Origin of the sequence: Dyella sp. 2RAB6, from assembly GCF_052115385.1 — a bacterium.
Taxonomy (GTDB): Bacteria; Pseudomonadota; Gammaproteobacteria; order Xanthomonadales; family Rhodanobacteraceae; genus Dyella_D.
The window spans coordinates 1-230,686 of sequence record NZ_JBFRGP010000002.1; the positions used below are offsets into that span (position 1 = coordinate 1).

At 67.0% G+C, this 230,686-nt stretch carries 180 protein-coding genes, 4 tRNA genes, 1 pseudogene and 1 riboswitch (1 of these 186 cut by a window edge); of the genes and pseudogenes, 135 read left to right on the top strand and 50 right to left on the bottom strand.

Going from position 1 to position 230,686, the window contains the following annotated elements:
- The first annotated feature begins 763 nt into the window (after window positions 1-763).
- The 6 genes from AB4083_RS04050 to AB4083_RS04075 all read left to right on the top strand — a co-directional run bounded on the left by AB4083_RS04050 (window position 764) and on the right by AB4083_RS04075 (window position 9,057).
- Window positions 764-2,059, top strand: a complete 1,296-nt coding sequence (locus tag AB4083_RS04050) for a hypothetical protein (RefSeq protein WP_441606479.1) — start codon at window positions 764-766, stop codon at window positions 2,057-2,059.
- Window positions 2,060-2,532: 473 nt separating this feature from the next.
- A complete protein-coding gene (locus AB4083_RS04055; RefSeq protein ID WP_441606480.1) occupies window positions 2,533-4,368 on the top strand; it encodes an ATP-dependent nuclease in 1,836 nt (611 codons plus the stop codon).
- Window positions 4,365-5,510 carry a UvrD-helicase domain-containing protein gene (locus AB4083_RS04060; RefSeq protein ID WP_441606481.1) on the top strand — a complete coding sequence of 382 codons (1,146 nt, stop codon included), beginning with the start codon at window positions 4,365-4,367 and terminating at the stop codon, window positions 5,508-5,510. The genes AB4083_RS04055 and AB4083_RS04060 overlap by 4 nt, the downstream gene beginning before the upstream one ends.
- A 337-nt stretch (window positions 5,511-5,847) precedes the next feature.
- A complete protein-coding gene (locus tag AB4083_RS04065) occupies window positions 5,848-6,519 on the top strand; it encodes a putative glycolipid-binding domain-containing protein (protein ID WP_441606482.1) in 672 nt (223 codons plus the stop codon).
- 533 nt (window positions 6,520-7,052) lie between these two features.
- Complete coding sequence (locus AB4083_RS04070; RefSeq protein ID WP_441606483.1) at window positions 7,053-7,295, top strand: hypothetical protein; 243 nt, start codon at window positions 7,053-7,055, stop codon at window positions 7,293-7,295.
- Between the two features lie 85 nt (window positions 7,296-7,380).
- The gene (locus tag AB4083_RS04075) at window positions 7,381-9,057 is read left to right on the top strand and encodes an amidohydrolase (protein WP_441606484.1); all 1,677 of its coding nucleotides are present in this window, start codon (window positions 7,381-7,383) and stop codon (window positions 9,055-9,057) included.
- Between the two features lie 61 nt (window positions 9,058-9,118).
- Here AB4083_RS04075 and AB4083_RS04080 read toward each other — a convergent pair whose 3' ends face one another.
- Complete coding sequence (locus AB4083_RS04080; protein WP_441606485.1) at window positions 9,119-9,703, bottom strand: FMN-dependent NADH-azoreductase; 585 nt, start codon at window positions 9,701-9,703, stop codon at window positions 9,119-9,121.
- A 122-nt stretch (window positions 9,704-9,825) separates the two neighbouring features.
- On the opposite strand from AB4083_RS04080, the gene AB4083_RS04085 reads away from it, so the two are divergent.
- The 3 genes from AB4083_RS04085 to AB4083_RS04095 all read left to right on the top strand — a co-directional run bounded on the left by AB4083_RS04085 (window position 9,826) and on the right by AB4083_RS04095 (window position 12,801).
- Window positions 9,826-10,791, top strand: a complete 966-nt coding sequence (locus AB4083_RS04085) for a LysR substrate-binding domain-containing protein (RefSeq protein ID WP_441606486.1) — start codon at window positions 9,826-9,828, stop codon at window positions 10,789-10,791.
- A 76-nt stretch (window positions 10,792-10,867) separates the two neighbouring features.
- The gene (locus AB4083_RS04090) at window positions 10,868-12,013 is read left to right on the top strand and encodes a pyridoxal phosphate-dependent aminotransferase (protein WP_441606487.1); all 1,146 of its coding nucleotides are present in this window, start codon (window positions 10,868-10,870) and stop codon (window positions 12,011-12,013) included.
- Complete coding sequence (locus tag AB4083_RS04095) at window positions 12,001-12,801, top strand: amidohydrolase (RefSeq protein WP_441606488.1); 801 nt, start codon at window positions 12,001-12,003, stop codon at window positions 12,799-12,801. Before AB4083_RS04090 ends, AB4083_RS04095 begins: the two co-directional genes overlap by 13 nt.
- Before the next feature lie 147 nt (window positions 12,802-12,948).
- On the opposite strand, the gene arsC is transcribed toward AB4083_RS04095, so the two are convergent.
- From arsC to AB4083_RS04115, 4 genes are read right to left on the bottom strand one after another with little or no spacing between them, the layout of a single operon-like run.
- On the bottom strand, window positions 12,949-13,299 hold the full coding sequence (gene arsC / locus AB4083_RS04100) for an arsenate reductase (glutaredoxin) (RefSeq protein WP_441606489.1): 351 nt from the start codon (window positions 13,297-13,299) through the stop codon (window positions 12,949-12,951).
- 8 nt (window positions 13,300-13,307) lie between these two features.
- The gene (locus tag AB4083_RS04105; RefSeq protein WP_441606490.1) at window positions 13,308-14,849 is read right to left on the bottom strand and encodes a pseudouridine synthase; all 1,542 of its coding nucleotides are present in this window, start codon (window positions 14,847-14,849) and stop codon (window positions 13,308-13,310) included.
- Complete coding sequence (gene scpB / locus AB4083_RS04110) at window positions 14,846-15,781, bottom strand: SMC-Scp complex subunit ScpB (RefSeq protein ID WP_441606491.1); 936 nt, start codon at window positions 15,779-15,781, stop codon at window positions 14,846-14,848. The genes AB4083_RS04105 and scpB overlap by 4 nt, the downstream gene beginning before the upstream one ends.
- 51 nt (window positions 15,782-15,832) lie before the next feature.
- Window positions 15,833-16,735, bottom strand: coding sequence for a segregation and condensation protein A (locus tag AB4083_RS04115; protein ID WP_441606492.1), 903 nt, complete (start codon window positions 16,733-16,735; stop codon window positions 15,833-15,835).
- 858 nt (window positions 16,736-17,593) lie between these two features.
- On the opposite strand from AB4083_RS04115, the gene AB4083_RS04120 reads away from it, so the two are divergent.
- Window positions 17,594-17,962: a PilZ domain-containing protein gene (locus AB4083_RS04120; protein ID WP_441606493.1), complete on the top strand. Its 369-nt coding sequence runs from the start codon at window positions 17,594-17,596 to the stop codon at window positions 17,960-17,962.
- Between the two features lie 102 nt (window positions 17,963-18,064).
- On the opposite strand, the gene AB4083_RS04125 is transcribed toward AB4083_RS04120, so the two are convergent.
- A complete protein-coding gene (locus AB4083_RS04125; protein ID WP_441606494.1) occupies window positions 18,065-19,753 on the bottom strand; it encodes an AMP-binding protein in 1,689 nt (562 codons plus the stop codon).
- A gap of 134 nt (window positions 19,754-19,887) precedes the next feature.
- Between AB4083_RS04125 and AB4083_RS04130 the strand changes: the two genes are divergently transcribed.
- Window positions 19,888-20,322: a hypothetical protein gene (locus AB4083_RS04130; protein WP_441606495.1), complete on the top strand. Its 435-nt coding sequence runs from the start codon at window positions 19,888-19,890 to the stop codon at window positions 20,320-20,322.
- Between the two features lie 150 nt (window positions 20,323-20,472).
- Here the strand turns inward: AB4083_RS04130 and acnA are convergent, their stop codons facing one another.
- Window positions 20,473-23,223 (bottom strand): aconitate hydratase AcnA, encoded by a 2,751-nt coding sequence (gene acnA, locus AB4083_RS04135; RefSeq protein ID WP_441606496.1) that lies wholly within the window; start codon window positions 23,221-23,223, stop codon window positions 20,473-20,475.
- Between the two features lie 347 nt (window positions 23,224-23,570).
- On the opposite strand from acnA, the gene acnB reads away from it, so the two are divergent.
- Window positions 23,571-26,162, top strand: coding sequence for a bifunctional aconitate hydratase 2/2-methylisocitrate dehydratase (gene acnB, locus AB4083_RS04140; protein ID WP_441606497.1), 2,592 nt, complete (start codon window positions 23,571-23,573; stop codon window positions 26,160-26,162).
- Between the two features lie 205 nt (window positions 26,163-26,367).
- Window positions 26,368-27,276 (top strand): LysR family transcriptional regulator, encoded by a 909-nt coding sequence (locus tag AB4083_RS04145; RefSeq protein WP_441606498.1) that lies wholly within the window; start codon window positions 26,368-26,370, stop codon window positions 27,274-27,276.
- A 7-nt stretch (window positions 27,277-27,283) separates the two neighbouring features.
- Here AB4083_RS04145 and hflD read toward each other — a convergent pair whose 3' ends face one another.
- From hflD to AB4083_RS04160, 3 genes are read right to left on the bottom strand one after another with little or no spacing between them, the layout of a single operon-like run.
- Window positions 27,284-27,907 (bottom strand): high frequency lysogenization protein HflD, encoded by a 624-nt coding sequence (gene hflD / locus AB4083_RS04150; RefSeq protein WP_441606825.1) that lies wholly within the window; start codon window positions 27,905-27,907, stop codon window positions 27,284-27,286.
- Window positions 27,908-27,917: 10 nt separating this feature from the next.
- Window positions 27,918-29,039, bottom strand: a complete 1,122-nt coding sequence (gene mnmA / locus AB4083_RS04155) for a tRNA 2-thiouridine(34) synthase MnmA (RefSeq protein ID WP_441606826.1) — start codon at window positions 29,037-29,039, stop codon at window positions 27,918-27,920.
- A 5-nt stretch (window positions 29,040-29,044) separates the two neighbouring features.
- Complete coding sequence (locus AB4083_RS04160) at window positions 29,045-29,536, bottom strand: NUDIX hydrolase (protein ID WP_441606499.1); 492 nt, start codon at window positions 29,534-29,536, stop codon at window positions 29,045-29,047.
- Between the two features lie 137 nt (window positions 29,537-29,673).
- On the opposite strand from AB4083_RS04160, the gene clpS reads away from it, so the two are divergent.
- Both clpS and clpA read left to right on the top strand, forming a co-directional pair.
- On the top strand, window positions 29,674-30,000 hold the full coding sequence (gene clpS, locus AB4083_RS04165; protein WP_311838703.1) for an ATP-dependent Clp protease adapter ClpS: 327 nt from the start codon (window positions 29,674-29,676) through the stop codon (window positions 29,998-30,000).
- 63 nt (window positions 30,001-30,063) lie between these two features.
- Window positions 30,064-32,334 carry an ATP-dependent Clp protease ATP-binding subunit ClpA gene (gene clpA / locus AB4083_RS04170; protein ID WP_441606500.1) on the top strand — a complete coding sequence of 757 codons (2,271 nt, stop codon included), beginning with the start codon at window positions 30,064-30,066 and terminating at the stop codon, window positions 32,332-32,334.
- Between the two features lie 118 nt (window positions 32,335-32,452).
- On the opposite strand, the gene infA is transcribed toward clpA, so the two are convergent.
- On the bottom strand, window positions 32,453-32,671 hold the full coding sequence (gene infA, locus AB4083_RS04175; protein WP_026636496.1) for a translation initiation factor IF-1: 219 nt from the start codon (window positions 32,669-32,671) through the stop codon (window positions 32,453-32,455).
- A gap of 83 nt (window positions 32,672-32,754) precedes the next feature.
- A complete protein-coding gene (locus tag AB4083_RS04180; RefSeq protein ID WP_441606501.1) occupies window positions 32,755-33,030 on the bottom strand; it encodes a polyhydroxyalkanoic acid system family protein in 276 nt (91 codons plus the stop codon).
- 142 nt (window positions 33,031-33,172) lie between these two features.
- Between AB4083_RS04180 and AB4083_RS04185 the strand changes: the two genes are divergently transcribed.
- The 13 genes from AB4083_RS04185 (at window position 33,173) to AB4083_RS04245 (ending at window position 43,630) form a co-directional block, all read left to right on the top strand.
- Window positions 33,173-33,943, top strand: a complete 771-nt coding sequence (locus tag AB4083_RS04185; protein WP_441606502.1) for an FHA domain-containing protein — start codon at window positions 33,173-33,175, stop codon at window positions 33,941-33,943.
- Window positions 33,944-34,022: 79 nt separating this feature from the next.
- Window positions 34,023-35,108 carry a 3-phosphoserine/phosphohydroxythreonine transaminase gene (gene serC, locus AB4083_RS04190; RefSeq protein WP_441606503.1) on the top strand — a complete coding sequence of 362 codons (1,086 nt, stop codon included), beginning with the start codon at window positions 34,023-34,025 and terminating at the stop codon, window positions 35,106-35,108.
- A 126-nt stretch (window positions 35,109-35,234) separates the two neighbouring features.
- Window positions 35,235-36,323 (top strand): prephenate dehydratase, encoded by a 1,089-nt coding sequence (gene pheA / locus AB4083_RS04195; protein ID WP_441606504.1) that lies wholly within the window; start codon window positions 35,235-35,237, stop codon window positions 36,321-36,323.
- Between the two features lie 43 nt (window positions 36,324-36,366).
- Window positions 36,367-37,674, top strand: a complete 1,308-nt coding sequence (gene aroA, locus AB4083_RS04200) for a 3-phosphoshikimate 1-carboxyvinyltransferase (protein ID WP_441606505.1) — start codon at window positions 36,367-36,369, stop codon at window positions 37,672-37,674.
- 151 nt (window positions 37,675-37,825) lie between these two features.
- Complete coding sequence (gene kdsB, locus AB4083_RS04205; protein WP_441606506.1) at window positions 37,826-38,605, top strand: 3-deoxy-manno-octulosonate cytidylyltransferase; 780 nt, start codon at window positions 37,826-37,828, stop codon at window positions 38,603-38,605.
- A complete protein-coding gene (locus AB4083_RS04210; RefSeq protein WP_441606507.1) occupies window positions 38,602-39,069 on the top strand; it encodes a low molecular weight protein-tyrosine-phosphatase in 468 nt (155 codons plus the stop codon). The genes kdsB and AB4083_RS04210 overlap by 4 nt, the downstream gene beginning before the upstream one ends.
- A 67-nt stretch (window positions 39,070-39,136) precedes the next feature.
- Complete coding sequence (gene uvrC / locus AB4083_RS04215; RefSeq protein WP_441606508.1) at window positions 39,137-40,963, top strand: excinuclease ABC subunit UvrC; 1,827 nt, start codon at window positions 39,137-39,139, stop codon at window positions 40,961-40,963.
- Between the two features lie 62 nt (window positions 40,964-41,025).
- Window positions 41,026-41,643 carry a CDP-diacylglycerol--glycerol-3-phosphate 3-phosphatidyltransferase gene (gene pgsA, locus AB4083_RS04220; RefSeq protein ID WP_441606509.1) on the top strand — a complete coding sequence of 206 codons (618 nt, stop codon included), beginning with the start codon at window positions 41,026-41,028 and terminating at the stop codon, window positions 41,641-41,643.
- A gap of 48 nt (window positions 41,644-41,691) precedes the next feature.
- A tRNA-Gly gene (locus AB4083_RS04225) sits at window positions 41,692-41,767 on the top strand.
- 157 nt (window positions 41,768-41,924) lie between these two features.
- Window positions 41,925-42,000 (top strand) — tRNA-Gly (locus AB4083_RS04230).
- 81 nt (window positions 42,001-42,081) lie between these two features.
- A tRNA-Cys gene (locus tag AB4083_RS04235) sits at window positions 42,082-42,155 on the top strand.
- 180 nt (window positions 42,156-42,335) lie between these two features.
- Window positions 42,336-42,422 (top strand) — tRNA-Leu (locus AB4083_RS04240).
- Window positions 42,423-42,976: 554 nt separating this feature from the next.
- Window positions 42,977-43,630, top strand: coding sequence for a response regulator (locus AB4083_RS04245; protein ID WP_441606510.1), 654 nt, complete (start codon window positions 42,977-42,979; stop codon window positions 43,628-43,630).
- 110 nt (window positions 43,631-43,740) lie between these two features.
- Here the strand turns inward: AB4083_RS04245 and rne are convergent, their stop codons facing one another.
- Complete coding sequence (gene rne, locus AB4083_RS04250; protein ID WP_441606511.1) at window positions 43,741-47,064, bottom strand: ribonuclease E; 3,324 nt, start codon at window positions 47,062-47,064, stop codon at window positions 43,741-43,743.
- Window positions 47,065-47,411: 347 nt separating this feature from the next.
- On the opposite strand from rne, the gene AB4083_RS04255 reads away from it, so the two are divergent.
- Window positions 47,412-48,413 carry an RluA family pseudouridine synthase gene (locus tag AB4083_RS04255; RefSeq protein ID WP_441606827.1) on the top strand — a complete coding sequence of 334 codons (1,002 nt, stop codon included), beginning with the start codon at window positions 47,412-47,414 and terminating at the stop codon, window positions 48,411-48,413.
- On the opposite strand, the gene AB4083_RS04260 is transcribed toward AB4083_RS04255, so the two are convergent.
- Window positions 48,391-49,875 (bottom strand): CPBP family glutamic-type intramembrane protease, encoded by a 1,485-nt coding sequence (locus AB4083_RS04260; RefSeq protein ID WP_441606512.1) that lies wholly within the window; start codon window positions 49,873-49,875, stop codon window positions 48,391-48,393. The two genes, AB4083_RS04255 and AB4083_RS04260, sit on opposite strands and share 23 nt — an antisense overlap.
- Before the next feature lie 23 nt (window positions 49,876-49,898).
- Window positions 49,899-50,240, bottom strand: coding sequence for a 4a-hydroxytetrahydrobiopterin dehydratase (locus AB4083_RS04265; RefSeq protein ID WP_441606513.1), 342 nt, complete (start codon window positions 50,238-50,240; stop codon window positions 49,899-49,901).
- A 150-nt stretch (window positions 50,241-50,390) separates the two neighbouring features.
- On the opposite strand from AB4083_RS04265, the gene AB4083_RS04270 reads away from it, so the two are divergent.
- Window positions 50,391-50,999, top strand: coding sequence for an NfuA family Fe-S biogenesis protein (locus AB4083_RS04270; protein ID WP_441606514.1), 609 nt, complete (start codon window positions 50,391-50,393; stop codon window positions 50,997-50,999).
- A gap of 75 nt (window positions 51,000-51,074) precedes the next feature.
- On the opposite strand, the gene AB4083_RS04275 is transcribed toward AB4083_RS04270, so the two are convergent.
- Both AB4083_RS04275 and AB4083_RS04280 read right to left on the bottom strand, forming a co-directional pair.
- On the bottom strand, window positions 51,075-51,428 hold the full coding sequence (locus AB4083_RS04275; RefSeq protein WP_441606515.1) for a c-type cytochrome: 354 nt from the start codon (window positions 51,426-51,428) through the stop codon (window positions 51,075-51,077).
- Between the two features lie 25 nt (window positions 51,429-51,453).
- Entirely contained in the window at window positions 51,454-51,777 is a 324-nt protein-coding gene (locus tag AB4083_RS04280) for a c-type cytochrome (RefSeq protein ID WP_441606516.1), read from the bottom strand.
- A gap of 135 nt (window positions 51,778-51,912) precedes the next feature.
- On the opposite strand from AB4083_RS04280, the gene AB4083_RS04285 reads away from it, so the two are divergent.
- Entirely contained in the window at window positions 51,913-53,088 is a 1,176-nt protein-coding gene (locus tag AB4083_RS04285; RefSeq protein WP_441606517.1) for a glycoside hydrolase family 18 protein, read from the top strand.
- A 14-nt stretch (window positions 53,089-53,102) separates the two neighbouring features.
- On the opposite strand, the gene AB4083_RS04290 is transcribed toward AB4083_RS04285, so the two are convergent.
- From AB4083_RS04290 to AB4083_RS04305, 4 genes are all read right to left on the bottom strand, one after another.
- Entirely contained in the window at window positions 53,103-54,341 is a 1,239-nt protein-coding gene (locus AB4083_RS04290) for a TraB/GumN family protein (protein WP_441606518.1), read from the bottom strand.
- A gap of 72 nt (window positions 54,342-54,413) precedes the next feature.
- Entirely contained in the window at window positions 54,414-55,304 is an 891-nt protein-coding gene (locus AB4083_RS04295; RefSeq protein ID WP_441606519.1) for a carbon-nitrogen hydrolase, read from the bottom strand.
- A gap of 162 nt (window positions 55,305-55,466) precedes the next feature.
- On the bottom strand, window positions 55,467-56,504 hold the full coding sequence (locus tag AB4083_RS04300; protein ID WP_441606520.1) for an agmatine deiminase family protein: 1,038 nt from the start codon (window positions 56,502-56,504) through the stop codon (window positions 55,467-55,469).
- 141 nt (window positions 56,505-56,645) lie between these two features.
- Window positions 56,646-56,984 carry a hypothetical protein gene (locus AB4083_RS04305; RefSeq protein WP_441606521.1) on the bottom strand — a complete coding sequence of 113 codons (339 nt, stop codon included), beginning with the start codon at window positions 56,982-56,984 and terminating at the stop codon, window positions 56,646-56,648.
- Between the two features lie 257 nt (window positions 56,985-57,241).
- Between AB4083_RS04305 and AB4083_RS04310 the strand changes: the two genes are divergently transcribed.
- From AB4083_RS04310 to AB4083_RS04425, 24 genes and pseudogenes are all read left to right on the top strand, one after another.
- Complete coding sequence (locus AB4083_RS04310; protein ID WP_441606522.1) at window positions 57,242-59,137, top strand: ABC-F family ATP-binding cassette domain-containing protein; 1,896 nt, start codon at window positions 57,242-57,244, stop codon at window positions 59,135-59,137.
- 4 nt (window positions 59,138-59,141) lie between these two features.
- Window positions 59,142-60,056, top strand: coding sequence for a phosphoglycerate mutase (locus AB4083_RS04315; RefSeq protein WP_441606523.1), 915 nt, complete (start codon window positions 59,142-59,144; stop codon window positions 60,054-60,056).
- Window positions 60,053-61,771 carry a single-stranded-DNA-specific exonuclease RecJ gene (gene recJ, locus AB4083_RS04320; protein ID WP_441606524.1) on the top strand — a complete coding sequence of 573 codons (1,719 nt, stop codon included), beginning with the start codon at window positions 60,053-60,055 and terminating at the stop codon, window positions 61,769-61,771. The genes AB4083_RS04315 and recJ overlap by 4 nt, the downstream gene beginning before the upstream one ends.
- 106 nt (window positions 61,772-61,877) lie before the next feature.
- Entirely contained in the window at window positions 61,878-62,240 is a 363-nt protein-coding gene (locus AB4083_RS04325) for an STAS/SEC14 domain-containing protein (protein WP_441606525.1), read from the top strand.
- A gap of 147 nt (window positions 62,241-62,387) precedes the next feature.
- Complete coding sequence (locus AB4083_RS04330) at window positions 62,388-62,516, top strand: hypothetical protein (protein ID WP_441606526.1); 129 nt, start codon at window positions 62,388-62,390, stop codon at window positions 62,514-62,516.
- A gap of 109 nt (window positions 62,517-62,625) precedes the next feature.
- On the top strand, window positions 62,626-64,305 hold the full coding sequence (gene asnB / locus AB4083_RS04335; RefSeq protein WP_441606527.1) for an asparagine synthase B: 1,680 nt from the start codon (window positions 62,626-62,628) through the stop codon (window positions 64,303-64,305).
- 135 nt (window positions 64,306-64,440) lie between these two features.
- A protein-coding gene (gene prfB, locus AB4083_RS04340) for a peptide chain release factor 2 (RefSeq protein ID WP_441606528.1) occupies window positions 64,441-65,566 on the top strand; the annotation gives its coding sequence in 2 pieces (ribosomal slippage) (window positions 64,441-64,515 and window positions 64,517-65,566; 1,125 coding nt in all).
- Window positions 65,567-65,610: 44 nt separating this feature from the next.
- A complete protein-coding gene (locus tag AB4083_RS04345) occupies window positions 65,611-66,033 on the top strand; it encodes a hypothetical protein (protein WP_441606529.1) in 423 nt (140 codons plus the stop codon).
- 58 nt (window positions 66,034-66,091) lie between these two features.
- Window positions 66,092-67,210, top strand: coding sequence for a hypothetical protein (locus tag AB4083_RS04350; RefSeq protein WP_441606530.1), 1,119 nt, complete (start codon window positions 66,092-66,094; stop codon window positions 67,208-67,210).
- 49 nt (window positions 67,211-67,259) lie between these two features.
- Entirely contained in the window at window positions 67,260-68,780 is a 1,521-nt protein-coding gene (gene lysS / locus AB4083_RS04355; protein ID WP_441606531.1) for a lysine--tRNA ligase, read from the top strand.
- A 3-nt stretch (window positions 68,781-68,783) separates the two neighbouring features.
- On the top strand, window positions 68,784-69,083 hold the full coding sequence (locus AB4083_RS04360; protein WP_441606532.1) for a YciI family protein: 300 nt from the start codon (window positions 68,784-68,786) through the stop codon (window positions 69,081-69,083).
- A gap of 2 nt (window positions 69,084-69,085) precedes the next feature.
- A complete protein-coding gene (locus AB4083_RS04365) occupies window positions 69,086-69,349 on the top strand; it encodes a BolA family protein (RefSeq protein ID WP_441606533.1) in 264 nt (87 codons plus the stop codon).
- Window positions 69,350-69,572: 223 nt separating this feature from the next.
- Window positions 69,573-73,082 (top strand): chromosome segregation protein SMC, encoded by a 3,510-nt coding sequence (gene smc / locus AB4083_RS04370; RefSeq protein ID WP_441606534.1) that lies wholly within the window; start codon window positions 69,573-69,575, stop codon window positions 73,080-73,082.
- Window positions 73,083-73,092: 10 nt separating this feature from the next.
- The gene (gene zipA, locus AB4083_RS04375) at window positions 73,093-74,142 is read left to right on the top strand and encodes a cell division protein ZipA (RefSeq protein WP_441606535.1); all 1,050 of its coding nucleotides are present in this window, start codon (window positions 73,093-73,095) and stop codon (window positions 74,140-74,142) included.
- 365 nt (window positions 74,143-74,507) lie between these two features.
- A complete protein-coding gene (locus AB4083_RS04380; RefSeq protein WP_441606536.1) occupies window positions 74,508-74,885 on the top strand; it encodes an HU family DNA-binding protein in 378 nt (125 codons plus the stop codon).
- A gap of 232 nt (window positions 74,886-75,117) precedes the next feature.
- Window positions 75,118-75,900, top strand: coding sequence for a response regulator transcription factor (locus AB4083_RS04385; RefSeq protein ID WP_441606828.1), 783 nt, complete (start codon window positions 75,118-75,120; stop codon window positions 75,898-75,900).
- A 187-nt stretch (window positions 75,901-76,087) separates the two neighbouring features.
- Window positions 76,088-76,771 (top strand): annotated as a pseudogene (locus AB4083_RS04390) (hypothetical protein); the annotation flags it as partial.
- 27 nt (window positions 76,772-76,798) lie between these two features.
- Window positions 76,799-78,403 carry a YadA-like family protein gene (locus AB4083_RS04395; RefSeq protein ID WP_441606829.1) on the top strand — a complete coding sequence of 535 codons (1,605 nt, stop codon included), beginning with the start codon at window positions 76,799-76,801 and terminating at the stop codon, window positions 78,401-78,403.
- 150 nt (window positions 78,404-78,553) lie between these two features.
- The gene (locus tag AB4083_RS04400) at window positions 78,554-80,434 is read left to right on the top strand and encodes a S8 family serine peptidase (protein WP_441606537.1); all 1,881 of its coding nucleotides are present in this window, start codon (window positions 78,554-78,556) and stop codon (window positions 80,432-80,434) included.
- A 275-nt stretch (window positions 80,435-80,709) separates the two neighbouring features.
- Window positions 80,710-81,717 carry a sulfate ABC transporter substrate-binding protein gene (locus AB4083_RS04405; RefSeq protein WP_441606538.1) on the top strand — a complete coding sequence of 336 codons (1,008 nt, stop codon included), beginning with the start codon at window positions 80,710-80,712 and terminating at the stop codon, window positions 81,715-81,717.
- 4 nt (window positions 81,718-81,721) lie between these two features.
- A complete protein-coding gene (cysT, locus tag AB4083_RS04410; RefSeq protein WP_441606539.1) occupies window positions 81,722-82,546 on the top strand; it encodes a sulfate ABC transporter permease subunit CysT in 825 nt (274 codons plus the stop codon).
- A complete protein-coding gene (cysW, locus tag AB4083_RS04415; RefSeq protein ID WP_441606540.1) occupies window positions 82,546-83,442 on the top strand; it encodes a sulfate ABC transporter permease subunit CysW in 897 nt (298 codons plus the stop codon). The genes cysT and cysW overlap by 1 nt, the downstream gene beginning before the upstream one ends.
- Complete coding sequence (locus AB4083_RS04420) at window positions 83,439-84,593, top strand: sulfate/molybdate ABC transporter ATP-binding protein (protein WP_441606541.1); 1,155 nt, start codon at window positions 83,439-83,441, stop codon at window positions 84,591-84,593. The genes cysW and AB4083_RS04420 overlap by 4 nt, the downstream gene beginning before the upstream one ends.
- Before the next feature lie 639 nt (window positions 84,594-85,232).
- A complete protein-coding gene (locus AB4083_RS04425; protein WP_441606542.1) occupies window positions 85,233-86,891 on the top strand; it encodes an MASE1 domain-containing protein in 1,659 nt (552 codons plus the stop codon).
- A gap of 545 nt (window positions 86,892-87,436) precedes the next feature.
- Here AB4083_RS04425 and AB4083_RS04430 read toward each other — a convergent pair.
- Window positions 87,437-87,814, bottom strand: coding sequence for a hypothetical protein (locus AB4083_RS04430; protein ID WP_441606543.1), 378 nt, complete (start codon window positions 87,812-87,814; stop codon window positions 87,437-87,439).
- A gap of 299 nt (window positions 87,815-88,113) precedes the next feature.
- Between AB4083_RS04430 and AB4083_RS04435 the strand changes: the two genes are divergently transcribed.
- The 3 genes from AB4083_RS04435 to ligD all read left to right on the top strand — a co-directional run bounded on the left by AB4083_RS04435 (window position 88,114) and on the right by ligD (window position 90,587).
- Window positions 88,114-88,344 (top strand): hypothetical protein, encoded by a 231-nt coding sequence (locus AB4083_RS04435; RefSeq protein ID WP_441606544.1) that lies wholly within the window; start codon window positions 88,114-88,116, stop codon window positions 88,342-88,344.
- 355 nt (window positions 88,345-88,699) lie between these two features.
- Window positions 88,700-89,542, top strand: coding sequence for an outer membrane beta-barrel protein (locus tag AB4083_RS04440; protein ID WP_441606545.1), 843 nt, complete (start codon window positions 88,700-88,702; stop codon window positions 89,540-89,542).
- A gap of 169 nt (window positions 89,543-89,711) precedes the next feature.
- Window positions 89,712-90,587 carry a non-homologous end-joining DNA ligase gene (ligD, locus tag AB4083_RS04445; protein ID WP_441606546.1) on the top strand — a complete coding sequence of 292 codons (876 nt, stop codon included), beginning with the start codon at window positions 89,712-89,714 and terminating at the stop codon, window positions 90,585-90,587.
- 98 nt (window positions 90,588-90,685) lie between these two features.
- On the opposite strand, the gene AB4083_RS04450 is transcribed toward ligD, so the two are convergent.
- On the bottom strand, window positions 90,686-91,138 hold the full coding sequence (locus tag AB4083_RS04450) for a ferritin-like domain-containing protein (RefSeq protein WP_441606547.1): 453 nt from the start codon (window positions 91,136-91,138) through the stop codon (window positions 90,686-90,688).
- Between the two features lie 103 nt (window positions 91,139-91,241).
- On the opposite strand from AB4083_RS04450, the gene AB4083_RS04455 reads away from it, so the two are divergent.
- A complete protein-coding gene (locus AB4083_RS04455; RefSeq protein ID WP_441606548.1) occupies window positions 91,242-91,400 on the top strand; it encodes a DUF3309 family protein in 159 nt (52 codons plus the stop codon).
- Window positions 91,401-91,698: 298 nt separating this feature from the next.
- On the opposite strand, the gene AB4083_RS04460 is transcribed toward AB4083_RS04455, so the two are convergent.
- A complete protein-coding gene (locus tag AB4083_RS04460; protein WP_441606549.1) occupies window positions 91,699-93,051 on the bottom strand; it encodes a sigma-54-dependent transcriptional regulator in 1,353 nt (450 codons plus the stop codon).
- 232 nt (window positions 93,052-93,283) lie between these two features.
- Here AB4083_RS04460 and AB4083_RS04465 point away from each other — a divergent pair, with 232 nt between their 5' ends.
- On the top strand, window positions 93,284-93,655 hold the full coding sequence (locus AB4083_RS04465) for a hypothetical protein (protein WP_441606550.1): 372 nt from the start codon (window positions 93,284-93,286) through the stop codon (window positions 93,653-93,655).
- A 37-nt stretch (window positions 93,656-93,692) separates the two neighbouring features.
- On the opposite strand, the gene AB4083_RS04470 is transcribed toward AB4083_RS04465, so the two are convergent.
- Window positions 93,693-93,953 carry a BON domain-containing protein gene (locus tag AB4083_RS04470; RefSeq protein WP_441606551.1) on the bottom strand — a complete coding sequence of 87 codons (261 nt, stop codon included), beginning with the start codon at window positions 93,951-93,953 and terminating at the stop codon, window positions 93,693-93,695.
- 171 nt (window positions 93,954-94,124) lie between these two features.
- Between AB4083_RS04470 and AB4083_RS04475 the strand changes: the two genes are divergently transcribed.
- A complete protein-coding gene (locus tag AB4083_RS04475; RefSeq protein WP_441606552.1) occupies window positions 94,125-94,319 on the top strand; it encodes a hypothetical protein in 195 nt (64 codons plus the stop codon).
- 69 nt (window positions 94,320-94,388) lie between these two features.
- Here AB4083_RS04475 and AB4083_RS04480 read toward each other — a convergent pair whose 3' ends face one another.
- Entirely contained in the window at window positions 94,389-94,784 is a 396-nt protein-coding gene (locus AB4083_RS04480) for a response regulator (RefSeq protein ID WP_441606553.1), read from the bottom strand.
- 351 nt (window positions 94,785-95,135) lie between these two features.
- Here AB4083_RS04480 and AB4083_RS04485 point away from each other — a divergent pair, with 351 nt between their 5' ends.
- On the top strand, window positions 95,136-96,266 hold the full coding sequence (locus tag AB4083_RS04485) for a DUF3182 family protein (RefSeq protein WP_441606554.1): 1,131 nt from the start codon (window positions 95,136-95,138) through the stop codon (window positions 96,264-96,266).
- Entirely contained in the window at window positions 96,253-97,026 is a 774-nt protein-coding gene (locus tag AB4083_RS04490; protein ID WP_441606555.1) for an alpha/beta hydrolase family protein, read from the top strand. The genes AB4083_RS04485 and AB4083_RS04490 overlap by 14 nt, the downstream gene beginning before the upstream one ends.
- A 792-nt stretch (window positions 97,027-97,818) precedes the next feature.
- Here the strand turns inward: AB4083_RS04490 and AB4083_RS04495 are convergent.
- Window positions 97,819-98,310: a hypothetical protein gene (locus tag AB4083_RS04495; protein WP_441606556.1), complete on the bottom strand. Its 492-nt coding sequence runs from the start codon at window positions 98,308-98,310 to the stop codon at window positions 97,819-97,821.
- On the opposite strand from AB4083_RS04495, the gene AB4083_RS04500 reads away from it, so the two are divergent.
- The 3 genes from AB4083_RS04500 (at window position 98,294) to AB4083_RS04510 (ending at window position 102,412) form a co-directional block, all read left to right on the top strand.
- Window positions 98,294-101,311 carry an autotransporter outer membrane beta-barrel domain-containing protein gene (locus tag AB4083_RS04500; protein ID WP_441606557.1) on the top strand — a complete coding sequence of 1,006 codons (3,018 nt, stop codon included), beginning with the start codon at window positions 98,294-98,296 and terminating at the stop codon, window positions 101,309-101,311. The two genes, AB4083_RS04495 and AB4083_RS04500, sit on opposite strands and share 17 nt — an antisense overlap.
- Before the next feature lie 520 nt (window positions 101,312-101,831).
- A complete protein-coding gene (locus AB4083_RS04505) occupies window positions 101,832-102,080 on the top strand; it encodes a hypothetical protein (protein WP_441606558.1) in 249 nt (82 codons plus the stop codon).
- Window positions 102,081-102,109: 29 nt separating this feature from the next.
- Complete coding sequence (locus tag AB4083_RS04510) at window positions 102,110-102,412, top strand: hypothetical protein (RefSeq protein ID WP_441606559.1); 303 nt, start codon at window positions 102,110-102,112, stop codon at window positions 102,410-102,412.
- Between the two features lie 26 nt (window positions 102,413-102,438).
- On the opposite strand, the gene AB4083_RS04515 is transcribed toward AB4083_RS04510, so the two are convergent.
- From AB4083_RS04515 to AB4083_RS04525, 3 genes are all read right to left on the bottom strand, one after another.
- Window positions 102,439-104,856 (bottom strand): ATP-binding cassette domain-containing protein, encoded by a 2,418-nt coding sequence (locus AB4083_RS04515; protein ID WP_441606560.1) that lies wholly within the window; start codon window positions 104,854-104,856, stop codon window positions 102,439-102,441.
- Window positions 104,857-104,982: 126 nt separating this feature from the next.
- Window positions 104,983-105,393: a VOC family protein gene (locus AB4083_RS04520; protein WP_441606561.1), complete on the bottom strand. Its 411-nt coding sequence runs from the start codon at window positions 105,391-105,393 to the stop codon at window positions 104,983-104,985.
- Between the two features lie 44 nt (window positions 105,394-105,437).
- Window positions 105,438-105,887 (bottom strand): helix-turn-helix transcriptional regulator, encoded by a 450-nt coding sequence (locus tag AB4083_RS04525; RefSeq protein ID WP_441606562.1) that lies wholly within the window; start codon window positions 105,885-105,887, stop codon window positions 105,438-105,440.
- An 893-nt stretch (window positions 105,888-106,780) separates the two neighbouring features.
- On the opposite strand from AB4083_RS04525, the gene AB4083_RS04530 reads away from it, so the two are divergent.
- The gene (locus AB4083_RS04530; RefSeq protein WP_441606563.1) at window positions 106,781-107,611 is read left to right on the top strand and encodes an alpha/beta hydrolase; all 831 of its coding nucleotides are present in this window, start codon (window positions 106,781-106,783) and stop codon (window positions 107,609-107,611) included.
- Between the two features lie 62 nt (window positions 107,612-107,673).
- Here the strand turns inward: AB4083_RS04530 and AB4083_RS04535 are convergent, their stop codons facing one another.
- On the bottom strand, window positions 107,674-108,732 hold the full coding sequence (locus tag AB4083_RS04535) for a helix-turn-helix domain-containing protein (protein WP_441606564.1): 1,059 nt from the start codon (window positions 108,730-108,732) through the stop codon (window positions 107,674-107,676).
- Window positions 108,733-109,112: 380 nt separating this feature from the next.
- Between AB4083_RS04535 and AB4083_RS04540 the strand changes: the two genes are divergently transcribed.
- From AB4083_RS04540 to AB4083_RS04565, 6 genes are all read left to right on the top strand, one after another.
- Window positions 109,113-111,455 carry a winged helix-turn-helix domain-containing protein gene (locus AB4083_RS04540; RefSeq protein ID WP_441606565.1) on the top strand — a complete coding sequence of 781 codons (2,343 nt, stop codon included), beginning with the start codon at window positions 109,113-109,115 and terminating at the stop codon, window positions 111,453-111,455.
- Between the two features lie 598 nt (window positions 111,456-112,053).
- Window positions 112,054-112,770 (top strand): response regulator transcription factor, encoded by a 717-nt coding sequence (locus AB4083_RS04545; protein ID WP_441606566.1) that lies wholly within the window; start codon window positions 112,054-112,056, stop codon window positions 112,768-112,770.
- Between the two features lie 756 nt (window positions 112,771-113,526).
- Window positions 113,527-116,250, top strand: coding sequence for a YadA family autotransporter adhesin (locus tag AB4083_RS04550; protein ID WP_441606567.1), 2,724 nt, complete (start codon window positions 113,527-113,529; stop codon window positions 116,248-116,250).
- A 144-nt stretch (window positions 116,251-116,394) separates the two neighbouring features.
- Window positions 116,395-117,102 carry a response regulator transcription factor gene (locus tag AB4083_RS04555; protein WP_441606568.1) on the top strand — a complete coding sequence of 236 codons (708 nt, stop codon included), beginning with the start codon at window positions 116,395-116,397 and terminating at the stop codon, window positions 117,100-117,102.
- Between the two features lie 78 nt (window positions 117,103-117,180).
- Window positions 117,181-118,038: an OmpA family protein gene (locus tag AB4083_RS04560; RefSeq protein WP_441606569.1), complete on the top strand. Its 858-nt coding sequence runs from the start codon at window positions 117,181-117,183 to the stop codon at window positions 118,036-118,038.
- A 253-nt stretch (window positions 118,039-118,291) separates the two neighbouring features.
- Window positions 118,292-118,996, top strand: a complete 705-nt coding sequence (locus tag AB4083_RS04565; protein WP_441606570.1) for a response regulator transcription factor — start codon at window positions 118,292-118,294, stop codon at window positions 118,994-118,996.
- Between the two features lie 25 nt (window positions 118,997-119,021).
- Here the strand turns inward: AB4083_RS04565 and AB4083_RS04570 are convergent, their stop codons facing one another.
- Window positions 119,022-119,441, bottom strand: a complete 420-nt coding sequence (locus AB4083_RS04570) for a response regulator (protein WP_441606571.1) — start codon at window positions 119,439-119,441, stop codon at window positions 119,022-119,024.
- A gap of 395 nt (window positions 119,442-119,836) precedes the next feature.
- Here AB4083_RS04570 and AB4083_RS04575 point away from each other — a divergent pair, with 395 nt between their 5' ends.
- From AB4083_RS04575 to AB4083_RS04605, 7 genes are all read left to right on the top strand, one after another.
- A complete protein-coding gene (locus AB4083_RS04575; protein ID WP_441606572.1) occupies window positions 119,837-120,517 on the top strand; it encodes an ATP-binding cassette domain-containing protein in 681 nt (226 codons plus the stop codon).
- Between the two features lie 18 nt (window positions 120,518-120,535).
- Entirely contained in the window at window positions 120,536-120,946 is a 411-nt protein-coding gene (locus tag AB4083_RS04580; protein WP_441606573.1) for a hypothetical protein, read from the top strand.
- Between the two features lie 21 nt (window positions 120,947-120,967).
- Entirely contained in the window at window positions 120,968-121,648 is a 681-nt protein-coding gene (locus AB4083_RS04585) for a hypothetical protein (RefSeq protein WP_441606574.1), read from the top strand.
- Between the two features lie 8 nt (window positions 121,649-121,656).
- Window positions 121,657-122,229 carry a GTP-binding protein gene (locus AB4083_RS04590; protein WP_441606575.1) on the top strand — a complete coding sequence of 191 codons (573 nt, stop codon included), beginning with the start codon at window positions 121,657-121,659 and terminating at the stop codon, window positions 122,227-122,229.
- On the top strand, window positions 122,226-122,621 hold the full coding sequence (locus AB4083_RS04595; RefSeq protein ID WP_441606576.1) for a hypothetical protein: 396 nt from the start codon (window positions 122,226-122,228) through the stop codon (window positions 122,619-122,621). The genes AB4083_RS04590 and AB4083_RS04595 overlap by 4 nt, the downstream gene beginning before the upstream one ends.
- A gap of 444 nt (window positions 122,622-123,065) precedes the next feature.
- Window positions 123,066-125,729, top strand: coding sequence for an autotransporter family protein (locus AB4083_RS04600; protein WP_441606577.1), 2,664 nt, complete (start codon window positions 123,066-123,068; stop codon window positions 125,727-125,729).
- Between the two features lie 4 nt (window positions 125,730-125,733).
- Window positions 125,734-125,958: a hypothetical protein gene (locus tag AB4083_RS04605; protein ID WP_441606578.1), complete on the top strand. Its 225-nt coding sequence runs from the start codon at window positions 125,734-125,736 to the stop codon at window positions 125,956-125,958.
- Here AB4083_RS04605 and AB4083_RS04610 read toward each other — a convergent pair.
- Complete coding sequence (locus tag AB4083_RS04610) at window positions 125,933-126,793, bottom strand: DMT family transporter (protein ID WP_441606579.1); 861 nt, start codon at window positions 126,791-126,793, stop codon at window positions 125,933-125,935. The two genes, AB4083_RS04605 and AB4083_RS04610, sit on opposite strands and share 26 nt — an antisense overlap.
- 366 nt (window positions 126,794-127,159) lie before the next feature.
- Here AB4083_RS04610 and AB4083_RS04615 point away from each other — a divergent pair, with 366 nt between their 5' ends.
- Entirely contained in the window at window positions 127,160-127,873 is a 714-nt protein-coding gene (locus tag AB4083_RS04615) for a hypothetical protein (RefSeq protein WP_441606580.1), read from the top strand.
- A gap of 51 nt (window positions 127,874-127,924) precedes the next feature.
- Here AB4083_RS04615 and metE read toward each other — a convergent pair whose 3' ends face one another.
- Window positions 127,925-130,216: a 5-methyltetrahydropteroyltriglutamate--homocysteine S-methyltransferase gene (metE, locus tag AB4083_RS04620; RefSeq protein WP_441606581.1), complete on the bottom strand. Its 2,292-nt coding sequence runs from the start codon at window positions 130,214-130,216 to the stop codon at window positions 127,925-127,927.
- A 198-nt stretch (window positions 130,217-130,414) separates the two neighbouring features.
- Window positions 130,415-130,649, bottom strand: a riboswitch (cobalamin riboswitch).
- Window positions 130,650-130,735: 86 nt separating this feature from the next.
- A complete protein-coding gene (locus AB4083_RS04625; RefSeq protein WP_441606582.1) occupies window positions 130,736-130,909 on the bottom strand; it encodes a hypothetical protein in 174 nt (57 codons plus the stop codon).
- Window positions 130,910-131,147: 238 nt separating this feature from the next.
- Between AB4083_RS04625 and AB4083_RS04630 the strand changes: the two genes are divergently transcribed.
- The 19 genes from AB4083_RS04630 to AB4083_RS04720 all read left to right on the top strand — a co-directional run bounded on the left by AB4083_RS04630 (window position 131,148) and on the right by AB4083_RS04720 (window position 160,417).
- Window positions 131,148-131,636 carry a carboxymuconolactone decarboxylase family protein gene (locus AB4083_RS04630; protein WP_441606583.1) on the top strand — a complete coding sequence of 163 codons (489 nt, stop codon included), beginning with the start codon at window positions 131,148-131,150 and terminating at the stop codon, window positions 131,634-131,636.
- 11 nt (window positions 131,637-131,647) lie between these two features.
- Window positions 131,648-132,493, top strand: coding sequence for a sigma-70 family RNA polymerase sigma factor (locus AB4083_RS04635; protein ID WP_441606584.1), 846 nt, complete (start codon window positions 131,648-131,650; stop codon window positions 132,491-132,493).
- An 812-nt stretch (window positions 132,494-133,305) separates the two neighbouring features.
- Entirely contained in the window at window positions 133,306-133,962 is a 657-nt protein-coding gene (locus AB4083_RS04640) for a DUF4255 domain-containing protein (RefSeq protein ID WP_441606585.1), read from the top strand.
- A 1-nt stretch (window position 133,963) separates the two neighbouring features.
- Window positions 133,964-134,983, top strand: coding sequence for a hypothetical protein (locus AB4083_RS04645; protein ID WP_441606586.1), 1,020 nt, complete (start codon window positions 133,964-133,966; stop codon window positions 134,981-134,983).
- A gap of 42 nt (window positions 134,984-135,025) precedes the next feature.
- Window positions 135,026-136,414, top strand: coding sequence for a phage tail sheath family protein (locus AB4083_RS04650; RefSeq protein WP_441606587.1), 1,389 nt, complete (start codon window positions 135,026-135,028; stop codon window positions 136,412-136,414).
- 200 nt (window positions 136,415-136,614) lie between these two features.
- Window positions 136,615-137,055: a phage tail protein gene (locus AB4083_RS04655; RefSeq protein ID WP_026636669.1), complete on the top strand. Its 441-nt coding sequence runs from the start codon at window positions 136,615-136,617 to the stop codon at window positions 137,053-137,055.
- A gap of 5 nt (window positions 137,056-137,060) precedes the next feature.
- Window positions 137,061-137,516: a phage tail protein gene (locus AB4083_RS04660; RefSeq protein ID WP_441606588.1), complete on the top strand. Its 456-nt coding sequence runs from the start codon at window positions 137,061-137,063 to the stop codon at window positions 137,514-137,516.
- Window positions 137,517-137,556: 40 nt separating this feature from the next.
- Window positions 137,557-137,745: a DUF5908 family protein gene (locus AB4083_RS04665; protein ID WP_441606589.1), complete on the top strand. Its 189-nt coding sequence runs from the start codon at window positions 137,557-137,559 to the stop codon at window positions 137,743-137,745.
- Entirely contained in the window at window positions 137,745-138,464 is a 720-nt protein-coding gene (locus tag AB4083_RS04670; RefSeq protein ID WP_441606590.1) for a CIS tube protein, read from the top strand. Before AB4083_RS04665 ends, AB4083_RS04670 begins: the two co-directional genes overlap by 1 nt.
- Window positions 138,461-140,227 (top strand): type VI secretion system tip protein VgrG, encoded by a 1,767-nt coding sequence (gene vgrG, locus AB4083_RS04675; protein ID WP_441606591.1) that lies wholly within the window; start codon window positions 138,461-138,463, stop codon window positions 140,225-140,227. The genes AB4083_RS04670 and vgrG overlap by 4 nt, the downstream gene beginning before the upstream one ends.
- Window positions 140,228-140,413: 186 nt before the next feature.
- Complete coding sequence (locus tag AB4083_RS04680) at window positions 140,414-140,683, top strand: PAAR domain-containing protein (RefSeq protein WP_441606592.1); 270 nt, start codon at window positions 140,414-140,416, stop codon at window positions 140,681-140,683.
- Window positions 140,684-140,687: 4 nt separating this feature from the next.
- Window positions 140,688-141,128: a GPW/gp25 family protein gene (locus AB4083_RS04685; RefSeq protein ID WP_441606593.1), complete on the top strand. Its 441-nt coding sequence runs from the start codon at window positions 140,688-140,690 to the stop codon at window positions 141,126-141,128.
- 4 nt (window positions 141,129-141,132) lie between these two features.
- Window positions 141,133-144,801, top strand: a complete 3,669-nt coding sequence (locus AB4083_RS04690) for a baseplate J/gp47 family protein (RefSeq protein WP_441606594.1) — start codon at window positions 141,133-141,135, stop codon at window positions 144,799-144,801.
- Entirely contained in the window at window positions 144,798-148,535 is a 3,738-nt protein-coding gene (locus tag AB4083_RS04695) for a hypothetical protein (protein WP_441606595.1), read from the top strand. Before AB4083_RS04690 ends, AB4083_RS04695 begins: the two co-directional genes overlap by 4 nt.
- A 21-nt stretch (window positions 148,536-148,556) precedes the next feature.
- Window positions 148,557-152,825, top strand: coding sequence for a hypothetical protein (locus AB4083_RS04700; RefSeq protein WP_441606596.1), 4,269 nt, complete (start codon window positions 148,557-148,559; stop codon window positions 152,823-152,825).
- Complete coding sequence (locus AB4083_RS04705; RefSeq protein ID WP_441606597.1) at window positions 152,822-154,450, top strand: contractile injection system tape measure protein; 1,629 nt, start codon at window positions 152,822-152,824, stop codon at window positions 154,448-154,450. Before AB4083_RS04700 ends, AB4083_RS04705 begins: the two co-directional genes overlap by 4 nt.
- A 203-nt stretch (window positions 154,451-154,653) precedes the next feature.
- Window positions 154,654-158,586: an eCIS core domain-containing protein gene (locus tag AB4083_RS04710; RefSeq protein ID WP_441606598.1), complete on the top strand. Its 3,933-nt coding sequence runs from the start codon at window positions 154,654-154,656 to the stop codon at window positions 158,584-158,586.
- On the top strand, window positions 158,583-159,080 hold the full coding sequence (locus AB4083_RS04715; protein WP_441606599.1) for a hypothetical protein: 498 nt from the start codon (window positions 158,583-158,585) through the stop codon (window positions 159,078-159,080). The genes AB4083_RS04710 and AB4083_RS04715 overlap by 4 nt, the downstream gene beginning before the upstream one ends.
- A gap of 11 nt (window positions 159,081-159,091) precedes the next feature.
- Complete coding sequence (locus AB4083_RS04720) at window positions 159,092-160,417, top strand: ATP-binding protein (protein ID WP_441606600.1); 1,326 nt, start codon at window positions 159,092-159,094, stop codon at window positions 160,415-160,417.
- Here AB4083_RS04720 and AB4083_RS04725 read toward each other — a convergent pair.
- From AB4083_RS04725 to AB4083_RS04735, 3 genes are all read right to left on the bottom strand, one after another.
- Window positions 160,395-161,255: a CPBP family intramembrane glutamic endopeptidase gene (locus AB4083_RS04725; protein ID WP_441606601.1), complete on the bottom strand. Its 861-nt coding sequence runs from the start codon at window positions 161,253-161,255 to the stop codon at window positions 160,395-160,397. The genes AB4083_RS04720 and AB4083_RS04725 overlap by 23 nt on opposite strands.
- A gap of 153 nt (window positions 161,256-161,408) precedes the next feature.
- The gene (locus tag AB4083_RS04730; RefSeq protein WP_441606602.1) at window positions 161,409-162,119 is read right to left on the bottom strand and encodes a hypothetical protein; all 711 of its coding nucleotides are present in this window, start codon (window positions 162,117-162,119) and stop codon (window positions 161,409-161,411) included.
- Between the two features lie 112 nt (window positions 162,120-162,231).
- On the bottom strand, window positions 162,232-163,206 hold the full coding sequence (locus AB4083_RS04735) for a GlxA family transcriptional regulator (RefSeq protein ID WP_441606603.1): 975 nt from the start codon (window positions 163,204-163,206) through the stop codon (window positions 162,232-162,234).
- A gap of 116 nt (window positions 163,207-163,322) precedes the next feature.
- Between AB4083_RS04735 and AB4083_RS04740 the strand changes: the two genes are divergently transcribed.
- From AB4083_RS04740 to AB4083_RS04750, 3 genes are read left to right on the top strand one after another with little or no spacing between them, the layout of a single operon-like run.
- Window positions 163,323-164,384 carry an HlyD family secretion protein gene (locus AB4083_RS04740; RefSeq protein WP_441606604.1) on the top strand — a complete coding sequence of 354 codons (1,062 nt, stop codon included), beginning with the start codon at window positions 163,323-163,325 and terminating at the stop codon, window positions 164,382-164,384.
- The gene (locus AB4083_RS04745) at window positions 164,381-165,919 is read left to right on the top strand and encodes a DHA2 family efflux MFS transporter permease subunit (RefSeq protein WP_441606605.1); all 1,539 of its coding nucleotides are present in this window, start codon (window positions 164,381-164,383) and stop codon (window positions 165,917-165,919) included. The genes AB4083_RS04740 and AB4083_RS04745 overlap by 4 nt, the downstream gene beginning before the upstream one ends.
- Window positions 165,909-167,384 (top strand): efflux transporter outer membrane subunit, encoded by a 1,476-nt coding sequence (locus AB4083_RS04750; protein ID WP_441606606.1) that lies wholly within the window; start codon window positions 165,909-165,911, stop codon window positions 167,382-167,384. The genes AB4083_RS04745 and AB4083_RS04750 overlap by 11 nt, the downstream gene beginning before the upstream one ends.
- Here the strand turns inward: AB4083_RS04750 and AB4083_RS04755 are convergent.
- On the bottom strand, window positions 167,344-167,970 hold the full coding sequence (locus AB4083_RS04755; RefSeq protein ID WP_441606607.1) for a LysE family translocator: 627 nt from the start codon (window positions 167,968-167,970) through the stop codon (window positions 167,344-167,346). The two genes, AB4083_RS04750 and AB4083_RS04755, sit on opposite strands and share 41 nt — an antisense overlap.
- Before the next feature lie 251 nt (window positions 167,971-168,221).
- Between AB4083_RS04755 and AB4083_RS04760 the strand changes: the two genes are divergently transcribed.
- Window positions 168,222-169,238, top strand: coding sequence for a patatin-like phospholipase family protein (locus AB4083_RS04760; RefSeq protein WP_441606608.1), 1,017 nt, complete (start codon window positions 168,222-168,224; stop codon window positions 169,236-169,238).
- A gap of 106 nt (window positions 169,239-169,344) precedes the next feature.
- Here AB4083_RS04760 and AB4083_RS04765 read toward each other — a convergent pair whose 3' ends face one another.
- Window positions 169,345-169,797 carry a nuclear transport factor 2 family protein gene (locus tag AB4083_RS04765; protein WP_441606609.1) on the bottom strand — a complete coding sequence of 151 codons (453 nt, stop codon included), beginning with the start codon at window positions 169,795-169,797 and terminating at the stop codon, window positions 169,345-169,347.
- Window positions 169,798-169,880: 83 nt separating this feature from the next.
- Here AB4083_RS04765 and AB4083_RS04770 point away from each other — a divergent pair, with 83 nt between their 5' ends.
- The 4 genes from AB4083_RS04770 to AB4083_RS04785 all read left to right on the top strand — a co-directional run bounded on the left by AB4083_RS04770 (window position 169,881) and on the right by AB4083_RS04785 (window position 177,182).
- Window positions 169,881-170,489 (top strand): hypothetical protein, encoded by a 609-nt coding sequence (locus tag AB4083_RS04770; protein ID WP_441606610.1) that lies wholly within the window; start codon window positions 169,881-169,883, stop codon window positions 170,487-170,489.
- Between the two features lie 365 nt (window positions 170,490-170,854).
- Window positions 170,855-173,371, top strand: a complete 2,517-nt coding sequence (locus AB4083_RS04775; protein ID WP_441606611.1) for a hypothetical protein — start codon at window positions 170,855-170,857, stop codon at window positions 173,369-173,371.
- A gap of 427 nt (window positions 173,372-173,798) precedes the next feature.
- A complete protein-coding gene (locus AB4083_RS04780; protein ID WP_441606612.1) occupies window positions 173,799-176,153 on the top strand; it encodes a hypothetical protein in 2,355 nt (784 codons plus the stop codon).
- A gap of 357 nt (window positions 176,154-176,510) precedes the next feature.
- The gene (locus AB4083_RS04785) at window positions 176,511-177,182 is read left to right on the top strand and encodes a hypothetical protein (RefSeq protein WP_441606613.1); all 672 of its coding nucleotides are present in this window, start codon (window positions 176,511-176,513) and stop codon (window positions 177,180-177,182) included.
- Window positions 177,183-177,241: 59 nt separating this feature from the next.
- Here AB4083_RS04785 and AB4083_RS04790 read toward each other — a convergent pair whose 3' ends face one another.
- Entirely contained in the window at window positions 177,242-177,898 is a 657-nt protein-coding gene (locus tag AB4083_RS04790) for a GTP cyclohydrolase II (RefSeq protein WP_441606614.1), read from the bottom strand.
- A 211-nt stretch (window positions 177,899-178,109) separates the two neighbouring features.
- Between AB4083_RS04790 and AB4083_RS04795 the strand changes: the two genes are divergently transcribed.
- The 4 genes from AB4083_RS04795 (at window position 178,110) to AB4083_RS04810 (ending at window position 182,522) form a co-directional block, all read left to right on the top strand.
- On the top strand, window positions 178,110-178,433 hold the full coding sequence (locus AB4083_RS04795) for a hypothetical protein (RefSeq protein ID WP_441606830.1): 324 nt from the start codon (window positions 178,110-178,112) through the stop codon (window positions 178,431-178,433).
- Window positions 178,433-179,689: an alginate export family protein gene (locus AB4083_RS04800; protein WP_441606615.1), complete on the top strand. Its 1,257-nt coding sequence runs from the start codon at window positions 178,433-178,435 to the stop codon at window positions 179,687-179,689. The genes AB4083_RS04795 and AB4083_RS04800 overlap by 1 nt, the downstream gene beginning before the upstream one ends.
- Before the next feature lie 131 nt (window positions 179,690-179,820).
- Window positions 179,821-180,912, top strand: a complete 1,092-nt coding sequence (locus AB4083_RS04805) for a serine hydrolase domain-containing protein (RefSeq protein WP_441606616.1) — start codon at window positions 179,821-179,823, stop codon at window positions 180,910-180,912.
- A gap of 149 nt (window positions 180,913-181,061) precedes the next feature.
- Window positions 181,062-182,522, top strand: coding sequence for an FAD-dependent monooxygenase (locus AB4083_RS04810; RefSeq protein ID WP_441606617.1), 1,461 nt, complete (start codon window positions 181,062-181,064; stop codon window positions 182,520-182,522).
- Between the two features lie 32 nt (window positions 182,523-182,554).
- Here AB4083_RS04810 and AB4083_RS04815 read toward each other — a convergent pair whose 3' ends face one another.
- The 7 genes from AB4083_RS04815 to AB4083_RS04845 all read right to left on the bottom strand — a co-directional run bounded on the left by AB4083_RS04815 (window position 182,555) and on the right by AB4083_RS04845 (window position 192,989).
- Window positions 182,555-183,784, bottom strand: a complete 1,230-nt coding sequence (locus tag AB4083_RS04815; RefSeq protein ID WP_441606618.1) for a type III PLP-dependent enzyme — start codon at window positions 183,782-183,784, stop codon at window positions 182,555-182,557.
- Between the two features lie 26 nt (window positions 183,785-183,810).
- Window positions 183,811-185,565 carry an IucA/IucC family protein gene (locus AB4083_RS04820; protein WP_441606619.1) on the bottom strand — a complete coding sequence of 585 codons (1,755 nt, stop codon included), beginning with the start codon at window positions 185,563-185,565 and terminating at the stop codon, window positions 183,811-183,813.
- The gene (locus AB4083_RS04825) at window positions 185,543-186,712 is read right to left on the bottom strand and encodes an MFS transporter (RefSeq protein ID WP_441606831.1); all 1,170 of its coding nucleotides are present in this window, start codon (window positions 186,710-186,712) and stop codon (window positions 185,543-185,545) included. The genes AB4083_RS04820 and AB4083_RS04825 overlap by 23 nt, the downstream gene beginning before the upstream one ends.
- Window positions 186,709-188,520 carry an IucA/IucC family protein gene (locus AB4083_RS04830; protein ID WP_441606620.1) on the bottom strand — a complete coding sequence of 604 codons (1,812 nt, stop codon included), beginning with the start codon at window positions 188,518-188,520 and terminating at the stop codon, window positions 186,709-186,711. Before AB4083_RS04830 ends, AB4083_RS04825 begins: the two co-directional genes overlap by 4 nt.
- Window positions 188,517-189,737: a siderophore biosynthesis protein PvsA gene (locus AB4083_RS04835; protein ID WP_441606621.1), complete on the bottom strand. Its 1,221-nt coding sequence runs from the start codon at window positions 189,735-189,737 to the stop codon at window positions 188,517-188,519. Before AB4083_RS04835 ends, AB4083_RS04830 begins: the two co-directional genes overlap by 4 nt.
- Before the next feature lie 386 nt (window positions 189,738-190,123).
- Window positions 190,124-192,232 carry a TonB-dependent receptor family protein gene (locus AB4083_RS04840; RefSeq protein ID WP_441606622.1) on the bottom strand — a complete coding sequence of 703 codons (2,109 nt, stop codon included), beginning with the start codon at window positions 192,230-192,232 and terminating at the stop codon, window positions 190,124-190,126.
- A gap of 28 nt (window positions 192,233-192,260) precedes the next feature.
- Window positions 192,261-192,989 carry an HpcH/HpaI aldolase family protein gene (locus tag AB4083_RS04845; protein WP_441606623.1) on the bottom strand — a complete coding sequence of 243 codons (729 nt, stop codon included), beginning with the start codon at window positions 192,987-192,989 and terminating at the stop codon, window positions 192,261-192,263.
- Between the two features lie 186 nt (window positions 192,990-193,175).
- Here AB4083_RS04845 and AB4083_RS04850 point away from each other — a divergent pair, with 186 nt between their 5' ends.
- The 18 genes from AB4083_RS04850 (at window position 193,176) to AB4083_RS04935 (ending at window position 211,860) form a co-directional block, all read left to right on the top strand.
- Window positions 193,176-194,273, top strand: coding sequence for an XdhC family protein (locus AB4083_RS04850; protein ID WP_441606624.1), 1,098 nt, complete (start codon window positions 193,176-193,178; stop codon window positions 194,271-194,273).
- Window positions 194,270-194,869, top strand: coding sequence for a nucleotidyltransferase family protein (locus tag AB4083_RS04855; protein ID WP_441606625.1), 600 nt, complete (start codon window positions 194,270-194,272; stop codon window positions 194,867-194,869). Before AB4083_RS04850 ends, AB4083_RS04855 begins: the two co-directional genes overlap by 4 nt.
- Before the next feature lie 51 nt (window positions 194,870-194,920).
- On the top strand, window positions 194,921-195,475 hold the full coding sequence (locus tag AB4083_RS04860; RefSeq protein ID WP_441606626.1) for a (2Fe-2S)-binding protein: 555 nt from the start codon (window positions 194,921-194,923) through the stop codon (window positions 195,473-195,475).
- Window positions 195,472-197,739, top strand: coding sequence for a molybdopterin cofactor-binding domain-containing protein (locus AB4083_RS04865; protein WP_441606627.1), 2,268 nt, complete (start codon window positions 195,472-195,474; stop codon window positions 197,737-197,739). The genes AB4083_RS04860 and AB4083_RS04865 overlap by 4 nt, the downstream gene beginning before the upstream one ends.
- The gene (locus tag AB4083_RS04870; RefSeq protein ID WP_441606628.1) at window positions 197,736-199,061 is read left to right on the top strand and encodes a c-type cytochrome; all 1,326 of its coding nucleotides are present in this window, start codon (window positions 197,736-197,738) and stop codon (window positions 199,059-199,061) included. Before AB4083_RS04865 ends, AB4083_RS04870 begins: the two co-directional genes overlap by 4 nt.
- Window positions 199,062-199,352: 291 nt before the next feature.
- A complete protein-coding gene (gene moaA, locus AB4083_RS04875) occupies window positions 199,353-200,336 on the top strand; it encodes a GTP 3',8-cyclase MoaA (RefSeq protein ID WP_441606629.1) in 984 nt (327 codons plus the stop codon).
- Window positions 200,337-200,339: 3 nt separating this feature from the next.
- The gene (moaCB, locus tag AB4083_RS04880; protein ID WP_441606630.1) at window positions 200,340-201,359 is read left to right on the top strand and encodes a bifunctional molybdenum cofactor biosynthesis protein MoaC/MoaB; all 1,020 of its coding nucleotides are present in this window, start codon (window positions 200,340-200,342) and stop codon (window positions 201,357-201,359) included.
- Entirely contained in the window at window positions 201,356-202,603 is a 1,248-nt protein-coding gene (locus AB4083_RS04885; RefSeq protein WP_441606631.1) for a molybdopterin molybdotransferase MoeA, read from the top strand. The genes moaCB and AB4083_RS04885 overlap by 4 nt, the downstream gene beginning before the upstream one ends.
- Window positions 202,600-202,860: a MoaD/ThiS family protein gene (locus tag AB4083_RS04890; protein ID WP_441606632.1), complete on the top strand. Its 261-nt coding sequence runs from the start codon at window positions 202,600-202,602 to the stop codon at window positions 202,858-202,860. The genes AB4083_RS04885 and AB4083_RS04890 overlap by 4 nt, the downstream gene beginning before the upstream one ends.
- A 14-nt stretch (window positions 202,861-202,874) precedes the next feature.
- Complete coding sequence (locus tag AB4083_RS04895) at window positions 202,875-203,372, top strand: molybdenum cofactor biosynthesis protein MoaE (protein ID WP_441606633.1); 498 nt, start codon at window positions 202,875-202,877, stop codon at window positions 203,370-203,372.
- Window positions 203,356-203,928: a molybdenum cofactor guanylyltransferase gene (gene mobA / locus AB4083_RS04900; protein WP_441606832.1), complete on the top strand. Its 573-nt coding sequence runs from the start codon at window positions 203,356-203,358 to the stop codon at window positions 203,926-203,928. The genes AB4083_RS04895 and mobA overlap by 17 nt, the downstream gene beginning before the upstream one ends.
- On the top strand, window positions 203,925-204,275 hold the full coding sequence (locus AB4083_RS04905) for a hypothetical protein (protein ID WP_441606634.1): 351 nt from the start codon (window positions 203,925-203,927) through the stop codon (window positions 204,273-204,275). The genes mobA and AB4083_RS04905 overlap by 4 nt, the downstream gene beginning before the upstream one ends.
- Window positions 204,272-205,186 (top strand): extracellular solute-binding protein, encoded by a 915-nt coding sequence (locus AB4083_RS04910; protein ID WP_441606635.1) that lies wholly within the window; start codon window positions 204,272-204,274, stop codon window positions 205,184-205,186. The genes AB4083_RS04905 and AB4083_RS04910 overlap by 4 nt, the downstream gene beginning before the upstream one ends.
- Window positions 205,183-205,965 carry an ABC transporter permease subunit gene (locus AB4083_RS04915; RefSeq protein ID WP_441606636.1) on the top strand — a complete coding sequence of 261 codons (783 nt, stop codon included), beginning with the start codon at window positions 205,183-205,185 and terminating at the stop codon, window positions 205,963-205,965. The genes AB4083_RS04910 and AB4083_RS04915 overlap by 4 nt, the downstream gene beginning before the upstream one ends.
- Complete coding sequence (locus tag AB4083_RS04920) at window positions 205,965-206,957, top strand: ABC transporter ATP-binding protein (protein WP_441606833.1); 993 nt, start codon at window positions 205,965-205,967, stop codon at window positions 206,955-206,957. The genes AB4083_RS04915 and AB4083_RS04920 overlap by 1 nt, the downstream gene beginning before the upstream one ends.
- Window positions 206,958-207,229: 272 nt before the next feature.
- Entirely contained in the window at window positions 207,230-209,554 is a 2,325-nt protein-coding gene (locus AB4083_RS04925) for an FdhF/YdeP family oxidoreductase (RefSeq protein WP_441606637.1), read from the top strand.
- A gap of 5 nt (window positions 209,555-209,559) precedes the next feature.
- On the top strand, window positions 209,560-210,378 hold the full coding sequence (gene fdhD, locus AB4083_RS04930) for a formate dehydrogenase accessory sulfurtransferase FdhD (protein ID WP_441606638.1): 819 nt from the start codon (window positions 209,560-209,562) through the stop codon (window positions 210,376-210,378).
- 111 nt (window positions 210,379-210,489) lie between these two features.
- Complete coding sequence (locus AB4083_RS04935; protein WP_441606639.1) at window positions 210,490-211,860, top strand: FAD-containing oxidoreductase; 1,371 nt, start codon at window positions 210,490-210,492, stop codon at window positions 211,858-211,860.
- A 77-nt stretch (window positions 211,861-211,937) separates the two neighbouring features.
- On the opposite strand, the gene AB4083_RS04940 is transcribed toward AB4083_RS04935, so the two are convergent.
- Entirely contained in the window at window positions 211,938-212,579 is a 642-nt protein-coding gene (locus tag AB4083_RS04940; RefSeq protein ID WP_441606640.1) for a TMEM175 family protein, read from the bottom strand.
- 585 nt (window positions 212,580-213,164) lie between these two features.
- Here AB4083_RS04940 and AB4083_RS04945 point away from each other — a divergent pair.
- The gene (locus tag AB4083_RS04945) at window positions 213,165-216,206 is read left to right on the top strand and encodes a TonB-dependent receptor domain-containing protein (RefSeq protein ID WP_441606641.1); all 3,042 of its coding nucleotides are present in this window, start codon (window positions 213,165-213,167) and stop codon (window positions 216,204-216,206) included.
- 178 nt (window positions 216,207-216,384) lie between these two features.
- A complete protein-coding gene (locus tag AB4083_RS04950; RefSeq protein WP_441606642.1) occupies window positions 216,385-219,942 on the top strand; it encodes a two-component regulator propeller domain-containing protein in 3,558 nt (1,185 codons plus the stop codon).
- Here AB4083_RS04950 and AB4083_RS04955 read toward each other — a convergent pair.
- Window positions 219,939-220,859, bottom strand: coding sequence for a LysR family transcriptional regulator (locus AB4083_RS04955; RefSeq protein ID WP_441606643.1), 921 nt, complete (start codon window positions 220,857-220,859; stop codon window positions 219,939-219,941). The two genes, AB4083_RS04950 and AB4083_RS04955, sit on opposite strands and share 4 nt — an antisense overlap.
- Before the next feature lie 199 nt (window positions 220,860-221,058).
- Between AB4083_RS04955 and AB4083_RS04960 the strand changes: the two genes are divergently transcribed.
- From AB4083_RS04960 to AB4083_RS04970, 3 genes are all read left to right on the top strand, one after another.
- The gene (locus AB4083_RS04960; protein WP_167256172.1) at window positions 221,059-221,835 is read left to right on the top strand and encodes a response regulator; all 777 of its coding nucleotides are present in this window, start codon (window positions 221,059-221,061) and stop codon (window positions 221,833-221,835) included.
- 696 nt (window positions 221,836-222,531) lie between these two features.
- Window positions 222,532-228,156 (top strand): beta strand repeat-containing protein, encoded by a 5,625-nt coding sequence (locus AB4083_RS04965; protein WP_441606644.1) that lies wholly within the window; start codon window positions 222,532-222,534, stop codon window positions 228,154-228,156.
- Between the two features lie 41 nt (window positions 228,157-228,197).
- Window positions 228,198-230,686 carry the 5' portion of a hypothetical protein gene (locus tag AB4083_RS04970; RefSeq protein ID WP_441606645.1) on the top strand. It continues 1,063 nt past the right edge of the window, so the window shows 2,489 of its 3,552 coding nt (coding positions 1-2,489); the start codon lies at window positions 228,198-228,200; its stop codon lies off the right edge, out of view.

The window sequence follows — 230,686 nt, forward strand, 5'->3', positions numbered from 1 at the left end:
TACTTAGGGCTGCGCAACATCAGTAAAAAATGGACGCTTCCAATCCATGATTGGAAGGCGGCGCTCAACCGCTTTACCATCCAGTTCGAAGGCCGCATCCCTCAGCTTTAAAGCGATCCCGTTTACACAAAAGTCTGTACAAGCCCACGTTGTGCGCGGTTGGCAGAAGAGCGAGCGAGATGGGTATAGAGATATAGCGACCGTTGGCGCCGCTATTCAGCACAAGATCGAGTCCACTTGGATTGATGACCGCTCCAATAAGGGGTTTGATAGCAGTAGTCAATTGATCTCGATGCTTGGGCCATGGGGCGAAAAACTTCGATCGTATGGGCTCGTCCGCGAAATCGTGCATGAGCGAAGGGAGCACTACAGAGAAGACTCGGAGCGGCACATTGATCAAGATTTGTCGGGAAGAATAGTTAGTCGAACGATTGTCTTCGTTGAAGGGTATTCCGAATTGATTGATCTCATTGAGAGGGCTGAGCGTGCAGTTGATGACGCCGGAGAAGTAGGAGTGAGTGCGCCGCGAGTGATTTAGGCCTTACGTGTACCTTGCCAATGCGAAGGGCCTGGGCCTCGGTTTCAAGGTCTTGTCTGTGCTCAAGGCCGACCACGCCAGGGCGTTTGGCGAAGCCCCCGGTGACCGCCGTCATTGAGGAAATCGAGTACCGCTGGGTGACGCTCCGCTTGGAGAAATAGTTTCCGGCGCAGTGATATTCCATCGGGCATCCCCATTCGAGATACTAAGGTTCAGGAACAGGGGATGTTGATGAATCAGGAGTACAACCCGTTCGCGGCGAAATGCCACGAACTTGAAGTGGCATTGAATCTGGCGAAGGCGGGACTGCAGGACATTCGAGCCAAGTTGGCGTGGCACTCACAGTTCGGTGTGCGCGCCACGAAGCAAATGCAGACCACATTGTTGGCGACAGCCAGCAAGGCGATGCAAATGTTGCAGGCCGACTTGCCCGAGGTCGAGCGTTTGCAGCGTCGACGAGTGCGCATGGAAAGTCAGCCCGACTTTCCTCGTGTCCAGCCGAGTGGCCCCGGGATCGTCGAGGGGGTCGCCAAGATGCTCGGCATGGCCTGGGTGGCGGTCGAGGAACGACGCCGCGAGCAAGCCAGGCAGATTCTTGCCGAACATCGCGCCCTCATGGAGCAGGAAGCTATCGCGCAAGGGCAATGTGACGCGCTGAAAAGGAAGGTCGACGACGCGCACGCGCAAGCGAAACGGCTTCAGGAAGAGCTGGTTGCATACAAGGCCTTTGATCTGGCAGCCGCGCAACAGGAGGAGGTCGAACTGAGTCAGTGCGTCGCTACCTTGGAGGCCTCTTACGAGCGAGCCAACACGGAGCGCGCCCAGTTCGATCGCGACTACGCGGAACCCATGCGCGAACTGACGCACAAGCAGGGAGAGCGCCAGAAGATCCTCATTACGCTTTCGAATGCGAAAGCATTGGACGCTCGGTTTGGCCTGGCCAGCACACCGCGCGATCGGGCAATGCTGCATGAGGAATGCCGGAGTCGATTTGGCGTCGATAGCCCGCGCAAGGTAATTCACGACAGTGAGTTGAAACTCAGGGGCATCGATCGCGCCATTCAGAAGCTGGAGCAGCGTCTGAGTGCGACGGCCAAGCGGGAGAGCCGGGGCATCAAGCGCCTGGTCATCGATGGCAACAACCTTTGTTACGAAGAACAAACGTTTCTGGGCCTTGCACCGCTGAAGGCCCTGGTGCCTCGATTGGCCGATGCCCACGAAGTCATCCTGGTGTTCGACTCGGATATTCGCTCGTTGGTCCGCATGAACGACGCGGAGATCAAAAGTCAGTTCCCGAAGACAGTGCGCGTGCATGTGATGACGCACGGCAAGAAGGCTGACGAGCAGGTGCTCGACCAGGCGTCAAATGACGGCCATTGGGTGCTTAGCAACGACGGCTTCCAAGAGTTTCCGGAGAAGCCCGTGGTAAAGGCTGGGCGCTTCCTTCGCCACTCCATTTTCAACGGACGGGTGGCCGTGGAGGACCTGGGCGTCTCGCTGGCCTTCGATCCAGCCGGTTAGACCAGTGGTACTCAACCCGAGAGGCGCAGAGTGGGGGGGGGGCTGGTAGCGCGTACCCACGAGTAATGCGCAACGAGCTTCCTATGGACTGGGCTGGCTCGGAGCAAAGCATGCAAATGCTCTGTGTCATGCATCATGCGCGATGCGACCCAAACCGGAGTGTATGGCTAAGATCGAAAGTGTCCGCTGCGGGCCGAAAGTGGGCATCAGATAGATGTCGGACCAATTGGGCGAAGGCTCGAGGCAGCTCCATGGTGGCTACGGCGTGACGGTAAGCTACATTGTCGATGCGCAACCATGCTCGTCGAGCTTGGCTTCGGCAGCTACCGCCCTCAGTCGTGCTAACGGTGTCACGAACATGGGCACGATCAACCCCTCACCGCGTGCTTCCATCTCAGAGCGGACGAGTAGGGCCGAGGGTATGCCGACGGTGATAACCGTGCCAGATAAAAACGGTCGGTCGGGAGAGAGAAATGCATCTTGCCAAGCTGGTCATCAAAAACTTTCGTAAGCTCGCGCACGCGGAGCTGACCTTCCAACCCGGACTTAATGTCCTTGTAGGAGGGAACAATGTAGGCAAGACGGCAATCGTCGATGCGCTTCGTGCCTTACTGGCGGGCCACGACGAGCCCTACCCACGCCTTGTTGAAGACGATGTGCATAGGCCTCATGGCGGCATCCCTTCCGGAGACATTGTTTTCGAATACGTCTTCCGCGGCCTCAGTCTCGATGATGAGGCAGATTTTCTTGCTGCTCTGGTTCCGGGCGATTCGGGTGCACTAGAGGCGCAGGTCACCATTCGTTATTCGGAACCCGATAAGGCTGGTCGCCTTCGGGCCAAACGCTGGTGCGGCGAACACGAGGATGTTGGCCTCACGGCGGACATGATAGAGAACCTGCGAGGGGTCTACTTGCCCCCGCTGCGCGATGCGTCGCAAGGATTGAAGCCGGGGCGAACCAGTCAGCTGGCGCGACTTCTGCAGCTGCTCGCAGACGAGGTAGGCATTGAAGGCATCAACAAGGTGCTCAAGGAGCTGGATGGCGAGCTCAAGAAGCATCTTCCCATCGTCCATACCCACGATGCGATCACCACACGCCACGAGACCATGCTGGGTCCGCAATTAGCGCAGCTCTTGGAAATCGGGCTGAGCGCCAGCGACTTCAGGAGCTTGAAGGCCCGATTGTCATTGCAGGTCGATGCGTTTGACATCGAGCAGAACGGCCTCGGCTTCAATAACCTGATCTACATGGCCGTGGTGCTCAGCGAGCTCGCCAAGAACCCCGAGTCATGCTATCGCGGCCTGATCGTCGAGGAGCCGGAGGCCCACCTTCATCCTCAGCTCCAAGCGGTGTTGCTGCAGTATTTGGAATCCATCAAGGCGGTGGAAGGAGAAAAGCCGGTGCAGTTGTTCGTGACGAGTCACTCGCCGAACTTCGCCAGCATTGCCAACCTAGACAGCCTGGTGTGCTTAATCGATACAGGCACATCGGTCGAAACCTTCTTCCCTCGCAACGTGGCCTTCAAAAAGGGCAAGCGTGAGAAGCTGGAGCGGTATCTTGACGTCACCCGCGCCGAATTGTTCTTTGCGCGACGCGTTATCTTTGTTGAGGGCGCCGCCGAGCTGATGATGGTCAGTGCGCTCGCCAAGCGCATCGGATACGACCTCCGCCAGCATGGTGTGAGCTTGATCAGCGTGGAGGGATTGAACTTCGATTCCTTCTTGCCGTTGTTTGGCGACAAGGCATTGAAGATTCCGGTCGCGGTCCTGACCGATGCGGATCCGGTGGCACCCAAGCCTGTGTCCAAGGCTGACGACGTTGCTGGCTCTGACATGCCCTCGGTCGACGTCGCAGGCGACGCAGAGGGGGATGCGGACGATGATGATGAGGATGATGCCGAGCCGATTTATCCCGAGCCGGGCGACACGATTATGGTATCGGCCAATACGTCCAAGATGAAATCCTGCGAAGACACGCACGTCAAAGTGTTTCACGGGCTCAAGACCTTCGAGTACGACCTTGCACTTGAAGCCGTCAACAGGGTGGCGATGCTCACGGCACTGAAGGAACTCCACCCGAAGATCGCTAAGAGCTTGACGGCCACCGTAGATGCGCAGACGGATGATGCAGCCAAGGCTCGCGCGCTTTTCCGAGGTATGTTTGAACGACCGAAGAACAATGTGCAAAAGGGAAGCTTCGCCCAGTCCCTTGCGCAGGTCATTTCGGATACCGAGGTGGAGTTCAAAGTGCCGCACTACATCGAGTGCGCGATTCAGCATGTATGTCAGTCAACGGGTAAGAAAGCGTGACCACGTTGACGGCTGAGCAGCAAGCAGTCGTCGATGCGCCCATGGCGGCGCTGTGCGTCATCGCCTGCGCGGGAAGTGGCAAAACCAAGACGGCGGTGCAGCGCTTGGTTCAGATGCGACGAAACTTGGGCGACGCGCGAGGGCGTGTCGCGCTACTGTCATTCTCCAATGTCGCCGTCGACACGTTCCGGAGGGCTTACGACGTACTCGCGGCTGACCTTCCCCTGGGTGCGGGGCGTGAACGTGTCGATATCGATACGCTAGACGGATTTATCACCACCCACATCCTACGTCCTCACGCTCATCGGACCATGAAGGCCGCGCGCGCCGCCTACCTGGTGACGGGCGATGAGTCGTTCCTCGAAGGCTTCAAGTTCAAAACGCCGACTTTTCCAATGTCGATCACGGAGCTGTGCATCGCGTTCTTTGAAGGCCAAGAGTGTTTCTATTACCAACACAACAATGACTTTGAAGTGTTGGAAAGCGCCACTGCGCGCGCCCTTATTGGATGCCTTGGGCGTACGGGGGCATACACCCACGACTTAGGACGCTACTGGGCATACCGGACATTGAAAGAGCGCCCCGAGCTGCTCGCCGTGCTCGCGCGTCGGTACCCGTACATTTTGATCGATGAGGCGCAAGACATCGGTTCTGTTCATCAGGCCATTCTGGAACTCCTCATTGGCGCTGGTACATGCGTGACGCTCATTGGCGACCCCAATCAGGGCATCTATGAGTTCGCGGGCGCGGACGGCAGCTTTCTAACGGAGTATCACCAGCGCGTCGGTGTCTTGCCTTATTCGCTCAAGCGCAATTTTCGGTCCGTTCCGACCATTGTTGGGGTGGCCAATGGGCTGTGCGGGCGAGACGACGTCGCTGAGCGCACTGCGCCAAGCACGCTCCATGGCGCGTTCTTCATCGGGTACAAGCGTAACGAGCAGGCCAAATTGCTTACGGCCTTCCAGAGCTCGCTCGCTTCAGCCGGTGCGGACATCAAGCGGTCCGCCGTCCTCTGTCGAGGACGCAGTTTGGCGCAACAGCTTCGTGGTGACGAGACGCCTGCCGGCCAGGGGGTAGTGAAGCTCTTCGCGTCGGCGGCCGTGCTTCGAGATCACAAGAAGGACTTCCGTACCCTCGTCTAAGGCGGGTGTGCCACTACCGTCTCTGGCTTGTCCTAGGTGCTTGTAGGAATTCCCCTACACAACGACGCGCCTTTTACCTCTACACCGACATCCGATAAATCCGGAAACTATCTGTGTCCGGCAAGTCAGGCTCCTTTGCCGATGCCCCGGACCTAAGGACGAAGCGGCTACGGACGGCTGCAAGCCCCAAGGATGGGGCTTTCTTTTTTCGGGGCACAGGAGTGCGGCCGGAGCACGGCACCCGCACTTCATGCCTGGAAGCGCAGCCCGCCTTATGGCGGGTTTTTTATTGCCTGAGCCCCAGGTCCAGCCAAGCAGATCGGGCTTCGAGCCGTGCTTGCCGCGAGACAGGATTGCGCCGGGCCCGCTCGTCGCCAACCATGTGGTGGACTGGACCCAGGAGATCGGCCATGGCGATCTGCGCAAAAGAGCGCTCGCTGCCCGCGACGGCCGGGGCAAGCGCATGAACGCGTCCGCGTGGTGGCGGCGCCTGGATGTGCCGGGCCATGACGCGGCCTCCATCAGTGCCGATGGCGAGGGCTGGTTGCTGCGCGGCATGGCGGTGTTCGGGTTGGGGAGCGAGGCTGCAGGTGTGGCCTACGAGGTCGCGGTCGATCGCGATGGGTCGACCCGGCGCGGTGAGCTGCGCGGCGATCGGGACGGGCAGGCCTTCCATCACCTGATGGAGCACCGGCCCGACGGCTGGTATCTCGATGGCCGCAGGCAGCAAGGAATGGACGGCGCGCTCGACCTGGATTTCGGCTTCACGCCCTCGACCAACCTGTTGCAGATGAGGCGGGTGGTATTCGAATGCAGCGGGGCGGTGGAGCTTCCGGTGGCGTGGTTCGACCTGGGTATGGACCAGCTCGAGATCCTGCCGCAGCGCTACGAGCGGCGCGGCGTGTCGAGTTTCTGGTACGAGGCGCCGACCGTCGGCTATCAGGGCATGCTGGAACTGGCGGACAACGGATTTATCGCCAGCTATCCCGGACTCTGGAGCTTGTGCTGACACTCGATTCCCGGCGTCCCCTGCTGGCGTTGCCGACGACACTCATCGGAATTCCCCTACAAACATTTGCGCCATTCGCCGCTACGTGCCTTTTGCGAAAAGGCGCAATCTGAAACTGCTCCGCGAGTCAGGCGGTGAGTTCTAGGCTCATGCCAGCCGATGACCGGGGCGTTCCTCTGGATGGCTCATGCCCCTGAGCCCTAGGCTTTGGCGCCCCGTACTCCGGGGCGCCTTTTTGTTTGTGCACGCGGTGTTCGCGGCGCGAACCTGGCTGGCGGCGGTGGCATGCAGAAGGGATGGCGGGCAGGGCAGAACTCATGCCACGACAGCAAAATTCGGGGCCGTCAACGCGCCGTCCAGGGCGAAAATGAGACTTGGACCACAAATGCGTAGTCCATCGCCTACACAACGACGTGCTGCGCGCCGATAGGACGGTTCCTCAAGCCGATGCATGCTTGTCACGCTGGCGTATCGGGCGTTGCACGGAAGCGCGACCGACGGCTGGCGTACTTCATCCAAGAGGGGCAAGCACGATGATCATCTACGCGCTCAAGCCATCGACCGAAGGCCAGTGGAATATCTGCCGCTCGGGCTTTTGCCTGTTCAGCGACCTGCGCCTGGGGCCGGCGATCACGCTGGCGCGGGAAGTCGCCCGCGACGAACACGCACGCTCGGGCCGTTCGGTCTGCGTGGAAATGCCGGGGCTGGGTTCGGCCATCCGGCTGGCGCAGTACGAGGAACGGGCGATCGAGGCGTTCGCCGCCGCCAGCTGCTGATCTTCCGGCGCGGCGCCATCCGCTTCTTGTCATTCCCGCCCGGGCACGGGCAAAGTGGCGCGATTCCCTCCCCAGGACGCCGCCCATGCTTCTGTCCCGCCGCCTTGCCGCCGCCGTGCTGCTGGCGCTCGCCATCGCACCGCTGCAAGCCGCCACGCTGCTGGTCAACGCCCGCGTGCATACGCTCGATCCCGCCAAGCCGGAGGCCACCGCCCTGGCCTGGGACGGCGAAGGCCGCCTGCTTGCCGTAGGCACTACCGCCGAGCTGCAGGAGAAGTTCGCCGGTGCGGAGGCGGTGGACGCCCACGGCGCGACGGTGATCCCCGGCCTGATCGATGCCCATGGGCACGTGCTCGGCCTAGGCATGGTTCGCGGCCAGGCTGACCTGGTCGGTGCGCATACCAAGGCCGAAGTCGTACAACGCCTTAAGGATTTCGCCGCGAAGCTGCCGAAGGACGCCTGGCTGCTGGGCCGCGGCTGGGACCAGAACCTGTGGCCGGATAAGCAGTTTCCCAGCGCGGCCGATCTGGATGAGGCATTTCCGGATCGCCCGGTCTGGCTCGAACGCATCGACGGCCACGCGTCCTGGGCCAATACCGCGGCGATGAAGAAGGCGAGCAAGTCGCTCGACGGCGATTGGCAGCCGGATGGCGGCCGCATCGTGCGGGTCGGCACGCGCGCCACCGGCGTGCTGGTCGACGGCGCGCAGCCGCTGGTGGGTAGCGCGGTGCCGGCGCTGACCCCGGCACAGACGCGCGACGCCTATCGCGTCGCTTTCAAGGAACTGGTGGCGCAGGGCCTGACCGGCGTGCACGACGCCGGCGTCAGCCTCAACGATTTCCGCGTGCTGCAGGGGATGGCGAAGGAAGGGGATATCCCGCTGCGCCTGTACGAAATGGCCGACGGCAACCACGCCGCGCTGGAATGGCTGTGCATGCAGGGCGGGCAATGGATCGACGACAGCGGCCGCCTGCGCATGCATACGGTGAAGCTGTACATGGACGGCGCGCTGGGCAGCCGCGGCGCGGCCCTGCTGCAGGACTACAGCGACGACCACGGCAATCGCGGCATCTTCGTCACCTCGCCGGAGGATTACCGCGTCGCCGTGGACAAGGCGCACAAGTGCGGCGTCCAGGTGGCCACGCATGCCATCGGCGACCGCGGCAATCGCATGGTGCTGGATACCTATCAGGCCGTGCTTGGCAAGGACGCGCAAGGCGACCATCGCTGGCGCGTGGAGCACGCGCAGATCCTGGCGCTGGACGACATCCCGCGCTTCGCCCAGCTGCACCTGATTGCCTCGATGCAGCCGACCCATGCCACCTCCGACATGCCGTGGGCGGTGCAGCGCCTTGGCGTCGAGCGGCTGAAGGGTGCCTATGCCTGGCAGCGCTTCCTGCACGAGCAGGTGCCGCTGGCCTTCGGTTCGGATTTTCCGGTGGAAAGCCCCAATCCGATGCTGGGCATCTATGCGGCGGTGACCCGCCAGGATCTGAAGGGCCAGCCGCCGGGCGGCTGGCTGCCCGAGCAGAAGGTCAGCCGCATCCAGGCACTGGCGGGCTTTACCCGCACGGCGGCCTATGCGGCTTTCATGGAGCGCGAGGTGGGCATGCTGCGGGAAGGCATGCGCGCCGACTTCGTGGTGCTCAATGCCGATCCGCTGACCATTCCGCCGCGGCAGATCGCCGACCTCAAGCCGCTCAGCACCTGGGTCGACGGCAAGGCCGTGTACCAGGCCGGAAAAGCCGACGCCGCGCGATGAATTGCGCGGCGTCAGCCTGGGGGGAGCGTGGGATGCTCGATCGAGGGGGAAGCGGCAGCGCTTAAGCAGCCTTGCGGGCGACCACGCCGATGCTGGCCTGCGCGGTCTTCAGCGCCTCGGTCTTGTGGTCGGCGCTGACGTTGACGCCTTCGGCGCGGACGAATTCCACGTCGGTGACGCCAAGGAAACCAAGCACCGCGCGCAGGTACGGCTCCTGGAAGTCGAACGGCTGGGCGGCGGTGCCCTGGCCGTAGAAGCCGCCGCGGCTGGAGGCGATCACCACGCGCTTGCCCTTGGCCAGGCCTTCGGGGCCGTTCGCGGTGTAGTGGAAGGTCTTGCCGGCAACCGCCACGCGGTCGATCCAGGCCTTCAGTGCGCTCGGCACCGAGAAGTTGTACATCGGGGCGCCGATCACGATCACGTCGGCGGCCAGGAATTCTTCCAGCACGGCGCTGCCAAGCATGGCGCTGGGGTCGGCGGCGTCGGCCACCGGGGTCCAATGGGGCAGGGGCTGGGCGGCGAGGTCGCGGTAGGTCACTTCCACGCCCGGCTGTTCGCGGACCAGCTCGGCTACGATGGAAGCGGTCAGGCCGCGCGACACCGAGTGGCTGCCCAGGGCGCTGGAATCGATATGCAGGAGTTTCATGGCGCTATTCCTCAGGTGCGGGGGCCGATCGGTATGCCGGCGACGGGAATAACGATATTCTTGGAACAATCGCCCGATAAGATGGGCAATCAAGAACGAATTGTTTCATATTGGAAACGACGATGAGCGTACTCGACGGCGCCCTGCAGGACCTCAACGATCTGTATTTCTTCGCCTCGGTGGTGGAGCACGGCGGTTTTTCGGCCGCCGGGCGCGCGCTGGGCATCCCCAAGTCGCGCCTGAGCAAGCGCATCGCGCAGTTGGAGGAACGCCTGGGCGTACGCCTGCTGCAGCGGACCACCCGGCGCTTCGTGGTCACCGAGGTGGGCGAGCGCTTCTATTCGCACTGCCGCGCGGTGCTGGAAGAGGCGCGCGCCGCCCAGGACGCGGTGGACGAGCTGCGCACCGAGCCGCGCGGCGTGGTGCGCGTGAGCTGTCCCAATTCGCTGGCGCAGACCATCGTCGCGCACGTGCTGCCGGACTTCCTGGCGCAGCACCCCAAGGTGCAGGTGCGCCTGCAGGCGACCAATCGCCGCGTGGACCTGATCGGCGAAGGCGTGGATGTGGCGATCCGCGTGCGTTCCAAGCTGGATACCGACGCCACCCTGGTGATGCGCACCTTCGGCCAGTCGCGCGTGCTGATCGTGGCCAGCCCGAAACTGCTCGAGCAGACCGGGCGCCCGAAGCTGCCGGCGGATCTGGCGGCGATCCCGGCGCTGGCGATGAACGAGCACGAGGGCGCGCATAGCTGGGAGCTGCTGGGCGCGGACAACGAACGCGTGGTGGTGGATATCCAGCCGCGACTGATCTGCGGCGATTTCTCCGTGCTGCTCGAATCCGCACGGCGCGGGATCGGCGTCACCCTGCTGCCGGAATTCGTCTGCGCGCCGGCGATCACCAATGGCGACCTGGAAGTGCTGCTGCCGGATTGGAGCGTGCCCGAGGGCACCATGCATTTCGTCTATCCGACCCGCCGCGGCCTGCTGCCCGGCGTGCGCGCCTTCGTCGACTTCCTGGCCGAGCGCCTGCCGCAGGCGACGCTGCAGAAGCACGAGCAATGCCGCAAGCGGCCGATGCCGGATATCTGAAATGGTCGGGCCCCGGAGGCCCGAAACCTTCCGCGTGCTAGCATCCCGTTTGGCCTTCCAAACCCCTAGAGCCTCGATGCATATCGACACCAAGCTTCCGAAGGTGGGCACCACCATCTTCAGCGTGATGAGCCAGCTCGCCGTCGAGCACCAGGCCGTGAACCTGGGGCAGGGCTTTCCCGATTTCGAACCGCCGGCAGCGTTGCGCGAGGCGATCGCCCGCGCGATGGCCGAAGGGCGCAACCAGTACGCGCCGGGCATCGGCCTGCCGACGCTGCGCGAGCAGATCGCGCTGAAGACCGAGCGCATGTACGGGCGCCGCATCGACGCCGCCACCGAAGTCACCGTCACCTCCGGTGCTACCGAGGCACTGTTCGCGGCGATCGCCGCGGTGGTGCGCGCGGGCGACGAGGTGATCGTGTTCGATCCGGCCTACGACAGCTACGAGCCGGCGATCGACCTGCAGGGCGCGAAGGCGGTGCACATCCCGCTTACCGTGCCGAGCTTCGGCATCGACTGGCAGCGCGTGCGCGACGCCGTCACGCCGCGCACGCGGATGATCCTGATCAACAGCCCGCACAATCCTTCCGGCGCGGTGCTGTCGGCGGCCGACCTGGACGAACTCGCGGCGATCGTGCGCGACACCGAAATCGTGGTGCTGTCCGACGAGGTGTACGAGCACATCGTGTTCGACCGCGCGCTGCACCAGAGCGTGCTGCGCCACGCGGAGCTGGCCGGGCGCAGCATCGTGGTGTCCTCGTTCGGCAAGACCTATCACTGCACCGGCTGGAAGCTCGGCTACGCGGTGGCGCCGGCGGCGCTGTCGGCGGAGTTCCGCAAGGTGCACCAGTACCTCACCTTCTGCACCTTCCATCCGGCCCAGGTGGCGTTCGCCGAGTTCATGGCGAGCACGCCGGAGCATTACCTGGAACTGCCGGCGTTCTACCAGGCCAAGCGCGATCGTTTCCGCGCGCTGATCCAGCCGTCGCGCTTCAAGCTGCTCGACGTGCCGGGCGGCTATTTCCAGCTGGTCGATTACTCGGCCATCCGCGACGAGCCGGACGTGGCGTTCTGCGAGTGGCTGGTGAAGCAGGGCGGCGTGGCGGCGATTCCGCTGGCGCCGTTCTACGAGACCGCGCCGGACACGCGCCTGGTCCGCCTGTGCTTCGCCAAGAGCGATGCCACCATGGAAGCCGCGGCGGAGCGTCTATGCAAGCTCTGAGCGTGAGCCTGGTGCAGGGCGCCACGCGCTGGCACGACGCAGCGGCCAATCGCGAGTATTACGGCGCGCTGGTGCGCGGCGTGGCGGGCAAGAGCGATCTGATCGTGTTGCCGGAAACCTTCCTCTCCGGCTTCAGCAACGACACCCGCGCCAGCGCGGAAACCATGGATGGCGAGGGCGTGGCCTGGCTGCGTGCGCTGGCGCAGGAAGTCGGCGCCACCTTGTGCGGCAGCCTGGCGATCCGCGAAGGCGATACGGTCTACAACCGCTTGCTGTGGGTGCGCCCGGACGGCAGCTTCGCGCAGTACGACAAGCGCCATCTGTTCCGCATGGCCGGCGAGCACACCCGCTATGGCGGCGGCCGCGAGCGGCTGATCGTGGAACTGAAGGGTTGGCGCATCCTGCCGCAGGTCTGCTACGACCTGCGCTTCCCGGTCTGGCTGCGCAATCGCCGCGCGGAAACAGCGGCGGGCGGCATGGACTACGACCTGGCCATCTTCGTCGCCAACTGGCCGGCACCGCGCCGCCAGCCGTGGCGCACGCTGCTGCGCGCGCGCGCGATCGAGAACCTCAGCTATGTGGTCGGGCTCAATCGTGTCGGCGTCGATGGCAACGATCTGCCGTATGCTGGCGACAGCGCGGTACTCGATGCAGTGGGCGAGCCGCTGATCGAACTGGGTGCGCAGGAGCAGGTGGCGACGGTGACGCTGGATCCGGCGCCGTTGCTCGCGCATCGCGAGCGCTTTCCGGCGTGGATGGATGCGGACGAGTTTTCGCTGCAGCCGTAAGTGCATTCGCAGCGCATGAAAAAGGCCGCCATAGGGCGGCCTTTTTCGTAGGTTGGGGTGAGCGTAGCGAACCCCAACGTTGCACAACGCATACGTTGCGCGATGTTGGGGTTCGCCTTCGGCTCACCCCAACCTACGCCGTGCGCATCAAAGAATGCCGAGCACCGACTCGGGCGGACGCCCGAGCTTTGCCTTGCCATTGGCAACCACGATCGGCCGCTCGATCAGCCGCGGATGCCGCGACATCGCCGCGAGCAGGTCGTGCTCGCTGAGCGAAGGATCGTCCAGGCCCAGCTCGGCGTATTCCGTCTCACCCTTGCGGATCAGTTCGCGCGCGCTCATGCCGAGCTGGTCGAGCAGCTGGGTCAGCTCCTCGACGCTGGGCGGAGTGTCGAGGTAGTTGATCACCTCGCACTGGCAACCGCGCTCCTGCAGCAGCGCCAGCGTCGCGCGCGACTTGGAGCATTGCTGGTTGTGATAGATGCGGACCGCGTGCATCGGGTCGCTCAGCGATTGCCGCCGCGCGGACCGCCGCGGCCGCCACCCTGCGGACGCCCGCCACCGCCGCCGCCACCGCCGTGACGGTTGCCGCCACCCTGGCCGGAGCGATTGCCGCCGCCCTGGCCCGGACGCCCGCCACCGCCACCCTGGCCGCCCGGACGAGCACCGCCGCTGCGCGCCTGCGGACGCCCACCCTTGCCACCCTGACCACCCTGGCCGCCGGCGTAACCGCCGCCGTGGCTGCGATTACCGCCGCCAGCACCACCGCCGAAGCCGCCGTAAGGATTGCCGCTGCCCTGCGCCTGCCCACCGGGGCCGCGCTTGCCGGCCCCGCCGCCGCCGCTGCGGCGATTGCCGCCAGCGTAACCCTGGCCCTGGCCCTGGCCACCACTGGCGCCGCCACCGCCGCGGCTCTCACCGGCGAACCAGGTGCGCACCGACGGCAGTTCCTGGCCCGGCGCGACGCCGCGCTTGCCACCCGTGTTGCGGCGGCCGGCATTCGCGTTCGGTCCGCGCTCGGGGCGGGCGACGTTGCCGTTCACTTCCTTGCCCGGACGACGGCGCTGCTGCTTGCCGCGCGCGGGTTCCTCGCGGATGCGGTCATAGGCGCGCAGTTCGCGCGCTTCGTCCTGGTAGCCGCCGCTCCACGCGCTACCGGTGCCGCGCTCGGGGCGGTATTCGGTGACGTTGCGGGTGGCACGGCGCTGATGCAGCACGGGGCTCAAGGTGAGCACCGGCTGCGGCGCGCCGAGGCCGCTGACCTGGCGCAGTTCCTTCACCGCCTCTTCGCCCAGCGCTTCGCAATCGCCGCGGCGCAGCGTGCGCGACAGCTCGACGCTGCCGTAGCGGATGCGCTTGAGGCGGCTGACCAGGAAGCCCTGGGAATCCCACAGGCGGCGCACCTCGCGGTTGCGGCCTTCGCGGATCACCACGCGGAACCAGCTATGGCTGCCGCCGCGGCTGATCACGCCGATCTCGTCGAAGCGCGCGGGGCCGTCTTCCAGCTCCACGCCCGCCTTCAGCTTCTCGATCATCTCGTCCGGCACTTCGCCATGCACGCGGCACAGGTATTCGCGCACCAGGCCGCTGCGCGGGTGCATCAGCGCGTTGGCCAGCTCGCCGTCGGTGGTGAGCAGGAGCAGGCCGGTGGTGTTGATGTCCAGGCGGCCCACGGCGACCCAGCGCGCACCCTTCAGGCGCGGCAGCTGTTCGAACACGGTGGGACGGCCTTCGGGGTCTTCGCGGGTGGTCACCACGCCTTCGGGCTTGTGGTAGGCCAGCACTTCGGTCTCGTCGCGGTTGTCGGTGGCGACCACGAACTGCTTGCCGTCCAGCACCACGCGGTCGCCGGCATGCACGCTGGCGCCGATGCCGGCGGGGCTGCCGTTGACTTCGACTTCGCCGGCCTGGATGCGCTGTTCGAGCATGCGGCGCGAGCCCAGGCCCGCATTGGCCAGCACCTTGTGCAGGCGTTCTTCCAGGGCGGGCGCGTCGGTGGTGCGCGTGTCGCGCTTGAGGGTCAAAACGGATTTCTGCGGCGCATTCATGCGCGGTACTCCTCGTTGTCTTTCGTGGCGGCGCCGTTGCCGGCATCCGCTTCGTTCGCTGCCTCGGCGGCAGTGGGGGTGGATGGTGCGGCGGGGAGGTCCTCGCCGGTGTCGGGAGTCGCCGCCTCGATGGCTGCGGCCTCCTGGTGTTCTTCGATCGGCGCGGTGGGTGCCGCCGGTTCGGTGATGTCGCTGACCGCGGTTTGCGGCTGGCCCGAGACGTGGAATTCCTGTTCGCCTTCGGTGCGGCCGTTCTCGCCGTCTTCGTCTTCAGTCGCCGCTTCGGCCTCGGCCGCAGCCTCGGCTTCTGCCTGGGCCCGTTCTTCCGCCTCGCCCTCGGGATCGATCGGCAGGTCGCGCACGACGCGCGCCGGCAGGTCCTCGATAAAGCGCAGCTGCGGGTCTTCCATGTCGCGGATTTCCGACAGAGGCGGCAGCTCGTCCAGCGACTTCAGGTTGAAGTAGTCCAGGAACGCGCGGGTGGTGCCGAACAGCGCCGGCTTGCCCGGCACGTCGCGGTAACCGACCACGCGGATCCATTCGCGCTCCTCCATCGTCTTGATGATGTTGGAGGACACCACCACGCCGCGGATCTGTTCGATCTCCGGGCGGGTGATCGGCTGGCGGTAGGCGATCAGGGCCAGCGTTTCCAGCAGGGCGCGCGAGTAGCGGCTGGGTTTTTCCGTCCACATGCGCGAAATCCACGGATGAACCTCCCGGCGCACCTGGTAGCGAAAGCCGGAACCGACCTCGCGCAGCTCGACGCCGCGGCCGGCGCAATCCTCGGCCAGGGCTTCCAGCGCCCGCGACAGCTGCTCGCGGTCGACCTCGTCTTCCTCGCCGAAGAGGTCGCCCAGCTGCTGCACGGTGAGCGGCTGGGTGGCGGCGAGCAGGGCCGCTTCGATGATGTTCTTCAGTTGCTCGATCTGCATGGCCTGATCGGTTGAGGATGCTCGGTTGAGAGTGTCTGGATGGGTTCGGGGTCAATCGGCGGCCGAGGCCTGGACGGGCGCGTCGGCGTCGATCGATTCCTCGGCCTGGGTGACCTTTGCCTTCACATAGATCGGAGCCAGTGGCTCCTCCTGCACGATTTCCACCAGCATTTCCTTGGCCAGTTCCAGCATGGCCAGGAAGGTGACCACCACGCCGAGCCGGCCTTCGTTCGGGTCGAACAGCGTGTCGAAGCGATGAAAGCTGCCGTCGCCGAGCTTGCCGAGCAGCTCGCCCATGCGCTGGCGCACGCTGAGCGCCTCGCGCCGGATGGCGTGATGTCCGAACAGTTCGGCGCGGTGCAGCACGTCCTTCAGCGCCAGCAGCAGTTCCTTCAGGTCCAGCGGCGGCGGCAGCTTGATCACGGTGCGCTCGCCGCTGTCGGCGTGCACGACTACCGTGTCGCGTTCCACGCGGGGCAGGGCGTCGATGTCCTCCGCCGCACGCTTGAAGCGCTCGTATTCCTGCAGCCTGCGCACCAGCTCGGCGCGCGGATCTTCCTCGACCCCTTCCTCCACCGGCGGCCGCGGCAGCAGCAGCCGCGACTTGATCTCGGCCAGGATCGCGGCCATCAGCAGGTATTCGGCGGCCAGCTCCAGCCGCATGTCCTGCATCATGTCGATGTATTCCAGATACTGCCGGGTGATCTCGGCGATCGGGATGTCCAGGATGTCCAGGTTCTGCCGGCGGATCAGGTACAGCAGCAGGTCCAGCGGGCCTTCGAACGCCTCCAGGATGACTTCCAGCGCGTCCGGCGGGATGTACAGGTCCTGCGGCATCTGCAGCACGGGTTCGCCGCGCACGATGGCCAGCGGCATTTCCTGCTGTTGCGGTACCGACGCAAAAGCGTCCTGCGGTGCTGTCACCGGCTGAGGCTCGACTGGCTCAGTGCTCATCAATGCATGTCGTTGGGCCGCCCATGACGGCTTGCAGTGCGTTCTTTGGTTCGGAAGCGTTCGATTCCACCGGCATTCGCTGGGGCTGTCCCCCGCTCTCGGGCGGCGGCCATCCGGCGCTCACCCGTGAAACTCCTTCAGGCTCGATCACCACGGGCGCGGCTGGCGTCCGTCGCGGCGGTGCATGACGAAACCGCGCCTGCGGCGGTATCGGTCAAGCTGGCCGTGAGCCATTCCTGCATGCCGAACCGGGAGGCGATCCACGGCCAAGCCCAAGCCAGATCGCGCGATGCATTGCGCCACGGCGTGAACAGGAGGTCGGCTGAGTGTCGGGCGGGTGTTCCGGCGGCGTCTGGCTCGATCGGCAGGCGCACCCTGTAACCCACGTGCGATCAAGGTTAACGGCTGCATGCCGCCAAGTCCAGTATGCGTACGGCCTACCGGCCACAAGCGTGCATCGGCAGCATGCGCCGGATGCACGCTTGTGGACGCTCGATGATGGATGTCGGCGAGGCCGCGCACGATCGGCGCAGGGGCAGCATGTGACCCGGCGCGTCTGACCCGGGCACTGGCTTCAGTGGATGATGAGCAGCTGATCGCCGCGCAGTGCCGCTTCAAATCAGGCCTTGAACGGCTGGAAATGGCCGAATCCGGCCCGCTGCACCAATCCTGGCGCGCCAACGGCAGATAATTACGACGTGGCACGACGCTTGCTTTACGCCTCGGTGAGAGCAGTTTGATACGCGCGGGGATGGGCCGCATGCGCGGCGGGGATGCAGCTCCATTTCACGGGCACGAGTGCCCGCCGCGAATAAGTTGGATGACGCTGCACAGCAGCGGGGATCGGGAGGGAAAGGCATGACCAGAGCCGACGGCAAGCACCAAAACGATGGTCCGGAGCAACTGCGCCCCGCGCGGATGCGCATCGAGACGACCGTGCTGATGAGCCGAGGCAGCCAGTCACAGCCGACCGAACTGGTGGACATCTCGGCGACGGGCGCGCTGCTGCGCCGCCCGCTGGGGTGGCAAGGGGAAGTGGGACAGAGCTGGATGCTGGACATGATTTTCGGTCACGACCTGCATATCCACCTGGAGGCCCAGGTGAAGCGCATCTCGGACCGGCATATCGGTTTCGCGTACACGCGCATACCGGAGGACAAGCAGGTGCCCTTGTGGAACCTGCTGGGCGGCTACGCCGACATCCTGGAGACGTGGCACGACGATTGATTCGTCGCGGCGTCCGCTTGCAAGACCCCGCGGTGCGCACCGCGGGTGGCGTAACCCGGAGCCTGTCCGACCATCCCTGGGCCGGGCAGGCTCTCGTTGCGTTCAGGCCGCGGAGGCGGTGCTCTTCTTCTCGTCGCGCAGTTCGCGGCGGAGGATCTTGCCCACGTTGCTCTTGGGCAGCGAATCGCGGAACTCGATCAGCTTGGGCCGCTTGTAGCCGGTGAGGTTGGCGCGGCAGAACTCCTTGAGCGCTTCCGCCGTGAGGTTCGGGTCCTTGCGCACCACGAACAGCTTCACCACCTCGCCGGAATGCTCGTCCGGCACACCCACGGCGGCGACTTCGGCCACGCCCGGGTGGGTCATCACGATGTCCTCGACCTCGTTCGGATACACGTTGAAGCCGGACACCAGGATCATGTCCTTCTTGCGGTCGACGATATAGACGTAGCCGTTCTCGTCCATGCGCGCGATGTCGCCGGTATGCAGCCAGCCGTCCGCGCCGAGCACCTTGGCGGTCTCGTCGGGGCGCTGCCAGTAGCCCTGCATCACCTGCGGACCCTTCACCATCAGCTCGCCGACTTCGCCGAACGACAGCGGCTGGCCTTCCTCGGACCAGATCGCCACGTCGGTGGACGGGATCGGCAGGCCGATCGAGGCGTTGTAGTCCTTCAGGTCCAGCGGGTTGATGCAGGCGGCGGGCGAGGTCTCGGTCAGGCCGTAGGCTTCGGCCAGGGTCACGCCGGTCACTTTCTTCCAGCGCTCGGCCACGGCGCGCTGCACGGCCATGCCGCCGCCGAGGCTCAGGTGCAGATGCGAGAAGTCCACCTGATCGAAGCCCGGCGTGTTGAGCAGGCCGTTGAACAGCGTGTTGACGCCGGTCAGCGCGGTGAAGCGCGACTTCTTCAGTTCCTTGACGAAGCCGGGCATGTCGCGCGGATTGGTGATCAGCCAGTTCAGCCCGCCCAGGCGCGTGAACACCAGGCCGTTCGCGGTCAGCGAAAAGATGTGATACAGCGGCAGCGCGGTGATGATCACCTCTTCGCCCGCCTTGGCATTGGTGCCGATCCAGGCGCCGGCCTGCAACATGTTCGCCACCATGTTGCCGTGCGAGAGCATGGCGCCCTTGGCCACACCGGTGGTGCCGCCGGTGTATTGCAGGAAGGCCAGGTCGTCGTGGCCCAGTTCCACCTTCGGCACCGGATGCGCGGCGCCCTGCTCGAGCGCGTCGCGGAAGCGCACGGCCTGCGGCAGGTGATAGTCGGGCACCATCTTCTTGACGTACTTCACCACCAGGTTCATCACCTTGCCCTTCAGGCCGAGCAGGTCGCCGAGGCCGGTGGTGATGATGTGCTTGACGTGGGTTTCCGCCACCACCTGCTGCACGGTGGCGCCGAAGTTGTCCATCACCACGATCGCCTTCGCGCCGGCGTCTTCGAGCTGATGCTTCAGTTCCCGCGCGGTGTACAGCGGATTGGTGTTGACCACCACCAGGCCGGCGCGCAGCGCGCCGAACAGCGCGATGGGGTACTGCAGCACGTTGGGCATCATGATCGCGATGCGATCGCCCTTGCCCAGTTTCAGCACGCCGGTGAGATAGCCGGCGAACTGGCGGCTCAGTTCATCGATCTGTCCGTAGCTCAGCTCCTTGCCGAAGTTGTGGAAGGCAGGGCGGTCGCGGAACTTCGAGAAGGCTTCCTCCAGCACCGCGGCGACGGAGGCGTAGGCGTTGAGGTCGATCTGCGCGGGTACGCCTTCCGGATAGTTAGCCAGCCACGGACGCTCGTTGCTCATGTTTATCCCTGCTCCTGGTATCGAATGCCACCGCGGCGCGCGCGTAAGGCATCATGGTCACCAGGCATTGGAGCATACGCCCGCGTACAGCGGCAAGCCGCGTTGCAGCGGGTTTTTCGAGGGGTGGCCGGTCGATGTGGAAGCTTGTTTTCCTGCTGTTTTTCGCGCTGCTGGCGACGGCGCTGGCCGGCTGCCGGCGCGCGCCCGACGAGGTGCGCATCCGCCAGTCGATCGAGGCCGCGCGCACGGCCGCGACCGAAGTGGATGCCGGCGCGTTGACCGGCGTGTTGACCGACGACTTCGACGGTAATGGCGGCGCGATGAGCAGCAAGGACCTGGCCAATCTGCTGCGCCTGGCGAAGTTCCGCGGCGAGACCGTGCACGCCGTGCTCGGCCCGGTCGAGGTGGAACCGCGCGGCGACCGCTACGTCGCCCGCTTCACCGTCACCCTGGGCAGCGGCGGCAAGCTGTTCCCGGCGGAGCTGGGCATGTTCAAGGTGGAGACGGGCTGGCGCAGGGAAGGGCGCGAATGGCGTTGTTTTACTGCGAGCTGGGAGCAGCAGCTGTAGTGCTGCAACGTTGAGCCCCTCTCCCGTCGGGAGAGGGGTTGGGGTGAGGGTACGGGCGGAGCGAGGCGTTGCGCTTCGCCCGTACCCTCATCCGGCTGCCGCCACCTTCTCCCGGAGGGAGAAGGATTCGAACGTGAGGACTGAGAACGCTCAGGCCGCTTTCTTACTGGCCAACTGCCGCAGCACGTACTGCAGAATCCCGCCGTGGCGGAAGAACTCCCGCTCCTTCGGCGTCAGCAGCAGCACCTTCACCGTGAACTCCTTCTTGCTGCCGTCGGCCGCGGTGGCGGTGACCTTGGCCTGCTTCGACTCGCCGCCGGCGAGGCCGGTGATGTCGAAGGTTTCCTTGCCGGTCAGCCCCAGCGACTGCGCGCTCTGGCCGTCTTCGAACTGGCAGGGCAGCACGCCCATGCCGACCAGGTTGGAGCGGTGGATACGCTCGAAGCTCTCGGCGATCACCGCCTTTACCCCCAGCAGCAAGGTGCCCTTGGCTGCCCAGTCGCGCGAGGAACCGGTGCCGTATTCCTTGCCGGCCAGCACCACCAGCGGCGTGTGCTCGGCCTTGTACTTCATCGCCGCGTCGTAGATCGCCAGCTGCTCGCCGCTGGGCACGTGCAGGGTGTAGCCGCCTTCGACGCCGTCCAGCATCAGGTTCTTGATGCGGATATTGGCGAAGGTGCCGCGCACCATCACGTCGTCGTTGCCGCGGCGCGAGCCGTAGGAGTTGAAGTCCTTCGGCTCCACACCCTTGCCGATCAGGAAGCGGCCCGCCGGGCTGTCCTTCTTGATCGAACCGGCCGGCGAGATGTGGTCGGTGGTGATGGAGTCGCCGAACAGGCCCAGCACGCGGGCGCCGTGGATGTCTTCCACCGTGCCGGGTTCGCGCGTCATGCCGTCGAAGTAGGGCGGGTTCTTGATGTAGGTGGAATCGCCCCACTGGTAGACCGAGCCGTCCGGCGAGGCGATGTGATTCCAGCGCTCGTCGCCCTTGAACACGTCGGCGTAGTTCTTGGCGAACATGGCCGGATTGATCGCGCCGGCGATGGTGTCGGAGATCTCCTGGTTGCTCGGCCAGATGTCCTTCAAGTACACCGGCTTGCCGTCGCTGCCGGTGCCGAGCGGGTCCTTGCTCAGGTCCACGTCGAGCGAACCGGCCAGTGCATAGGCCACCACCAGCGGCGGCGAGGCGAGGTAGTTCATCTTCACTTCGGGATGCACTCGGCCTTCGAAGTTGCGGTTGCCCGACAGCACCGAAGCCACCGCCAGATCGCCCTCGGCGATGCCCTTGCTGATTTCCGCCGGCAGCGGACCGGAGTTGCCGATGCAGGTGGTGCAGCCGTAGCCGACCACGTAGAAGCCGACCTTCTCCAGTTCCTTCAACAGGCCGGTCTGCTCGAGGTAATCGGTGACCACCTTGGAGCCCGGCCCGAGCGAGGTCTTCACCCACGGCTGCGCCTTCAAGCCCTTGGCCGCGGCTTTCTTCGCCAGCAGGCCGGCGCCGAGCATCACGGCGGGGTTGGAGGTATTGGTGCAGGAGGTGATCGCGGCGATCACCACGGCGCCGTCGGACAGGCGGAAATTCTCGCCGTCCTTCTCCACCAGTACGCCGCTCTCGGACACCGCATTGGCCGGATTGCCGATCGCGGCGGAGCCGCCTTCATTGATGAAGTTCGAGGTATCGCCATTGCGCGGACGGCGGTTGGCGGTGAGCGGGCCGAGCGCGTCGCGGAAGCTGCGCTCCACATCCTCCAGCAGCACGCGGTCCTGCGGGCGCTTGGGGCCGGCCAGCGAGGGACGCACGTCGCCCAGGTCCAGTTCCAGCGTGGTGGTGAACTGCGCGTGCGGCGTGTTTTCGTCGTGCCACAGGCCCTGTGCCTGCGCGTAGGCCTTGACCAGTCCGATGTGCTCTTCGCTGCGGCCGGACAGGTGCAGGTAGTTCAGCGCTTCCTGGTCGATCGGGAAGATGCCGCAGGTGGCGCCGTACTCCGGCGCCATATTGCCGATGGTGGCGCGGTCGGCCAGCGCCAGATGCTTCAGGCCCGGGCCGAAGAACTCGACGAACTTGCCCACCACGCCGAGCTTGCGCAGCATCTGGGTGACGGTGAGCACCAGGTCGGTGGCGGTGACGCCCTCGGGCAGCCTGCCGCTGAGCTTGAAGCCCACTACTTGCGGAATCAGCATCGACGAAGGCTGGCCCAGCATGGCCGCCTCGGCTTCGATGCCGCCGACGCCCCAGCCCAGCACGCCGACGCCGTTGATCATGGTGGTGTGCGAGTCGGTGCCGAACACGGTGTCCGGATACGCCCACGGCTGGCCGTCCTTCTCGCCGGTGAACACCACGCGGCCGAGATATTCCAGGTTCACCTGGTGCACGATGCCGGTGCGCGGCGGCACCACCTTGAAGTTGTCGAAGGCCTTCTGGCCCCAGCGCAGGAACGCGTAGCGCTCCTGGTTGCGCTGGAATTCGATCGCCACGTTCTGCTCCAGCGCGGATTCCGAACCGTACACGTCCACCTGCACCGAATGGTCGATGACCAGTTCGGCCGGCGCCAGCGGGTTGATCTGCTTGGCGTCGCCGCCGAGCTTGACCACCGCGTCGCGCATCGCTGCCAGGTCGACCACGCAGGGCACGCCGGTGAAGTCCTGCAGCACCACGCGCGCGGGCATGAAGGCGATTTCGGTGTCCGGTTCCGCCTTGGGGTTCCAGCGGGCGACCGCCTCGATTTCCCTGGCGGTGACGTTGACGCCGTCCTCGTGGCGCAACAGGTTCTCCAGCAGGATCTTCATCGAGTAGGGCAGGTACTTGATGTCGAAGCGCTGGCCGAGCCTGGCGAGGCTGGCGAACTGGTACGAGCTGCCGTTGACCTTGAGGGTGTCGCGGGTGGCGAATGAATCCAGCATGGGTTGAACTCCTGTTGCTTGGGTCTGCGGCGCAAGGGGCGTCGCGGGGGGATCCTGGAGCAGCCGGCGTGAGCGGGAGGCGCAAATCGGCCGTCCACTTCGCCGATCCCGGGGAGTTTGAGGCAAACCGCGCTACGCGCAAGTTAGCGGGCGGGCGATTTGCCGTTGCCGTCATTGCAAGATATCGAACGCAGGCGGAAACAACGTCTTGCGTTGCGGCGCATGCCGTGCGGCTGGCAAAATAAGCGGCTGAAACGACCTTCGGAAGCGGCTTCGGGACGGGCTTCGCGGCCTCCTCGCCAGCTCCGGCATCGTTGCTTCCCGCCACGCCAACGGACGAGAACCACATGCTCAACGCCTATCGCCAACACGTCGCCGAGCGCGCCGCCCTCGGGATCCCCGCGCTGCCGCTGACCGCCCAGCAGACCGCCGACCTGATCGAATTGCTGAAGAATCCGCCCGCCGGCGAGGAAGCCTTCCTGGTCGAGCTGATCAGCAACCGCGTGCCGGCCGGCGTGGACGATGCGGCCAAGGTCAAGGCCTCGTACCTGGCCGCCGTGGCGCTCGGCAAGGAAACCTGCGCGCTGCTCAGCCGCGAGAAGGCCACCGAGCTGCTCGGCACCATGCTGGGTGGCTACAACATCCATCCGCTGATCGAGCTGCTCGACGACGCGCAGATGGGCGGCATCGCCGCCGATGCGCTGAAGAAAACCCTGCTGATGTTCGACTCCTTCCACGACGTGAAGGAGAAGGCCGACAAGGGCAACGCGCATGCCAAGGCCGTGCTGCAGAGCTGGGCCGACGCCGAATGGTTCACCAGCCGTCCGGAAGTGCCGGCCAGCCTGACCATCACCGTGTTCAAGGTGCCGGGCGAGACCAACACCGACGACCTGTCGCCGGCCCCCGACGCCACCACCCGTCCGGACATCCCGCTGCACGCGCTGGCGATGCTGAAGAACAAGCGCGAAGGCGCGCCGTTCCAGCCGGAAGAAGACGGCAAGCGCGGCCCGATCCAGCAGATCCAGGACCTGGCGAAGCAGGGCCATCTGGTCGCCTACGTGGGCGACGTGGTCGGCACCGGCTCCAGCCGCAAGTCCGCCACCAACTCGGTGCTGTGGTGGACCGGCGAGGACATCCCCTTCATCCCGAACAAGCGCTTCGGCGGCGTGTGCCTGGGCAGCAAGATCGCGCCGATCTTCTACAACACCATGGAAGACGCCGGCGCGCTGCCGATCGAGCTCGATGTCTCCGGCATGGACATGGGCGACGTGGTCGAGCTGCGTCCGTATGAGGGCAAGGCGCTGAAGAACGGCGCGGTGATCGCCGAGTTCCAGGTGAAGTCCGACGTGCTGTTCGACGAAGTGCGCGCCGGCGGCCGCATTCCGCTGATCATCGGCCGCGGCCTCACCGCCAAGGCGCGCGAGGCGCTGGGCCTGGCTCCGTCCAGCTTGTTCCGCCTGCCGCAGAACCCGGTCGATACCGGCAAGGGCTACACCCTGGCGCAGAAGATGGTCGGCCGCGCCTGCGGCCTGGCCGAGGGCGAGGGCGTGCGTCCGGGCACCTATTGCGAGCCGAAGATGACCTCGGTCGGTTCGCAGGACACCACCGGCCCGATGACCCGCGACGAGCTGAAGGACCTGGCCTGCCTGGGCTTCTCGGCCGACCTGGTGATGCAGTCGTTCTGCCACACCGCGGCCTACCCGAAGCCGGTGGACGTGAAGACCCACCACGAGCTGCCGGCCTTCATCTCCACCCGCGGCGGCATCGCGCTGCGCCCGGGCGACGGCGTGATCCACTCCTGGCTCAACCGCATGCTGCTGCCCGACACCGTCGGCACCGGCGGCGACAGCCACACGCGCTTCCCGATCGGCATTTCCTTCCCGGCCGGCTCCGGCTTGGTGGCCTTTGCCGCCGCCACCGGCGTGATGCCGCTGGACATGCCCGAATCGGTGCTGGTGCGCTTCAAGGGCGAGCTGCAGCCGGGCGTGACGCTGCGCGACCTGGTCAATGCGATCCCGCTGTACGCGATCAAGCAGGGCCTGCTCACGGTCGCCAAGCAGGGCAAGCAGAACATCTTCTCCGGCCGCATCCTGGAGATCGAAGGCCTGCCCAACCTCAAGGTGGAGCAGGCGTTCGAGCTGTCCGACGCCTCGGCCGAGCGCTCCGCCGCCGGCTGCACGGTGCGCCTGGACCAGGCGCCGATCGTCGAATACCTCAACAGCAACATCACCCTGCTGAAGTACATGATCGCGCAGGGCTACCAGGACGCCCGCTCGCTGGCCCGCCGCATCAAGAAGATGGAAGAGTGGCTGGCCGACCCGCAGCTACTGGAGCCGGACGCGGACGCCGAATACGCCGCGGTGATCGAGATCGACCTGGCCGACGTGCACGAGCCGATCGTGGCCTGCCCGAACGACCCGGACGACGTGAAATCGCTGTCCGACGTGGCCGGCGCGAAGATCGACGAGGTGTTCATCGGTTCCTGCATGACCAATATCGGTCACTTCCGTGCGGCGTCGAAGCTGCTGGAAGGCAAGCGCGATATCCCGACCCGCCTGTGGGTGGCCCCGCCGACCAAGATGGACCAGCAGCAGCTGACCGAGGAAGGCCACTACGGCGTGCTCGGCACCGCTGGCGCGCGCATGGAAATGCCGGGCTGCTCGCTGTGCATGGGCAACCAGGCGCAGGTGCGCGAGGGCGCCACGGTGATGTCCACCAGCACGCGCAACTTCCCCAACCGCCTGGGCAAGAACACCAATGTGTACCTCGGTTCGGCGGAACTGGCGGCGATCTGCTCGCGCCTGGGCCGGATTCCGACCAAGGAGGAGTACATGGCGGATATCGGGGTGATCAATGCGAATGGCGAGAAGATCTATCGCTATATGAACTTCGATCAGATTGCCGATTTTAAGGATGTTGCCGATACCGTCACCGTCTAAGAAACACCGGCGTAGGTTGGGGTGAGCGCAGCGAACCCCAACGTGGCGCTAGCGGTGCGAGGTCCGTTGGGGTTCGCCTTCGGCTCACCCCAACCTACGGCCCGGCCATACGCTCTCGAACGAAGCCCGGCCCCGTGCCGGGCTTCGTCGTTTATGCTTTGCGCCGCCTCGATGCGGGGCACGGCGACGGGGTGCAGGCAGCAGGATGATTTCCACTCACTTATCGGCCGTGTCCCTGCGCGACCTGATCCTGGTGCAGGCGGTGCGCCGGCATGGCAGCTTCAACAGCGCGGCGCGCGCCATGCACATCAGCCCCTCGGGCCTGTCGCACCAGGTGCAGAAAGTGGAACAGGCGCTGGGCACGCCGCTGTTCGAGCGCGGCGGCCGCCGCGTGGTGCCGACCGCCGGCGGGCAGCGCCTGCTGGAGCAGATCGACGCGGTGCTGCTGGCCGCCGACCATCTGCAGCAGGCCGCGCGCGCGGGCGACACCGCCTTCGGTGGCGAGCTGCGGCTGGGCGTGCTGGCCAGCTTGGGGCCGTATCTGCTGCCGCATCTGATCGCGCCGTTTCCGCAGCATTTCCCCGGCGCACGCCTGAGCCTGTCCGAAGGCAAGCCGCGCGGCCTGCTGCGCCGCCTGCAGGAAGGCGAGCTGGACGCGGTGCTGGCGCAGCCGGCTCCGCCGCTCAGCGGCATCGCCATGCGCCCGCTGTTCTTCGAGCCGTGGGAAGTGATGCTGCGCGCCGACCATCCGCTGGCCGGCCGCCGCACGCTGACCTTGGAACAGCTCGACGCCGCCGATGCCACCCTGATGGCGGAAAGCCATGCCGACGACGTGCTCGGCGGCGGCCATGTGCAGGACGTGAGCCTGGAAAGCCTGGCCGCCCTGGTCGGCCTGCGCGGCGGCTACGCCCTGGTGCCGGCGCTGGCGCACGAGCGGCTGGCCTCGATGCCGGAAGTGGCCCTGGCCAAGTTCAAGGGGCAGGTGCCGGGGCGGGAGATCGCGCTGTATTGGCGCGAGGCTTCGCCGTGGGAGGCGGATTTGCAGGCTTTTGCCGGGCTGCTGCGCAAGCTGGCGAAGCAGCGGCCGGGGTTGAAGGTGATCGACGCCGCCTGAGCGGCGATCAGCCATTGTCCAGCGTCACCCCGGTGAGCAGGCCGCGTGCCAGCATGCTGCACTGGCGCCGGTACAGCAGCAGCTGCCACTGGCGCCCGCCGGTCTGCCGCCACAGCACCGCCGAACGCACCGCCGCCAGCAGGCTGGCGCGCACTTTCTCGACCACTTTGGGCTGCTGCAGCTGCTGCGGATTGCCGGTGACCATCACCCGCGGCTTCAGCGTGGACAGGGTCGACGCATACAGATCGGCCAGGCGCTTGACCACCTGCGGGGAGTCCTGGCCGAAATGCTCGACCTGGCGCTGCGCGGCGACGATGCCCTTCTGCAGATCGTCCAGCAGCTGGCGGTGGCGCGACAGGCTGCGCTCCAGCCGCATCACGGTGACGGCCATGCGGGTGACGCCGGTATCGCGGCCGGTGTCGTCCAGCTGCGCGATCAGCTGGCGCAGGCCCAGGCGCACGCCGCCGACGTTGCCGTAGACGCCGACCACCGAGGGGGCGTCGATGCGGAACACGCTGCTTACGCTGCTTTCGAACGCGCTCTCGTCGCAGCGTCCGTCGTTGGCCAGCTGCTGGGTGAGCGCGGCGGCCTGGAACAGGCCGGCGAGAGCGAGCACGCGCTCCTCGGTCATGGCATAGGTTTCAAACACGTTGTGCGGACTCTTCGGGGACAGGGGCGGCGTTCCAGCCGCCATAGGGAGCGTCGGTGCGGGCGATCACCGCGCCGCCGAGGCAGGCTTCGCCATCGTAGAAAACTACGGACTGGCCGGGTGTGACGGCGCGCTGGGCTTCGTCGAACAGCACCTCGACGCCATCGGCGTCGACGCGCACGGTGCAGGCCTGGTCGTGCTGGCGGTAGCGCGTCTTGGCGGTGCAGCGGAATTCGCCGGCAGGGGCGGCGCCGGCCACCCAGGTCGGCGTTTCGGCATACAGGCGGCGCGAGTGCAGCCAGTGGTTCTCGCCGCCCTGGGCCACGTACAGCAGGTTGGCGCGCACGTCCTTGCCGACCACGTACCAGGCGTCGCCGCTGGCGCCCTGGCGGCCGCCGATACCCAGGCCGTTGCGCTGGCCCAGCGTGTAATACATCGCGCCCTGGTGCTCGCCGATGCGCTCGCCGTCGGGTGTGCGCATGTCGCCGGGCCGGGCGGGGATGTATTGGCTGAGGAACTCGCGGAAATCGCGCTCGCCGATAAAGCAGATGCCGGTGGAATCCTTCTTGGCATGCGTGGGCAGGGCGGCGTCCAGCGCCATCCGGCGCACCGCGGATTTTTCGATCTCGCCGACCGGGAACAGCGTGGCGGCCAGTTGCCGCTGGCCTAGCGCGTGCAGGAAATAGGTCTGGTCCTTGCTCGCATCGACGGCGCGCAGCAGGCGGTACTGCCCGTCGCGCTGATCGACGCGGGCGTAGTGGCCGGTGGCGATTTTCTGTGCACCGAGGGCGTGCGCTTCGTCGAGGAAGGTCTTGAACTTGATCTCGCGGTTGCACAGCACGTCCGGGTTCGGCGTGCGACCGGCGCGGTATTCGGCGAGGAAATGCTCGAACACGCCGTCCCAGTATTCGGCGGCGAAATTTCGTGCGTGAAAGGGCAGGCCCAGGCGGCCGCAGACGGCCACGGCGTCCTTGCGGTCGGCATCGGTTGTGCAGGGGCCGCTGCGCTCGTCTTCTTCCCAGTTCTGCATGAACAGGCCTTCCACCTCGTGGCCGGCCCGTTGCAGCAGCAGGGCGGCGACCGAGGAATCCACGCCGCCGGAGATGCCCAGCATCACTTTCACGGATAGCGGTCCTCGGGCAGCAGGCTGCTCAGCGCCGACAGCGGCACGCGCTGGCCGGCCAGCCAGGCGTCGATGCTGCGCAGGACCAGCGGGCTGCGCAGGCGCTCGCCCAGGCCAGCCACTTCGGCGCGGGTCAGCCACAGGGCGCGGCGGATGCCCTGGTCCAGCGGGCGGGCCGGATCGTGCCCGACCGGGCTGGCGGCGAAGCTGAAGCGCAGCACGCTGTGGCCATGCTCGCTGCTGCGCCACTGGTGCACGCCGACCAGCGCGTCGAGCTCGACCGTCCAGCCGGTTTCCTCCAGCGTTTCACGCACGGCGGCGCTGGCCAGGCTTTCGCCATCGTCCAGATGGCCAGCCGGCTGGTTATAGACGAGGCGGCCGTTGACCTCTTCTTCCACCATCAGATAGCGGCCGCCGTCGGCCACCACGCAGGCGACGGTGACGCGGGGACACCACACGGGAGAAGGGCTGGCAGCGGGATCGTTCATGGGCAGGGATATAGCGCGTAAAGCCGGCACTGGAAAAGACGACATTGTGCCATCACCTGAAAGTGCTATCCCGGACCGCGGAAACCATCGCGTGGGCCGGGCGGTATACTGGCCACAAGATCGAGACAGCGGAACTCATGGCGCACGAACCCGAACACGAGCAAGGCACAGGGCATGGCCTGGCGTTGGAAACCTCCCGTCCGGAGGTGGCGCGCCCGCCGCTGTTCCAGGTGGTCCTGCTCAACGACGATTTCACCCCCATGGATTTCGTGGTGGAGGTGCTGCGCAGCTTCTTCGGCCTGGACCAGGAGCGCGCGGTGCAGGTGATGCTTCACGTGCATACTCGGGGCAAGGGTGTGTGCGGGGTCTTCACGAGGGAGGTGGCCGAAACCAAGGTGACCCAGGTGAACGAATATTCACGTGCCCATCAGCATCCTTTGCTATGCACTATGGAAAAGCTGTGAGCGCCCCCATTTCGTGGTCATCGCGGCGCTAGCCGCCCTGCCATCCAAGCGGAGAAGGTCCGGATGTTCAGCAAGGATCTCGAAGTCACCATCGGCCAGTGCTACAAGCAGGCCCGCGAGCAGCGCCACGAATTCATGACGGTGGAGCACCTGCTGCTCGCGCTCACCGAAAACCAGTCGGCCCTGGGCGCGTTGCGCGCCTGCGGGGTCGACCTGCCGCGGCTCACCCACGAGCTGGAAAAAATCATCGCCGAGACCGTGCCGGTACTGCCGCACGGCGACGAGCGCGACACCCAGCCGACCCTGGGCTTCCAGCGCGTGCTGCAGCGGGCCGTGTACCACGTGCAGTCTTCCGGCCGTAAGGAAGTCACCGGCGCCAACGTGCTGGTGGCGATCTTCGGCGAGAAGGATTCGCACGCGGTGTACTTCCTGCACCAGCAGGAGATCACCCGCCTCGACGTGGTCAATTACATCTCGCACGGCATCGCCAAGATCGGCGACGAGCCGTCCAGCGGCATGCCGGGCACCGACCGCGAGAGCGAGGAGGGCGGCGATTCCAAGGGCAATCCCTTGAGCGAGTACGCCGCCAACCTCAACGAGCTGGCGCTGGAAGGCAAGATCGATCCGCTGATCGGCCGCCAGGACGAGATCGAGCGCACCATCCAGGTGCTGTGCCGCCGCCGCAAGAACAACCCGCTGTACGTGGGCGAGGCCGGCGTCGGCAAGACCGCCCTGGCCGAAGGCCTGGCCAAGCGCATCGTCGACGGCGACGTGCCGGAAGTGCTGGAGAACGCCACCATCTGGTCGCTGGACCTGGGCGCCCTGGTGGCCGGCACCAAGTACCGCGGCGATTTCGAGAAGCGCCTGAAGGCGGTGATCACCCAGCTCAAGAAGCAGCCGGGCTCGATCCTGTTCATCGACGAGATCCACACCATCATCGGCGCCGGTTCCGCCTCGGGCGGCACCATGGACGCGTCGAACCTGATCAAGCCGATGCTGGCCTCCGGCGAGCTGCGTTGCATCGGTTCGACCACCTTCCAGGAATTCCGCGGCATCTTCGAGAAGGACCGCGCGCTGGCCCGCCGCTTCCAGAAGATCGACGTGGTCGAGCCCACCGTGGCCGACAGCATCGAGATCCTCAAGGGCCTGCGCTCGCGCTTCGAAGAACACCACAACGTGGTTTACACCAACGAGTCGCTGAAGGCGGCGGTGGACCTGTCGGTGAAGCACATTCCCGACCGCCTGCTGCCGGACAAGGCGATCGACGTGATCGACGAAGCCGGCGCCCGCCAGCGCCTGCTGCCGGTCGACCAGCGCACCGGCAAGATCGACGTGCCGGAAGTCGAATACATCGTGGCCAAGATGGCGCGCATCCCGGCCAAGCAGGTTTCCGCCTCGGATCGCGATGTGCTGCGCAACCTCGAGCGCAACCTCAAGATGGTGGTGTTCGGCCAGGATGCGGCGATCGAGGCCTTGGCCTCGTCGATCAAGATGGCGCGTTCCGGCCTGGCCGACCCGTCCAAGCCGATCGGCTCCTTCCTGCTCGCCGGCCCGACCGGCGTGGGCAAGACCGAGGTCACCCGCCAGCTGGCGATGCAGCTGGGCATCGAGATGATCCGCTTCGACATGTCCGAGTACATGGAAGCGCATTCCGTCTCGCGCCTGGTCGGCGCACCTCCGGGCTATGTCGGCTTCGACCAGGGCGGCCTGCTGACCGAGGCGGTGACCAAGCATCCGCATGCGGTGCTGCTGCTGGACGAGATCGAGAAGGCGCATCCGGATGTGTACAACATCCTGCTGCAGGTGATGGACCGCGGCGTGCTGACCGACACCAATGGCCGCGAGGCGAACTTCAAGAACGTGATCGTGGTGATGACCACCAATGCCGGCGCGCAGCAGGCTGCCCGCCGCGGCATCGGCTTCGTCAAGCAGAGCCACACCACCGATTCGATGGAAGTGATCCGCCGCACCTTCACACCGGAGTTCCGCAACCGCCTGGATGCGGTGATCCAGTTCAATGCGCTGGACTTCGAGCACATCCTGCGGGTGGTCGACAAGTTCCTGATCGAGCTGGAAAGCCAGCTGTCGGAGAAGCACGTGGCGCTGGACGTGGACGCCGACGCCCGCCGCTGGCTGGCCGAGCACGGCTTCGATCCGCAGATGGGCGCGCGCCCGATGGCCCGCGTGATCCAGGAGAAGGTGAAGCGTCCGCTGGCCGACGAGCTGCTGTTCGGCAAGCTGTCCGAAGGCGGCAAGGTGCGCCTCAGCGTGGCCGAAGGCGAGCTGAAGGTGGATACCGAGGAAGCGGAGAAGCTGCCGGCGGTGGTTACCTGAGCCGCAATGCGGGAACGCAGAAAGAAAAGGCCGCGCTGAGCGCGGCCTTTTCGTTTTCGGAACCCGGCCTGGTGAGGCTGGTCCGATGGCCTGCCTATCCAGGCAGGCCATCGGAAGATCACTTCATGCGATAGGTGATACGACCCTTGGTCAGATCGTACGGGGTCATCTCCACCTTCACCTTGTCGCCGGTGAGGATGCGGATGTAATGCTTGCGCATGCGACCGGAAATGTGGGCGGTGATCACGTGCCCATTCTCCAGCTGCACGCGGAACATGGTGTTCGGCAGGGTCTCCATGACCGTGCCTTCCATTTCGATGACGTCGTCTTTGGCCATGCGTTCCGGTCGGTAAGGGAGCAGCCGTCGCGGCCGCGTAAGCGGGCGATTATGCCATGGAATGACGGATGGTTAAAGAATCATCAGCCGAAGTGCTCGTCCAGCTTGCGGCGGATCTCCTGTTCCACCATCCCCTTGAGCGGGGCCAGCATCATGCCCAGCTCGGCCCGGACCTGGATGGCGTCCGCAGCCACCTCGATCGAGCCGTTGACGCCGGGCCGCTGGAAGCTGAGGGTGTCGCCCTGCCACTGGCCTTCCATGCCGAACTTCTCGCGCATGCGTGCCGCCACCTGCTCGACCACGGCGCGGGCCTCGGGCATGGAAAGCTGGTGCGGGCGGCGGATGTCGATCTTGGGCATGGCGGGTTCCTGCAGGGAAACCACGCATATTAGCGGCGATGGCCGCGCATTGAGCAGTGATCGTCCGCGCATTCAGCGCCGGCCGCATGGAGCGGACGCATGTATCTGCTAGAGTCCCGCCGGTCTCTAGACTGGTTCACAGATGCGCATCGAGTTTCCTCATTCGGCCCGCGAAGATTTTCGTTGGGAGCAACCGCTGCTGAGGATCGGCAGCGCGCCCGACAACGATCTGGTGCTGGCCGAGCGGCAGGCCGGCAGCCACCATCTGCGCATCCAGCTGGATCGCCGCGGCTGGGTGCTGCAGGTGTTGCCGCAGGGGAATCGCATCTACGTCAACGCCCGGCCGGTGCGCGAACGGGCCCTGCTGCGTGCCGGCGACATCCTCAGCGTGGGCGATTGCCGCATGCTGCTGTGCTCCGACGAGTCACCCGAGCTACGGGCTGCGCTGGAGGTCGAGTCGGATTCGGCCCGCTGCGGCGTGGCCTTGCGCGCGATGGGCGGTCCGCTGTCGGGCCGGGTGATCCCGGTCGAGGGCGTGCTGGAATTCGGCCCGCTCGGCCGCTATGCGCTGGAACTGCCGCAGGGCGAAGCCGCATCTTTTCGGCTGGCCTGGAAGGACGGGCAGGTGTGGCTTGAATCGCTGCAGGGTTCGGAGCGTTATCCGCTGCGCGTCAACGGTGCGCCGGTCGAGCGGGTGGCGTTGCATCCAGGCGACCAGATCGGCCTGGCCATGCACCGCTTCGTGGTCGACGCCCCCGGCCTGGAGCGCGAACCCGAGCTGCCGCCGCCCCCGCCCGAACCGGAGCATCTGCCGGAAGAAGATGCCGGCCCGCGCGGCGAGGTGTGGTGGCTGATCGTCACCGCCGCGGTGCTGGCCCTGGGCATCGCCTTGATCCTGCTGGTTCGTTTCTAAAGCAACTGTTTTTTACGGTTGACGCTGGGTTGTTGCGGCGCGGCATAATGCGGCGCTTATCCTCTTCAAAAGGCGTCGCATGAGCAGGGTCTGGAATTTCAGCGCGGGGCCGGCCGCGATTCCCAGTGCAGTGCTGGAGCGCGCGCAGCGCGAACTGCTCGACTGGAACGGCAGCGGCGCCTCGGTGATGGAACTGTCCCATCGCGGCAAGCGCTTTATCGGCCTGGCCGAGCAAGCCGAAGCCGACCTGCGCGAGCTGCTGAAGATTCCCGCCGACTACGCCGTGCTATTCCTGCAGGGCGGCGCCACCCAGCATTTCGCGCAGATTCCGCTGAACCTGGCCGGCGAGGGCGACAGCGCCGACTATATCGTCAACGGCCACTGGGGCGAGAAGGCCGCCAGCGAAGCGGCGCCGTATGTGCGGGTGAATATCGCGGCGAGCAGCAAGAACCAGCATTACCTCAGCCTGCCGCCACGCGAGAGCTGGCAGCTCGACCCGCGCGCCGCCTACGTGCACTACACGCCGAACGAAACCATCCACGGCGTCGAATACCACAGCGTGCCGGATGTCGGCGAGGTGCCGCTGGTGGCGGACATGTCCTCCAACATCCTGTCCGAGCCGCTGGATATCAGCCGCTTCGGCCTGATCTACGCCGGCGCGCAGAAGAACATCGGCCCCTCCGGCCTGGTGGTGATGATCATCCGCCGCGACCTGCTGCAGCGCGCCTCGCGTCCGATGGCGAAGATCTTCCGCTACGCCGATCACGCGGCCAACGATTCGATGCTCAACACGCCCAATACCTGGGGCTGGTATCTGGCCGGGCTGACCTTCCAGTGGCTGAAGGAGCAGGGCGGTCTCGAGGCGATCGCGCGCCGCAACCACGACAAGGCCGAACTGCTCTACCAGGCCATCGACCATTCCGGCGGCTACTACCGCAATCCGGTCGATATCGCCGCGCGTTCGCGCGTGAATGTGCCCTTCACCCTGCACGACAGCGCGCTGGACGCGGATTTCCTCAAGGAATCCGAAGCCGCCGGCCTGCTCGCGCTGAAAGGCCACAAGGCACTGGGCGGCATGCGCGCCTCGCTCTACAACGCAGTGTCGCTGGAGGCCGTGCAGGTGCTGGTGCAGTTCATGCGCGATTTCGCCGCGCGGCATGCTTGATCGGCATGGCTGATCAGCACGGTTGATCAGCACGGCTGATCGCTTTTACCGCCGCCGATCAGGCACTATGCATTGCTCCGTTTGGACTTCTTTACCCCCGCATCAGGTTAGCTTCGACATTCAGCCATGACCGAACAAAAAGTCTCGCTCGAACAGGTGCGCGAACGCATCGACAGCATCGACCGCCAGATCCAGGAGCTCATCGCCGAGCGCGCGACCTGGGCCCAGGAAGTGGCACGCGTCAAGGGCGAGGGGCTGTCGGCGATCGACTATTACCGACCCGAGCGCGAGGCCCACGTGCTGCGCATGGTGGTGGACCGCAACCGCGGGCCGCTGTCCGATACCGAGATGGTGCGGCTGTTCCGCGAGATCATGTCCTCCTGCCTGGCGCAGGAAGACCCTCTCAAGGTCGGCTTCCTCGGCCCCGAGGGCACCTTCAGCGAGCAGGCCGTGCGCAAGCATTTCGGCCATGCTGCCTACGGGCTGCCGCTGGGCAGCATCGAGGAAGTGTTCCAGGAGGTCGCCGCCGGCCATGCCGATTTCGGCGTGGTGCCGGTGGAGAACTCCGGCCAGGGCATGATCCAGATCACCCTGGACATGTTCCTCACCTCCGCCGCCACCATCTGCGGCGAGATCGAGCTGCGCGTGCACCAGTGCCTGCATTCGCAGGGCGGCCGGATGGAAGACATCAAGCGCGTGTATGCGCATGCGCAGTCGCTGCAGCAGTGCAAGACCTGGCTGCGCATCAACCTGCCGGGCGTGGAATGCATCGCGGTCAGCAGCAATGCCGAAGCCGCGCGCATGGCGCGGCATGCGGACGACGCCGGCGCGATCGCCGGCGAAACGGCGGGCCGCGTGTATGGCCTGAAGACGCTGGCCACCGGCATCGAGGACCGCGCCGACAACACCACCCGCTTCCTGGTGATCGGCCGCTCGCTGTTCCCGCCCTCGGGCAACGACCGCACCTCGCTGCTGATCACGGTGAACGACAAGCCCGGCGCGCTGTACGACGTGCTCAGCCCGTTCGCCAAGCACGACGTCAGCCTCAACCGCATCGAGTCGCGCCCCGCGCATACCGGCAAGTGGCAGTACGCGTTCTTTATCGACGTGTCCGGCCACGTGCACGACGCGCCGATCCAGGCCGCGATGCAGGAGATGGACGGCGCCGCCGCGCAGGTGCGCGTGCTCGGTTCCTACCCGGTGGCCTTGCCCTGATTCTTGACCGCGGCGGCCGCCGGCCGCCGCCCGGAGAAGCTTCGTGACCCGACTCGACTGGTTGAGCCAGCCCGCCCGCGCGCTGCACGGCAGCGTGCGCGTGCCGGGCGACAAGTCCGTTTCCCATCGCTCGATGATGCTGTCCGCGCTGGCCGAAGGCCGCTCGCATATCCGCGGCTTCCTCGAAGGCGAGGACACCCGCGCCACCGCGGCGGTGCTGCAGAAGCTTGGCGTGCGCATCGAGACGCTGAGCGAAGGCGAGCGCGTGGTCGACGGCGTCGGCCTGCATGGCCTGCGCGGCACCGCCCAGGCACTGGACTGCGGCAATGCCGGCACCGGCATGCGCCTGCTCGCCGGCCTGCTCGCGGGGCAGGCTTTCGACAGCACCCTGGTCGGCGATGAATCGCTGTCCAAGCGCCCGATGCGCCGCGTCACCGAGCCGCTGGCCGCGATGGGCGCGCGCATCGACACCCAGGACGGCCTGCCGCCGCTGCGCGTGCATGGCGGCCAGCCGCTGCAGGGCATCCGCTACACGCTGCCGGTGGCGAGCGCGCAGGTGAAGTCCGCGCTGCTGCTGGCCGGCTTGTATGCGCAGGGCGAGACGGAAGTGATCGAGCCGCATCCCACCCGCGACTACACCGAACGCATGCTGGCCGCGTTCGGCTGGCCGATCGAATTCGAGCCGGGCCGCGCGCGCCTCAGCGGCGGACATCGCCTGCGCGCCACCGACGTCGACGTGCCGGCGGATTTTTCCTCCGCCGCGTTCTTCCTGGTCGCCGGCAGCATCGTGCCGGGCGCTGAATTGCACCTGCCCGCGGTCGGCCTCAATCCGCGCCGCACCGGCCTGCTGCAGGCGCTGCGGCTGATGGGCGCGGACATCACGATCGAGAACGAACGCGAAAGCGGCGGCGAACCGGTGGGTGACCTGATCGTGCGTTACGCGCCGCTGCATGGCGTCGAGCTGCCCGAGGCGCTGGTGCCGGACATGATCGACGAGTTTCCCGCGCTGTTTATCGCGGCGGCGGTGGCGCAGGGGCGCACCGTGGTGCGCGGCGCGGCCGAGTTGCGCGTGAAGGAATCCGATCGCATCGCGACCATGGCCGCCGGCATGAAGGCGATCGGCGCGAGCATCGAGGAGACGCCGGATGGCGCCATCATCGACGGCGGCGCGCTGCGCGGCGGCGAGGTGGACAGCCATGGCGACCATCGCATTGCGATGAGCTTTGCCATTGCGGGCCTGGTCGCGCGGGAGCCGATCCGGATCGGGGATTGCGCGAATGTGGCTACCTCGTTCCCGGGTTTTATGGAGCTGGCGAACGGTTGCGGTTTCAACCTGTGCACTGACGGCTGACGTAGGTTGGGGTGAGCCGCAGGCGAACCCCAACGGGCCCCGCAGCGTGTCGCCACGTTGGGGTTCGCCTGCGGCTCACCCCAACCTACACGGGCAGGCTCGTGTCAACTTTGCCCAGCGGTTAGGCTTGGCGCCTCCGCCCGAGGTCCTCATGCTCGCATTCGTCCCGCCTTTCATCGTCGCCATCCCCGCCCGCTACGGTTCCACCCGCCTGCCGGCCAAGCCGCTGCGCGAACTGGGCGGCGTACCGATGGTGGTGCGGGTGGCCCAGCGCGCGCTGCAGGCTGGCGCCGCCCAGGTGGTGGTGGCGGTGGACGACCGGCGTGTCGCCGATGCGCTGGCCGGGCAGGCCGGCATCGAGATATGCATGACCCGCGCCGACCACGCCTCCGGCAGCGACCGCCTGGCCGAATGCGCCGCGCACTACGGTTGGGCCGACGACGCCATCGTGGTGAACCTGCAGGGCGACGAGCCGTTCGCGCCCGCCGCAGGCATCCGCGAAGTGGCGCGCGCGCTGGCCGAGGACGACGCGCCGATGGCCACGCTGGCCACGCCGATTCTCGATGCCCACGAACTGTTCGATCCGAACGTGGTGAAGCTGGTGCGCACCGTCTCCGGCCGCGCGCTGTACTTCAGCCGGGCGCCGCTGCCGTGGGCGCGCGACGCGTTCGCCGCCAGCCGCGAGCAGTTGCCGGCCGAGGTGCCGTTCCTGCGCCATATCGGCATCTATGCCTACCGCGCCGGCTTTCTCCAGCGCTACACGACGCTGCAGCGCACGCCGCTGGAGCAGGCCGAATCGCTGGAACAGCTGCGCGTGCTGGAGCATGGCCATGCCATCGCCGTGCGCCTGACGCCGGAACCGTTTCCGCCGGGGATCGATACGGAAGCCGACGTCGCCCGCGCCGAGCAATGGCTGGCGGGGCAGGGATGAGCGCGCCGCGCGTCCTGTTCGTGTGCCTGGGAAATATCTGCCGTTCGCCGCTGGTCGAAGGCGTGGCGCGCCAGCGCTGCGCCGAGGCCGGCCTGGCCGTGGACGTGGCCTCGTGCGGCACCGGCCACTGGCATGTGGGCGAGGGTGCGGACCCGCGCATGGTGCGCGCGGCCGCCGTGGCGGGGTTCGATCTTTCGACGCATCGCGCCCGGCAGTTGCGGGCCGCGGACCTGGATGAGTACGACCTGGTATTGGCCATGGACAGCGACAACCTGCGCGGCATCCGCCACCTCGTCACAGCGCACTCACGGGCCGAAACCGCGCTGTTCCTGCCCTGGACCGGCACCGCGCCGCCGCAGGATTTCCCCGATCCCTACTACGGCGAAGCCGAAGCTTTCACTGCCTGCGTGGGGCTGGCCGAGCAAGCCGTGGCCGGGCTGATCGAGCGCCTGCGCCGCCGTTGAGCGGCGCCATTGCAATGGCGCCGCCGGCCTCCATAAGAGAGGGGCGAATCCCGTTAGAATTCACCCTATGCAGCCCACTCCGCCGCAGGCCTTCGACGGCAAGGCCTTCGTCCGCACCCTGACCACCTCGCCTGGCGTCTATCGGTATTTCGATGCCGAGGGCGACCTGCTCTATGTCGGCAAGGCGGGCAATCTCAAGAAGCGCGTCGGCAGCTATTTTCTCAAGCCGCGGATGGAGCCGCGCATCGCCTCGATGGTCTCGCAGATCGAGCGGGTGGAGATCACCGTCACGCGCACCGAGGGCGAGGCGCTGCTGCTGGAATCGCAGCTGATCAAGTCGCTGAAGCCGCGCTACAACATCCTGCTGCGCGACGACAAAAGCTATCCGTATATTTATCTGTCCAGCAAAGAGGACTATCCGCGGCTGGCTTTCCATCGCGGCGCCAAGAACCTGCCGGGGCGCTATTTCGGGCCGTATCCGAGCGCCTTCGCGGTGCGCGAAAGCCTCAACCTGATGCAGAAGCTGTTCAAGGTGCGCCAGTGCGAGGACAGCTATTTCCGCAACCGCTCGCGGCCCTGCCTGCAGCACCAGATCGGGCGTTGCACCGCGCCGTGCGTGCAGCTGATCACGGTGGACGACTACCGCAGCGACGTGCGCCATGCCGAGATGTTCCTGGATGGGCGCAGCAGCGCGGTGATCGATGAACTGGTGGGCTCGATGGAGCTGGCCAGCAAGTCGCTGGAGTTCGAGCGCGCCGCTTCGATGCGCGACCAGGTCGCCGCACTGCGCGGCCTGCAGGCCCAGCACCACGTGCATGGGGCCAGCGCCGACATGGACGTGATCGCCTGCCGCATCGAGGCCGGCATGGCCTGCGTCAGCGTGCTGTTCTTCCGCAACGGCATCAGCCTGGGCACCCGCGATTTCTTCCCGCGCCTGCCGCTGGATGCCGAGCCCGGCGATGTCATGGCCCAGTTCATCGCGCAGTACTACCTGGACCGGCCGGTGCCGCGCGAACTGATCCTGTGCCAGCCGATTCCCGACCAGGAGATCCTGGCCGAGGTGCTGACCCAGCAATCGGGCCGCACGGTGGAACTGAAAGCCAGCGTGCGCGGCGAACGCGCGCGCTTCCTGCAGATGGCCGAGCGCAATGCGCAGGCCTCGCTGACCGCACGCCTGGCCAGCCGGCAGACGCTGGGGGCGCGCTTCGACGACCTGCAGAAGCTGCTGGAACTGGACGCGGCGCCGCGGCGCATCGAATGCTTCGACATCAGCCACACCATGGGCGAGGCGACGGTGGCTTCGTGCGTGGTGTTCGGTCCGGAAGGGGCGGAGAAATCGCACTACCGGCGCTTCAATATCGCCGGCATCACGCCGGGCGACGACTACGCGGCCATGCACCAGGCGCTGACCCGGCGCTTCCGCAAGGTGGCGGAAGGCGAGGGTGCCAGTCCCGATATCCTGCTGATCGACGGTGGCAGCGGCCAGGTGGCGCAGGCGCTGGACGTGCTGCAGGAACTGGGCGTCACCGGCATCCGTGTGGTCGGCGTGGCGAAAGGACCGGGCCGGCGCGCGGGCGAGGAGACGCTGATCCTGGCCGAGAGCGGCCGCGAGCTGCATCCGGGCCCGGCCTCGCCGGCGCTGCACCTGGTGGCGGCGGTGCGCGACGAGGCGCACCGCTTCGCCATCAGCGGACATCGCAAGCGGCGCGAAAAGGCGCGCGAACGCAGCGTGCTGGAAGACGTGCCGGGCATCGGCGCGCGCCGCCGCTCCGCACTGCTCAAGGCTTTCGGCGGTCTCGGCGGCGTGGAAGCCGCGGGCGTGGAAGAGCTGACCAGGATCAAGGGCATCGACCGTGGCCTGGCGGAGCGCATCTATGCGGCCCTGCATGGCTGAACCATCGTTACTGTGCGTTGACGGGCGCGTGCGACACTGCGCCGATGAGAGCTGAGCAACCTATGCGCATCAACCTGCCCACCTGGCTCACCCTGTTTCGCGTAGCGCTGCTGCCGGTGATGGTGGTGGTGTTCTACTGGCAGTTCCCGGGCCACAACATCACCGCGGCGGTGGTGTTCGTGTTCGCCGCGATCACCGACTGGCTGGACGGCTACCTGGCGCGTCGGCTCAATCTGACGTCCGCATTCGGCGCTTTCCTCGACCCGGTGGCCGACAAGCTGATGGTGGCGGTGACCCTGTTCCTGCTGGTCGAGTCGCATCGCGGCGGCTGGGCCGGGGTGCTGATGGCGGTGACCGCGGCGGTGATCGTGGGGCGCGAGATCAGCGTGTCCGCGCTGCGCGAGTGGATGGCCGAGATCGGCATGCGCGCGGCGGTGCAGGTGGCCTTCGTGGGCAAGCTCAAGACCGTGATGCAGATGATCGCGCTGGTGGTGCTGATCGTGCAGCACGAGAAGAGCGCCGAGGCGCTGCGCCTGTATCACATCGGCGAGGCGCTGCTGGTGGTGGCGGGCGTGTTGACCATCTGGTCCGGCCTGTATTACCTGCGTGCCGCATGGCCGATGTTGCGCGGCGAACCGCCGCACAATAAGCCGGTGAACGAAGAAAACTCGCCTCTGTGACAGAGGCTTGACGATGGCGCTTTAGCCATTACAATGCGCGACTCCGATGCGGGAATAGCTCAGTTGGTAGAGCACGACCTTGCCAAGGTCGGGGTCGCGAGTTCGAGTCTCGTTTCCCGCTCCAGTTTCGATGAAAGCCTCGGTAAATCCGGGGCTTTCTCGTTTTCGGGACCTGGATAATTCCGGGTCGGATGCGGGGTGAAAACGGTAACGGCGCGCAAATTAATCCGTCGCCGCCTCTTCACAAATCCCGATCTTCTGCTATGATTTCTGACTCCGATGCGGGAATAGCTCAGTTGGTAGAGCACGACCTTGCCAAGGTCGGGGTCGCGAGTTCGAGTCTCGTTTCCCGCTCCAGTTTTCAGCAAAACCTCGGGTCGCCGGGGTTTTGTTTTTTAAGGCGTAGCGTGATCTTTCCGGTTACGATGCGCTGGCAATGGCCAGGTGGCAGAGTGGTCATGCAGCGGCCTGCAAAGCCGCGTACGCCGGTTCGATTCCGACCCTGGCCTCCATTGCGAAGATTCAAAAAGCCCGCCTAAAGCGGGCTTTTTGTTGCCTGCGCGGGTGGCGCTGGAAGAGCGCATCGGTGGCGGATGGCGATGATCCCGCAGGCGCGGCCGCGCCGCCGCACGCATGTTAGGATGCGCCGCGACAGCGCTGGCGGCGCGCATCGCGCGGCACGAAGTCTTTCAGCCCGGATGGCGAAACTGGTAGACGCAAGGGACTTAAAATCCCTCAGCCGAAAGGCTATGCGGGTTCGATTCCCGCTCCGGGCACCAGCCGTCCTCTTATGTCGCTGCGATATCCCGCCGGCCACACCACGAGCGATCTGGTCCGCTTCCTTCGCATCAGGCGTTGTCCCACAGATATCTCCGCATGCGGCAATCTATGCATAAGCACATCGACCGGCTTGGCTGACGTCGACAGCGTCCATCGATGTAGGACAACATCGTGCGTCCAGCCCGGCGATGACCAGGAAGACGGTCGGAATCACTCCTAAATCGATGTCGCGATCTGGATCAGCGCTGTCGGCGTTCGCTCTCTTCAGGCGCAAGGCATTTCCTGGCGCCACCGCACGTCCGGGGCCGCTGGAAAGCGCGAAAATCATCACGAGGAGATAACACTCGCCAGCTTATGACGACACACCGTAGGTCATGACTGACAGACCCGGTCAGGACGATCGAAGATACTTGCGCAAGTCCAGGCGGAAACGCTCCGGGAAAGGGAGGCGAGAAGAAGCTTTTATGTTGGTGGACGCCACTTACAGGGGGGTGCTTGCATCGTATGCGCATGCCGCCTACTTTCACGAACTTGACCCACGGAGGGCGGGGACGTGATCAATCTGGTTCTTATTGACGATCACGAGCTCGTCCGCACCGGTTTCAGGATGATCCTGCAGCAGCAGCCGGACGTGCATATCTGTGGCGAGGCGGGGACAGCCGAAGATGGCCTGAAGCTGATCCGCGCGCACGAGCCGCAGATCGCGCTGGTGGACGTGCACATGCCGGGCATGAGCGGCATCGAGCTGACCGAGCGCGTGGCGCGGGCCAAGATGCCGACGCAGATCATCATCATCACGGTGGTGGACGACGCGCGCTTTCCCAAGCGCCTGCTCGAAGCCGGCGCCACCGGTTATCTCACCAAAGGCTGCACCGCCGACGAGCTGCTGTGCGCGGTGCGCCAGGTCGCTGGCGGCCGCCGCTATCTGGCGCCGGCCGTGGCTCAGCAGCTGGCGCTGGCGACGCTGGACGGCGAGGCCTCGCCGTTCGATGCGCTGTCCAGCCGCGAGCTGGAAGTGGCCATGATGCTGGTGCGCGGCAAGGCGCTCACCACCATCGGCGAGCAGCTCAACCTGAGTCCGAAGACGGTATCCACCTACAAGCAGCGCCTGATGGAGAAGCTGCAGGTGGACCACATCGTCAGCCTCGCGCACCTGATGACCATCCACGGGCTGCTCGATACGCACAACAACCAGATCGGCGGTTGATCGGATCCGTCAGCGATCGATCTGCGTCGAGCGATGCGTTGCGGTGGATTCGCCGCATAAAAAAAGCCGGGCCATGAGCCCGGCTTTTTCGTGCCACGCGTTGCGGCGGATCAGCCGTTGGACGCGTGGTGGTCCTTCTTCTCTTCCGCGGCTGCGGCGTCCGGTTCGACGCTGTCGTCGGTCGCATGCGTTGCAGGCGCCGGCGTCGGCTCGGTGGTCGATGCCGCGTGTCCCAGCAGGTCGCCCTGCTTGGGCAGCTGCGCCACCGGCGTAGCGGCCGGGGCTTCCGGCTGCGGCGCTTCCTCGGCGGGCGCAGGCTCGTCGGCGACGACCGCTTCGTGCCTGGTCTCGACGACTTCCTCGGCGTGGACCTGCGGCTCGGTCCTGGGCGTTTCCACCACAGGCTCGACCGGCGTGGGCTCGATGTGCGTGGGCTCGATGTGCTGCACCGGCGCGACGTGCACCGGCGCGACAGGCGTCGGCTCGACATGCGCCGATTCGACGGGCGCCGGCTCGGCCGCAGGCGTGACCGTCACAGGCTCGGCCACCACGGTTTCGGCAACGAACACCGGTGCGGATTCCGTCACCGTCACCGGCGCGCGGAACTCGTTTTCTACCACGGCAGCGAACGGCGCCGACACATCGGCGACCGCCGGCGTCGCTGCCACCGGCACGTGTGCCAGCACCGGTTCCGCGGGCAGCTCGGCAGCGGCCTCCGGCTCATCCGACTTCAGCGGAAGCGGCGGCAGGGCGGGCAGGTTGAACGAGGCCGGCGCGGGGGCAGGCGTTTCCACCACCGGGACGTCGAGTTCGGCATGCGGCGCCGACCCGTGGCCAGCGGCTGCGGATTCGACGCTTTCCGTGGCGATCACGGCAGCCGCGGCCGCGGTGGAGGCGACAGCAGCAGGTACACGCCGGGCTTCGGGCTTGGCCGACGGCTCGATGCCGTCTTCCTCGCGGTCTTCGTCATCCAGATCGAACTCGTTGTCCAGCTGCGCCTCGGACGAGCCGGCCTGGCCGGCGTCCTCGTGGCGACGGCGGCGGCGACCGCCGCGGCGGCCACGGCGACGACGCGGCTGATTGCCTTCGGCTTCGGCGTCGGCGGCCGGATCCACGCCATCGGGCGCGACCGCATCGGTCACCGGCTTGGCGGCGAGCGCGGCGTCCTGCGCGGCTTCATCGGCGGGTGCGGCGACCGGGCGCTGCGCCTGCGGAGCGGGCTGCGGCGGCATGGTCGGCTCGGCAGCAACCAGTGGCTGCTGGGCGGGCTGACGCGGCTGGCGCGGTTCCTGCACCGGCGTGGCCTGCGGCTGCGCGGGCTTGGCCTGCTGCTCCTGCCGCGGCTGCTGCTTGCGCTCGCCGGCCTGCGCCTCGGCAGCCTTCGGCTGCTGCTGACGCGGCTGCTGCTCCTGCCGGGCCTGTTCCTGCCGGGCCTGCTGTTCCGGCTTGGCCTGGCCCTGCGGCTGGCGCGGCTGCTGTTCGTTGCCGCGCTGGCGATTGCCCTTGCCCTGCTGCGGCTGCTGCGCCTGGCCCTGCTGCTTGGGCTGCTGCTGTTCGCGGCGCTGCTGCGGCTGCTGCTGGCGGTTCTGCGACTGGCCGCGGCCACGCTCGTCACGGCCGCGTTCGTCACGGCGCTGATTGCGTGCACCGGCGTTGGCGGATGCCGCTTCGCGCTTGGCTTCCGGGGCGGGAGCCGGCGCCGGGGCGGGACGGAACCAGCCCAGGAAACGGGAGATCATGCCGCCGCTCGGGGTCGGCGCGGCGGCCGGACGCGGAGCCGGGCGGGCCGGCGCTGCGGCGACCGGTGCCGGTGCGGTTTCCTCGCGCACGGGCGCGGGGGAGGCGGGCACGATGCCGCTGACCGCCGGCTGCTCGCCGCTGCCCAGGGCCTGGCCCATCTTCGGGATCGGCGCGGCTTCCACCACCGTCCGGCGCTCATAGCTGGGCTTGCTGTGCTCGCCCATGTCCGCTTCGCGGATGCGCTGGATCTCGATGTGCGGCGTTTCGAGCTGGTCGTCGGCCACGATCACCACGTGGACCTTGTTGCGCAGCTCCACTTCGACCACGCCGGCGCGCTTCTCGTTGAGCATGAAGTTGGCCACCGCGGGCGGGGCCTGCACCAGCACCTGGCCGGTGTTGTCCTTCATCGCGTGCTCTTCGATCAGGCGCAGGGTCGACAGCGCCAGCGATTCCACGCTGCGGATATGGCCGTGGCCCTCGCAGCGCGGACATACGATCTGGGTGGCTTCGCCCAGGCTCGGGCGCAGGCGCTGGCGCGACATCTCCAGCAGGCCGAAGCGCGAGATGCGGCCGACCTGCACGCGGGCGCGGTCCAGCTTCAGCGCGTCCTTCAGGCGCTCTTCCACTTCGCGCTGGTGCTTGGGGCTGTCCATGTCGATGAAATCGATCACGATCAGGCCGCCGGCATCGCGGATGCGCAGCTGGCGGGCGATTTCCACCGCCGCCTCGCAGTTGGTGTTGAACGCGGTTTCCTCGATGTCGCTGCCCTTGGTGGCCTTCGAGGAGTTGATGTCGACCGCGGTCAGCGCTTCGGTCTGGTCGATCACGATCGAGCCGCCGGAAGGCAGGCGCACCTGGCGGTCGAACGCGCTCTCGATCTGGGTCTCGATCTGGTAGCGCGAGAACAGCGGGGTGTCGTCGCGGTACAGCTTGAGCTTGCGCAGGGCATTGGGCATGACCTGCTGCATGAACTCGCGCGCGTCGTTGAACAGCGCTTCCTCGTCGATCAGAATCTCGCCGATGTCATTGCGCAGGTAGTCGCGCAGGGCGCGGATGAACAGCTTCGATTCCTGGTAGATCAGGAACGGCGCCTTCTGCGCGTTGGCGGCGGCCGAGATGGCCTTCCACAGCTGCAGCAGGTAGTCCAGGTCCCACTGCAGTTCCTCGGCGTCGCGACCCATGCCGGCGGTGCGCACGATCAGGCCGACGTCGTCCGGCACGGTGAGGTGTTCCAGCGCTTCCTTCAGGGCCTGCCGGTCCTCGCCCTCGATCCGGCGCGAGACGCCGCCGGCCTTCGGGTTGTTCGGCATCAGCACCATGTAGCGGCCGGCCAGGCTGATGTAGGTGGTGAGGGCGGCACCCTTGTTGCCACGCTCCTCCTTCTCGACCTGGACGACCACTTCGTGGCCTTCCTTGATCAGGTCGCGAATATTCGCCTTGTTCGGATCCAGCCCCGGGGTGAAATATTCCCGGGCGATTTCCTTCAGCGGCAGGAAGCCATGGCGCTCGGCACCGTATTCGACAAAGCAGGCTTCCAGGGAGGGTTCGACGCGAGTGATGCGGCCCTTGTAGATGTTGGCCTTTTTCTGTTCGCGGGAGGGGATTTCGATGTCGAGGTCGTACAGGGTCTGGCCATCGACAATGGCCACACGCAACTCTTCACGCTGAGTCGCGTTGATCAACATACGTTTCATTGTAATTTTCCTTGGCTTGCCGCGCGTCGCGTGCCGCGGTGGCGCCTTCTGGGCGGCCTGCCGGGGATCGCGCCGCAGCGGGGAAGCGGCAAAAAGACGGCGCCGTTACCGGCTCCGGGATATTCGTGGCATCACGCCAACCGCACCGGTTTGTTAAGAAATGTCTCTTAACAATCGGACAAACGGCAACCCGAACCGTTACGATGAAAGGGAGCAGCGACCGGCTGCTGGGTGAGCGGCCGGCGCTATCCTCGCCGGCGTCACGGGCGGGCGTCCCGGCCCGGACCGGTTTCGGCGGGCTAGGACCTAGCGCCGGCCGAGTATCCTATCTAGTCAGGTTTTTTTCAATGCAGACGGCAACTTCCCACGACGCACCTCACGGAGTGCGTCAAGTCGAGATCGGCCCGGAAAGGGACGGCCAGCGGATCGACAACGCGCTGACCACCCTGCTCAAGGGCGTCCCGAAAAGCATGATCTACCGTCTGCTGCGCACCGGCCAGGTGCGTGTGAACGGCAAGCGCGCCAAGCCGGAAACCCGTCTCGCCGCCGGCGATATCCTGCGTATTCCGCCGGTGCGGATGGCCGCGGAGAAGACCGGCGAGCCGCCGCCCTCGGCCGCCTTGATGGGTGCGGTCGCCGAGGCTGTCATCTTCGAGGACAAGCACTTCCTGGTGATCGACAAGCCCGCTGGCATCGCCAGCCATGGCGGCAGCGGGGTCAGCCACGGAGCGATCGAACTGCTGCGCGCGGCCCGGCCGAACGAGCACCTGGAGCTGGTCCACCGCCTGGATCGCGACACCAGCGGCGTGCTGGTATTCGCCCGCACCCGTGCCGGCCTGACCGGCCTGCAGGCGCTGATCCGCGCCGGCGAGGTGACCAAGCAGTACCTCTGCCTGATGGTCGGGCACCCGAACAAGGCCAAGTTCGACGTCAACGCGCCGTTGCAGAAATCGGTGCTCCAGGGCGGAGAACGGATGGTAAGAGTGTCCGATAACGGCAAGCCCTCGCTCACTTTTTTCCGTGAGATGGAGCAGTACCGCGGGGCCCGCCTGATGCAGGCCACCTTGGGCACCGGCCGCACGCACCAGATCCGCGTCCATGCCGCGCATGTCGGCCACCCGCTGGCCGGCGATCCCAAGTACGGCGACAAGGAAGCCAATAAGCGCTTCCGCGAGATGGGCCTGCAGCGGCTGTTCCTGCATGCCGCGCATATGAGCTTCGAGCTGGACGGGCGCGCCTACGGTTTCTCGGCGCCGTTGTCCGAGGACTTGAAGGATTTCCTGGATGTGCTTGCCGTCAAAGGCAAAAATCCCGAGGGCTACCGGCCTAGAGGAAAAAACGCGCACTGACTTCCAGCGAGCGCAGCACCCCGCCGGTCAGGCTGCTTTCCACCAGCAGCGCGCAGCCGGCATGGGCCAGCGCGATCGGCAGCAGGCGGCGGGAACGCAGGAAGCACCAGGCCCACCACAGCTCGGCCAGGAAACACAGCTGCATCAGCGCCGCATTCGGCGTGTGCAGCAGGGCGAACAGGGCGGCGGCGCCGAGGATCGGCAAGGCCGTTCCAGCCGGCCAGCGTTCCAGCCGGCGCAGCACCACCGCCAGCATCAGCCACTGCTGCAGGCCGGCCCAGGCGACATATAAGAAAGCATGACGCCACTCCGGGGCGGCAAAGCCATGGCCGAACACGGCGGCCAGGATCAAGGCCAGCGGAAGCAGCGCGAACGGCATCAGCCAGTCCGCCGTCTTGCCTCCGGCCCAGTGCCATTCCGCCGGACGCCGCTGCATTTCCCGCCAGCCCGCCCAGGCAAGCGCCCCGACAAAGGCAGTTACCGCGGGCGGCGAGGCGTGCAGGCCCCATTGCAAGCCGGCGATCAGCCAGAGCGGGCCGGCGGCTACCGCCACTACGTCCCACGTCGGATGAGTTTTGCGCCGCGCGCTGTACAGCAGAAGCAGCAGATAGACCGCACAGATCAGCCAGCCCAGCCAGGCCGGTGCCGCTTCGTGTGCAGCGGCCACCGGTACGGCGCCGGCCGGAACGATGAGGGCGGCAGGCCACAGCCCGCGCAGCCGATCGCGCAATGCCAGCCAGCTTTCGACCGAGCCCTCGCGCGGCAGCCAGACCAGCGGCACGGCCGGTATGCTGGGGGCGACGGTCAGCTGTTCGAGCAGGTCGATCTCCCTTCCCGCCGACAGATCGACAGTAGGAGTGGGGCCGGGCAAGCGCACCGGCGGGTCGGCAACCAGCGCCGCTTCGCGCAGTTCGAGCGTCTGGCCGGCCGGCAGCCGGGGGCGCAGGCGGAACAGATAGGCCACGGTCGCGGGCAGCGCGCATGGCGAACCGTCGCCGTGCCGCCAATCGAGCTTGCGCAAATCCAGCACCAGGCTGGTGGCGTCGCCGACGGGAATCGCCCCGGTCTCCGCCATGCAGGAAGGCTCCTGCGCATGCGGCTGCACGACCAGGGAAAGCGCCCCCGGCGTGCTGCTGCGCATGGAAAGTCGCAGCAACGGCCAATGCGCCAGATCGATCGGCTGCAGCACCGGCAGGCCCAGCTCGAACGCCTGCCCATCGCGGCTGCTCAGTTTCAGACCCATCCGATCAGCCTGGACTGTGGCGTTCCCGAACGGCCGCCCGGCCACCAGATCGCGCGGCTGCAGCAAACGCCACCGCCACAGCGGCTCGCCGGCCTGCAGCGTGTGCTGCTCGCCTTCCGCCTCATGGCGCAGATGGCTTTCCAGCATCCATCCGGCCAGCGCGCGCAAGCCCAGCAGCAACAACGCCGCCGCCAGCACGAAGCCGGCGGTGCGAAGCACGGCGGGCAGGCGCGCGCCCAAGTTCAGCGCGCCAGCAAGGCCTCGACGCGCGCGGCGCAGATAAAGTCGTTGAGCGAAAGCCCGCCCACGTCGTGGGTCGACCACAGCACCTGGCAATGGCCGTAGCCGGCTTCGAGGTCCGGATGATGGTCTTCCTGGTTCGCCATGAAGCCGACGGCATTGATAAAGCCGAGCGTGCGGTGGAAATCGGCGAACTTGAAGTCCTTGACGATGGCCTTGCCCTCGGCCGCCAGCTTCCAGCCGGGCAGGCTGGCCAGCATGGCCTCGGTCTGCGCGCCGTCCAGCGCATGTTCCTGGCCCTTGCGCGGGGTGCAGTGCTGGCTGGCGAGGTCGGCGTAGCTCATGGTCGGGACTCCGGAAGATTCAAAACGCGAAGCGTCGAAGTTGCGTGGCGAAAAGTCAAAACCATGCAGTCCGCGCGAAAGAGGACTAAAATGGTGCTGTTTCCCGGCAAGGCTCCCCCGTCCGAGCCGGACCGTTTCCCCGGAGCAGGCATGATCGATATTTCCGAACGCGCGCAGCAGCATTTCCTGCGCCTTCTTTCGCAGCAGGGCATCGAAGGGCTCAGCATCCGCCTGCGCGTCACCGCGCCGGGCACGCCAGCGGCCAATTGCGAGCTGGAGTTCTGCGAGCCGGACGAACTGACCGGCAACGAATGGACCCTCGAGTGCGACGGCTTCCTGTTCCAGATCGAGGGCGACAGCGCGCCCTGGCTGGACGGCGCCAGCATCGACTACGAATCCAACGCCACCGGCGGCCAGCTCAATATCCGCGCGCCGCGCATCAAGGGCGACATGCCCGGGATAGAGGCCAGCCTGGTGGAGCGCGTGCGCTACGTGCTCGACGCCGAGGTCAACCCGCGCATCGCCGCGCACGGCGGCCGCATCAGCCTGCTCGAAGTGAGTGCGGAAGGCGTGGTGGTGCTGCAGTTCGGCGGCGGCTGCCACGGTTGCGGCATGGTCGACGTCACGCTCAAGCAAGGCGTGGAGAAGACGCTGCGCGAGCGCGTGCCGGAGATCACCGAAGTGCGCGATGCCACCGACCATGCGGGTGGCAGCAATCCGTATTACAGCAAGCACGAAGGGCAGTCGGCGCTGGGTTGATGCCCCCGCCGGCGACAGGAAGCACCAGCAAAAAGGCCCGCGCGAGCGGGCCTTTTTTTGCGGCAAGCAAAGCGCTTACTTATCGCCCTGGATATGCCCTTCCAGCGTGCTCAGCTTGCTCGGCTGCGCGGAGAAGTACGCCGCCACATCCTCGATGTCCTGCTCGGACAGCGTGGCGACGAAGCCCTTCATGATCGCGTTGTTGCGGCCGCCGCTCTTGTACTCGTGCAGGGCGCGCTGGATGTAGATGTTGTACTGGCCGGCCAGCCGCGGGTATTGCGGGTCGACCGAGTTGCCGTCGGCGCCATGGCAGGCGAAGCAGGCAGCGGCCTTCTGCTTGCCGGCCTCGGTGTTGCCGGCGGCGGAGGCCTGAAGGGAAGCGAACGCCAGGACGGCGCCGAACGAAAGCAGGGTGAGCGCACGATTCATCGGAATCCTCGGATCCTTGGGCTACTTACTTGGCGAGGCTGGACAGGTAGGCGGCGATGTCCTCGATGTCCTTGTCGGACAGGCTCTGCGCCTGGGCACCCATGGTCGGATGGCTGCGGTCGCCCGCCTTGTAGCCGTGCAGGGCATTGACGATGTACTGCGCGTTCTGCCCGGCGATCTTCGGCACGGGATAGCGCGGATAAGCGTTTTCGTAACCCTCGACGCCGTGGCAGCCGTTGCAGGTGTAGATCAGTTTGCGGCCGGCGGCCTTGTCGCCTTCGGCATGCGCGTTGCCAGTGACGAGTAGAGCGGCAGCGACGGTCAGGCCGAGCAATTGCAGTCGAGTCATCATTATTCCCACGATTCCGGCGGGTACATGGCGTTAAAGTCCCGGAAGTATAGTCGGTGGGTCCGAGCAGGGACAATAACGTCGATGAGACCGCTGCACGGTCTTGCCAAAGACACTTGAAGATAAGGAGAGGGCATGGTGGGGAATGCGTCGAACGGCCGCCTGGCGGCTTGCCGGTGGTTGCTGGGCCTGGTCGCCGTGCTGTCGGCCGGGGCCGCGGTGGCGAAAGAAGCGCCAGCCGCGTATCGCATCGTCGGTTATGTGGCCGACGCCGATCCGCTGCCCGCGATCGATCCGGCCAAGGTCGATGTCCTCAACTACGCCTTCGGCACGCTCGACGAGCAGGGCCATATCGTGCTGCGCAGTCCGCATGCCACGGCCTCGCTGGCCAGCCTGGTCGGCCTGCGCCAGCACCATCCGCGCTTGCGCATCGTGCTTTCGGTGGGCGGCTGGAGCGCGGGGCATTTCTCCGAGGCTGCGCTGACCGAGGCCTCGCGCCGCCGCTTCGCCGACGATGCGGCCACGCTGATCGAGCAGCACGACCTCGATGGCCTGGACGTCGACTGGGAATACCCCACGCTGCCCGGCGGCAACATCAGCCACCGCCCCGAGGACCGCCGCAACTTCAGTCTGCTGCTGGAAGCGGTGCGCGCGCGCCTGGACGCGCTGGGCAAGCAGCACAAGGGCCGGCATTACCTGCTGACCATCGCTTCGGCCGACAACGAATTCGTCGCCGGCATCGAACTGGCCCGCGTGGCGCGCTCGCTGGACTGGTTCAACCTGATGTCCTACGACTTCCACAACAGCCTGACGCCGAGCACCGGCCATCACGCGGGCCTGCATCCGTCGAAGTTCGATCCGCCCGGCGACCGCGCCGCGGACAAGGCGGTGCGCCAGTACCTCGATGCCGGCGTGCCGGCTTCCAAGCTGGTGCTCGGCGTGCCCTTCTACGGCCGCGCTTTCACCGACGTCGCGCCGGAGCACAACGGCCTGCAGCAGAAGTACGGCAAGTTCTTCGGCGCGCCGTCGTGGCGCGAGCTGGTCGCCGACTACATCGCCAAGAACGGCACCAGCGAGAACAGCATCGGCAAGAACGGCTACGTGCGCTACTGGGACGAGCAGGCCCAGGTGCCGTATCTGTGGAATGCGCAGACGCGCACCTTCGTCAGCTACGAAGACCCGCAGTCGCTGCGCCTGAAGACCGACTTCATCAAGTCGCAGCACCTCGGCGGCGCGATGTACTGGGAGCAGAGCCTGGACAAGGACAGCGAACTGCTCGACGTGCTGGCCAAGGGCCTGCACCAGCCCTGAGCTTCAGACAAGCTCTATCCGAGCAGGCTCTTGAAGATATGGATGCCGGCGGTGTATTCGCCGGCGATCGTGCCCACGCAGACCAGCAGGAAGTTGAGCAGGGTGCGTGCCACGCGGTTCTTCCACCAGCCGGTCCAGTGGCCGATATCGTCGCGCAGGGTTTCGAAGTCGGCCACGCGCGGCTTGCGCACCCAGGCTTCGGCCATGGCGCTGATCGCGCCGGAGGGCACGCCGGGGCGGAACGGCTTGATCGGTCCGGCCACCGCCGCGGCGAGCACGCTCAGCGGATGGCCGCCGGCGATGATCGCGCCCAGCGCGGAAAAGCCGGCGGTGTACATCACCCAGTCGCGCAGCGCCTGCGCGCCCAGCGCGGAGTTGCGCTGGAAGGCGATCGCAATGGCGACGAACACCAGCAGCACCAGGCCGATGGCGATCCATTTCGGCCAGCTCGATTTCACCGGCAGCGTGGCCAGCTCGGCCGCCTGCGCCGCCGCATCGCCTTGCTGGGTGCGCAATAGTTCGCACAGGCCCTTGAGGTGGCCCGCGCCGATCACCACCAGCACGCGCCGCGGCTCGCCGCCGTAGCCGGCCAGTCCCGCTTCCTCGCGCAGGCGCGCGGCCATGTAGGCGTCGCGCTCGGCGATCAGGCTGCGGTAGAGCGGCTCGGACTGGTTGGCGAATTCGCTGAAGGCGCTTTCCAGCATGTCGCCTTCCTTGAGCTTTTCGATTTCCTTTTCCTCGATCGCCTCGCGCTCGAACACGCTGGCGAGCAGGCCACCCATCAGGCCGAAGCGTTGCCAGAAACCGACGCTGCGCCAGGCGCGCTTGAGCGTGGTGCCGACTTCGCGGTCGACCAGCCACACCGGCACGCCGCGCTGCTCGGCGCCGTCCATCGCGGCCTTCATTTCGGCGCCGGGCTCGATGCCGAACTGATCGGCCAGGCGCTTCTGGAAGCTGGACAGCACCAGGCTGGCGGCGACCATGCCGGCCTTGCCCTGGCGGATCACCTGGAACAGATCCATCTTCTTCAGCGCGTCGGGATCGCGCATGCCCTGCGCGCGGCTGGGGCACAGCTCCACCGCCACCGCGTCGAAGCTTTCGCGCGCCAGCAGCTCGCGCACCGCTTCGACGCTGGCGCGCGAGACGTGCGCCGTGCCCAGCACCACGTATTCGACACCGTCGCGCAACACGCGCTCGATCGGCTGGCCTTCGAGGGCGGCGGGCAGGGTGGTGTCGGTGGCGTCCTGGCTCATGCGTCGTATCGGTGAAGAGGGGAAGTCAGTGCATGGGGTCGGCGGCTGCGCGGCGCAAGCCATGCGGCCGCCTCAGTCGCGGAAGCGCTTCAGCAGGTCGGCATAGGCGTCGATGCGGCGGTCGCGCAGGAACGGCCAGATGCGCCGCACGTGCTCGCTGCGCGCCATATCGATCTCCACCAGCAGCAGCTGGCGCCCGTCGGTGCCGGCCTGGCCGAGGAATTCGCCCTGCGGCCCGGCCACGAAGCTGCTGCCCCAGAACTGGATGCCGGCGCCCACGCCGGACGGATCGGGCTCGTAGCCGCTGCGGTTGCAGGCCAGCAGCGGCAGGCCGTTGGCCACCGCGTGGCCGCGCTGCACGGTCACCCAGGCGTCGCGCTGGCGGTCCTTCTCGGCCTGCTCATCGTTCGGGTCCCAGCCGATCGCGGTGGGATACAGCAGCAGCTCCGCGCCGGCCAGCGCCATCAGGCGCGCGGCTTCCGGATACCACTGGTCCCAGCACACCAGCACGCCGAGGCGGCCGACCGCGGTGTCGATCGGATCGAAACCCAGGTCGCCCGGCGTGAAGTAGAACTTTTCGTAGAACGCCGGATCGTCCGGGATGTGCATCTTGCGGTACTTGCCGGCGATCTTCGCGGAGCGGTCGAACACCACCGCGGTGTTGTGGTACAGCCCGGCCGCGCGCTTCTCGAACAGCGAGGCCACCACCACCAGCTTCAATTCCTCGGCCAGCTTGCCGATGCGCTCGGTGCTGTGGCCGGGGATAGTCTCGGCCTGGTCGAACTCGCCCACCGATTCGTGCTGGCAGAAATACGGGCCGTTGTGCAGCTCCTGCAGCAGCACCAGTTCGGCGCCGGCCGCCGCGGCTTCGCGCAGGCCGGCCTCGATCGCGTCGAGATTGGCGTCGCGGCTGCCGCGGTGGGTTTCCTGCAGCAGCGCGACCTTGAGGGTCTTGCGGGTCATGGGGGAAGTCCTGCTCGCTGGGGGCGAAAGAGGGCAATTGTACGTAGGTTGGAACGTAGGTTGGGGTGAGCCGCAGGCGAACCCCAACAGGCCCTGCACGGTATCGCCACGTTGGGGTTCGCTGCGCTCACCCCAACCTACGCCGGTCGATATGGCAAAGGCTCAGCCGTAGATCCCGGCCGGCAACTGCATGGTGATGCAATGCAGGCTGCCGTTCTGCCAGATCAGCGGGCGGCAGGGCACCTGCACCACCTCGCGGCCGGGATGGGCCGTGCCGATGATCCGCGCCGCCTCGTCGTCCGCCGCATCGCCGTAGGCGGGCACCAGCACGCCGCCGTTGACGATCAGGTAATTGGCGTAGGAAGCCGCCAGGCGGCGGCCGTCGTCCAGCACCGGCTGCGCCCACGGCAGCGGATGCAGCGGGTAGGGCTTGCCGTCCGCGGTGCGCAGCGCCGCCAGCTCGCCGGCCATGCGAGTCAGCTCCTCGTGATGCACGTCGGCGCGATCGTCGCAGGCCTGGAACACGATGCCGCCGTCCGGCGAGAACCGCGCCAAGGTGTCGATATGCGCGTCGGTGTCGTCGCCTTCCAGATAGCCGTAGTCCAGCCACAGGATGCGGCCGGCCTGCAGGCCGTCGCGCAGGATCGCGCTCATTTCCTCGCGCGACTGCTCCGGGTGGCGCTGCACCAGGCAGCGCCAGGTGGTCAGCACGGTGCCGGCGCCGTCGCTCTCGATGCCGCCGCCTTCCAGCGCCCAGTCGATGCGCCGGTGCGCGGCGCGGCCGAACACGCCGGCCTGCACCAGCCCGGCCACCAGCGCGTCGTCCTGCTCGGCGCCGAACTTGCCGCCCCAGCCGGTGAAGCGGAAATCGGTGAGCTGGAACGCGCCCCGGTCATCCTTGAGGGTGATCGGGCCGGAATCGCGCAGCCAGGTGTCGTCGTACGGCAGCTCGACGAAGCGGATGCGGCCAAGGTCCACGCCGGCGGCGCGCAGCTTCGTTTCGGCATGCGCGCGCAGGTCCGCATCGGCGACCACCACGATCAGCGGCTCGAAGCGGGTAACCGCGGCGGCCAGCGCCACATAAGTGGTTTCCACCTCGGCGAGGCGGTCCGCCCAATCGGTGTCCGCGTGCGGCCAGGCGATCAGCACGGCCGACTGGGGCTCCCATTCCGCCGGCAGGCGCAGGGTGGCTTGGCTCATGTGGGGACTCGCATTTCAAGAGGAAACGCGAATTGTAGGGCGCCGCCATGACGAAAGGGCATGGCGAACAGAGAAACGGGCCGCGCATGGCGCAGCCCGTCATTCAAGCTTCGCTACCCGGACGGCGTGCGGACCGCGCCCTCAGTTCGCCGTTTCGGGATTCTTGTTGTTGCCGGCGGGGGTGTTCAGCACGGCGTGGATCACATGGCTGTGCTCGAAATACACGATGAAGTTCGAGTAATCCCAGCGATTGATCACCGGATGCTTGGCCGTATCGCCACCGCGCGGCGAGAGCTTGCGCTTGGGCGCGCCGAACTTCTGTTCGACCTGCTCCATGCTCATGCCGCGGGCAGGGAGGTTCATGCCCTGTTCCTGCTTCACGCGGTTGACCAGCAGGTTGTCGGCCCGGGCCGGCTGCGGCGCGGCGGCGCCGGCGGCGAGCAATACGAGCATGGGCAGGCTGATGCCGAACTTGGTCATGGTCCCCTCTCCACGTTGACGGGGGCAGCCAGGCTGCGCCTCCGCACGTCATATGTATGTCGAATGCCCCCGAGCGGCAGCGGCGCGAGGCCGTTGCGCAGTGCGGCGTCGTTGTAGCAGAAACCGCGGCGGGGAAGCTACGAGCACCGCTCCCGACTGCGATGGGGTGGGCATTCCGGCCATGGGAGCGGGCGCCGTGTCCGCTATCATGGTCGGCTGAGGGCGGCTGGACGCCCTATGCATGGACTGTCGTTCCGATGATTGCCTTTCGCCATTTCGCCCTGCGCCGCGGCGCGCGCCTGCTGCTTTCCGACATCGACCTGGTGATCCAGAGCGGCTGGCGGCTGGGCGTGGTCGGCCGCAACGGTTGCGGCAAATCCAGCCTGTTCGCCGCCCTGCAGGGCGAGGTCGAAGCCGATTCCGGCGAACTGGACCTGCCGTCGCGCCTGCGCCTGGCCTCGGTGGCCCAGGAAACCCCGGCGCTGCCGGACCCGGCCATCGAATACGTGATGGGCGGCGACGAGGAACTGGCCATCGCGCTGCGCGACGAGCTGGACGCCCAGGCGCGCGGCGACACCGAAGCCATGGCCAAGGCCCATCACCGCATCGAGGAACTGCACGGCTACGACGCCCGTGCCCGCGCCGGCCGCCTGCTGCACGGCCTGGGCTTCGCGCCGGAAACGCACGAGCGCGCGGTGCGCGAGTTCTCCGGCGGCTGGCGCGTGCGCCTGAACCTGGCGCGCGCGCTGATGGCGCCGTCCGAGCTGCTGCTGCTCGACGAGCCCACCAACCACCTGGACCTCGACGCCGTGCTGTGGCTGGAAGAATGGCTGCGCCGCTACCAGGGCACCTTGCTGGTGATCTCGCACGATCGCGAATTCCTCGACGGCGTGATCACCCACACCCTGCATCTGAACGAAGGCCGCGGCAAGCTCTACACCGGCAACTACAGCGCCTTCGAGCGCCAGCGCGCCGAGCAATTGCGCCTGCAGCAGATCGCGCACGAGCGCGAACAGGCCGAGCGCGCCCACCTGCAATCCTTCATCGACCGCTTCAAGGCCAAGGCCAGCAAGGCCAAGCAGGCGCAGTCGCGCATGAAGCGGCTGGAGAAAATGGCCGGCACCGAAGCCGTGCGCGCCGAGCGCTCGTTCCGCTTCCAGTTCGCCGTGCCGGACCGTTTGCCCGACTCGATGCTGCAGCTCGAAGAAGTGGTCGCCGGCTATCCGGACGAGCACGGCGGCGAGCCCGCGGTGATCCTGCACGACGTGCGCTTCCGCCTGGAAGCCGGCGACCGCGTCGGCCTGCTCGGTCCCAACGGCGCGGGTAAATCGACCCTGGTCAAGACCCTGGTCGGCGAACTGGCCCCGCTGGGCGGCGAGCGCAAGATCCACAAGGACCTGAAGATCGGCTACTTCGCCCAGCACACGGTGGAAAGCCTGCACGAAGGCTCAAGCCCGCTCCAGCATCTGCAGGACAAGGCGCCGGGCGTCGGCACGCAGGTGCTGCGCGACTTCCTCGGCGGCTGGAATTTCGCCGGCGACCGCGCGTTCGAATCGGTGGACGGTTTCTCCGGCGGCGAACGCGCGCGCCTGGCGCTGGCGCTGATCGCCTGGGACAAGCCCAACCTGCTGCTGCTGGATGAGCCCACCAACCATCTGGACCTGGACATGCGCGAGGCGCTGGCCGACGCGCTGGCCGATTTCGATGGCGCGCTGGTGCTGGTCTCGCATGACCGCCATCTGCTGGGCATGGTCTGCGACAACTTCTGGCGCGTCGCCGACGGCAAGATGGAAGGCTTCGACGGCGACCTCGACGACTACGCCCGCTGGCTGCGCTCCCGCGGCTCGGCGCCGAAGAAAAACGCGGAAGCCGGCGGCACGCCGTCCGTTTCCGCCGCCGACCGTCGCCGTGCCGCCGCCGCGCAGCGCGAGAACGACAAGATCACGCGCCAGAAGGTGAAGAAGATCGAGACGCGCATGGCCGCGATCGACGCCGAACTCGCCACGCTGGAAACGACGCTTGCCCACCCCGACACCTACCATGGCTCCACCGGCGAGATGATGAAGCTCGGCCAGCGCCAGGGCGAACTGCGCCGCGAGAAGGAAACGCTCGAAGCCCAGTGGCTGGAGCTGTACGAGCTGCTGGAGGCCTGAGCCGATGGCGCACGTGGCCCGACCGCTGGAACTGTGGCTGCCCGACCTGCCGCGCTTCGAGCCGGATCATCCGCTGCGCGTCTGGCTGGTGCGCGCCGAGCGCATCGAGGACGGCCCGCACGGTTTTCTCGGCGGCCTGGCCGCTTACTTCGACTGCGCCGATGGTTTCGCGCCGGCCGCGCTGACGCGCGAACTGCTGGCCGGCGATGCCGGCGAGGCGACCTGGCTGAGCGCCGATCCGGCGTGGATCCAGCCCGACCTCAACGGCGCACGCCTGCTCGCCTGCGGCCAGCTGCAGCTGAGCATGGACGACGCCCGCGCGCTGGCCGAACCGCTGCTGCCGGTGTTCGCCGACGCCGGCATGAGCCTGGAGCTGGGCACGCCGGATCGCTGGCACGTGCGCGTGCCGCCGGGTCTCGCCTTGCCCGCGTTCGCCTCGCCCGACCAGGCGCTGGGCGAGAACCTGGTGCAGCATCTGCCGGAAGGAGCGGAAGGGCGCCGCTGGCGGGTGATCCTGACCGAGGCGCAGGTATTGCTGCACCAGCATCCCTTGAATGCCGAACGCCGCGAACGCGGCCTGCCGCCGGTGAACAGCTTGTGGCTGTGGGGCGGTGGCCGTTTGCCTACTGTCGTGCGCAGCGCCCTGGCTGGCTGCGTCAGCGATGACGTGCTGCTGGGTGCGCTGGCGGCGCGGGCTGGTGTCGGCGTCGTGCCGCGTACGCCCGAGGCGATCGCGAAGGCCGGCCCTGGCTGGCTGATCGACCTGCAGGATCTGCAGGCGACCGAGATCGGCGGCACTTGGTGGCCGACGCTGCAACGCCTCGCCGCCGCGCCGCTGCAACTGTCCTTCGCCAGCGGCGAGCGCTGGCTGCATCGCCCCTGGCATCGCCTGCGTTTCTGGCGCGGTGGCCGCCGATGAGCCAGTTGCTTAGCCTGCGTCGCCGCACGCCGAAGGGCGAGCCGCAGGGCTGGAGCGACGCGGTGCATCCGGTGCTGCGGCAGATCTATGCGGCGCGCGGCGTATTGAGCCCGGCCGACGCCGACCACCGGCTCGCCTGCATGCTGGCTCCGCATCAGCTCGGCGGGATGGAGCGCGCGGTGGAGCTATTGGTCGAAGCGATCCGCGGCGACTGGCGCATCCTGATCGCCGGCGACTACGACTGCGACGGCGCTACCGGTACGGCGGTCGCCGTGCGCGGCCTGCGCATGCTTGGCGCGCGCCAGGTCGATTACGCCGTGCCGAATCGCTTTATCCACGGCTATGGCCTGAGCACGGCCCTGGTCGAATCGCTGCACCCACAGCCGCAGCTGATCATCACGGTCGACAACGGCGTCGCCAGCCTGGCCGGCGTCGCCACGGCGCAGGCGCTGGGTATCCGCGTCATCGTCACCGACCACCATCTGCCCGGCGAGCAGTTGCCCGCGGCCGATGCGATGGTCAATCCGAACCTGGCCGGCGATGCATTCCCCAGCAAGGCGCTGGCCGGCGTCGGCGTGATGTTCTATCTGCTGCTCGCGCTGCGTTCGACGCTGCGCGGGCAGGGCGCGTTCGGCGCCGGCAAGGAGCCGGATCTGTCCACGCTGCTGGATCTGGTCGCGCTGGGCACGGTCGCCGACCTGGTGCCGCTGGACTACAACAACCGCGTGCTGGTCGAGGCGGGCCTCAAGCGCATCCGCGCCGGCCGCGGCTGCGCCGGCATCGCGGCGCTGGTCGATGCGGGCAAGCGCAGCGTCGCCACCTTGTGCGCCAGCGACCTGGGTTATTCGGTGGGGCCGCGCCTGAATGCCGCAGGCCGCCTGGAAGACATGCGCCTGGGCGTGGAATGCCTGCTGACCGACGATGCCAACGTGGCGCGCCGCTACGCCGAGCAACTGAGCGCGATCAACCAGGAACGCCGCGAACTGCAGGCCACCATGGTGGCCGAGGCCGAAGTGATGGTGGCGCGCGCCGCCGATATCGACGCGGTCGGCGTGGCGCTGTTCGAACCCTCCTGGCATGCCGGCGTGGTCGGGCTGGTCGCCTCCAAGCTGAAGGAACGGCTGCATCGCCCGGTATTCGCGTTCGCTCCGGCCAGCGAGGACAACACCGGCGAATTGCGCGGCTCCGGCCGTTCCATCGCCGGATTTCATATCCGCGATGCGCTGGCGGCGATCGATGCGCGCCAGCCCGGCCTGATCGAACGCTTCGGCGGCCACGCCATGGCCGCGGGCCTCAGCCTGAAGGCGAGCGACTTCGCCCGCTTCGCCAGCGCCTTCGACGCGATCGCGCGCGAATGGCTGGACGAGACCTGCCTGGAACACGTGCTCTACACCGACGGCGAACTGCCGCCCGGCGCCGCCACCCTGGAGCTGGCGCGCCAGCTGCGCTATGGCGGCCCGTGGGGCCAGGCGTTCCCGGAGCCGGTGTTCGACAACGAATTCGCCTGCGCGAGCTGGCGGGTGATGGGCGAAACCCATCTGCGCCTGAGCCTGAGCGATCCGCGCGACGGCGCCGTGCTCGACGCCGTGATGTTCGGCGCCTACACCGGCCAGCCGCCGCCGACGCGCCTGCGCGCGGCCTACGAGCTGACCATCAACGACTGGCAGGGACGCGAAAGCCCGCGCCTGCTGCTGCGGCATATCGAGCCGCTTTGATTTGCCGCCGGTGATTTGTTGGGCGGTTCTTCACGGCGCCTAGCTGTCGGCGCAACGAGCGGCGCGCTTGGATAGCGTCAGTCTCGACCATCGAGGAGCTGATGCCATGATCGTGCAGATGACCAGCCTGCCGCCCGGCGTGATCGGTTTCACCGCGCACAACCAGGTCACCGCGGCGGACTACGAGCGGGTGGTGATTCCGGATATCGAGGCGGCGTTCGCGCTCAATCGCAAGCTGCGGGTGATCTTCCATATCGACCAGGACTTCACCGGCTTCGACGCCGCGGCCATGTGGGACGACGCCAAGCTGGGCTTCCGCCATTTCAGCGGCTGGGAACGCGCGGCGCTGGTCACCGACGTGGGCTGGATGCGCAACCTGGCCAAGGCGCTGGGGTTTCTGTCGCCGGGGGAGTTCCGCTTGTACGAGACGGCGCAGTTGGAAGAAGCGCGGAACTGGGTCAGCACGTAGGTTGGGGTGAGCCATAGGCGAACCCAACGGACCCCGCCCGCTGTCGCACCGTTGGGGTTCGCTGCGCTCACCCCAAGCTACGCCAGCCGCGAGGAAGGTAAAAAATCCTCTTGCGCGCCGCAGCATGCCTGTGCTCTAGTCGACCTCATGTCCTCCGCCTTCGCCATCCAGCGCACCGCCTTCGCCGCCTCCGCGGCCGGCTTGAGCGCATCCGCGAACGCGCTGAATAACAACGCCAATAACAATCCCCGCATCGACGGGTGGGCCGGCGTGTAGACACGAAACAAGTCTCCAGAATCACGCAAAGGGCCCGCCGACAAGCGGGCCCTTTCTTTTTCCCCCGTACTTAAGTTTTGCGCGTCATCACCCCTGAGGAGCGTCAACCATGTGTTCCATCTTCGGCATGTTCGACCTGCAACCCGGCGACGACCTGGCTGCCCTGCGCCGCCAGGCGCTGGAACTCTCGCAGCGCCAGCGCCATCGCGGGCCGGACTGGAGCGGCGTCTTCGTCGACGCCGGCGTGATCCTGGTGCACGAGCGCCTGGCCATCGTCGACCCGGCCAGCGGCTCGCAGCCACTGCGTTCGCGCGACGAGAGCCTGGCTCTGGCGGTGAACGGCGAGATCTACAACCACCGCGAACTGCGCGCCGCCAGCGGCTACGACTTCACCACCGGCTCCGACTGCGAAGTGATCAACGCGCTCTACCGCGAACTGGGGCCGGAGGAATTCCTGGCGCGCGGCATCAAGCAGCTCAACGGCATCTTCGCCTTTGCGCTGTGGGACGCCGCCACCCAGCGCTACCTGATCGCCCGCGATCCACTCGGCGTCTGCCCGCTGTACTGGGGCCACGATGGGGAAGGGCGGCTGTGCGTGGCCTCGGAGATGAAGGCCCTGGTCGGCGTCTGCGCGGACGTCGCGAGCTTCCCGCCGGGCCACGTCTACGACAGCGCCAGCGGCGAAGTGACGCGCTACTACCGCAGGAACTGGCGCTCCTACGAAGTCACCCACGGCCAACAGCTGGAACCTGCCGAACTGCGCCAGGCCTTCGAACAGGCCGTGCACCGCCAGCTGATGACCGACGTGCCCTACGGCGTGCTGCTCTCCGGCGGCCTGGATTCCTCGCTGGTGGCAGCGTGCGCCGCACGCTTCGCACGCGAGCGCATCGAGGACGACGACCGCAGCGAAGCCTGGTGGCCGCGGCTGCATTCGTTCGCGATCGGCCTGGAAGGCTCGCCGGACCTGGCCGCCGCCCGGATCGCCGCCGACGCGCTGGGCACCGTGCACCACGGCTTCGTCTACACCTTCTGGGAAGGGCTGGACGCGCTGCCGGAAGTGATCCGCCATATCGAGACCTACGACGTCACCACCATTCGCGCGTCCACCCCGATGTACCTGCTGGCCCGGCGCATCAAGGCGATGGGGGTGAAGATGGTGCTGTCGGGCGAGGGTTCGGACGAGATCTTCGGCGGCTACCTCTATTTCCATAAGGCGCCGTCGCCGGAGGCCTTCCACGAGGAAACCGTGCGCAAGCTCGACGCCCTGCACAGCTTCGACTGCCTGCGCGCCAACAAGGCGATGATGGCCTGGGGCGTGGAGGCGCGGGTGCCGTTCCTGGACCTGGAGTTCCTCGACGTAGCGATGGGCCTGGATGCGAAGTACAAGATGGCCGGCCACGGCCGCATCGAGAAGGCGGTGCTGCGCGAAGCCTTCCAGGGCGCGCTGCCGGATTCGATCCTGTGGCGGCAGAAGGAGCAGTTCAGCGACGGTGTCGGCTACGGCTGGATCGACGGGCTGAAGGCGCATGCCGAACAAGTGGTCAGCGACCGCGAATTCGCCGCCGCCTCCACCCGCTTCCCGCACAATCCGCCGGCGACCAAGGAGGCCTATCTGTACCGGCGCATCTTCGAGCAGCACTTCCCCGGCGAAGCCTGTGCGGCCACCGTGCCGGGCGGCAAGTCGATCGCCTGTTCCTCGCCGGCCGCGCTGGCCTGGGATCCGGCCTTCGCCGCGGCGGCCGATCCGTCGGGGCGCGCCGTGCGCGGGGTGCACCAGCAAGCACTGTAGGTTGGGGTGATAGCCCCAACGGATCGTCCATGTTGACCGGACGTCCGTTGGGGTTTGCCTGCGGCGCACCCCAACCTACCCGGGGTGAGGTGCGCCTGTTATCCTGTTTGGCCATTTTCCCAGCCAAATACATCCATGATCGAGACCAATCCGATCCTTGCGCAGATCGCGGACCTCAAGGGCCGCGTCGAGTCGCTTAGGGGGTATCTTTGACTACGCCACCAAGCGTGAGCGCCTCGAAGAAGTAAGCCGCGAACTGGAAAGTCCCAACGTATGGGACGATCCGCCGCGCGCGCAGGAGCTGGGCCGCGAACGCGCCCGCCTGGAAACCATCGTCAACGGCATCGACACGCTGACCGCCGGCCTCGCCGACGCGGGCGACCTGCTCGAGATGGCGGTCGCCGACGACGACGAGTCCACCGTGCTGTCCATCGTCAGCGACCTCGGCAAGCTCGACGCCAAGGTCAGCAAGCTGGAATTCCAGCGCATGTTCTCCGGCAAGATGGACGCCTCCAACGCCTTCGTGGACATCCAGGCCGGCGCCGGCGGCACCGAGGCGCAGGACTGGGCCGAAATCCTGCTGCGCATGTACCTGCGCTGGGCCGAGTCGCGCGGCTGGAAGGCCGAGCTGCTGGAAGTCAGCGGCGGCGACGTGGCCGGCATCAAGTCCGCCACCTTCCGCGTCGAAGGCGATTACGCCTACGGCTGGCTGAAGACCGAGATCGGCGTGCACCGCCTGGTGCGCAAGAGCCCGTTCGACTCCGACAACCGCCGCCACACCAGCTTCACCTCGGTGTTCGTGTCGCCGGAAGTCGACGACGACATCGATATCGAGATCAACCCGGCCGACCTGCGCACCGACGTGTACCGCTCCTCCGGCGCCGGCGGCCAGCACGTGAACAAGACCGAATCGGCCGTGCGTATCACCCACATGCCTTCGGGCGTGGTGGTGGCCTGCCAGACCGAGCGCAGCCAGCATGCCAACCGCGACCGCGCGATGAAGATGCTGAAGGCCAAGCTGTACGAGCTCGAGGTGCAGAAGCGCAACGCCGAGAAGGACGCGCTGGAAGCAACCAAGTCCGACATCGGCTGGGGCAGCCAGATCCGCAACTACGTGCTGGACCAGAGCCGCATCAAGGACCTGCGCACCGGCATCGAGCGCTCGGATACGCAGAAGGTGCTGGACGGCGATCTCGACGAATTCGTCGAGGGCAGCCTGAAGGCCGGCCTCGACGCGGGCGCCAAGCGCATCGACGCCTGAGCGCCCGGCCATCGCATCCACCTGACCACCGACGAGGTGTCCGCATGAACAGCCACAAGATCTCCCGGGTCCTGATCGCCTGTGCGGTATTGGCGGCAGGTGTCGGCTTCGCAAACGCGCAGGAAAGCACGGGGCAGGGCATCAAGCAGGACGCCAAGGCAGCCGGCCATGCGGCCGGCGACGCCGGCCGCGACGTCGGCCACGCGACCCGCGACACCGCCGTCAAGGTCGGCCACGGCGCGCGCGATGCCGGCGTCGAGGTCGGGCATGGCGCACGCGATGCCGGCGTCGAAGTGGGCCATGGCGCGCGCGATGCCGGCCTGAAGGTCGGTCACGGCGCGAAGGATGCCGGCCTGAAGGTCGGTCACGGTGCGAAGGATGTCGGCCTGAAGATCGGCCACGGCGCGCGTGACGGCTGGAACGCCACCAAGCATGCGGTGAAGCACGCGGTCGGCAAGGAAGATTGAGCATGCAGCGCTTGCCCGCGCCGTCGTGCGAACTCAGGACACAAGGAAGAACCCCCGCGTGAGAACCGCATCGATCGCCCTGTTCGCGCTAGGCCTGCTGGCCGCCGGCACGCTGCACGCGGAAAGCCGCCTGCTGCGCGGCACCGTCGGCAAGTATCCGATCGTGATGCAGCTGGATGAATCCGACGGCAGCGTGTCCGGCACCTATTTCTACGAGAAGTACCGGCAGGACATTCCGCTGCGCGGCGAGCCCGGCAAGCAGGGCTACAAGCTCAGCTCGGCCGCCTACGACAGCGACGAAGCGAAGTCGGATCACTTCACGCTGGCCAGGACGGGCGACGGCTTCAAGGGCAGCTTCACCAGCGGCAAGGGGGCGAGCCTGCCGGTCGAGCTGCACGCGGTGGCCGCCGGTTCGGTGCATGAGCCGCGGCCGGATCTGAAGTTCGCCCGCCCGCTGTCGGACTACGAAAAGCTGCGCCTGGCCGATCTCCATTTCGTACCGGGCAAGCAGGAAACCTTCGGTGGCAAATACCAGCTCCAGTGGTTCTCCGAGCCGCTGTCCAAGGTCGCCATGTTCCACGTGGTCGGCGGCTATCCCGAGGCGGCGATGGCCGCGATCAACCGCACCATCGACGCCGGTTTCTATGCCGGCCTGCAGGCGTATTTCGGCTGCGCGAACGGCGAGGGCGGCTCGGGCGCGGACTCGGTGGACGTGTCCAGCCACTATCTCAACGAGCGCTTCGTCAGCTACGCCGTGTCCAGCAGCTGGTCCTGCTATGGCGCGGCGCATCCGGATTTCGGCATCGACGGCACCACGATAGACACGGCCACCGGCAAGCAGCTGGCCTTGGAAGACCTGTATTGGCTGGGCAGCGGCAACCAGCCGGCCGAGCGTTCCGACGCGTGGTTCCAGTACCGCGAGAAGGTCTACGCGCCGGCCGTGGTGAAGCTGTTCAAGCAGCTCTATCCGGACGCCATGAAGAGCGACGGCGACGAAGACGGCTGCAACTACGCCGATCCCGGCGTGTGGGACTTCGGTCCGTGGTATCTCACCGACAAGGGCTTGTACGTCGGCGCCTACTTCGCGCGCGTCGCCCGTAACTGCGACAACCCGGACTGGTCGGTCATCCCGTACAGCGTCCTGAAAAAGAACCATCCCGCTTTATTCGGCCATTAGCCAACACCCAGGCCGTCGCCACTTCGACGGTCGACACCACGGAACCAGCATGAGCGAACCGACAGACATCCTGCCCATCGATGAGAACAAGTTGATTGCAGAGCGCCGCGAGAAACTCAAAGCGCTGCGCGGGCAGGGCGTCGCGTTCCCGAACGACTTCAAGATCGACGCCTTCGCCGGCGACCTGCAGACCGAATACGCCGACAAGGACGTGCACACCGCCGAGGCGATCGACGCGCTCGCGCGCCGCGTGAAGATGGCCGGCCGCATCGTGCTCAAGCGCGTGCAAGGCAAGGTCAGCTTCGTGCAGGTGCAGGACATGTCCGGCCGCATCCAGCTCTTCATCCACCAGGGCACGCTGGGCGAGGCGACCTACGACGCGTTCAAGGGCTGGGATTCCGGCGACATCGTCGGCGCCGAGGGCGTGCTGATGCGTACCAAAACCGGCGAGCTGTCGGTCAAGGTCGATGCGCTGCGCCTGCTGACCAAGAGCCTGCGCCCGCTGCCGGACAAGTTCCATGGCCTGGCCGACGTCGAGCAGCGCTATCGCCAGCGCTACGTCGACCTGATCGTCACCGAGGAATCGCGCCGCGCCTTCGTGCTGCGCTCGAAGATCATCGGCTACATGCGCAAGTGGCTCGAAGCCGAGCCCTACCGCTTCATGGAAGTGGAAACGCCGATGATGCAGATCATCCCCGGCGGCGCCACGGCCAAGCCCTTCATCACCCACCACAACGCGCTGGACCTGGACCTGTACCTGCGCGTGGCGCCGGAGCTGTACCTGAAGCGCCTGGTGGTCGGTGGCTTCGACCGCGTGTACGAGATCAACCGCAATTTCCGCAACGAGGGCGTGTCGACCCGGCACAACCCCGAATTCACCATGCTCGAGCTGTACCAGGCCTACGCCACGTATACCGAGATCATGGACCTCACCGAGGGCGTGATCCGCGACGCCGCCGCCAACGTCATCGGCAGCACGCAGATCCATTGGGATGGCGCCGATATCGATCTCGGCCCGGCGTTCCGCCGCTGGTCGATGGAAGACGCGGTGCTGGAACACAACCCCGAGATCCGCCGCGAGGAGCTGCGCGAGCGCGAGGCCATGGCCGCGCACGCCAGGCGCCTGGGCTGCCAGGTCAAGCCGGGCTACGGCTGGGGCAAGCTGCTGCTGGAGATCTTCGAGAAGACCGTCGAGCACACGCTGATCCAGCCGACCTTCATCACCCAGCATCCGGTCGAAGTCTCGCCGCTGGCGCGCGAGAGCGACACGGATCAGGGCATCACCGACCGCTTCGAGCTGTTCGTCAACGGCCGCGAGCTGGCCAATGGCTTCTCCGAGCTCAACGATCCAGAAGACCAGGAAGCACGCTTCCGCGCCCAGGTCGCGGCCAAGGACGCCGGCGACGACGAGGCCATGCACTTCGACGCGGACTACATCCGCGCACTGGAAGTAGGCCTGCCGCCCACCGGCGGCCTCGGCATCGGCATCGACCGCCTGGTGATGCTGCTTACCGGCGCCACGTCGATCCGCGACGTGCTGCTGTTCCCCTACATGCGTCCGGAGGCCTGAGCCATGTGGTACGCCATTGTCGGTACCGATATTCCCGATTCGCTGGAAAAGCGCCTCGCCGCGCGTCCGGCTCACGTGGCCCGCCTGCAGCAGCTGCAGGCCGAGGGCCGCATGCTGCTGGCCGGTCCGTTCCCGGCCATCGATGCGGAAGATCCGGGCAGCGCCGGTTTCAGCGGCAGCCTGATCGTGGCCGAGTTCGCCAGCCTGGCCGATGCGCAGAGCTGGGCCGATGCCGACCCCTACGTGGCGGCCGGGGTCTATGCTGGCGTCTCGGTCAAACCCTTCCGCAAGGTGCTGCCCTGAGCATGAGCGCCGCCATGGCCATCCAGATCCGCGAACGCCTGCAGGCCGCGCTGGCGCCGGTCGAGCTGGAAGTCGCGGACGAAGGCCACAAGCACGCCGGCCACGCCAACGCCGGCAAGGGCCATTTCCACGTGCGCATCGTCAGCCCCGTGTTCGCCGGCAAGTCGCCGCTGCAGCGCCACCGCATGATTTATGCGGCGCTGGAGGGCTTGATGGACAACGGGATCCACGCGCTTTCCATCGATGCGCGTCCGCCGGACACCTGAAAGCCTTTGAGCAGCACGGACATAGGCCTTATTCTGGGTCCCTCAGTCTTCCCGCTGGAATCCTTCTCCCTCCGGGAGAAGGTGCCGGCAGGCGGATGAGGGTACGGGCGGAGCGGGGCGGTCCGCTCCGCCCGTACCCTCACCCCAACCCCAACCCCTCTCCCGACGGGAGAGGGGCTTCGAGCCGAATCGCAAGCCCCTCTCCAGCTGCCGCGGAATCCGCATGCGCCTGACCACGATCAAACTCGCCGGCTTCAAGTCCTTCGTCGACCCGACCACCCTGCACCTGCCGACCAATATGACCGGCGTGGTGGGCCCGAACGGCTGTGGCAAGTCCAATATCATCGACGCCATCCGCTGGGTGATGGGCGAGAGCGCGGCCAGCCGCCTGCGCGGCGACTCGCTCACCGACGTGATCTTCTCCGGCTCCAACTCGCGCAAGCCGGTCGGCCAGGCCACGGTCGAGCTGATCTTCGACAACAGCGACGGCACCATCCAGGGCGAGTACGGCCAGTACGCCGAGATCTCGGTGAAGCGCCAGGTCACCCGCGACGGCCAGTCCGCCTATTTCCTCAACGGCGCGCGCTGCCGCCGCCGCGACATCACCGACCTGTTCCTGGGCACCGGCCTGGGGCCGCGCAGCTACTCGATTATCGAGCAGGGCATGATCAGCCAGATCGTCGAGGCCGCGCCCGAGGAACTGCGCGTGCACCTGGAGGAAGCCGCCGGCATCTCCAAGTACAAGGAGCGCCGCAAGGAGACCGAGAGCCGCATCAAGTCCACCCGCGAGAACCTCGACCGCGTCAAAGACGTGCGCGACGAGGTGGACAAGCAGCTCGAGCACCTCAACCGCCAGGCCCGCGCCGCCGAGCGCTGGAAGGCGCTGAAAGAAGAACAGACGCGCAAGGAAGCCGAGCTGCGCGCACTGGAATACCGCGGCCTGAAGAGCCAGCACGACGGCGAGGGCGCCGGCCTGTCCGCCGCCGAGATCGAGATCGAGAAGCGCCTGGCCGGGCAGCGCCACGTCGAAGCGCAGCTGGAAAGCGTGCGCGAGCGCCACACCGGCGCCAACGAGCACCTGAACCAGGTGCAGGGCGAGGTGTACAAGGTCGGCGCCGAGATCGCCCGCGTCGAGCAGCAGGTGCGCTTCAACCGCGAGACCGCCGACCGCCTGCAGCGCGCCCACGCCGAAGCCGAGCGCGAGCACGAGGAACTGGCCGCGCATATCGCCACCGACCGCGAACAGACCGAGAGCCTGCGCCTGGCGCTGGCCGAAGGCGAACCGAGGCTGGAAGCCCTGCAGCAGATGCAGGACGACACTGCCGACGCGCAGCGCGACACCGAAACCAAGCTGTCCGACTGGCAGCAGCGCTGGGACGCCTACACCCGCACCGCCGGCGAATCCGCGCGCGCGGCGGAAGTGGAGCGCACCAAGCTGGCCTATCTGGATCGCCAGTCGCTCGACCTGGCCAGGCGCCGCGAGGCACTGGAGAGCGAGCAGAAGGCCACCGATATCGAGGCGCTGGACGCTTCGTTCGAACAATTGCAGGGCGAGCACGAGACCCAGCGCGAACGCCTGGAAACCCTCGGCGGCCTGCTCGACCAGCACAAGCTCGGCCACGAGCAGGTGCTGGACGAAGAACGCCAGGTGCAGTCCGCGCTCAACGAGGCGCGCCAGCAGCTGCAGTCCGCGCGCGGCCGGCAGTCCTCGCTCGAGGCGCTGCAGCATGCCGCGCTGGGCCAGGAAGAAAGCGCGGCCAGCGGCTGGCTGGCCCGGCTGGGCCTGGACAAGTCACGCCGCCTGGGCGAATCGCTGCAGGTCGAAGCGGGCTGGGAGACCGCGGTGGAAACCGCGCTGGCCGGCTTCCTCGACAGCGTGCTGGTCGACGGCGCGCACGACTACGCCAAGGACTTCGGCGACCTCAAGGAGGCCGACCTGGCCTTGCTGGATGCGGCCGAGGGCGGCGCCAACACCGCCGGCACGCTGGCGGCGCATGTGCGCGGCCCGGCCGCGGCGATCTCGATCCTCAGCCATGTGCTCACCGCCGAACATCTCGACGAAGCGCACCAGCGCGTCGCCGGCCTGTCCGCGCTGGCGCCGTACCAGTCGGTGATGACGCGCACCGGCGAATGGCTCGGTCCCGGCTGGGCCCGCGTGCGCCGCGCGCAGGGCAACCAGGTCGGCGTGCTGGCGCGCGAGCGCGAGATGCGCCTGCTGGCCGAACAGATCGCCACGCTGGAAGCGCGCATCGAGGAGGCCACCAGCCAGCTCGACGACCTGCGCACGCGCAAGTTCGAAGCCGAGCGCGCGCGCGACGACGCGCAGCGCGAGCTGTACAACGCCCACCGCCGCCAGTCCGAACTCGCCGGTCAGCTGCAGAGCCACCGCGGCAAGATGGAAACCGCCCGCGCCCGCGCCGAGAAGGTCTCCGGCGAGCTGGGCGAGATCATCGGCCAGCTGGACGAACTGCAGAGCCAGATCCGCGACGCGCGTGCGCGCCTGGACGAATCGGTCAACCATATGGGCGACCTGGAAGACCAGCGCCGCGAGCTGGAGAACGAGCGCCGCGCCCTGCTGGAATCGCGCGAGGAAGCGCGCATGAATGCGCGCGAGGCCGCCGACCAGGCGCATGCGCTGGCGCTGTCGATGGAATCCAAGCGCTCCGCGCTGGCTTCGCTGGACCAGGCGCTGTCGCGCATGGACACGCAGATCCGCCAGATCGCCTCGCGCCGCAGCGAGATCACCGAACAGCTCGCCGCCGGCTCCGATCCCATCGCCGAGCTCGAGGCCGAGCGCCAGACCTACCTGGACCAGCGCCTGCTGGTGGACAAGCAGCTGGTCGAAGCGCGCCGCGCGGTGGAAGACTGCGATGCGGAATTCCGCCGCCTGGAGCAGGAGCGCCAGCGCATCGAGCAAGGCCTGCATACCTTGCGCGAAAGCCTGTCGCAGAAGCGCCTCGCCGCGCAGGCCCTGCAGCTGCGCGCACAGCAGCTGGCCGAAGCGATCACCGCCTCCGGCCTGGAGCTGGAACCGCTGCTGGCCGAGCTGGCGGAAGACGCCGACGCCTCGCAGTGGCGCGGCGCGCTCACCGACATCGGGCAGAAGATCCAGCGCCTGGAGCCGGTCAACCTGGCCGCGATCCAGGAGCATGCCGAACAGAGCGAGCGCAAGAACTACCTGGACAACCAGCTGGCCGACCTGACCAGCGCGATGGACACGCTGGAAGGCGCGATCAAGAAGATCGACCGCGAAACCCGCCAGCGCTTCAAGGAAACCTTCGACCGCGTCAACGCCGGCGTGCAGGAGCTGTTCCCGCGCCTGTTCGGCGGCGGCCACGCCTACCTGGAACTGACCGGCGACGACCTGCTCGACACCGGCGTGGCCATCATGGCCCGCCCTCCGGGCAAGCGCGTGTCCAACATCTCGCTGCTGTCCGGTGGCGAGAAGGCGCTCACCGCGGTGTCGCTGGTGTTCGCCATCTTCGGCCTCAATCCCGCGCCGTTCTGCCTGCTGGACGAGGTGGATGCGCCGCTGGATGAAGCCAACGTGGGCCGCTTCTCCAGCATGGTGAAGGAGATGAGCGAGAAGGTGCAGTTCATTTTCGTCAGCCACAACAAGGCCACCATGGAAGCCGCGTCGCAGTTGTGCGGCGTGACCATGCGCGAACCCGGTGTGTCGCGCCTGGTACAGGTGGACCTGGCCGAAGCAGCCAAACTCGCCGGCGCAGCCTGAGGACTCTTACATGACCATGCAACCCGTGCTCGCCTTCGTCTGGAACCCCGCGGTCGGCATTCCGCTGCTGATCGTGGGTGCGATCGTGCTGGGCCTGATCTGGCTGTTCGGCCAGCCGCGCAAAGAGCAGGGCCGCCGCCGCGCGCCCGCCACAGGCGGCGAGGAGCGGCGCGAGCCGACCTTCGGCGAAGACATCGAGGTCGCCGACGACGCGCCGTCGTTCCACGCGCGCGACGACTTCCGCCTCGATCCGCTCGACCCGCCCAAGCCGAAGCAGGGCGAGCTGGACATGGGCCTGCGCGAGGAACTGGAGAAGCTCGGCGCCACGCTGTCCAGCGAGCGCGTCGCACCGGCACCGGTGAGCGCCAGGCCGATGGGCGCCGCGGCATCGATCATCGAGGCGCTGCGCGCGCCACCGGAGCAGTTCCTGGCCGCGCAGGGGCATGTCGACCAGCCGGTGAAGGCCGCGCCGGTGGAGCCCATCCCCAGTGACAGCAGGCCCGTCGACACCAGGCCCCTCGACGTCCGGCCGCGCGCGCAGGAGCCGGTGCCGCCGCCTGCCGCTCCCCGTGTGCCGCCGCGTTCCGAGCTGGGCAAGCGCCCGGCGCAGCTGCCGGTCGAGCGCATCGTCACCTTGTTCGTGGTGGCGCGCGAAGGCTCGGTCTTCCTCGGCCCCGACCTGATCGTGGCGGCGGAGAAGGCCGGCCTCGAATTCGGCGACATGGGCATCTACCACCGCCTGCTCGACGGCAAGCGTGAGCACGGACCGATCTTCAGCGTGGCCAACATGCTCAAGCCGGGCAATTTCGACCTGAGCCGCCTCGACGCGCTGCGCTCGCCGGGCCTGAGCTTCTTCATGACCCTGCCGGCGCCGATCCCCGCGCTCGACGCCTGGGACGCGATGCTGCCGACCGCGCAGCGGCTGGCCGAGCTGCTGGACGGACAGGTGCTGGACGAGGAGCGCAATGCGCTCGGCCGTCAGCGCATCGCCCATATCCGCGACGAGCTGCGCGGCTGGGACCGCGATCACGAAGGCAAGGAAATCATCTTCGGGCGCTGAGCTCTGCATGATTTCGCGGGATGCCGGGCCCGCTCCCAGGTGGCGACGCCACCGCGGAGCGGGCCTTTTCGTATCCGCGCTTGCACACGGCAGTCACGCCGGGCATGCAGCGAAACCCGTGCCGGCGCACCCATGGCCGGCCGTTCCGCCACCCCTGCAAATCAGGCCCGGCATCACCGAGCAGGATCGCGAAAGGGCATCTTTCGCCTGAAAAACCACCCTTCGGCACGACGCGGTCGCAAAAAACACCATGCCGTAAGACACATTTATGCGTTTGCGTCTTGGCGGCATCGCTCACATGCCATACATTCCACCTGCCGGAAGGCACAGGTTTCAACCAAACCCATCAAAACTACGGGGAATGTATGGCCAAGAAAGCCGCCAAGAAGACCACCGCCAAGGCTGCCGCCAAGCCGGCTGCGCTGAAGCCGATCAAGGACGCTCTGAGCAAGTCCGGCCTGGTCGCCCACATCGCTGAAGCCAGCGGTGTCGTGGCCAAGGACGTGCGCGCCGTGCTGGCTTCGCTCGAGCACGCGGTTGCCGGTTCGGTGCACAAGAAGGGCCACGGCTCGTTCACGCTGCCGGGTCTTCTGAAGATCACCGCCGTCAGCGTACCGGCCAAGCCGAAGCGCAAGGGCATCAACCCCTTCACCAAGGAAGAGCAGTGGTTCGCCGCCAAGCCGGCCACGGTGAAGGTCAAGATCCGCCCGCTGAAGAAGCTGAAGGACGCCGCGGTCGGCTAAGCCGTCTGCTGGTAAAAAACGCGGCAGCGCGAGCTGCCGCGTTTTTTTATGCCTGCGTTTTGTGCCCGAGGGAACGACGGCGAGCGGGCAGTAATCGTGTCGCGTCTCGGACTTTGCTGGCGGGAAATGCCGGAATCGCACGCGCGAAGCATCTTCGTTTGGACGTCCATTTACCGACCGTCCCGCGGCGCTGCTATAACGTCCGCGGCAGCGGATGACGGCAGTGACGCAGATGGAAGCGACGGGTTCCTCACCGAACGGGCAAGGCGCATGGCGGGTGGCCGTGCTGGAAGACGATGGCCGGCTGCGCGAGGAGATCCTCGTGCCGGGGCTGCTGAAATTCGGCTTCGAAGCCGTCGGCGTGGGCCGCGCCGCGGAACTCTATCGCCGCATGCTGGCGGAGCGCTTCGACCTGGCCGTGCTCGATCTGGGCTTGCCGGACGAGGACGGCATCTCGGTGGCGCGCCATCTGCGCCGCTGCTCGGATATCGGCATCGTGGTGTTGACCGGGAGCACGGCCGAGCACGACGAAATCCGCGCGCTCACGGCCGGCGCCGACATTTACCTGCGCAAGCCCGCCGGCCTGGCGCTGCTGGCGGCGAGCCTGCGCAGCGTCGGGCGGCGCAGGTTGGGCGCGCCGCGGCCTGCTGCGGCTGCAGCGGGGACCGACACGCCGAGTCCTGTCTCCACCGGTGAGTGGCGGCTGGCGACCGACGCCTGGAACCTGCTGGCGCCGACCGGCGCGAGCATCCCGCTGTCGGCCTCCGAGCGCTGCGTCCTGCACCTGTTGTTCGCCGCCGATGGCGCCACGGTGGCGCGCGATGTGCTGATCGCCGCCTGGCACGGCCACGACATGGAGTTCGACCCGCATCGCCTGGAGATGCTGATCTACCGCCTGCGCCGCAAGGCCAAGGTGCTGGGCGTGCCGGTGCTCCCGCTGATCACGGTGCGCGGCGCGGGCTACGCCTTCGTCGCGCGAACCGCGTCCGTCGCCGGCTCCTTATCGCGAATCTAGGAAGGCTCGCAAAAGCGCGCTTATTCCTTCCTGCCGCGTGAGTTTCTCTCCCATCGCAAAACGCTGTCTTTTGACTCCCCGAGGCCTGTAGGGACGGCTTCGGGTTGAACGATGCGTGTGTGGAGGACGCCGCGTGCCAGATATCCGGTGATGTTCGGTTGGAAAGCGTGAGTGATCGCGTACCGAAGCCACCGATGCGGTGAACAAGGCGCAGCTCGATGCGCTGTCTTCGGACATCGGCGACACCACCGGCTATTTCAAAGCCAGCGGGCTGCGCGACGGCAGCGACGACGCGCTCGCCGAAGGCAAGGGAGCGACCGCCGCGGGCCGCAACAGCAAGGCCCGCGCGAGCGGCGCAACGGCGATCGGCTCCGCCAGCAGGGCGGAAGGCCTCGACAGCACCGCTATCGGCCAGTCGGCCCAGGCGCAAGCCGGTTCTTCGACTGCCATTGGTGGCGGCGCGCACACGCGCAACTTCGGCAACACCGCCATCGGCGCCTACGCGAGCGCTGATGGCGAACAGTCGGCGACGGCGCTGGGCCTGCTCAGCGCCGCCTCGGGCATGGGCTCGACCGCGTTGGGCGCAGGCACGGAGGCGAGCGGCGAGCAAGCTCTCGCCCTGGGCTTCTTTGCGCGCAGCTCCGGCGAGGAAAGCGTGGCTGTCGGCGCGAACAGCCTCGCGAACAAGGCATTCGGCGTCGCCATCGGCAGCGATGCGCAGGCGCATGGCGATGAAGCGATCTCCGTAGGACACCTCTCCCACGCCGCCGGCACGGGCGCCCTGGCGGTGGGCGGCGACAGTTCGGCCGAGGGAGCGCAAAGCCTGGCGCTGGGGCGCGCTGCGCAGGCTGGCCAGAACTACGGCACCGCCGTCGGTGCAGCCAGCTACGCGCATGGCCTGGGTGCGACGGCGCTGGGGCAGGGCGCTACCGCCTTCGGCGAGCAATCGACTTCGCTTGGTTACGGCAGCGCGGCCCAGGGTTTCGCCAGCGTGGCCGCGGGCTCTTCGCTGGCCGCGGGTGCGTACAGCGTGGCCGTGGGCGCGCGCAACCGCATCGATGCCCCCTATGCCACGGCTTTGGGCACGTTCAATCAGATCGAGCGCGGCTCCGGGGACAGCATGGCACTGGGCTTCCGCGGGAGCATCGGCAAGAACTCTCCCGTAGCCATTGCGATCGGCTCCAATACGTCGGTCGGTGCGGATTCTTCCGGCGGCCTGGCACTAGGCGTTCAGGCCAAGGTCGAGGGCGCAGGAGCGGTCGCGATCGGCGGCATCGGCAGCATCGACTACCACGCCGATCAGCGCTTCGATACCCGCCCGGCGGCGGCCCGCGGCGAATTCGCCACTGCCATGGGCAGCGCCGCTTTTGCCGCGGCCGACCGCGCCACCGCGCTCGGTTTCGGCGCTTACGCTCCTGCCACCGGCTCGGTGGCCTTGGGCGCGCGTTCCATCGCCGATCGTCCGCACACGGTATCCGTAGGCCGCAACGGTTATGACCGCCAGATCGTCCACGTGGCGAGCGGCACCGAAGATACGGACGCCGTCAATGTGCGACAGCTGCGCGAAGCCCTGGAAGGCGACAGCGGGGTCATCGACAAGATGGTGCAGTACGACGATGCCGGCAAAGCCAGGATCACGCTGAACAGCGCCGGCGGCACCACCCTTGGCAATGTCAATGCGGGTGCCGTGGCCAGCGGCAGCAAGGAGGCCGTCAACGGCGGGCAGCTGTTCGAGCATGGCGACCAGATGGCGCAGATGCTTGGCGGCGGAGCCGCCATGACCGCGGCTGGCATGGCAGGGCCGGTGTATGCCATCCAGGGCACGCACTTCCAAAGCGTTGGCGACGCTTTCAGCGCGGTCGACGGCAAGCTTGGCCAGCTCGACGACCGCGTGAATCGGCTGGAAGAAGGCAACGGAGAAGCAGAAAAGACCACGCCCGGATGGAGTTCATCCAATGGCATGGCGCAAATCGAGCCGGCATCGACAGAGGCAACGGCGTTGCCGGAACCTCGTTCAGCCGCGCCATCCGCACCGGTAGCCGCAGTTGCCAGCAAGATCGCCAAGGGCGTAGCTGCCGAAGCCTCCAGCGCAAGTCCGGTCGAGGAAGCACTGGTCACCGCGAAGCAGTACGCCGATGGCAGCGCGCGGCAAGCTGCGAGCGACGCGAAGGCCTACACCGATCAACGGGTGGCCGGTCTTGTCGCCCACGCGGATTTCGATGCCTTCAAGTCAGATGTGAATCTCCGCTTCAACTCGCTCGATACGCGCCTCAACCGTGTAGGCGCGATGGGTACGGCGCTGGCCGGCATGGCCGGTGCAATCGCCGCGGCATCGGGCACCGATAACCGGGTGAGTGCGGCCGTCGGCGGCTATCGCGGAGAGGGAGCGCTTGCCGCCGGTCTCGCGCGACGCATTCCTGGCAACGGCGCATTGCTGCTGGCGGGTTCGCTCGCCGGCGGCGGCGAGTCTAGCGGAACGCTCGGCGTGAGTTTCGGTTGGTGACACCGCGGCGCGCTCCGCGGTGTGGGGCGCGCCACTGCGTTGGTGGCCCGGCCGTGCGCACGCTGCGCGGCGACCGGGAGTCTCGGGCCTGTGCACGGCCGTGGCCACCTCTTTTCGAGCGTTGCTCGACTTCTTCTTTGAGGTACTCGCATGAAACGACATCTCGTCCGTATTCCGATCATGGCCATCGCCGCAGTGATGGCGATGCCGCTCGCTTACGCCCATGCCGGCATGGATGCCGCTTGGGCTACCCCGCAAGGAACGCTCGATAGCACCAGGATCCATCGCTTCATCGTTACCTATCGGCAAGGCAGCACCGAAGCCGACGATCAGCGTGCCGCCGTGCAGAACGTGAGTGCTGCTCTCAGCCGTAGCGGACTGGACAAACTCATGCTCCGGGGCTCGGGTACCGGGCGGCTGACCGCCCACCATGTGCGCAAGCTTGCCTTGGGCAGCGACCTGATCAGCGTGTCGCAGCCACTGGACGATGCGCAGGCGCGCAGCCTGATGCAGGCCATCGCAGCCGACCCTGCCGTGCTGCACGTCGAGCGTGACGTCCGCTTGCATACACAGGCTGTTCGGCGGGATGCAGCCGGCGCATCGCCACGAGCCTTGGTGCCCAACCATCATCCGTTTTCCAGCATCCGCTGGAACTACAGCGACCCGCGCGGCGGCGCCAATATCGAGAAGGCCTGGGAACTCGCCGATGGCAAGGACGTCGTCGTCGCCGTACTGGATACGGGCATCACGCGGCATCCCGATCTGGATCTTTCATTGGCGAATGCTGGCTACGACTTTATCCGCGACGCCTTGACCTCGGGTCGTGCGACGGATGATCGCGCTCCGGGCGGCTGGGATCCGGGCGACTGGAGCGATACCTCGGACTATGAAGTCTGCTTCGATGGTCCTGGCGGGGAAGCAAGCAGCTGGCACGGTACGCGGGTTGCGGGAATCGTCGCAGGGCTGCCTGGCGGCGCGGATCGAAGCTTGGGTATTGCCCATCGGGCGAAAGTGTTGCCGGTCCGTGTGGCGGGGCATTGCGGAGCGGGTTACTTGTCGGACATCACCGACGCCATCCTGTGGGCAGCGGGTGGGCATGTCCGGGGCGTTCCGGACAATCAGCATCCGGCACAAGTCATCAACCTGGGTGTAGGTGACCGGTTCGAAGATGGCTGCACGGAAACCTTCAGCCTGCAGAGCGCCATCGCCGAAGCCAATCGCCGCGGTACGGTGGTGATCGCTCCCGCTGGAAACTTCGGCGGCGATGTGGCCCTGGCGGTTCCGGCGAGCTGTCCCGGCGTCATCGCCGTTGCTGCCAGCGGCTTTACGGGCGAACGTGTGGCCGACTCCAGCTTCGGTTCGGGTATTGCGCTTGCCGCCCCCGGCGGTCGTGGGTCGATCGATGGCGCGCTGAATGGATTCATCTGGTCCACATCCAACCAGGGGGCGACGGTGCCAGCCGAAGCCGGCTATAGCGGTTCCAGCGGTACGGGATTGGCGGCTGCCCATGTCGCCGGTGTCGCTGCGCTGATGATCAGCGCCGTCAAGCAGGCCGGTCTCCCGGCGCTTTCCCCCGAGCAGATACGCGAACTGCTGGTTGATACCGCGCGTGTTTTCCCGGTTGCGCCGGACCGGCCGATCGGCGCTGGTATCGTGGATGCTCGGGCGGCGGTGGCGAAAGCCTTGTACAGGGACACGCAGGTCGAGCCCATCAGCCAGCTGGAGCGTGGCGTGCTGCGTCTGGAACAGTCCATCGCCGAAGGTGACAGCCTGCTCTATGCCATCGAGGTTCCGTCGACCGCACGCTACCTCCATCTGCGCACATTCGGAGGAACGGGCAACGCCACGCTGTATGCGAAGTCGTCTGCAGCGCCTGCGGCGGATGGCGCGGATGCGGATGCCAGCGCGGATCACCCGGGCAATCATGAAGCGATCGTGATATCTCGGCCGCAGGCAGGCACCTGGTATCTGCGTGTCCGCGCCAGGCAGGCGGTGAGCAAGCTGGCCGTGCTTGGCAACTACTCGCTTTAAGTCTGCCCGTGTGTGCTTGCGAATCCCGGTTCGCACCGGGGTTCGTCTGGCTTTGCCATCGATGTGGATGTCTATACGGCCGAACGCATGAGCTTATGCGCATCGATCATTTCGCCGCCCGTGGAAAACCCGGCAACCTGCCTCGGCAGCCCATCCGGACGAACGGAGCCCTAGCACGCCGCTGACGCTCTCTGAATGTGCGGCATGGGACAAAGCCGTCAGGGCGGGGGTGCGCGAGCGCCCCCGCCATCCGCATCCGCCACTGGAGCCCGACCTTGAAATCCCCAGGCCCGACCCTGCTCCTTGCCATCGCCGGCCTCGTCCTTGGCGCCAGCGTCCATGCCCAGGACGTCCGCCTGCTCAACGTATCCTTCGATCCCACCCGCGAGCTCTACAAGGACGCCGACACCGCCTTCGCCGCCTCCTGGAAGCGCCAGACCGGCAAGGAGCTGCGCATCACCACCTCCAACGGCGGCTCGGGCAAGCAATCGCGCGCGGTGCAGGACGGCCTGGAGGCCGACGTGGTCACCCTGGCCCTGGCCTGGGACATCGACGTGCTGGCTGACCGCGGCCTGCTCGCCAAGGATTGGCAGGCGCGCCTGCCCGAGCACAGCACGCCCTACACCTCGAACGTGGTGTTCCTGGTGCGCAAGGGCAATCCCAAGGCTATCCGCGACTGGTCGGACCTGGTCCGCGACGGCATTCAGGTGATCACCCCCAATCCCAAGACCTCCGGCGGCGCACGCTGGAACTTCCTGGCCGCCTGGGGCTGGGCCCAGCGGCAGCCCGGCGGCAACGCGGACAAGGCGCGCGCCTACGTCGCCCAGCTGTACAAGCACGTGCCGGTGCTCGATACCGGCGCGCGCGGCGCCACCAACACCTTCGTCCAGCGCGGCATCGGCGACGTGCTGATCGCCTGGGAAAGCGAGGCGCTGCAGGCGCGGCAGGAGCTGGGCGCGGACAAGTTCGACGTGGTCGTGCCCTCGCTGACCATCCTGGCCGAGCCGCCGGTGGCGGTGGTGGACAAGGTGGTCGACAAGCACGGCACCCGCGCCGTGGCCGAGGCTTACCTCAAGTTCCTGTACTCGCCGGAAGGCCAGGCCCTGGTGGCGAAGCACTACTACCGGCCCCGCGATGCCGCCGCGGCGGCGAAGTACGCAACGACGTTCCCGCCGGTGAAGACCTTCACCCTGGCCGAGCAGTTCGGCGACTGGCGCAAGGCGCAGGCCACCTATTTCGCCGACGGCGGCATCTACGACCAGCTCAGCGAAGCAGGGCACTGACACCATGGCCCGCTGCGCCTTGCCAGGATTCGGCCTCAGCCTGGGCATCACGCTGGCCTGGCTGGGCGGGATCGTGCTGCTGCCGCTGACGGCGCTGGCCTGGAAGGCGGCCAGCCTGGGGCCCTCCGCATGGTGGTCGCACCTGGGCACGCGCCGCGTGCTGCTGGCCTTGCAACTGAGTTTCGGCGGCGCGCTGGTCGCCGCCGCGATCGACCTGCTGCTCGGCCTGCTGCTGGCCTGGGTGCTGGTGCGTTACCGCTTCCCGCTGCGCCGCGTCTGCGATGCGCTGATCGACCTGCCGTTCGCGCTGCCCACTGCCGTGGCCGGCATCGCACTCACCGCGCTGTATGCGCCGAACGGCTGGATCGGGCACCTGCTGCAGCCGCTCGGCGTGCAGGTGGCCTATACGCGCCTGGGCGTGCTGCTGGCCATGGTGTTCGTCGGCCTGCCGTTCGTGGTGCGCACCTTGCAGCCGGTGATCGAAAGCCTGGAGCGCGAAGTGGAAGAGGCGGCGCTCACACTCGGCGCCTCGCCCTGGCAAAGCTTCCGCCGCGTGCTGCTGCCGCTGCTCGCGCCGACCTTGCTGACCGGCTTCGCGCTGGCGCTGGCGCGCGCGGTAGGCGAGTACGGCTCGGTCATCTACATCTCCGGCAACCTGCCGATGCGCACCGAAATCGTGCCGCTGCTGATCGTGCAGAAGATCGATGCCGGCGACGACACCGCGCCGGCGGCGCTGCTGGGTGCAGTGATGCTCGCGGTGTCGCTGCTGGTGCTGCTGGCGGTGAACGGGCTGCAGCGCTGGAGCCGGCGCTGGAGCGGGGTGTCCTGATGGTCGCCGTGGCTGCCCATGTCACCAACTCTCCCGCCAGCCGCTCGCGCAGCGGGCGCTGGCGCCACGGCGTGCTGATCGCACTGGCCTTGCTGTGCGTCGGCGGCCTGCTGGTGTTGCCGCTGCTGGCAGTGTTCGCCGAGGCGTTCGCCAAGGGCTGGGCGGTGTTCGCCGCTGCCGTGACGGACCCGGATGCGCTTGCCGCGGTGCGGCTGACCCTGACCGTCGCGACCATCGCCGTGCCGGCGAACACCGTGTTCGGCCTCGCTGCCGCCTGGTTGCTGACCCATCACCAGTTCCGCGGCAAGGCGCTGCTGGCGGCCCTGATCGACCTGCCGTTCTCGGTGTCGCCGGTGGTTGCCGGCCTGGTCTGCGTGCTGGTGTATGGCGTGCACGGCTGGTTCGGCGGCTGGCTGGAGGCGCACGGCCTGCGCATGATCTTCGCCTGGCCCGGCCTGGTGCTGGCCACGGTGTTCGTGGCGTTTCCGTTCGTCGCGCGCGAGCTGATCCCGCTGATGCAGGCGCAGGGCAGCGACGAGGAACTGGCGGCGCGCACGCTCGGCGCAGGCGGCTGGCAGATCTTCTTCCGCGTCACCCTGCCCAGGATCCGCTGGGCCCTGCTGTACGGCGTGCTGCTATGCACCGCGCGCAGCATGGGCGAGTTCGGTGCGGTGTCGGTGGTATCCGGGCACCTGCCGGGCCTTACCAATACGCTGCCGCTGCAGGTGGACCAGGTCTACAACGGTGGCAGCGACAGCGCGATCGCCTCGTCCTTTGCGCTGGCCTCGCTGCTGGCTTGCCTGGGCCTGGTCACCCTGCTGGCCAAATGGCTGATGGAGTGGCGCCACGGCGGCGAACTCGCGCATTCCCTACGACGTCCCGAGCCTTCCGCATGAGCCTCTCGATCCGCCAACTGACCCGACGCTACGGCGCCTTCGCCGCGCTCGACGATTTCTCGCTCGATATCGCCGAAGGTGAATTCGTCGCGCTGCTGGGGCCGTCCGGTTCCGGCAAGAGCAGCTTGCTGCGCATCCTCGCCGGCCTGGACGATCCGGATCGCGGCGACGTACTGCGCGACGGCACCGACCTGCTGGCCCTGCCGGCGCAGCACCGCGGCATCGGCCTGGTGTTCCAGCACTACGCGCTGTTCCCGCACATGACCGTGGCCGACAACATCGCCTTCGGCCTGCGCGTGCGTCCGCGTGCGCGTCGTCCTTCGCGGCGCGACATCGCTGCGCGCGTGGAGGATCTGCTGCGGCGCGTGCAACTGGAGGAACTGGGCCGCCGCTATCCGGCGCAGCTCTCCGGCGGCCAGCGCCAGCGCGTGGCGCTGGCGCGCGCGCTGGCAGTGGAGCCTTCGCTGCTGCTGCTCGACGAGCCGTTCGGCGCGCTCGACGCCCAGGTGCGCGGTTCGCTGCGCGTGTGGTTGCGCGAACTGCAGCGTTCGCTCGGCCTTACCACGGTGCTGGTCACGCACGACCAGGACGAGGCGCTGGAACTGGCCGACCGCGTGGTGGTGATGAACCGCGGACGCATCGAACAGGTCGGCGCGCCGGGCGAGATCTATCGCGAACCCGCCACGCCATTCGTGCACGGTTTCGTCGGCCGCGCCAATCGCATCCGCGGACACGTCGAGCGCGATCGCCTGCATCTGGGCGGGCATGTTTTCCAGGGCGAACTGCCCGCCGAACTGGCCGGCCGCGAAGTCGAGGCCTGGCTGCGTCCGGAACATCTGGCGCTGGCTCCCCGCGGCCTGGCCGGATGGGCCGGGCGGCTGCAGTACCTGGATCTGGCCGGCCCCGTGGCCCGGGCGCGGCTGTCCATGCATGGCGAGGGGCTGGTGCTGGATGCCGAATGGAACGCCGCCGAGGTCGCCGCGCATGCCCTGGCGGTCGGGGACGTGGTGACGGTGCAGCCGCGTGAATTCACCCTGTTCACCGATGCGGCCGCCGGCGCCCGGCGCCACCGCTTCGTGCCGGCTCCCGCCGGCCCCCATGTCGATTCGCACCCGATCGATTTCGCCGCCTGGCTGCATCGCAAAGCCTGAGCGCCCGGCCCGCACCCTCCGCGAAGCTGCGGCGGAGTGCCGCACAAGGTCGGTTTTGGCCACAGGTCCACCATCGCGATAATAGGCCGTTGTCATGGCCGGAATGCGTCGTCCGTGTTTCCTGCGCCCCCACGTATGAATTCACGGCGAAACGTCCGAAATTTGGCCCTTAGTCTTTCCGGGAGCTTGCGTCCGCCCATGCGGATAGACGTCCTTTCACGACGGGCGGGGCCGGCCAGGAATTATTCCTATGACCAATGGTCTAGCCGTCCGCCATGGCACGCTTTTTTCTTACGTCATCCGCAGGACAGATAACGGATGCACACTGACGCCAGCCCTTGGAGCGTGGCAAAATAGGTGTCCGGACGCGGTGGATTCTTCTTGGGCCCGATCTCTCGCCCAGCTCACGCCACGAATCGAGCGTGAAGCGCATCACACATTTCAAGACTTGCTTCTTTGTTACCGGTCCGGCGACGTAACCCGCAGGCTTTTTCGTTCGATCATTGCAGCTTGATGCCCTTGCCGTCGGAAAGCAGGACGCCGGGGAGGCGACCGATGCAGGGCTGACGATCCAGCGATTAAGCACAGGCGGCCGACGACAACGGTCGGAGGACGATGGCGACGACGGGGAGGGAGGCTATGCAGGAGGAATCGATCCGGTTCGTATGGTGGCGCCACCTGCTGGTGGCCGTCGGCTATGCCGCCGCCTACGTCTTGCTGCGCAGTGTTTCGGTATCCAACTGGAACCTGCCGGCCAGCCTGCGTCTTGCCGCACTGCTGCTGGTGCCCATGCGTTACTGGCCCGCCCTGGTACTGGGCGAGGCGATGCCGGTCGCCTATCAGGCCTGGCTCAGCCACGGGATGTTCGGTTGGGCCTGGGCGAGTTTCGCCGCGTTCCCGCCGATGGCGCTGTGCGCACCATTCATGGCCTGGTTCCGCCGGCGCATGACCGTCATGCAGGCGGATGGACGCGTCGATATCCCCGCGGTGTTGATCGCCGCCCTGGCCTGCGCCGTGCTGACCGCGGCGGGCAACGTCGCCGCACTGGCCTCGGTGCATCTGCCCGCAGGACAGCCTGCGCCGGCCATCACGGCACGTATCGTATTCGGCTATTTCCTCGGCAATTACCTGGGTGCGCTGACCCTGGCCCCGCTGGCACTGGCGGTGCGCGGCTGGCTGGCCGGTACGCGTCCGGCCGCGGCCTGGGCGACGCTGCGCCGCACCGGGCTGCTGCGCGATAGCGCGATGAGCCTGCTGCTCCCGCTGACCGCACTGGCCGGCATCGGCTACGCCAGCGAGAACGCGGATGCCATGCAGGTGTGCCGCATCGCGATGTTCGTGCCGGTGGCCTGGCTCACCATGCGCCACGGCTGGCGCGGCGCGGCCTTCGGCGGAGCTGCGGCCAGCTGCGCGGTGGCGCTCACTTCTACCATCGTGCGCGATCCGTCGGTGATCCAGGCCCAGGCGATCATCGCCTTCGCCATCTCCACCTTGCTGATGCTCGGCACGCGCCTGGCCCATACGGTAAACGGCGAAGTCAACACGCAGCGCGAACGCATCGACCGCGAATACGGCCTGCTGCTCGCGCAGCAGGGCCTGTACCAGGAAGAGCTGCGCATGAAGCACGCGGCGGAAGCGCTGGAGCAGGTACGCCAGTCCATGCGCGACATGCAGAATCGCCTGCTCGATCACCTGCGCGATCGCATCCCCGCCAACGAGGAGCGCGCCTATTCGCGCCAGGCCGCACTGGCCCAGCACGAGATGCATCGCCTCACCAATGCGCTGTATCCGCGCGTGTGGCGTGAGCAGGGCGAAACGTCGACGGGGCAGCTGCGCGACGGTCCGGTGGCGATGGCCGCGGCGGCGATCGGCGCCACTTACGAATGCGAGCTGGTCGGCCAGGATCTGGAGCATCTGGCCTCCGACGTGCACATGACGCTTTATCGCCTCGCCGGCGAGTCGCTGGTGTATGCGCTGAGCCGCCAGCCGACCCGCCATGTGGATCTGGTGATCCGCGGTGGCCATAGCCAGGGTGCGCGCTGGGTGGTGATGCGCATGGATTGCCATCGCGCGTCGGCGACCGACGGCGGCATGCGCCTGGCGCAGGACCAGTGGAAGAAGGCGATGTCGCTGCTCGGAACCGGCGGGCAGGGGATCGAGACGATCCGCGAGCGCGCGCAGATTTACGGCGGCGATGCGCATGTGCGGGAGAATCCGCTGGGCTTGCGGGTGACGATCCTGCTGCACGATGCGTTGCGGGTGAATCGGACGGATGCGACGAGGGTGTCGATTCCCTGAGTTTGGCGTCTGTGGTGGGTGGGCTTCGCCCCGGGGGGGGGCGTCGACGCTTCGCTTCTTTGTTCTTCTTTGTGGTGCTTGCGAGTCCATCGCACTGCTGTCTCTTCCCTCTGGGGGAGGGGGCGGGGCTCGGCCCACCCTCCGTCATTCCGGCGTAGGCTGGAATCCGCCATCGCTCGTCATTCCGGCGTAGGCCGGACGCGCGCGTAGCGCGAAGAACGCTCGCAGGGCGGCCCCGAAGGGGTGAGCGAAGCGAGTCATCCAGGAGTGGTATCGCCTGATTGTTGCGCTGACGCGAGGGTGTCTCGCCTTCGGCGAGTGTTTCGCCCCGCTGCCGCGGGCCGACTTACTTTCTCTTGCTTGCCCACCCCTCACCGCCGGCGCCAAGGGGACCCGAAGATCAAAAGCAACGTCAAAAGCACGCGGAGCATCGGGCGTTGCCCTCGCTCTCGTTGCACGACGCTAAAGCGCGCTGTTTGAATCAGCACAGAAAAAGGCGCGGGTGATCTCGCCCGCGCCTTTGATGCCGTATCGAAACAAGCGCGTCAGTTCACGCGCGAGCTGCACTCCACCGGATCATTGCAGGCTGCATCGACGGCCTGCATGGTCATCACGCTGTTGGCCTGCGGCGTGATCTGGACCTTGACGTCGTTGTCCTGGTAGACGATCTCGCCCTGTGTATTGGCGGGGGCGGGTTGTGGGTCTTGTGGCGTGGCGACGCGCGAGGCGTCGGTGCCGATCGGCAGGACCAGGAAGCTGCCGCTTTGTGCGGCGAAGGCGGCGCGCACGTTGCCGTTGAGGTCGTTGATCTGCACGTAGCGAATGCCGTTGCGTTCGAATACGTATACGTGCCAGCGCGGACTCGAACTCACATCCTGCGCATTAGGCCAGGCTTGACCCAGGCCATTCTGGTTGGCTGCCATGGCAGATCCGCAGACCGCCATTCCCGCGAGCAGCGCGATCGCTGCGAGCGCTTTGAAACCGTAAGTCGGCAGATGCCGCATATGCGTCCCCTCCATTTGCAAACTGTGAATTTTAAGAAGATGCCGTAAGGAAGCATCTACTTTCAACCAGCACCACCTCGTGGCGCTGTGTTGTGGTTTGCGCTTCCGAAAAGGAAGCTACAAGTAGCAAAATGTGAACTGCGTCAAAGTATTGATCAAGGGTTCGCCAAATGCGCGTGAATTCAGCGGCTGGTCGATAATGATCTTTGTGAAGAGCGATGATTTATGCATTAGTCCGTTTCGTAACGATTATTCGCATTTCACTTCATAATCATCGTTATTTCACCCATGGAAAATATCTCGGAAGTGCGGCCGAATATCTCGCCGCAATCAGGCTGCGCAAAACGCATCGCATAAAGAAATCGGGTGGCTTGCGCACGCGTTCGGATAATCGGCGCTTGATCAATGACGCCAAAGGCATCGAGTCAAATGGCGCGCGTGTCTTCTGATCGTTCTCGACATCGACATCGACATGCGCATCGTGCGAGACGTATTGCTGCGGCGTGTTGTCGGGTAAGAAGAGCCGAACATGGTCCGATGACTTGATTCGCATCCACGCACATAAATCGCAGAAGCGTTGGCATTCATTGCGCACGCAAGCTTCAAGCCGCTCGCGCGCAGCAATAAACGATCTGTTGCATGAAATGAATCTCGCGCAGTGGAAACTCAGTGAGCGTGCATGGATGAAACACTCATCCATTAAGGCGACCGCAAGATGTCGTTGTGCTCTTCACGGTCGACCAACACGCTGTCGACCGTGCGCTGACTAGATTTCCAGCGCACATCGATATGAGGAGTCCACGCATGAACGAACACAACCGGCGATCGAATGTCCGCATCGCCGCCAAGCTTTCGACGGCCATACTGCTCGCCATCGGAAGCACGGCCGTCGCCGCGCAGCAATCGCCCGCGCTGGATAATGTGAGCGTGTGGCTGGGTGGCTTCTACGCCAACACCGACACCAGGATCAGTGCCAACGATCGCAACAACCTGGTTCGCGGCCATATCAATCTGGAAGACGATCTGGGCTTTCCCGATCACAAGCTGAGTCCGCGCGCACGCGTCGATGTCTTGCTGGGCGAGCACCAGGGCTTCTCCTTCGACTACTACACGATCAACCGCGAAGAAACGCGCTACATCGCCCGCGCGGTGGACTACCGCGGCGTCACCTATGGCGCCTCGGCCAAGGTCAGCGGCAAGTTGAACTTCGACTTCGGCAGCGCGGCCTACCACTGGTGGTTCGGCAGCGGCAACGGCGTGTTCGGCGTGGGCGTCGGTGCGGCCTACTACGGTGTGAGCACGCGCCTGAGCGGCGAGGCAAGCGCGCTCGGTCAGAGCGTGCAGGCCACCGCGAAGAGTGACGACAACGCCTGGGCGCCGATGCTGCAACTGGGCTGGCGCTATGCGGTGAACGAGCAGATCCGCGTGTATGTCGACGCGTCAGGCGTCAAGAAGAATGGCGGCAAGCTCGGCGGCCATATCTACAACGGGGCGGTCGGCCTGGAATGGTTCCCCTGGAAGAACGTCGGTGTCGGCGCGGAGTACGGCTACACCAAGATCAAGATCAAGCAGCGTCACAATGCCTACGACGACCAGCTGGATATGAAGGTGAACGGGCCTTCCTTGTTCCTTCGCCTGCGTTTCTGAAGCGCATCCGCGCAGCACTTGGTGTAGGTTGGGGTGAGCCAAGGGCGAACCCCAACGGCCCTGACATCGCGGCTGGCTGGTTGGGGCTAGTCACTACCCCGCGATCACGCGCCGAGCCTTCGTAAACGGCGGCGGCAAGCGCAGCGCTTCATCCGCGAAGGAGCCAGCCATGGTGACCATCACCCATCCCGGGCGCGTGATCTACGCCGACCTCGGCGTCACCAAGCAGGACGTCGCCGACTACTACCAGGCTGTGATGAAGGCCTTCCTTCCCGGTGTCGCGGCCCGGCCGGTGTCGGTCCTGCGCTGCCCCGAGGGGGCAGCAGGCGACTGCTTCTTCCAGAAGCACATGATGAAGGGCCTGCACCACGTGCGTGGCGCGAAGCTGACAGAGCGGGGCGGCGACAGCGCCATCTATCTGTGCCTCGATGACGCGGAAGCGGTGCTGGAGCTGGTGCAGTTCGGTACGGTCGAATTCCATCCCTGGGGTGCGCTGGCCAGCGATCCGGATCGCGCCGACCTCATGGTGTTCGATCTCGATCCCGCATCCGACGTGAAATGGCCACGTGTCGCCGCCGCGGCACGCCTGGTGCGCAAGCTGCTGGGGCAGGTGGGTCTGCAGTCCTTCCTGCGCACCACCGGCGGCAAGGGCCTGCACGTGGTGGTGCCGCTGCGCCCGGCCTGCACATGGACGCCGGTGAAGGACTTCGCACATGCCCTCGCCGATGCGCTCGCGCGCGGTTGGCCGGACGAATTCATCGCCCAGGCCAGCAAGAGCCAGCGCGAAGGTTTGATCTTCGTGGACTACCTGCGCAATGCGCGAGGGGCGACCAGCGTCGCTTCATACTCGCTGCGCGCGCGCAAGGGCGCGCCGGTGGCGATGCCGGTGCGCTGGGACGAACTGGGGAAGCTCAAGGGAGGCGACGCCTTCGATATCCACACGGCGGTGCAGCGCTTGAAGCGGCAGCGCAGGGATCCGTGGGAGGGTTTCGATCGGATCGAGCAGGGTATCGAGGGTATCGATACGAGCCCGCTGTCGACGTAGGTTGGGGTGAGCCGAAGGCGAACCCCAACGTGCCTCACGTTGCGATCACCACGTTGGGGTTCGCTGCGCTCACCCCAACCTACGCCGTGCCTTGCGGGTCAGGAATGCAGCATATGCTTCATCCTGCTCATCTGGTCATGCCCGCTGCGCACCGAGATATTCGCATCGGCGATGATCGCCTTGGTATCCATGGTGACCTCGCCATCGTCCAGTGCGCGCTCGAACTTGTGCTTGATGTGGTCCTCGCCGCGCTCGACTTCGTCGATCACCGCGCCATCGTTCTTGCTCAGGCTATTGCGCAGATTGGTGAACACGCGGTGCGCCGAAGCCAGCACCGTACCGCTGTCTTCCGGCTTGCCGCCCAGGAAAGCCACGCGTTGCTGCAGCTTGCCCACCACTTGTTCGCGCTCGGCTGCGCGATCGCGGAACAGGCTGGCCAGTTGCGAGCTCTTGGCGTCCTTCGAAGCTTCGGCATAGCCGTCGGCGCTGTCCAGCGTGGTGGCGATCAGTTCGTTGAGAACCGTGACGTCGTGTTGGTTGGTGGCAGTCATGGATAGTCTCCATTGAGGGGTGGATGAACGAACGGTGGCCAGCGCTGGCGCGTGGCACGGTTGCTGCTGCGTTCAAGGTGTCACCGAAGACAGGAGAAGCGCCATGTCGTTGTCGATGATCCTCTTGATCGTGCTCGTTCTGCTGCTGATCGGTGCCGTGCCGGCCTGGCCTCATAGTCGTGCCTGGGGTTATGGGCCCAGTGGCGGACTCGGCGTGCTGCTGATCATCGTGATCGTGCTGCTCCTGCTGGGCGTGCTGTGAACCATCACGCCATGCCGAGGCGGCGGCAACACCGCCGCGTCAGGTGTCGCAACATCCGTGCCATGGTTCGGCCATGGTTCGGCCGTGCGCGGTTGGCGCCGTGGCGACGCGCAGTCGCGTGGATAGCTGCGCGTTGCTGGTAGTAAATGCAAGCGAAGGAAGAAATTACACGCCGATCGGTGGGTCTGGTCGACCGGCCGGCACTGGCCATGAAGAAGCGCCCATGGCGTATCGATGCGCCATTGAAGCGTTGTTCATTGTGGAAGGTGCGGGTACTGGCCATGAGCTGGCGCGCCGCTCATTGCTTCTGCGCAAGCTCGTCGTTCGACGCGTAGCGCGCGAGCTTGTTATAGATGGTCTTAAGGCTGATACCCAGCACGTCGGCGGTGCGGGCCTTGTCGTGGTTGAAGTACTCCAGCGTGCCGAGCAGGGCACGCTTCTCCAGTTCTTCCAGCGACATGCCCACGTGCACGTCGAAGCGGGTCCGGTCGCGCAGCGGCGCTTCCATCGCCTCCAGCGAAGCCGGTATCTCGATGGTTTCCTCGGCCAGCACGAAGGCGCGCTGGATCACGTGGCGCAGCTCGCGCACATTGCCGGGCCAGTGGTGCGCCTGCAGCCGCATCATGGCGTCGGCGGAGAACGGCTTGGCGCTGCCATAGCGCTCGTTGAGGCCTTGCAGCAGATGCGCGGCGACATACGGGATGTCGTCCGGATGCTCGCGCAGCGGTGGCATGCGAATCGGGAAATCCATCAGGCGGTAATACAGATCCTGGCGCAACAGGCCCTGGTCGACCGCCTCGGCCGGCGCGCGATTGCAGGCGGCCACCACGCGCACGTCCACCGGCTGGCTTTGCTGCGAGCCCACGCGGGTGACGCGCCGTTCCTCCAGCACGCGCAGCAGATGCGTCTGCAGCGCCAGCGGCATCTCGGTGAATTCATCCAGGAACAGCGTGCCTCCCGCGGCCTGCTCGAAATAGCCGGCGTGATCGCGCACGGCGCCGGTAAAGCTGCCCCGTTCGTGGCCGAACATCTCGCTGGGCAGCAGCTCCGGTGCCACCGCACCGCAGTTGACCGCGACGAAGCGGCCCTTGCGCCCGCTCAGCTCGTGCACGGCCCGCGCCGCCAGTTCCTTGCCGGTGCCGCTCTCGCCATGGATCAGCACCGTGATGTCCATCGGCGCGACGCGCGCGATCTTCTCGAACACCGCGCGCATCGCGTGGCTATGGCCGATCAGCGCGCCGCAGCGCGTCTGCTCGACACCATCGGCGGCGTGGCGCAGCGCGGCGCTGGCCCGTGCGTGATCCAGCAAGGCCTCGAGCTGCTCGCCGCGGATCGGCTTGACCAGGTAATCCGCCGCGGGCAGCCGCACTGCGCGGATGGCGCTGTCCACGCTGGGATAGCCGGTGATCACGATGGCCTGGCCGTGGCGCGACAGCGCAATGCGTTCGAGCAGATCGAGGCCGTTGCCGTCAGGCAGCGAAATATCGACCAGGGCCAGATCGTAGATATGCGCCGTGGCTGCGTCGCAGGCGGCAGCGAAGCTGGCGGCGGCGACGACTTTGCAACCCTTGAGTTTCGCGTGCGCGGTGGTCGCCTGGAGGCATCCGGGATCGTCGTCGACCAGCAGGATCATGGGTGCAATGGATGTCATGAAGTTCTCAAGCGTGTGTGAGCCGGCGTGTCGCGCGTATGCGCGGCCTGGGCATCGTGCATGTGCGGTGGAAGCGTTGTGCTCCACGCGCCATCGATAGTGCATGGGCTCGGGTGCATGCATCGTCTAATTCATGTGGACATGCCGATACAGCACGCTGCGCTGGCACGTGGCTTGCTGCGCATTGATCGATATCTTCGTCGTCGATCGTGTGCAGGAGGTCGCAAGTACGATGTCCGAACTTCCCGTGATCGTGCTGGTGCCCGACGTACATGGCGAAGTGGAACGTGCGGCGGAAAAGCTGCGCGGCACCGGTTTGCGCAACCCGATGGTGTACGTGCAGAGCCTGCACGATATGGTCGCCTGGGGCGTGGTGCACGCCAGGGACATCGCCTTTCTCATCATGCATGCCGATACTTGCCGCGAACGCGTGGCGTTGCCGCTGCCGGCTTATCCCGCCTTCGCGGTGGAAAGCGTGGACGGACGGCTGATGGCTTCGATCTGGCCGTCGCCCGGCGCCCGCGCCACACCGCTCGCGCCATTCGATGCGCCCGGCGTGGTGCGCTCGTTGCAGCGGCTGGGCCTGCGCTGGCTGGTCATATGAGGCGGCCATGCGGTCGGCCGCTTGGGACGCGGCCCGCTCAGAACGGCTGGGTGCCGCGGTCTTCCACCTTCAGGCGATTCTCCACCTCGCGCACGCCGCGTACGCTGACCGCGATCGCTTCCGCATCGCGCCGCGCCTGATGCGATGGCACCAGGCCGGACAGTACGACGCAGCCTTCGCGCACGCTCACTTCGATCTCGCTGGCGTCGACATCCGAATCGCCGGCCAGTCGTTCGAAGATCGTTTCGAGGAGTTCGTCGTCATCCGCGGGTACGCCTTCTTGCTTTGATGTTTTCATGGATTTCTCCTCATGGCGTGGGCGGTTCACCTCCACGCATACAAACGCCGTGCCAGGGCTGTTCACCGTTCTGAACATGCGCCGGCATGTTCACGCCGCACCGTTTTCGCTTGCATGCCCGCTTTACATGCCCGGCTGCATCCTGCAGATGCCTGAGCGAGGAACCCCGCCATGAATGACCGCGACCGCAAAGACAGCAGACACCCGCTGGATTCACCGGAGCGGGAACGCGAGACCGAAGCCGAGCGCGAAGCGCGCAAGCGCAAGGAGAGCGAGAACCAGGACCAGTCGCTGGAGGAGACTTTCCCGGCCAGCGATCCGGTATCGCCGTTCGTGCCTGCGAAGGCGCCGAAGGACGACGATTAGAGCGAGCTGGCTCGCCACGATTTGCGTGGCTGCGGCGGCGGTTTCCATGGCGCTGCCGCCCGCCTGAGCTCACAACGCTTCGCTGCGCCAGCGGGGTGGCTCGCTGGCGACGCGCGCTCGCGCCTCGTCGATCGCCGACAGCAATTGCCGCCGCCCATAGGGCTTGGGCAGGAAGGTCGCATGCGGATGCGACCATCCGGTGAACGGATCCATGTCGCCGGAGACCACCACCATCGCCGCGCGCGAACCTTGTTCACGCAGCTTGTCGACCAGCGCGGTGCCGCTCAAGCCGTTGCCCAGGTTCACGTCGGTGAAGACGACGTCGATGTCGTCGCGCGAGAGTGCCACGCGGAAACCTTCTTCCGCATTGCGCGCATGCACCACCCGATAGCCGGAGGAGCTCAGCAGGACGCTGGTGACTTCCAGGATCTCGGGCTCGTCTTCGATGACCAGGATGGTGGACATGCGCAGCGTGTTCGCCTGCAGGATCGAGGTGTCCCGAATGTAGCGGCACGCAGGGTCATCGCAGCGTGACGGGCGCGTGCATGCAGCAGTTCTGGTGCGGCGTTCATTCGTAACGAACACCATTTATCGCGCTTTATTACTGTCTTGCGCGCGCTCGTGTGCTCGCATGATTCATGCACGTCGCGATGCTGTTCGGAGCGCGTTGCCTGAGTGGACCCGATGCGTGCTTGCAGTTTCACTGCGCAGCCGTTCGCATTCACATGCCTTGCGCGCCGCGGCGAGAACACTGCAGCGGTGGGCGAACCTATCTTTTCGCGCCCGCTGCTCCCTGCGCCGGAGGAACCCGTGTCCATGGCTGAGAGCTCCCCGCGATCCCGCGATGCAAGACGCGTGCTGGTCTACGCGCCCATGGGCCAGGCGCCCGGTGGGCACGAACTGGCCTCCCACCTGTGGGTGGCCGAGCGGCTGGCCGGCCTGCTTGGCATGAGTTATGGCGGCATCGGCCGCGACACCGAGCGCCGTCCGCACGGCGAGCGCTACGTGGTGCCGTATCGCACCTTGAACCTGCGCGAGGCGCGGCGCTTCGGCATCGCCGGTCCAGCGGACCTGTTCGGCGGCGTGGTGAACGAGGATTTCGTCGGCACCAAGCTGATCACGCACGGCCTGGTGCATCCGGAAAGCGCGGCACCACCGGGCTGGTCGGAACACTTCGCCGAACGCGTTGCCGATGTGGTGCTGCCCGGCTATTCGGTGTTCACGCCGAGCGATCTGCGTACGGCGGCGGCGCAGCTATTGCGCGAAGGCAGCGTGCGCATCAAGTCGCCGTGGGAGGCCGGCGGCCTCGGCCAGCACGTCGTCAGCACAGCGGAGGAGCTGGAGCCGCTGATCGAAGCCGCGGGGCCCGGGCCATGGCTGGACGGTGGTTTCGTGGTGGAGCGCAACCTGCAGGACGTGGCCACGGTCAGCGTGGGGCAGATGCAGCTCGACGGCGTTCACGCCAGCTATGTCGGCCGCCAGCGGCTCACCCGCAATCACGACGGCCTGTGGGTCTACGGCGGCACCGACCTGCTATGCGCGCCAGGCAGCCTCGAAGCACTGCGCTCGCTGCCGCTCAGCGGCGACCAGCGCCTGGCGGTGGAACAGGCGCGCTGCTATCACGACCAGGCGCAGCAGTGCTTTCCCGGCACCTATGCCTCGCGCGCCAACTACGACGTGGCGCAAGGGCGCGATGCCGGCGGCCACTGGTATTCGGGCGTGCTGGAGCAGTCCTGGCGCATCGGCGGCGCCAGCGCGGCCGAGGTGGAGGCAGTGGCGGCGCTGCAGGCCTATCCTGCGCGCCGCACCGTGTGGGCCGCTACCCGCGAAAGCTATGACCCGCGCGAGCCGGTGCCGCCGGACGCCAAGATCGTCTACTACGGCGAGGACGCCGAGGCCGGCTTTCTCATCAAGTACGTGAGGACCAAGCGCAGTGCCGGTACGTGATGACGTCATTCACCTCAGGATGCGCGGGCGCGAACTGGCAGGGACGCTGATTTCGCCAGCACCGCGCATGCCTGCGGTGCTGATGGTGCACGGCTGGGGCGGAAGCCAGCGCCAGTACCGCGCGAACGCGCACAAGGTCGCCGCCCTGGGTTGCGTCTGCCTGACCTTCGACCTGACCGGCCACGTGGCCACCGCCAGCCAGCGCGACACCGTTTCGCGCGAGGAGAACCTGCACGACATGCTGGCTGCGTATGACTTTCTCGCTGCGCATCCTCTGGTCGAGCACGATTCGATCGCGGTGGTGGGCAGCAGCTATGGCGGCTATTTAGCCGCGCTCCTGACCGAGCGTCGACCGGTGCGCTGGCTTGGGTTGCGTGCGCCGGCGATCTACCGCGACGAAGACTGGGCGGTGCCCAAGCGGTTGCTGGCTCGCGTGCAGGGGTTGGCGGAGTATCGCCGGGAATTGATTGGCGCCGCGGATAATCACGCGTTGCGCGCGTGTTCGCGTTTTACCGGCGATGTGTTGATCGTCGAGTCCGAGCACGATGAGATCGTGCCGGCGCCGGTGCTGGCCAGTTATCGCAAGGCTTGTGCGCGGACGCATTCGCTTACGTATCGCGTGATTCGTGGTGCGGACCATAGTCTTGGCGATGAGGCTTCGCGGGAGGCTTATGGTTCGGTGCTGGTGCATTGGCTGGAGGAGATGATGCTGGGCGCAAGGGGGAAGGTGCGCGCGGCGGGCGCTGAGTTGCATGGGTAGTTAGACTTGCGCCCATGCTCTTCGTCAGCCACACCATGATGCCGTGTGGATGTCACGCCCTTCGATCGGCGCCGCTGCGAGGGCAGGACGCGCCGGTCGACGCCAGGGGCAAACTTGTAAGCTATCAGTCGGCGTTGCGAAGCAACAAGTGACGCCGGTCGCGATTGAGCGCGCTCACGTCTGCCGCTAAAGTCCGATGAGGACAGGCGGCGCGCTCGTTGACGGGAAGTCCACGGCGGTCGCCATCTTCCATTTACAGGGGGCCATCGTCATGACCGAGCCGATACTTTAGGCGCGCGACGCTTCGCCATGAGCGAGTTCGCGCGTGCTCGAGGCCATCAATCGTCCCGTTACGGAAAATAGTGTGACGCCCATCGCTGCCGAATCGCATGCATCGTCCTGCGATGTCAGACGATGGTTCGCTGCAGCCAGATCCATTGATCCCAGATCCATTGATCTATTAGCCGGCCGCGATGGTCCCCCCACGCGTCGAGGCTGAGTTCGTTCCATTTTCCTCATGAGCTGCCGTTACACCTTGCGTTAGTGGCGAAACGTGGCGCTGTCGAGCCCAGCGTCGCTGCTTCGCACATTTGTTGCTGATGGATTGCCCCCCATCGGATGGCCCCGTATTGCCATCGATATGAAAGTCACTCACGAGGAAGTACTGATGAGCATGAGAAGGAAAGGCAAGGCCGCCCATTCGCGCGTTGCCCGCAGAGGCGAGGTACTCGCGTATACCAGTTTGGCCATCGCCATGGCCTGTGCCTTGCCCGGCCATGCAAGGGCCGCCAATTACAGCGTGACCACCGAGGCGCAGCTGATCGCTGCCATCAATGCGGCGAACGCGGATCCTGATGCGAGCGCCACCATCACCCTCGGCAGCAGCATCACGCGGACTACGAGCACCGCCTTGCCATCGCCGACCAAGCCAATGACGATCGATACCCTGGGTTTCACGCTTACGGGCACGTCAAACGCCGGCACCAACAGCTTTTTCGGGACGAGTGCGCCGATAACCCTCGCCGGTAATCTGCTGGGTGGTGCGGATACCGGCTTCGGCGGCGGCCAGGGCTTTGCGCTCAACAGCACGACGTTACCCTCGTCAGCTATCAACAACGCCCAGATTACGGGTGGTGCGGGCCGCAGTGCCGGCGGTCGCGGAGGCAGCGGCGCATTGCTGACCTTGGCGACATTCGTCAACACCGCCACCGGTGTACTTACCGGTGGCGCAAGTACCGGCGCGAACAGTGGCGGCAGCGGCGTGACGATGTCGCGCAGCACCATCCTGACTAACTACGGCACGATCGCGGGCGGCACATCCCAGGCGTCCACGGGTGGCGTTGGCGTGCAGTACGGTGGACCTACCGCCGACGTGACGCTGACGAACTATGGGTTGATCAAGGGTGGAGAGTCGCTGGGCGGTGCGACAGGCGGCAATGGTATTTCCACTGTCGGCTCCGGATCGATCACCAACGAGGGCACCATCGTCGGTGGTACGGGCAGGGAGGCCATCGCCGGCAGGGGAAACATTGTCCTCGTCAACAGCGGCGTCATCCAGGCCGGTACTGGAGCCAATGCCATCGTCATGACGCCCAGTACCGCCTCCCTCAGCTTGGAGTTGCGCGCCGGCTCCACCATCTTCGGCAACGTTGTCGCCAGCACGGGCACGAACGATATCCTGCGGCTCGGCGGTGCCACCGATGCGGCCTTCGACGTTTCCTCGATCGACCCCACTGCGCAATACCAGGGCTTCGATGCCTTCCAGAAGACCGGCACAAGCACCTGGACCCTCACCGGTACCGGCACCACCGCCACACCCTGGAACATCCAGCAGGGCACGCTGCAGGTCGGCAATGGCGGAACCACCGGCAGCTTTATCGGCGACGTGACGAACGACGGCACGCTGGCGTTCAACCGCAGCGATGCGTTCACCTTCGGCAACCTCATCAGTGGCAGCGGCTCCGTCAGCCAGGTGGGCAGCGGGATCACGACGCTCACCGGCGCCAACACTTACACGGGCGGCACCGCGATCACGGCGGGCACCTTGCGCGTGGGCAGCGATGCCAATCTCGGCGATGCCGCGGGCGGACTGAGCTTCGCCGGCGGCACGCTCAACACCAGTGCGGATATCACCTCGGCGCGCACGGTGGCCTTGAACGGCACCGGCGGTTTCCTGACCGATGCCGGCACCACGTTGAATCTGGGGGGCGTCATCAGCGGCGCCGGCAGCCTGTCCAAGAGCGGCGACGGCACGTTGGTGCTGACCGGCACCAATACCTATGCCGGCGGCACGCTCATCAACGGCGGCGAATTGCGCGTCGCGAGCGATGCCAATCTCGGCGCGGCCGCGGGCGGCCTCGGTATCTCGGGCGGCACCTTGCACACCACCGCCAACATCGCCAGCACACGCGCCGTGCTGTTGAACGGCGCGGGCACGCTGCTCACCGATGCGGGCACGACGCTGACGCTCAATGACACCGTGACCGGCGTCGGCAGCCTGACCAAGGCCGGCGATGGCACGTTGCTGCTGGCCAATGACAATGCCTACCAGGGTGGCACCGCGATCAGCGGCGGCAAGCTCCAGTTAGGTAACGGCGGTACCCACGGCGACCTCGCCGGCAATGTCGCCAACAGCGGCACGCTGGTGTTCAACCGCTCGGACAGCCTCAGCTTCGCCGGCACCATTTCCGGCAACGGCGCGGTGACGCAGGCCGGCACCGGCACGACCATCTTCAGCAGCGCGCACACCTACACCGGCGCCACCACCATCGATGCTGGCCGCCTGGCAATCAATGGCTCGATCACCAGTCCGGTCACGGTCAATGCCGCCGGTACACTCGGCGGTACCGGCACCATCTTCGGCAACGTGACCAATGCAGGCACTGTGGCGCCAGGCAATTCCATCGGTACGCTGACGATCGCAGGCAACTACATCGGCCAGGGCGGCAGCCTGCAGATGGAGACGACGCTCGGTGGCGACAGCTCGCCTTCGGATCGCCTGATGGTGATGGGCGATACCTCCGGCACCACGCACGTCAAAGTGGTCAACGTGGGCGGACTGGGCGCGCAGACCGTCGAAGGCATCAAACTGGTTGACGTGCGGGGCGCTTCCAACGGCAACTTCGATCTGATCGGTGACTACGTGTTCCAGGGTCAGCAGGCGGCGGTCGCCGGCGCTTATGCCTACCGGCTGTACAAGGGCGGCGTCAGCACGCCCAACGATGGCGGCTGGTATCTGCGTTCGGACTCGACCCAGCCGACGCCTCCGACCAACCCGCCTCCGACCGTTCCGCCCCCGCTCTACGCCCCCAGCGTGCCGATCTACGAGGCTTATGCGGGCGTGCTGCGTCGCCTCAACGATGCGGGCACCTTGCAGCAGCGCATCGGCGGCCAGGACCTGGCCAGCGACACGTCCGCGCGCAGCACGGGTGCGGAGAACGCGCGCAACACCGCCACCTGGGTGCGGGTGTATGGCGACCATGCCGACCTGGCGCCGCAGACCTCCACCACCGGCACGCACTACGATGCCAGCACGCGGCGGTTGCAGGCCGGCATCGATGGCCTGGTGCGCGAGAGCGAGGCCGGCGTGCTGATCGCCGGCGCTACGCTGCAATATGGCAAGGTCAACTCCAACGTGTCCTCGTTCTATGGCCTGGGCCGGATCGAGAGCACGGCCTACGGCATCGGCGGCACGCTCACCTGGTACGGCCGCGGCGGTTTGTACGTCGATGCGCAGGCGCAGTGGAACCGCTACGACACCGACCTGACTTCGCGCACGCTGGGCCGGGAGCTGGTCAACGGCAACAAGGGTTCGGGCTACAACGCGGGTGTCGAAGTCGGCCAGAAGTTCGCGCTCAGCGAGCGCTGGTCGCTGATTCCGCAGGGGCAGCTGACCTATGCATCGGTGGACTTCAATCGCTTCACCGATGCCTACGGCGCCTCCGTGCGCAGCCGCGACGGCGGCAGCCTGGTGGGACGGGCGGGCCTGGCGGTGGACCATGAGCACAGCTGGCGCAGCGATGCCGGCGGCGCCAGTCGCGCGCATGTCTACGGTATCGCCAACCTCTACTACGACGTTCTGCACAAGACCAGGGCGGGCGTGGCGGATCTCAGCGTTGACAGCAGGGATGCGCCGCTGTGGGGCGGGCTGGGCGTAGGCGGCTCTCTGGCGTGGAAGGACGGGCGCTATCAGCTCTACGGCGAAGCGCTGGCACAGACCAGCTTGCAGCACGATGGCGACAGCAATTCGTACAGCGTGCGGGTCGGGTTCCGCATAAGCTGGTAAACGATCATTCGTTGGGTCGCGCGAATAAGCGCGACCCAACGGAGACCGCTCATATCAAGACACCTTGTCATGAGGGACGGGTGCGTCGACCGATTGAAACCGCCCCAGCAAAGAAAAGTGACTCGGGCGCCGGCAGGCGTCCGAAACGCCCGCTGCGTAAACGGCCCGGTCGCGACAGCGCCACGACCGAGCGCGACCAAAACTGGATTGCGGCCTACGCCGGAATGACGAGCAGTAGCGGCCCACGCCGCAACAACGAGCAAAGCTGACTCCGTCCGCCACCAAAATAACAACAACCGGCTACAGCCAAAAACATGAACGCCCCCCGTGCTGTGGAAGAGTCTGTTGACCCCCCGCACGCATCGCTTTTAACGGCGGATACGCAACATGCAACCCCACCCATCGCGAACGCGACAACACTCCAGCCAACAAATCGCGGCAGCCCGCGACTCCGCGCGAACACAGCGCAGACCGTCGCGGCGCGCAAACCGATCCGTTCCACGACGACAAGAGGCAACCCATGAAACGCTTCAGTGCATACGCGACCACCGCTCTAGGCATCGCCCTGCTGGCCACGGCCGGCTGCTCCGGCCACAACGACAACGACCAGGCCGCGCAACCGGGCGCATCCACGCCGGCCACGGCCGCCAGCACGCCGGTATCCCCGCCGCCGCCCGCCATGTCGCCGACCAGCTCCACGCTGCCGCCGGCATCCAACGCTTCGTCGCCGACCCGGTCGCCGGCCCCGGCCAGCACCGCGGCGCATTGACCTGAAGCCGGCGCGGCGGGACTTCCTGCATGAAATTTTTGCTGGCTATGCACGACACCGGTATCCAAGCGTCCCGTCGCGCGGCAACCACGCGATACGCGCCCTCGGCCTGTTCAAGGGCCGTCGGCGCGGCGCCGGGCGAAGTACCGGCGCCGACGCCTGATCCGGTGAAGCCACCGGGCCCGCCGCCGAGCGCGCCGCCACCGCCCGATGCGCCGGAGATTCCACCCTTGCCGGAGCCGCCCGCGCCACCGGTCACCGATCCGGACCTGCCGGCGCCGGTGATCGATCCGGTGCCGCCGCCGGACCAGCGTCCGCGGGCGCTGCTCTAAATAGCGAGCGTTTCTAAGCGTGTGCCTCAGGAAGCGGCACGCCGCCGCGCGGCGGGTTTCGACTTCGCCGCTGCACCGACATAAGCCGCCAGATGCTCGCCGGTCAGCGTCGAACGCGCGGCGACCAGTTGCGCGGGCGTGCCTTCGAACACGATGCGTCCGCCTTCGTGGCCGGCACCCGGGCCCAGGTCGACGATCCAGTCCGCATGCGCCATCACCGCCTGGTGGTGCTCGATCACCAGCACCGACTTGCCGGCATCGACCAGCCGGTCGAGCAGGCCGAGCAATTGTTCGACGTCGGCCAGATGCAGGCCGCTGGTCGGCTCGTCCAGCACGTAGATGGCGCCTTGCTCGCCCATCTGCGTGGCCAGCTTCAGTCGCTGCCGCTCGCCGCCGGAGAGCGTGGTGAGCGGCTGGCCGAGGCCGAGATAGCCCAGGCCCACGTCGGCGAGCCGTTCGAGGATGGCGCGCGCCGCCGGCACGCTGCTCTTGGCGGCGCCGAAGAACGCCAACGCCTCGTCCACCGGCATCGCCAGCACCTGGCTGATGTCCTTGCCGCCGAACTTGTACTTCAGCACCGCGGCCTGGAAGCGCTTGCCTTCGCATTCCTCGCATACGCTGGCGACGCCGGCCATCATCGCCAGATCCGTATAGACCACGCCGGCGCCATTGCAACTGGGGCAGGCGCCTTCGGAGTTGGCACTGAACAGGGCGGGCTTGACCTGGTTGGCTTTGGCGAAGGCGTTGCGGATCGCATCGAGCATGCCGGTGTAGGTCGCCGGATTGCTGCGGCGCGAGCCGCGGATCGGCGTCTGGTCGATCGCCACCACGCCGTCCTGCTTGGCCACCGAGCCGTGGATCAGCGAACTCTTGCCCGAACCGGCCACGCCGGTGAGCACCACCAGTACGCCAAGCGGAATATCGACGTTGACGTTCTTCAGGTTGTGCGTCTTCGCGCCGCGCACTTTCAAGCTGCCGGTGGGCTTGCGCATCGACGACTTCAGTGCCGCGCGATCGTCCAGGTGCCTGCCGGTAAGCGTGCCGCTGGCGCGCAGTGCCTCGACGCTGCCTTCGAAGACCACCTGGCCACCCGCCGCACCGGCGCCCGGACCGAGGTCGATCACATGGTCGGCGATCGCGATCGCCTCCGGCTTGTGCTCCACCACCAGCACCGTATTGCCCTTGTCGCGCAGCTGCAGCAGCAGTTCGTTCATGCGCTGGATATCGTGCGGGTGCAGGCCGATGGTCGGCTCGTCGAACACATAGGTGACATCGGTGAGCGCGGAGCCGAGGTGGCGGATCATCTTGGTGCGCTGCGCCTCGCCGCCGGACAGGGTGCCGGCGGGGCGTTCCAGCGAGAGATAGCCCAGGCCGATCTCCACGAACGAATCCAGGGTGTGCAGCAGCTTGGCCAGCAGTGGCGCGACCGAGGGTTCTTTCAGTCCGCGCACCCAGCTGGCGAGGTCGCTGATCTGCAGCGCGCAGGCGTCGGCGATATTGAGCTTGCCGATCTTCGAGGCACGCGCGCCTTCGCTCAGGCGCGTGCCCTTGCAGTCGGGGCAGGTGCTGAAGGTGATCACGCGCTCGACGAAGGCGCGCACGTGCGGCTGCATCGCGTCGACGTCCTTGGCCAGCATCGATTTCTGGATCTTCGGGATCAGCCCTTCGTAGGTGAGGTTGATGCCGTCGACCTTGATCTTGGTCGGCTCCTTGTGGAGCAGGTCGTGCAGTTCCTTCTTGCTGAACTTGCCGATCGGCTTGTCCGGGTCGAAGAAGCCGCAGCCGCTGAAGATGCGGCCGAACCAGCCGTCCATGCTGTAGCCGGGAATCTTCAGCGCGCCCTGGTTGAGCGATTTGCTGTCGTCATACATCTGCGCCAGGTCGAAGTCGGTGACCGCACCGCGGCCTTCGCAGCGCGGGCACATGCCGCCGGTGCGGTTGAAGGTTTCCTTCACCGTCCTGGTCTTGGCGCCGCGTTCGATGGTGATCGCGCCGGACGCCTTCACCGACGGCACATTGAAGGCGAACGCGCTGGGTGGGCCCAGCTGCGGCTTGCCCAGGCGGCTGAACAGGATGCGCAGCATCGCGTTGGCATCGGTAGCGGTGCCGACGGTGGAGCGCGGGTCCGCACCCATGCGCTCCTGGTCGATCACGATCGCCGTGGTCAGGCCTTCCAGCACGTCGACGTCCGGCCGCGCCAGGGTCGGCATGAAGCCCTGCACGAAGGCGCTGTAGGTTTCGTTGATCAGCCGTTGCGATTCGGCGGCGATGGTGCCGAACGCCAGCGAGCTCTTGCCCGAACCGGATACGCCGGTGAACACGGTGAGCCGGCGCTTGGGGATGTCGACGCTGATGTCCTTGAGATTGTTGACGCGCGCACCGTGGACGCGGATGAGGTCGGCGCTGGAGGTGACCGCGGTGGCGGGGTGCTTGGGCTTGCTCATCGTGCGTCCTCGATGCATCAACGCGTAGGTTGGGGTGAGCGCGGCGAACCCCAACAGGCTTCGCACCGCGCCGCCATGTTGGGGTTCGCTGCGCTCACCCCAACCTACGCCGTGCTTTCTGTGGCTTTAACGCAGCTGCTGAATTCGCAACATGTTTCCGGCCGGATCGCGCACCGCGCAATCGCGCACGCCATACGGTTGGTCGGTCGGTTCCTGCACGATATCCGCATCGCGCGCCTGCAGCTTCTCGAACGCGCCGGCGAGGTCGTGCGTGGCCAGCAGGACGATGCCGAAGGTGCCCTTGGCCATCATCTCGGCGATGGTGCGGCGCTCGTCGTCGGTGATGCCGGGGCTGGCGTCCGGCGGGTACAGCACGATGTTGATGGCGGGCTGGCCGGCGGGGCCGACGGTGATCCAGCGCTTGCCGCCGTAGCCGACGTCGTTGCGCACTTCGAAGCCGAGCGTGTCGCGGTAGAAGGCGAGGGCGGCGTCGGGGTCGTTCTGGGGGAGGAAGCTGGAATGGATGGTGATGTCCATGGCGTCGGTCTCAGGTGGGTTGGCGTGGGGTGGGTCCACGGCGATCAATCTACCTGCGGCTCTGTTTCCGGCGCTTCTCGATTCCTGATCGGTCGCGTGACCTGCCTGGCCACGCAGGAGGGCAGGCCGGTGGTGATCTCTGCTTGTTGCTTGCGGTAGGCGCCGGGGGACATGCCGACGAGTTCGGTGAAGCGGGTGCTGAAGGTGCCCAGGGAGGCGCAGCCGACTTCGAGGCAGACGTCGGTGACGGCGAGGTCGCCGCGGCGCAGCAGGGACATGGCGCGTTCGATGCGGCGCGTCATCAGGTAGGAGTAGGGGGATTCGCCGTAGGCGAGGCGGAACTGGCGGCTGAGGTGGCCGGCGGACATGCCGATGTCGGTGGCCAGGGTTTCTACGTTGAGTGGTTGGGCGTATTCGCGGTCGATGCGGTCACGGACGCGGCGCAGGCGGGTGAGGTCTCGCAGGTGGGTGGATGGGGTGGGTTTGTCGCTCACCGCTGGGATCGTGTCATGCGCCACTGGGTGGCTCAAGTGTTTGGCTCGCCCTTGTGCGTGACCGGAGCCCGCCTTGCTCGTCATTCCGGCGCAGGCCGGACGAGCGCGTAGCGCGAAGAACGCCCGCAGGGCGGCCCCGAAGGGGTGAGCGAAGCGAATCATCCAGTAGCGGTCGCGTTTGATTGTCGCGTTGACGCACCTGTGTCTCGCCTTCGGCGAGTGTTTCGCCCCGCTGCCGCGGGGCGACTTACTTTCTCTTGCTTGCCCAAGAGAACGCAAGCAAAGAGAAGGGCACCCTGCTTGGCGCCCTCCGGTGGCTACGCCACCGGAGGGTCCGTGAGGGCTGGCCGGGCTTTTTGACAGGGCATCCTGCCCTGGCAAAAAGGCGAGGACATCCATGTCCTCGCCCCCTTCGGGGCCTTTTCGTCCAGCCCTCACCGCCGGCGCCAAGGGGACCCGGAGATCAAGAGCCAAGATCAAGAGCCAAGATCAAGAGCCAAGATCAAGAGCCAAGATCAAGAGCCAAGATCAAGAGCCAAGATCAAGAGCCAAGATCAAGAGCCAAGATCAAGAGCCAAGATCAAGAGCGCGCGAGCGGAACGCGCGGCTGCGCCGCTTGCTCGTGGCTTTTGGTGAGGGCGTCGCGGACTTCCTTGTCGCGTGCACAACCGACACGCTACTCAACACCCCACGCCACTGGCCCGCCCTGACCCACCCAGGGCCCCAAATCACCTTCCGCTTCATTCGCGAATACGGATACTGGCCTCATTCCGTGATCGGGCGCACGCATGCATTGAGGTGTCCGCACGGTTCGATGCGATGTCTCGCACGCCATGGTTGGCAAGCTTTCGAGTCGGCAGCTGCGATCATCGTCACCCATGCGCCTCCCTGTGTTGTCCTTGCCGGGCGCGAGGCGTGCTGTTGTCTCCTTCTTCGTTCGTCTGGCCGTCATGTCACGTCATACTTCTCTGCTTGCGCGGGAACGGATCCCGCAGCCCCGTGACCAGGGATTGGAATGGATCGACGATCCGCGTTTCGCATTTCCCTTCCTGTTGCGCAAGGGCGGCTACGGTTATGTCGCTTCGCTGCTCGTGCTGTTGCATGAGGGCGGTGAATGCGAAACGCAGTTCGCTGCCGTGGCGGAAAGAATCGCCGATGGCGTGGCGGTGGTGATGCCGCGGGCTTGCGTGCCGTTGCGGCGCGGGGCGTTTGCGTGGGATCTGGCGGCGCTGGAGGCATCCGATGGCCCGGCGATGAGTCCGGCGTTTCGTTCCAGTCTCGAAGGCATGCTCGGCTTTGTCGGCATGTTGCAGGCGTGGCTGGGTGTCGATGCGGCGCGCACGGCGGTCGCGGGCTTCGGGCAGGGTGGCTTGCTGGCGGCGTCGATGGCGCTGGATGCGGCGCGGCCTGCGCACGGGCTCGGTTTGCTCGGCGGTCGTTTGCCGCTGGCGGGAGAAGTGCTGGCGATGGATGCTCAGCACGACCATCTGCATGCTTTTGTCGGGCATGGCGTGCTGGACGAGCAGATGCCGCTGCAGCACGCCGAGCATACGGCCGTGCAGTTAGCGCGGCACGGCAGCGCTTGCCGGCAGCGGCGTTATCTGGCCAAGCATGAGTTGACGCCGCAGATGCGCAACGACTTCGTGGCGTGGTTCAACACATCGTGGCTGGACCGCACCGTGCTGGCTTCGCCGCTGAAGGGCGATACGCGCTTCTGGGGTTGATCCGATCTGGCATTCGAAGCCTCGCTGCGCATCGCTATGGGCGATGCGTAGCGAGGCTTTTTTTATGCCGCTGCGCGGAATGCCTGGCGCAGCGGCGTGACCTTAGCCGTTTGTTCCGCGCGATAGGTGCCGGGGGCCTGGCCGGTCCAGCGGCGGAAGGCGCGGGCGAAGTTGGCCTGGTCGGTGTAGCCGACCAGGCTGGCGATGTCTTCCAGGCGCAGCGAGGGGTTGTTCATGGCGCGCAGGGCTTCGCGCTTGCGTACTTCGTCGACCAGGGTGCGGTAGCTCCAGCCTTCTTCCTGCAGCCGGCGCTTCAGCGTGCGGGTAGACACGCACAACGCCTTGGCGGCGGCTTCGATCGGGAAGGAAAGGTCCAGCCGGCGATCCAGCAGATGCTCGACGCGGCCGGCCCAGTCGCCGGGGCGGCGGACGCGGGCGTGTTCCAGCTCGCACTGCTCCAGCAGCACGCCCAGCACGCCGGCATGGGCGCTGGCGATCGGCGTAGCCAGGCTGGCGTTGGAGACGATCAGGCGCACCTGGCCCGGATCGCCGGCCAAGGCCGGCATCGGGTGGTGGCGGGAGGCGGCCACGGCGCGGCTCAGCGCGCGCGCCGGCAGGTACAGCGCCATCGCCTGCGGCGGCAGGCCGGCGAGCTGTTCGCACAGGCCAAGGGTGAAGGCGACGAAGCGGTCCAGCGCAAACGAGCGGCCGGGCAGCAGCGGATAGAGGTCGCGCACGATGAATTCGGCACCACCCGGCACCACCGCCCTGCGCAGCTCGAAACCGCCGGCGAGGGTGGGGGCGAAGCGCGCCCACAGCTTCAGCGCCTCGCCGAGGGTCGGGCAGCTCAGCAGGGCGAAGCCGAGCACGCCGTGTTCGGCGACGCGGCAGGCACGGCCGGCCAGGTGGCCGAGCTCCGGCAAGCCCAGGTTTTCTACCCGGGCGCACCACTGGTCATCCAGACGCAAGGCGACGCTGCCCTCGCTGCCGGCATGAACCAGCGGTCGTTCGAGTTCGTCGAAGGCATGCGTTACCGGCCCGCCATGGGCGACCAGCAGGCGGCGCAGGGCGAACGTGTGGGCGGCGGGTACGACCAGGCGGTCGGGAGGCATCGGTGACATCGCGGTCTCCAGCTCTCCGCGGGGTGCGGAGCGATGAGACGCAAGTCTCGGTTTCTACGTGGAAACGGCATTCGCAAGGCATGAATAAAGCATGCGTTTTCGATGTGCGGGCGGGCCTTTATATGGAGTCGGGTGCTTCGGGCGGCGCTATGAGGCCGGCGTAGGTTGGGGTGAGCGCAGCGAACCCCGACGAGGCGATGCGCGCGGGGGAGGTCACGTTGGGGTTCGCTTTGCTCACCCCAACCTACGCCCGCTACGCCGCCGTCAGCGCCTCTGGCCGCTACTCCGCGGGGCCTGTCGGGGCGTGGACGCTCATTCACCACAGGGGGCGACTCATTGACACAGCCCATGGCAAGGGCTGGGCCGTATCATGCGCGTCCATGGAGAAACCCGTTTATGTCTTCGGCCAGTTCCGCCTGGATCCCCTGGCCCGCGAGCTGCGGCGGGACGGTGAGCTGATCGCCCTCCCGGCCAGCGCCTTCGATTGCCTGGTCTACCTCGTCGAACACCGCCAGCGGCCGGTCGGCAAGGACGAGCTGATTGCCGCAGTCTGGGGCCGCACCGAAGTCAGCGACAACCTGCTGGCGCAGCATATCGTGCGCCTGCGCCGGCTGTGGGAAAGCGACACCTCGTGCATCCGCACGGTGCCGCGGGTGGGCTACCACTGGGTCGCCGAGACCACGGTCGATACCGTCGCGCCGGAAGCCGTCGTCTACGAACGCAACAGCGCTGAACGCGCTGCCGTTGCAGTGGACGACGAAGCGGTGGCGGAGGTGTCGGCATCCGCCGCGCGACCGCGCCGGCGCAGATATCTCTGGATCGCCGCCGTCGCCATCGCCGCCTGTGTGCTGCTCGCCGCCGGCTGGTGGTGGCATGCGCGGCGTGCGGCGCCGGCTTCTCAAACCCTGGTACCGGCGGCGCTGGTGGTGGTGCTGCCGGCCAAGGTGCAGGCGGAAGGCGAGTGGGGCTGGTTGCGCTACGGCGTGATGGACATCGTCGCCAACCATCTGCGCGCCGCCGGCTTGCGCACCGTGCCCAGCGAAACGGTGGTGGCCTTGTCCAAGGACGGCGCGTTCGGCGATGAGGACGACAGCAAGCATCCGTTCGATGCCACCTGGCAGGTGGCGCCGGAAGTGACCTTCCTCGAAGGCCATTGGCGCATCCATCTGGGCTTGCGTTCGGCCGAGGGACATATCGACGGCGTGGACATCATCGCCAGCGACGTGCTCGCTGCCGCCAAGCAGGCGTCCGACGCCCTGGTGCGGCGCCTGGGCGCGCCCGGCGGCAACAACACGCAGGCGCCATCGCCATTGGACGACTGGCTGGCCAAGGTGGCCGCGGCGCGCCTGGAAAACCAGATCGAGGTCGCGCAGAAAGTGATCGACGAGGTGCCCGAGACCTGGCGCAACGATCCGAAGATCGAATACACCCGCGCCATCCTCGAATGCGATCGCGGCGAGCGCGACGCCTGCGAGAAACGCCTGCGCGAGCTGCTGGCGCGTCTGGACAAGGAGCAGAGCAAGGATCCGATCCTGCGCGGACGCGTGCTGTTTACCCTGGGCATGCGCTACGCCGCCGCAAAGCAACTGGACCGCGGCGCGGCGATGCTGGACCAGGCGATCGGCCTGCTGGAACAGGCCAAGGCCAACGACGATCTGGCCAACGCTTACCTCAACCGCGCCTGGCTGGCGCAGTCGCAGGACAAGCTCGACCTGGCCATGACTTACCTGGGCAAGGGCCGCGCCACCTATACGCTGACCGGCAATGTGTTCGGTATGTCGCGCGCGGATTTCGACATGGGCCTGATCGCCGCCAAGCAGGGCCAGCTCGACAGCGCGATGAGCTTCCTGCAGCGCGCCTACGACCAGGACGCCCGCTACGGCGCACGCACCATGCTGCCGGCGGAACTTGACGGCATGGCCAGCGTCGCCAAGCAGCAACTCAAGTATCGCGACGAACTGTCGATCAGCGACCGCTTCTGGCCGCTGAGCGCCGACCTGGTCGACGTGCATATGCGGCGCGAGCTCACCTTCGTGCGCGCCATCGCGCTGGCCGACAACGGCCGCATGCTGGAAGCCTCGTCGCTCGCGCATCAGCTGTTGCGCGAGATCGATCCGCACGAGGACGCCATACTCGCCGCCGAAGTGCCGGCCTTGCTGGCGCAGATGGCTTACGACATGGGAGACCCCGCCGAAGCCGCGCGCTACGCACACCAGGCGATGGCGCAGCAGGACGGCCTGGACCAGCAGGACCGCTCCACCGTGTGGCTGGTGCTGGTGCGTGCCCTGGCGCGCGGCGGACATGCCGACGAAGCCGCCAAGGAAGCCGAACGCTTCGCCGCCTGGGCGAAGGAACAGCCGCCGGGCGATGGCGACTGGCCGCCGCTGTACGCCGGCCTGGCGCAGGCGGAACTGGTCGCGGCAAAAGATCCGCCGCGCGGCCTGGCCCTGCTCGAAGGCTTGCTGGCGCGCGTGCGCAAGCAAGGCGTGGCGGCGCTGATCGTCAATGTCGGCAGCTCCTACGCCACGGCCTTGTTGAAGGCGGGGCAGGCGGACCAGGCGCTGACCGTCAGCGGCACGCTGTCGGCCTGGGCGCAGGACGACGTGCGGGTGGTGGCGCTGCAGGCGCGCATCTACCAGGTGCTCGGCCATGCGGAAGCGCGCGACAAGGCGCTGCAGCGCGCCAAGCTGCTGGCCGGCGAACGGCCGCTGCCGTCGGACTGAAGCACACCAGCACCGACGATTGGCCCGTGTTGACATGGCCGGCCCACCACCCCGGCACTAGCCTGTACCCACCTCGCACTGGCTCCCACCTTCGGGTTTCCACTCCCACCGAAGGTCGCAGTAGAGGGAGCGGCGTCATAGGGCGCGCAACGGTCTACCGGCGCCGCGTTTCCATAACCGTCTCGTCCGCCCGGGGAGGATGCCCCGTTCTGGCCGGCCGCGCAGCCCTCGCCCCCGGGGACTTCGCCGACCGTCCGGTTGCGGCCGAAGACGGAGCCTCCCTAGGCTGTGGGCAGTGCAATGAAACCTCCGACTCATTGGCTGTACCGTTCAAACCGGCGACCTACCATCGCCGGTTCTTTTTTGCGCGATGCGCATGCATGCCTTGCCGCCACCGAACCTGGGCGGCTCCTCCCAAGCGACCACTAGACGAAGCGCTTTTTGCGAAATCGACCGAAGGCGCTTATGTTTTTTCCTGGATCGATTGAAGGACATCTTGTCCCGTCACTAGTCTCGTGGCGGTTGCGGTCCGGGACGGACACCGACCGCTTCTGACATCGATGCGGCGTGGAAGCAGCCATGCCTGGGGGTAGCGCGGTTGATCGAAGGCAAGGGCGGCAAGACGCCCATCGGCGTGGTCGTGGCCGACCACGACACCCGCTTGCGTGAGGAAGAACTGTTGCCCGGCCTCGCCGCGCATGGCTTCGAGGTGGTCGGGGTGGGTTCCGCGGCGGCGCTGTACCGCTCGCTGGTCGGCGATCGCTATGACCTGGTCGTGCTCGGTGCAGACCTGCCCGACGAGAGCGGTCTGGCGGTGGCCCGCCATCTGCGCCGCCATTCCTCGCTCGGCATCGCCATGCTGCTGGAACTGCACCCGCCGCGTGGACACGCCGAGGCCCTGCAAGCCGGCGTGGACCTCTGCTTCGCCAAACCAGTCGAAACCGAAACCTTGGCGCTCTCCCTGCACAACCTCGCCGCGCGCCTGGGCGGGACGCCAGCGCGCAGCCGCGGCGAACTCGACTGGTCGTTGAAGGCGGATGGCTGGCAACTGGCGTCGCCGGGTCAGCGTGCGCTGGCCTTGTCGATGCCGGAGCGGATCATCTTGAAGCGCCTGTTCGCCACGCACCACGCGCCGGTGCCGCGCGCCGCGCTGCTGGCCGACCTGCTGGCGACGCTGGACGAGTTCGATCCCACCAGCCTGGAGCGCCTGGTGCATCGCCTGCGCCGCCGCGTGCTGCAACGGACCGGCCTGCCGCTGCCGCTCGAAGTGATCCGCGGCACCGGATACATGCTGGTGCTGGACGAAGCGCAATAGCTGTCGTTGTCGCGCTATCACGGCATGTTCACTACCTGGTCCACGCCTGCCGCGTGATGCCAAGCACAGCTTGCAGTGCAGGATTTTCTACCGCCGCGACAAAACGAGAAGCAGGGAAATAAAGCGATATTTGGTGGAATTGTCCAAATATTTTCCTTCCATTAGCTTGCCTCGCACGGACGCAGCAGACGCGAAAGCGGCATGCGTGCGTGCAACCTGTCTCGTCGTGTGACCTAAGGGGGGCTTTCGACGAATAGGCGCGCGCGCCCTTGGAAGGGCGTAGCGGCAAGGGGTGTTAGCGGGGGATGGCAAGGGGCGTTTTTGTCCGGTGCCGGTCCTCCATGTCCCAACGGAGAAGCCCGCCCTGCGCCGGCTTTTCCATGCGCATCGGCGGACATCACTCATGTATCTATTCGCAAGCAAGACCCGGTATGTCGTTGCAATGCCCATCGACGAAGACGCCGCCGGAGTTTCCGCCGCGGCGTGCGACGTGCTGGTCCGCCCGGTGTCCAATCGACACCGGTTGAACGCCTCGCAGCCACCCGCATGCCGCCGGTCCCCGCCGGTGTGCCGGCGCGAGTGACGCGCCCGCCCGGGCAATAGCCAGGGCCATTCCCCGCTGACGACCCACACCCGCCAAGCGGCGGGAGAGCGGCCTGCGTCTGCGCGAATAGCGCCGGCGCGCGCGGCGCGACGCCGCGAGCACGCCCTTTGATCTGTACAGGCCACTGGCCACGCCAAGGAGAGTTCGGAGCCATGAACAACGTCTACAGCAAGAGTCGAAATCGGTCGTTGCACAGGGTCGCCGGCACGCTGGCGGCATTGGCGGCTTCATTCGCGCTGGCGCAGCCGGCTGACGCGCAGGTGGTGCTCACCATCAACAACCAGAAAGATGGAGGCTGCACCCAGGTCTACGACTCGATCACCAGCGGCAGCAACCTGGTGGTCAACACCGCCAATGCGGGGCAGGGCGATCAGACGCTTTGCTCGACGACTGCTCCCAACCGCATCAGCATCAACGGCGGTGCCATGGTGGTGGGTGGCGACGACACCTATGCCATCGCCGGTGCGGTCGGTTTCCGGGTGCTCAACAACGGTGCCTGGATCACCGGCAACTCCAATGTCACCGGCCAGTTGCGCGCGGGCGCGGGCATCACCAACCTCTCCACCTCGGCGGCGAACATCTTCAACTCCGATTACTTTCGCGCCAATTCCACCGGTGCGGCGGCGAATGCCGGCGCGGCCAACAGCATCGCGCTGGGCAACGGTGCGCAGGCCCTGGCGGCATCGAGCACGGCCCTGGGCGACAGCAGCACCGTCGCCGCGGCGGCCGGCACCGGCGCCATCGCCGGCGGCCACAACTCGCGGGTGACCGGCGGCACCGGCGCGGTAGCCCTGGGCGAGGGCCAGACCGCCAACGGCAACGGCGCGGTGGCGATCGGCGATCCCAACTCCGCCACCGGCACCGGCGCCATCGCGGTCGGCGCCAACAACACCGCCAACGGCAATGGTGCGGTGGCGCTGGGCAATACCAACAGCGCGCAGGGGCAAGGCGCGGTGGCGATCGGCAACACCAGCAACGCGCTGGCGGCCGGCGCGGTGGCGTTAGGCAATGCCGCTGCGGCGAACAACGCCAATGACGTGGCGCTGGGCTCTGGTTCGACGACCGCCACGGCGGTTGGCACCGCCAGCTATACGATCGCCGGCACCGCCTACAACTTCGCCGGCACCACGCCGGTCAGCACGGTGAGCGTGGGCGCGGGTGGCGCCGAGCGCACCATCACCAACGTCGCCGCCGGCCGCATCAACGGCGGCAGCACCGACGCCATCAACGGCTCGCAGCTGTTCGCCACCAACCAGGCGGTGGACAACCTCAGCAGCGTGGTCGCCGCCGGCGCCACGCACTACTACAGCGTCAACGACGGCGGCACGCAGGGCGGCAACTACGCCAACAACGGCGCCAGCGGACTGAACGCAATCGCCGCAGGTGTGGGTGCCACCGCGGCTGCCGCCTCCGGTACGGCCTTGGGCCAGAACACGGGCGTCTCGGTGCAGGGCGGCGTGGCCCTGGGTTCGGGCGCGGTGTCCGACCGTGCCATCGCGCCGGCGTCCGGTTCGATCACTGTGGGCACCAACGTGATTCCGTACAACACCACCGACCGCAACCTGCTTGGCGCGGTGTCGGTCGGCAACGCCACCGACTTCCGCCAGATCACCAACGTCGCCGACGGCACGCTGGACCAGGATGCGGTGAGCCTGCGCCAGTTGAAGGGCGCGATGAGTTCGTTCTCGGTGACGCCGATCAAATACTTCCACGCCAACTCCACCGCGAGCGATTCGCTGGCCGCAGGTGCTGAGTCGGTGGCCGTTGGTCCGCAGACCACGGTGAACGGCGACAACGGCGTAGGCATCGGCAACGGCGCGATCGTGCAGCAGACCGCACCGGGCGGTACGGCAATCGGGCAGAACGCCACGGTGAATCTCGCCGATGGCGTGGCGCTGGGTACCAATGCCACCTCCAACGGCATCCAGGCGATGGCGCTGGGCGCAGGTACGCAGGCGGCCTTCGCCGGCAGCGTGGCGCTCGGTGCGGGTTCGACCACCGACGCCGCCGTGGGCACGGCCAGCACCACCCTGGCGGGCACCACCTACAACTTCGCCGGTGCGACGCCAGGCTCGACGGTGAGCTTCGGCAGCGTCGGTGCGGAGCGCACCCTCACCAACCTGGCGGCGGGCCGCATCAGCGGCAGCAGCACGGATGCGATCAACGGCTCGCAGCTGTTCGCCACCAACCAGACCCTGCAGCAGCTCTACACCAGCCTGCAGAACCTCACCAGCACGGTGAACAACCTGCCGCAGCAAGGCCCGGGCAACACCGTCAACACCTACCAGACCAGCCCGGACAACACCTCGAACGCGTCGGCCACCGGCAGCAACTCCACCGCCGCCGGCGCCGGTTCCACCGCCTCGGGCAGCAACAGCACCGCGGTGGGCGCGGGTTCCACCGCCAGCGGCAACAACAGCGTGGCGATCGGCGCGGGCTCGGTAGCCAACACCGCCAATAGCGTGTCGGTCGGTTCGCCTGGCAACGAACGCACCATCACCAACGTCGCGCCCGGCGTGAACGCTACCGATGCCGCGACGGTCGGCCAGGTGCAGGACGCGCTCACCGCGGCGAAGAACTGGTCGAAGAACTACACCGACCAGCGCTTCCAGAGCATCGACCGCGACCTCAATCGCATCGGCAACCGCGCCAACGCCGGTGTCGCCTCGGCCATCGCCATGGCCAGCCTCGGCCAGGGTTACCAGCCCAACATGAGCACGGCCGGCGTGGGCGTCGGCTCCTTCCATGGCGAATCGAGCATCGCGGTGGGCATGTCGACGATCTCCGAAGCCGGCCGCTACATCTTCAAGCTCAGCGCCTCGACCAATAGCCGCGGCGATGCCGCGGTGGGCGGCAGCGCGAACATTGCCTGGTGATCCATGGCGATGCAGTCCACGGCGATGCAGTCCACGGCGACAGCACGGGCCGCCATGCGTCCTGCGCTGTCGATCTTCCTTTAACGCGTATGTAGGCGGGTGGCACGTAGTGAACGCGAGTTCGGCGGTGACAGGCGGGAAGCAGTGAAACGCCAGGTGGCCATCGTCACGGCAGAAGAGCGCTTGCGCAGCGGCCCGGCGATCGCGCAATTGCACGAAGCGGGCTTCGCCGCCACGCCGATGGCGTCGGCGACGGATCTCTATCGCGCCTGGGTCGGCCAGCTGTTCGACGTGGTGGTGGTGGACGTGGCTTTGCCCGACGAGCACGGCCTGTCGGTAGTACGCCATCTGCGCAGCATGTCGCGCGCCGGCATCGTGCTGCTCACCGGTACCGGCACGAAGGAAGGGCCGCTGGATGGACTGCATGCCGGTGCCGACATGTGCCTGCCCAAGCCGGTCGACGCCGAGTTGCTGGCGGCGGCGCTGGTCCGCCTGGCCGAACGGCTGGATCCGGAACCGTTGCCGCTAGCGCAGTCCTGGCAGTTCGGCGCCGACGACTGGCAGCTATGGGCACCCAATGGCCGGGTCGCGCCGCTGTCCTTCGTCGAGCGGCTGGTGCTGCGCCACCTGGCTGCTTCGCCAGACGTGCCGGTGAGCAAGGAGCGCCTGCTGCACCTGCTGGAAGCCGCCGCGCACGAGCCGCGCACCGCGCGCCTGGACCTGCTGATCCACCGCCTGCGGCGCAAGGTGGAACAGCGCACCGGCTTCGAACTGCCGCTGACTTACATGCGCGGCATCGGCTACCTGCTGGATCTGGAGAAGGCCGCACCACGCCAGCTATCGAGGAATTGAAGCACCGGGCGGCGACCGCCAAGCCCGCGCGGCGAGGTCGACGCAAGCATATTCATCACGCACGAAAAGGACGGCGATATGAGCGATGTCATGAGCGGATCGATCAGGATGGTGCTGCTGGCCACGGCCGTCGGCGTGCTGGCGGCGTGCGGCAATCTCAGCCGCGACGTGGCCAGGGACGGCGGCAGCGCCGGGCAACTGGCCTGGCCGGCGCAGGGCGACACCGTGCCGGTGGCCAAGGACGGCATTTTCCCGAACCGCGCCAACCTGGCCCTGGTCAAGGCCGGCCTCAACAAGCCGCAGATCTCGGCGTTGATCGGCTATCCGCATTTCAACGAGGGCGTGTGGGGCGTGCGCGAATGGAACTACCTGTTCCATTTCCGCGATGCGGCCACCGATGCGGTCACCACCTGCGAGTTCAAGGTGTTGTTCGACGAGCAGAAGCTGGCGCGCAGTTTCTACTGGAATCCGGAGTCGTGCGCGCGCTACCAGCAAGCGGACGTGGCCGTGGCGCCGGTGCCCGCGCCGGTAGCCGATGCGCCGCCCGCGGAGCTGGTGCTTTCCGCCGATGCGCTGTTCGCGTTCGACAGCGCCAGCTTGAGCGAGCGTGGCAAGGCGCAGCTCGATCGCTTCGCGCAACAGCTGGCGGCGCAGGGCGACCAGCTGCGGCGTGTCGATATCACCGGCTACACCGACCGTCTCGGCGGCGATGCCCACAACGAGAACCTGTCCCGGCGCCGCGCGGAAGCGGTGCGTGACCGACTGCTCGCACGCGGCGTGCCGCCGGCGGCGCTGCAGGCCGAGGGCAGGGGCAAGGCCGACCCGGTGAAGAGCTGTCCTGCTTCATCGAAAGACGCCTTGATCGCCTGCCTCGCGCCCAACCGGCGCGTGGTGGTGCGCGTCGTCACCGGCACGAGCGGCGACGGCGCCAGGTGAGCACGCGCGCTGCGCAGGCCTGGCGTCGCGCAGCGCGTTTTCATCCGGTCGGTCCGATTTCTGGCGGCGTCAGCCGGGGCGCAAGCGGTTTGCGAAATCCAACAAGTGCGTTTGCGTTTTTTTCTGGATCGATTGAGGCCCGCTGGCTCCGCTCACTAATCTCATGCCAGTTGCCGTCGGGTTTTCCGGCCGCGCGGATGTAGGCGGGCAGTATGAAAGCGATAGCAAACTCGGCGGTGCCATGCGGGCAGCGGTGAAACGCCAGGTCATCATCGTGACCGCCGATGCGGGCTTGCGCGGCACGTCGGCGCTCGCGCCATTGCACGAGTCGGGGTTTGCCGCCACCGCCGTGGCGACAGCCGCGGAGTTCTACCGCGCCTGGGCCGGCCAATTGTTCGACGTGGTGGTGGTGGACACGAATCTGGTGGACGAACCTGGCCTGTCGGTCGTGCGGCGCCTGCGCAGCCAGTCGAGCGCAGGCATCGTGCTGCTCACCGGTATCGGCGCCAGGGAAGGGCCGCTGGAGGGACTGCATGCAGGCGCGGATATGTGCCTGCCTAAGCCGGTGGGTATCGAACTGCTGGCGGCCGCGTTGGCGCGCCTGACTGCGCGGCTGGACCCGGATCCGCTGCCGGCCGACCGCGCCTGGCATTTCGCCGCCGATGACTGGCAGCTATGGGCACCCAATGGCCGCGTCGCGCCGCTGTCGTTCGTCGAGCGGCTGGTGCTGCGGCATCTGGCCGGTTCCCCGGAGATGCCGGTGAGCAAGGAACACCTGCTGCGCGTGCTGGAAACCGCCTCGCACGAGCCGCGCAGTGCGCGCCTGGATCTGCTGATCCACCGCCTGCGGCGCAAGGTCGAGCAGCGCACGGGTTTCGAGCTGCCGCTGACCTATATGCGCGGAATAGGCTATCTGCTCGATCTGGAGAAGGCCGCGCCGCGGCAGCTGTCGAGGTAGGGCGGCGCGCCTGCGCGGCGCCGCGTCAGCGGCCCGTGCCGAGCAGCGCTTTCATCCAGCCCGTCAGGTCGTCCATCGCGAACGGCTTGGCCAGGAACACGCTATGCGGCACGCCCTGCGCGTGCCATTCGGCGGAGGCGTGCCCGGACATATAGATCACCGCGAGCCCCTGGCGCATCGCGCGCGCCTGGCGCGCGAGCTCCCAGCCGTTGAGGCCGGGCAGGCCGATGTCGGTGAGCAGCAGTCCGATGTCCGAGCGTGCGCGCAGCACGGCGAGGCCTTCCTCGGCGGAGGCGGCGAGCAGTACTTCATGGTCGTAGCGTTCGAGCAGGAAGCGCAGGGAGTCGCGCAGCTCGGCGCGGTCTTCGACGATGAGCATGGTGGTGTGCGCGGGTTCGCGCGCAGTGGCGGCGGCCTCGGCATCGAGGCGATGGATGGGGGGCATGTGAGGGGGTACGTGTCGGCGGGAAGGGCGGAACCTATCCGTGCGCGCCGGCGTGTTCCAGGTCGGAATGGGCCAGGTGGGCGACTACTTGGGCCAATCACCCGGTTGCACCTGGCGCAAAGCCCCTCTCCCACCGGCCACCCAGAAGGTAGTCCCCGTGGGAGAGAGGGGGAGGGTGCGGGCGAAGTGAAGCGCTTCACTCCGCTCGAACCCTCATCCGGCTGCCGCCACCTTCTCCCGAAGGGAGAAGGATTCCACCTTCGAGGTCGTGAAGAACCCCGGCCCGAACTGACTGCGCATGTGTCCCGCCCTGACATGTGCGCCCTCAACCTCGCACCACACCATATGCCCACGTCGCGCCAACGCCCCATGTTCGGTAGCGCAAGGGGTAAGCCATGCTGGCGCTATACGACATCGAGATCATGCGCGGTACGCAGTGCGTGCTGCGGCAGGTGTCGCTCGAAGTCGAGCGGCCCGGCGCCTTGTTCCTGGTGGGCGGTGGCGGCAGCGGCAAGTCTTCCTTGCTCGGTGCGATCGCGGCACGCGGTGATGCTGCATGGCTGGGTGTCGCGAGCTGGCGCGGCCTGCCGCTGGCGGTAGCGTCGCCGGCCATCGGCTGGCTTGGCCAGTGCGATCTGTTGGAAGAGGGAGTCCCGGCCGCAAGCCATGCATGGCACGCATGGCTGCGCGAGATCCGGCGCGACCACGAAGCCGATGCACAAACCCCGGTTTCCGCATGGCCGCGCGCGCTGCGCAGGTACCTGGCGGTGATGGCCGCGCTCGCCGCGCCGGCCGACCTGTACCTGTTGGACGAACCCACGGCTGGCCTCGATGAGGCGATGGCGCGGGTGGTGCGCGACCGGGTGAGCGTGGTGGCCAGCCGCGCCTGCGTGGTGGTCGCCACGCACAATCGACTGGACTGCCTGCACGTCGGTGGCGCGACGGCGCTGCTGGCCGGCCGCGCGCTGCAGGAATGCACGCCGACGCGCACGTTCTTCCGCGAGCCGCGCACGCCGGCCGGACGCATCTATGTCGACACCGGCAACTGCAACCTGGCGACACCCCATAACTTCTGACTCACGAGAGAGCACCCGATGTCCCTTGATAAAGCACTGTCGGCAGCGCAGACCGACGTTCCCGAATGCGTGGCGGTCGGCTACGTGGATATGACCAGCGGCTTCCTGCTGGGCGTGAAGACGGTCGATTCGCATCCGGGCGAGATCCTCGACCTGGTCGCGGCCGCCACCGGCGATCTGTTCCAGGGCAAGAACGTGACCGAGATCGAGCGCCTGTTCGACCAGTCGCGCGGCATCACCAATCGTGCGGCCGGTGCGCACTACTTCAATGAGATCGTGGTGTTCAGCACCAACCTGATCCACGTGTTCATCCGCTCGAAGAAGAACCCCAGCCATGTGGCGGTGTTCGTCGCGCGCATCAGCGCCAACATCGGCATGGTGCTGACGCGCTCGCGGCTGAGCATGGTGGCGCTGGAGGCTTCGATCTAAAGCGCCATGGCAGTACCGGCCATGCATCGACGAGACGACAGCGTCCGCGCGCTGCGCATCGCGTGCCCCAACTTCAGCGCGGAGGAGCTCGGTGCGCTGCGTTCGATCCTGGGCCTGCTCAAGCCGTACCTGAAGCATGCCTGGGTGGTCGACGCCGCCGTGCTGGAAGCGGCGCTGCCCATCGATGTCTGCCTGATCAACGTGGACCATCCCGGCGCACCCGCGGTGCCGCCGGGCAACCTGCGCGTGATCGGCTGTTCGTCGCGGCCGCGCAACCATCCACGCGGCACGCTGCACCGGCCGCTGCGTCCGCCGCAGATCCTGGCCCTGCTCAGCGAAGCGGGCAGCCGGGTGCTGGGCGAACGCCAGTACGCCGATGCCACGCCATCGCTGGAGTGGTCGTACCGGTTGACGGCGTGGCCGCGGGATCTCGGCGACTGGCCGAAATCCTGGTGGCGCGTGCTCGCGAGCATTTCCGCCGGGGCGCTGCCGCTGCCGCGCATCGCCGAGCGGACCGAGTTGCCTTCGCGCTACGTCGAGCTGTGCATCGAGCGCCTGCGCGCGGCTGGCCTGGTCGAGCGTGTTCCGCGCGTACGCGAGGCGGCTGCGGCGCCGACCTCTGTGATTCAAGAGCAGGGCGAGCGCCGGCGCTGGTCCGGGCTGGCCGGCCGCATCCTGCACCGATTCGGATTGGGGAAATGATGGGCGAAGTGCACAAGATCGTTTTCATGGGGGCTCCGGGCTCGGGCAAGACCACCTGCATCCGCGCGCTGAGCGAAATCGATCCGATCTCCACCGACGTGCCATGCACGGACGAGTTGCGCGACCTGAAGGAAACCACCACGGTGGCGCTGGACTACGGCGAGCTGCAGCTGGACGAGGGCGAATCCCGCGTGCTGCTGTACGGACTGCCGGGGCAGGAGCGCTTCAGCTATATGTTCGATGTAGTGCGCGCCGGCCTGCTCGGCGCGATCGTGCTGGTCGATGCCACCAGCCCCGAGGCGGTGGAAGAGCTGTCGCGCACGCTGGCGCGCCATCGCGCCGATCTGCGCAAGATGCCGTTCATCGTGGCGCTGAACAAGAGCGAGGAAGCGGCCGAGGCGATCGCCGAGCGTTGCCGCGAAGCGGTGCGCGCGCATGACCTGATGGCGCCGGTAATGCCGGTCGACGCACGCCGGCGCGAGGACATCGCCCACCTGATCGAGCTGCTGCTGGTGATCCTGGAATTCGGCTTCGGCTTCGATCAGCCCGGCGTGGCGGGGCAGGCGGAGGGCAACGCATGAATATCGACATGCCCAGCCAGCGCCAGTGCCTGATCGCGCTGGACAAGGCCATGGAGCACTGCGACGGCATCGTGGCCGGCATGTTCGCGCTGCGCGATGGGCGCTGCTACGCGGAGCGTTCGCGGGCGCGCGTGTCGGTGGGCAAGTTCGCCGCGATGACCAGTTCGCTGATGGCCTTGTCCCATAGCGTGATGGCGGAGCTGGCGGCGGACTCGCCGGGTTATCTGCTGATCGAAGGGCGCACGCACAAGCTGGTGGCGTGCAAGGTGCCGCGGGGCAAGGTGGGCTTGATCGTGGCGGTGCTGGCGCAGAGTGAGGTGAGCCTGGGTCTGGTGCTGGGTTATGCCAGGACTTGCGCGCGCGAGGTGTGCGAAGTGGAGCCGACCGCGTAGCCACGTAGGTTGGGGTGAGCGCAGCGAACCCCAACGAAGCTCGCAGGTTGCCGCAACGTTGGGGTTCGCTTGCGCTCACCCCAACCTACGCCGGCTGTTGACGGGTTCGCGAATGGCCCCGCCTGACCACTTGCTGGCATCCTGCGGCTCCTTCACCGGAACCTGCCCCTGCCTACACTGGACTCGCAGGGTTGCATCTCCCGTTTTCGATTGTGCGAACCGGTCGACATAAGGACCCGCGCGGGAACCCTGGGGACGGAAGCGTGTTGCCCGCTGCCACGACGTGGCGCGATCCGCTTCCCTGATCGTCATTCATGCATCCACGTTTCAAACAGCGGCGCCATCGGCCGCTGCTTCGCTCGCGCGCGATTCCATCCGCGGCGATGCCTGGCGCAAGGGGGAATCCACACCGTGTGCAGCTTTCACCAACGAGATTTTCGCCGCGTGCCGGCGCGGACCTGGCCGGCGCGCCGGGTCTTGTGCGCGGCGATGTTGTCCAGCCTGGGCTGGCTGCCGCAGGCGCATGCGGCGTGCACCACCACGGGCACGTCGACCCTCTGCGACACCGCGGCGCCCAGTCCCTGGACCAGCACCGTCGGCGCGGGCCCATCCGCACCGACCGGTGCCAGCGTGACGGTGAACCCGAACGCGCAGATCGTGGTGGGCGATGCCTCGGCCATCGCCTTGTTCGACCGCGCCAACATCGTGGTCAAGTCCGGCGCGCTGGTGCAGAACAACGCGGTGCGCGCGGTGGGCCTGTACCAGTCCGGCGCCAACACCATCGACTTCCGCAGCGACAGCACGCTGACGGTGGAGCAAGGGGCGACCGTGCTGGCCGCGGGTTCGGAGAACAATGGCGAGGCGGTGAATCCGCAGGCCGCGGGCAACCACATCATCAACAGCGGCACGATCCGCGCGATGAACGCGGCGGCGATCTGGTTCCAGGCCAAGTCCGGCGGCAACGTCGTCATCAACAACGAGACCGGCTTGATCCAGGCGCCGGGCAACGTGATCGGCGCCACCGGCACCAGCACGCTGGACTTCACCAACAAGGGCAAGGTAATCGGCAACCTGGTGTTCGCGCGCGGCAACGACACGCTGCGGCTGTTCGGCGGTTCGTCGGTGAGCGGCACTATCGACGGTGGCGGCGGCAGCAACCTGCTCACGCTCAATGGCAGCGGCAGCGATACGCTGCCGACCATCGCCAACTTCCAGACCATGCGCAAGCTGGACGATGGCAACTGGATCGTCGGTCGCTCGCTGCCTGGCATCGGCATCACTTCGGTTGACGTGCAGCAGGGCGTGCTGGTGCTGAACGCCGACAGCTCCAGCTATACGGGCGCCCTGCAATTGCGCGCGAGTGGCACGTTGGCAGTGGGCGATGCCACCGCGCCGGGTGCGTCGTTGCGTGGCGCCTTGACGGTGCCCGTCGGCGCGGCGCTCGGCGGCTACGGCAGCGTGGTTGGCGATGTGGACAACCAGGGCACCGTGGCGGTGGCGGATGCGCTGGCGCCGTTCGCTGGCGGCACGCTCGGCAATTTCGCCATCCGCGGACAGCTGACCAATACCGGCCTGGTGCGCATCGGCGCCGACCAGGGCGTGGGGCGCGCACTGACCGTGAGCAGCTATGTCGGCCGCAATGGCACGATCGCCATGAACGTGGTGCTCGGCGGCGATGGTTCGGCCGCGGACAAGCTGGTCGTCGATGGCGGCACCGCCACTGGCTCGACTCTGTTGAAGATCACCAACCTGGGCGGGCAGGGCGCTGCCACCGTGTCCGACGGCATCCAGGTCGTGCAGGCTGCCAATGGTGCGACCACCGATGCCGGCGCGTTTGCCTTGAGCGGCGGGTCGTTGAAGGCCGGCGCCTACGAATACCTGCTGGTGAAAGGCGGCGTGACCTCCGGTACGGCGGAAGATTGGTATCTGCGGAATACGCAACCCGCGCCGGCTCCCGCACCTGCACCTGCACCTGCACCAGCACCGGCACCGGCACCGGCACCTGCACCTGCACCAGCACCAGCACCAGCACCAGCACCGGCACCAGCACCAGCACCAGCACCCGCACCCGCACCCGCACCTGCACCTGCACCTGCACCAGCACCCGCACCCGCACCCGCAACCAGCCCATCAACACCATCCCAACCCGTCGTGCTGTATCGCCCCGAAGCCGCTTTGTATGCGGCCGCTCCATCCGTGGCGCGCCAGCTCGGCGCGATGCAGCTGGAGAATTTCCATGCGCGCCAGGGCGAGCAGGCGCAGCTGGACGAGCGTGGCGAGTTGCCCGCGAGCTGGGGCCGCGTGTGGGGCGGGCATAGCACGATGTCGCAAGGCGGCACGCTGGACCCGCGTTACACCGGCACGCTGAGCGGCGCGCAGGTGGGCCAGGATCTCTATGCGGACGAAGGCGCCGAAGGACAGCGCAACCACTACGGCGTATTCGCCGGCTTCGCACGCTCCAGCGGCGACGTGCGCGGCTTTGCCTCCGGTACGCAGGATCTGGCCGTGGGCCAGTTGCGCCTGGATGCCTACAGCATGGGCGGCTACTGGACCCATCTCGCGCCGCGCGGCTGGTATGCCGACGCAGTGCTGATGGGGACTGCCTATACCTTCGACCCCACCTCGCGCGACGGCGTACAGGCCACCGCGCACGGCCATGCGGCGACGGCCTCGCTGGAAAGCGGCTGGTCGCTCGCGCTGGGCCACGGTCTGCGCATCGAGCCGCAGGCGCAGATGGTATGGCAGCACCTGGCGCTGGGCCGCATGGACGATGGCATTTCCCGTGTTGCGTTCCACAGCGGACAGGCCATGACGGGGCGTGTCGGCGTGCGCCTGGCTGGCACCTGGTCTGCGGGTGCTGCGACATGGCAACCGTATGTGCGGCTGCATGTGCTGCGTACGACGGGGGCGGACGATGCGACCAGCTTCGGCGGCACTGCGCCAATCGCCACCTCCACCCGCCAGACCCTGGGACAGGTGGACGCCGGCGTGGCCGTGACGTTTCTTTCCGGCGGCAGCGTGTACGCCTCGGTGAGCTACAGCGAGAACCTGGCGGGCGAGCGGCAGCGTGTGCTGGCCGGCCGCATCGGCCTGCGCTGGTCGTGGTGAGGCGATGATCGATCCGGAAGAACTGAGCCTGGGGCAGTTGCCGCGAGCGCTGCGGCGGGAGCCCGACGATTGGGCGCGCGATGACGGCGAGCGGATGGCGATCTATGCGCTGGCTTATCGGCGCCGCGCGCAAGGCGCGGCCACGCGGGCCGCCGTGGCGACGGCGTTGCTGTGCCTGTTGACAGCCCGGTGCGCCGGATGGCTCACGCGAAGCGTCTGGCGCCGCTGACGCAGAACACGACCAGCACGGTGACCAGCACCATCGTCCAGGCCACTGGTTCGTGCAGCAGCAGGCCGGCCAGGGCCAGGCCGAAGAACGGCTGCAGCAACTGCAACTGCCCCACGCCAGCGATGCCGCCCAGCGCCAGGCCGCGGTACCAGAACACGAAGCCGATCAGCATGCTGAAGACCGAGACGTAGGCCAGGCCGATCCAGGCGGAGGTATCGATGCCGGCCCAGCTTGCCGGCCGCGTCGCCAGTGCAATGGCGAGCATCACCGGCATGGCCAGCGCCAATGCCCAGGAAATCACTTGCCAGCCGCCGAGCCGGCGCGACAGCGTGGCGCCTTCCGCATAGCCCAGGCCGCACAGCAGGATCGCGCCCACCATCAGCAAGGCCCCTTCGATGGCGATGGCGCCGCCCTGCAGCAGCGCGAACGAGGCGACCGCCAGGCTGCCCAGTCCCGAGAACAGCCAGAATGCCGGGTGCGGCCGTTCGGCGCCGCGCAGCACGCCGAACAAGGCGGTGGCCAGCGGCAGCAGGCCGATGAACATGATCGATTGCGCGGAGGTGATGTGCTGCAGCGCCAGCGCGGTGAGCAGCGGGAAGCCGACCACCACGCCGATGGCGACGATGGCGAGCGATACGAGGTCGGCGCGCGAGGGGCGTTTTTCACGCAAGGCACCGAGCAACAGCAGTCCGAGCGCAGCAGCGATCACGGCGCGTGCGGAAGTCAGGAACCATGGCGAGAAACCCATCACCGCGACGCGCGTGGCAGGCAGCGAGCCGCTGAAGATCACCACGCCGAGCAGGCCGCTGCCCCGGCCTTTGGAGGTTGTCTGCATTTGGAAGTCCTTGGGTGGGGCATGTCTTGAAGTCGAAACGATAAACCGAGCGCTCACTATGCCTGCGGCTGGAACGTGCATGGATTGGGGCGAAGCTGGGGCAATCGCGCATGGCTCGTCATCCCGGCGCAGGCCGGGATCCAGTGGCGTCAAGGCGCGATTGTCGCCGTGCAGCCCAAGGGCCCATCTTGCGCCGACGCATTTTCATCCAGCGCATCGCCACTGGATTCTGGCCTGCGCCGGGATGGCGCATGAGGAGAGGTCGCAGCAGGTCTTGGAGCAGCCGGCAGGGCTGGGGATTTATCCGGACATGCACGACAATGCCGCACACAGGAAATCTTTCTTCACTCACAAGGAGCAAGTGCGATGGGCCTGTTGGACAAGCTGTTCGGCAAGAAATCCCGCGATACCGATGCGCCCGCGCCTGCGGCGTCGAACAGCGAGGCGCAGGAAGGCGGCGATATCGTCGCGGAGCTCGCTCCGGCCCTGAAGGCCCACCAGGACGGCCGCCATGACGAGGCCGTCGCCATCGCCAGCCCCTATGTCGATCAGTTCGCGGATGCCAATCGTCTGTGCGCGCTGGCGCGTTCGGCGCAGCAGCGCTATCTGGAGGCTTTTCCGTACTGGCTGGCACTGTTTCAGCAGGAACCGAGCGCGCATAACGCCCTGCAACTGGCCACCACCTCGGTGATGTGCGGCGAGGTGCATCGCGGCGAGGCGTGGCTGATGAAGTTCGACGAGATCAACCAGGAGTCGAGCGAGCTTTCACCCGTCACTGCGCGCACCAACTTCATCTCCGCACTCGATCAGCGTGGTCTTCAGGCCGAGGCGTTGCCGCATCTGAGCTGGGTGCGCGACGTCTATGCCCACGTGCGCATCACCGATTCGCACTTTCTGTGGACGCGCGGCATTCCATTTTTCCCGGGTTTTCTCGAGCGCAGCTTGCCCATCCTCCAGGCCAGCCTGCCGGCGGTGGACATCTGCCGATGGTATGGCGAGTTGACCGGCAAGCTGGACGAAGAAGGGGAAGCACAGCTCGGTGCGTGGATGCAGCGGCTGGCTGCGCCGGCCGGGAGCTGAGCTTCCGGCTGCAAGGAACGCCAGGCGTACAGCTGGCGTTCCTCGCCATCGTCACACCGCCGCCATCACCCGCTCACGCATGACGCGCGCCGCCTCCACCAGCGCCACCAACGCCTTGCGCGTTTCATCCCAGCCACGCGTCTTCAAGCCGCAATCGGGATTCACCCACAACTGCTCCGGACTGAGCACCTCGCTGGCCTTCTCCAGCAACCCGACCATCTCCGCCACGTCCGGCACGCGCGGCGAATGGATGTCGTAGACACCGGGGCCGATCTCGTTGGGATAGCGGAAGCGCACGAAGGCATCGAGCAGTTCCATGCGCGAGCGCGAGGTCTCGATCGAGATCACGTCGGCATCCATCGCGGCCACGGCCTCGATGATGTCGTTGAACTCCGAGTAGCACATATGGGTGTGGATCTGCGTGTCGTCGGCGACGCCGGCGGCGGCGAGGCGGAAGCTCTCCACCGCCCAGGCCAGATAGCCGGCCCAGTCCGCGCGGCGCAGCGGCAGGCCTTCGCGCAGCGCCGGCTCGTCGATCTGGATGATGCGGATGCCGGCCGCTTCCAGATCCAGCACTTCGTCGCGCAGGGCCAGCGCCAACTGGCGGCAGGTGGTGGCGCGCGGCTGGTCGTCGCGCACGAAGGACCACTGCAGCACGGTGACCGGGCCGGTCAGCATGCCCTTCATCGGCCGCTGGGTGAGCGATTGCGCATAGGTGGACCAGCGCACGGTCATCGGTGCCGGCCGCTGCACGTCGCCGTAGATGACCGGCGGCTTGACGCAGCGCGAGCCGTAACTTTGCACCCAGCCGTGCTTGGTGAAGACGAAGCCGTCGAGCTGTTCGCCGAAGTATTCCACCATGTCGTTGCGTTCGAACTCGCCGTGCACCGGCACGTCGATGCCGATCTCTTCCTGGAAGCGCACGCACTCGGCGGTCTGGGTGGCGATCAGTTCATCGTAGTCCGCCGCGGACAGCTGGCCCGACTTGTAGCGGGCGCGCGCCTCGCGCACTTCCTTGGTTTGCGGGAAGGAACCGATCGTGGTGGTCGGGAACAGCGGCAGGTCGAAGCGCCGCTGCTGCTTGGCGCGGCGGAAGGCGTAGGTGGAACGGCGGTGCGCGGCCGCGGCGTCCAGGTTGGCCAGGCGTTGCGCCACCTGCAGCCGGTGCACCTTGGTCGAGCCCTTGCGCGCGGCGACCAGCTCGCGTGCCCGTTCCAGGGCCGGGTAGGCGGTGACCACGCCCTTGCACATGTCCGCCACCGTGCGCAGTTCCTCGATCTTCTGCCGCGCGAAGGCCAGCCAGGCGTGCACGTCCGACGGCAGCGCTTTCTCCAGCGTGGCGTCGACCGGCACGTGCAGCAGCGAGCAGGACGGCGCCAGCCACACGCGCTGCTTGCCGAGGCGTTCGATCGCCACGCGCGTGATGGCCATGGCCCGGTCCAGGTCAGCACGCCACACGTTGCGGCCGTCCACTACGCCGAGCGACAGCACGCGTTCCGCCGGCAGCGTTTCCAGCACGGCATCGAGTTGGGCGGGCGCGCGCACCAGGTCGACATGCAGGCCGTCGACCGGCAATTCGTGCGCCAACCGCAGGTTGTCGCCGAGCGCGCCGAAGTAGGTGGCCAGCAGCAGTTTCGGCCGCGCGGCGCGGGCCAGCGCCGCGTAGGCCGTGCGGTAGGCGGTGGCATCGTCGTGGTCCAGATCGAGCACCAGGCAGGGCTCGTCGATCTGCACCCATTCGGCGCCGGCCTCGTGCAGCTTGCCCAGCAGTTCGGTGTAGATACCCAGCAGGCGGTCGAGCAGGGCGAGGCGATCGCTGCCGTCGGTGGTCTTGGACAGCAGCAGGAAGCTGACCGGCCCCAGCAGCACCGGCCGCGCCGCATGGCCGAGCGCTTTCGCCTCGAGGAACTCCGCGACGGGTTTGTCGTGGCGCAGGCGGAACGCCTGTCCGGCCTGCAGCTCGGGGACGATGTAGTGGTAGTTGGTGTCGAACCACTTGGTCATTTCCAGCGCGTGCAGGTCCAGACCCTCGCGCTGCGTGCCGCGGGCCATGGCGAAGTAGCCGGCCAGCGGGTCGGCATCGGCCAGGGCGCGGTAGCGTGCGGGAATCGCGTCGAACAGGAAGGCCGTGTCGAGCACGTGGTCGTACAGCGAGAAGTCGTTGCACGGCACCACGTGCGCGCCGGCTTCGCGCTGCAGTTGCCAATGGCGCTCGCGCAGTTGGCGCGCGCTGTCCAGCAGTTGCGGCCGTAGCGCCGCGTCGCGCCAGTAGGCTTCCAGGGCTTGCTTGAGCTCGCGCCGCGCACCCATGCGCGGGAAGCCGAGATTGGTAACGGTGGTCATGCTGCACTCCTCGATTCGTGGTGAATGAGGAACGAAGGAACCGCGCAGCCGCGAGTGTTTCGCGGATACGCGCGCGACCTTCGCCCCCGCGGGCGAACCGGGCTGGCGCAAGGTCGCGCAGGAGCGAACGGCCACGGCAAAACCATGGCGCGCAGCCCCAGCCGCTTCCCCGCGGAAGCTCCAGGTCAAGCGGGAAGCTCGCGCTTCCCGGCCGGGGCAGGTCTTCGGGCTCGTGGACGAGAGGCGCGAACGCCTCGCCTACTGCTCGCCGCTTCCCGGCCGGTTTCACAAGGCCAGTGCTTCTGACGAGGGTCGTTTCCACACACCGCTGCGGGGCAGCGCCGGAATTGGCCGTAAGGCCGCACCGGCTTCCCTTTTAATCCATCCTTTCATCGCGATGAAAGGATGGGAACCACCAGCGGGGTGGAAGTTAGGTCCAGGGCAGGGGGTTCGTCAAGCGGAAGGAGGTGAGGAGAGCAGCCCTGGCTGGGCTGCTCCCGCGGGCCTGGAACGGTTTGCTCAGCCTTCCTTGTACTGGCGCAGCGCGACCGGCTCCCAGCGTTCCGTCGAGGGGATGTTCTTGAAGGTCCGCACCCACGCCTCGGGCACCATCGGCTGCGGCGTACCCACGGTGGGAATGGTGGCGCCGGCGATCGGCGCGCCCGGATAGGTGGACCAGGGGTTGAGCAGCACCTGGTTAGGCCGTGCCCGCCAGAAAGGCGGTGTCCGCCAGGAAGGCCGCGCCGGCGCGGAAAGTCGCGGCAAAGGAGGCCGCGAAGCCAGCCAAGGCGAAACCCGCCAAGCGCGCGGTCGCCAAGGCTGCAGTCGCCAAGGCCGCGACCAAGCGCGGCGCCCGATAGCGGGGAGGGCATGTCACATCCGCGGCCCCTGTCTCGTCCCAGCTTCGGGACCAACACAGGAGACCCCGCCCATGTCCAGCAAGACCCCCAGGCTCAACCTCGTCACCGCCGCGCCCGTGCTGCTGAAGGAATACCAGAAGGCGATGATCGCCCTGGCCGCATCCGCCAGCCTGGAGCCGGGCCTGTCCGAACTCGTGCAGATCCGTGTTTCGCAGATCAACGGCTGCGCGCATTGTCTCAATCTGCACTTTGCCGAAGCGCGCGAGAAGGGTGAGAGCGAGCAGCGCCTGTTCCTCGTCGCCGCCTGGCGCGATGCGCCTTGCTACAGCGAGCGGGAACGCGCGGCGCTGGGCTGGGCCGAGGTGCTGGCACGCTTGTCCGAAGGTGCCGATCCCGAGCAGGCCTACACGGCGCTCAAGGCCCATTTCAGCGAGGAGGAGCAGGTGAAGCTCAGCGTGATCGTCAACATCATCGGCGGCTGGAACCGCCTTGCCGTCGGTTTCGGCGTGTTCGCCGAGGCGGCCGAGGTCAGGGCGTCGGCGCGCGCCGCGGCCGCCTGATGGACGAGGCGGTGCTGCAGCAAGCCCGCAACAGCTTCGCGCCGCTGCGCCCGAAGCTGTTGCGCGTGGCCTACCACATGCTCGGCTCCGTCGCGGATGCCGAGGACATGGTGCAGGAGGCCTTCATCCGCTGGATGAAGGCCGACCGGGGCGAGGTGCGTGAACCGGAGGCCTATCTGTGCCGCACGGTCACGCGCCTGTGCCTGGACCTGCTGAAGTCCGCGCACCGCCAGCGCGAGACCTATATCGGCCCGTGGCTGCCCGACCCGGTGCTGGAAGAGGAAGCGGTGGAGGACGTCACCCTGCCGCTGATGCTGGTGCTGGAACGCCTGTCGCCGCTGGAACGTGCCGCCTTCCTGCTGCACGACGTCTTCGGCCTTGAGTTCAGCCAGGTGGCTGAGGCGATCCAGCGCGATGTCGCAGCCTGTCGCCAGCTCGCGGCGCGGGCGCGCGTGCATGTGCGCGAGGCGAGGCCGCGTTTCAAGGTGGAGCGCCGGCATGGGCTGGCGCTGGCGGAGGCGTTCTTCCAGGCCACCCGCAGCGGCGACGTGCAGGCCCTGGGCGCCTTGCTGACGGCGGACGTCCACGCCTATGCCGACAGTGGCGGCAAGCGCCCGGCGTTCCTCGAGCCGGTACTCGGATCGGTCGCGGTGCTGGAGATCTACGGGCGTGTGGTGGCCGTCCTGCGCGAGCATCCCTCGCAGCTCGTGCGCATGGGCTTCGTCAACGGCTTGCCGGGTTTTGTCACGCGGGAGGCGGATGGCGAGCTGCAGACCACGGCGCTGCTGATCGAGGATGGCAAGGTGGCGGCGATCTATGTGATGCGCAATCCGGACAAGCTGAGGCATCTGCACTGATAGGCCTTTGGTGCGCCGATATCCTTACTCGTCATTCCGGCGCAGGCCGGAATCCAGTAGAGCCAAGGCCCGGTTTTCGCGTCATCGCGAAAATCAGGCGTCTCGCTACTGGATTCCGGCCTGCGCCGGAATGACGAGTCGGGCGTTCACACGTCTTGTACGAAGCACACCTGCCAATCACGCCGATCAAGCAATCGCACTTTCGGCCTATCCCGTTCGCCGCCAGTGCGTATCTGCGATGAGCATCACAGGAATCTTCGGGAAGGCATCGATGTGGCTGTTTCGTGACAGCTCTCGACGCTGTTCGAGAAGCCATCGATTTGCACAAATAACTCTGGAATTACCGCTTCGACCGCGCACCCGTACATCCGCCCGGCGCATGCCGCGCACGCCGCTGCATCCACCCATCTCCCGACCCTGCTGTAGTCCTCCCCTTACTCCGGAAGGCAGATTGTGCGCATCGCCACCCACCACGCAGAGTCTGCGACAGCCTTCGAGCACGAAGGCGACTAGGGATGACGCGATCGTCACGGCCACGTACCGCCCGGCCACTGATCGCTGAGCTACGCGCAGATCGACAGGGAGATACGGCGTGAGCGTGACCAAGGAAAGCGGCCGGCCGTCGCCTTATATGGCGGCCATCGAGTTATCCGACCCATCGACGCTGCCGGGCATTGCGCCAGGTGGTCGCGTTCGTTCGCGGCTGTAAGCGTCGGGTCAGCGTTTCGGTTTCTTGAGCAGCGTGGCGCCAGGCGCCGCGCACGGGCTGGCCTGCGTCCTGGGAAGGGCGGGGCCATTCGCGAGGGGGCAACATGCTGTCGCATGCATTGACGATCGTCGCCAATGAGCTGGAGCGGCACCTGTCCGACACCTACGGCGTGCCGGCGGTGTCGCCGCAGGTGCGCCTGGGCAATATCGCCGAGGGCGTGGGCGGCGGCGCCGGCAGCCCGGGTTCGATTCCGCGCGACGTGCTGGCCTTCTCGATGATCAATATCCGCGAGGAGAAGACGCTCAAGAACCTGGTCCAGCCGGTGCGCAACGACGCCACCCTGCGCGTGCAATACCAGAACCCCGCGGTGTTCCTGAACTTCCACATCATGGTGGTGGCCACGCACACCAGCTACACCAATGCGCTGCTGCTGCTCTCGCGCACCATCAAGTTCTTCCAGTTCGCCAACGTGTTCGATCAGAACTCGGTGGCGCCGGCCTCGCTGGTGACCAATGCGCCGACCAATGCGCTGGACCAGCTGGAGACCTTCAAGCTGATCTTCGACATTTACTCGCCGACCATGGAAGAGGTGAACCATTTGTGGGGCACGCTGGGCGGCAAGCAGTATCCGTTCGCGCTGTACACGCTGCGGCTGCTGGAAATGCAGCTGCGCGCAACCCAGGCCGAGGCCGGCCTGATCACCGAGCTGGCCGGCAACACCGCCGCGCCGTCCCTCAGCCAGATCGGCCTGGTGGGTTGAGATGAGCGAACACGCGACCACTGCCTACCGCCGCCTGTTCGAAGTGCGCTTGCTGCACCACTACTGGCTGGACGACGGCGGCCAGCGCTTCGATACGCTGCCGGCCGACCTGCAGGCTGCGCGCCTGCTCGGCTACGACGTGCGCCCGCTGCTGCGGGTGGTGCCGACGCCGTCCACGCTCAAGCAATTGAGCGGACTGCGCTGCCTGTTCATGCCGACGGGGCAGGGCTTCGTGGTCGCCGCGCCGAGCGAAGCCACCTTCGATGCGAATGCCACGTTCTCCTTCGCCGTCTCGATCGCCGGCGGCGAATGCCTGGACTACACCGCGCTGACTTTCCGCGCGCAGGCGATCCAGGCCGCCGCCGATCCTGCCGACCTGTCGCCCACCCGCGTGGTCTACCGCTACAAGGCGGACGTGCCGGTGCTGTCCAACCTCACCGGCGCCAAGCGCAATCTCGGCGCCGGTCCGGTGCTGTTCCTGTCGCGCGATTACCCGGCGCCTGCCGCCAGCGACGCGGTGGAAGCGCTGGTGCTGTCCGGCGGCGCGCTGCTGCAGCTGACCAGCGACAACCCCGGCGCGGCCACCCAGCAGCTGGGCAGCTCCGCCGCCGACCTGCCGGTGTTCCTGCACCAGGGCGACGTGCCCCCGATCGCGCCGCCGGCCGGTGTAGTGGGCGCACCGGCGCGCGGCGTGCAGTTGGGCGACGACGTGCCGGACGACGTGTTCGCCCTGATCACGCTCACCGCGGTGCGGGCGAGCGACGACGACTTCAGCTTCGTCGACGGCACGGGCGCGCCGAAAGCGCCCGCCACCGTCTACGAAGTGCGTCTGAAGAACCGGTCCACCTGGTGGACCTATCTCGACAAGCGGACCGGCGCGCTCGACGCGACCGAACCGCAACCGCTGCCGCTGACCTTCTTCGGCAATGCGGGAACCCGGCAGAAGCCTTCGCGGGGCATCGTGAAGGCGCAGATGAGCGGCGCGCGCGTCACGCAGCTCGTCTCGGAGATCTACATCTAGTTTTCAAATCAACCAGCTCGCGGAACGAGGGAGTTCACGGTCATGGCCTACAACACACCTGGCGTCTACGTTGAAGAAATCTCGGCGCTGCCGCCGTCGGTGGCCGGCGTCGCCACGGCGATTCCCGCCTTTATCGGCTACACCCAGCAGGCGGCGCAGAACGCGGCCGGCGATCTCACGCTGAAGCCGCTGCGCATCACGTCGATGGTCGAGTACGAGAAGTACTTCGGCGGCGCCGATCCGGAGGCGAAGATCAAGGTCGCCATCACCACCGCCACGGACGGCAGCGTCAACGCGCTGGCCAGCCTGGCCGAAGCGGACCGCTCCGCGCACCTGATGTGGTACGCGCTGCGCCTGTACTTCGATAACGGCGGCGGCCCTTGCTACATCTGCTCGGTCGCCAACTACAAGGCGCTGGACCTCACCGAGCTGGAGAAGGGCCTCACCGCGGTGGGCAAGGAAGACGAGCCGACCCTGCTGGTGTTCCCGGAGGCGCAGTACCTGGCCATCGCCGACTGCAAGACCCTGTACGACCAGGCGCTGCAGCAGTGCGCCGCGCTGCAGAACCGCTTCCTGATCATGGACGCGCACGGCGGCGCGGTATCGCTCAACGACGCCGGTGCCGACATCGGCACCGCGGTGAAGAACTTCCGCGACAACGGCACGCCGGCCAACAACCTCAAGTACGGTGCGGCCTATGCGCCGAACCTGGAAACCACGGTGCGCTTCGCCTACGACGACACCCAGACCGACGTGACGGTCGGCGTCAACACCTCCAAGCTCAGCGCGCTGGAGGCCACCGACAACCAGTCCTACAACGTCGCCATCGGCGCCATCAACAAGCTGGCCTGCAAGCTGCCGCCCGCCGGCGCCATGGCCGGCATCTATGCCGCGGTGGACAACGCGCGCGGCGTGTGGAAAGCGCCGGCCAACCTGAGCGTGTCCGATGCGATCCAGCCGACCATCACCATCGACGGCGGCGCGCAGGACACCATGAACGTGGACAGCACCAGCGGCAAGTCGGTCAACGCGATCCGCGCGTTCACCGGCCTGGGCACCCTGGTCTGGGGCGCGCGCACGCTGGCCGGCAACGACAACGAGTGGCGCTACGTCAACGTGCGCCGTTTCTGCATCTTCGCCGAGGAATCGATCCGCCGCGCCACCCGCCAGTTCGTGTTCGAGCCGAACGACGCCAATACCTGGGTCAAGGTGAAGGGCATGATCGAGAACTTCCTCACCTCGCTGTGGCGCCAGGGCGCGTTGATGGGCGCCAAGGCTTCCGATGCGTTCTCGGTGCAGGTCGGCCTGGGCAGCACCATGACGGCGCTCGATGTGCTCGAAGGCCGCATGGTGGTGGTGGTGGGGCTGTGCCCGGTGCGGCCGGCCGAATTCATCGTGCTGCGCTTCGTGCAGACGATGCCCGTTTCTTGAGTCGAGCTTCAGGACTGGCGTCCTTCTCCCTCCGGCGACCCGAAGGTAGTCCCCGTGGGAGAGAAGGTGGCGGCAGCCGGATGAGGGTCCGGCCGGAGCGCAACTCACCACTCCGCCCGAACCCTCACCCCAACCCCTCTCCCGGTGGGAGAGGGGCTTAACCATCGCCCTCGATGACGTTGCTTTCAAGGAGTTGAGCCATGAGCCAGCAAGCCTATCCCCTGCCGCGATTCCACTTCCAGGTGGACTGGGGCGGCACCATGATCAGTTTCACCGAAGTCACCGGCCTGGTGATGGAGCGCGAGAAGATCGAGTACCGCCACAGCGATAGCCAGGACTTCCACAAGATCGCCCAGCCCGGCCTGCAGAAGACCGCGGCGCTGGTGCTCAAGCGCGGCAAGTTCGAGAAGGACGTCGACTTCAACACCTGGTTCGAAGACGTGGCCGACGACCGCGCCAACAAGCGCCGCGACGTGATCATCCGCCTGCTCAACGAAAAGCATCAGCCAGTGGCGGCATGGAAAGCCTCGCGCTGCTTCCCGCTGAAGGTCACCGCGCCCGACCTGAAGTCCGACGCCAACGAGATCGCCATCGAGAGCGTCGAAATCGCTCACGAGGGCCTGAGCCATATCGACGTCTGACCGCCATGAGCGATTACTACCCGCCCTGGAGCTTCTACTACAAGGTCGAGTTCATGCTCGACGACAAGCCCGCGTCCGCGGCCGACGCGCGCTTCCAGACGGTCTCGGGCCTGTCAGTGGAGTACGACTTCGAGAGCTTCAAGGAAGGCGGCGAGAATCGCTTCGAGCACAAGCTGCCGGTCCGCACCAAGTACGCGGACCTGGTGCTCAAGCGCGGCATGCTGATGGGTTCGGCGGTGCTGGACTGGTTCACGGCGGCGTTCCGCGACCGTGAATTCAAGCCCGCCGACATCAACGTGATCCTGATGAACGAGCAGGGGCAATCGCTGCGCACCTGGAACGTGGCGCACGCGATTCCGAAGAAGTGGTTGATCAGCGATCTCAACGCCAACGAAAACAGCGTGGTGATCGAAACCATGGAGCTGTCATACCGCTACTTCAGCCTGCAGGACGCGAAGTAGCTCTCATCCATCCCCGCTTCATTGCATCGGGCCATCGGACATGCCGGTCGAGATCAAGGAACTGCACATCCGTGTCGCCGTCTCGGGCAAGCCGCCCGCGGCAGCCGGTGCGTCCGGCGGCGCCGCCAAGCAGGCCGCGGCGGCCGGCCAGGCGGCGGGCAAGGACGAACTGGTGGCCGAGTGCGTCGAGCAGGTGTTCGAACTGCTCCAGGCGCGGAAGGAACGCTGATGGCCGACTCCGGCAAGCACGGCAAGATGCTGATCCTCGCTTTCGCGGACTCCAAGTCCGCGGAGAACGGCGGGGTGGCCGAGGCTGACGACTCCTACGAGGCCTTGATCAATCCGGAGACCTACACGCTTTCCTACAAGCTGAAGTTCTCCGAGGGCGGGCAAGGGCAGGGCAGCAGCGGCAAGCAGCTGAAGTACGAGTACACCGAGCCGGCGGAGATGGCTTTCGAATTCCTGTTCGACAACACCGGCATCATCGACGGCGAGCCGCGCGATTCGATCGTCGACGACCTCGCGCGTTTCATGAAGGTGGTGATCGAGTACCAGGGCGACGCGCACGAGCCGCGGCATTTCAAGCTGGTGTGGGGCCAGAACTCGATCTTCAAGGGCCGCGTCACTTCGGTCGACATCGTCTACAAGCTGTTCAAGTCCGACGGCACGCCGATCCGCGCCACCGCCAAGGTGAACTTCAAGAGCAGCATCGAAGAGGAAAAGCGCGCGGCCAAGGAGAACAAGCAATCGCCGGACCTGACCCACGTACGGCGGGTGAAGCTGGGCGACACGCTGCCGCTGCTGTGCCAGCAGATCTATGGCGACCCGCGTTACTACCTGCAGGTGGCCGACCGTAACGGCTTGACCAACTTCCGCCGGTTGACGCCGGGGATGACCCTGCGCTTTCCACCGATCGCCAAGACCACGCAGACGGGAGGCGGCACGTGAGCGACCCGTCCAGCGTCCCGACTCCGGCGACTCCGGATGTCTGCACCGTCGAGATCCTGATCGGCGGCCAGGCCTTGCCCGGCACCCTGCACGTGCAGTCGGTGACGGTCACGCGCGAGTTGAACCGGATCCCGTCGGCGGTGTTGCAGATCGACGACGGCGAAGCGTCCAAGGGCGGCTTCCCGGCCAGCGACGGCGACCTGTTCGCGCCGGGCAAGAGCATCGAGATCCAGTTCGGCTACCGCTCGCAGAACACCACGGTGTTCAAGGGCACGGTGGTCAAGCAGCGCCTGAAGGTGCGCAAGAACGGCAGCACGCTGAGCGTGGACTGCTATGCCGACGCGGTGAAGATGACCGCTGCGCGCAAGAGCAAGTATTTCGTCGACCAGAAGGACAGCGACATCGCCGGCGCCTTGCTCGATGCACACGGGCTGGCCAACGATGTCGAGGCGACCAAGCCTGATCTGAAAGAGGTGGTGCAGTACGACGCCACCGACTGGGATTTCCTGCTGTGCCGGGCCGAGGCGAACGGGCAGGTGGTGCTGGTGGGCGACGACAAGGTCTCGGTGGCCAAGCCGAAGTTCAGCGGCTCGCCGGTGCTGCAGTTGCTCTACGGCTCCACCGTGCTGGAGCTGGACGTGGAGATGGATGCGCGCTGGCAGAGCAAGGGCATCAAGGCGCTGAGCTGGAAGGCGGCCGACCAGGAAGCGATCCACGCGGACGCTGCAGAGCCCGCGCCACCGTCGGCCGGCAATATCGCCGCGGCCGACCTGGCCAAGGTGCTGGGCGACGATGTCGACGATCTGTTCCACGGCGGCGCGCTCGACCAGGCCCAGCTGCAGGCCTGGGCCGACGCGCGGCTGCAGCGCATGCGCCTGGCGCGGCTGCGCGGACGCGCGCGCTGCCAGGGCTTCGCCGGCGTGCAGCCGGGCCAGGTGGTGCAGATCGACGGCATCGGCCAGCGCTTCCAGGGCAAGTTGTATGTGTCGGCCGTGCGCCAGACCGTAGCCAGCGGCAATTGGGAAACCGACGTGCAGTTCGGCCTCGGTCCGGAGACGTTCGCCGAGACTTACGAACTGCGACCGCTGCCGGCCAGCGGCCTGCTGCCTGCGGTGGCCGGATTGCAGATCGGCGTGGTCACCCAATTGGAGAGCGATCCGGCCGGCGACGACCGCATCAAATGCCGCCTGCCGCTGGTCTCGACCAGCGAAGACGGCATCTGGGCGCGCCTGGCCACGCTGGACGCGGGCAAGGGCCGCGGTACCTACTTCCGTCCGGAGATCGGCGATGAAGTGATCGTCGGCTTCCTCGGCGACGATCCGCGCTACGCGGTGGTGCTGGGCCAGTGCCACAGCAGCGCGCATCCGGCGCCGGAAGCGGCCAAGGACGACAACCACCACAAGGGTTACGTCAGCCGCGAAAAACTCAAGCTCACGTTCGACGACGAGAAGAAAGTGATCGGCCTGGAAACACCGGCCGGCAACAAGATCAGCCTGTCCGAAGACGCCAAGGGCATCGTGCTGAAGGACCAGAACGGCAACAGCATCACCCTCGACAGCAGCGGCATCACCATCGAGAGCGCCAAGGACCTGGTGTTCAAGGCCAAGAAGGACGTGAAGCTGTCCGGCACCAATACCGAGTTCAGCGCCAAGAGCGCGTTCAAGGCCACGGGCACGGGCACGGTCGAGCTGTCGGGTGCACAGACCAAGATCAGCGGCGACGCGACCACGGTGATCAAGGGCGGGATCGTGCAGATCAACTAACTATGGAAAACGCAACTCGCCACCGTTCGAACCCGTCATTCCAGCGAAAGCTGGAATCCAGCGCCTCAAAGGCGCTGGACCCCAGCTTTCGCTGGGGTGACGGCGAGGTGCGGGGGCGACTCTAAGGGGCCGCGTCCATTTCGATGGACGCGGCTGGGCAATGGATGCAAGGGACGGAACAGGGCCATGGGACTCGCGGCAAGGGTAACGGACATGATCGTCAGCTCCGCCACGTTCGGCGCACCGGTGCCGATCGTGCCGCCGGGCGCACCGACGGTGCTGATCGGCAGCATGCCGGCGGCGCGCCTGGGTGATGGCTGCGGCCTGGACGTGATCCTGCTCGGTTCCATGACGGTGCTGATCGGCGGCCTGCCAGCCGCGCGCATCGGCGATCCCACCGGCGCCGGCGGCATGGTCAGCGCGCCGGGCTGCCCCACCGTGCTGATCGGAGGCTGACGCCATGGATCGCGATTTCCTCGGCCGCGGCTGGTCGTTCCCGCCTGACTTCAGCGGACCGGTGCCGGGCGTGGCCATGCTGGAGGACGAAGCCGACGTCGCCTCGAGCCTGCACGTGCTGCTCAGCACGCGGCCGGGCGAGCGGGTGATGCAGCCGGCCTACGGCTGCAATCTCAGCGAGCTGCTGTTCGAAAGCCTGGACACGCGGATGAAGACGCTGATCGCCGACAAGATCGAATCGGCGGTGCTGTATTTCGAGCCGCGCGTGACGCTGGACCAGGTCAGCCTGGACGACAGCGGCATCGCCGACGGCCTGGTGCTGATCCAGGTGGCCTACACGGTGAAGTCCGCCAACTCGCGGTTCAACTTCGTCTATCCGTACTACATCCGCGAAGGCACCGACATCAATCTCACCACGACCAACCTGCTGCCGGACAACGGCTGACGTCATGGCCAACGACTGCTCCCATAACGATGATCCCTTGAAGCTGGTGCGCGAAGGCACCAGCCAGGACGAGCGCGCGCCGGCCGCGCTGGCGCCGGATGCGGCGCCGGTGGATGCGCGCACCGTCGCGCACGACATCGTGTTCGCCCAGGCCTATGCCGGCCTGCTCAGCCGCTATAGCGCGGCGAATGCGCTGGCCGGCGACTGGCGCGATTACTTCGGCGGCGACATGACGGTGCCGCTGGCAATTGCTGCGATCGAGGACGTCGATGCGTACAAGACCACCGTGCGCGAATGGTTCGATTTCCTCAACGATATGGACAACGCCGGCGATGCCGGCGCACTGCAGGATCGCCTGGGTTATCTGTACGCCGCGCTCGGCGCGCTGGCCGAGGCGCTGGATGGCCTGCAGCAGAAGCTGGCGGATGAAACGCCGCTCAAGGGCACGCTCGACAACCTGGTCCGGACGCAGCTCGCGCCGGCCTTCGCGCGGCTGATCGCCTACTACAAGGGCGGCGTGGCGCTCGGCGTGGTGAACGCGGTGGCGCCGGTGCCGCCGTTGCGCGTGCTGCAGCATCCGGCCAAGGCCTTTGCCGACGTGCTGGCTGGCGGCCTGTCCGGTGCGTGGAGTGGCGGTGCGGCCTGGGCTGGCTATGTCGGCGCTATTGCCGCGGACGACTCGGTCTACGGCGCTGGCGGCGCGCCCGATCCGTTCGTGCGTATCAACCATTGCGCCACGCACAACCTGTTCCGCTCGGTGTTCGACCTGTTCCTGAAGGTGCTGATGCGCACCGCCAGCGAAGCGCAGGCGGGTCTGGCCGATGCGCTGGCCAATGTCTCCGCGCATGCGCCGCACTACGCGCTGTATCTGGCCTTCCTGCAGCTGCTCACGCATGCCAGGGAGGCCGGCAACGGGCTGACCCAGCGGCATCTGGATTTCTACTACGCCACCATCCTTGGCCTGCAGCCGCGGCCGGCGCAGCCGGGCCAGGTGCATCTGCTGGCCGAGCTGGGCAAGCAGGCGACACAGTACGACTTCGCGCCAGGCACTTCGTTCAAGGCCGGCAAGGACGCCAACGGCAAGCCCGCCTTCTTCGCCAGCCTGGACGATCTGGTTGCCAACAAGACGGTGGTGACCTCGCTCAAGACGGTGTATCGCCATGGCGGCGAGCCGCTGACTTCCGGCGACGACGACCAGGGTCGCCTGTACGCCTCGCCGGTGGCCAACTCCGACGACGGGCAGGGCGCGCCGCTGACCTCGCCGGACCTGTCCTGGCAGCCGTTCTTCAACAAGGACTATGTGGACGGTGCGCTGCAGGCGATCGACATGCCTCCGGCGCAGATCGGCTTCGCCGTCGCCTCGCATCATCTGCTGCTGGCCGAAGGTACGCGCTATGTATTCCTGCGCCTGCAGCTGCGCGACGCGCTGCCGGCGGGTTTCGACCTGTCCGACGACGTGCTGTGCCAGTTCAGCACCGCCAAGGGCTGGTTGGCGCGCGAGCCGCTGTACTTCGCCGCCAGCAGCAGCAAGACGCTGGATCTGTGGGTCGCCCTGAGCGGAGCGGACGAGTCCGTCGTCCCGTACGCCGCGGCGACGCAGGGCTATAACTTCGACACCGGCCTGCCGCTGCTGCTGGTGACGCTGAAGCAGGACGTCCAGCGCGATTACGCCTACGCGCAGATGCAGGGCCTGGTGCTCAACGCGTTGGAGCTCTACACCTGGGTCGGCGGCATCAAGACCGTGGCGGCCACCAGCGATACCGGTCCGCTGGACCTGTCCAAGCCGTTCCAGCCGTTCGGCGCCTCGCCGGTGAAGGGCAGCAGCCTGGTGGTCGGCTGCAAGGAGATTTTCCAGAAGCATCTCGATGGGTTGTCGCTGCAACTGCAGTGGCAGGTCGATCCGGCGGTGTATTCGGTGAGCATGCCGAACGTGCTCGCCGACCTGCTGCAGGCCGGCAGCTGGACGCCTTCGGGCGCGTCCACCGTGGCGCTCGGCAACAGCACGGACTACACCTACGTCAGCCTCGGCAACAAGGCCAACGGCACCGTGCTGGATGCGCCGGATGTCGAAGCCGACGAACCGTACAGCACGCAGGCGCGCCAGGGGTATGTGCGCCTGCGCCTGGATGGCGGCATCGGCCAGGACGCCTACCAGACCGCGTTGATCGCGTGGTTGCGCAAGGACGCCAGCGCCACCGATCCGGGGCCGCGTCCACCGCAGGGGCCGGTGGCTGCGGCGCTGACGCTGTCGTACCAGTCGTCCACGATGCTGGCGCTCGATACCGCCACTGAAGCCGCGTTCCAGTCGCGCGCCGGCCGCTTCTTCCATCTGGCGCCGTTCGGTACCGCCGAACGGCATCCGTATCTGTGCGGCGGCGGCAACGTGTCCTTGCTGCCGCAGTTCTCCTTCGTGCGCGGCAATACCACGCTCGGCAGCGAAGCGGAGTTCTATATCGGCCTCGTCGGCCTGCTGCCGCCGCAGAACCTGTCGCTGCTGTTCCAGGTGGCGGATGGCACGGCCAATCCGCTGGCGACCAAGCCGGTGCCGCATATCGACTGGTCGTACCTGGTCGCCGACCAGTGGGTGCCGTTCCCGCAGAACGCCGTGGTCGACGCCACCGGCGGCCTGCTCAATTCCGGCATCGTCACGTTTGCCGTGCCGCGCGATGCGAACACCGACAATCGCCTGTTGCCCGCCGGCCAGTATTGGATCCGCGCCGCCGTGCACGAGGCCAGCGACGCAGTCTGCCGCCTCAAGCTGGTCGCGGCGCAAGCACTGCAGGCGGTGTTCGCCGACCAGGGCAATGCGCCGGACTTCTCGGCCGCGCCGCTGCCGCCGGGCACGGTGTCCCAGCTCGCCGCGCCGGATGCGGCAGTGAAGGGCATCACCCAGCCGTATCCGTCCTTCGGCGGACGCGGCGCCGAGCGCATGCCGGATTTCTACCGGCGCATCAGCGAGCGCCTGCGCCACAAGGACCGCGCGATCGACCTGTGGGACTACGAGCGCCTGGTGCTGGAAGCCTTCCCGCAGATCTACAAGGTGAAGTGCCTCAACCATACGCAGTACGAGCCGGCCGACAGCAGCGGCAGCAGTCCGTGCAGCGGCGGCATCTACCGCGAGCTGGCGCCCGGCCACGTCACCGTGGTGGCGCTGCCGAACCTGCGTGGGCAGGTCCAGCGCGATCCGCTCAAGCCGTACACGAGCCTGGGCGTGCTGGCCGATATCCAGGCCTATCTCGGCGCGCGCAGCAGCGGCTTCGCGCAGCTGCACGTCAAGAATCCGCAATTCGAGGAAGTGCGCGTGTCCTTCACCGTGAAGCTGCGCGATGGCTATGACCAGGCTTACTACTCGGTGCAGTTGCAGCAGGCGATCACGCGCTTCCTGTCGCCGTGGGCATTCGACGGCACCGGCACGCCTTCGTTCGGCGGCAAGATCTACAAGTCCGCGCTGATCCATTTCGTGGAGACGCAGGCCTGCGTCGACTACGTCACCGACTTCCGCCTGTTCCAGGACCTGCCTTGCCAGGCGCCGGGCGGCGTCGATCTCGATGAAGCCGTCGGCTCGCGCGCCGTCTCGATCCTGGTCTCGGCGCCGGCCAGCAAGCACCAGATCACCGTCATCAAGCCCGCGCCGGACCCGGCGCTGGCGGAAAGCTGCGGGTGCGACGCATGAACAGCCTCCAGCCCATGAACGCGCAGGCGCTCGCCGCGCAGCCCGCAGTGGATCCCTCGCTGGATTACTACCAGCTGCGGCGCGAAGGCATCGGCCACGTCCAGCAGGCGGGCCATCAGCAGTGGACGGACTACAACGTCCACGATCCGGGCATCACCATCCTGGAAGCGCTGTGCTACGCGATCACCGACGTGGGTTACCGCATCGAGTGGGATATCGAGGACATCCTCGCGCCGCCGCTGCCGTCGGCCGATCCCGCGCAGCCGTATCCCGACCAGGCCTTCTTCACCGCGCGCGACGTGCTCACGGTGAACCCGGCCACGGTCAATGATGTTCGCCGCACGCTGATCGACCTTCCCGGCGTGAGCGACGCCTGGGTGCTGTGCAAGAGCTGCGCCTGCGAAGTCAGCTACTGGGCGTATTGCGACCTCGCCGGCAACCTGGTGTTGCAATACGGCCAGCCCGCGAGTCCGCCCAACCCCGCCAGCGAAACCTGGGTGCTGGGCCTGTACGAAACCCTGCTGGAGCTGGACGACGATCCGGAGCTGGGCGATCTCAACGACCGCACCGTGGTGCAGAACAGCGCGCTCCACGATGGCGACGGCGCGCATCCGATCCTGATGGAGCTGCGCTTCCCGGATATCGCGCTGCTGGAACGCGATGCGTGGCTGCGCTTCCTCAGCGACGACGCGAGCTTCGCCAACCCCGCCGACTTCAGCATCGAGCTGACCCGGCTGGGCGCGACCAAGACCTATAACGTGTTCGACCTGCCGGATCCGGCCGACCGCGACGCCTACCTGCGCCAGCAGTGGAACGGCGTGTTCTATCTCAGCCTGCGCATCGGCTTCAGCGGCTCGCCGGAGGTGATCGATATCGAGAACGCCGCACTGCGCGTGTTCGCTGACGGCGCCGTGCAGGACGCCGTCAGCGCCGGGGCCTGGCGCACGCTGTTCAGCGATGCCACGCCCGCCGGCTTCGTGCTGCGCTATCGCAAGAAGGCCAAGGCCACCGCGGCCGCGGTGGCCGGCGCCAAGGCCGCGCTGCAGCAGTACCGCAACCTGGGCGAGGACTATTGCCTGATCGACCATGCCGGGGTCGAGGACGTAGCGGTCTGCGCCGACGTGGAAGTGCGGCCGGATGCCGATATCGAGCGCGTGCAGGCGAGCATCTGGTTCGCGCTGGAGCAGTACATGACGCCGCCGGTGCCGTTCCGCACCCTGCAGGAGCTGCAAGCCCGCGGCGTGGCGGTGGAGGACATCTTCGACGGCCCCGCGCTGGACAATGGCTTTATCGAGGACGCGGACCTCGCCGCGGCCGAACTCAAGGCGATGCTGCGCGCCTCCGACATGGTCCACCTGCTGATGGATATCGACGGCGTGGTGGCGGTGAACCAGCTGCGCCTGACCAAGTACGACGACGAAGGCCAGCTCGTCGCCGGCGCCGCCGACCCGACCTGGATCAACGACCAGCCGGTCTATGACCCCGGCAAGACCAGCGCGGCCTGGCTGCTGGCGATCAGCCCGCGCCACCAGCCGCGGCTGTATCTGAACCAGTCGCGCTTCCTGTTCTACAAGGACGGCCTGCCGTTCCTGCCGCGCGTCGACGAAGCGACGGATACGCTCAACCAGCTGCGCGGCGATGCCGACCGCCCGAAGAACCCCGGCGCGCCGAACGACCTGCCGGTGCCGGCGGGCGTGTACCGCCAGCCGGACGACTACTTCCCGGTGCAGTACAGCTTTCCGCTGGCGTACGGCATCGGCCCCGACGGCCTGCCGCCGCGCGCGCTGCCGGCGCGCAAGGCGCAGGCGAGCAACCTGAAGGCCTATCTGCTGGTGTTCGAGCAACTGCTCGGCAATGCGCTGGCGCAGCTGGCGCATACGTCGGATCTGTTCTCGCTCGACCCCACCGTGGCGCGCAGCTATTTCGTCAAGCCCTTCGACGCCAGCCTGATCAAGGATCTGGCGACGATCGCCGACCCGCTGAAACTCACCCGCGCCGCGGTCGAGGCGCTGGTGGAAACGCCGGCCGAGTTCCAGTCGCGCCGCAACGCTTTCCTCGATCACCTGCTCGCGCGCTTCGGCGAGCAGTTCAGCGAATACGCGCTGCTGCTGACTCAGGCCGCCGGCGACGCGGTGGCGAAGTCGCGGCTGATCGACAACAAGATCGCCTTCCTGCGTCGCTATCCGGCGGTGAGCCACGACCGCGCCAAGGCGTTCGATTACCAGACCGAGCCGAATGCACCGGGCAACGAGCCGGGCATCAAGCAGCGCATCAACCTGCTGCTGGGCTATCCGGACCTGAGCTATGCGTGGACCGCCGGCGCGCCGGCGGGCAGCGCCTATCCGGTCGACTATCAGCTGGCCGACGGCATCGGCACGCTGCAGTTGCAAGGCGCCGTCAGCGTGACCGCCGACAGCGCGGCCAAGGCAGGCGAGGGCGCGTATCGCCTGCTGCTCGACCGCATGATCCTCGACGAGGCCTATACGATCGCCTCCGTCGCCGGCGGCAGGTTCGCACTGGTGCTCGAAGATGCCGCATCGACCGAGATCGGCCGCAGCGCTACATCGTTCGCCAGCGCCGCCGAGGCCACGGCGCTGAAGGAGACGCTGCTGTCATGGAGCGCGGGCGCGCGCACCCTGGTGATCGAGCACATCCTGCTGCGTCCGAAGTTCATCGGCGATGCCTTGTATCCGGCCTGTTGCGAAGACGGCTGCTCGACCTGCGGCAGCGCGGATCCGTACTCGTTCCGGCTCACCTATGTGATGCCCGGCTGGACCGTGCAGTACACCGACAACCTCGACCTGCGCCGCTACGCCGACCGCACCATCCAGCGCGAGACGCCCGCGCATCTGCTGGCCAAGATCTGCTGGGTGGGCAACGACGGCTATGTCGAGAACCCCTGCGATGGCGTGGTGGAAGACCTGGCCGACCTGTTGCAGGCGCAGGGGCTGGCCGCGGACGCCACGCCGCCGTCGAGCGACGATGCCTGCGCCGACGCGCATATGATCCTGGACGAATTCGGCGCCGCGTTCGCCGCCTGGTTCGCCGACAAGAAGCTCAGCTTCCTGCGCGAGGATGCGCTGGCGGCGGCGATCGGTGCGCAGTTCGGCGGCGTCGCGCAACCGGCGGACGGCGAATACAAGACGCTGTTCACCGCCGCGCTGTGGGACGCGGTGCGCGCGTTGATGACCACGCGCTTCACCGAGATCGCCAGCCAGGGGTGGCAGTTCGAGCGGTTCGAAGCGGCCTGGCGCACCTGGCTGGACGCCAATGCGGCGATCGACTGGACCGACGAGCGGCTGGTCGAACGGGTGGAAGCGCTGCTGTCCGCCGGTGTGCAGAGCAGCAACGCCACGGCGGCCGCACTGTGCGGCTGCGCCGGACGCATCGTCACCGACTACGGCAGCGCCTACTACGCCTGGATGCACGACAACCTCGCGGCGGGCCATGCCTTCGAAGACCTGACCCCGTTCGCCGCACCCGCGGTGAGCCTGTGCGCGGGCCTGAGCTTCACACCCGGCACGCAAGCGAAGATCGCCGCGCTGCTGCAGGAACGCTACGCCGCCTATGCCTTGCCGTCCTACTGGCTATGGGTGGTGACGATCCTGCTGGCCGGCCTGCGCAATACCTACCCGGGCGCCACCCTGCACGACTGCGATGAAGGCAGCGATTTCAATCCGGTGCGCCTCGACAACACTGCGCTGGGCAATTACCCGCGCAAGACCACTCTTTGACTTTGACGACGGAGATCGCTCATGGAGAGCTTGCTTGACCATTACCCGGTCTTCGAGGCGAACCAGGTATTGATGAGCCGGCATCTGAACGATGCCTTCGACTACCTCGACCAGCAGCAACGCCAGACCCGTTCGCACCTGATCGGCATCGGCATCGCCTGCGGCCTGACGATCCAGCTCAGCGGTTCGGCCATCGCGCTGGCCAAGGGCTGCGGCGTCAGCTCCGAGGGCTACCTGATCGTGGAGCCGGAAGACCTGGCGCTGACGGCTTATCGCCCGTATACGCTGCCGACCGACATCGACTATCCCTCCTTCAAGAGCGACGGCGCGCCGTTCGCGATGTGGGAGCTGTTCGAGGACGGGGTGCCGAACACCACGCCCTTGGGCAGCCCGTCGGGCTTTCTCGACGACAAGGCGGTGCTGCTGTTCCTGGAGCTGAAGAAGGAAGGCCTGCGCACCTGCAGCCCGAACAACTGCGACGACAAGGGCTCGCAGGTCACCGCCACGGTGCGCCGCCTGCTGATCGCGCGCGGCGACCTGGACAGCATCATCGCCGCGGCGAACGGCCTGGGCAGCGGCTTGAGCGAGGGCGACCTGGTCGCCGCGATGTCCGCGCGCCTGAGCCTGCCGGACCTGCGCCCGCGCCGCTTCGACGTGCTCAATTCCAACCCGGTGGGCAGCGACGACATCTACACCGCCTTCCTCGACATGATCCGCCAGGGCGACCTGGCCAGCGCGACCGGGCAGGCGCTGAGCGCGGCGTATGCGGCGTTCCGGCCCTTGCTGGTCGCCGATTACGCGACGGATCCGTTCGCCGGCTTCGCGGCGGCTTATGGCTTCCTCGACAGCGCGCCGACGGACACCACCCAGGTGAAGTTCCTGCAGTACTACGCCGACCTGTTCGACGACCTCGTGCGCGCCTACGACGAGTTCCGCTGGAAGGGCCTGGAACTGATCTGCGCCTGCTGCCCGGACGACGGGCTGTTTCCGCGGCACCTGATGCTGGGCCTGCTGCATCCGGAGCGCGCGGCCAACCCGGACGGCTATCGCCAGGGTTTCCTGCCGTCGCCCGCGGTGGGCAGTTGCGAGGAGGACGGCGCGCAGCTGCGCCAGTTGTTCGCGCGCCTGGTCGCGATGTGCGCCGGTTTCACCGATCAGCCCAAGCTGCCCAAGGCCAATCCGTCGCTGCCGTTCGATCCGCAGATCCGCGTCACGCCCAGCCGCCGCTGCTGCGGTGGCGATGCGCTGGAAGGCACTGCGATCCCGTATTACTACGCGCAGCCGGGCAGCCAGCCGCTGTATCCGCTGTGGAGCCCGCTGCTGACCCGGCGCAAGCGCGCCAACCAGAACCTGGGCTACAACTCCGATCTCTATACGCCGGCCGCGCCGGACTTCGTCACCGACCCCTTGCGCTACGACCTGGGCTCGCACGACTTCCTGCGCATCGAAGGCCACCTGGGCAAGGACTACCAGTCCGTGCTGCGCTCGCTGCTGAGCATGAAGTCGCAGTACCGCCTGCCGATCGACGTGATCGCGCTGCGCACCGGCGCCTACGACGACAGCCAGCCGGTGGACCTGAGCCAGGAGCAGGCGCGCTTCCAGGACCTGGATGCGCTGTACGGCACATTGCGCGGCGAGCTGCGTTCGCAGCTGGTCGAAGGGATCATGCAGCTCTACAACTACGTGATCCCCGCCATCAACGGCCTGCCGCTCGCCGGCGGCACCCCGCAGCTGGCGCTGCTGACCCAGTACGCGCCGCAGTTCACGTACAACGGCAACACCATCGGCGCCTGGTACGAGCATTACCTGACGCGCTTCGAGAACCAGGGCTATATCGACGTCAACCAGAACGCGATCAACTCCTACGCGATGCTGTATCTGTACTGCGCGCTGTTCAACGGCACGCTGGCGCCGGACCAGAGCGCGTATCCGCACGTGGTGGCGATCTACTACTTCAGCAAGCTGGCCGAGGCGCTGGACCCGTCGCTGGCCGCGCTGAACTACGCGGACTTCGAGAACAAGTACCAGGACCTGATGGCCCTGATCCGCTATCTGCGTTCGGACCTGATGACCAGGGTGCCGGCCGACCTGCAGGCCTTCCTGCCGCAGGACGAGTTCGTCGACCTGTGCGAAGGCGTGCTGATGGGTTGCAAGCTCGACGCCATCAAGTCGGCGCGCGACGAGTTCCAGACGCGCGTGGGTGAACTCAAGCGGCTGCAGTTCCTGTCCAGCTTCCTGCAGCGCGAGCCGGGCATCCAGCACAAGGCCGGCGTGCCGCTGGGCGGCACCTTTATCGTGGTCTATCACGGCGATACCGCGATCAATGACTTCGTCGGCGGCTTCGGGCAAGGGCTCGGGCTGGTGCAGTTCCCGCTGGAGGTGGCGAACCAGAACGAAAGCCGCGTGGCGACGCCGGTGGAGCGCAGCCCCGCACCCCGCGTGATGCGCGCGATGAATATCGCCGGCACCGGCGTGGCCGGTACGATGAATATCGCACCGGGCGCCGACGCGACCGCCGACACCTCGCGCCTGGCGCGCGCGATCGGCAACCTGAGCGCCAACCGCAAGCTGATCCAGAACGACGACCTGCACATGGTGGTGGACTGGCTCACCGGCCGCACGCCGGTGGCCACGCCGACGCTGCCATCCGGGGTGGGGGTGATCTCCGAGGGCGACCCGGCCGCCGCCATCATCGGCCGTGCGCTGGACGAGCTGGACGCCGGTACGGTGATCGCCGATTTCTTCCTGCCGTATCGCCTGAGTGGAACCGGCCCCGCCATCCAGTACGTGCTGCCGAAGGTGCCGCCGACCTTTACCGTGTCGGTCGGGTGCACGGAGCCCAACGGCACTGCTTCCGTAAGCATCGACGCCAAGGGCGGCGTACCGCCATACGATGTCGCCGCCGACGGTGGCGCCTATCAGCCGCTCGGCGCACCGCTGTCCCTGACGGTCGGCAACCACAGCGTGACCTTGCGCGATGCGGAAGGCGCCGAGACGCCGATGCAGAGCTTCACCGTGGCGCCGCCGCTGACCATCGGCGCGCCGAGCTTCACCTGCGCCGGCGGCAACTACACCGCCACCGCTTCGATCACTGGCGGTACGCCGCCCTACGAAGTGAATGGCCAGCCCGCGCCAAGTGCGATCATCGTCACCGCCCCCACGCCCAGCGGCGCCACGGTGTCGGTGACGGTGCAGGACAGCAAGGGCTGCGCGGTGGGCGCGCAGTTCACCCACGCATGCTGCACGCTGCCGTGCGGCGGCACCTCGCTGAACCGCAACTTCCGCTTCTTCATTCCCGATCCCGACACTAACCCGGACAACGCCTACCAGAGCTTCAACGCGGATGGCGTGGTGTTCACCGTCGAGGCCGACACCGGCAAGCCGATCGATCTCAGCGCGCAGGTCGCCAAGATCCTGGTCGCCAGCAAGGACCAGCTCACCGGTGCGCAGTTCCAGAACACGGTGAATGGCTGGATGGCCGCGATCAACCGGCTGATCGCCAGCACCCCCGGCCTGGCCCAGGCGAACAAGGCGCAGTGGTTGACGCTGGGCTACAAGCCGATGTCGCCCGGGCGCATGGGCGTGCTGACGCTCGAATACTTCCAGTGCCTGAAGTTCGATATCGAGCTGAACTCGACCTGGGTGCTGCCCAATGCCAAGCAGAGCATGGCGTTTGCCTATTCGCCGAACGGTACTTCGATCAAGTCGGGCGATGGCGCGCTGAGCGTGCCGGCGTTCGATGGCGTGTCGATCGAGAAGTGCGCCGATACGCCCAAGCCGGCGAACCTGTGCCCGGTGCCACCGGCGTTCGGCATCCAGCTCCAGGGGCCGGGCTCGGCGAACGTCGGCGCGGCGACCACGTTCTCAGTCAACGTGACGCCGGCGCAGGACGGCATGAACTACGTGTGGGAGGCGCAAGGTGGCACGCCCGCGATGGGCAATGGAGCGAAGTTCGTCACTACCTTCAATACGGTCGGATCCAAGCTGATCAGCGTGACGGTGTTCAATGCCAACGGCTGCTCGGTGCCGTCGACGATCACGGTGAAGGTCGCCGGTTCGATCAGCGGCCCGCCGATCATCGTGCGGCCGCCAGCCCTGGTCGCCAAGACGCCCAGTGCGAGGAAGGCGGCGACGGTGCAGCCGGCGGTGGCGAAGACCGCTGTCAAGAAGACTGCTGTCAAGAAGACGGAGCTGAAAAATACCGTGGCGAAGAAGACCACGGCCAAGAAGACCACGGCCAGGAAGGCCGCCACCAAGCGTGGCACCCCCACGCGGCGAGGCGGTAAATGAACCAGGCCCGGCGCCATGTGATCCGCCGCGAATGCATCGATCTCGCCGTCGACGGCGGCGAGTCGGAGGGCCTGGCGGTGCAGGAGCGGATCGCCGCGTTGTGCCAGGGCGCGCTCGCCGCCGCGCTGGACGAGGCGTTCGCGCGCGTGGCGCCGGGCGACGAGCATTGGCAATTCGAGCGGATCGAAGTGGATGCCGGGCGCTTTACGCTGGAGAGCTTCGAGCGGGATTTCGTCGCCGCGGTGGCGACGGCAGTCGAGGAGCAGGTGCAAGCGCGCAAGGCGCAGGCGGCGGCGCAGCCGTCCATCGCCGCGGACGAAGGCGATGTGCGATGGAGCGGCGCGCAGTCGGTGCTGGAGGCCTTGCTCCATTTCCTCACCACGGGTGCCTTGCCCTGGTGGTGCCATCTGCCGCACGGGCGGACGCTGGAGGCAATGGTGAGCGAGGCCTGGGCCGGCGCGGGAGTCCACGCCGACGTCGGGCAGGCTGATATCGGGCGGGTTGGCATCGGGCAGGCCAGCATCCGGCAGGTTGGCATCGAGCAGGCCAGCATCGAGCGCGCCGGCATCGAGGCTGCGGCCGGAGCCGGCAGCCAGCGCAGCTCGACGATTCTGCCGATGCGCACCGCGCTGCTCACGACGCTGGCCTTGCCGGTGGCGCGCTGGCGGTTGGCGCGGCAGTTCTCAGGCGGCTTTCTCGAGCGCCTGCTTGAGCGGCTGGCGCCTGCATCGCTCAAGGTCCTGCGCGAGGTGGCGGCGGCGGTGCATCGCAAACAGTCGTCTGGCATGCCGGACGCCATGCCGGAACCGGCATGGGTGGCCGCATTCGCCTGCGTGGTTGCACATGGCAGCTTCAGCGCCAGGCAACTGCTCGATGCATGGGCCGCGCTCGAACCCGGGGTCATCACGCCCGCGCTGATCGAAAGCATCGTCGTTCGGGCAGGAGCGCATGACGAAACGGAGGCGCTCCAGCAGCAAGACGCAGATCCGATTGCCGACGAGCGCCAAGCCATGACATCGAACACCACGCCGGGCAGGCAGCACATCGACAGCGTCACCGATACGCCACCGGCCAAGGACAGCACGTCCACCGCACGTGTCACCGCCGCCGCGAAACCTCTCGACCTGCACGAAGGCATCTTTGTCGACTGCGCGGGCGTGGTGCTGCTGCATCCGTTCCTGCCCATGCTGTTCCAGCGACTGGAGATCGTGGCCGACGAGCGGATCGTGCAGCCCGACCGCGCGCTGGCGCTGCTGCATTTCCTGTCCACGGGACAGGCGAGCGCGCCGGAGCATGCGCTGGTGCTGCCGAAGCTGCTGTGCGGCCTGCCGCCCTCGGCCCTGGCCGGCGCGCCGGTGGAATTGAGCGAAGCGGACCGGCATGAGGCCGAGAGCCTGCTGCATGCGGCGATCGAACACTGGCCGGCGATCGGCCACACCTCGCTCGATGGTTTTCGAGGGAACTTCCTGGTGCGCGCGGGCAAATTGTCCAAGCGCGGCGACGACGATCTGCTGCAGGTGGAAAAGAAGAGCTGGGACATCCTGCTCGGGCAATTGCCTTGGAGCATCGGCATGGTGCGCCTGCCGTGGATGCCGCGGATGTTGTGGGTGGAGTGGCCGTACTGACGGTGCATAAAGCCCCTCTCCCATCGGCGACCCGAAGGTAGTCCCCGTGGGAGAGAGGGGTTGGGGAGAGGGTACGGGCGGAGTGGGGCGTTGCACTCCGCCTGTACCCTCATCCGGCTGCCGCCACCTTCTCTCGGAGGGAGAAGGTTCTCGAGTTGGGACTGAGGGAACAGGAAGGCTTTCAATCGGGCGGGAGGAACGGAGTGGGGGCGACCAAGGCGACTGGCGAAAAGAGTTCGAGCACCGCGTCGGCCACACCGGCGCAGGCGTCGAAGCGCCCGTTTTTTGCGCGCACGGGCGGTGGGGATTTCTTTCCGGCCGTGCAGGCCAAGATGACGGTAGGTGCGCCGGGCGACAAGTTCGAGCAGGAAGCCGACCGCACCGCCGACAAGGTGTTGCGCATGCCCGATCCGGCCGCTGCGGGCAAGGTGCAGCGCCAGCCCGGCGACATGGCGCAGCGCCAGTCGGCGGACAAGCTGCAGCGGCGCGAGGAGGAGAAGATCTTGCGCGCGCCGGCAGGCGAGGGCGTCCAGAAGGCGCAAGAGCAGAAAGTGCAGCGCCGCGAGGAGGAAAAGATCCTGCGCGCGCCGGCGGCCGACCTGAAAGTGCAGCGGGTCGAGCAGAAGGGCGTGCAGCGTGCTGAAGAAAAGCAGGTCCGGCGCGCCGAAGATCCAAAGGTTCAGCGCACCGAACAGAAACAGGTTCAACGGGCTGAAGAGTCGAAGGTCCAGCGCGCGGAACAGAAACAAGTTCAGCGCGCTGAAGACCCGAAGGTCCAGCGTGCCGAACAGAAACAGGTCCAGCGCGCCGAAGACCCGAAGGTCCAGCGCGCCGAGCAGAAACAGGTCCAGCGCGCCGAAGACCCGAAGGTTCAGCGCGCCGAGCAGAAACAGGTCCAGCGCGCCGAAGACCCGAAGGTTCAGCGCGCCGAGCAGAAGCAGGTCCAACGCGCCGAAGACCCGAAGGTTCAGCGCGCGGAACAAAAACAAGTCCAGCGCGCCGAAGACCTGAAGGTCCAGCGTGCCGAGCAGAAACAGGTTCAGCGCGCCGAAGACCCGAAAGTCCAACGCGCCGAGGACCACGCCCTCCGGCGCTCGGAAGAGCCGGCCGCGCACCCGCACCGCGAGGAAGAAAAGATCTTCCGCGCGCCTGACGACAAACTGCAGAAAGCCGAAGCCGCTTCCGGTGGCGACCACTTGCAGCGCGCCTCCGGCGCGGGCGTTCCGCCGGTCGAAGACAACGTGCAGGCCACCATCCACCGCAAGATGACCGGCGGCCAGCCGCTGGGCAACGACGTGCGCGGCTATATGGAGCCGCGTTTCGGTGCGGACTTCGGCAAGGTGCGCGTGCATAACGACGGCGAGTCGGCTGGCCTCAACAACCGGCTGAGAGCACGCGCCTTCACCTACCAGAACCATATTTTCTTCTCGCGCGGCCAGTACCAGCCCGGCACCAGCGACGGCAAGCAGCTGCTGGCGCACGAGCTGACCCACACTATCCAGCAAGGCCATGCGATACAGCGCGCACCGGCGGAGCACGCGCCGGCGGTGTCCGCCGCGCCGGCCACGCCAGCGGTGCAGCGTTTCGGCATCCAGGACGCGCTGGACAAGTTCGCCGACTGGGCCTACGCGATCCCCGGCTACCGGCTGCTGACCCTGGTGCTCGGCTTCAATCCGATCAACATGCGCTCGGCCGACCGCTCCGCCGCCAATATCCTGCGCGGCCTGATCGAGCTGATGCCGGGCGGCTCGCTGATCACCCAGGCGCTGGACAACCACGGCGTGATCAACAAGGCCGCCACCTGGGTCGAGGCCAAGCTCAAGCAGCTCGGCGATATCGGCGGAGGCTTGAAGCAGGCGCTGGACGATTTCCTCGATTCGTTGAGCTGGACCGACATCTTCGACCTGGGCGGCGTGTGGGAACGTGCCAAGCGCATCTTCACCGAACCGGTCGGCCGGCTGATCGATTTCGCCGTGTCCACCGCGGTGGAACTGCTGAAGATGATCAAGGACGCGATCCTGAAACCCTTGGCCGCGATGGCCCAGGGTACGCGCGGCTACGACCTGCTGTGCGTGCTGCTGGGTGCGGATCCGATTACCGGCGAGGCCAAGCCGCCTACCGCGGACAACCTGCTCGGCGGCTTCATGAAGCTGATCGGGCAAGAGGAGATCTGGGAGAACATCAAGAAAGGCAACGCCATCGCACGCGCGTTCGCCTGGTTCAACACCGCGCTGAGCGGGTTGATGGGGATCGTGCGCTCGATCCCTGCCCGCATCATCGAGACGCTGACCTCGCTGACCATCACCGACGTGCTCACGGTGGTCGGCGCGTTCGGCAAGATCGCCAGCAGCTTCATCAGCATTGCGAGCGACTTCATCAGCTGGGGCCTGGGCACGATCTGGGATCTGCTGAAGATCATCTTCGACGTGGTCAAGCCCGGCTTGATGGGCTACGTCATGAAGACCGGCGCGGCGCTGAAGAGCATCCTGCAGAACCCGATGCCGTTCCTGGGCAACCTGGTCAGCGCGGCGAAGCTGGGCTTCAGCAACTTTGCCGCCAACTTCGGCACGCACCTGAAGGCCGGCCTGATCGACTGGCTGACCGGTTCGCTGCAGGGCGTGTACATCCCGAAGGCGGCCACGCTGCCGGAACTGGGCAAGATGGCCATGAGCGTGCTCGGCATCACCTGGGCGCAGATCCGCGGCAAGATCGTCGCGGCGCTGGGGCCCAACGGCGAGCGCATCATGCAAGGCCTGGAACTGGCCTTCGACGTGGTGAAGGCGCTGCTCACCGGCGGCGTCGGCGCGGTGTGGGAACTGATCAAGGAGAAGCTCAGCGACCTCAAGGACCAGGTGATCAGCGGCATCGTGTCCTTCGTCACCAACACCATCATCACCAAGGCGATCCCGAAGCTGATCGGCATGTTCATCCCGGGTGCCGGCTTCATTCCCGCGATCCTCTCGATCTACGACACGGTGATGGTTTTCGTGCAGAAGCTGACCAAGATCATCCAGGTGGTCACGGCGTTCATCGATTCCATCGTCACCATCGCGGCGGGCAATATCGGCGGCGCGGCCAAGCGGGTGGAAAGCATCCTGGCCGGCCTGCTGTCGCTGTCGATCAGCTTCCTGGCCGGCTTCCTGGGCTTGAGCAAGGTCACCGACAAGATCATGGAAGTGGTGCAGAAGGTGCGCGCCAAGGTGGATGCGGCGATCGGCGCGGCGGTGACGTGGGTGGTGAACAAAGCGAAGTCGGCGTTTGCCAGCTTGTTTTCAAGTAAGGACAAGCCGGATGACCGGAGCGATGAGCAGAAGGAGAAGGACAAGCGCTCAGCCATCGCGGAGGCTGAGGGGCTGGTATCCAGAGAGCATTTCGACGAAGCGGATACGCGCCATAAGCTGGCTCCGATCAAATCGCGCTATAAGCTGTCGGCGCTCAATCTGGTTGTCGACTCGAAGGTGCAAGGATCGGAGACGATCCACTTCACGGCCGCCGCGAGCCCAGAAACAGAAGGCCAGAAGCTGACCGTGACGCCGTCCGACGACGAAGGGCTCGATAGCCTTTCGTTGACCAGGCCGCGCTGGATCACTACGAAGGAGTACGACGTCAAGGTCGAGATCATGAAGCGTCATGTCGCGGCACCGGCACAAACCGGAGCGGTGAAATCGGCGCCCACTGGTATCTTCAACACGGACGGAACGTTCAATGTGGGCAAAACCTGGGCGCGTCGGCATGTGCTTTCGTCGTACGACATGAAAGCTCACTACGAGCAAGCGCTGATTAAGCCGCACAAGACAGTCAAGACGGCCGGCGAGGCTCTGGCCGGGCGAGGCAGCGCTCCCGCGTCCGCTGATAAAGAAGCGATCAAGCCAGCTGCGCAGTCATTGCTTGCCAAGTTCCACAACGAGGTCGAGAACCTCTGGGTCGGCGATACGCGCGTGAATTCGAGCCTCCAGGAAAACATCGACGCGGCGCCGGCGATGTACGAGCCGACCGGTCAGCTGCGCGTGACCAGTCTGGAATCGCACATCCAATCCATGACCAACAACTACGGCATTCCCGGGCCGGTACCGCTGACGGTGAGTAACCGCGAGGCCGTACCGATTAATGTGACCTATACGGTGGTGGGATCATGATCGAGGCGGATTTGAACGAGTACCAGTCGGCGGCTATCGAGGTGTTTCGTGGCCTCTCGCTAAGCCTGGGCTTCGAAGGCGAGGTCGTCGCAGTGGGCGACACCATCGTCTACCAGGCGCCGCTACCCCAGGACGCCGATATCAGCGGCGTTTTCCTGGTCGTGGATGCCGAGCATGCCGACGTGCTGCTCTACCTCACCCTGCCACGTCGTTGCGGGGCGGCGGGACTCCAAGAGGCCGCCACGTTCGCGGCGCGCAGCGGTTGCGGCCTGCGGTTCGGCGCCGTCGAGTTCGATGCACGGGAAGGCACCCTGCGGGTCCGGGACAACGTGAGTGTTTCGCCCGCCGAGATGCCGGCGAAGATTCCACGTCTGTTCGGGCGCGCTGTCGCACTGGCGCGCGAGCTGTCGCCGCGTTGGCAATCGATCTGTCGGCGGAATCGCCGCGACGAAGCCGTGGGCGAGGATGCACTGCAGCGCTTTAGCTTCACTTAGGAGTGGTTCGCATGAGCTTCGATTCAGCCAATCTGGAACGGGCCGCGGCATGGTTGGCCCAGATCGCACGGCAGCGCCTGACGGCAAGGGCTGGCCAGCTTGTCGAGACCGACCTGGGGGCGTTCGATTATTACGAGGACGGGTCCTGGCTGGCGCACCTGCTGCGTCGCCATCAGCCATCCGGGGAAGAGTTCGGCATCCTTATGCTGGCGCTTTCCCCGCATATCTGCCCCCATCTGCTCGATACGGTCATAGCCGAAGTCCGCCCGGAAGGAGGCGAACTGCCGGAACTAGGGGGCGTGAGGGCGGCTGGGCACCGGGCCATGCTGCCGACCGGCGAGACTGCCCAGTTCTTTTTCTCCGGCATGAACATGTCGCGGCGCTTCGATATCGAGGGGATGTTTCTGGCCGATCATTGGTTCGCGCGCGATCGCATTCTCTGGCTTGAAAGCGTGCGCGAAGGCGAGCCTCTCATGAGCGGCCGCCTCATCGTCAACCCGGAGATCATCGAGGAACTGGTCACCGGCAAGATCGGCCGCCCCGCCTTCAGCATGGATTTCCCCGCCGAGCACATCGAAACGGCAATGGACTGGGACGACCTCGTGCTCAACCCGCTGACCCGCGCGCAGATCCGCGAGATCGAACACTGGGTCAAGCACAACGACACGCTGATGGACGACTGGGGCATGCGCAAGCGCGTCAAGCCCGGCTACCGCGCGCTGTTCTACGGCCCGCCGGGCACCGGCAAGACGCTGACGGCAATGCTGCTGGGCAAGCATACCGGCAAGGACGTGTTTCGCGTGGACCTGTCGCGGGTGGTGTCCAAGTACATCGGCGAGACGGAGAAGAATCTGTCGCGGCTGTTCGACAAGGCGGAGAACAAGAACTGGATCCTGTTCTTCGACGAGGCCGACGCGCTGTTTTCCAAGCGCACCGACGTGCGCGACGCGCACGACAAATACGCCAACCAGGAAGTGGCCTACCTGCTGCAGCGGATCGAGGGCTATAACGGCCTGGTCATTCTTGCGTCCAACCAGCGCGCCAATATCGACGACGCCTTCGTGCGCCGCCTGCAGGCGATCATCCCGTTCCCGATGCCGCAGCAGGAAGAACGCTACGAGATCTGGCGCCGCACCTTCCCCGAGCAGATCGCCCTGGCCGGCGATGTCGACTGGCGGCAGATCGCCGCGCGGCACGAGTTGACCGGCGCCAATATCCTCAACGTCACGCACTTCTGCGCGATCGAGGCACTGGCCAAGCAGACGCGCGAAGTCGACCTGCGCTGCCTGGAGGAAGCGATCAAGCGCGAGTACGTCAAGGAAGGGCGGGTGATGTAGGGCTTGGCGAGCGGCTGAACAGCACCGCTGCAACCACGACCGAGCCGAGCACCAGCGCCACGCCGAATTCGCCGGCATACCAGGCGCCATTGCCGCGCGTGTCGGTCAACGGATCGAGCAGCCACTGGATAAAGGCGTTATGCACCGCATGCAGTGCGATCGCCGGCCATACCGAGCCCGAACGCAGGCGCAGCCACGCGGCGATGCCGCCGGTGGTCAGCACCATCAAGGTGAAGCAAGCGATCGCATAAGCCTGCGGCGCCGCGCTGTGATAGTCAGCGAAGAAGATCACCGGCATATGCCAGGCGGCCCAGATCAGCCCGCTCAACAGCACCGTCGTGTTCATGCCGTACTTGGCGCGCAGCGCCGGCACCAGGTAGCCGCGCCAGCCGATCTCCTCGCCCGCAGCGGAGGCGGCGCTCTGGATCGCGCCGAAGGTCAGGGTAAGGAAAATCTGCAGTGCGGCGGGGGCGAGCAGGCCGCCGTCCTGCCAGTGCAGGCGCGTGGCGCAGTCGCGCGCGAACTCGCCGAAAGCCGCCGGCGCCAGGCCGCTGAGCCATAGCGGGATATAGGCGAGCAGGCTATAGAGGATCGGCAGCAGGTAGCCGGCGGCCACGTAGCGCGTGCGGCCCCAGCCGAGACCGAGCATGGCCACCGAGCGGTGCAGCAGCCAGGCGGACAGCAGGCCCGCGATACCCGGGGCCCACATCAGCGAATGGACGACGAAGCCGCGGCCCATGTCCATCGAGCCGCTGCGGGCGAGCAGGGTGTAGTAGGGGGTGCTGAGCAGGATGACGAGAACGAGGTACAGGGCGACGGGGTAGCGCTTGAGCTGCACGGTGACTTATCCGTTCGGAAGTGCTCCTAGGATGCGCTAGCCAGGCCTGTCGTTTAAAGCGTCGGCGTAGGTTGGGGTGAGCGCAGCGAACCCCAACGTGGCGTTGGCGTTGGCGTTGGGGTTGGGGTTCGCTGTGCTCACCCCAACCTACGGTCAGGCTTTCGCCACGGCGGCCCATACATCCGCCCGGATCTTCGGCTCATACGCATAGAAATGCAGCGCCGCCGCCGTGCCCGCCGCCTTGACGTACTGCGCAATTTCCGCCGCCGTCGACACCCCCAGCTCGCCGGCCATCGGCACGATCCTGGCCGGATCGCCGCCAGCGGCAGTCCATGCGGCAATCGCCACCGCATAGTTGTCCGCCGGTATGCCGTGCCCGATCACGCCTTCGGTCGAACGCCAATACGCCTGCGGCAGCAGCACGGTGGCGTATTTGAAGAACGAGGCCCAGGGCAGTTTCGGTTCCGCGCGCCTGGCCAGGTAATGCGAAGTCACGCCGAACGGCTTCCCGTTGGCGGCACGGGCAATGGTGGAACAAAACTCTTCGGCCAGGTCGGCCAGGCCGTTCCTGTCCCAGTCGATATTGTCCTGTTCGCTCATTTCAGGATCGACGAAATAGCCGTCCAGGCCCTGGTCGAACAGCGCCTTCACCTTGGCCGCTTCGTTCATCGCCGGATCGTGCAGCGATGACGGCCAGCGCCAGCCGTACACCTTCAGCTGGGCCTGGTGTGCGATGGGAATGGCCTTGCGCAAGTCGTTGTCGGTGCGGATGGCGACGGAGGTTGCACCCACCGCCACGCATTGCTGGAGGAAATCCTCGAGCCGGTTGTAGTTGACAACCCAGATCACTTTTTCCTGACTCATGGCAGCGCTCCCTGTGTGGCCATGCGTCCCCCGGAATCTACTCGCGCAAGGTGGCGTTGTCCGCCGCGTCGTCATCGGCCAGAGGGTGTAGGCGTCGCCATGCCGTGGGCAGTCAAGCGGCTTGCGGGGTCTCACTGTCCAGCAGATCGGCTTCCTGCCCGGCCACCTGCCTCCGCATCGCCTGCGGCGATTGGCCGAACGCGCGCAGGAAGGCCCGGCGCATGCGCTCGCGATCGGCGAAGCCGACTTCGCGCGCGATCACTTCGATCGGATGGCGCGTCTGCTCCATCATCAGCCGTGCCGCTTCCACGCGCAGATGTTCCACCGCCTTGGCCGGCGACTGACCGGTTTCCGCGGTGAACGCACGGCTGAACTGGCGTGGGCTCAGGCTGGCGGCAGCGGCCAGTTCCTCGACGGACAGGGTCGAACTCAGATGGCTCTTGGCATAGGTGAGCGCGTTCTGGATGCGGTCGGATTTCGGTTCCAATTCAAGCAGCGCGGAGAACTGCGACTGGCCGCCGGCGCGGCGATGATAGACCACCAGTTTCTGCGCGACCTTGCGCGCCACCTCGATGCCCAGGTCTTTCTCGACCATCGCCAGGGCGAGGTCGATGCCCGCGGTCATGCCGGCGGACGTCCAGATATCGCCGTCGATGATGAAGATGCGGTCTTCCTCCACGCTGACCTTGGGGTAGCGCAGTTTCAGCTGCCGCGCGTACGTCCAGTGGGTGGTGGCGCGACGGCCATCGAGCAGGCCGGACTGCGCCAGCACGAAGGCGCCGGTGCAGATCGCGGCGACGCGGCGCGTGGTCTGCGCGGCGGTGCGGATCGCTTCGACCAGCAGCGGCGGCGCTGCCGGTACGCCGACGCCGCCGCCGATCAGCAAGGTGTCGAAGGCGTGTGCGTCGATCGCCTCGGTCTGCACGTCCATGCCCAGCGTGTTGCGCACCGGGCCGCCGCCGGCGGAAAGCAGGTGGATCTGGTAGTTGCTCCGCTGCAGCGTGAGGTTGGCGAATTCGAATACCGAGGCCGCGGCCAGGGTCATGATCTGGAAGCCGGGATAGAGGATGAAGCCGACGCGCTGCATGGCGGACCTCCCGCATGGCATAAAAGGTGGCATCAGCGACATTTAAGCCGAAACGGCTTCGGCATACAACTAGCGCCACTCGCCGCATACCCGCTGGCGTTGTGGAGATTCCTGCGATGTCCGCCATTCCCGAGCAGGTCGCGCCAAGGCCGCGCCTGAACATCCTCAAGCCGCTGGCCGGCGCCGTGCTCGCGGCCGGCCTGGCGTTCTACGGCATCCACTGGTGGACCGCCGGCCGCTTTGTCGAGGACACCGACGACGCCTATGTCGGCGGCGACACCACCGTGATCGGCGCCAAGGTGCCGGGCTACGTGCAAGCCGTGGCGGTGACCGACAACCAGTCCGTGCACCAGGGCGACCTGCTGGTGAAGATCGACGACCGCGACTACCGCGCCGCCGTCGCCAGGGCGCAGGCCGCGATCGCCGCGCAGCAAGCCGCGCTGGGCAATCTGGATGCGCAGAAGCATCTGCAGGAGAGTGTGATCGCCCAGGCCCAGGCGGCGCTCGCCGCCGCCAATGCCGAGTCCCGGCGTTCGAAGCTGGACGATGCGCGCTATCGCGAACTGGCCGGCCGCGCCGCGGTGTCGGTGGAAAGCGCGCAGCGCGCCGAAGCCACGTTCGCCACCGCCGCCGCCACCACCCAGCGCGCCGCTGCGGCCGTGCAGGCGGCGCAGCGCCAGCTCGAGGTGATCGACACGCAGAAGCACCAGGTCGAGGCGGCGCTGATGCAGGCCAGGGCGGAGGCCGAGCTGGCGCAGCTCAATCTGGGCTATACCGAATTGCGCGCGCCGGTGGATGGCGTGGTTGGCAACCGCCGCGCACGCGTCGGCACCTATGCCGCGTCGGGCAACCCGCTGTTGGCGGTGGTGCCGGCACGCGGCCTGTGGGTGGATGCCAACTTCAAGGAGGACCAGCTCAAGCGCATGCACGTCGGCCAGGCGGTGGAAGTGCGCGCGGACGTGATGCCGGGCCGTGTGTTCCAGGGCCACGTCGCCAGCCTCGCGCCTGCCACGGGTGCGCAGTTCAGCGTGCTGCCGCCGGAGAACGCCACCGGCAACTTCACCAAGATCGTGCAGCGCGTGCCGGTGCGGGTCGAACTCCATGGCACGGACGGCGACCTCGGCGTGCTGCGTCCGGGCCTGTCGGTCACCGCCCGCATCGATACCAAAGCGCCATGAGCCCGCTCGCCCACCTCAGCCAGGGGCAGAAGATATTCGCCTTCGCCAGCATGTGCCTGGGGATGTTTATCGCGCTGCTGGATATCCAGATCGTATCGGCCTCGTTGCGCGATATCGGCGGCGGCCTGTCGGCGGGTGCGGACGATGTGGCATGGATCCAGACCGCGTACCTGATCGCCGAGATTGTGGTGATTCCGCTGTCCGGCTGGCTGTCGCGGGTGTTCTCCACGCGCTGGCTGTTCGCTGCCTCGGCGGCCGGTTTCACCATCACCAGCCTGTTGTGCGGCGCGGCCTGGGATATCCAGAGCATGATCGTGTTCCGCGCCGCGCAGGGTTTCCTCGGCGGCTCGATGATCCCCACCGTGTTCACCACGGCCTTCGTGTTCTTCGAAGGCAAGCAGCGCGTGATCGCTGCCGCCACCATCGGCGCCATCGCCTCGCTGGCGCCCACGCTGGGGCCGACCCTGGGCGGCTGGATCACCGACCACTATTCCTGGCATTGGCTGTTCTTCATCAACCTGGTGCCGGGCGTGTTCGTCGCCATCGCGGTGCCCTTGCTGGTGAAGATCGACGAGCCGGACCTGTCCTTGCTGAAGTCGGGCGACTGGGCCGGTATGGCGCTGATTGCCATCTTCCTGGGCTGTCTCGAATACACGCTGGAAGAAGGCCCGCGCTGGAACTGGCTGGAAGACGACACCATCCGCACCACCGCCTGGGTCAGCCTGGTCGCCGGCGTGCTGTTCGTGTGGCGCGGCCTGACCGCGCAACATCCGGTGGTCGACCTGCGCGCCTTGAAGGACCGCAACTTCGCGCTGGGCTGTTTCTTTTCCTTCGTCACCGGCATCGGCCTGTTCGCCACCATCTATCTCACGCCGCTGTTCCTGGGACGGGTGGAAGGCTATAGCGCGTTCCAGATCGGCAAGGCGGTGTTCTCCACCGGGGTGTTCCAGATACTCAGCATTCCGCTGTATGCCTTCCTTGCCAACCGCGTGGACCTGCGCTGGCTGCTGATGCTGGGCCTGGCCTTGTTCACCGCCTCGATGATCGAGTTCATACCGATCACCCACGACTGGAGCAGCACCGAGCTGCTGCTGCCGCAGGCCTTGCGCGGCATCGGGCAGCAGATGGCGGTGCCGCCGACGGTAACGCTCACCCTCGGTGGCCTGGCGCCGGCGCGGCTGAAGTACGCCTCGGGCCTGTTCAACCTGATGCGCAACCTGGGCGGTGCGATGGGCATCGCCGGCTGCGCCACCATTCTCAACGACCGCACCAACCTGCATTTCTTCCGCCTGGCCGAGCGGCTGACACCGGTCAACGAAGCGATGAACAGCAGCTGGAGCGACCTGTCCGGCGCGACCGAAGCCTCCAGCGCAGCCTTGAAACAGTTGTGGCTGCTGACCTTCCGCGAGGCGCAGACGCTGACCTACGCCGACGCTTTCTTCTGCATCATGTTGTGCTTTGCCGTCGCGACGGTGATGGTCCCGTTGATGCGCAAAGTGCAGCCTCCTACCGGACCTTCCGCCGATGCGCACTAAACTTCTTTCCTCACTGCTGGTTCTGGGCCTGGCCGGTTGCACCGTCGGTCCCGATTACGTGAAACCTGCGCTGCCCGCCGCCGGCGCGTTCCATGCACGCGGCGACCTGATGTCGCCCGCCAAGGCCGCAACGCCGGCGCTGGACAGCTGGTGGACCGGCTTCGGCGATCCCGAACTGGTACGCATCGTGGAGCGCGTGATGGCGCAGAACCTCGACCTGGCCGCCTCCGCCGCGCGTGTCGAACAGGCACGCGCCGCCGCACGCCACGCCCAGGCCGAGCGCCTGCCGCAAGGCTCGCTGGACGGCAGCGCCGCGCGCGCGCGGCAGTCCAAACTCGATCCGCTGGGCAAGGTGGCAAGTGCGCTGCCGGGTTACGAGCGCAATCACACGCTGGAGGAAGTCGGTGCCGGGGCAAGCTGGGAGCTGGACCTTGCCGGCGGCCTGCGCCGCGAAGCCGAAGCGGCGGATGCGGAATACCAGGCGGCCGAGGCCAGCCACGCCGGCGTGCGCGTGTCGCTGGCGGCCGAGGCGGCGGATGCCTACTTCCGCGTGCGTGGTGCGCAGGTGCGCATCGCCATCGCGCAGGACCAGATCCGCAACGAGCAAGGCCTGCTCGAGCTGGTGCAACTGCGCCAGCAGCACGGCCTGGGCACCGCGCGCGAAACCGCGCAGGCCGAGGCGCTGGTGCTGCAGGCGCAGGCCACGCTGCCGCCGCTGAACATCGAGCTGGAAACGCAATTGAACCGGCTGGACGTGCTGATGGGTGCGGCGCCCGGCACTTATGCGCAGGAGGTCCAGCCCGAGCATGTGCCGTTCGCGGTGCCGTCGATCGACACGGCTGAAGGTCCCGCTTCGCTGCTGCGCCGCCGGCCCGATGTGATCGCTGCCGAGCGTCATCTGGCGGCAAGCAATGCACGGATCGGCGCCGCGGTGGCGCAGTACTACCCGTCGTTCTCGCTGTCGGCGCTGCTGGGCGTCAGCTCGCTGGTGCCGGGGAAGCTGTTCAACGGTTCCGCGGTCCAGTCCAGCGGTGCGCTGGGGCTGCATTGGCGTTTGTTCGATTTCGGCCGCGTCGATGCGGAAGTGAACGCAGCCAAGGGTGCGCATGCGGAGGCGATGGCCGTGTATCGGGGCTCGATGCTGCGGGCGACCGAGGACGTCGAGGACGCCATCGTCAACCTGGTGCAGCTCGAAGCGCGGCACGGCGTGCTAGACCGCGAGGTCGATGCGCATGTGCGCGCACGCGATGCGGCGAAGGACGCCTACACCGGCGGCGCGGTCAGCCTGGTCGAAGTGCTGGATGAGGATCGCCAACTGCTGGATGCGCGCGACAGCCTCGCGCGCATCCATGCGGACGAGGCGCGCGCGGCGGTGTCGGTGTTCCGTGCGCTGGGCGGTGGCTGGAATGCCGCTGAGCCGGCCCTCAACGTTGCTGCGTCGCCACCCGCAAGCCGAGCGAAATGAAAATGACGCCGACGATCTTGCCCTGCCAGCGCGCCAGCCAGGACAGCCGCCCGAGCAACCGGCCCAGCGGCTTGATCGACAGCGCCAGCAGGCTCGTATAGAGCGAGCTGAGCACGACGAAGATCAGGCCGAGCACGGCGAACTGCACGAAGCTCGAACCGCGTTCCGGGTGCACGAACTGCGGCATGAAGGCGAGGAAGAACAGCGCGGTCTTCGGATTGAGCAGCTCGGCCGGAATCGCCTGCAGAAAGGCCTTGACGGGCGTGATCGGCGCGACGGCGGGCAGGGCGGGGTTCTGCGGCCTGGCCAGGATGGCGCGGATGCCCAGGTAGATCAGATAAGCCGCGCCGACGTACTTCACCGCGTTGAACGCCAGCGCCGAAGTCATCAGCACCGCCGACAGCCCTACGGCCGCGAACAGCGTGTGGCCGAAGTCGCCCGCCGCAATGCCAAGGCCGGTGAGCACGCCAGTCCTGCGGCCACCCTGGATGGTGCGGCTCAGCACCAGCAGCACGGCGGGGCCGGGGATCAGGAACAGGCCGAGCACGACGGCGATGAAGGTGGCGAGGGTGGGGAGGTCGAACATGGCGGGCTCCTGCGGGTGGGCGAGTTGCATGAATCCCTGGGGCGACCTCCAAGTCAAGCGCCACCCCACCACCGTCATTCCGGCCTGCGCCGGAATGACGGTTTACGTAGGTTGGCTGTGTGCGAGTCCCGTCCGTCATCATCCCGAAAGCCCTCCGCGTAGACACACCCATCACGAACCCAAGCGCAGATTGCGAAGGTTTCGTGTGCGCAACGCCACGAACATGGACGTCAACCACAGGGGGCAACACCATGTCATTCAAGATTCTCTGCTGCGACGGCGGCGGCATCCGCGGTGTGATCACGGCGCTGCTGATCCAGGACCTGGACCAGAGCTTCGGCATCGTCAGGAACGCCGACGGCTTCGCCGGCACTTCCACCGGCGGCCTGATCTCGCTGGGCCTGGTCAGCAACGTGGATATCGACCACATCGTCAACATCTACAAGAAAGAGGGCTCGACCATCTTCCAGTCCAACGGCTGGCTGCTCGACGCGCAGGCCAAGCAGCAGGACCGTGCGCCGGCGCAGTCCGCGGAAGATCTGCTGGGCAGTGGCCCGGGTTTCTTCAGTTGCCAATACGTCAACACCGGCCTGCAGCAGGTCGCCAGGCAACTGGTGGGCAATGGCCCGCTGTCGTCGGCAAGCCGTTTCGTGGCGGTCAACTCCGCGCGCTTGTGGGATGCGAGCGAGAAAAGCTGGGTGCCTTGCACGATCTCCAACGGCAAGAACAACACCTATCGCAACATCGGCATGGTGGACGCCGCCCTGGCCACCTCGGCCGCACCGACCTACTTCCCGCCATACCAGGTGGGCGATTTCGGTTACTTCGCCGATGGCGGCACCTTCGCCAACAACCCTTCGATGGCGGCGATCGTGGAAGCGATCTACCAGGGCTATGCCAACGCCACCTCGGACATCGTGATGCTGTCGCTGGGTACCGGCGTCAACCCGGTGGGCGTGCCGCCCTCCTATGTCTCCGATCCGCTGGACTGGGGCGTCACGCATTGGCTGTGGCCCTCCAGCAATGGTGTGGTGCCAGCCACGGCGCTGCTCAACCTCACCATGGATGCCACGGCGGATCTGGCGACGATCCAGGCCGGCCAGCTGCTCGGCAACAACTACATGCGCGGCAACGTGCCACTGGCCAAGCCATTCGCCCTGGACGACTACGAGAACGTCGGCGAGCTGGTGAGCGCGACGCAGGATTACATCAAGAACTCGCCCGATTGGCAGACGGTGCGCAACTGGGTGAAGCAGAACTGGACGTAATCGTTGCAGGCACGCCGTTCCAATGGGCGGCGTGCTTCTTTCTCGCGCAACAGAGAAGGATCGGACCGGCGCGAACTCGCGCCGTCCTCGATAAACCCGATGCGCCTTATTCTCTATCCGCCAGCCGCGACGCATGGCTCGCCACGATCACCCAGCCGCCGGGCTTGTGCACATAGGTGTCGGTGAACTGGAAATCCAGCGCATAGGGCTTGCCGTCGCTCTTGCCCTCCACCCGGGTAATGCCGGTCACCACCGCTGCGTCGCCGTACACGCGAACCTTCGAATCGCGGTTGCGGAACACATCGTACTTGGTGCCGCTGCGCAGATCGGCGACCTCATCGGCACGCGTGGTGACCTTGCCGGTGGAGCTGGTCAGGGTGAAGGTCGAATCCAGGTGCTGCTCCAGCCAATCCGCATCCTCCCGCTCGAACGCGGCACAGATCTCGCGCTCGGCCTGGAGGATCTGCTGGACTTCGTCTTTCTGCGCGGAGCGGGCGGGTGCGGCCGCCAGCAGGAACAGCGGCAGCAGCAAGGCGGGAAGGGCGGCGCTGGGGCGCATGGAAGGCTCCGGTTCGTGGCGGCGGCCTTGTATAGCATGCGCGGCGCTTCGCGATCCCGGGTCGATGGGCGCATGCTTTGCGCATGGACGAATTCATCCAGCCCCGTACGCTCGGCCGCGGCCGCAGCTTCGTCTACATGCTCCCTTGCCGCGACCAGGACCTGTTGAAGATCGGGTTCTCGCGGGAACCGCTGGTGCGCTTGCGCACGTTCCACCACCGTTTCTTCGATTACTTCGACCTGGAGCGCGGCCTGCTGCTCGAAGTGGATCGCGTCGCCCAGGCGCGGGCGATCGAGCGCGACATCCTGCGGCGGCATGCGCAGGAGCGCTCACCCGCACCGCTCGCGGTATCCGACCACGCCGCCGGCTATACGGAATGGTTGCGTGGCGTCGGCCCCGAAGTAACGGCGTACTTGCGCGAAGTGGCCGAGCGCAATGCTCACCCGCTGCACGGTCTGCACGACTGGGTTCGCCTCATGTTCGATGCGCAGTCCGACCGCTTGTACGACCTGTCGCTGAAACTGCTCGAAGCGATCGAGTACGAGACGTTCAACGTGCCGAAAGAGTTGGCCAGCGGGCAGGCTGCGCGTTCGCTGGTCTACGTGCTGGACGCTTGCGCTGCCGTCGGTATCGATATGACAGCGAAGTTTCCGGAAGCGGTGTTGGCATGGTGGAAGTTCGCACCAAGATGACAGGCAGCGCACTGCTCGGAAACTGCGATGCAGCCCGCATTCGAACCCCAAGCGCCTAGACATCTTCATCACAACTCCAAGCGCACATTCCTGCGGCCCACGTACGCAATGTCGTGGGTTTCCACGGACAGGGGGAGTCATGAAGCGCACCACGCACTTGCTGCTGTAGGCCAACTGCGCCTTCGGCCCTGAGTCCATGCGCGTTTGCGCGTGGCTTTGTCGCATGTCGATCGCGGCACGCGTTCTTGCGCCCGCGCGGGTGCGCTTGCGCTTGCGCCTGCCGCAAGAAGGCACGCCCTGGGCCGGGCTTTCCCCGTTCGCCATCACCCGGGCAACAACGCATCACTACACACAAGGAGAGTTGCATGAGTACCTGTAAGCGTACGCATGAAGGTGTAGCTCGACAGCTTCCACGAACCTCGCGATGGTGGCGCAAGCTCGCCGTCGCTCCGGCCTGCCTGACCCTGCTGGGCCTGGCGATGGCCGAACCTGCTTCGGCGGCGATTCGCCATGGCCTGACCTGGCGCGTGCTGGAGCAGCAGGGTGCCTACGTGCACGTCGGCCGCGATGACATCACCAATGCCTATCAGGGCGACACCACGGTCGACCAGATGCTGCCGATCCTGTGCGTGTACAAGGACGGCCGCGCCGCGCCGGGCGGCATTAACTTCGACTACAGCAATGGCTGGGTGCAGGGTGCCTTGCAGCTCAGCGCGCCGATCACCGGCAGCGCGCTCGCCTCGCAGGCCCAGGCCGACGGCATCTGCGCCAGCCAGCTCGGCGCCGGTTGGCGCATGGCGGAGTTCCACGATGGCGGTGGCGGCTGGTCGTATTGGGGCAGCGGGCAGTTGCCCACCGATACGCGCTTCTGGGTGGCCATCAACGACCAGCCGGCGAACCCCTGGAATTCGGCCGGCGATCCGCCGCCGGTGGATCCGCAGGATCCCAACTACAACCAGCAGACCGTGCAGACCGGTGCGGGCTGGAAGCTGGTGCAGACGGCCGGCACGCTCGACGACACCGGCGCTGCCTTCAACGAGCAGTTCTATCAGGTGGATGGTGCGGCCGGCTTGACCGCCTCGCCGCTGCCGCAGCAGCTCAAGGATGCAATCGCCGCTGATATCGCCGCCACGCCCGCGGGCGAAGCGGTGAGCTATTCGGTGAGCAAGACCATCGCCGACGAGGTCGCGCTGTCGGCCATGCAGGGCAGTCCCACTCAACGCCTGATCGATCTGTCGGCGCAGGCGGACTCCGCCTCGATGATGGCGTCGAGCAATGTCAGCCGCATGGGCATTCTTGGTTGCGGCGACAAGGACATCACCAAGAACAAGGCCTTCAACTGGGGCTCGCCGATCAACAGCAACTACAACCTGGGCGATGCCAACAGCGGCTTCACCGGCAACGTGTCGCTGTCGGGCACGGCCAACGTCAATGCCACCGGCGAAATCCAGATCACGCTCAAGCGCACGGGCATCTGGTTCGTGTGCGTGCCGTACGGCGTGAAGTTCCGCTATGCACGGGTGAACGGCACGGCGAAGATCGACCAGGGCGCGACGGTGAGCGGTTCCATCACCTATGCCAACCCGAAGGCCTGGGAGTGGCCGATCGCCAAGCCGTTCCTGTTCTCGATCAACTTCATGGCCGGTCCGATCCCGGTGCATATCGGCTTCAACCTGCCGATCACCGCGGGCTTCGACAAGAAGGGCATCACGGCGACGGTGACCGGCTCGGTGACCTATAGCGGGCGCAGGATGGTGTCCGGCTACTTCGACTACAACTGCACCAGTTCGGGCTGCTCGGGCAGTTCCCAGCTGGATACCACGGACCTGGGCACGCAGCCGGTGACGGCCAGCGTCTCCGGGCGCTTCCAGCCTTCGCTGTATGCGCAGGTGGCGTTCCGCGGCTATCTGTATAGCGACAGCTTCGCCTACGCGCAGGTCGGCATCCGCCCGTACATCATGGGCGACCTGTGGGGCTACTACGGCAACAACTGCGGCGATGCGGACGGCGACGGCACGTTCGAGACCGTCGATGCGCTGACCTTCGACCTGGATTGGCAGCTGAAGGTCACCGGCCAGGCCGATACCTTCATCACCAAGGAATGGCGCAAGGACATCTACACCTCGCCGCGCTGGCACGTGCAGTTCTGGGATCTGCTGGGCGGCGCCGGTTCGCGCGCGGTGACGCCGATGGCGGTGGGTCCGGCTATCGTGCCGGCAGGTACGGCGCAGACCTATACGGCGAAGATGCGCTCCTGCTGGCCGTACGCCGACAACGTCAACTTCTCGGTCGACTGGGGTGACGGCAGTGCCGCGCAGGCGGTCAGCGGTCCGGCTGCCACCGGTGTCAACGCCGCGCACACCTGGGCAGCAACCGGTTCGCCGCTGCTGCGCCTGACCGCGTTGAGCGATGCGCATGGCCGCAACCTGGGCAAAGCCACGCAGCGCACGGTGACGGTGAACAACGCGCACGTGCACCTGGGCCTGACCTGGAAGCTGATCGGCACCAACGGCTCGTACTCGCACGTGGGTATCGACTCGACCAGCAACCCGTATCAGGGCGACACCAATCCGGCGACCGCGCTGCCGGTGCTGTGCCTGAGGCAGGACGGGCGCGCGGCACCGCCGGGGATGACCTTCGATCCGTACAACAACGGCTGGGCCAAGGGCGAGATCCGCCTGACCGCTCCGGTGCAGGGCTTGTCGCTCACGTCTCGTGCGGTGGCCGACAACCTGTGCGCCTCGACCTTCGGCAGCGGCTTCCGCATGGGCGAGTTCCATGATGGCGGCGGCGGCTGGACGTGGTGGGCGCAGGGCGTGATCAGCGGCGCCAACCGCTTCTGGGTGGCGATCAACGATCAGCCGGCGAATCCGTGGAACTGATTCGCGGGCGGGGCGTGCGGCGCTAGCTGCACAGCTGTTGGCAAGAAGGCCGTGSCGCGGGCGCCGAGGCGTCCGCGGCACGGCTGCCGTATTGGCGATGCGGTAGCAAAGTGGCGGCACTTTGGTTGCTTCGTGGCCGGTATTTGTACGGGCGCGTCGATCCGCACACCTGCTCCCAAGCTGTCTATCTACCGTTCCCCCCATACACGGGCGAATCCGCCCGATGCATCGGGGAATGGCTATGAGTGCTTGCAGCTATGGCGATCGGCACGCCGTTCGAAACGGCGCGATTGACAGCGAGAGGCTCCCGCCGAGGCGAACGCAGCGAGGCGGGCGATGGTGGCGCAAGGCCGTTATCGCACCCGCCTGCCTGACTCTTTGCGGGCTGGCGATCGCCGCACCCGCGGCCACAGCCAACCGCCACGGCATGACCTGGCGCGTGCTGGAACAGCAGGCCGATCATGTGCGCGTGGGTGCCGACGACCGGACCGACGCCACCAGGGGCGATGCGTCGATCGACCAGGTATGGCCGATCCTCTGCCTGCTGAAAGACGACCGCGCCATGCCGGGCAGCATCAAGCTGGCCCCTGGCACTGGTTGGGTGCAGGGTGCGCTGCAGCTCACGCGTCCGATCGCCGGTCATGCCTTGCTCGGCCGGGAGCAGGCCGATGGCATCTGCGCCCGCGCGTTTGGCCGTGGTTGGCGTATGGCGCGGTTCGGCGATGGCGCAGGCGCAGGCGCGTACTGGGGTGAGGGCGAGTTGCCGGCGGGCACGCGCTTCTGGGTGGCGATCGATGACCAGCCTGCCAATCCATGGGATGGCGCAGCGGCCGGCACGCAGGCGGCCCCGCGCACGTCGAACTACCAGCAGCACACGGTGCGCTCAGGTGCGGGCTGGAAGTTGACGCGAAGCACCGGCAAGTTGAGCGGCACGGGCGCGGTCTTCAACGAGCAGTTCTACACCATCGATGGCGAGGACGGCTTGCTGGCGGCGCCGATCCCGCAGCAGCTCAAGGAAGCGATCGCGGCCGATATCGCCGCTGCGCCAGCGAGTGAACCTGCCACTTATTCGATCAGCAAGAGCGTGGCCGACGAGATTGCGCTATCGGCCATGCAGGGGCGGCCCACCCAGCGGCTGATCGCGCTGGCGGCCGAGGGCGGGGCGGTGGCCGGCATGGCGCGCGGTGGCATTCTGGGTTGCAACAACAAGGAGATCGTCCAAAGCAAGGCGTTCGATCTCAGCTCGCCGATCCATGGCACCTACCATCTCGGAGGCGGCACGGGCTTCACCGGCAATGTGTCGCTTTCCGGCAACGCGAAGGTGAATGCGCTGGGCGAAGTTTCCGTCACGCTCAAGCGCTCCGGCATCTGGCATCTGTGCGTGCCGTACGGCGTGAAGCTGCATCACGCGCGGGTGAAGGGCGCGGTCCGGATCGAGCAGGGTGCGACGGTGAGCGGCTCCATCACCTATGCCAATCCGACCGCCTGGGAATGGCAGATCGCCAAGCCGTTCCTGTTCTCGATCGACTTCATGGCCGGACCGATTCCGGTGCACATCGGTTTCAATATGCCGATCACCGCGGGATTCGACGAGAACGGCATCACGGCGACGATCGCCGGCGAGGTCACCTACAGCGGGCAAAGAAGCATTTCAGGCGACTTCGACTACCGTTGCAGCGGCACGGAATGCTCGGGCAGTTCAAGGCTCGACAGCAAGGACCTGGGCGCGCAGCCGGTAACGGCAAGCATCTCCGGACGCTTCCAGCCTTCGCTGTATGCGCAGGTGGCGTTCCGCGGCTATCTGTATTCGGACAGCGTCGCCTATGCGCAGGCAGGCATTCGGGCCTATCTGATGGGCGACTTGTGGGGCTACTACGGCAACCATTGCGATGACGCCGACGGCGATGGCCGCTCGGAGACCGTCAATGCGCTGACCTTCGACCTGGATTGGCAACTGAAAGTAGTCGGCCAGGCAGATACCTTCCTCACCTCGGAGTGGCGCAAGGACCTGTGGACCTCGCCGCGCCGGCATGTGCAGTTCTGGGACCTGCTGGGCGGTGCGGGCTCGCGTGCGCTCACGCCGGTGCTGGAGGGGCCCGGCCTGGTGCCTGCGAACAAGGCCCGTGCTTACCGCGTCGCCATGCGTTCCTGCTGGCCTTATCGCGACCCCGTCGACTATGAGCTGGCTTGGGGCGACGGCGGCGCCGCGCAGTCGCTGACGGGCCTGGCGACGACCGGCCAGGACGCCGTGCACAGCTGGACTCAGCTTGGTTCACCCGCCTTGCGTCTGACGGCGTTGCGCGATGCGCATGGCCGCAAGCTCGGCAAGAGCACCACGCGCACCGTGGAGGTGGCGGAATCGACCAGTCGTCACGGGGTCACCTGGAAGTTGCATGCCACCCATGGAGCGTATTCCCTGGTGGGGCCCGACGCGCAGACCCGTCCCTACCAGGGCGACACCGATCCCACGGTTGCGCTGCCGGTCCTGTGCCTGAAGCAGGTTGGCGCAGCGGTGCCCATGGAGATCGTTCCCCACCTGGTCGGTGCGATCGGCTGGGGCCAGGGCGAGATCGGCCTGACCCAGCCCATCGCCGGTCGTGCGCTGACCTCGCGAGCGGTAGCCGACCAGGTATGCGCGGCGAGCTTCGGCAGCGGCTTCCGCATGGCGGAATACGTCCATGGACGGCATGGCTACAGCTATAGCTGGTGGGCGCAGGGCGTGATCCGCGGCGACAGCCGGTTCTGGGTGGCGGTCGACCAGCCTGCCAACCCTTGGAACTGATGCTGCAAGCTTGAAGTGACAAACCGCGATGCCACGGGTGCCTCCCGCGCCCGTGGCATCGCAACTGGCATGTGCTGCGCGTCGTGAGAGACGAATCCGCATCACAGATTGCCCGGGCACTGCATCCCGCTTTGATAAGACTGGCCTTATTTGACCGTCGAATGTCCTGATTCGGACCGTGCGTTCTCGTATGCTCCGCGCGAAAAATCATTCCCGGCTCGGATGACACGTCGTTCCCATGATGGCGAGGGCGCAGGGGATAAACAGCCGTGCAGTCGATGAATGCCAGGGAAGCACAACGTCAACGCGTTGATCGCATGGACGATCCCCCGGAACGCGCAGGTTGAGGATAAGGACTTGCAGCAGCTCCAACCCAGAAGGCCTCCTGCCAAGCGCCACCAGCTCAAGCGGCTGCAATTGCGGCGCAACCAGCTGCAGCGCCTGCAGCACAAGAAGCGCCAGCACCGCATCCTGCTGCTCCAGCAGCAGCGGACCCAGCTGCTGGCCAGGCTGGCCCAGCTCATCATCGACATTCTGCGCAGCGGCCTGCAGTGGCAGCTGCAGTGGGACGGCGCGGCCAAGGCGGCGCCGAAGAGCGCGGCGCGGCGCGGGACGCTGGTGCGCGCACCGGTATCCGGCGTGGTCGCCAGCATCCTGCCGCGCGAGTGCGTGCAGGACGCGCAGCCCGGCGCGCCTGCCACCTCCCGGTTGTTGGCGGAACTGTGGGTGGACCAGCGCTCGCTCGACTTCATGCGCAAGGGCGCCGTGGTGGTGATCCGCTACCGCGCGTTTCCGCACCAGCGCTTCGGGCGCTACAGCGGGCGCGTGCTGTCCCGTTCGCTGCTGGCGATTTCGGCCAACCGTGCCACGCGGCAGCTGGGGCGCCCGACGGATGGGCCGCGCTTCCGGGTCAGGGTCTGGCTGGACCAGCACAGTTCGATCGTGGACGGCCGCACCGAGCCGCTGATCCCGGGCATGACGCTCGATGCGGACATCCTGCTGGAGCGGCAGCAGCTGGCCGAGCTTTGAAGCGAAGCGAAGTCCCCAGGATGCATGCGCATCCTGGCGCAGGCTGACGGCGGCTTCGCTCAGGCTTCTTCCGTCGCGCCCGGCAGCCGCAGGGTGTGCCGGGTATGGCGCACCTTGGCTTCGAGATAGCGCAGGTTGTGCCGGCCGGAGAACACGCCGGTCGGACGCACGGCCACCACCTCGATGCCCTGCGCTTCGAGCTGGGCGCGCTTGTCGGGATTGTTGGTGATCAGGGTGATGCGGGTGAGGCCCAGCGCCTTGAGCATCTCGGCGGCGGCGGTGTAGTCGCGCTCGTCGTCGCCATGGCCGAGGGCGCGATTGGCGGCGTAGGTGTCGTGGCCCTGTTCCTGCAGCCGGTAGGCGTCGAGCTTGGCGTAGAGGCCGATGCCGCGGCCTTCCTGGCGCATGTAAAGCAGGTATCCGCCTTCCTCGTGCAGGCGCGTCAGCGATTCCTGCAGTTGCGGACCGCAATCGCAGCGCGCCGAACCGAGCACGTCGCCGGTGGTGCATTCCGAATGCAGGCGCACCAGCGGCGCGTCGGCGGTGCCGGTGCCCAGGCGCAGGGCGAAATGCTCCTTGCCGTCGGACAGGCCATGGAAGCTGTACATCGCGCCGGCCGCCTCGCGGCCATCGGCGAGCTGGATCGGCAACTGCGCGGTGGTGCGCACGCTGGGCGTTTTATCGAGCGGGACGGCATGCACGCAGGAAGAAGACATGGAAGTGATCTCGAGGCTGGGGGAGCCGCGTCTATAGATGGGGATGATCAGGTGTGTGCTCAACGCGCCCCGATCGGTTGTATAAGGCGCTCCCCGCGAAACCAACAGGCCTGCGCCGGGAACACTGCGTTCACCGGGGCGGCCAGGGCTTGATCTCTTGAGGTTGTGAGACAACGGGCCATTCTAGCGTTTCGCCATGGCGGCGGCAGGCATGCGTTGCCGCCGATCCCGGCTAAAGAGAGCCTCTAGTGACTCGGCGCGCGGGCTTGACGCGCCGGACGCCGTGCTGGACCCGACGCGCTCCAACCAGATCCGCGCCACGCCGGCGGACATCCACTTGTACTTCGTGATGTTCCTGCAGAGCGGGCCGCACGCGGTGATCAACTATCGCCAGATCCGCTTTCTCGACGACGGCGCGGCAGTAGACATGGGCGTCTATACTTTCGAGCTGAACACCTATGTCTATAAGAGGGTCGACGGCCAGTGCAAGATCATCAATCAGCATTCCTCGCTGATGCCGGAACAAGCCTCTTAATGCGCGAACGCGGTGGCGCCAGCCTGGGGCGCATGCTCAACAAGGCGTGGCGCCGTTCCTGTCTGGGCCTGGCCGGGACCATGGCGGCGATGTCGGCAGCGGCGGGCGAAGCGCCCGCCGAAAGCGCGCCGTACCTGGACCTGCGCTACCGCTACAGCAATCTGTATTCGCAGTCCGCCCCGTTGCGCGGACATGCCAACACCGTGCGTCTGCAATTCGGCTACCGCTGGGCGCTCGGCAACGGCTGGAGCGCCTATGCGGAAGGCACCGCCGTGCGTTCGCTGTTCGGTCGCCAGTACGACGACACCTCCGGCCGCCGCCTGCCGTACCCGATCGAGGCCGACCCGAAGTCGACCGGCCTCACCAATGCCTGGCTGGAATACCGCAACGACAAGGTGCGCGTGCGCGTGCGCGTCGGGCGGCAGTACGTGGTGATGGACAACGGCCGCTTCGTCAGCAACAACGGCTGGCGGCAGACGCCGCAGTCGTTCGAGGGCGTGGGCGTGGCGTGGAAAGCCTGGACCGGCGCGGAGCTGGGCTATCACTGGCTGGACCAGGTCAACCGCACGGTGGGCGAAGACTTCCCGGACCGGATGCAGCGCCGCTGGAAACTCAATGCGCACCTGCTGCACCTGGATCAGGCGCTGCCGCTGGGCAAGCTCACCGCCTACGGCTATTTCATCCGCAACAGCACGCGGCCGGCCAATTCGGTACGCACGCTTGGGGTGCGCTGGAGCGGCACGCGCAAGCTCGGCCCGGACGGCGCCCGCCTGGGCTGGACCGCCGAGCTGGCCCGCCAGCACGACTACGGCAACAACCCCGCGCGTTTCAGCCTGGGCTATCACCTGGCCGAAGTGAGCTATGGCTACGCGCCGTTCTCGCTCAAGGCGGGTGAGGAACGGCTGGGCGGCAACGGCACCACGCCGTTGGTGGTGGCCTATGGCGCGGCGCGCGCGTTCAATGGCTGGGTCGGCGCGTTTCGCATCCCCGCCGCGGGATTGCGCGACCGCTATGCCGGCGCGTCCGGTTCGTTGCCGATCGCGCGCAAGGCCAGCTGGCAGGTGGTCTATCGCCACTTCACGCCGGTGCTCGGCGGGCCCGCGCTGGGCAACGAGCTGGATGCCGGCGTGCTGTTCGACGTGGGCAGCGGCGTCACGCTGGAAATGCAGTACGGCGACTACCGCGCGCATGGCTATGGCGTGGACGAGCGCAAGCTCTGGTTGATCGCGCAGTACCGCTTCGGCCACCAGCCCTAAACAGCCGACCGTAAACAGCCAGCCGTAAACAACCACGACCAACTTCCGGCACTTATCGCCTCGTCCGCATTCCGTCGATAAGTCTGGGCTGGCAAGTGCGCGCCGCGCACTCCAGGCGGGGGGTCAAAGGCATGGCGAGCAGGCGTCGTTTCGTACAAGGCATGGCGGGTGCGCTCGCCGGTGCATGGCTGGCGCCTTCGCTGCTGGCGGCGGAAGCCGAGGCGGGCAAGGGCGTAAGGGCGGTCGTCGACGATTTCGTCAAGGCGAACGGCTTTCACGGTGTCATCCATCTCGTGCGCAAGCAGCGCGTGGTGTTGTCCGAAGCGTTCGGCATGGCCGACGTGGAAGCGGGACGCCACGCCACGGTGGACACGCTCTATCCGCTGGCATCGATCAGCAAGTGGTTTGTCTCGGTGGCGATACTGCGGCTGATCGAGCAGGGCAAGCTGGCGCTCGACGGTTCGATCGGCGATTACCTGCCCGACTACCGCGCCGACAACGGCGCCAAGGTGAAGCTCAAGCACCTGCTGTCCAATTGCAGCGGTATTCCCAATGGCTTTACGCCGGTGGTCAAGGCCGATCCGGCGATATGGACCAAGTCATACACCACCAGCGAGGCGATCAAGGCCTTCTGTTCGGGCGACCTCGCGTTCGAGCCGGGGAGCCGGTTTTCCTACGACCTCACCAATTGGGTTCTGGTCAAAGGTATCGTCGAACACGTCACCGGCCAGGAGTTCGCCCAGGCCATCGATGCGCTCGTGCTCACCCCGCTGGGGCTCAAGCATGTGCTGCCGCGCTACACCGACGAGGCCCGCGCCCAGGTCGCGGTGGGCTACGCCACGATCGATCCGCCGGTGCGCAAGATGAACCCGCAATTGGTGTACATGGTGGCGTCGGGTGGCTATTGCGGCACGGCGACCGATCTCGTGCGCGCGGCCGAAGGCGTGTATGGCAGCTCGCTGCTCAGCGAGGCATCGCGCAAGACGCTGAGCACGATCCTGGTGCCGACGGAGTCCTACGCGCTAGGCGGCCGGGTCAAGACAGTGCAGGCCGATGGCGCGGCACGGACGTTTGCGTGGGAGACGGGGCGGACCGATGGCTACCGCTCGCTGCTCGCGCACCGGCTCGACGGGCAATCCACCCTGGTGCTGCTCAACAACACCGACCTGAGCCAGAAGACCATCGACCTGTTCGCCGAGGCGGTCTTCGCCACGCAGGCATGAACGCGGAATCGCAGGCATAAAAAAAGCGAGGGGTTTTGCCACCCCTCGCCGCTTCCAGAGTATAGCGCACCCCCGGGCTTGCCGTAAGGCGGGGGGCCAGGCGCAGCATCGCCGCCCTTGCCGGTACCGGCGGTCCTGGGAGCGATGCGATGGCGGAACACGAAGTGGTGATCGTCGGCGGCGGCCCGACGGGCCTGATGCTGGCGGGCGAGCTGGCCCTGGCCGGCGTGGACGTGGCGATCGTGGAGCAGCGCGCCAACCAGGAGGTGCCGGGTTCGCGCGCGGGCGGCCTGCATTCGCGCACGCTGGAAGTGTTCGACCAGCGCGGCATCGTCGATTGGTTCGTGGCGGAGGGCAAGCTGCATCCGCATGCCTACTTTCATGTGGCGCTGGAGATCGGCGATTTCCCCACGCGGCACAACTACGTGCTCGGCCTGTGGCAGAAACATATTGAACGCATCCTGGCGAGCTGGATCGCCACGCTGCCGGTGAAGTTCTATCGCGAACGCGCGGCGGCCGGCTTCGAGCAGGACGATGACGGCGTCAGCCTTGCACTATCCGATGGCAGCTCGCTGCGCGCGTCCTACCTGGTCGGTTGCGATGGCGGACGCAGCGCGATCCGCAAGGCCGCCGGCATCGAGTTCGCCGGCTGGGATGCCACCAAGAGCTGGCTGATCGCCGAGGCGCAGACGGCGGAGGAGCCTGCATGGGGCTTTCGCCACGACCAGCTCGGCACGCACGGCATCGGCAAGGCCGAGGATGGCCGCGCGCGCATCGTGCTGACGGAAGCGCGTTTGAACTCGGGCAGCGAGCCGAGCTTGCGCGAGGTCAGCGAGGCACTGACCACCGTGTATGGCCGCGACTTCGGCATCCATGACGCCAGCTGGATATCGCGCTTCTCCGATCTCAGCCGCCAGGCCGCGGCCTATCGCGAACGGCGCGTGCTGCTGGCCGGCGACGCGGCGCACGTGCATCCGCCGATGGGCGGGCAGGGGCTGAACCTGGGCGTGCAGGACGCAGTGAACCTCGGCTGGAAGCTGGCGCAAGTGGTCAAGCGCACGGCGCCGGAGCATCTGCTCGATACCTATCAGGCCGAACGCCACCCCGTCGGCGCACGTGTGCTGCGCAACACCATGGCCCACGTCGCGTTGCAGCGCCGGGACGAGCGCAGCCTGGCGCTGGACGCCTACCTGGTCGAGTTCCTTGCGATGGACGAGCCGCGCAAGCGCATGGCGGCGGAGGTGATCGGGCTGGGTATCCGCTACGACTTCGGCGAGGGGCATCCGTTGCTCGGGCGGCGCATGCCGGACCTGGATCTGCTCACCGTCGGCGGGCCCTTGCGCGTTTTCAGCCTGCTGCACGAAGCGCGGCCGCTGTTGCTCAACTTCGGCGTGCCCGGCAGCCTGGACGCCGCGCTCGCGCCATGGGCCGCTCGCATGCGCCGGGTCGATGCGCAGTGCAGCGGGGTGTGGGAGCTTCCGGTGCTGGGCGTCGTGAATGCCCCCGCCGCGGTATTGATCCGGCCCGACGGCTATGTGGCCTGGGTCGGCGAAGGCGATGACGCGGGACTGGCCGAGGCACTGGCCACCTGGTTCGGGCCCGCGGCTTAAAGGCCCCGCTGTCGATCTCACCGTCCGCACCGTCAGGCGACGCGGACGGCGAGCGTGTCTTGCGCCACCGGCGCCGCTTCGAGAAACGCCATCCGCGGCGCCGGATGCATCAGGAAATTCTGGTGCGAGATATTCCAGGCATAGGCGCCGGCGAGGGAGAACAACAGGCAATCGCCCGGCGCCAGCGCATCCACCGGTTGCGCCCGCGCCAGCACGTCCTTGGGCGTGCACAGCTGGCCGACCAGGGTGACCCGTTCGTGTTCGATCAGCGGCGCGCGGTGGCCGCGCAGGATGCGGAACGGATGATCGTGCCCCTGCGCGGGTGGCGTGCGGAAGTGGTGGGTGCCGCCGCGCGCCATGGCAAAGTACTCGCCGTGGCTGCGCTTGATGTCGATGACTTCCATCACGTACCAGCCGCAGGCGACGCTGACATAGCGGCCCGGCTCGAAGCGCAGGCGCAGGCCGTGGGCGTGCTGTTGTAGAACGTCGCGCAAGCCTGCGCAGAACTGCAGCCAATCGAACGAGGCTGCCGGCTCGGCGTAGTCCACGCCGAAGCCGCCGCCGGCATTCACCACCGCGAAGTCGAGGCCGTAGGCGGCTTTCCAGCGGTTGGCGATATCCAGATAGGCGCGCACCAGCTCGAGCTGCATAGCCGCATTGCGCTGGTGCGACATGAGATGAAAGTGGAAGCCTTCCAATCGCAGGCGCGGATGCCGGCGCAGCAGCTCCACCGCCTGTGGCAGATCCGCTTCGTCCATGCCGAACGGCGTGGGCTTGCCGCCCATCATCAGACGCGTATCGCCGATGCCCGGCACGGCGATATTCATGCGCAGGAAGATCGGCACGGGTTTGCCCAGCGCGTCGGCGATGGATGCCAGGCGGGCGAGTTCGCCCAGGCTTTCCACGTGCAGCGTGCAGTCGGGCAGCGCGGCGGCCAGGGCCAGTTCGCTGTCCAGCTTGCCCGGGCCGCCGAACAGCAGCGGATGCGCGGGTTGCTGCTCGTGCAGCCAGCGCAGCTCGCCGCCGGAGGCAGCCTCGAAGCCGTCCACCCACGGCGCCACCGTCTGCAGTACGGGTGCTTCGGGGTTGGCCTTGGCGGCGTAGTACAGCTCGCAGCCGTCGGGCAGGGCAGCGCGCATCCAGCGCACGTGCTGTTGCAGCGCTTGCAGATCGTAGACGTAGGCGCAGATCGGCTCGGCCGATTCGGCGCGCCATTGGGCGACGAGGGCTTCGACGCGTTCGGGTTGGCAATGCAGGGTCATGCGTGGATACCTGGTCGAAGCTGCACTCACGCCACCTGCCGTGCGGCAGCGGGCGGGCTGATCGGATTGGGCAGATAGGTGTAGTCGGAATCGCGGTCGGCGCGCTTGAACAGGCGCGTGCGCAGGTTGTTCTTGCTGGGCAGGGCGGCGCCTTCGAGCAGGCCTTGCAGCAGCGGCTGCGCGCCGAAGCGTTCCTGCCAGCGCTGTGCGATCGCGCCGATGCATGCCCACAGCCGTTCTTCGAGCACGCTGTCGCCATCGGCGAGGTGGAAGATCGCCTCGGCCAGGTTATTCACCAGCGCGCAGTACGCCACCCGCTTCCAGCCCAGCTCCTGGCTGTAGTGGACGGATTGGCGCGCGCGTTCGGACAAGCCGCCGAGCTGTTGTTCCAGCCAGCGCTCGCGCACCAGCTTGGTGCCTTCCAGGTCGCGCACCCACAGCCGCGAGGGGACGCCGCGGTCGAAACCGATCACGGTGTTCTGCAGATGCGGTTCGAGCACGATGCCGTGCTTGAAGAAGGCCAGCCAGGCGCCGTCCAGCAGCAGGCCGGCATAGGCCTCGAACCAGCTGACGGCAGCGCGCGCATAGCCGGCGGAGGAAACCGACTGGCGCAGCATCGCCTTGCACACGCTGGCGCCGTGGCGATCGGTGGCGAACAGTGCGCCGGCCACCTGCGGGTGATAGCGCTCGCGCACCAGGGCGGCGGGGTTGTCGCGATAGAGGATGCCGAAGCTCTCGGCCAGTTCCAGCTGCGCCTCGGCGTCGCCACCGAGCACACTGAAGTCCAGGGTGGTCGCCGCCGGTTCCAGCAGCACGCCGAAGCCCGGCACGCGCTCACTGATGTCGCGCCATGCCGGCTCCAGCAGCTCGGTCATCGCCACCGCGCTTTCCAGTTCGTACCAGGCGTTCTTGCGCACGCAGTTGGTCAGGCGCACGTGGATCGACATCTTGAGGAAGTAATCGAGTTCCGCGTGATACATGGTGCGCACCGAGGAAGTCGGATGCAGCGCCATGCCGAGCGGCCCCAGCGGTTCGATCAGGCCGCGCTCGCGCGCCTCGCGCAGCAGCGGATGCGCCAGCACGCGTTCGGCTTCCCAGGGGTGGCAGGGATAGAGCTGCTCGGCGCCGGCCACTTTCGCCAGCGTGGCGCGCGCGTCACGGCCGAGCGTGCGCAACAGGCTCGGGTCGATGCGGAACCAGTACAGCGGAACCTCCACGCGCGCTTCCGGCGAGCAGGCCAGCACCTGTTCCAGCGGCACGCCTTCGCGGCTCTTCGGCGTGGGATGCAGCGCATGGCCCCACAGCATGCCTTGCTCGGCGTCGAGCAGCGCATCGCCGCGCGGCGCTGCTGCGGCCGAGCGCTCCAGCAGATGGCGGGTGATCTCGATGCTGTTGTCGGATTGCGCGAGCAGTTCGGCATTGAAGCCGCATTCCGGCGCGAGGCGCTCCAGCAGGAAATGGATGGTGCCGTGCGCGTCGGCGCAGCGCCAAGCTTCACCGGCGGCCTTCAGGTATGGCGCCGAGGTATAGGTGCAGCGCCCGAGCCGGCTGCCATGGCCCAGCCGCACGCATAGCGCATGGCCGGACTGCGCGAAGTCGATGCGCAGCAGCGGGCCTTCGCCGAGCGCGAGGCCGGCGGGGCGGTCGAGTCCCCGGTAATCCAGCGTGGCCTGGCCGCGCGGCAGGGCGAATTCGCGCAGATAGCAATTCAGCCAGCAGGTGATCGCCTGCGCATCGGCCTGGGCTGCGTACCACTGTTCACGCATCGCTTGCTGAAACATACGGTTGCCTCGATGGAAGAAAGAGATAGATGCGCGCGGCGCAGGCCAGCGCGAGGGCGCCCGCGAACGCCGCGGCGATAAAGGGCGTGGCCAGGCCGAAGCGATGCACCAGCACGCCGGCCGCGACGCCACCCACGGCGCCGGCCCATTTGCCGCAGGCGTCGAAGCGGCCGAACAGCCGTCCGGCGCCGCCTGGCCTGGCGTGCTGGCTGAGCGCGCGATTGAGTCCGCCGATGGCGAGCAGCATGCCGATGCCGTAGAGCACGCGCGCCGGCGCCAGCCACCATGGGTTGGCAAGCAGGACGTGGCCGAGACAGGCCAGCGAGAACAGCCCCAGGCCGATCAGCAAGGGCCGCTGCGGCGCCGGCGAGCGCGCCCGCAGCCACGGCAGCAGCACCAGGTACACCAGATGCGGCAGGCTGTAATACAGGCCCGCGTGGCTGTCGCTGCCCACACCCAATGCTTCGCTGTAGGAGATGAAATAAGGGAAGGTGACAACCATCGCGAAGTAGAACAGGAACTGCACCAGCAGCAGCGGCGCCAGTTCGCGCAGGTCGTCAGGTTGTTTCGGCTTGGCCTGCGCGGGCGAGCTGTCGGCCACCGGGTCGGCCGGCAGCATCCAGGTAAGCAGCAAGGCCAGCAGCGGCAGGATGGCCAGATAGCGATACAGCGTCTGCGCCAGGCCCAAGCCGGTAGCCAGGCCAAGCAAGGCCGGCGCAGTGACCATGGCCAGGCGTGCGGAGAACTGCGTCCAGTCCAACGCGCGGGTCAGCGACTGCCCCTGCGCCTGCGTGGCCAGATAGGCATTGGCCGCTGCAAGCGATCCGCCGCAGGTGCCCTGCACGATCAACGCGCATACGAACCACGGCAGGCTCGGCGCGAAGCCGGCCATCAGGAAGCCCAGCACCAGGCCGGCCTGCGCGCGCATCAGCGAGAGCTTGCGGCCATAGCGATCGGCCAGCCGTCCCCAGGTGGTGGCGGTCAGCGCGGTGCACACGGTGGGCAGCACGTAGAGCAGGCCGCTCAGCCAGTCGGGCGCGCCGGGCGCCAGGCCGGCGAGCACGCGCGGCATGAACACCGGCATGCCTAAGGCGGTGAAGGCCGCCAGGTAATGCGCGGCCAGCACGGAAGCGAGCGTGCGCATCAGGCGGCTCCGTCGGCCTGGCGCCGGGTGGCCGTGGCTGCGTCGGGCAGCATGAAGTTCGGACCGCTGTCGCCGTAGAACTTGTTGATGTCGCTGGCGCCGGTCATGCGCTTGCTGAGCAGGCTGCCCGCGCTGAGCAGGTACTTCACCGGCAGCCAGGGTGATTGCAGCAGGCGTTCGGCCGGTTGCGTGTCGATGCCCTGGCCTTCGAGTCCGGCCAGCGTGGTGCGCAGGCTCTGCCGCAAGACCGCGTACATCGGTTGGCGCAAATCCGCTTGCCATTCGGCGATGCCTTCGAGCACGGCCAGCAGGTCCAGCTGCAGGATGATGGTGCAGAACATGCGCGCCAGTGCGGCGTCGTCCTCGACCGGGATGCGCGGGTCGCGCAAGGGGCCGAAGGCTTCGATCTGCGGCAAGCGCTCCCGCAGGCGCGGCAGCAGGACGCGGGCGGAGTCGTTGTCCTTCATCAGCAGCCGTGGCGCTTGTCCCGCGGCGTAGATCAGCACGCAGTTCTGCTGGTTCGCCTCCAGCGCCACGCCATAGACCAGCCACAGCCGCAGGTGCACGTCGCTCAGCAGGTTCGCGTAGGCCTGCCACCAGGCGAGCAGGTCGCCGCGGTGGAAGCGGTCGGCCAGGTGCGCGGCGAAGGGACGTCCGTCGGGCATCGCGCTGCTCAAGGCGGCGGTGGGCACCAGGGTGGCGTCGGGCAGCGACGGATAGCCGCGCACCAGGTAGGCGAGATGCTTGGCTTCTTCGACGTGGCCCCCATGCGCCTCGTCCACATGCAGGTAGCGGCTGCGCAGCGCGTCGTCGTTGTGCGCGATGGCGGTCAGGGCCTGGCCGAACCAGTGGCCGTCGTAGATCGTCGACGGTTTGATCAGGCGCAGGTTGAGCGCGCCGAGGGTGCGCATCAGCAAGGGCAACTTGATATGGCGGTCCGGATAAGCCACCGGCATCACGGTGCGCACCGACAGCGTCGGCCGCACCGACAACCAGGACAGCGGCGCGCGATGCGTGTCCGGCGGCAGCGGGAAAGCGTCGCCGTCGTGCAGGCGCGGCCAGGTCAGCGGGTGCACCGGGAGCAGGGCATGGCTCGCGGCCAGCGCGTCGTCCAGGCCGACGTCGCGCATGCCCGGCCAGAACGTGGGCTGCGCGGTGGTGAGTTGCAGTGCGTCGCGTGGCACCGCCAGCCAGCGCAACTCGAAGCGTGGATCGAACTCCGGCGCATAGGCACGCATGTCCGCTTCGCCGAAGCCGGACTTGGCGCGCGCGGTCGGATAGAACGGATGATCGCGATAGCTCGCGACCTGGTCGCAGCGCAGGGCGCGTTCTTCCCAGGTGGCGGCATCCAGCGCACCGGCAAGCGCATCGGTGCGTGCTTGATAAGCCAGGCGGGACAGCGTGCGGTGGTCGGCGGCGCAGCGCGCTTCCGCGGCGTAGTCGCGGTGCAGTTGGCAGGTCTCCTCGTCCAGTCCTTCCGCGAGCAGGGCCAGCCAGGCTTCGGCGCCGTGTTCGTAGGCGAGGCCTAGCGGTGTCTCGCGCAGCCATCCGTCGCCGCGCGCGCGCAGGCTCTGCATGTAGTCGCTCGGTTGCACCGGCAGCCACAGCACGCCGCCGGGAAGATGCGCGATCCGCCACCACTGCTCGGGGAAGGCTGGACCCGGCCAGGCCTGCCGCATCGCCGCCGCGGGTGCCGCTTCGCTGCCGCGATGCATGATCCCGCGCACGTCCTCGCGCAGGCAGCAGTCGATGATGCGCCAGGCGATATAGGCGCTGTCGTCATGCGTGGCATTGCCGGTGCCGGGGTTCATGCGTCCACCCCCTGGGCGATCCGCCAGTGCAGGTTCGGCTCGACGGCATCCAGTGCGTGGCCGAGATCGTGCTCGGTCTCCGCCACGATGCTCAGCGTGCCCAGGTAGTCCTTGTTGGAGCGGCTCAGCCGGATCTCGTCGCCTTGCTGGCGCAGGCGGCGATAGGCGACATGCGCGCGCTCGTGCTGCTGCGCCTGGTCGTCGCTGATCTGCAGCAGCCGGCCCTCCTCGCGCGCCACGTAGTAGCGCACCAGGGCATGCTGGCTCGACGGGGGCAACGGCGCGAGCGGCTGGCCCAGGTGCAGGCGCAGGATGGTCTCGAACCAGCGCTGGTGGTACATGCGGTCCAGCATGAATTCGCGGCCGTCGCCGATGCTGCGATAGTTGATTTCGACCAGCACAGGGCCGCGGTCGGTCAGGATGAATTCGCTGTGGCACACGCCGAAGTCCACGCCGAACGCCAACACCTGGGCCAGCGCCTGCTGCCGCTGCCGGGTGCCGGCGGGGCCGTTCCAGCGCGCCTCCAGTTCGATGAAATGCGGCGGCTCGGACAGCGTCACATCGAAGCCGCCCACGGCTTGCGTGCGGCGGCGGTCGCTCAGCGTTTCGAGGGTGAACAGCGGGCCATGCAGGAATTCCTCCAGCAGCACCGCACGCCCGGGGTGGCGTTGCCAGAACGCCTGCAGGTAGTGCTGCAACTCAGCCGGGTTGGCGCACAACTGCACGTCGAGACTGGCCACGCCCTCGCGCGGCTTGGCGATCAGCGGCCACGGCGCATGCGCCGGCACGCTCTGGCCCGGCATCAGGCTTTCGAACCAGGGCGTGGGCAGGCCCAGCGTACGCAGGCGCTCGCGCATCGCCGCCTTGTTCTTCGCCGCGTAGCACACGCGCCAGGGCTTGCCCGGCAGGCCGAATGCTTCGGCGACCAGGGCGGTCGAGGTCTGCAGGTGATCGCTGTTGGAGAACACCGCCGCGGGGCGGATGCCGGCGCCGTGCAGCACGTCGATCACGCTCAGCGGATTGAATACATCGCACTCGACCAGCTGCTGCGGTGCGTGCTCCGGCGCGCGGCCGAAATATTCCAGGTGTTCCAGCCGATGATCGGTCAGCACCACCACGGGCAGGCCCAGGCGATGCGCGGCGGGAAGGAATCCATCGGTGACCGCCGCGTGGCGTACGTGGGTCAGGATCACCAGGGGCGACAGGTTCTCGATCATGAAGGCATCCGTATAAGAAGGTCCGCTTGCGGCGGGCCACCGGATGCCGGTCATGGTCCAGGCGCGAGCGATCGCGCAAGCCATCCACACGGCATCCTCGGCGGTTTACCGAAGCGCTCGTTTCGACTGTGATGGCTGGGCCGGGCAGGACGCCCCGCTGGCTCGGTAGTGCTGCGGTCCGCTACCGCCATGGCCGCGACTGCATTCGCAGTAGTCGCGGCATGCTCAGGTTCGGCGCATCCCCGTGCATGCATCGGCGCAGGGAATGACCGTAGTCCTATGCCGATGCGGGTTCGTCATGTTGCATGGCGGCAAGTAAGTTTGGCGTCAACGCCCGGTTGCAGATGCAAGACAGCATGCGCTGATGTGCGCCGCATCACGCTGCCTCAGAACGTGAGTTCCACGCCCGCCGTCACCGTGCGGCCCGGTGCCGGTTGGCGACCCCAGGGACTGGTGTCGATGCCGCGGTACCAGTAGCGGCGATCGAACAGGTTGTTCACCGCCAGCGTGCCCTTGAGCGTGCTGCTGCCCGCGCGCATCAGCGTCTGCGTGAGCTGCATGTTCCACACCCAGTACGACGGCAGTTCGCCGACGGAGGCGATGGCGTTCTCGCGCACCGTGTTCGCGGCGTCGCTATAGGCGCGGCTGAAGTAGTAGCTGGTGAGCGCGACGACGGTATCGCCCGCCCCGTAGCTGGCGCCGAGGTTCAACTGGTTGCGCGAGGTGTAGGGCACGCGCCGGCCGGCGTACAGGCCTGCTTGCTGGCTGGCGTCGAGATAGGCATAGCCGGCGCTGAGTTTGAGCGCGCGCAGGCTGGGCGGGCTCCATTCCAGTTCCAGCTCGGCGCCCTGGTGGCGGGTCTTGCCGAGGTTGGCGTAGGTGCGCGTGGTGTTGTCGAGCTGGATCTGCTTGTCGAAGTTGATGCGGTACACATCGAGGTTGATGCTGGTGCCTTCGACCGGCGTGTAGCGCGCGCCGGCTTCGTAGTTCCAGGCCAGCTCGGAATCGAGGTTGTCGCCGTAGATGATCTGCGTCACCTGCGGCGCGCGCAGCGAACGCTGCGCATCGGCATAGACATACCACTGCGAGCTCGCCTTGTAGCCGACGGTGAGGCCGGGCAGGGCGTTGCGCACGTTGTTCTGCGTGCTGCTGCCGTTGGCGCGGTTGAGATAGGTGGAATTGAGGTGCTCATAGCGCAGGCCGGGCGTGATGGTCAGGCGGTCGTTGAACAGGCCGACGGCGTCGCTGACATAGGCCGACCAGGCTCGGTCCTTGAACTGCCAGTTGCGCACCAGGGTGTACACGCCATTGTCGAGGCCCGTATTGCCGACCAGGAAGTCGATGTCCTCGCGCACCGCGCGCACGCCGGCCGTCCACTGTTGCGTGACATGGCCCGAATCGACATGCAGTGCGATGCGCGGCTCGCTGCCATACACCTTGAAGCCGCGCGGCGCGCTTTGCAGCAGCTGCGGTGCCAGGTCCGGGCGCCAGGTTTCGCTGGCGAGGCGGCGCATGCCCACGATGAAGTTGCGGCTGCTGTCGGCGCTGAAGTTGGTCCAGGTGAACTGCGACTGGTCGAACGGACCCCAGGCGCCGAGGTCCTGCTGATAGGTGAGCGATGCGCGCGTGGTGCGGCCGGTGAAGCGGTCCAGCGAGCGGGTGGCCTGGCGCGGATTCGCCTCGTAGTCGGCCACCGAGAGTGCGCCGGCCATATCCATATGGGCCACGTAGCGCTGCACGTCGGCCTTCAGCAGCTTGTCGTCGGCCAGCCACCATTCGGCGCGCACGCGCAGGTTCTTTACGTTGGTGCCGCTGTGCTCGCGCCAGTACTGGCCCTTGTTCCAGTCGGCATCGACCTGCAGGCCGACATCGGGCGTGAGGTAGCCGCCGCTGCTGAGCGTGGTGTCGCGCAGGTAGCGGCCCGCGCCGCCGGCGGTGATCTTCTCGCCCAGCGTGGTGGTCCAGCGCTCGGGGATCGGCTTGCTGACCAGGTTGATCACGCCGCCCACATTGTTGGGGCCGTACTGCACCGCCGCGCCGCCGCGCACGATGTCGATGCGGTCGATCTGGTTCATGGTCACCGGGAACAGCGACAGGCTGGTCTGGCCGTAAGGCGCCAAAGACAGCGGAATGCCATCTTCCAGCACCTGCACGCGGCCGCTGCGGCTTTCGTACAGGCCGCGCAGCATGATCTGCGGCAGCACGCCGGTGCCGGTTTCGTCGAAGATCTTGATGCCCGGCACCTGTTGCAGGGCATCGTCCAGCGAACGGTTGGCGCCGGTGGCGAGTTCCTCGCTGCCGATCACCTTGCGGCTGCCGGCGTAGGTGCGCACGTTCTCCTTCGACGACTGGCCCAGCACATTGCCCTGCACCTGCACGGCTTCGAGGTCGCGCGGCTTGTTCGGCGTCGTGGTGTCGTCGGCGTGCGCGGCGGTGGCGCACAGCGCGCAGGCAATGGCGAGGCCGAGGAGATGCAGGCGGGGAAGACCGGTCACGTAGCGATTCCAATAAGAAGGAGAGGGATCAGGGGTTGCGCAAGGCGTTCGCGCGCTCGCGCAGGGCGGCGAGCAGCAGGCCGCGGTCTTCGCCGGCCAGCATCCAGCGCGGGTCGCGGGCGGCCCAGTGGCGGAGCTGTCCGTCGTTGCGCGGGTTGGGGCAGAACGGAATCCCGGCTTCCTCGCAGCACTGGGCGATGTCCAGCAGGCGCTGCCACACCTCGGCGTGCAGCGGCTGCGGGCCCAGGCCCAGGTCGAGGGCCAGATCCAGCGCGCCTTCCATCACCAGCGAGATGCCGGGAACGGCGAGGATCTGCGGCAGGGCGCGCACGCCTGCGTCGCTTTCGATCATCGGCACGACCAGGATCTCGCGGTTGGCCTGCTCGATGTAGTCGGCCAGCGGCGTCTTGCCGAAGCCGGTGACCCGTCCGCCGGTGACGCCGCGCCGGCCCAGTGGCGGGAAGCGTGCCGCGGCGACCGCGCGTTCGGCCTGTTCGGCCGTTTCCAGGCGGGAGATCACCACGCCCCTGGCACCCGCATCGAGCACGCGGCCGATCAGCTTCTCGTCCACCTCGGGCACGCGCACCCACGGTGCGCAACCGCCCAGTTCGCAGGCGCGGATGGCGTGCTGGAGCTGGTCGGGCGAGACCAGCACGTGCTCCAGGTCGAGCAGGGCGAAGTCGTAGCCGGCGTGGCCCAGCATTTCGCACAGCAAGGGGCTGGGTACGGATTGCAGAAGTCCGATCGAGCGCGGCATGCGTTGCCTGGGCCTGGGAGAAGGTGCGCAAGCATAGTTTTAATGAGAATGATTATCAACAAATGGCAACCGTAAAGAGTTGCCGATCGGCCAAAGCCAGCCTGGCGCAGGCTTGCCGCGGCTCGGTTGCCAAGTATTAGACCGGACGACTAGCATGCTCGAGCTCACACGCGCAGGCGACATCGAATGAATGCTTCGCAGGAGTTCCCACAACTCTTTGCGGCGGTCCAACAGCTCCGCGCGCGCATCACGCCCGAGCCAGCCGCGCTGGCCACCATTGTCCGCACCAGCGGCTCGACCTTCCGCCGGCCCGGCGCCCGCATGCTGGTGCATGCCGACGGCGAAGTGACCTGTGCGCTCGCCGGCGGCTGCCCCCAGCGCGACATCGTGCTGCGCGCCCAGCACGCCATGGCCGAGCGCACGCCGGCGCTGGTGCCTTACAACCGCGAATCCAATCTCGACCTGCTGATGGAAGTCGGCTGCGGCGGCGAGCTGGACGTCTTGATCGAACCGCTGGTGCAGCCGGCGGATTTCCAGTTTTTCGACGTGCTGGCCAGCCTGCACGACGAGCGCGCGCCGGCCAGCGTCGCCACCGTGTTCTCGCGCGATGGCGCGGTGCAGACGCCGCGGCCGTGGCGGCTGATCCGTCATGCGGCAGGGCATTGGACCGATATCCCCGCGCCGCAGCTGGCGCAGCGCATCCATGCATTGGCCGACGGCCTGCCTGCCCACGGCGGCGCCGTGCTCGAACGCGCCGAGGCCGATGGCGCGCAGCTCGATGTCCTGCTCGAAGCGTGGCGTCCGAAGCCGGCGCTGGTGGTGGTGGGCTACAGCGAATGCTCGCTCGCCCTGGCGCGCCTGGCGCATGGCCTGGGTTGGCAGACCACCCTGGTCGAGCATGTCGCCGCGTCGCGCGGCCGACTCGAAGGTGTCGGCGCGCAGCTGCATGCCGGGCCGGAAGCCTTGCCGCACCAGTTGCCGTTCGACCGGCAGACCGCCGTGGTGGTGATGACGCATCACTACGAGCGCGACCTGGCTTACGTCCAGGCGCTGGCCCCGGTGCCGCTGGCGTATCTGGGCGTGATCGGCTCGCGCCAACGTGCCGGCCGCATCCATCACGCTGTGCGCACGTCCGCCACTGCGATCCATGCGCCGGCGGGTCTGGATATCGGCTCGGAAACCGCACAGGAAATCGCGCTCTCCGTCGCCGCGGAAATCATGGCGGCGATGCGTGCGCGTTCGGGCGCACGGCTCAGCCGCACCGACGGGCCGATTCATTCATGACCGACAGCGGCGCCCTCGGCATCGTCCTGCTCGCCGCCGGTGGCGCGGTGCGCTACGGCTCGGCCAAGCAATTGCTGGTGGTCGACGGCGAGCCGCTGGTGCGCCGCATGGCACGCGAAGCGCTGCGCGTATCGCCGCGGGTGGCGGTGGTGATCGGCGCTTACAAGGACGACGTCGAAGCTGCGCTGGACGGATTGCCGGTCGATGCGGCCTTCCACGCGGGTTGGCCATCCGGCATGGGCGGTTCGCTGGCTTTTGGCCTGGCGCGCCTGCGCGAACGCCACGCCGACTTGGCGGCGGTCGTGGTCTGCCTGTGCGATCAGCCGGCACTTGGCGCCGCGCAGTTGCAGGCGCTGGCGAGCGCGGCCTCGGCCGACCGTATCGTCGCCGCGGATTACGGCGACGGCGTCCTCGGCGTGCCATGCTTGTTCCCGGCGCGCTTTTTCCACGAGCTGGAACTGCTGCACGGCCCGGAAGGCGCGCGCAGCCTGCTCGCTCTTTACGCGGACCAGGTACAGGCGCTGCCCATGCCTGAAGCCCGCATCGACATCGACACACCGGACGACTACGCGCGTTGGCGCACGGGCATCGGATAGCCCGATCCAAGCTGTATCCAGAAATCGCCCATGCACAGACGCGGAGGCAACATGATCGTCCTGAATATCAACGGTGAATCACGCTCGGTCGACGTCCCGGACGACATGCCCCTGCTATGGGTGCTGCGCGACGTGATCGGCCTGACCGGCACCAAGTTCGGCTGCGGCATCGCGCAGTGCGGCGCCTGCACGGTGCACCTGGACGGCGCGGCCGTGCGCTCCTGCGTGCTGCCCGTATCTGCGGTGGGCAGCAAGGCCATCACCACCATCGAAGGCGTGGGCGCCAGCGCGGTCGGCAAGAAGGTGCAGCAGGCCTGGCTGGATATCGAAGTGGTGCAATGCGGCTACTGCCAGTCGGGGCAGATCATGTCCGCCACCGCGCTGCTGGCGGCCACGCCGGAACCGAGCGACGCGGAGATCGACGTGGCCATGTCCGGCAATATCTGCCGCTGCGGTACTTACGTGCGCATCCGCGAAGCGATCAGGCAGGTGGCGACCGGGCAGAAGGTTGCGCCGCAAACCATTCCCAACGTTGCGCCATCCGCCAACCCGGCCGCAGCGACTGCCCAGGTGCTTTCCTTCGTTCGGGTGGAGGGCGTGGCATGAACGTGCGCTTCGATAAAGCTCTGGGCGAAGGCCAGCCCGACAATCCTTCGCGCCGCGAAGCCCTGAAGATGAGCGGGCTGGTGGTGGCGTTCCTCTGGCTCGGCGGCGGCGCCAAGGTGCTGGGCCGCGCGGCGGTGCAAGGGCCGGTAGCGGCAGGCGATCCGGCGTTCGCGCCGAATGCCTTTATCCGCGTCGGCGCCGACGGTTCGGTGCATCTGGTGATGCCGAGCATCGAGATGGGGCAGGGTGCCTACACCGGCCAGGCCACCTTGCTGGCGGAGGAAATGGAGCTGGGGCTGGACCAGATCGTGGTCGAGCACGCGCCGGCCAACCGCAAGCTCTACGCCAACCCGTTGCTTGGCGACCAGGCCACCGGCGGTTCCACCACCATGCGCTTCTGCTGGACCACGCTGCGCCAGGCCGGCGCCGCCGCGCGCACCCTGCTGGTCAACGCCGCCGCCGCGAAGTGGAAAGTCGACCCCGCGCAATGCACCGTGGCGCGCGGCGTGATCCGGCACGAAGCGAGCGGGCGTACCGCCGGCTACGGCGAAGTAGCCAACGCGGCCGCGCAGTTGCCGATGCCGGAGAAGGTGCAGGAAAAAGACGCCGCGGCCTTCGCCCTGATCGGCAAGCCGCTGCGCCGCGTCGACACCGCCGGCAAGGTCGACGGCTCGCTGCAATTCAGCATCGATCTGCGCGTGCCGGACATGAAGATCGCCACGGTCAAGGCCTGTCCCACCCTCGGCGGCAAGCTCGCCGCGGTGGACGACAGCCGCGCGCGCCAGGTCCCCGGCTTCGTCGCCGTGCTGAAGATCGGCGATGCCGTGGCCACGGTGGGCGAACACTTCTGGGCCGCCAGGCAGGCGATGGAAGCGCTGGATATCACTTGGGACCACGGCCCCAACGCGAACTACTCCACCGAGCAGCTGTTCAAGGACCTGGCCGAGGCTTCGAAGAACGGCACGCCGATTCCGGGCAAGGACGTTGGCCACGTCGACGACGTCAAGGGCAAGGCGGTGGAGGCGGTCTATCAATTGCCCTTGCTCGCGCACGCCACCATGGAGCCGCAGAACGCCATCGTGCACGTGCGGCCCGACGGTTGCGATATCTGGACCGGCACCCAGGTGCCGGCGCGCTGCGTGGATATCGCCGCCAAGCTCACCGGCCTCAAGCCGGAGACCATCGTGGTGCACAACCAGTACATGGGCGGCGGCTTCGGGCGCCGGCTGTTCGAGGATCCGGTCGAGCAGGCCGTGGCGTTCGCGCGACAGGTCAGCTATCCGCTGAAAGTGGTGTGGACGCGCGAGGAGGACATCGGGCACGACCGCTATCGCCCGGCCTATTACGACCGCATCGCCGCCACGCTTGGCGACGACGGCAAGCCCCTGGCATGGAAGCACCGCACCACCGGCGGCTCGGTGCTCGCCACCTTCGCCCCGGGGGCGATGGCCAAGAACGGCATGGACGCGGATGCGATCGAATGCGGCGCCGACCTGCCGTACGAGTTCCCCAACATGAAGGTCGAATGGGTGCGCCACGACATGCCCGACGGCATCCATCTGGGTTGGTGGCGCGGCGTCGGCCCGGTGCACAACGTGTTCGTGGTCGAAAGCTTTATCGACGAGCTGGCGCATACCGCCGGCAAGGACCCGCTGGCTTATCGCCGCGACCTGCTGCAAAAGAATCCGCGTGCGCTTGCGGTACTGAATCTCGCGGCTGAGAAGGCGGGGTGGGGCAAGGGCAGCCTGCCGGCCCGCGTCGGACGCGGCGTGGCGGTGGCGGCGCCGTTCGGCAGTTACCTGTGCGTGATCGTCGAAGCGGAGGTGTCGCCGCAGGGCGAGGTGAAGCTGCGCCGCGCGGTCGCCGCGGTGGACTGCGGTGTCGCGATCAATCCCAACACGGTGGTGGCGCAGGTCCAGGGCGGCCTGATCTTCGGCTGGACCGCCGCGCTGTACAACGGCATCACGCTCAAGAACGGCGCGGTGCAGCAGCGCAACTTCAACGACTACCGCATGCTGCGCATCAACGAGACGCCGGCGCTCGAAGTGCATCTCATCGACAGCAAGGAAACGCCCGGCGGCATCGGCGAGACCGGCACGGTGATGGCCTTTCCGGCGCTGTTCAATGCGGTGTTCGCCGCCACCGGCGTGCGCTTGCGCAGCTATCCCATCGACCGTACGGCGCTGGTACAAGGCGCCGATGCGCTGAAGGCGGTGGTCACCCAGGCCTCCGACGGGGCCGCGGCGCAGGAGGGCAGCGTATGAAATTCGTGCGCAAGTTATTGGCGCTGGTCGCCATCGTCGTCGTGGCCGCGGTGGCCTTCACCGCGTACGCCTGGTTCACCGTGCGCGACGGCAAGGAGACCAGTGCACCGCCACCGGCTGCCGCGGGCGCTCCTGCGAGCATCAGCGACCCCGTGGCGCGCGGCGAATATCTCACCCGCGCCGCCGACTGCGCGGCCTGCCACAGCGTGCCCGGCCGTCCGGCCTTCACCGGCGGCGTGGCGTTCACGATGCCGTTCGGCACCATCTACTCGACCAATATCACCGCGGACAAGGAGACCGGCATCGGCGACTGGAGCGACGACGAGTTCGTGCGCGCCTTGCACGCCGGCGTGCGCAAGGATGGCCAGCCACTGTATCCGGCGTTCCCGTACACCTCGTATACGGCGCTCAGCCGCGACGACGTGCTCGCCATCAAGGCCTATCTGTTCAGCCTGCCGCCGAAACATGCGCCGGCACAGCCGAACGAGCTGTCCTTCCCGTTCAACCAGCGCTGGGGACTGAGCGTGTGGAACGCGCTGTTCCTGAAGAAGGAGCGCTTCCAGCCCGCGCAGGGCAAGTCGGAAGCGTGGAACCGCGGCGCTTATCTGGCCACGGCGCTGGGGCATTGCGAGGAGTGCCACACGCCGCGCAACGCCATGTATGCGCTGAACAGCAGCCGCGCCTTGTCCGGCGAAGTGCTGCAGGGCTGGAAGGCTTACAACATCACGCCCGACAAGACCTATGGCATCGGCAACTGGAGCGAGCAGCAGCTCGGCGATTACCTGTCGAAGGGACATGCCAGCGGCCGCGGCACCGCCTCCGGCCCGATGGGCGAAGTGGTGCAGAACAGCCTGCAATACCTCACGCCGGAGGACATCGGCGCACTGGTGACCTATCTGCGCGAGGCGAAGCCGCAACAGGGTAGTGCCGGCAGCGAAGTGAACGAGCATCCGGCCCTGGCCTTGGCGTCCACTGCCAATGGCCCCGGTTCCGACGAGCTCGCGCAAGGTGGCCTGGGGCAGCATCTGTTCCAGGGCGCGTGCGCCAGTTGCCATGCATGGAACGGCCAGGGCCGGCAGGTCGAGGCGGCGGCGCTGCTGGGCACGCAGGCGGCAAACGATCCGGAGGCGCACAACCTCACGCAGGTGATCCTGCAGGGCTCGACCCTGCGCACGGTGCACGGGGAGACCTCGATGCCTTCGTTCGGGCAGGCGTATACCAACGCGGAATTGGCTGCGCTCGGCAACTTCGTGCTGGTGCACTTCGGCGGCAAGCAGGCGACGCTCACCGCCGACGAAGTGGCAAAACGCCGCACGCCGTAGGTTGGGGTGAGCCAAAGGCGAACCCCAACCTACGGTGGCCATGCACCTTGGGTTGGGGTTCGCTTCTCGGCTCACCCCAACCTGCGCTGGCGCATCCGGCCATCGCGCGGGACACAAAACGCTTGGTGTGGCAGCCTCCCAGCGCCCATACTTCGACCTGTGCATCAGCCGCCACGGAAGCCTGTCGCTTGATGCGTTCACCCGGGATGATTGTTAATTGAACGTGATGCCCTCCATGTGCCACCAGCACGGGAAAACGCTCGCGCCTTTCCGCAACGCGGGAGCGGCGTCATGAACGTGCTGTCCGATCGCTACGGCCGCCACTTTCCCTACCTGCGCCTGTCGATCATCCCGGCCTGCAACTTCCGCTGCACCTACTGCCTGCCCAACGGCTACCACGCCACCCCCGGCGCCGCCGCGCCGCTGAGCCTGGCGGAAATCGCGCGCCTGTTGCGCGGCTTCGCCGAGCTGGGCATGCACAAGCTGCGCATCACCGGCGGCGAGCCTTCGGTGCGCCACGACCTCACCGAGGTGTTGCGCACCGCCTCGTCCATCCCCGGCGTACGCAAGCTGGCGATGACCACCAATGGCACGCTGCTGTCGCGCAAGCTGGACGAATGGATGGAGGCGGGACTCAACGCCATCAACATCAGCGTGGACAGCCTCGATCCCGCCAGCTTCGCCCGCATCACCGGCCACGATCGGCTCGACGACATCCTCGCCGGCATCGACCGCGCGGTGGCGGTGGGCCTGCCGTCGGTGAAGCTCAACGCCGTGCTGCTGCGCGACGTCAACGATCATGAGCTGCCGGCCTGGCTCGACTACCTGCGCGAGCGTCCGGTAGGCCTGCGCTTCATCGAACTGATGCAGACCGGCGACACCCTGGCCTTCTTCCGCGAACGCCACGTGCGCGCCGAAGCGCTGGAAACGCAATTGCAGGACGCCGGCTGGGAGCTGTTGCCGCGCGCCGCCGACGCCGGCCCCGCACGCGAATACCGCCATGCCGGTTATGCCGGGCGCATCGGCATCATCGCGCCGTATTCGAAGGATTTCTGCGCCGGCTGCAACCGCCTGCGCGTCACCGCCACCGGCGACCTGCGCCTGTGCCTGTTCGGCGAGTTCGGCATTCCGCTGCGCCCGCTGCTGCAGGAAGACGACCAGCTCGAAGCGCTGGTCCGCGCGATCGGCGGCCAGCTGGTGCGCAAGGAACAGACGCATCACCTGCACGAAGGCCGCACCGGCATCACCCCCCATCTGGCATCGACCGGAGGCTGATTCATGCACGAACGCGAGACGCGCGTCCCCGCCACGGCTCCCAAAGAGCATTTCCACATGGCCGACGTGCGCCGCAAGCGTGCCACCGCCCGCCGCGCGGTAGCCGTCGGCGAACTGCAGGCGGGCAGCGCCTACGAAGATCTGGCACATGGCCGCCTGCCCAAGGGCGATGCCATCGCCATGGCCGAAATCGCCGGCCTGCAAGGCGCGAAGAACGCCGCGCAACTGATGCCGCTTTGCCATCCGCTGCCGCTGGAATACATCGGCGTGCGCTGCGAGCCCGTGCCGGAACGCCAATCCATTCGCGTGTATTGCGAAGTAGCCACCTTCGCCCGCACCGGCGTGGAGATGGAAGCGCTGGCCGGCGTCAGCGCGGCCCTGCTTACGCTATACGACCTGACCAAGCCGGTGCAGCCGGCCTTGTCGATAGGCGGTACGCGGCTGCTGTTCAAGGAAGGCGGCAAGAAGGGGCTGTGGCTGCATCCGGATGGGATGAGCGATGCCGAGCGCGAACACTATCGTCCGCGCGCAACGGCCAGGCTGGAAGGTGTCGCCGCCGCGGTGATCACGCTCAGCGACCGCGCCAGCCGCGGCGATTACGAAGACGTCTCCGGTCCGTTGCTGGTGGAACGCCTGCGCGCGCTCGGCGCCGAACTCGGTCCGGCCGAACTGCGTCCTGACGATGAAGAAACCCTGGCCACGCGCCTGCGCGAACTCGCCATCGCCGGCGCGCGCCTGGTGCTGTGCACCGGCGGCACCGGGCTGGCGCCGCGCGACCGCACGCCCGAGGCCTTGGCGCGCGTCGCCGACCGCCATGTCGCCGGCATCGGCGAACTGTTCCGCAGCGAAAGCGGCCGCCACACGCCGATGGCCTGGCTGAGCCGCGCCGACGCCGTGCTGGTCGGCAGCACGCTGGTGATCGCACTGCCCGGCAGCGCCAAGGCGGTGGCGGAAGGGATGGATATCCTCGCGCCGATCCTGGCCCATGCGCTCGACATGGCCACCGGCGGAGGCCATGCATGAGCCACGAGCTGCTCGAACCGCTCGACGCGCTGGGCATCATCCTTCAGCACTGCGTGCAGGCGCCGGCGGAAGATTGCTGGAGCGAGCTGGCGCTGGGCCGCGTGTTGCGCGAAGCCGTGGTCAGCACCGCCGCGGTGCCGCCGTTCGACAACTCCGCGATGGACGGCTATGCGCTCGGCGGCGACGCGGCACCGCTGCCGGCCGACAGCGAATGGCTGGTCGAAGGCGAGCAGGCGGCCGGCGATGCCATGCGTGGCCGCGCCCGCGGCGCATGGGAAATCATGACCGGCGCGGCGATGCCCGAAGGGCTGGATCGCGTGATCCCGGTGGAACAGACCGAGCGGCTCGAAGCGCCGCATCGCGTGCGCCTGCTGGCCGAGGTGGCACCGGGACAGAACGTGCGCCTGGCCGGCTCCGACGTGGCCATCGGCGAGACCGTGCTGGCTGCGGATACGCTGCTGGCGCCGCAGCACCTGATGCTGCTGGCTTCGCTGGGCGTGGCCCAGGTCAGTGTCACCGCACGCCCCAGGGTGGCGGCGCTGTGCACCGGCCGCGAACTGATCGACGACCCGGCCGAGCCGCTGGCGTCCGGGCAGATCCGCAACTCCAACGGACCCTTCCTCGCCGCGCGGATACCGGCGGCCGGCGCCGAGCTGGCGCATGCGGAGACGGTGGGCGACGACGTCGACGCGTTTCTCGATGCGGTCGACCGCGCCCGCGCAGCCGGCGCACGCGTCATCATTTCCACCGGCGCGGTATCGATGGGCCGCTACGACTTCGTGCCGGTGGCGCTGGAACGGCTGGGCGCGCAGGTGCTGTTCCACAAGGTGGCGATCCGTCCCGGCAAGCCGCTGCTGTTCGCGCGCCTGCCGGACGGCACGCTGTTCTTCGGCCTGCCGGGCAATCCGGTCGCGGTGGCGGTGGGTTTTCGCTTCTTCGTGGAGCCCGCGCTGCGCGCGATGCTCGGCCTGCCGCGCGAGCGTCCGTGGCAAGTGCCGCTGGCCGCGCCGTTCGTGAAGAAGCCGCGCCTGCATTTCTATCTGAAGTCGCAACTGGCGGTGGACGAGCGCGGACAACTGTCGGCGACCGCGCTGCACGGGCAGGAGTCGTATCGCATCCGGCCGCTGGCGGAAGCCAACGCCTGGGTGCATCTCCCGCTCGAAGCAGGCGAGCTGGCAACGGGCACGCTGGTCGAGGTCTATGGGCTGGGCCATCTGGAAAGCCCATCGTGGGGTCGTGCATGAAGGTCCGGATCGCGCTGTACGGCGCGCTGCGCGAGGCAGACCCTCGCGGCTATCTCGAACTGGACGTACCGCCCGGCAGCACCATCGCCGCCTTGCGCGAGCTGCTGGCGGCGCAGCTGCGCGAGCACGCGCCGCAGGTGAATGCGGGGCTGGTGCGCATCTCGGCCTTCGCCAGCGCCGAAGAGATACTGCACAACCACCGCGAGGTGCCGGAAGGCCTCGAGTTGGCGGTGCTGCCGCCGGTGAGCGGAGGTTGAGCGTGGAGAACGCAATGGACGATCTGCACGTGGCAGTGGTCGAACGCACGCAGGCCGCGCTGGATGTCGCCGCCGCGCTGGACTTCGTATCCGACCCGCGCTTCGGCGGCATCGCGATCTTCGTCGGCAAGGTGCGCGACTTCAATGTCGGCCGCCATGTGGTGGGCATCAGCTACGACCTGTTCGTGCCGCTGGCCCTGCGTACTTTTCGCGATATCGGCGAACGCGCGCGCGCCGAGGTGGCCGCGCCGCTGAAGCTGTATATCGCTCACGCCAAGGGCCATCTGGGTCTGGGCGACCTTGCCGTGGTGGTGGCGGCAGGCACGCCGCATCGCGCCGAGGCGTTCCGCGCCTGCCGGATGGCGATCGAGGCGGTGAAGCACGAGGCGCCGATCTGGAAGCAGGAGCATTACGTCGACGGCGACAGCGCATGGAGCGAGGGTTGCTCGCTGTGCGAGCCGTCGCCGCATGACGAGGCGCACGACCATGGCGACCATGGTCACGCGCACTGAGCCGTGTCCGTGCATCGGCGTGGTGCTGGCCGGCGGGCTGTCCTCGCGCATGGGGCGTGACAAGGCCCTGCTGCCGTGGCGAGGAAGGCCGCTGATCGAACATCAGCTCGAGGTATTGCGCGAGGCCGGCGTGGACGAAGTCCGTGTCAGTGGCCTGCGCCCCGACTACGCCGGCATCGTCGATGCGGCGCCCCTGGCCGGACCGCTGGGCGGCCTCGCCAGCATCGCGCAGGCGCAGGCGGGCGAGGCCGACCTGCTGGTGATTCCGATCGACATGCCCTTGCTGCAACCCGCCTTGCTGCAACGCCTGCGCAGCGAGCGGCCGCAGGCGCGCAGCGTTTCCTTCGCGGCTCACGTATTGCCGTTGCGCCTGCGCCTGGACGAGCACAGCCGGATGGCGCTGTCCGAGCTGATGTCGCGCGACGATCCTCGCCAACGCTCGTTGCGTGCTCTGCAGGCGGCGGTCGGTCACGAAGAACTGGCCGTGGCCGCCGCCGAGGCGGCACAGCTGGCGGACTGCAATACCCAGACCCAATGGAACGAGGTGGCCGGATGAAGGTGCAACTGCAGGGCCAGACGCTGCGCCTGCGCATCGACGAAGCGGAGCTGGCGCAATTGCTCGGTGGCGCCACGGTGGGCAACCGCACGCAGTGGCCCGACGGCAAGCTGGAAAGCCAGCAACTGGTCCTGGGCGATGCACATGGTTGGCAGCGCCGCGCCGATGGTTGGCAAGTGATATTGAGCGACGCCGAAGCGCGTGTCTTCGCCGCACGCCTGCCCAGCCGCGATGGCCTGGAGATCGCACTGCCGGTACCCGGCGGAGAGCCGCTGCAGTTGTTGTTCGACGTGGATGTGCGGGACAGCGTGCGGCATCGCCGTGGCAAGAAGGAGGAGGGTGCATGAAAGGCGGATACCGTTCGCTGGCGTGCTGGCTGGCGCCGCTGCTGTTGCTGTTCGGCACCACAGCGCTTGCCGCCGACACAGCCGTGCTGCGCGTCGCCTACGCCGGTTCGATGGGTGTGGTGATGGACCAGTCGCTCGGCCCGGCCTTCGCCAAGGCGCACGAGGCACGTTTCGAAGGCGTGGGGCAGGGCTCCTTCGCCCTGGCGCGGCTGCTGGCCGGCAAGCAGATGCAGGCCGACGTGTTCGTCGCCATCACGCCGCCGCCGATGAAGGTAGTGCGCGAGGCGGGACTTGCCGAGCGCGCGGTGCCGGTGGCGAGCACGCGGATGGTGGTGATCTATGGCCCCAAGAGCCGTTTCGCCAAGGATTTCGAGGCTGCGGCGAAAGGCCGGAAGAGCTGGTATGAGGTCTTGCGCCAATCCGGCCTGCGCCTCGGGCGCACCGATCCCGCGGTCGATCCGCAGGGCGCCAACGCCTTGCTGACCCTGCAGCTGGCTGAGACCTATTACCACCAGCCCGGTTTGCTGAAAGACATCGCCGGCGAGCTGCAGAACCCGCAGCAGATCTTCGCCGAGCCTTCGCTGATGTCGCGCCTGGAAGCCGGCCAGATCGACGCCGCCGTCGGCTATGCCAGCGCCGCGTTCTCGCATCATCTGCCGACCATCGATCTGCCGGACGAGATCAACCTGGCGCAGCCGTCCTTGCAGGACGCGTGGTATGCCAAGGCCAAGCTCACGCTGGCCGATGGCAAAGTGCTCAAGGCGCAGCCGCTGGTGTTCTACGCCGCCGTGCTGACCGATGCCAGGCAGGCGCAGCTCGGCGCCGACTTCGTGCAACTGCTGCAGTCGGCCGAAGGACAGGCGATGTTGCGCGAACGCGGCTACGACCCGCCGCACGGCGAGGCGCTGTGACCTCAGTGCCCGGCACGGCGTACTTGCGTTCGCGGCTCTCCGCGTTGCCGGCGGCGCTTGCCTTGTTGCTGCTGGCCACGCCGTTCGTCGGCCTGCTGCTGGCCACCGACTGGCGCCATTTCGGTTTCGCGCACGGCGACGGTGGTGCGGTGCGCGTGTCGCTTGGATACAGCCTGATCGCACTGGTGCCGATCGTGGCGCTGGGCACGCCACTGGCCTGGTGGCTGGCGCGGCATCGCGTGCGCGGGCAGTGGCTGGTCGATGCGCTGCTGCTGGTGTCGCTGCTCACGCCACCGTTGGCGATGGGCTTGTTGCTGGCGTCGATGTATGGCCCTTACGGCCCGGCTGGACATCTGCTGGAACGGGCGGGGCTGTTGCTGACCAACTCGGCGCCGGCCTTCATCCTGGCCCAGTTCTACGCCGCGTTGCCTTATTACGTGATGGCGGCGCGCACCGCGTTCGAAGGCGTGCCGCGCGAACTGGAACAGATCGCGCTCACCCTCGGCTATTCGCCGTGGCGCAGCTTCGTCCACGTCAGCCTGCCGCTGGCGCGGCTGGGCCTGGCGGCTGCGGTGGCGCTGGCCTGGGTGCGCGCGCTGGGCGAATTCGGCGCGGTACTGATCGTGGCGTATTACCCGCAAGGCATCCCGGTGAAGCTGTGGGTGAACCTGCAGGACATCGGCCTGGACGCGGTGTATCCGCTGCTGTGGGTGTTCTTCCTGGCGGCGCTGCCGTTGCCGCTGGTGCTGGGCATGGCCGTGCGCAGGCGCCTGGCGTGATGCGCATCGATTACCGCATCGAGCAACCGGTGGCGCTGCACGCGAGCTTCGAAGTCGCGGGTTTCACCGTCTTGCTGGGTGCGAGCGGCGAAGGCAAGACATTGTTGTTGTCGGCGATTGCGGGTCTGATCGCGGCACGCGGCGAACCGTTCGACGGTCTGCCGCCGCAGCAACGCACGGTGGGTTATCTGCCGCAGGGCCACGCGTTGTTTCCGCATCTGCGTGCATGGGAAAACGTGGCTTTCAGCCTGCGCGGACGGCAACGCCGCGCGCAGGCCACCCAGTGGCTGGAGCGTGTGGGCATGGCCGATCTGGCCGAGCGCTGGCCTTCGTCCTTGTCCGGCGGCCAGCAGCAGCGTGTGGCGCTGGCGCGCGCTTTGGCGCGGCGGCCGAGCCTGTTGTTGCTGGATGAACCGACCTCGGCGCTGGACCCGGTCACGCGCGACGAAGTGCTGGCCGAATTGATCGCCGAAGTGCACGAGGCGGGCATTCCGGCCCTGGCGGTCAGCCACGATCCCGCGCTCGCGGCGGTGGCCGATCGCCTGGTGCTGATGCATGGCCGGCGCATCGTGCAGATCGGCACGCCCGAAGAGGTGCACGCGCAACCGGCAAGCGGTGCGGTGGCACGCCTGCTGGGACTTCGTAACGTGCAGCGTGGACAGATCGTCGGTGCGCCCGGCGCTCAGCGGCTGTCGTGGCCGGAGGCGGAGGCCAGCCTGCGCGTGGATACCGCACTGGCCGATGGCACCCTGGTCGATTGGCATATCGCACCGGCTGACGTGCGCTTGCACGATTCGGCCATGGCATCGGGCGACACCCTCGCCGCCACGTTCGAATTGCGCCAGACCGCCCCGCACCGCAGCTATCTCGGCATGCGCTGCGGCCAGGCGCGCCTGTGGGTGGAACCGCCGGCGGGTTATGAGCTGCCTGATGCGCCCATGCTGTCGCTGCCGCCAGAAGCGATTCGATGCTGGTCCTTGGATGGCGGTTGATGGCGCCTGGAAGCGCCAACGAGCTTCCACGCCCGTCATCCCGGCGCAGGCCGGGATCCAGTAGCGAAGCGGCATGATTATCGGTGCAGGGTCGACAGCTCTTTACCAGAAGCCGGGAAAGACCGAGCGACCATCGGGCGCGACCGTCACTGGATCCCGGCCTGCGCCGGGATGACGGCAGTGGGGCGCGACACATGGCTGTCCGAGCCATCGCCAACGGATCGGCCTATGATTCATGTCTCGATGAATTCCACACTTACAGCAGCAGCTTCATGAGCACGCAATCGAAAGACCTCGACCTCGAAAAAAGCATCCAGCCCTACGACGGCCCCGCCGGCGGCTGGGGCGCCCTGCGCGCGGTGGCCAAGGCGATCCGCGAGCAGATGGCGGTGGCGCGCTCGGTCGAGGCGCTGCAGCGGGTCAACAAGCCGCTCGGCTTCGATTGTCCCGGTTGCGCCTGGCCCGATCCGCGGCATACCTCGTCGTTCGAGTTCTGCGAGAACGGCGCCAAGGCGGTGAGCTGGGAGGCGACCTCCAAGCGCACCACGCCGGAGTTCTTCGCGCAGCACACGCTGTCCGAACTGTGGGCGTGGACCGACCACGCGCTGGAAGACCAGGGCCGCCTGACCCACCCGATGGCGTACGACGCGGCGCAGGACAAATACGTCGCGGTCTCCTGGGACGAAGCCGCCACGCGCATCGGCGCTGCCCTGCGCGCGCTGCCCGATCCGGCCATGGCGGAGTTCTACGCCTCCGGCCGCGCCTCCAACGAGGCGGCGTTCCTGTATCAGCTGTTTGCGCGCGAATACGGCTGCAACAACTTCCCCGACTGCTCGAACATGTGCCACGAAGCATCCAGCGTGGGCCTGCCCGAGCAGATCGGCGTGGGCAAGGGCACGGTGCAGCTGGAGGATTTCGAACAGGCCGATGCGGTGTTCTGCATCGGCCACAACCCCGGCACCAACCATCCGCGCATGCTCGGCACGCTGCGCGAGGTTTCGCTGCGCGGCGTGCCGATCGTGGTGCTGAACCCGATGCCCGAGCGCGGCCTGGAACGCTTCACCTCGCCGCAGGATCCGGCCGAGATGCTGACCGGCCGCTCGGTGCCGATCGCCAGCACCTATTTCAAGCCGAAGATCGGCGGCGACATCGCCACCATGAAAGGCATGATGAAGTGGCTGTTCGAGGCTGATGCCGCCGATCTTGCCGGTGGCGGCACGGGCCTGCTGGATCGCGCCTTCATCGCCGGACACACCACCGGCCTGGAGGCACTGCAGGCCGACGTGCAGGCCACGTCGTGGGAGAGCATCGAGAGTGCCTCCGGCCTGAGCCGCGCCGAGATCGAAGTCGCGGCCGGCATCTATGCCGCCGCCGAGAAGGTGATCTTCTGCTACGGCATGGGCATCACCCAGCACCGCCATGGCGTGGAGAACGTGCAGCAGCTGGTGAACCTGCTGCTGCTGCGCGGGAATATCGGCAAGCCCGGCGCCGGCATCTGCCCGTTGCGCGGCCACTCCAACGTGCAGGGCGACCGCACGGTGGGCATTACCGAAAAACCCAATGCCGCCTTGCTGGATGGCATCCGCCGCGTCTACGGTTTCGAGCCGCCGACTGCGCATGGCCATGATGCGGTCGCCGCGGTCAAGGCGATCGGCGAAGGACGCTCCAAGGCGCTGCTGTGCCTGGGCGGCAACCTGGCGGTGGCGATGTCCGATCCGCAGGCGACCTTTCCGGCGATGCGCAAGCTCGACCTGGTGGTGCACGTGGCCACCAAGCTCAATCGCTCGCATCTGATTCCCGCGCGCGAAGCTTTCGTGCTGCCGTGCCTGGGCCGCACCGAGATCGATATGCAAACTGCCGGCCCGCAGTCGGTGACGGTGGAGGACTCGATGTCGATGGTGCATGCCTCGCAAGGCCGGCTGCGGCCGGCCTCGGAGCATCTGCGTTCGGAGCCGGCGATCGTCGCGCTGCTCGCGCGCGCCACGCTGCCGCAGTCCAAGGTGGATTGGGAAGGCATGGTGGCCGACTACGACCACATCCGCGACGGCATCGAGGCGGTGTTCCCGATCTTCGCCAACTACAACGAGCGGGTGCGCCAACCGGGTGGCTTCCATCTGGAGAACGCCGCCGCGCTGCGCCGCTGGAATACGCCGAACGGCAAGGCGCGTTTCATGTTGGCCAAGGGGCTGGAGGAGGATGTGCCGGCCGCGCGCGATCTGCTGAAGCTGGCCACGGTGCGCTCGCACGACCAGTACAACACCACCATCTACGGCTACAACGACCGCTACCGCGGCATCGCCGGACGGCGCGACGTGGTCTTCGTGCATCCGGAGGACCTCGCCGAACGCGGCCTGCGCGAAGGCGACCGCATCGATGTGGAAGCCAGCCGCGCGGACGGCACGCCGAACGGACGCGCGGTGCGCGGTTTCGTGGCGGTGCCGTTCGGCATCGCGCGCGGTTCGGTAGCGATGTATTTCCCGGAGGGCAATGGCCTGCTGGCGCTGGACGAACACGATGCGCGCTCGGGTACGCCGGGCTACAAATCGATTCCGGTGCGGCTGTCTGCCTCATCGGTGCCGGCCGGGCCGGAGGCCTGACCCGCATGCAGCGCTCCGGACTCGCGCGCCGCGCCGTGATCGTGCACCAGGGCAACGACCTGCGGCAGGGTGAGGACTGGCTGGCCGAAGAGGCGCCGGTGGAGTTGCGCTACAACGGCGAATCCTTCGCGGTGATGATGGCCACGCCGGCCGATCTGGAGGACTTTGCGTACGGCTTCTCGCTGACCGAAGGGCGGGTGGCGCGTGCGGACGATATCCGCGGTGTCGCCATCCACGAACAACTGGAAGGCTATGTGGTGGACGTCGACGCGCCCGAGGTGGAAGGCGTGGACGAAGACTCGGCCCGCCTGCTGCCGGGACGCAGCGGTTGCGGATTGTGCGGCAGCCGCCACCTGGAAGACGTGCTGCGGCCGCTGGCGCGGGTGCCGGACGGTCCGCTGCTGGAACCGCACGCACTGGAACGCGCGCTCGAAGCGCTCTCGCCGCACCAGCAGCTCAACAGCCAGACCGGCGCGGTGCATGCGGCTGCATGGGCCTCGCCGGCAGGCGACATCCTGCACGTGCGCGAAGACGTCGGCCGCCACAACGCGCTGGACAAATTGCTGGGCGCGCTCAGCCGCGGCGGCGTCGACCTGCGCGGCGGCTTCGTGCTGGTCACCAGCCGGGCCAGCTACGAGATGGTCACCAAGGCGGCCAGCCTCGGCGTGGGCGTGCTGGCTGCGATTTCCGCGCCGACGGCGCTGGCGGTGACCCTGGCGCAGTCCTGCCAGCTGACCCTGACCGGTTTCGTGCGGCCCGGGCGGCACGTGGTCTACAGCCATCCGCAACGCTTGAGCGACATCGTGGACGTGCCGCGGTCGTGATCGCCCGTCCCACCCTCAGCGCCATTCCGCACGCAGCAGGCCCGTACACCGATCGTTGAACGCCGGCAGGCGATGATCGCCGCTTGCCGCCATGCCCGCGAGGAACTTGCCATGATTCAGCGTTTCGATGCCGTCGTGATCGGTGCCGGCCAGGCCGGTCCACCACTGGCCGAGCAGTTGGGCAAAGCCGGTAAGCGCGTGGCGGTGATCGAGCGCAAGCTGGTCGGCGGTACCTGCGTCAACACCGGTTGCATCCCGACCAAGGCGATGGTGGCGAGTGCGTACGTCGCGCATATGGCCGGGCGCGCGCATGAGTACGGCGTGCTGGGCAGCGATGGCGCGAAGGTCGACATGCAGCGCGTGTGGGAGCGCACGCAGGGCATTTCCGGCAAGGCGCGCAACGGGGTCGAGCAATGGTTGCGCGGCATGCCCCAGGTCAGCTTGCTCGAAGGGCATGCGCGTTTCGAATCGCCCCGGCGCTTGCGCATGGGCGACGAGCTGATCGAGGCGGAGTCGTTCTTCATCAACGTCGGCGGCCGCGCCGCGGTGCCGGATTTCCCGGGCATTCGCGACGTTCCCTTCCTGACCAACACCGGCATGATGGAACTGCGCGAACTGCCGGAGCATCTGCTGATCGTCGGCGGCAGCTATATCGGCCTGGAGTTCGGGCAGATGTTCCGGCGCTTCGGTTCGAAGGTGACCATCGTCGAGCGGTCCGAGCGCTTCCTGCCGCGCGAGGATGCCGATGTGGCGGACGCGGTGCTGGCGATGCTGCGCGACGAGGGCATTACCGTGCATCTGGGCGCGGAGTGCATCGCGCTGAAAGGCACGGCCGGCGCGATAAAGATCAAGGCGCGCGGCAATCAGCTATGCGAGCAGGCGGTGGGCACGCATCTGCTGCTGGCGGTCGGCCGCCAACCGAATACGGACGACCTGGGCTTGGACCAGGCCGGCGTGGCCATGGACGAGCGCGGCAACATCAAGGTGGACGACCACGGCCGCAGCAACGTGCCGCATATCTGGGCGATGGGCGACTGCAACGGCAAGGGCGCGTTTACGCATACCTCGTACAACGATTACGAGATCGTCGCCGATGCCGTGCTGGGCCAGGGCCGGCGCCGCATCTCCGAGCGCATCCAGGCCTATAGCCTGTTCACCGATCCGCCGCTGGCACGCATCGGCATGAGCGAGCAGGAGGCGCGCAAGTCGGGCCGCCAGATACTGGTCGGCACGCGGCCGATGACGCGGGTGGGGCGGGCGGTCGAGCGCGGCGAGACGCTGGGCTTCATGAAAGTGGTGGTCGATGGCGCCAGCAAGGAATTGCTGGGCGCGGCGATCTTCGGCATCAATGGCGACGAGGCGATTCATTGCCTGCTGGATACGATGTACGCCAAGGCGCCATACACGACGGTCGCCGAGGCAGTGCACATCCACCCCACCGTGGCCGAACTGCTGCCCACGACGCTGCAAAGCCTGACGTAGGTTGGGGTGAGCCAACGGCGAACCCCAACGAACCTCGCACTATGACGACACGTTAGGGTTCGCTACGTCCCCTCAAACTACGCGATTGCGTCGGCCCGCCGGGCCAGCGTCCCGGAAACGAAACGCAAGGCCACGCCGGCCAGGCACAGCAGCACCGCGGTGACCTTCATGTGCGCGCTGAACAACGCCACCGCACCGAACAGTATCGCGACGAACAGGTCCCGCAGCAGCCAGCTCCAGGCCCGCGGCGCGGGCACGTCCGGCGCCAGCTTGCCGATAAAGGAGGCGTAGCCCCAGGAGGCGGCGAGGCACAGGTAGTTGGTCATCAGGGCCAGCGAGTAGACCAGCATGCCCTCGTTGGATTCGCTGCCGGCCGCGGTCAGCAGGACCCGGATCACCACCGGCATCAGCGACACCACGCTGAGCACCGCCAGGGTGAGCAGGGTCATCGGCGTGTCCACGTGGCGCAGATGGGTGAGCACGCGCCGGTGCTGCATCCACACGCCGCCGACGATGAAGAAGCTGAGGAAGTAGATCAGCAGCGGCGTGGCCCATTGCGCGAACAGGCCGTGCGCGCCGGCGGCTTCCTCGGGCTTCAATTCCACCGCCGACAGGGTGAGGGCGATGGCGAATACGCCGTCGGACAGCATCACCAGGCGGTCGAAATGACGCTGGTGCACGTGGTGCTCCCGCACGGGCAACTGATGATTGGCTTCCACGTTGGACCTTCCCCCAAGGTTGATGCCGTAATGATGCACTAGTGGGTGGGGTGGTCGTAAGGTGTTGCGTCGCCAAATCCTTCGCCCTTGCGGGGAGAGGAAGGTGGCGGCAGCCGGATGAGGTGCCGGCGCTCGCGATAACGTTGCTACAGAGCGAGGCGAGGCTTTTGAGGCCGTAACGATCCTTGGCTCACCACTCCGCCCGGCCCCTCACCCCAACCCTCTCCCCGGTGGGGAGAGGGGGCTGGCAGCGAAGGGGCGAGTGTTTGACACGGGCAAGCACGCATCGTTGTGAAGAAAAAGTGCAGGCCATTCATCGACATCATTCAGACGTCTAAATGTCCGATCGCTTGCGCACGAAACGGTTGACAATCGCCTGACGCCAATGCAAGTTTGCCGCGAACCCGAACGGACCCGTTCCTTCGGGTTTTATAGGGGGCGGGATTTAGATCGATCCATGTAAGGGATTGCCGGCCGGTCTCGGGCTACAGGTGCATCGCTTCCTTCGCGCACTTGCTTGCCGTCGCGCCGTCACCCGGCGCGTTCATCTCGTCCATAGGCCCAAGCCAGCGATGGGGATGAAAGATGATCGAAGCGACGCAGCGCCTGCCGTTCAAGCCCGCTTGGTCCAGGCATGCCCTGGTTCTTGCACTTGCCATCGGTTCGATGGCCTCCGGCGGGGCCTTCGCCCAGTCGACCACCGGAACGATCTTCGGCCAGGTCGCCGCCAGCGGCGGCGAAACGGTGCTGATCGAAAACGCCAATGGCTTCAAGCGCGAGGTGGGCGTGGATGCGCGCGGCCGCTATGTCGCCGCGCAGTTGCCGCTGGGCACGTACACGGTGTCGCTGCGCCGTGCTGGTCAGACGGTCGACTCGCGCAATCAGGTTGCGCTGCAGGTCGGCGCGGGCACCGACGTGTCCTTCATGGGTGGCGCAGCCGGTGGCAAGCAGGCCACCAACCTCGGTGCGGTTACCGTGGTCGGCAATGCGCTGCCGGCGATCGACGTCACCAGCGTCGACTCGCGCACCGTCATCACCGCCGAACAACTCGCCAGGCTGCCCCTGGTCCGCTCCGCCGAAGCGGCCGCGCTGCTGGCACCTGGCGTCAACCGCAACAGCGCCAACTTCACCACCGCCACCGGTAAGCCGCTGGTGAGCTTCGGTGGTTCGGCCGCAACCGAGAACGCGTATTACATCAACGGTTTCAACACCACCGATCCGCTCAACGGCCACGGCGGCATCACGCTGCCGTATGGTGCGATCGACCAGCAGGAAGTCTTTACCGGCGGCTATAGCGCGCAATACGGGCGCTCCGATGGCGGTGTGATCAACCAGGTGGGCAAGCGCGGCAGCAATGCCTGGCATGTCGGCGCCCAGGTGTTGTGGGAACCTGCCTCGACGCGCAGCGATTACACCGACCTTTACTACGCCAACGGCACGCCATCGTCGCCGGTGGCGGGGCGCCTGTACGACCCCAAGAGCGGCAACAAGGTCTGGACCACCACGGTCAGCGCCTACGCCGGCGGTCCGCTGGTCAAGGACAAGCTGTTCTTCTTCCTGGCCGGTGAGTTCGAGCGGCAGCAGGGCGCCAACGTCAACGCGGTCGACAACAGCAAGCCTTACCAGACCTATCGCTACGACAGCCCGCGCTGGTACGGCAAGCTGGATTGGAATATCAGCGAAAACCATATCCTCGAACTGACCGGCGCCTCGGACAAGCGCAACGGCAGCGGTTCGGTCTACCGCTACGATTACAACGGGCGCCGCCAGGGCGCACTGATCAATGCCGACGACAACACCAAGGTCGGCGGCGATCTCCACGTGGCCAAGTACACCGGCTATCTCACCGACAACCTCACGCTGAGCGCGATGTACGGCGAGATGAAGACCCGCGACTACGACGTGCCCGGCAGTTACAACGGCGACCTGACCTACGTCAGCGGCATCACCAACCAGAATCCGGCGCTCAATGGCGGCGCACCGCACGGCAACAACCAGACTGTTTCCACGCTCTACGATCCGGCCCGCGGCAACAAGAGCACCAATACGCGCCTGGATATCAGCTATCACCTGGGCGACCACATGCTCAGCGCCGGTATCGACAATCAGCGCTCGGAGGCGCTCAACCAGGGCAACCGCAATTCCGGACCGGGCTATACCTGGCAGTACGGCCATACCAATACGCCGAACCTGCCGCTGGTCTCGGGCCTGGGCGTATCGGCGCCGGCGAATTTCCCGAACGGGCAGGGCGGTTACTACGTACAGAAGAATGTCGCCAACAACGCGGTGAGCGTGCGCTCGATGCAGCGTGCGCAATACGTCGAGGACAAATGGCAGGTCAGCGATCGCTGGTTGCTTTCGCTGGGCCTGCGCAACGACCAGTTCACCGACTACAACCCCAGCGGCGCGGCCTTCATCACCCAGACCAAGCCGCAATGGGCGCCGCGGCTCGGTTTCAGCTGGGACGTCAACGGCGATTCCAGCTTCAAGGTGTATGGCAACGTGGGCCGCTACTACCTGAGCATGCCGCTCAATCCGGCCACCGGCGCGGCGGCCGGCTATGTGGGCACGCAGCAGTACTACACCTACGGCGGCATCGCCGCGGATGGCACGCCCACCGGGCTGACCGTGATGTCCAATCCGGTGTCGGCGAATAACTCCTTCGGCATTCCACCGGACCCGCGCACGGTGACCGCGCAGAACATCAAGGCGGAGAACCAGGACGAATTCATCCTCGGCTTCACCCGGACTGCCGGCTCCGCCTGGGTCTACGGCGCCAAGCTGACCCAGCGCGTCCTGCGCAATGCGATCGACGACTTCTGCGACATCAACCGGGTCCTGGACAAGGCGCAGGCGCTGGGCTACAGCATCGCCTCCAGCAACAGTTGTTATCTGATCAATCCCGGCCGTGCCAACACCTTCAACCTGGTCACCACCGACGGGCACCTGGTCGGTGTTCCCATGAGCAATGCGGAGCTGGGCTTCGACCGCCTGAAGCGCCGCTACTACAGCCTGGAAACCTTCCTCGAGCATCCGTTCGACGGCACCTGGTACGGCAAGCTCGACTACGTGTTTTCGCGCAGCTACGGCAATACCGAGGGCCAGGTGCGCTCGGACCTGCTGCAGGGCGGTGCCTCGGCCAGCGAGGACTGGGACAACTACGCCATCATGGAGCACACCAACGGGCCGCAGAACAACGACCACACCCACGTGCTGAAGCTCTACGGCTACTACCAGCTGACGCAGGAGTGGCAGGTCTCCGGCAATCTCAGCGTGCAGTCCGGCAATCCGCGCATCTGCCTGGGCTACTACGGGCCCGACCACACCGACCCGGTCGGCTATGGCAATGCCTATCACTATTGCGACGGCAAGCCGTCGCCGCCGGGCAGCCACGGCCGCCTGCCCTGGTTGCACCAGCTCGACCTGGGCGTGACTTATCGCCCGCTGTTCGCGGCCAAGCGGCTGGCCTTCAGCGCCAACGTGTTCAATGTCTTCAACGAGCAGCGCCCGACCTTCCTGCAGCCGAACTCCGAGCAGGCGCCGTATTCGCCGAATCCCTTGTTCGGCACGGCGCTGTATCGGGAAGACCCGCGTTATGTGCGCTTGAGCGTGAGTTACGACTACTGACTTCGTCATCCCGGCCTGCGCCGGGATGACGAGAGGGTGGCGCAGTCGGACTCCAGTGACTGACGGGGGCTGTCCCCGCGAGAACTAGCTCCTATACTCCGCCGGCCACGGAGCAAGGGCTTGCGCTCCGGGCCGTCACTCCGTTGCACCTGTGCAGCACTCACCAAAGGCTACATCCGTGACTCTTACCAGGGGCGAGTCGCTGATTTCGCATCGACGTGCCTGCCGGCGCGCATGCCTGCTCGTGCTCGCCTTGTGCCTGTTGGCATGCCAACTCGTGGCGCATGCAGCGCAACTCCCGCTCACCCTGTACGACCAGGGCAGCGGCCTGACCAGCCTCTCGGTGGTGCGCATCTACCAGGACCGCGAAGGCTTCGTGTGGGTCGGCACGGAGAAGGGTTTGTACCGCTTCGACGGCATGGCCTTCAGCCAGGTCGGCGCGGAGCAGGGCTTCCAGGTTTCCGAGGTGATCAGCTTCGACGAGGACGTGGGCGGACGCCTGTGGGTCGGCTCGCGCGCGGGCCTGCAGCTGCGCGAGAACGGCCGCTTCGGCTGGGTGCGTCCCGGCGGCAAGCCGCTGCTGGCCGATCGCGGCCAGACCATGGCGGCCGACGATGCCGGCGGCATGTGGCTGGTCAGCGGCAATCGTTTGTTGCTGCTCAGTCCCGACGGCGCGAACCACTGGAAAGTGAGCGTGCCTTTCAGCGAAGCGCAACGGCAGGCCTTTCCCGGACTGGACAAGGTCAGCGCGGTGTTTCATCGCAATGGCAGCACCTGGTTCGGTTGCGGTGCCGAGCTATGCAGCCTGCGCAACGGACAACTGCAGCGCTACGGCCCCGACGCCGGCGTGCCGGCCGACAAATGGCTGGGCTTCCTCGCCGCGCGCGATGGCAGCCTGTGGGTGCGCGGCATCCACGCGGTGCGCATGCTGGCACCTGGCAGCGAACGGTTCGCCGCGCGCGACATGCCCGGCAACAGCGCCGACGTAGCCGCTTCCAGTATCGATATCGCGCAAGACCACGAAGGCCGCGTGCTGACCCGCAGCTCGACCGGCCTGGCACGTTGGGATGGCCAGCGCTGGAGCTTGTTCGGCAGCGACGATGGCCTGCCGAAAGTCGGCGTGTCGGCGCTGATCGTCGATCAGGACGGCACGCTGTGGATCGGCACCTATGGCCGCGGCCTGCTGCACTGGAGCGGCCGCGATGCGGTGGAGAACTGGACGGCCGCGCAGGGGCTGAGCGGTTCGCTGATCTGGTCGATCGCCCGCGCGCCATCGGGCGCCGTATGGGTAGCCGACGACTGGGGCGGCAGCGTGATCGGTGCAGGGCAGGACCACGCCGAACCGTGGCCGCTCGCGGTGGCGCCGCCGCACCAGACGCGCACCGTGCTGTCCGCCGCGGACGGCTCGGTGTGGTACTTCCTGTTCGACGGCCGCGTGTTGCGCTATGCGCCGGACACCCGCAAGACCAGCGTGATCGCCACCTTGCCGTTCCTGGTGCGCGGCGCCTTCCTGGACAGCCACGGGCGCTTCTGGGCTTACACCCTCGGCGGCCTGTATTCGATCGATGGCGCCAGCGGCCGGATGGAGCGTGCGGCGCCGGAGCTGATTCCCAGCTCGATGTGCTCGGATCTGGCGGAGGACCGCGCGGGACGCTTGTGGGCCGCGTGCCGGGCGGGTTTGTTCCGCTACAGCAACGGGCGCTGGGCGCACGTGCGGGTTGCGCCCGAAGAAGCACTGGGCGGCTACGAGAATGTGGCTGTCACGCCAGATGGCAAGTTGTGGCTCAGCTCATTGCAGCCGGGTTTATTGGGTGGCCCCGCCAGCGATGCGGACAGCGTGACGCTCACGCCGGTGGACGATCCGCTGCTGGCCGATTCGCGCGTCTACTTCCTGCGCGCCGATCGCCGTGGCCGTTTGTGGGTAGGCGGCAACAGCGGCGTGGACGTGCTGAACGCGCAGCGCTGGACGCGCCTCACCTCACGCGATGGCCTGCTGTGGGACGAAACCAATCACGGCGCCTTCCATGCCGACGAGGACGGTTCGGTATGGATCGGCACGCCGATCGGCCTGTCCCATCTGCTCAAGCCGGACGAACTGCTGGCGCCGCGCGAGCTGCATCCGTGGTTCGTCTCGGCGTTCTACAACGGGCATGAACTGGCGGGCAAGCAGGCGGACGTCGACTTCGGCGTGGGTGGCGCCCTGGTGTTGCGCTTCGCCGTGCTTGGCAACAGTTCCGGCAGTCCGGTGCGCTTCCGCTACCGCCTGTCGGATATCGACAACGACTGGGTCGAGGCATCTGTGCGGGAGGTGCGTTACGCCGCATTGCCGCCAGGCACCTATCGTTTCGAACTGCAGGCGATCGACGAAAACCAGCGCCGTCTGTCCGCGCCGATCAGCCTTGGCTTTACCTTGAATCCGCCGTGGTGGCGCAGCACGCCGGCTTTTGCCGGCGCCGTCCTGCTGTTGCTGGCGGCGATCGCGCTGGCCTGGCGCTGGCGCGTGCGCGTGCTGGTCAAGCATGCGCAACGCCTGGAGCAGGCGGTGGCGGTGCGCACCGAACAGTTGCAGAACGCCATGCGCGCACGCGGCATGCTGCTGGCGCGCATCAGCCACGACCTGCGCTCGCCGCTGGCCGGCATCATCGAGAGCGTGCGCCAGTGGCGCCAGGGCGCGCGGCGGCGCGATTACCCCGCGCTGATCGAAGGCAGCGCCCGGCAGCAGCTGGACCTGATCGACGAGCTGCTGGAGTTCTCGCGCGACGAACTCACCGAGCTGGAACTGGTCGAGGCGCCCGGTTATCTGCATGCCTTCCTGCACAGTGTGACCGAACAGGCGACGCTGCTGGCGGAACGGCGCGGCAACCGCTTCGTCACCCGTTACGAGCAAGACCTGCCGGCCCTGGTCAAGCTGGATTTCCGCCGGCTGCGCCAGGTGCTGGCCAACCTGATCGGCAATGCCGCCAAGTTCACTGACGACGGTTACATTCAATTGGCGATCACCGCCGCGCCATCCGTGCAGGGCAGGGTGCAATTGCAGGTCGTGGTGGAAGACAGCGGCATCGGCATCGAGCCGTCCGAGCGCGAGCGCCTCGCGCAGCCGTTCGCCCGCGGCGGCAATGCCACCCACTACGACGGTTATGGCCTGGGCCTGGCGATCGTCACGCAGATTTTGGGGCGGATGGGCAGCCGCTTGAATATCGATGCCGCGCCGGGGGGCGGCAGCCGCTTCGGTTTCGTGCTGGACGTGGCTTTGGCCGAAGAGGGCGAGCTGGATCAGGCGCTGTCCACCGAGGGTGGCGAAGAGATCGATGGCGCGGGGCGGCGCATCCTGGTGGTGGACGATCATCCGCAGAGCCGCGACATGCTGTGCGATCTGCTGGATGGGTTTGGCTTCGAGAGCATGCCGGCGGGATCCGGCGAGGAAGCCTTGGCAGCGTTGCGCGAACAGCCGGTCGAGCTGGTGGTGACGGATCAGTTCATGCCGGGGATGGATGGGTGGGCCTTGCTACGGACTCTGCGGCGCGAGCATCCTGGCCTGCGGGTGCTGCTGTATTCGTCGTTGCCGCCGCGACAGAAGGACGATGGGCTGGCATTCGACGATGCACTGCTCAAGCCCGCGAGCGGAAAGCAACTGCTGGAGCGCATCGACCACCTGCTCGCAGCGCCTGGCGTAGGTTGGGGTGAGCGCAGCGAACCCCAACAGATCCAGCCGGGCGAGATTCCGTCGGGGCTCTAATGCTCCCCCGTGGTGACTCCCGGCAACCTTGCCAACGCCAACTGCTTGCGCAGACTCTGCACCACCCCGCGCGTCGCCGCCGTCAGCGCCATCCCCGACAGGCTCAGCAGATGCACCGGCGTCGGCTCCGGCTCGAAATCCTCGAACACGCGCTGCAGGCGGTTCGCCCGCAGATCCTCCGCGCAGGCATACAGCGGCAACTGCGCCACCCCGGCGCCTTCGCGCGCCGCCACCAGCAGCGTGGACAAATGCCCCGCGCTCAGCGTCGCGGCCGGTTTGCGCACGCGCACGCCGCGCAGCGTCCAGTGGCGCGAGCCGCCGACCGCCGGATAACCCAGGCAGTGCCGGTCTTCCAATTGATCCGGGTGCATTGGCGAACCGAGCCGGCGGAACAGCCGCGGGCTGCCCACCGTCACCATCCGCACGTGACAAAGCTTGTGCGCGACGATGTCGCCGCGGTCCGGCATCTTGTCGTCCATATGCAGCGCCAGGTCCACGCGCTGGGCCAGCAAGGCTTCGATGCCGCCGTTCATGCTCAGCGAAAGATGCAGGCGCTCGTGCTGCGTCGACACCGCCACCAGCGCCTGCGACAGCAGGTCGCCGGCCAGGTCCGGCACGTCGATGCGCACGCGTCCGCCGGGATTGCCTGCGGCATCCTGCACCGCATGGATGGCTGCCTCCGCCGACTCGCACATCAGCAAGGCATGGCGATAGACCTCATTGCCCAGCGGGGTCACCGCGAAATGGCGTGCGTTGCGCAACAGCAACTGCGCGCCCAGGCGCTGCTCCAGCCCGACGATGCGGCGGCTGAGCAGCGAACGCGTCATGCCGGTCTGCCGCGCCGCGGCGGCGAATCCGCCGGCCTCGATCACGCAGGTCAGCAGGTAGAGGTCGTTGAGATTGTCGGTCAGCTGCATGGTGCGGGTACGGCAAGCCAGCGCCGGAGTGGCGACGGACGCAGCTTAGGCGGCTGCAAGCGGGGCAGGCTTTGCCTGGGCGGACCGCCGCTTTGCCCGGGCGTACGGTGCAACGAAAGCCGCTATATACTCGCCAGGCTCGTGCGGCTGGATGGCCACGGGCGGTTGGCAGCGGCCTCGGCCGCCGACAGGGGGAAACATGCCAGCGCAGGCGTCACCGCACATCCTGGTGATCGACGATTCGCCGGAAGAACTTCGCCACCTGCAGCAACTGCTGCGGGGCGAAGGTTATCGGGTGACCCTGGCCACCGACGGGCGGCAGGGCTTCCAGCGCGCCATGGCGCTGCAGCCGGACCTGATCCTGCTCGACGTGCGCATGCCGGTGCTCGATGGCTTCGCCACCTGCCGCCTGCTGAAGGAGGCGCCGCGCACGCAGCACGTGCCGGTGATTTTCCTGAGTTCCGCCGGTGCGCTGGAAGAACGCCTCGAAGGCCTGACCCACGGCGGCGTCGACTACGTGCTCAAGCCCAGCCACCCCGACGAAGTGCTGGCCCGCGTGCGCATCCACCTGCGGCTGGGGCCGCGCGCGCATGCGGCGGCGCCGGCGGATGCGGAGAGCTTTCTGTCGCACGACGAGATCACCCTGCGCGCCGCGGTGCGGCTGATCCGCGAGCAGTTGGCCGCGCTGCCGCCGCTGGAGGAGATCGCGCGCAAGGTCGGCACGCACGACAAGCGCCTGTCGGCGATCTTCCGCCAGCACATGGGCACCACCGTGTTCGCCTGGATCCGCGAGGAGCGCCTGCGCAAGGGGCGCGAGCTGTTGACGGAAACCTCGCTGGGCCTGCAGGACATCGCCGAGAGCGTGGGCTTCCGCAGCTCCTGCAACTTCATCACCGCGTTCCGCGAGCGCATGGGCGTCACGCCGAACCAGTTCCGCAAGGCGTCCCACAGCGACGAGCTGGCGACGAGCGAGTAGGGCCACCGTGCCGCGCAAGCATCAACGCGCGCCGGTTCACAGTTTTGTCACTGCGCGATTGAAGCCACCGCACGAATGCGGTTGAGTACAACGCGCTTCGGTTTGCCGTGTCGGTTTGCCAACTTCGCAAGCTCCATCGCCCGCCAAGTCAGTCCCGCGCTGCCGCTTCGGCAAAATCGCTCGCCACTCGCCGCGACGCCGTCTTCCCCGCTAAATAGCCATCTTTCCCCAACGCTCCGATGCCAACCGCGGCACGGCAAAGTTTTGGCGCGGCGGAAGTGCGTCCCGCCGCGCAATACGCAAGTTCCCACAGCGCCACCTTCCGCCGCGTCCTGTGCCGCGCTTACGATCCGCGCCGCTGACGACACCGATTCGGTGTGGATGGGACATGCCGACATTGGCCTGGCTTGCACGCGAAGAGTCGCGAAGCCAACGCCAAAGGGGGTAACCGGTGTCGTCAGCAAGGCTTTCGCGCTGAGGTTGTGACGGCAGCTGCAGGGACTGCCGCCGACACCTCCTCACCCCATCTCTAGCCGCCACAAGGGCGCAACCGTCCTGCTTTCGAGCAGTGGCGGCCAGGGGCTTTTTGCCGTCTGCATGCACCTCGCCGGATCCGGCGAGGCGGGTACGGCTGCGCCACTTTCCGACCAGGTCGTTCCGCCGCGCGGGACGCCACGAGCATGAGAGTGAAGGCATATGTCCGCTTTGCCGGGTAGTTATCGCGGGACAGGGAAACGCGCAAGGGCGACGCTCTACCAGAAGATCTTCGCCTTGCTGGCGTTGTTGCTGCTGGGCATGGCCATGCCGACGGTGGCGCAGGCCAACGAATGCCGCATGGCCGACCCCAATTCCAAGGGCGCGCACGTCGACGAGATCTGCTGGTTGCAGCTCGATGGCGTCACCTTGAATGCCAATGGCTCGACGCCGCTGACCTTCAACCTGCCGGACGGCTCGTCCATGACCTTCACGGTCGACGTGAGCAACGTGGGCGCCAGCGCCGGCCTCAAGGGCGTGCAGGCGCCAAGCTGGACCGGCTCGCAGTTCAGCGGCAGCACCGGCTACTACACGATCTACAAGCCGAACACGGCCGCGCTGTATACCAACAGCGGCAGCACCGGCAACGACACCACGGTGGCCTTGCGCGACATCCACCTGTTCGGCCCCAGCGGGGTGGAAAGCACCAACGCGTTCGAGATGGTGGTCGCCGACGGCGAAAGCACCAACAGCAACGAATATCTCGACTTCGGCGTGGTTTCCGGCGGCAGCGCGTTCAACCTGGTGGAATGGCTGGGTGCTTCGGCGGCCAACAACCTCGCCTACGGTGCACCCGGCAGCGCCGGCGTGCCCAGCACGCCGACCTCGGCCTGCGCCGGCATGATCGATTGCATCCGCATGGTCGGCAAAAGCGGCACCGCCAACGCGGTGGTGTTCTCCACCACGCGCACCGGCTCGCCGTTCACCGTGCTGGGCCAGGTGCACACCAACAGCAGCAGCCTGCAGGGCTTCGCCTTCGGCGTGCGCTGGGGCGGCGTGCGCTTGCGCAAGGCGCTGCCGAACGGCCGCCTGGACGGCAGCGACCAGTTCACCTATCGCGTGATCAACGTGAAGGGCCAGGAGATCATCAACACCTCCACCACCGGCGCGGCCACCGGTAACTACGCCTACATCAGCGGCCAGGCCACCATGCCGGGCAATGTGATCACGCTGAAGGAGGAGATGGCGCCGGGCAGCAAGTCCACGCTGGACCAGTACGACCGCAACATCGTCTGCAGCAATGGCAACCCGGGCTCCGCCACGGCGTTGCCCAGCGGCAGCTTCGATCCGGCCAACCCGCCCAAGGTCGACCTGCAACAGCTCGGCGACCGGGTGGATTGCACGCTGAGCAATATCCCGCGCTTGGTGGACCTGAAGCTGGTGAAATCCGCCCCCGCCACCGTGCAGGCCGGCCAGCCGCTGAGCTATACGCTCGCGATCAGCAACAACGGCACGCATACCGCCACCGGCGCGACGTTTACCGACAGCATGCCGGTGGGCGTCACCGGCGTCAGCGCCGGCGGCGTGAGCTGCGGCAGCGCCGCCAACGGCGCGCTGTGCGGCGCGCTCGGCGTGAACGTCACCGGCAGCGATGCCGCGGGCTACACCATCACCGGTGCGATCCAGAGCCTGCCGGCGAACGGCAGCGTGGTGGTGACCATCAACGCCACGGCGCCGATCAGCACCATCGGCACGCTGAGCAACACCGCCACCGTCAAGCTGGCAGGCACCGACACCACCGTCGGCGAGCCCACCGCCAGTACCGGCGACAACACCTCGACCGCCACCACCACCGTGCAAGGCACGCCCGCGCTGCAGGTGAGCAAGACCGCCACGCTCAACGACGCCAATGGCAATGCCAAGGCCGACGCGGGCGAGACCATCAGCTACGCCATCACCGCCACCAACAGCGGCAACCTCACGCTGAACGGTCTGACCGTGTCCGACCCGATGGCCGGCGGCACCGCGCTGGCGTGTTCGCCCACCTCGATCGATCCGGGCAAGACCGCCAACTGCGGCAGCTTCGTCTACACCGTGACGCAGGCGGACGTGGATGCGGGCGTTGCGCTGCATAACGTCGCCACCATCACCGGCACGCCGCCGGGTGGCGGTTCGCCGGTCACCTCGACCGGCACCACCGACACGCCGATCGGCGACGTGCAGATCGTCGCCAGGAACGACAGCTACAGCGTGGCCAACGGCGCCAATGGCGGCAGCACCGGCAACGTGGTCGGCAACGACCAGTTCGGCGCAGTCACCGGGCCGGCGATCGGCACCACCAAGGGCCAGGTGGCATTGACCTGGGGCAGCGTCGGCAATCCTCCCGCAACCGGCGGCTTCACCCTCAACGGCGACGGCACCATCACCGTCAAGCCCGGCACTCCGGCGGGTACCTACAAGATTCCGTACACCCTCTGCGACGCCGTGCATCCGGCCAATTGCGCCAATGCCGAAGCCGATGTGACGGTAGGCGCGGCCGCGATCGTCGCCACGCCCGACAGCTATAGCGGCATCGACGGCGGCGTGGGCCAGGCCAACGCCGGCAATGTGCTGGACAACGACAGCTTGAATGGCGCGAAGACCACGCCGTCCACCGTCAACCTGACGGTGACGACGCCGGCCAGCAACCCCAACGTGAAGCTGGACCCGGCCACGGGCGAAGTCTCGGTCGCGCCGGGTACGCCGGCCGGCACGTACACCATCACGTATCAGATCTGCGAAAAGCTCAACCCGAGCAACTGTGCCAGCACCACCGCCAGCGTCACCGTCGCCGCCGGCAAGATCGCCGCGACCAACGACAACTACACCGGCATCAACAGCAACCTCGGTAATCCGCATGCCGGCAACGTGCTGGACAACGACACGCTCAATGGCAGCGCCGCGGCCATCTCGACGGTCGCGCTGACCGTTACCGCGCCGGCCAGCAATCCCAACGTCAAGCTCGATCCGGCGACGGGCGAGGTATCGGTGGCGCCGGGTACGCCGGCGGGCACTTACACCATCGGCTACTCCATTTGCGAAAAGCTCAACCCGAGCAACTGCGCTACCGCCACGGCGACCGCCACGGTGGTGGCCGGTCCGATCACCGCGGGCAGCGACAGTTATTCGGGCGTCTCCAGCGCCGGCAATCCATCCGTCGGCAATGCGCTGGACAACGACACGCTCAACGGCGCCAAGGCCACGCCGGCCACCGTCAACACGACGGTGACGATGCCAGCCAGCAACCCGAACGTGAAGCTGGATCCGGCCACCGGCAACGTCTCGGTCGCACCAGGCACGCCCGCCGGTACCTACACGATCGGCTATAGCATTTGCGACAAGATCAACCCGGCCAGCTGCGCCAGCGCCACGATCCAGGTGATCGTGGCCGCCGGCAAGATCGTCGCCACCAACGACGCCTACACGGGTATCGATGGCGGCGTCGGCCAGCCGAACGCCGGCAATGTGCTGGACAACGACACGCTCGATGGCGTGAAAGCCACGCCGTCCACCGTCAACCTCACGGTGACGACGCCAGCCAGCAACCCGAACGTGAAGCTGGATCCGGCCACGGGCCAGGTCTCGGTGGCACCGGGCACGCCGGCCGGCACGTACAGCATCGGCTACAACATTTGCGAGAAGCTCAACCCGGCCAACTGCGCCACCGCGACGGCCAGCGTCACCGTCATCGCCGGCAAGATCGTCGCCACCGGCGACAACTACACCGGCATCGATGGCGGCGCGGGCAATCCGTCGGTCGGCAATGTGCTGGACAACGACACGCTCAACGGCACGAAGGTCACGCCGTCCACGGTGACGGTGTCGATCACTACACCGCCGAGCAACCCGAACGTGAAGCTGGACCCGGCGACGGGCAATGTCTCGGTCGCTCCGGGCACACCTGCCGGCACCTACACCATCACCTACCAGATCTGCGAGAAGCTCAATCCGGGCAATTGCAGTTTGGCCACCGCCAGCATCACGGTCGCCGCCGGCAAGATCGTCGCCACCGATGACAGCTACACCGGCATCGATGGCGGTGCGGGTAAGCCCAACGCCGGCAATGTGCTGGACAACGACACGCTCGACGGTGCCAAGGCCACGCCGGCCAACGTCAACCTCACGGTGACGACGCCGGCCAGCAACCCGAACGTGCAGCTCGATCCGGCCACCGGCCAGGTCGCGGTCGCGCCGGGCACGCCGGCTGGCACGTACAGCATCGGCTACACCATCTGCGAAAAGCTCAACCCGTCCAACTGCAAGAGCGCCGTGGCCACGGTGGCGGTGGTGTCGCTGCCGCTGCAGGCGGTCAACGACGACTACCGCACGACGCCGATCAACGGCGCCACCGGCGGCACGCCCGGCAAGGTGCTGGGCAACGACACCCAGGGCGGCGCGGTCATCGGCGATCCGGGCCGCGTGATCACCACCCTGGTCGATAACGGCGGGCTGCGTGGCGCGTCGATCGGCCCGGACGGCAGCATCATCGTTCCGGCCGGTACCGCGCGCGGCACCTACACGCTGAACTACCGCATCTGCGACACGCTCCTGCGCACCAACTGCAGCACCGCCTCGATCACCCTGGCGGTGAGCGACGACGCGCTGCTGCACGTGAGCAAGCAGGCCACGCCGCAGACGGTGAAGGTCGGCGACGTGGTGCGCTACACGGTGACCATCCAGAACCCGGGCAAGGCGGACGTGCACCAGGCCGTACTGGCCGACGCGCCTCCGGTGGGCTTCACCCTGGTGGCCGATTCGCTCAACGTCGGCACTTCCGGTGGGCGCCTTGCGGGCAGCAGCCCGATCCGTATCGAAGGCATCGACGTCGCTGCCGGCAAGAGCATCAGCGTGGTGTATCTGCTGCGCGTCGGCCCGGGCGCGTCCGCCCGCGGCGAGTACGTCAACACCGCGCAGATGCTGCTCAATGGCGTGCTCACCAGCAATGTGGCGCAGGCCACGGTGCAGCGCGACGCCGATCCGTTGTTCGAGGACAGCCGCGCATTCGGCACCGTGTTCGACGACCGCAACGGCGACGGCTGGCAGGCCAGCGCCACCGCCGATGGCCTGCGCGTGCAGGGTGGCTTTGCGCCGGGCGCGTACATCGCCGGTTCCACCACGGTGGATCGCGGGCAGGGTCCGCAGCCGGAAGCGGATGCGAGCGCACCGCTGCTGCACGGTATTGCCTTGGGTTCGCTGCGTGGCCGCGATACCGTCGCGCAGCCGGAAAACCTGCGCCGCATCGTTGTTTCCCAGCGCCTGCGCCAGGCGGATTTCACCGGCGATTTCCAGCTCACCAGCGCCGCCGGCACCACGCTGCGCCTGCGCAGCGGCGGCCAGAGCGACACCGTACTGAGCGGCGATGCGGCTTCGGGCCATTCGGCCGAGAAGCTCAGCGTGGAACGCGTGGTGACCACCGAAGCGAACGGCAACCTGCGCGTGGACTACGTCATCGTCAACCGCGGCGTGGACGAGCGCGGCATCCCCGGCGTGCGCATCGGCACGGTGGAAGGCAACCTGATCGAGACCGATGCCTACGGCCGCTTCCATCTGGAAGGCATCGACGTGCCGAACATGGCGCGCGGCCGCAACTTCATCATGAAGGTCGACCCCGCGACCCTGCCGCCGGACAGCGAGTTCAGCACGCCCAATCCGCAGGTCAAGCGCATTACCCAGGGCATTCCCGCGCGCTTCGACTTCGGCGTGAAGTTGCCTGAGCAGGCCTTGCCTGCACCGCGGAACGACCACCCGGATGGACCACCGGAGCCCGCCGCCACGCGCGGCGACCAGCAGACGGGAGGGCAGCCATGAACGCCCGCCGCGCTCACTCTCCGACCAAGGTAACCCGGACCATGCAGATCAGGACGTTGGACGCCGCCATTCTCGGCGTGCTCATCGCGGGTGCGTGGATGCCCGCCCAGGCGCAATCGGCGCAAGCTGCTGTCGCTACCACCACTACCACCACTACTACTGCACAGGCCGCTCCGGCGCCGCGCGGCCGCTACAGCCTGGATCTTCCCAACGGTGGCCTGATCTGGGCCACCGAGGATCCGACGCTGACCTCGCCCCTGCTCAATGTGCAGGGCAGCGCGGTCGCCGCGTTCGAGCGCGGGCAAGTCACCGAGCCCGTGCGCTTCCAGGTGTACAGCAACTACGACGCGTTTATCCGCAAGATGCAGATCAGCATCTATCGCAGCGACGACAGCAACCTCACCGCGCCGCTGGCGACAGTCGACGTCGCACCAGGCGCGGTGGTGCAGGCCAGCTGGGACGGCAAGCTGCCGGCCGGCACCTCGCTGCAGGTGGGCCAGCAGCTCAGCTATGTGCTGCGCGCCTGGGGCGCGGACGGCAGCGTGGATGAAACCTATCCGCGCAGCCTGCAACTGGTGCGGCCGGAAGACCGGCAGCGTTCGCTGGAACAGCGCCGCCAGGGCACCACCGGCGAACTGCGTGCGATGACCGCCGGACAGCTCGAAGATCGCGCGCTGCTCGACAGCACCTTCGGCGGCAATGCGCTGCGGCGGCAGAACATCACCATCCGCGGTTCGCGGGTGCGGGTGTACGGGCAGAACGTGCCCGAGCCGTACGCCGTGACCATCGCCGGGCAGAGCGTGCCGGTCGACCAGCAGCGCAAGTTCGTCGCCGAATATCTGTTGCCGACGGGTGCGCACACGCTCGACGTGGCCTTGCGCGGCAGCGGGGGCGCGGCCAGCCACTATCCGTTGGCGGTGAACGTGCGTGACAACTATCTGTTCGTGGTCGCCATCGCCGACCTCACGGCCTCGAAGAGTTCGGTGAGCGGCGCCGGTGCTTCGGCGCTGACGGTGGATTCGCGCTATCGCGAAGGTTTCCTCGACGAAGGGCGCCTGGCGTTCTACCTGAAGGGCAAGCTGGAAGGCCGTTACTTGCTGACGGCGCAGGCCGATACCACCGAGCGCACTACCGGCAGCCTGTTCAACGGCTTCTTCAAGGCCGACCCGAAGGACGTGTTCCGCCGCCTCGACCCGAACATGTACTACCCGGTCTATGGCGACGACTCGACCACGTATCGCGACATCGACACCCAGGGCAAGCTGTACCTGCGCCTGGACTGGGACAAGAGCCAGGCCTTGTGGGGCAACTACCAGACCGGCTTCACCGGCACGCAGTACGCACAGTACGTGCGCAGCCTCTACGGTGCGGCGATCGACTGGCGCAGCCGCGAGAGCACGCCGCTGGGCGATCCGGCTACCTTGCTGAAGGCGTTCGCTTCGCAGGCGCAGACGGTGCTGGGCCATACCGAGTTCCTCGGCACCGGCGGCAGCCTGTACTACCTGCGTAATACCGACATCCTGCCGGGCTCGGACCAGGTGGTGCTGGAGGTGCGCGATCCGGCCACCGGCAGCGTGGTGTCGCGCGTCAACCTGGTGCGCGGCGTCGACTACGACATCAACGAGATGCAGGGCCGCCTGCTGCTGACCCGGCCGCTGGCGCAGATCGCCCAGGCCAATGTCAGCACGCTGTTCCGCGATCGTCCGCAGGGTGGCTACGAGAATCACCTGCTGGCCGACTACGAGTACGTGCCCAGCGGCTTCGACAGCAACGATGTCACCGCGGGTATCCGCGGGAAGCATTGGTTCGGCGAACATCTGGCGGTCGGCGGCACCTACGTCGACGAAGGGCGTTCCAGCGACGACTACACGCTGAAGGGCGCGGACGTCACGCTGCAGGCAGGGCGCGGCACCTATCTGAAGGTGGAGCGCTCGCATAGCGATGCCGCGGTGGCGCCGATCTTCTACTCCGACAACGGCGGTCTCAGCTTTATCCGCACCAATCCCGTGACATCGGGCAGCCGCGGCGGCAACGCCACGGCGGTGGATGCGCACGCGGACCTGCGCGAGCTGGGCTGGAGCGCACGCGAGTGGACCGTGGGTGCGTGGTGGCGCGACGTCGATGCCGGCTACTCGGTGGCGCGGGCCGGCCAGGGCCTGGCCGTCCAGGAGTACGGTGCGGAATTCACCGGCCAGGTGCGCGACGACCTGCGCCTGTCCGGACGCTACAGCTACGCCAAGCGCGGCAGCGATGCGCTGGAGCAGGGGCAGTTGCAGCTGGACTGGCAGCTCGCCGAGAAATCGGACCTGATCGCCGAGATCCGCCGTGTCACCGAGACCTATCAGTTGCGCAGCGGCACCGGCACCTTGGCGGCGTTGGGCTATACCCAGCGCATCGGCAGTTCGCTCGATGTGTATGCCACGGGCCAGGTGACCTTGGATAACGACAACGGCGCCTATCCGACCAACGATGCGCTCACCGTCGGTGCCAAGTATCAGTTCGGCGACCTGTCCAACGCGGGTGCGGAAGT

Excerpts from the sequence above, each read along its gene's own strand:
- AB4083_RS04050 (WP_441606479.1), top strand. The coding sequence starts at position 764 with ATGTTGATGAATCAGGAGTACAACCCGTTCGCGGCGAAATGCCACGAA.
- AB4083_RS04055 (WP_441606480.1), top strand. The coding sequence starts at position 2,533 with ATGCATCTTGCCAAGCTGGTCATCAAAAACTTTCGTAAGCTCGCGCAC.
- AB4083_RS04070 (WP_441606483.1), top strand. The coding sequence starts at position 7,053 with ATGATCATCTACGCGCTCAAGCCATCGACCGAAGGCCAGTGGAATATC.
- AB4083_RS04075 (WP_441606484.1), top strand. The coding sequence starts at position 7,381 with ATGCTTCTGTCCCGCCGCCTTGCCGCCGCCGTGCTGCTGGCGCTCGCC.
- AB4083_RS04080 (WP_441606485.1), bottom strand. The coding sequence starts at position 9,703 with ATGAAACTCCTGCATATCGATTCCAGCGCCCTGGGCAGCCACTCGGTG.
- AB4083_RS04085 (WP_441606486.1), top strand. The coding sequence starts at position 9,826 with ATGAGCGTACTCGACGGCGCCCTGCAGGACCTCAACGATCTGTATTTC.
- AB4083_RS04090 (WP_441606487.1), top strand. The coding sequence starts at position 10,868 with ATGCATATCGACACCAAGCTTCCGAAGGTGGGCACCACCATCTTCAGC.
- AB4083_RS04095 (WP_441606488.1), top strand. The coding sequence starts at position 12,001 with ATGCAAGCTCTGAGCGTGAGCCTGGTGCAGGGCGCCACGCGCTGGCAC.
- arsC (WP_441606489.1), bottom strand. The coding sequence starts at position 13,299 with ATGCACGCGGTCCGCATCTATCACAACCAGCAATGCTCCAAGTCGCGC.
- AB4083_RS04105 (WP_441606490.1), bottom strand. The coding sequence starts at position 14,849 with ATGAATGCGCCGCAGAAATCCGTTTTGACCCTCAAGCGCGACACGCGC.
- scpB (WP_441606491.1), bottom strand. The coding sequence starts at position 15,781 with ATGCAGATCGAGCAACTGAAGAACATCATCGAAGCGGCCCTGCTCGCC.
- AB4083_RS04115 (WP_441606492.1), bottom strand. The coding sequence starts at position 16,735 with ATGAGCACTGAGCCAGTCGAGCCTCAGCCGGTGACAGCACCGCAGGAC.
- AB4083_RS04120 (WP_441606493.1), top strand. The coding sequence starts at position 17,594 with ATGACCAGAGCCGACGGCAAGCACCAAAACGATGGTCCGGAGCAACTG.
- AB4083_RS04125 (WP_441606494.1), bottom strand. The coding sequence starts at position 19,753 with ATGAGCAACGAGCGTCCGTGGCTGGCTAACTATCCGGAAGGCGTACCC.
- AB4083_RS04130 (WP_441606495.1), top strand. The coding sequence starts at position 19,888 with ATGTGGAAGCTTGTTTTCCTGCTGTTTTTCGCGCTGCTGGCGACGGCG.
- acnA (WP_441606496.1), bottom strand. The coding sequence starts at position 23,223 with ATGCTGGATTCATTCGCCACCCGCGACACCCTCAAGGTCAACGGCAGC.
- acnB (WP_441606497.1), top strand. The coding sequence starts at position 23,571 with ATGCTCAACGCCTATCGCCAACACGTCGCCGAGCGCGCCGCCCTCGGG.
- AB4083_RS04145 (WP_441606498.1), top strand. The coding sequence starts at position 26,368 with ATGATTTCCACTCACTTATCGGCCGTGTCCCTGCGCGACCTGATCCTG.
- hflD (WP_441606825.1), bottom strand. The coding sequence starts at position 27,907 with ATGACCGAGGAGCGCGTGCTCGCTCTCGCCGGCCTGTTCCAGGCCGCC.
- mnmA (WP_441606826.1), bottom strand. The coding sequence starts at position 29,039 with ATGCTGGGCATCTCCGGCGGCGTGGATTCCTCGGTCGCCGCCCTGCTG.
- AB4083_RS04160 (WP_441606499.1), bottom strand. The coding sequence starts at position 29,536 with ATGAACGATCCCGCTGCCAGCCCTTCTCCCGTGTGGTGTCCCCGCGTC.
- clpS (WP_311838703.1), top strand. The coding sequence starts at position 29,674 with ATGGCGCACGAACCCGAACACGAGCAAGGCACAGGGCATGGCCTGGCG.
- clpA (WP_441606500.1), top strand. The coding sequence starts at position 30,064 with ATGTTCAGCAAGGATCTCGAAGTCACCATCGGCCAGTGCTACAAGCAG.
- infA (WP_026636496.1), bottom strand. The coding sequence starts at position 32,671 with ATGGCCAAAGACGACGTCATCGAAATGGAAGGCACGGTCATGGAGACC.
- AB4083_RS04180 (WP_441606501.1), bottom strand. The coding sequence starts at position 33,030 with ATGCCCAAGATCGACATCCGCCGCCCGCACCAGCTTTCCATGCCCGAG.
- AB4083_RS04185 (WP_441606502.1), top strand. The coding sequence starts at position 33,173 with ATGCGCATCGAGTTTCCTCATTCGGCCCGCGAAGATTTTCGTTGGGAG.
- serC (WP_441606503.1), top strand. The coding sequence starts at position 34,023 with ATGAGCAGGGTCTGGAATTTCAGCGCGGGGCCGGCCGCGATTCCCAGT.
- pheA (WP_441606504.1), top strand. The coding sequence starts at position 35,235 with ATGACCGAACAAAAAGTCTCGCTCGAACAGGTGCGCGAACGCATCGAC.
- kdsB (WP_441606506.1), top strand. The coding sequence starts at position 37,826 with ATGCTCGCATTCGTCCCGCCTTTCATCGTCGCCATCCCCGCCCGCTAC.
- AB4083_RS04210 (WP_441606507.1), top strand. The coding sequence starts at position 38,602 with ATGAGCGCGCCGCGCGTCCTGTTCGTGTGCCTGGGAAATATCTGCCGT.
- uvrC (WP_441606508.1), top strand. The coding sequence starts at position 39,137 with ATGCAGCCCACTCCGCCGCAGGCCTTCGACGGCAAGGCCTTCGTCCGC.
- pgsA (WP_441606509.1), top strand. The coding sequence starts at position 41,026 with ATGCGCATCAACCTGCCCACCTGGCTCACCCTGTTTCGCGTAGCGCTG.
- rne (WP_441606511.1), bottom strand. The coding sequence starts at position 47,064 with ATGAAACGTATGTTGATCAACGCGACTCAGCGTGAAGAGTTGCGTGTG.
- AB4083_RS04255 (WP_441606827.1), top strand. The coding sequence starts at position 47,412 with ATGCAGACGGCAACTTCCCACGACGCACCTCACGGAGTGCGTCAAGTC.
- AB4083_RS04265 (WP_441606513.1), bottom strand. The coding sequence starts at position 50,240 with ATGAGCTACGCCGACCTCGCCAGCCAGCACTGCACCCCGCGCAAGGGC.
- AB4083_RS04270 (WP_441606514.1), top strand. The coding sequence starts at position 50,391 with ATGATCGATATTTCCGAACGCGCGCAGCAGCATTTCCTGCGCCTTCTT.
- AB4083_RS04275 (WP_441606515.1), bottom strand. The coding sequence starts at position 51,428 with ATGAATCGTGCGCTCACCCTGCTTTCGTTCGGCGCCGTCCTGGCGTTC.
- AB4083_RS04280 (WP_441606516.1), bottom strand. The coding sequence starts at position 51,777 with ATGACTCGACTGCAATTGCTCGGCCTGACCGTCGCTGCCGCTCTACTC.
- AB4083_RS04285 (WP_441606517.1), top strand. The coding sequence starts at position 51,913 with ATGGTGGGGAATGCGTCGAACGGCCGCCTGGCGGCTTGCCGGTGGTTG.
- AB4083_RS04290 (WP_441606518.1), bottom strand. The coding sequence starts at position 54,341 with ATGAGCCAGGACGCCACCGACACCACCCTGCCCGCCGCCCTCGAAGGC.
- AB4083_RS04295 (WP_441606519.1), bottom strand. The coding sequence starts at position 55,304 with ATGACCCGCAAGACCCTCAAGGTCGCGCTGCTGCAGGAAACCCACCGC.
- AB4083_RS04300 (WP_441606520.1), bottom strand. The coding sequence starts at position 56,504 with ATGAGCCAAGCCACCCTGCGCCTGCCGGCGGAATGGGAGCCCCAGTCG.
- AB4083_RS04305 (WP_441606521.1), bottom strand. The coding sequence starts at position 56,984 with ATGACCAAGTTCGGCATCAGCCTGCCCATGCTCGTATTGCTCGCCGCC.
- AB4083_RS04310 (WP_441606522.1), top strand. The coding sequence starts at position 57,242 with ATGATTGCCTTTCGCCATTTCGCCCTGCGCCGCGGCGCGCGCCTGCTG.
- AB4083_RS04315 (WP_441606523.1), top strand. The coding sequence starts at position 59,142 with ATGGCGCACGTGGCCCGACCGCTGGAACTGTGGCTGCCCGACCTGCCG.
- recJ (WP_441606524.1), top strand. The coding sequence starts at position 60,053 with ATGAGCCAGTTGCTTAGCCTGCGTCGCCGCACGCCGAAGGGCGAGCCG.
- AB4083_RS04325 (WP_441606525.1), top strand. The coding sequence starts at position 61,878 with ATGATCGTGCAGATGACCAGCCTGCCGCCCGGCGTGATCGGTTTCACC.
- AB4083_RS04330 (WP_441606526.1), top strand. The coding sequence starts at position 62,388 with ATGTCCTCCGCCTTCGCCATCCAGCGCACCGCCTTCGCCGCCTCCGCG.
- asnB (WP_441606527.1), top strand. The coding sequence starts at position 62,626 with ATGTGTTCCATCTTCGGCATGTTCGACCTGCAACCCGGCGACGACCTG.
- AB4083_RS04345 (WP_441606529.1), top strand. The coding sequence starts at position 65,611 with ATGAACAGCCACAAGATCTCCCGGGTCCTGATCGCCTGTGCGGTATTG.
- lysS (WP_441606531.1), top strand. The coding sequence starts at position 67,260 with ATGAGCGAACCGACAGACATCCTGCCCATCGATGAGAACAAGTTGATT.
- AB4083_RS04360 (WP_441606532.1), top strand. The coding sequence starts at position 68,784 with ATGTGGTACGCCATTGTCGGTACCGATATTCCCGATTCGCTGGAAAAG.
- AB4083_RS04365 (WP_441606533.1), top strand. The coding sequence starts at position 69,086 with ATGAGCGCCGCCATGGCCATCCAGATCCGCGAACGCCTGCAGGCCGCG.
- smc (WP_441606534.1), top strand. The coding sequence starts at position 69,573 with ATGCGCCTGACCACGATCAAACTCGCCGGCTTCAAGTCCTTCGTCGAC.
- zipA (WP_441606535.1), top strand. The coding sequence starts at position 73,093 with ATGACCATGCAACCCGTGCTCGCCTTCGTCTGGAACCCCGCGGTCGGC.
- AB4083_RS04380 (WP_441606536.1), top strand. The coding sequence starts at position 74,508 with ATGGCCAAGAAAGCCGCCAAGAAGACCACCGCCAAGGCTGCCGCCAAG.
- AB4083_RS04385 (WP_441606828.1), top strand. The coding sequence starts at position 75,118 with ATGGAAGCGACGGGTTCCTCACCGAACGGGCAAGGCGCATGGCGGGTG.
- AB4083_RS04400 (WP_441606537.1), top strand. The coding sequence starts at position 78,554 with ATGAAACGACATCTCGTCCGTATTCCGATCATGGCCATCGCCGCAGTG.
- cysT (WP_441606539.1), top strand. The coding sequence starts at position 81,722 with ATGGCCCGCTGCGCCTTGCCAGGATTCGGCCTCAGCCTGGGCATCACG.
- cysW (WP_441606540.1), top strand. The coding sequence starts at position 82,546 with ATGGTCGCCGTGGCTGCCCATGTCACCAACTCTCCCGCCAGCCGCTCG.
- AB4083_RS04420 (WP_441606541.1), top strand. The coding sequence starts at position 83,439 with ATGAGCCTCTCGATCCGCCAACTGACCCGACGCTACGGCGCCTTCGCC.
- AB4083_RS04425 (WP_441606542.1), top strand. The coding sequence starts at position 85,233 with ATGCAGGAGGAATCGATCCGGTTCGTATGGTGGCGCCACCTGCTGGTG.
- AB4083_RS04430 (WP_441606543.1), bottom strand. The coding sequence starts at position 87,814 with ATGGCAGCCAACCAGAATGGCCTGGGTCAAGCCTGGCCTAATGCGCAG.
- AB4083_RS04435 (WP_441606544.1), top strand. The coding sequence starts at position 88,114 with ATGATTTATGCATTAGTCCGTTTCGTAACGATTATTCGCATTTCACTT.
- AB4083_RS04440 (WP_441606545.1), top strand. The coding sequence starts at position 88,700 with ATGAACGAACACAACCGGCGATCGAATGTCCGCATCGCCGCCAAGCTT.
- ligD (WP_441606546.1), top strand. The coding sequence starts at position 89,712 with ATGGTGACCATCACCCATCCCGGGCGCGTGATCTACGCCGACCTCGGC.
- AB4083_RS04450 (WP_441606547.1), bottom strand. The coding sequence starts at position 91,138 with ATGACTGCCACCAACCAACACGACGTCACGGTTCTCAACGAACTGATC.
- AB4083_RS04455 (WP_441606548.1), top strand. The coding sequence starts at position 91,242 with ATGTCGTTGTCGATGATCCTCTTGATCGTGCTCGTTCTGCTGCTGATC.
- AB4083_RS04460 (WP_441606549.1), bottom strand. The coding sequence starts at position 93,051 with ATGACATCCATTGCACCCATGATCCTGCTGGTCGACGACGATCCCGGA.
- AB4083_RS04465 (WP_441606550.1), top strand. The coding sequence starts at position 93,284 with ATGTCCGAACTTCCCGTGATCGTGCTGGTGCCCGACGTACATGGCGAA.
- AB4083_RS04470 (WP_441606551.1), bottom strand. The coding sequence starts at position 93,953 with ATGAAAACATCAAAGCAAGAAGGCGTACCCGCGGATGACGACGAACTC.
- AB4083_RS04475 (WP_441606552.1), top strand. The coding sequence starts at position 94,125 with ATGAATGACCGCGACCGCAAAGACAGCAGACACCCGCTGGATTCACCG.
- AB4083_RS04480 (WP_441606553.1), bottom strand. The coding sequence starts at position 94,784 with ATGTCCACCATCCTGGTCATCGAAGACGAGCCCGAGATCCTGGAAGTC.
- AB4083_RS04485 (WP_441606554.1), top strand. The coding sequence starts at position 95,136 with ATGGCTGAGAGCTCCCCGCGATCCCGCGATGCAAGACGCGTGCTGGTC.
- AB4083_RS04500 (WP_441606557.1), top strand. The coding sequence starts at position 98,294 with ATGTCGCGCAGCACCATCCTGACTAACTACGGCACGATCGCGGGCGGC.
- AB4083_RS04495 (WP_441606556.1), bottom strand. The coding sequence starts at position 98,310 with ATGGTGCTGCGCGACATCGTCACGCCGCTGCCGCCACTGTTCGCGCCG.
- AB4083_RS04505 (WP_441606558.1), top strand. The coding sequence starts at position 101,832 with ATGAAACGCTTCAGTGCATACGCGACCACCGCTCTAGGCATCGCCCTG.
- AB4083_RS04510 (WP_441606559.1), top strand. The coding sequence starts at position 102,110 with ATGAAATTTTTGCTGGCTATGCACGACACCGGTATCCAAGCGTCCCGT.
- AB4083_RS04515 (WP_441606560.1), bottom strand. The coding sequence starts at position 104,856 with ATGAGCAAGCCCAAGCACCCCGCCACCGCGGTCACCTCCAGCGCCGAC.
- AB4083_RS04520 (WP_441606561.1), bottom strand. The coding sequence starts at position 105,393 with ATGGACATCACCATCCATTCCAGCTTCCTCCCCCAGAACGACCCCGAC.
- AB4083_RS04535 (WP_441606564.1), bottom strand. The coding sequence starts at position 108,732 with ATGTCACCGATGCCTCCCGACCGCCTGGTCGTACCCGCCGCCCACACG.
- AB4083_RS04540 (WP_441606565.1), top strand. The coding sequence starts at position 109,113 with ATGGAGAAACCCGTTTATGTCTTCGGCCAGTTCCGCCTGGATCCCCTG.
- AB4083_RS04550 (WP_441606567.1), top strand. The coding sequence starts at position 113,527 with ATGAACAACGTCTACAGCAAGAGTCGAAATCGGTCGTTGCACAGGGTC.
- AB4083_RS04560 (WP_441606569.1), top strand. The coding sequence starts at position 117,181 with ATGAGCGATGTCATGAGCGGATCGATCAGGATGGTGCTGCTGGCCACG.
- AB4083_RS04570 (WP_441606571.1), bottom strand. The coding sequence starts at position 119,441 with ATGCCCCCCATCCATCGCCTCGATGCCGAGGCCGCCGCCACTGCGCGC.
- AB4083_RS04575 (WP_441606572.1), top strand. The coding sequence starts at position 119,837 with ATGCTGGCGCTATACGACATCGAGATCATGCGCGGTACGCAGTGCGTG.
- AB4083_RS04580 (WP_441606573.1), top strand. The coding sequence starts at position 120,536 with ATGTCCCTTGATAAAGCACTGTCGGCAGCGCAGACCGACGTTCCCGAA.
- AB4083_RS04585 (WP_441606574.1), top strand. The coding sequence starts at position 120,968 with ATGCATCGACGAGACGACAGCGTCCGCGCGCTGCGCATCGCGTGCCCC.
- AB4083_RS04595 (WP_441606576.1), top strand. The coding sequence starts at position 122,226 with ATGAATATCGACATGCCCAGCCAGCGCCAGTGCCTGATCGCGCTGGAC.
- AB4083_RS04605 (WP_441606578.1), top strand. The coding sequence starts at position 125,734 with ATGATCGATCCGGAAGAACTGAGCCTGGGGCAGTTGCCGCGAGCGCTG.
- AB4083_RS04610 (WP_441606579.1), bottom strand. The coding sequence starts at position 126,793 with ATGCAGACAACCTCCAAAGGCCGGGGCAGCGGCCTGCTCGGCGTGGTG.
- AB4083_RS04615 (WP_441606580.1), top strand. The coding sequence starts at position 127,160 with ATGGGCCTGTTGGACAAGCTGTTCGGCAAGAAATCCCGCGATACCGAT.
- metE (WP_441606581.1), bottom strand. The coding sequence starts at position 130,216 with ATGACCACCGTTACCAATCTCGGCTTCCCGCGCATGGGTGCGCGGCGC.
- AB4083_RS04630 (WP_441606583.1), top strand. The coding sequence starts at position 131,148 with ATGTCCAGCAAGACCCCCAGGCTCAACCTCGTCACCGCCGCGCCCGTG.
- AB4083_RS04640 (WP_441606585.1), top strand. The coding sequence starts at position 133,306 with ATGCTGTCGCATGCATTGACGATCGTCGCCAATGAGCTGGAGCGGCAC.
- AB4083_RS04645 (WP_441606586.1), top strand. The coding sequence starts at position 133,964 with ATGAGCGAACACGCGACCACTGCCTACCGCCGCCTGTTCGAAGTGCGC.
- AB4083_RS04650 (WP_441606587.1), top strand. The coding sequence starts at position 135,026 with ATGGCCTACAACACACCTGGCGTCTACGTTGAAGAAATCTCGGCGCTG.
- AB4083_RS04655 (WP_026636669.1), top strand. The coding sequence starts at position 136,615 with ATGAGCCAGCAAGCCTATCCCCTGCCGCGATTCCACTTCCAGGTGGAC.
- AB4083_RS04660 (WP_441606588.1), top strand. The coding sequence starts at position 137,061 with ATGAGCGATTACTACCCGCCCTGGAGCTTCTACTACAAGGTCGAGTTC.
- AB4083_RS04665 (WP_441606589.1), top strand. The coding sequence starts at position 137,557 with ATGCCGGTCGAGATCAAGGAACTGCACATCCGTGTCGCCGTCTCGGGC.
- AB4083_RS04670 (WP_441606590.1), top strand. The coding sequence starts at position 137,745 with ATGGCCGACTCCGGCAAGCACGGCAAGATGCTGATCCTCGCTTTCGCG.
- AB4083_RS04680 (WP_441606592.1), top strand. The coding sequence starts at position 140,414 with ATGGGACTCGCGGCAAGGGTAACGGACATGATCGTCAGCTCCGCCACG.
- AB4083_RS04685 (WP_441606593.1), top strand. The coding sequence starts at position 140,688 with ATGGATCGCGATTTCCTCGGCCGCGGCTGGTCGTTCCCGCCTGACTTC.
- AB4083_RS04690 (WP_441606594.1), top strand. The coding sequence starts at position 141,133 with ATGGCCAACGACTGCTCCCATAACGATGATCCCTTGAAGCTGGTGCGC.
- AB4083_RS04695 (WP_441606595.1), top strand. The coding sequence starts at position 144,798 with ATGAACAGCCTCCAGCCCATGAACGCGCAGGCGCTCGCCGCGCAGCCC.
- AB4083_RS04700 (WP_441606596.1), top strand. The coding sequence starts at position 148,557 with ATGGAGAGCTTGCTTGACCATTACCCGGTCTTCGAGGCGAACCAGGTA.
- AB4083_RS04705 (WP_441606597.1), top strand. The coding sequence starts at position 152,822 with ATGAACCAGGCCCGGCGCCATGTGATCCGCCGCGAATGCATCGATCTC.
- AB4083_RS04715 (WP_441606599.1), top strand. The coding sequence starts at position 158,583 with ATGATCGAGGCGGATTTGAACGAGTACCAGTCGGCGGCTATCGAGGTG.
- AB4083_RS04720 (WP_441606600.1), top strand. The coding sequence starts at position 159,092 with ATGAGCTTCGATTCAGCCAATCTGGAACGGGCCGCGGCATGGTTGGCC.
- AB4083_RS04730 (WP_441606602.1), bottom strand. The coding sequence starts at position 162,119 with ATGAGTCAGGAAAAAGTGATCTGGGTTGTCAACTACAACCGGCTCGAG.
- AB4083_RS04735 (WP_441606603.1), bottom strand. The coding sequence starts at position 163,206 with ATGCAGCGCGTCGGCTTCATCCTCTATCCCGGCTTCCAGATCATGACC.
- AB4083_RS04740 (WP_441606604.1), top strand. The coding sequence starts at position 163,323 with ATGTCCGCCATTCCCGAGCAGGTCGCGCCAAGGCCGCGCCTGAACATC.
- AB4083_RS04745 (WP_441606605.1), top strand. The coding sequence starts at position 164,381 with ATGAGCCCGCTCGCCCACCTCAGCCAGGGGCAGAAGATATTCGCCTTC.
- AB4083_RS04750 (WP_441606606.1), top strand. The coding sequence starts at position 165,909 with ATGCGCACTAAACTTCTTTCCTCACTGCTGGTTCTGGGCCTGGCCGGT.
- AB4083_RS04755 (WP_441606607.1), bottom strand. The coding sequence starts at position 167,970 with ATGTTCGACCTCCCCACCCTCGCCACCTTCATCGCCGTCGTGCTCGGC.
- AB4083_RS04760 (WP_441606608.1), top strand. The coding sequence starts at position 168,222 with ATGTCATTCAAGATTCTCTGCTGCGACGGCGGCGGCATCCGCGGTGTG.
- AB4083_RS04765 (WP_441606609.1), bottom strand. The coding sequence starts at position 169,797 with ATGCGCCCCAGCGCCGCCCTTCCCGCCTTGCTGCTGCCGCTGTTCCTG.
- AB4083_RS04770 (WP_441606610.1), top strand. The coding sequence starts at position 169,881 with ATGGACGAATTCATCCAGCCCCGTACGCTCGGCCGCGGCCGCAGCTTC.
- AB4083_RS04775 (WP_441606611.1), top strand. The coding sequence starts at position 170,855 with ATGAGTACCTGTAAGCGTACGCATGAAGGTGTAGCTCGACAGCTTCCA.
- AB4083_RS04780 (WP_441606612.1), top strand. The coding sequence starts at position 173,799 with ATGACCTGGCGCGTGCTGGAACAGCAGGCCGATCATGTGCGCGTGGGT.
- AB4083_RS04790 (WP_441606614.1), bottom strand. The coding sequence starts at position 177,898 with ATGTCTTCTTCCTGCGTGCATGCCGTCCCGCTCGATAAAACGCCCAGC.
- AB4083_RS04795 (WP_441606830.1), top strand. The coding sequence starts at position 178,110 with ATGCGTTGCCGCCGATCCCGGCTAAAGAGAGCCTCTAGTGACTCGGCG.
- AB4083_RS04800 (WP_441606615.1), top strand. The coding sequence starts at position 178,433 with ATGCGCGAACGCGGTGGCGCCAGCCTGGGGCGCATGCTCAACAAGGCG.
- AB4083_RS04805 (WP_441606616.1), top strand. The coding sequence starts at position 179,821 with ATGGCGAGCAGGCGTCGTTTCGTACAAGGCATGGCGGGTGCGCTCGCC.
- AB4083_RS04810 (WP_441606617.1), top strand. The coding sequence starts at position 181,062 with ATGGCGGAACACGAAGTGGTGATCGTCGGCGGCGGCCCGACGGGCCTG.
- AB4083_RS04815 (WP_441606618.1), bottom strand. The coding sequence starts at position 183,784 with ATGACCCTGCATTGCCAACCCGAACGCGTCGAAGCCCTCGTCGCCCAA.
- AB4083_RS04820 (WP_441606619.1), bottom strand. The coding sequence starts at position 185,565 with ATGTTTCAGCAAGCGATGCGTGAACAGTGGTACGCAGCCCAGGCCGAT.
- AB4083_RS04830 (WP_441606620.1), bottom strand. The coding sequence starts at position 188,520 with ATGAACCCCGGCACCGGCAATGCCACGCATGACGACAGCGCCTATATC.
- AB4083_RS04835 (WP_441606621.1), bottom strand. The coding sequence starts at position 189,737 with ATGATCGAGAACCTGTCGCCCCTGGTGATCCTGACCCACGTACGCCAC.
- AB4083_RS04845 (WP_441606623.1), bottom strand. The coding sequence starts at position 192,989 with ATGCCGCGCTCGATCGGACTTCTGCAATCCGTACCCAGCCCCTTGCTG.
- AB4083_RS04850 (WP_441606624.1), top strand. The coding sequence starts at position 193,176 with ATGAATGCTTCGCAGGAGTTCCCACAACTCTTTGCGGCGGTCCAACAG.
- AB4083_RS04855 (WP_441606625.1), top strand. The coding sequence starts at position 194,270 with ATGACCGACAGCGGCGCCCTCGGCATCGTCCTGCTCGCCGCCGGTGGC.
- AB4083_RS04860 (WP_441606626.1), top strand. The coding sequence starts at position 194,921 with ATGATCGTCCTGAATATCAACGGTGAATCACGCTCGGTCGACGTCCCG.
- AB4083_RS04865 (WP_441606627.1), top strand. The coding sequence starts at position 195,472 with ATGAACGTGCGCTTCGATAAAGCTCTGGGCGAAGGCCAGCCCGACAAT.
- AB4083_RS04870 (WP_441606628.1), top strand. The coding sequence starts at position 197,736 with ATGAAATTCGTGCGCAAGTTATTGGCGCTGGTCGCCATCGTCGTCGTG.
- moaA (WP_441606629.1), top strand. The coding sequence starts at position 199,353 with ATGAACGTGCTGTCCGATCGCTACGGCCGCCACTTTCCCTACCTGCGC.
- moaCB (WP_441606630.1), top strand. The coding sequence starts at position 200,340 with ATGCACGAACGCGAGACGCGCGTCCCCGCCACGGCTCCCAAAGAGCAT.
- AB4083_RS04885 (WP_441606631.1), top strand. The coding sequence starts at position 201,356 with ATGAGCCACGAGCTGCTCGAACCGCTCGACGCGCTGGGCATCATCCTT.
- AB4083_RS04890 (WP_441606632.1), top strand. The coding sequence starts at position 202,600 with ATGAAGGTCCGGATCGCGCTGTACGGCGCGCTGCGCGAGGCAGACCCT.
- AB4083_RS04895 (WP_441606633.1), top strand. The coding sequence starts at position 202,875 with ATGGACGATCTGCACGTGGCAGTGGTCGAACGCACGCAGGCCGCGCTG.
- mobA (WP_441606832.1), top strand. The coding sequence starts at position 203,356 with ATGGTCACGCGCACTGAGCCGTGTCCGTGCATCGGCGTGGTGCTGGCC.
- AB4083_RS04905 (WP_441606634.1), top strand. The coding sequence starts at position 203,925 with ATGAAGGTGCAACTGCAGGGCCAGACGCTGCGCCTGCGCATCGACGAA.
- AB4083_RS04910 (WP_441606635.1), top strand. The coding sequence starts at position 204,272 with ATGAAAGGCGGATACCGTTCGCTGGCGTGCTGGCTGGCGCCGCTGCTG.
- AB4083_RS04920 (WP_441606833.1), top strand. The coding sequence starts at position 205,965 with ATGCGCATCGATTACCGCATCGAGCAACCGGTGGCGCTGCACGCGAGC.
- AB4083_RS04925 (WP_441606637.1), top strand. The coding sequence starts at position 207,230 with ATGAGCACGCAATCGAAAGACCTCGACCTCGAAAAAAGCATCCAGCCC.
- fdhD (WP_441606638.1), top strand. The coding sequence starts at position 209,560 with ATGCAGCGCTCCGGACTCGCGCGCCGCGCCGTGATCGTGCACCAGGGC.
- AB4083_RS04935 (WP_441606639.1), top strand. The coding sequence starts at position 210,490 with ATGATTCAGCGTTTCGATGCCGTCGTGATCGGTGCCGGCCAGGCCGGT.
- AB4083_RS04945 (WP_441606641.1), top strand. The coding sequence starts at position 213,165 with ATGATCGAAGCGACGCAGCGCCTGCCGTTCAAGCCCGCTTGGTCCAGG.
- AB4083_RS04955 (WP_441606643.1), bottom strand. The coding sequence starts at position 220,859 with ATGCAGCTGACCGACAATCTCAACGACCTCTACCTGCTGACCTGCGTG.
- AB4083_RS04960 (WP_167256172.1), top strand. The coding sequence starts at position 221,059 with ATGCCAGCGCAGGCGTCACCGCACATCCTGGTGATCGACGATTCGCCG.
- AB4083_RS04965 (WP_441606644.1), top strand. The coding sequence starts at position 222,532 with ATGTCCGCTTTGCCGGGTAGTTATCGCGGGACAGGGAAACGCGCAAGG.